Source organism: Amycolatopsis kentuckyensis (genome assembly GCF_041679295.1).
Lineage (GTDB): Bacteria > Actinomycetota > Actinomycetes > Mycobacteriales > Pseudonocardiaceae > Amycolatopsis > Amycolatopsis kentuckyensis_A.
Window position 1 is genome coordinate 563962 of record NZ_JBGDMD010000004.1, and the last position, 226719, is coordinate 790680.

General features: G+C 72.4%; 196 protein-coding genes and 1 pseudogene (2 of these 197 cut by a window edge). 115 read left to right on the forward strand and 82 right to left on the reverse strand.

Going from position 1 to position 226719, the window contains the following annotated elements:
- Positions 1–730: the 3' portion of an IclR family transcriptional regulator gene (locus ACERZO_RS19210; protein WP_372666057.1), read on the forward strand. 47 nt of this gene lie to the left of the window's left edge; 730 of the gene's 777 nt are visible here — the last part of the coding sequence; its start codon lies off the left edge, out of view; its stop codon occupies positions 728–730.
- Between the two features lie 109 nt (positions 731–839).
- Here the strand turns inward: ACERZO_RS19210 and ACERZO_RS19215 are convergent, their stop codons facing one another.
- Genes ACERZO_RS19215 through ACERZO_RS19230 form a run of 4 tightly spaced genes read right to left on the reverse strand, consistent with a single transcriptional unit; the run spans position 840 to position 4274 of the window.
- A complete protein-coding gene (locus ACERZO_RS19215; protein ID WP_372666058.1) occupies positions 840–1529 on the reverse strand; it encodes an alpha/beta hydrolase fold domain-containing protein in 690 nt (229 codons plus the stop codon).
- Complete coding sequence (locus ACERZO_RS19220) at positions 1526–2770, reverse strand: amidohydrolase family protein (protein WP_372666059.1); 1245 nt, start codon at positions 2768–2770, stop codon at positions 1526–1528. Before ACERZO_RS19220 ends, ACERZO_RS19215 begins: the two co-directional genes overlap by 4 nt.
- On the reverse strand, positions 2770–3534 hold the full coding sequence (locus ACERZO_RS19225) for an SDR family NAD(P)-dependent oxidoreductase (RefSeq protein ID WP_372666060.1): 765 nt from the start codon (positions 3532–3534) through the stop codon (positions 2770–2772). Before ACERZO_RS19225 ends, ACERZO_RS19220 begins: the two co-directional genes overlap by 1 nt.
- A gap of 11 nt (positions 3535–3545) precedes the next feature.
- Positions 3546–4274, reverse strand: a complete 729-nt coding sequence (locus tag ACERZO_RS19230; protein WP_372666061.1) for an SDR family NAD(P)-dependent oxidoreductase — start codon at positions 4272–4274, stop codon at positions 3546–3548.
- A gap of 121 nt (positions 4275–4395) precedes the next feature.
- Between ACERZO_RS19230 and ACERZO_RS19235 the strand changes: the two genes are divergently transcribed.
- From ACERZO_RS19235 to ACERZO_RS19260, 6 genes are all read left to right on the forward strand, one after another.
- On the forward strand, positions 4396–4944 hold the full coding sequence (locus tag ACERZO_RS19235) for a carboxymuconolactone decarboxylase family protein (protein WP_372666062.1): 549 nt from the start codon (positions 4396–4398) through the stop codon (positions 4942–4944).
- On the forward strand, positions 4941–5804 hold the full coding sequence (locus tag ACERZO_RS19240) for a fumarylacetoacetate hydrolase family protein (RefSeq protein ID WP_372666063.1): 864 nt from the start codon (positions 4941–4943) through the stop codon (positions 5802–5804). Before ACERZO_RS19235 ends, ACERZO_RS19240 begins: the two co-directional genes overlap by 4 nt.
- Complete coding sequence (locus tag ACERZO_RS19245; RefSeq protein WP_372666064.1) at positions 5801–6616, forward strand: fumarylacetoacetate hydrolase family protein; 816 nt, start codon at positions 5801–5803, stop codon at positions 6614–6616. Before ACERZO_RS19240 ends, ACERZO_RS19245 begins: the two co-directional genes overlap by 4 nt.
- 262 nt (positions 6617–6878) lie before the next feature.
- Positions 6879–8318: a DUF4331 domain-containing protein gene (locus ACERZO_RS19250; protein WP_372666065.1), complete on the forward strand. Its 1440-nt coding sequence runs from the start codon at positions 6879–6881 to the stop codon at positions 8316–8318.
- A gap of 78 nt (positions 8319–8396) precedes the next feature.
- Positions 8397–9725, forward strand: coding sequence for a tetratricopeptide repeat protein (locus tag ACERZO_RS19255; RefSeq protein ID WP_372666066.1), 1329 nt, complete (start codon positions 8397–8399; stop codon positions 9723–9725).
- A complete protein-coding gene (locus ACERZO_RS19260; RefSeq protein ID WP_372666067.1) occupies positions 9722–10069 on the forward strand; it encodes a hypothetical protein in 348 nt (115 codons plus the stop codon). The genes ACERZO_RS19255 and ACERZO_RS19260 overlap by 4 nt, the downstream gene beginning before the upstream one ends.
- Before the next feature lie 46 nt (positions 10070–10115).
- Here ACERZO_RS19260 and ACERZO_RS19265 read toward each other — a convergent pair whose 3' ends face one another.
- Positions 10116–11198: a hypothetical protein gene (locus ACERZO_RS19265; protein ID WP_372666068.1), complete on the reverse strand. Its 1083-nt coding sequence runs from the start codon at positions 11196–11198 to the stop codon at positions 10116–10118.
- Between the two features lie 145 nt (positions 11199–11343).
- Between ACERZO_RS19265 and ACERZO_RS19270 the strand changes: the two genes are divergently transcribed.
- Positions 11344–14283 (forward strand): AfsR/SARP family transcriptional regulator, encoded by a 2940-nt coding sequence (locus ACERZO_RS19270; protein WP_372666069.1) that lies wholly within the window; start codon positions 11344–11346, stop codon positions 14281–14283.
- Positions 14284–14527: 244 nt separating this feature from the next.
- Here ACERZO_RS19270 and ACERZO_RS19275 read toward each other — a convergent pair whose 3' ends face one another.
- Entirely contained in the window at positions 14528–15439 is a 912-nt protein-coding gene (locus ACERZO_RS19275) for an SAM-dependent methyltransferase (RefSeq protein WP_372666070.1), read from the reverse strand.
- Between the two features lie 46 nt (positions 15440–15485).
- Between ACERZO_RS19275 and ACERZO_RS19280 the strand changes: the two genes are divergently transcribed.
- From ACERZO_RS19280 to ACERZO_RS19290, 3 genes are all read left to right on the forward strand, one after another.
- Positions 15486–15992: a DUF6630 family protein gene (locus ACERZO_RS19280; protein WP_372666071.1), complete on the forward strand. Its 507-nt coding sequence runs from the start codon at positions 15486–15488 to the stop codon at positions 15990–15992.
- A 188-nt stretch (positions 15993–16180) separates the two neighbouring features.
- Complete coding sequence (locus ACERZO_RS19285; RefSeq protein ID WP_372666072.1) at positions 16181–18862, forward strand: BTAD domain-containing putative transcriptional regulator; 2682 nt, start codon at positions 16181–16183, stop codon at positions 18860–18862.
- Entirely contained in the window at positions 18859–19326 is a 468-nt protein-coding gene (locus ACERZO_RS19290; protein ID WP_372666073.1) for a cupin domain-containing protein, read from the forward strand. The genes ACERZO_RS19285 and ACERZO_RS19290 overlap by 4 nt, the downstream gene beginning before the upstream one ends.
- Positions 19327–19330: 4 nt before the next feature.
- Here ACERZO_RS19290 and ACERZO_RS19295 read toward each other — a convergent pair whose 3' ends face one another.
- A complete protein-coding gene (locus ACERZO_RS19295; protein WP_372666074.1) occupies positions 19331–20197 on the reverse strand; it encodes a LysR family transcriptional regulator in 867 nt (288 codons plus the stop codon).
- Positions 20198–20228: 31 nt separating this feature from the next.
- Positions 20229–20456, reverse strand: coding sequence for a hypothetical protein (locus ACERZO_RS19300; protein ID WP_372666075.1), 228 nt, complete (start codon positions 20454–20456; stop codon positions 20229–20231).
- A 470-nt stretch (positions 20457–20926) separates the two neighbouring features.
- On the opposite strand from ACERZO_RS19300, the gene ACERZO_RS19305 reads away from it, so the two are divergent.
- Positions 20927–21781 carry an NAD-dependent epimerase/dehydratase family protein gene (locus ACERZO_RS19305; protein ID WP_372666076.1) on the forward strand — a complete coding sequence of 285 codons (855 nt, stop codon included), beginning with the start codon at positions 20927–20929 and terminating at the stop codon, positions 21779–21781.
- A gap of 2 nt (positions 21782–21783) precedes the next feature.
- On the opposite strand, the gene ACERZO_RS19310 is transcribed toward ACERZO_RS19305, so the two are convergent.
- From ACERZO_RS19310 to ACERZO_RS19330, 5 genes are all read right to left on the reverse strand, one after another.
- Positions 21784–24672, reverse strand: a complete 2889-nt coding sequence (locus tag ACERZO_RS19310) for a helix-turn-helix transcriptional regulator (protein ID WP_372666077.1) — start codon at positions 24670–24672, stop codon at positions 21784–21786.
- A gap of 67 nt (positions 24673–24739) precedes the next feature.
- Positions 24740–24904: a hypothetical protein gene (locus ACERZO_RS19315; RefSeq protein ID WP_372666078.1), complete on the reverse strand. Its 165-nt coding sequence runs from the start codon at positions 24902–24904 to the stop codon at positions 24740–24742.
- Positions 24905–24944: 40 nt separating this feature from the next.
- A complete protein-coding gene (locus ACERZO_RS19320) occupies positions 24945–25127 on the reverse strand; it encodes a hypothetical protein (RefSeq protein ID WP_364455539.1) in 183 nt (60 codons plus the stop codon).
- Between the two features lie 45 nt (positions 25128–25172).
- Positions 25173–25352, reverse strand: a complete 180-nt coding sequence (locus ACERZO_RS19325) for a hypothetical protein (protein WP_372666079.1) — start codon at positions 25350–25352, stop codon at positions 25173–25175.
- A 37-nt stretch (positions 25353–25389) separates the two neighbouring features.
- Positions 25390–28254, reverse strand: a complete 2865-nt coding sequence (locus ACERZO_RS19330; RefSeq protein WP_372666080.1) for a type 2 lanthipeptide synthetase LanM family protein — start codon at positions 28252–28254, stop codon at positions 25390–25392.
- 410 nt (positions 28255–28664) lie between these two features.
- Here ACERZO_RS19330 and ACERZO_RS19335 point away from each other — a divergent pair, with 410 nt between their 5' ends.
- The 16 genes from ACERZO_RS19335 to ACERZO_RS19410 all read left to right on the forward strand — a co-directional run bounded on the left by ACERZO_RS19335 (position 28665) and on the right by ACERZO_RS19410 (position 66043).
- Positions 28665–29150, forward strand: a complete 486-nt coding sequence (locus ACERZO_RS19335) for a cobalamin B12-binding domain-containing protein (RefSeq protein WP_372666081.1) — start codon at positions 28665–28667, stop codon at positions 29148–29150.
- On the forward strand, positions 29147–30391 hold the full coding sequence (locus ACERZO_RS19340) for a methylaspartate mutase (RefSeq protein ID WP_372666082.1): 1245 nt from the start codon (positions 29147–29149) through the stop codon (positions 30389–30391). Before ACERZO_RS19335 ends, ACERZO_RS19340 begins: the two co-directional genes overlap by 4 nt.
- 32 nt (positions 30392–30423) lie before the next feature.
- On the forward strand, positions 30424–31407 hold the full coding sequence (locus ACERZO_RS19345) for an asparagine synthetase A (RefSeq protein WP_372666083.1): 984 nt from the start codon (positions 30424–30426) through the stop codon (positions 31405–31407).
- 101 nt (positions 31408–31508) lie between these two features.
- A complete protein-coding gene (locus ACERZO_RS19350) occupies positions 31509–32657 on the forward strand; it encodes a glutamate synthase-related protein (RefSeq protein ID WP_372666084.1) in 1149 nt (382 codons plus the stop codon).
- Positions 32658–32988: 331 nt separating this feature from the next.
- The gene (locus tag ACERZO_RS19355; RefSeq protein ID WP_372666085.1) at positions 32989–34179 is read left to right on the forward strand and encodes an MFS transporter; all 1191 of its coding nucleotides are present in this window, start codon (positions 32989–32991) and stop codon (positions 34177–34179) included.
- The gene (locus ACERZO_RS19360) at positions 34176–34382 is read left to right on the forward strand and encodes an MbtH family protein (RefSeq protein ID WP_372666086.1); all 207 of its coding nucleotides are present in this window, start codon (positions 34176–34178) and stop codon (positions 34380–34382) included. The genes ACERZO_RS19355 and ACERZO_RS19360 overlap by 4 nt, the downstream gene beginning before the upstream one ends.
- 17 nt (positions 34383–34399) lie before the next feature.
- Positions 34400–54511 (forward strand): non-ribosomal peptide synthase/polyketide synthase, encoded by a 20112-nt coding sequence (locus ACERZO_RS19365; protein ID WP_372666087.1) that lies wholly within the window; start codon positions 34400–34402, stop codon positions 54509–54511.
- On the forward strand, positions 54508–58491 hold the full coding sequence (locus ACERZO_RS19370; protein WP_372666088.1) for a non-ribosomal peptide synthetase: 3984 nt from the start codon (positions 54508–54510) through the stop codon (positions 58489–58491). Before ACERZO_RS19365 ends, ACERZO_RS19370 begins: the two co-directional genes overlap by 4 nt.
- Positions 58492–58502: 11 nt before the next feature.
- Positions 58503–59426, forward strand: a complete 924-nt coding sequence (locus ACERZO_RS19375; RefSeq protein WP_372666089.1) for a GHMP family kinase ATP-binding protein — start codon at positions 58503–58505, stop codon at positions 59424–59426.
- Positions 59427–59431: 5 nt separating this feature from the next.
- Positions 59432–60454, forward strand: a complete 1023-nt coding sequence (locus tag ACERZO_RS19380; RefSeq protein ID WP_372666090.1) for a pyridoxal-phosphate dependent enzyme — start codon at positions 59432–59434, stop codon at positions 60452–60454.
- Positions 60451–61644: an ATP-grasp domain-containing protein gene (locus ACERZO_RS19385; protein WP_372666091.1), complete on the forward strand. Its 1194-nt coding sequence runs from the start codon at positions 60451–60453 to the stop codon at positions 61642–61644. The genes ACERZO_RS19380 and ACERZO_RS19385 overlap by 4 nt, the downstream gene beginning before the upstream one ends.
- A gap of 130 nt (positions 61645–61774) precedes the next feature.
- Positions 61775–63241: an argininosuccinate lyase gene (locus tag ACERZO_RS19390; RefSeq protein ID WP_372666092.1), complete on the forward strand. Its 1467-nt coding sequence runs from the start codon at positions 61775–61777 to the stop codon at positions 63239–63241.
- 16 nt (positions 63242–63257) lie between these two features.
- Positions 63258–64373, forward strand: a complete 1116-nt coding sequence (locus ACERZO_RS19395) for a GntG family PLP-dependent aldolase (protein WP_372666093.1) — start codon at positions 63258–63260, stop codon at positions 64371–64373.
- 53 nt (positions 64374–64426) lie between these two features.
- Positions 64427–64861 (forward strand): VOC family protein, encoded by a 435-nt coding sequence (locus ACERZO_RS19400; RefSeq protein WP_372666094.1) that lies wholly within the window; start codon positions 64427–64429, stop codon positions 64859–64861.
- 181 nt (positions 64862–65042) lie between these two features.
- The gene (locus tag ACERZO_RS19405; RefSeq protein WP_372666424.1) at positions 65043–65777 is read left to right on the forward strand and encodes a family 43 glycosylhydrolase; all 735 of its coding nucleotides are present in this window, start codon (positions 65043–65045) and stop codon (positions 65775–65777) included.
- The gene (locus tag ACERZO_RS19410; RefSeq protein ID WP_372666095.1) at positions 65774–66043 is read left to right on the forward strand and encodes a hypothetical protein; all 270 of its coding nucleotides are present in this window, start codon (positions 65774–65776) and stop codon (positions 66041–66043) included. Before ACERZO_RS19405 ends, ACERZO_RS19410 begins: the two co-directional genes overlap by 4 nt.
- Positions 66044–66083: 40 nt before the next feature.
- Here ACERZO_RS19410 and ACERZO_RS19415 read toward each other — a convergent pair whose 3' ends face one another.
- Genes ACERZO_RS19415 through ACERZO_RS19425 form a run of 3 tightly spaced genes read right to left on the reverse strand, consistent with a single transcriptional unit; the run spans position 66084 to position 69387 of the window.
- Complete coding sequence (locus tag ACERZO_RS19415) at positions 66084–66839, reverse strand: SDR family NAD(P)-dependent oxidoreductase (protein WP_372666096.1); 756 nt, start codon at positions 66837–66839, stop codon at positions 66084–66086.
- Between the two features lie 11 nt (positions 66840–66850).
- Positions 66851–67843 (reverse strand): LLM class flavin-dependent oxidoreductase, encoded by a 993-nt coding sequence (locus tag ACERZO_RS19420; protein WP_372666097.1) that lies wholly within the window; start codon positions 67841–67843, stop codon positions 66851–66853.
- Positions 67840–69387: an acyl-CoA synthetase gene (locus ACERZO_RS19425; RefSeq protein ID WP_372666098.1), complete on the reverse strand. Its 1548-nt coding sequence runs from the start codon at positions 69385–69387 to the stop codon at positions 67840–67842. The genes ACERZO_RS19420 and ACERZO_RS19425 overlap by 4 nt, the downstream gene beginning before the upstream one ends.
- 116 nt (positions 69388–69503) lie before the next feature.
- On the opposite strand from ACERZO_RS19425, the gene ACERZO_RS19430 reads away from it, so the two are divergent.
- Positions 69504–70115 (forward strand): TetR family transcriptional regulator, encoded by a 612-nt coding sequence (locus tag ACERZO_RS19430; protein WP_372666099.1) that lies wholly within the window; start codon positions 69504–69506, stop codon positions 70113–70115.
- A 143-nt stretch (positions 70116–70258) separates the two neighbouring features.
- Here ACERZO_RS19430 and ACERZO_RS19435 read toward each other — a convergent pair.
- The 8 genes and pseudogenes from ACERZO_RS19435 to ACERZO_RS19470 all read right to left on the reverse strand — a co-directional run.
- A pseudogene (locus ACERZO_RS19435) lies at positions 70259–70630 on the reverse strand (SEFIR domain-containing protein); the annotation flags it as partial.
- Positions 70627–71961 carry an RNA polymerase sigma factor gene (locus ACERZO_RS19440; protein WP_372666100.1) on the reverse strand — a complete coding sequence of 445 codons (1335 nt, stop codon included), beginning with the start codon at positions 71959–71961 and terminating at the stop codon, positions 70627–70629. The pseudogene ACERZO_RS19435 and the gene ACERZO_RS19440, both read right to left, overlap by 4 nt.
- A gap of 177 nt (positions 71962–72138) precedes the next feature.
- Positions 72139–72843 carry a TetR/AcrR family transcriptional regulator gene (locus ACERZO_RS19445; RefSeq protein WP_372666101.1) on the reverse strand — a complete coding sequence of 235 codons (705 nt, stop codon included), beginning with the start codon at positions 72841–72843 and terminating at the stop codon, positions 72139–72141.
- On the reverse strand, positions 72827–74074 hold the full coding sequence (locus ACERZO_RS19450; RefSeq protein WP_372666102.1) for an FAD-dependent monooxygenase: 1248 nt from the start codon (positions 74072–74074) through the stop codon (positions 72827–72829). The genes ACERZO_RS19445 and ACERZO_RS19450 overlap by 17 nt, the downstream gene beginning before the upstream one ends.
- A gap of 34 nt (positions 74075–74108) precedes the next feature.
- A complete protein-coding gene (locus tag ACERZO_RS19455; protein ID WP_372666103.1) occupies positions 74109–75527 on the reverse strand; it encodes an MmgE/PrpD family protein in 1419 nt (472 codons plus the stop codon).
- Positions 75524–76345, reverse strand: coding sequence for a cyclase family protein (locus tag ACERZO_RS19460; RefSeq protein WP_372666104.1), 822 nt, complete (start codon positions 76343–76345; stop codon positions 75524–75526). Before ACERZO_RS19460 ends, ACERZO_RS19455 begins: the two co-directional genes overlap by 4 nt.
- Positions 76342–77157 carry an HpcH/HpaI aldolase/citrate lyase family protein gene (locus ACERZO_RS19465; RefSeq protein ID WP_372666105.1) on the reverse strand — a complete coding sequence of 272 codons (816 nt, stop codon included), beginning with the start codon at positions 77155–77157 and terminating at the stop codon, positions 76342–76344. Before ACERZO_RS19465 ends, ACERZO_RS19460 begins: the two co-directional genes overlap by 4 nt.
- On the reverse strand, positions 77154–78341 hold the full coding sequence (locus tag ACERZO_RS19470) for a CaiB/BaiF CoA transferase family protein (RefSeq protein WP_372666106.1): 1188 nt from the start codon (positions 78339–78341) through the stop codon (positions 77154–77156). The genes ACERZO_RS19465 and ACERZO_RS19470 overlap by 4 nt, the downstream gene beginning before the upstream one ends.
- Positions 78342–78586: 245 nt before the next feature.
- Here ACERZO_RS19470 and ACERZO_RS19475 point away from each other — a divergent pair, with 245 nt between their 5' ends.
- The 9 genes from ACERZO_RS19475 to ACERZO_RS19515 are packed head-to-tail and all read left to right on the forward strand — an operon-like array spanning position 78587 to position 88138.
- Positions 78587–79831, forward strand: coding sequence for an ABC transporter substrate-binding protein (locus tag ACERZO_RS19475; RefSeq protein WP_372666107.1), 1245 nt, complete (start codon positions 78587–78589; stop codon positions 79829–79831).
- Positions 79828–80841, forward strand: coding sequence for a branched-chain amino acid ABC transporter permease (locus ACERZO_RS19480; protein WP_372666108.1), 1014 nt, complete (start codon positions 79828–79830; stop codon positions 80839–80841). Before ACERZO_RS19475 ends, ACERZO_RS19480 begins: the two co-directional genes overlap by 4 nt.
- Complete coding sequence (locus tag ACERZO_RS19485) at positions 80838–81884, forward strand: branched-chain amino acid ABC transporter permease (RefSeq protein WP_372666109.1); 1047 nt, start codon at positions 80838–80840, stop codon at positions 81882–81884. Before ACERZO_RS19480 ends, ACERZO_RS19485 begins: the two co-directional genes overlap by 4 nt.
- Positions 81881–82615 carry an ABC transporter ATP-binding protein gene (locus ACERZO_RS19490; RefSeq protein ID WP_372666110.1) on the forward strand — a complete coding sequence of 245 codons (735 nt, stop codon included), beginning with the start codon at positions 81881–81883 and terminating at the stop codon, positions 82613–82615. Before ACERZO_RS19485 ends, ACERZO_RS19490 begins: the two co-directional genes overlap by 4 nt.
- Positions 82602–83303 carry an ABC transporter ATP-binding protein gene (locus ACERZO_RS19495; RefSeq protein ID WP_372666111.1) on the forward strand — a complete coding sequence of 234 codons (702 nt, stop codon included), beginning with the start codon at positions 82602–82604 and terminating at the stop codon, positions 83301–83303. Before ACERZO_RS19490 ends, ACERZO_RS19495 begins: the two co-directional genes overlap by 14 nt.
- The gene (locus tag ACERZO_RS19500) at positions 83300–84649 is read left to right on the forward strand and encodes an MmgE/PrpD family protein (protein ID WP_372666112.1); all 1350 of its coding nucleotides are present in this window, start codon (positions 83300–83302) and stop codon (positions 84647–84649) included. Before ACERZO_RS19495 ends, ACERZO_RS19500 begins: the two co-directional genes overlap by 4 nt.
- Entirely contained in the window at positions 84649–85284 is a 636-nt protein-coding gene (locus ACERZO_RS19505; RefSeq protein WP_372666113.1) for an aspartate/glutamate racemase family protein, read from the forward strand. Before ACERZO_RS19500 ends, ACERZO_RS19505 begins: the two co-directional genes overlap by 1 nt.
- A complete protein-coding gene (locus ACERZO_RS19510) occupies positions 85281–86660 on the forward strand; it encodes an FAD-dependent oxidoreductase (RefSeq protein WP_372666114.1) in 1380 nt (459 codons plus the stop codon). Before ACERZO_RS19505 ends, ACERZO_RS19510 begins: the two co-directional genes overlap by 4 nt.
- Positions 86661–86668: 8 nt before the next feature.
- A complete protein-coding gene (locus tag ACERZO_RS19515) occupies positions 86669–88138 on the forward strand; it encodes a dihydroorotase (RefSeq protein WP_372666115.1) in 1470 nt (489 codons plus the stop codon).
- A 71-nt stretch (positions 88139–88209) separates the two neighbouring features.
- Here ACERZO_RS19515 and ACERZO_RS19520 read toward each other — a convergent pair whose 3' ends face one another.
- Both ACERZO_RS19520 and ACERZO_RS19525 read right to left on the reverse strand, forming a co-directional pair.
- Complete coding sequence (locus ACERZO_RS19520) at positions 88210–89028, reverse strand: IclR family transcriptional regulator (RefSeq protein ID WP_372666116.1); 819 nt, start codon at positions 89026–89028, stop codon at positions 88210–88212.
- A gap of 76 nt (positions 89029–89104) precedes the next feature.
- Complete coding sequence (locus ACERZO_RS19525; protein ID WP_372666117.1) at positions 89105–91756, reverse strand: ATP-binding protein; 2652 nt, start codon at positions 91754–91756, stop codon at positions 89105–89107.
- Positions 91757–91869: 113 nt separating this feature from the next.
- On the opposite strand from ACERZO_RS19525, the gene ACERZO_RS19530 reads away from it, so the two are divergent.
- Both ACERZO_RS19530 and ACERZO_RS19535 read left to right on the forward strand, forming a co-directional pair.
- Positions 91870–92241: a cupin domain-containing protein gene (locus ACERZO_RS19530; protein ID WP_372666118.1), complete on the forward strand. Its 372-nt coding sequence runs from the start codon at positions 91870–91872 to the stop codon at positions 92239–92241.
- Positions 92242–92256: 15 nt separating this feature from the next.
- Positions 92257–92874 carry a DUF998 domain-containing protein gene (locus ACERZO_RS19535; RefSeq protein ID WP_372666119.1) on the forward strand — a complete coding sequence of 206 codons (618 nt, stop codon included), beginning with the start codon at positions 92257–92259 and terminating at the stop codon, positions 92872–92874.
- Here ACERZO_RS19535 and ACERZO_RS19540 read toward each other — a convergent pair.
- The 4 genes from ACERZO_RS19540 to ACERZO_RS19555 are packed head-to-tail and all read right to left on the reverse strand — an operon-like array spanning position 92852 to position 96063.
- Positions 92852–94030 (reverse strand): NADH:flavin oxidoreductase, encoded by a 1179-nt coding sequence (locus tag ACERZO_RS19540; protein ID WP_372666120.1) that lies wholly within the window; start codon positions 94028–94030, stop codon positions 92852–92854. The two genes, ACERZO_RS19535 and ACERZO_RS19540, sit on opposite strands and share 23 nt — an antisense overlap.
- Complete coding sequence (locus ACERZO_RS19545) at positions 94027–94614, reverse strand: TetR/AcrR family transcriptional regulator (protein ID WP_372666121.1); 588 nt, start codon at positions 94612–94614, stop codon at positions 94027–94029. Before ACERZO_RS19545 ends, ACERZO_RS19540 begins: the two co-directional genes overlap by 4 nt.
- 47 nt (positions 94615–94661) lie before the next feature.
- Positions 94662–95291, reverse strand: a complete 630-nt coding sequence (locus ACERZO_RS19550) for a 3-oxoacid CoA-transferase subunit B (RefSeq protein ID WP_372666122.1) — start codon at positions 95289–95291, stop codon at positions 94662–94664.
- A gap of 1 nt (position 95292) precedes the next feature.
- Entirely contained in the window at positions 95293–96063 is a 771-nt protein-coding gene (locus ACERZO_RS19555) for a CoA transferase subunit A (RefSeq protein ID WP_372666123.1), read from the reverse strand.
- Between the two features lie 105 nt (positions 96064–96168).
- Between ACERZO_RS19555 and ACERZO_RS19560 the strand changes: the two genes are divergently transcribed.
- Positions 96169–96930: an IclR family transcriptional regulator gene (locus tag ACERZO_RS19560; protein WP_372666124.1), complete on the forward strand. Its 762-nt coding sequence runs from the start codon at positions 96169–96171 to the stop codon at positions 96928–96930.
- Positions 96931–97239: 309 nt separating this feature from the next.
- Here the strand turns inward: ACERZO_RS19560 and ACERZO_RS19565 are convergent, their stop codons facing one another.
- Positions 97240–97929, reverse strand: coding sequence for an IclR family transcriptional regulator (locus tag ACERZO_RS19565; RefSeq protein ID WP_372666125.1), 690 nt, complete (start codon positions 97927–97929; stop codon positions 97240–97242).
- A gap of 109 nt (positions 97930–98038) precedes the next feature.
- Between ACERZO_RS19565 and ACERZO_RS19570 the strand changes: the two genes are divergently transcribed.
- The 26 genes from ACERZO_RS19570 to ACERZO_RS19695 all read left to right on the forward strand — a co-directional run bounded on the left by ACERZO_RS19570 (position 98039) and on the right by ACERZO_RS19695 (position 130078).
- The gene (locus tag ACERZO_RS19570; protein WP_372666126.1) at positions 98039–98425 is read left to right on the forward strand and encodes a nuclear transport factor 2 family protein; all 387 of its coding nucleotides are present in this window, start codon (positions 98039–98041) and stop codon (positions 98423–98425) included.
- 27 nt (positions 98426–98452) lie between these two features.
- Complete coding sequence (locus ACERZO_RS19575) at positions 98453–99277, forward strand: SDR family NAD(P)-dependent oxidoreductase (RefSeq protein WP_372666127.1); 825 nt, start codon at positions 98453–98455, stop codon at positions 99275–99277.
- Entirely contained in the window at positions 99270–100046 is a 777-nt protein-coding gene (locus ACERZO_RS19580; protein ID WP_372666128.1) for an SDR family NAD(P)-dependent oxidoreductase, read from the forward strand. Before ACERZO_RS19575 ends, ACERZO_RS19580 begins: the two co-directional genes overlap by 8 nt.
- The gene (locus ACERZO_RS19585) at positions 100043–101473 is read left to right on the forward strand and encodes an FAD-dependent oxidoreductase (protein ID WP_372666129.1); all 1431 of its coding nucleotides are present in this window, start codon (positions 100043–100045) and stop codon (positions 101471–101473) included. Before ACERZO_RS19580 ends, ACERZO_RS19585 begins: the two co-directional genes overlap by 4 nt.
- Positions 101470–102771 (forward strand): MFS transporter, encoded by a 1302-nt coding sequence (locus ACERZO_RS19590; RefSeq protein ID WP_372666130.1) that lies wholly within the window; start codon positions 101470–101472, stop codon positions 102769–102771. Before ACERZO_RS19585 ends, ACERZO_RS19590 begins: the two co-directional genes overlap by 4 nt.
- A 32-nt stretch (positions 102772–102803) precedes the next feature.
- On the forward strand, positions 102804–103325 hold the full coding sequence (locus tag ACERZO_RS19595; RefSeq protein ID WP_372666131.1) for a MarR family winged helix-turn-helix transcriptional regulator: 522 nt from the start codon (positions 102804–102806) through the stop codon (positions 103323–103325).
- 275 nt (positions 103326–103600) lie between these two features.
- The gene (locus ACERZO_RS19600) at positions 103601–104800 is read left to right on the forward strand and encodes a homogentisate 1,2-dioxygenase (protein WP_372666132.1); all 1200 of its coding nucleotides are present in this window, start codon (positions 103601–103603) and stop codon (positions 104798–104800) included.
- The gene (locus ACERZO_RS19605; RefSeq protein WP_372666133.1) at positions 104797–105597 is read left to right on the forward strand and encodes a hypothetical protein; all 801 of its coding nucleotides are present in this window, start codon (positions 104797–104799) and stop codon (positions 105595–105597) included. Before ACERZO_RS19600 ends, ACERZO_RS19605 begins: the two co-directional genes overlap by 4 nt.
- A complete protein-coding gene (gene fahA, locus ACERZO_RS19610; protein WP_372666134.1) occupies positions 105594–106760 on the forward strand; it encodes a fumarylacetoacetase in 1167 nt (388 codons plus the stop codon). The genes ACERZO_RS19605 and fahA overlap by 4 nt, the downstream gene beginning before the upstream one ends.
- A 145-nt stretch (positions 106761–106905) precedes the next feature.
- Positions 106906–109236, forward strand: coding sequence for an ABC transporter permease subunit (locus ACERZO_RS19615; protein WP_372666135.1), 2331 nt, complete (start codon positions 106906–106908; stop codon positions 109234–109236).
- Between the two features lie 19 nt (positions 109237–109255).
- The gene (locus ACERZO_RS19620) at positions 109256–110215 is read left to right on the forward strand and encodes a glycine betaine ABC transporter substrate-binding protein (RefSeq protein WP_372666136.1); all 960 of its coding nucleotides are present in this window, start codon (positions 109256–109258) and stop codon (positions 110213–110215) included.
- A gap of 463 nt (positions 110216–110678) precedes the next feature.
- A complete protein-coding gene (locus ACERZO_RS19625; protein ID WP_372666137.1) occupies positions 110679–111152 on the forward strand; it encodes a YbaB/EbfC family nucleoid-associated protein in 474 nt (157 codons plus the stop codon).
- A 23-nt stretch (positions 111153–111175) separates the two neighbouring features.
- On the forward strand, positions 111176–111514 hold the full coding sequence (locus tag ACERZO_RS19630; RefSeq protein ID WP_372666138.1) for a hypothetical protein: 339 nt from the start codon (positions 111176–111178) through the stop codon (positions 111512–111514).
- On the forward strand, positions 111511–112650 hold the full coding sequence (locus ACERZO_RS19635; protein ID WP_372666139.1) for a hypothetical protein: 1140 nt from the start codon (positions 111511–111513) through the stop codon (positions 112648–112650). Before ACERZO_RS19630 ends, ACERZO_RS19635 begins: the two co-directional genes overlap by 4 nt.
- A gap of 53 nt (positions 112651–112703) precedes the next feature.
- Positions 112704–113285: a hypothetical protein gene (locus tag ACERZO_RS19640; RefSeq protein ID WP_372666140.1), complete on the forward strand. Its 582-nt coding sequence runs from the start codon at positions 112704–112706 to the stop codon at positions 113283–113285.
- A gap of 66 nt (positions 113286–113351) precedes the next feature.
- Positions 113352–114524 (forward strand): ROK family transcriptional regulator, encoded by a 1173-nt coding sequence (locus ACERZO_RS19645; protein WP_372666425.1) that lies wholly within the window; start codon positions 113352–113354, stop codon positions 114522–114524.
- Between the two features lie 880 nt (positions 114525–115404).
- The gene (locus ACERZO_RS19650) at positions 115405–116586 is read left to right on the forward strand and encodes an ROK family protein (RefSeq protein ID WP_372666141.1); all 1182 of its coding nucleotides are present in this window, start codon (positions 115405–115407) and stop codon (positions 116584–116586) included.
- Positions 116583–118079, forward strand: coding sequence for a sugar ABC transporter ATP-binding protein (locus tag ACERZO_RS19655; protein WP_372666142.1), 1497 nt, complete (start codon positions 116583–116585; stop codon positions 118077–118079). The genes ACERZO_RS19650 and ACERZO_RS19655 overlap by 4 nt, the downstream gene beginning before the upstream one ends.
- On the forward strand, positions 118076–119077 hold the full coding sequence (locus ACERZO_RS19660; protein ID WP_372666143.1) for an ABC transporter permease: 1002 nt from the start codon (positions 118076–118078) through the stop codon (positions 119075–119077). The genes ACERZO_RS19655 and ACERZO_RS19660 overlap by 4 nt, the downstream gene beginning before the upstream one ends.
- 21 nt (positions 119078–119098) lie before the next feature.
- Positions 119099–120154: a substrate-binding domain-containing protein gene (locus tag ACERZO_RS19665; RefSeq protein WP_310969748.1), complete on the forward strand. Its 1056-nt coding sequence runs from the start codon at positions 119099–119101 to the stop codon at positions 120152–120154.
- A gap of 31 nt (positions 120155–120185) precedes the next feature.
- The gene (locus ACERZO_RS19670) at positions 120186–121331 is read left to right on the forward strand and encodes a Gfo/Idh/MocA family protein (protein WP_372666144.1); all 1146 of its coding nucleotides are present in this window, start codon (positions 120186–120188) and stop codon (positions 121329–121331) included.
- Positions 121328–122332 carry a sugar phosphate isomerase/epimerase family protein gene (locus ACERZO_RS19675; protein ID WP_372666145.1) on the forward strand — a complete coding sequence of 335 codons (1005 nt, stop codon included), beginning with the start codon at positions 121328–121330 and terminating at the stop codon, positions 122330–122332. Before ACERZO_RS19670 ends, ACERZO_RS19675 begins: the two co-directional genes overlap by 4 nt.
- 9 nt (positions 122333–122341) lie before the next feature.
- A complete protein-coding gene (locus tag ACERZO_RS19680) occupies positions 122342–123196 on the forward strand; it encodes a TIM barrel protein (RefSeq protein WP_372666146.1) in 855 nt (284 codons plus the stop codon).
- Between the two features lie 19 nt (positions 123197–123215).
- Entirely contained in the window at positions 123216–124193 is a 978-nt protein-coding gene (locus tag ACERZO_RS19685) for a multicopper oxidase domain-containing protein (protein ID WP_372666147.1), read from the forward strand.
- Between the two features lie 95 nt (positions 124194–124288).
- Entirely contained in the window at positions 124289–128152 is a 3864-nt protein-coding gene (locus ACERZO_RS19690) for a ThuA domain-containing protein (protein ID WP_372666426.1), read from the forward strand.
- A 96-nt stretch (positions 128153–128248) separates the two neighbouring features.
- Positions 128249–130078, forward strand: coding sequence for an OmpL47-type beta-barrel domain-containing protein (locus ACERZO_RS19695; RefSeq protein WP_372666148.1), 1830 nt, complete (start codon positions 128249–128251; stop codon positions 130076–130078).
- Here ACERZO_RS19695 and ACERZO_RS19700 read toward each other — a convergent pair.
- Positions 130062–130631: a TetR/AcrR family transcriptional regulator gene (locus ACERZO_RS19700; RefSeq protein ID WP_372666149.1), complete on the reverse strand. Its 570-nt coding sequence runs from the start codon at positions 130629–130631 to the stop codon at positions 130062–130064. The genes ACERZO_RS19695 and ACERZO_RS19700 overlap by 17 nt on opposite strands.
- Positions 130632–130708: 77 nt before the next feature.
- Here ACERZO_RS19700 and ACERZO_RS19705 point away from each other — a divergent pair, with 77 nt between their 5' ends.
- Positions 130709–131620 carry an NADP-dependent oxidoreductase gene (locus tag ACERZO_RS19705; RefSeq protein WP_372666150.1) on the forward strand — a complete coding sequence of 304 codons (912 nt, stop codon included), beginning with the start codon at positions 130709–130711 and terminating at the stop codon, positions 131618–131620.
- 58 nt (positions 131621–131678) lie between these two features.
- Here the strand turns inward: ACERZO_RS19705 and ACERZO_RS19710 are convergent, their stop codons facing one another.
- The 3 genes from ACERZO_RS19710 to ACERZO_RS19720 are packed head-to-tail and all read right to left on the reverse strand — an operon-like array spanning position 131679 to position 136117.
- Positions 131679–133220 (reverse strand): hypothetical protein, encoded by a 1542-nt coding sequence (locus ACERZO_RS19710; protein ID WP_372666151.1) that lies wholly within the window; start codon positions 133218–133220, stop codon positions 131679–131681.
- A 2-nt stretch (positions 133221–133222) separates the two neighbouring features.
- Entirely contained in the window at positions 133223–135196 is a 1974-nt protein-coding gene (locus tag ACERZO_RS19715; protein WP_372666152.1) for a hypothetical protein, read from the reverse strand.
- A gap of 60 nt (positions 135197–135256) precedes the next feature.
- Entirely contained in the window at positions 135257–136117 is an 861-nt protein-coding gene (locus tag ACERZO_RS19720; protein WP_372666153.1) for an SDR family NAD(P)-dependent oxidoreductase, read from the reverse strand.
- Between the two features lie 130 nt (positions 136118–136247).
- On the opposite strand from ACERZO_RS19720, the gene ACERZO_RS19725 reads away from it, so the two are divergent.
- The gene (locus ACERZO_RS19725) at positions 136248–137096 is read left to right on the forward strand and encodes a helix-turn-helix transcriptional regulator (protein WP_372666154.1); all 849 of its coding nucleotides are present in this window, start codon (positions 136248–136250) and stop codon (positions 137094–137096) included.
- A 13-nt stretch (positions 137097–137109) separates the two neighbouring features.
- Here the strand turns inward: ACERZO_RS19725 and ACERZO_RS19730 are convergent, their stop codons facing one another.
- The 12 genes from ACERZO_RS19730 to ACERZO_RS19785 form a co-directional block, all read right to left on the reverse strand.
- Positions 137110–137880 (reverse strand): prepilin peptidase, encoded by a 771-nt coding sequence (locus tag ACERZO_RS19730; protein ID WP_372666155.1) that lies wholly within the window; start codon positions 137878–137880, stop codon positions 137110–137112.
- On the reverse strand, positions 137877–139883 hold the full coding sequence (locus ACERZO_RS19735) for a hypothetical protein (RefSeq protein WP_372666156.1): 2007 nt from the start codon (positions 139881–139883) through the stop codon (positions 137877–137879). The genes ACERZO_RS19730 and ACERZO_RS19735 overlap by 4 nt, the downstream gene beginning before the upstream one ends.
- Positions 139880–140503: a prepilin-type N-terminal cleavage/methylation domain-containing protein gene (locus ACERZO_RS19740; RefSeq protein WP_372666157.1), complete on the reverse strand. Its 624-nt coding sequence runs from the start codon at positions 140501–140503 to the stop codon at positions 139880–139882. The genes ACERZO_RS19735 and ACERZO_RS19740 overlap by 4 nt, the downstream gene beginning before the upstream one ends.
- Positions 140497–140937, reverse strand: a complete 441-nt coding sequence (locus tag ACERZO_RS19745; RefSeq protein ID WP_372666158.1) for a type IV pilus modification PilV family protein — start codon at positions 140935–140937, stop codon at positions 140497–140499. The genes ACERZO_RS19740 and ACERZO_RS19745 overlap by 7 nt, the downstream gene beginning before the upstream one ends.
- On the reverse strand, positions 140937–142142 hold the full coding sequence (locus ACERZO_RS19750) for a type II secretion system F family protein (RefSeq protein ID WP_372666159.1): 1206 nt from the start codon (positions 142140–142142) through the stop codon (positions 140937–140939). Before ACERZO_RS19750 ends, ACERZO_RS19745 begins: the two co-directional genes overlap by 1 nt.
- A complete protein-coding gene (locus tag ACERZO_RS19755; RefSeq protein ID WP_372666160.1) occupies positions 142139–143668 on the reverse strand; it encodes a GspE/PulE family protein in 1530 nt (509 codons plus the stop codon). The genes ACERZO_RS19750 and ACERZO_RS19755 overlap by 4 nt, the downstream gene beginning before the upstream one ends.
- Complete coding sequence (locus ACERZO_RS19760; protein ID WP_372666161.1) at positions 143665–144753, reverse strand: type IV pilus twitching motility protein PilT; 1089 nt, start codon at positions 144751–144753, stop codon at positions 143665–143667. The genes ACERZO_RS19755 and ACERZO_RS19760 overlap by 4 nt, the downstream gene beginning before the upstream one ends.
- 70 nt (positions 144754–144823) lie before the next feature.
- A complete protein-coding gene (locus ACERZO_RS19765; protein ID WP_372666162.1) occupies positions 144824–145177 on the reverse strand; it encodes a competence type IV pilus major pilin ComGC in 354 nt (117 codons plus the stop codon).
- 91 nt (positions 145178–145268) lie between these two features.
- Entirely contained in the window at positions 145269–145691 is a 423-nt protein-coding gene (locus tag ACERZO_RS19770) for a hypothetical protein (RefSeq protein WP_372666163.1), read from the reverse strand.
- The gene (locus ACERZO_RS19775; RefSeq protein WP_372666164.1) at positions 145688–146170 is read right to left on the reverse strand and encodes a hypothetical protein; all 483 of its coding nucleotides are present in this window, start codon (positions 146168–146170) and stop codon (positions 145688–145690) included. The genes ACERZO_RS19770 and ACERZO_RS19775 overlap by 4 nt, the downstream gene beginning before the upstream one ends.
- The gene (locus ACERZO_RS19780) at positions 146167–146607 is read right to left on the reverse strand and encodes a hypothetical protein (RefSeq protein WP_372666165.1); all 441 of its coding nucleotides are present in this window, start codon (positions 146605–146607) and stop codon (positions 146167–146169) included. Before ACERZO_RS19780 ends, ACERZO_RS19775 begins: the two co-directional genes overlap by 4 nt.
- Positions 146608–146617: 10 nt before the next feature.
- Positions 146618–147067 (reverse strand): hypothetical protein, encoded by a 450-nt coding sequence (locus ACERZO_RS19785; RefSeq protein ID WP_372666166.1) that lies wholly within the window; start codon positions 147065–147067, stop codon positions 146618–146620.
- A gap of 306 nt (positions 147068–147373) precedes the next feature.
- Between ACERZO_RS19785 and ACERZO_RS19790 the strand changes: the two genes are divergently transcribed.
- From ACERZO_RS19790 to ACERZO_RS19820, 7 genes are all read left to right on the forward strand, one after another.
- A complete protein-coding gene (locus tag ACERZO_RS19790; protein WP_372666167.1) occupies positions 147374–147955 on the forward strand; it encodes an RNA polymerase sigma factor in 582 nt (193 codons plus the stop codon).
- A 34-nt stretch (positions 147956–147989) separates the two neighbouring features.
- Positions 147990–148718 (forward strand): hypothetical protein, encoded by a 729-nt coding sequence (locus ACERZO_RS19795; protein ID WP_372666168.1) that lies wholly within the window; start codon positions 147990–147992, stop codon positions 148716–148718.
- Positions 148719–149267: 549 nt separating this feature from the next.
- Complete coding sequence (locus ACERZO_RS19800; RefSeq protein ID WP_372666169.1) at positions 149268–150077, forward strand: hypothetical protein; 810 nt, start codon at positions 149268–149270, stop codon at positions 150075–150077.
- 38 nt (positions 150078–150115) lie between these two features.
- A complete protein-coding gene (locus tag ACERZO_RS19805; protein ID WP_372666170.1) occupies positions 150116–151093 on the forward strand; it encodes an Acg family FMN-binding oxidoreductase in 978 nt (325 codons plus the stop codon).
- A 28-nt stretch (positions 151094–151121) separates the two neighbouring features.
- A complete protein-coding gene (locus tag ACERZO_RS19810) occupies positions 151122–151466 on the forward strand; it encodes a DUF3253 domain-containing protein (RefSeq protein ID WP_372666171.1) in 345 nt (114 codons plus the stop codon).
- Between the two features lie 14 nt (positions 151467–151480).
- A complete protein-coding gene (locus ACERZO_RS19815; RefSeq protein WP_372666172.1) occupies positions 151481–152455 on the forward strand; it encodes an ArsR/SmtB family transcription factor in 975 nt (324 codons plus the stop codon).
- A gap of 62 nt (positions 152456–152517) precedes the next feature.
- Positions 152518–153075 carry a hypothetical protein gene (locus tag ACERZO_RS19820; protein WP_372666173.1) on the forward strand — a complete coding sequence of 186 codons (558 nt, stop codon included), beginning with the start codon at positions 152518–152520 and terminating at the stop codon, positions 153073–153075.
- On the opposite strand, the gene ACERZO_RS19825 is transcribed toward ACERZO_RS19820, so the two are convergent.
- On the reverse strand, positions 153022–154203 hold the full coding sequence (locus ACERZO_RS19825) for an FAD-dependent monooxygenase (RefSeq protein ID WP_372666174.1): 1182 nt from the start codon (positions 154201–154203) through the stop codon (positions 153022–153024). The two genes, ACERZO_RS19820 and ACERZO_RS19825, sit on opposite strands and share 54 nt — an antisense overlap.
- A 110-nt stretch (positions 154204–154313) precedes the next feature.
- On the opposite strand from ACERZO_RS19825, the gene ACERZO_RS19830 reads away from it, so the two are divergent.
- Positions 154314–154802, forward strand: coding sequence for a MarR family winged helix-turn-helix transcriptional regulator (locus ACERZO_RS19830; RefSeq protein WP_372666175.1), 489 nt, complete (start codon positions 154314–154316; stop codon positions 154800–154802).
- A 14-nt stretch (positions 154803–154816) separates the two neighbouring features.
- On the opposite strand, the gene ACERZO_RS19835 is transcribed toward ACERZO_RS19830, so the two are convergent.
- Positions 154817–155185: a VOC family protein gene (locus tag ACERZO_RS19835; protein ID WP_372666176.1), complete on the reverse strand. Its 369-nt coding sequence runs from the start codon at positions 155183–155185 to the stop codon at positions 154817–154819.
- A 62-nt stretch (positions 155186–155247) separates the two neighbouring features.
- On the opposite strand from ACERZO_RS19835, the gene ACERZO_RS19840 reads away from it, so the two are divergent.
- The 5 genes from ACERZO_RS19840 (at position 155248) to ACERZO_RS19860 (ending at position 158502) form a co-directional block, all read left to right on the forward strand.
- Positions 155248–155694, forward strand: coding sequence for a MarR family winged helix-turn-helix transcriptional regulator (locus ACERZO_RS19840; protein WP_372666177.1), 447 nt, complete (start codon positions 155248–155250; stop codon positions 155692–155694).
- A 272-nt stretch (positions 155695–155966) separates the two neighbouring features.
- Positions 155967–156227, forward strand: a complete 261-nt coding sequence (locus ACERZO_RS19845; protein ID WP_372666178.1) for an ATP F0F1 synthase subunit C — start codon at positions 155967–155969, stop codon at positions 156225–156227.
- 238 nt (positions 156228–156465) lie between these two features.
- Positions 156466–156951: an alpha/beta fold hydrolase gene (locus ACERZO_RS19850; RefSeq protein ID WP_372666179.1), complete on the forward strand. Its 486-nt coding sequence runs from the start codon at positions 156466–156468 to the stop codon at positions 156949–156951.
- A complete protein-coding gene (locus ACERZO_RS19855) occupies positions 156948–157586 on the forward strand; it encodes an HD domain-containing protein (protein ID WP_372666180.1) in 639 nt (212 codons plus the stop codon). The genes ACERZO_RS19850 and ACERZO_RS19855 overlap by 4 nt, the downstream gene beginning before the upstream one ends.
- A 1-nt stretch (position 157587) precedes the next feature.
- Positions 157588–158502: an NADP-dependent oxidoreductase gene (locus ACERZO_RS19860; protein WP_372666181.1), complete on the forward strand. Its 915-nt coding sequence runs from the start codon at positions 157588–157590 to the stop codon at positions 158500–158502.
- Here ACERZO_RS19860 and ACERZO_RS19865 read toward each other — a convergent pair.
- Entirely contained in the window at positions 158480–158995 is a 516-nt protein-coding gene (locus ACERZO_RS19865; protein WP_372666182.1) for a hypothetical protein, read from the reverse strand. The two genes, ACERZO_RS19860 and ACERZO_RS19865, sit on opposite strands and share 23 nt — an antisense overlap.
- Positions 158996–159071: 76 nt before the next feature.
- Between ACERZO_RS19865 and ACERZO_RS19870 the strand changes: the two genes are divergently transcribed.
- Positions 159072–159503 carry a MarR family winged helix-turn-helix transcriptional regulator gene (locus ACERZO_RS19870; RefSeq protein WP_372666183.1) on the forward strand — a complete coding sequence of 144 codons (432 nt, stop codon included), beginning with the start codon at positions 159072–159074 and terminating at the stop codon, positions 159501–159503.
- 50 nt (positions 159504–159553) lie between these two features.
- On the opposite strand, the gene ACERZO_RS19875 is transcribed toward ACERZO_RS19870, so the two are convergent.
- The 3 genes from ACERZO_RS19875 to ACERZO_RS19885 are packed head-to-tail and all read right to left on the reverse strand — an operon-like array spanning position 159554 to position 162646.
- Positions 159554–160993 carry an alpha/beta hydrolase gene (locus ACERZO_RS19875; RefSeq protein WP_372666184.1) on the reverse strand — a complete coding sequence of 480 codons (1440 nt, stop codon included), beginning with the start codon at positions 160991–160993 and terminating at the stop codon, positions 159554–159556.
- A 33-nt stretch (positions 160994–161026) separates the two neighbouring features.
- On the reverse strand, positions 161027–161746 hold the full coding sequence (locus tag ACERZO_RS19880; RefSeq protein ID WP_372666185.1) for an ABC transporter permease: 720 nt from the start codon (positions 161744–161746) through the stop codon (positions 161027–161029).
- A gap of 15 nt (positions 161747–161761) precedes the next feature.
- The gene (locus tag ACERZO_RS19885) at positions 161762–162646 is read right to left on the reverse strand and encodes an ABC transporter ATP-binding protein (RefSeq protein ID WP_372666186.1); all 885 of its coding nucleotides are present in this window, start codon (positions 162644–162646) and stop codon (positions 161762–161764) included.
- Between the two features lie 108 nt (positions 162647–162754).
- Here ACERZO_RS19885 and ACERZO_RS19890 point away from each other — a divergent pair, with 108 nt between their 5' ends.
- Both ACERZO_RS19890 and ACERZO_RS19895 read left to right on the forward strand, forming a co-directional pair.
- Entirely contained in the window at positions 162755–163891 is a 1137-nt protein-coding gene (locus ACERZO_RS19890) for a sensor histidine kinase (protein ID WP_372666187.1), read from the forward strand.
- Positions 163888–164490: a response regulator gene (locus ACERZO_RS19895; protein WP_372666188.1), complete on the forward strand. Its 603-nt coding sequence runs from the start codon at positions 163888–163890 to the stop codon at positions 164488–164490. The genes ACERZO_RS19890 and ACERZO_RS19895 overlap by 4 nt, the downstream gene beginning before the upstream one ends.
- Positions 164491–164508: 18 nt before the next feature.
- On the opposite strand, the gene ACERZO_RS19900 is transcribed toward ACERZO_RS19895, so the two are convergent.
- Positions 164509–165417 (reverse strand): SDR family NAD(P)-dependent oxidoreductase, encoded by a 909-nt coding sequence (locus ACERZO_RS19900; RefSeq protein ID WP_372666189.1) that lies wholly within the window; start codon positions 165415–165417, stop codon positions 164509–164511.
- 129 nt (positions 165418–165546) lie between these two features.
- Here ACERZO_RS19900 and ACERZO_RS19905 point away from each other — a divergent pair, with 129 nt between their 5' ends.
- Positions 165547–166212: a TetR/AcrR family transcriptional regulator gene (locus tag ACERZO_RS19905; protein ID WP_372666190.1), complete on the forward strand. Its 666-nt coding sequence runs from the start codon at positions 165547–165549 to the stop codon at positions 166210–166212.
- Positions 166213–166219: 7 nt separating this feature from the next.
- On the opposite strand, the gene ACERZO_RS19910 is transcribed toward ACERZO_RS19905, so the two are convergent.
- Positions 166220–166870: an 8-oxoguanine DNA glycosylase OGG fold protein gene (locus ACERZO_RS19910; RefSeq protein WP_372666191.1), complete on the reverse strand. Its 651-nt coding sequence runs from the start codon at positions 166868–166870 to the stop codon at positions 166220–166222.
- 71 nt (positions 166871–166941) lie between these two features.
- Here ACERZO_RS19910 and ACERZO_RS19915 point away from each other — a divergent pair, with 71 nt between their 5' ends.
- The 3 genes from ACERZO_RS19915 to ACERZO_RS19925 are packed head-to-tail and all read left to right on the forward strand — an operon-like array spanning position 166942 to position 168652.
- Complete coding sequence (locus tag ACERZO_RS19915; protein WP_372666192.1) at positions 166942–167097, forward strand: CopG family transcriptional regulator; 156 nt, start codon at positions 166942–166944, stop codon at positions 167095–167097.
- A complete protein-coding gene (locus ACERZO_RS19920; RefSeq protein WP_372666193.1) occupies positions 167094–167432 on the forward strand; it encodes a VOC family protein in 339 nt (112 codons plus the stop codon). The genes ACERZO_RS19915 and ACERZO_RS19920 overlap by 4 nt, the downstream gene beginning before the upstream one ends.
- Positions 167429–168652: an MFS transporter gene (locus tag ACERZO_RS19925; RefSeq protein ID WP_372666194.1), complete on the forward strand. Its 1224-nt coding sequence runs from the start codon at positions 167429–167431 to the stop codon at positions 168650–168652. The genes ACERZO_RS19920 and ACERZO_RS19925 overlap by 4 nt, the downstream gene beginning before the upstream one ends.
- Here ACERZO_RS19925 and ACERZO_RS19930 read toward each other — a convergent pair.
- Together ACERZO_RS19930 and ACERZO_RS19935 are read right to left on the reverse strand one after the other, a co-directional pair.
- Complete coding sequence (locus ACERZO_RS19930; RefSeq protein WP_372666195.1) at positions 168639–169724, reverse strand: YeiH family protein; 1086 nt, start codon at positions 169722–169724, stop codon at positions 168639–168641. The two genes, ACERZO_RS19925 and ACERZO_RS19930, sit on opposite strands and share 14 nt — an antisense overlap.
- Before the next feature lie 103 nt (positions 169725–169827).
- Positions 169828–170316 carry a beta-class carbonic anhydrase gene (locus ACERZO_RS19935; protein WP_372666197.1) on the reverse strand — a complete coding sequence of 163 codons (489 nt, stop codon included), beginning with the start codon at positions 170314–170316 and terminating at the stop codon, positions 169828–169830.
- Between the two features lie 214 nt (positions 170317–170530).
- Here ACERZO_RS19935 and ACERZO_RS19940 point away from each other — a divergent pair, with 214 nt between their 5' ends.
- Genes ACERZO_RS19940 through ACERZO_RS19955 form a run of 4 tightly spaced genes read left to right on the forward strand, consistent with a single transcriptional unit; the run spans position 170531 to position 173593 of the window.
- The gene (locus ACERZO_RS19940) at positions 170531–171016 is read left to right on the forward strand and encodes a GNAT family N-acetyltransferase (RefSeq protein WP_372666198.1); all 486 of its coding nucleotides are present in this window, start codon (positions 170531–170533) and stop codon (positions 171014–171016) included.
- Complete coding sequence (locus tag ACERZO_RS19945) at positions 171013–171879, forward strand: amino acid ABC transporter permease (RefSeq protein ID WP_372666199.1); 867 nt, start codon at positions 171013–171015, stop codon at positions 171877–171879. Before ACERZO_RS19940 ends, ACERZO_RS19945 begins: the two co-directional genes overlap by 4 nt.
- On the forward strand, positions 171876–172643 hold the full coding sequence (locus ACERZO_RS19950) for an amino acid ABC transporter ATP-binding protein (protein ID WP_372666200.1): 768 nt from the start codon (positions 171876–171878) through the stop codon (positions 172641–172643). The genes ACERZO_RS19945 and ACERZO_RS19950 overlap by 4 nt, the downstream gene beginning before the upstream one ends.
- Before the next feature lie 8 nt (positions 172644–172651).
- Complete coding sequence (locus ACERZO_RS19955) at positions 172652–173593, forward strand: ABC transporter substrate-binding protein (RefSeq protein WP_372666201.1); 942 nt, start codon at positions 172652–172654, stop codon at positions 173591–173593.
- A 42-nt stretch (positions 173594–173635) separates the two neighbouring features.
- Here the strand turns inward: ACERZO_RS19955 and ACERZO_RS19960 are convergent, their stop codons facing one another.
- On the reverse strand, positions 173636–174568 hold the full coding sequence (locus ACERZO_RS19960) for a GlxA family transcriptional regulator (RefSeq protein ID WP_372666202.1): 933 nt from the start codon (positions 174566–174568) through the stop codon (positions 173636–173638).
- 71 nt (positions 174569–174639) lie between these two features.
- On the opposite strand from ACERZO_RS19960, the gene ACERZO_RS19965 reads away from it, so the two are divergent.
- Both ACERZO_RS19965 and ACERZO_RS19970 read left to right on the forward strand, forming a co-directional pair.
- The gene (locus tag ACERZO_RS19965; RefSeq protein ID WP_372666203.1) at positions 174640–174975 is read left to right on the forward strand and encodes a cupin domain-containing protein; all 336 of its coding nucleotides are present in this window, start codon (positions 174640–174642) and stop codon (positions 174973–174975) included.
- Between the two features lie 55 nt (positions 174976–175030).
- Positions 175031–175813: a hypothetical protein gene (locus ACERZO_RS19970; protein ID WP_372666204.1), complete on the forward strand. Its 783-nt coding sequence runs from the start codon at positions 175031–175033 to the stop codon at positions 175811–175813.
- Positions 175814–175864: 51 nt separating this feature from the next.
- Here ACERZO_RS19970 and ACERZO_RS19975 read toward each other — a convergent pair whose 3' ends face one another.
- Positions 175865–176770 carry a LysR family transcriptional regulator gene (locus ACERZO_RS19975; RefSeq protein ID WP_372666205.1) on the reverse strand — a complete coding sequence of 302 codons (906 nt, stop codon included), beginning with the start codon at positions 176768–176770 and terminating at the stop codon, positions 175865–175867.
- A gap of 70 nt (positions 176771–176840) precedes the next feature.
- On the opposite strand from ACERZO_RS19975, the gene ACERZO_RS19980 reads away from it, so the two are divergent.
- Entirely contained in the window at positions 176841–177764 is a 924-nt protein-coding gene (locus ACERZO_RS19980; protein ID WP_372666206.1) for an SDR family NAD(P)-dependent oxidoreductase, read from the forward strand.
- Positions 177761–178591: an SDR family NAD(P)-dependent oxidoreductase gene (locus ACERZO_RS19985; protein ID WP_372666207.1), complete on the forward strand. Its 831-nt coding sequence runs from the start codon at positions 177761–177763 to the stop codon at positions 178589–178591. The genes ACERZO_RS19980 and ACERZO_RS19985 overlap by 4 nt, the downstream gene beginning before the upstream one ends.
- A 5-nt stretch (positions 178592–178596) precedes the next feature.
- Here the strand turns inward: ACERZO_RS19985 and ACERZO_RS19990 are convergent, their stop codons facing one another.
- Positions 178597–179493 (reverse strand): aldo/keto reductase, encoded by an 897-nt coding sequence (locus tag ACERZO_RS19990; RefSeq protein WP_372666208.1) that lies wholly within the window; start codon positions 179491–179493, stop codon positions 178597–178599.
- Between the two features lie 84 nt (positions 179494–179577).
- Here ACERZO_RS19990 and ACERZO_RS19995 point away from each other — a divergent pair, with 84 nt between their 5' ends.
- The 5 genes from ACERZO_RS19995 to ACERZO_RS20015 all read left to right on the forward strand — a co-directional run bounded on the left by ACERZO_RS19995 (position 179578) and on the right by ACERZO_RS20015 (position 184011).
- Positions 179578–180150, forward strand: coding sequence for a TetR/AcrR family transcriptional regulator (locus ACERZO_RS19995; RefSeq protein ID WP_372666209.1), 573 nt, complete (start codon positions 179578–179580; stop codon positions 180148–180150).
- 20 nt (positions 180151–180170) lie between these two features.
- Complete coding sequence (locus tag ACERZO_RS20000; protein ID WP_372666210.1) at positions 180171–180710, forward strand: Chromate resistance protein ChrB; 540 nt, start codon at positions 180171–180173, stop codon at positions 180708–180710.
- Between the two features lie 6 nt (positions 180711–180716).
- The gene (locus ACERZO_RS20005; protein WP_372666211.1) at positions 180717–181853 is read left to right on the forward strand and encodes an MFS transporter; all 1137 of its coding nucleotides are present in this window, start codon (positions 180717–180719) and stop codon (positions 181851–181853) included.
- Between the two features lie 176 nt (positions 181854–182029).
- Complete coding sequence (locus tag ACERZO_RS20010) at positions 182030–182206, forward strand: hypothetical protein (RefSeq protein ID WP_372666212.1); 177 nt, start codon at positions 182030–182032, stop codon at positions 182204–182206.
- A gap of 26 nt (positions 182207–182232) precedes the next feature.
- Positions 182233–184011, forward strand: a complete 1779-nt coding sequence (locus ACERZO_RS20015) for an HEXXH motif domain-containing protein (RefSeq protein ID WP_372666213.1) — start codon at positions 182233–182235, stop codon at positions 184009–184011.
- Between the two features lie 63 nt (positions 184012–184074).
- On the opposite strand, the gene fxsT is transcribed toward ACERZO_RS20015, so the two are convergent.
- From fxsT to ACERZO_RS20030, 3 genes are read right to left on the reverse strand one after another with little or no spacing between them, the layout of a single operon-like run.
- Positions 184075–188271, reverse strand: coding sequence for an FxSxx-COOH system tetratricopeptide repeat protein (gene fxsT / locus ACERZO_RS20020; RefSeq protein WP_372666214.1), 4197 nt, complete (start codon positions 188269–188271; stop codon positions 184075–184077).
- Between the two features lie 4 nt (positions 188272–188275).
- A complete protein-coding gene (locus ACERZO_RS20025; protein WP_372666215.1) occupies positions 188276–189292 on the reverse strand; it encodes a MoxR family ATPase in 1017 nt (338 codons plus the stop codon).
- Positions 189289–190770: a VMAP-C domain-containing protein gene (locus tag ACERZO_RS20030; protein WP_372666216.1), complete on the reverse strand. Its 1482-nt coding sequence runs from the start codon at positions 190768–190770 to the stop codon at positions 189289–189291. The genes ACERZO_RS20025 and ACERZO_RS20030 overlap by 4 nt, the downstream gene beginning before the upstream one ends.
- 244 nt (positions 190771–191014) lie before the next feature.
- Here ACERZO_RS20030 and ACERZO_RS20035 point away from each other — a divergent pair, with 244 nt between their 5' ends.
- Entirely contained in the window at positions 191015–196219 is a 5205-nt protein-coding gene (locus tag ACERZO_RS20035; protein ID WP_372666217.1) for an AAA domain-containing protein, read from the forward strand.
- 52 nt (positions 196220–196271) lie between these two features.
- On the opposite strand, the gene katG is transcribed toward ACERZO_RS20035, so the two are convergent.
- Both katG and ACERZO_RS20045 read right to left on the reverse strand, forming a co-directional pair.
- A complete protein-coding gene (gene katG, locus ACERZO_RS20040; protein ID WP_372666218.1) occupies positions 196272–198542 on the reverse strand; it encodes a catalase/peroxidase HPI in 2271 nt (756 codons plus the stop codon).
- A gap of 23 nt (positions 198543–198565) precedes the next feature.
- Positions 198566–198991, reverse strand: a complete 426-nt coding sequence (locus tag ACERZO_RS20045; RefSeq protein ID WP_372666219.1) for a Fur family transcriptional regulator — start codon at positions 198989–198991, stop codon at positions 198566–198568.
- Positions 198992–199267: 276 nt separating this feature from the next.
- Here ACERZO_RS20045 and ACERZO_RS20050 point away from each other — a divergent pair, with 276 nt between their 5' ends.
- The 3 genes from ACERZO_RS20050 (at position 199268) to ACERZO_RS20060 (ending at position 201484) form a co-directional block, all read left to right on the forward strand.
- Positions 199268–199738 carry a hypothetical protein gene (locus tag ACERZO_RS20050; RefSeq protein WP_372666220.1) on the forward strand — a complete coding sequence of 157 codons (471 nt, stop codon included), beginning with the start codon at positions 199268–199270 and terminating at the stop codon, positions 199736–199738.
- Positions 199739–199752: 14 nt separating this feature from the next.
- Positions 199753–200370, forward strand: coding sequence for a hypothetical protein (locus tag ACERZO_RS20055; protein ID WP_372666221.1), 618 nt, complete (start codon positions 199753–199755; stop codon positions 200368–200370).
- Between the two features lie 91 nt (positions 200371–200461).
- Positions 200462–201484 carry an LLM class flavin-dependent oxidoreductase gene (locus ACERZO_RS20060; RefSeq protein WP_372666222.1) on the forward strand — a complete coding sequence of 341 codons (1023 nt, stop codon included), beginning with the start codon at positions 200462–200464 and terminating at the stop codon, positions 201482–201484.
- 43 nt (positions 201485–201527) lie between these two features.
- On the opposite strand, the gene ACERZO_RS20065 is transcribed toward ACERZO_RS20060, so the two are convergent.
- Positions 201528–202289 carry a polysaccharide lyase family 7 protein gene (locus ACERZO_RS20065; protein ID WP_372666223.1) on the reverse strand — a complete coding sequence of 254 codons (762 nt, stop codon included), beginning with the start codon at positions 202287–202289 and terminating at the stop codon, positions 201528–201530.
- A 248-nt stretch (positions 202290–202537) separates the two neighbouring features.
- Between ACERZO_RS20065 and ACERZO_RS20070 the strand changes: the two genes are divergently transcribed.
- Together ACERZO_RS20070 and bglX are read left to right on the forward strand one after the other, a co-directional pair.
- Complete coding sequence (locus ACERZO_RS20070; RefSeq protein ID WP_372666224.1) at positions 202538–203329, forward strand: S1 family peptidase; 792 nt, start codon at positions 202538–202540, stop codon at positions 203327–203329.
- A gap of 175 nt (positions 203330–203504) precedes the next feature.
- Positions 203505–205769, forward strand: a complete 2265-nt coding sequence (gene bglX / locus ACERZO_RS20075) for a beta-glucosidase BglX (protein WP_372666225.1) — start codon at positions 203505–203507, stop codon at positions 205767–205769.
- Between the two features lie 65 nt (positions 205770–205834).
- On the opposite strand, the gene ACERZO_RS20080 is transcribed toward bglX, so the two are convergent.
- Positions 205835–206452, reverse strand: coding sequence for a class I SAM-dependent methyltransferase (locus tag ACERZO_RS20080; protein ID WP_372666226.1), 618 nt, complete (start codon positions 206450–206452; stop codon positions 205835–205837).
- A 37-nt stretch (positions 206453–206489) separates the two neighbouring features.
- Here ACERZO_RS20080 and ACERZO_RS20085 point away from each other — a divergent pair, with 37 nt between their 5' ends.
- On the forward strand, positions 206490–206918 hold the full coding sequence (locus tag ACERZO_RS20085) for a MerR family transcriptional regulator (RefSeq protein ID WP_372666227.1): 429 nt from the start codon (positions 206490–206492) through the stop codon (positions 206916–206918).
- Here the strand turns inward: ACERZO_RS20085 and mftD are convergent.
- From mftD to mftA, 7 genes are read right to left on the reverse strand one after another with little or no spacing between them, the layout of a single operon-like run.
- Complete coding sequence (mftD, locus tag ACERZO_RS20090; protein ID WP_372666228.1) at positions 206910–208100, reverse strand: pre-mycofactocin synthase MftD; 1191 nt, start codon at positions 208098–208100, stop codon at positions 206910–206912. The two genes, ACERZO_RS20085 and mftD, sit on opposite strands and share 9 nt — an antisense overlap.
- Positions 208097–209518 (reverse strand): mycofactocin biosynthesis glycosyltransferase MftF, encoded by a 1422-nt coding sequence (gene mftF / locus ACERZO_RS20095; protein ID WP_372666229.1) that lies wholly within the window; start codon positions 209516–209518, stop codon positions 208097–208099. The genes mftD and mftF overlap by 4 nt, the downstream gene beginning before the upstream one ends.
- 49 nt (positions 209519–209567) lie before the next feature.
- The gene (locus ACERZO_RS20100; protein ID WP_372666230.1) at positions 209568–210341 is read right to left on the reverse strand and encodes a mycofactocin-coupled SDR family oxidoreductase; all 774 of its coding nucleotides are present in this window, start codon (positions 210339–210341) and stop codon (positions 209568–209570) included.
- On the reverse strand, positions 210338–211051 hold the full coding sequence (gene mftE / locus ACERZO_RS20105) for a mycofactocin biosynthesis peptidyl-dipeptidase MftE (RefSeq protein WP_372666231.1): 714 nt from the start codon (positions 211049–211051) through the stop codon (positions 210338–210340). The genes ACERZO_RS20100 and mftE overlap by 4 nt, the downstream gene beginning before the upstream one ends.
- On the reverse strand, positions 211015–212181 hold the full coding sequence (gene mftC, locus ACERZO_RS20110; RefSeq protein ID WP_372666232.1) for a mycofactocin radical SAM maturase: 1167 nt from the start codon (positions 212179–212181) through the stop codon (positions 211015–211017). The genes mftE and mftC overlap by 37 nt, the downstream gene beginning before the upstream one ends.
- Positions 212181–212474, reverse strand: a complete 294-nt coding sequence (gene mftB / locus ACERZO_RS20115; RefSeq protein WP_372666234.1) for a mycofactocin biosynthesis chaperone MftB — start codon at positions 212472–212474, stop codon at positions 212181–212183. The genes mftC and mftB overlap by 1 nt, the downstream gene beginning before the upstream one ends.
- Positions 212464–212562 carry a mycofactocin precursor MftA gene (gene mftA, locus ACERZO_RS20120; protein WP_086681996.1) on the reverse strand — a complete coding sequence of 33 codons (99 nt, stop codon included), beginning with the start codon at positions 212560–212562 and terminating at the stop codon, positions 212464–212466. The genes mftB and mftA overlap by 11 nt, the downstream gene beginning before the upstream one ends.
- A 105-nt stretch (positions 212563–212667) precedes the next feature.
- Between mftA and mftR the strand changes: the two genes are divergently transcribed.
- Complete coding sequence (gene mftR, locus ACERZO_RS20125) at positions 212668–213303, forward strand: mycofactocin system transcriptional regulator (RefSeq protein WP_372666235.1); 636 nt, start codon at positions 212668–212670, stop codon at positions 213301–213303.
- A gap of 303 nt (positions 213304–213606) precedes the next feature.
- Here mftR and ACERZO_RS20130 read toward each other — a convergent pair whose 3' ends face one another.
- Complete coding sequence (locus ACERZO_RS20130; RefSeq protein WP_372666236.1) at positions 213607–214266, reverse strand: DUF4190 domain-containing protein; 660 nt, start codon at positions 214264–214266, stop codon at positions 213607–213609.
- Positions 214267–214398: 132 nt separating this feature from the next.
- Between ACERZO_RS20130 and ACERZO_RS20135 the strand changes: the two genes are divergently transcribed.
- The 3 genes from ACERZO_RS20135 to ACERZO_RS20145 all read left to right on the forward strand — a co-directional run bounded on the left by ACERZO_RS20135 (position 214399) and on the right by ACERZO_RS20145 (position 218010).
- Positions 214399–214722 (forward strand): hypothetical protein, encoded by a 324-nt coding sequence (locus ACERZO_RS20135; protein WP_372666237.1) that lies wholly within the window; start codon positions 214399–214401, stop codon positions 214720–214722.
- 88 nt (positions 214723–214810) lie between these two features.
- On the forward strand, positions 214811–216439 hold the full coding sequence (locus tag ACERZO_RS20140) for a GMC family oxidoreductase (RefSeq protein ID WP_372666239.1): 1629 nt from the start codon (positions 214811–214813) through the stop codon (positions 216437–216439).
- Positions 216436–218010 (forward strand): succinic semialdehyde dehydrogenase, encoded by a 1575-nt coding sequence (locus ACERZO_RS20145; protein ID WP_372666240.1) that lies wholly within the window; start codon positions 216436–216438, stop codon positions 218008–218010. The genes ACERZO_RS20140 and ACERZO_RS20145 overlap by 4 nt, the downstream gene beginning before the upstream one ends.
- A 1-nt stretch (position 218011) precedes the next feature.
- Here ACERZO_RS20145 and ACERZO_RS20150 read toward each other — a convergent pair whose 3' ends face one another.
- The 4 genes from ACERZO_RS20150 to ACERZO_RS20165 form a co-directional block, all read right to left on the reverse strand.
- A complete protein-coding gene (locus ACERZO_RS20150; RefSeq protein ID WP_372666241.1) occupies positions 218012–218782 on the reverse strand; it encodes an isocitrate lyase/PEP mutase family protein in 771 nt (256 codons plus the stop codon).
- 35 nt (positions 218783–218817) lie between these two features.
- Positions 218818–220272, reverse strand: coding sequence for a phospholipase D-like domain-containing protein (locus ACERZO_RS20155; protein ID WP_372666242.1), 1455 nt, complete (start codon positions 220270–220272; stop codon positions 218818–218820).
- A gap of 37 nt (positions 220273–220309) precedes the next feature.
- The gene (gene eno, locus ACERZO_RS20160; RefSeq protein ID WP_372666243.1) at positions 220310–221593 is read right to left on the reverse strand and encodes a phosphopyruvate hydratase; all 1284 of its coding nucleotides are present in this window, start codon (positions 221591–221593) and stop codon (positions 220310–220312) included.
- A 91-nt stretch (positions 221594–221684) separates the two neighbouring features.
- Positions 221685–222152, reverse strand: a complete 468-nt coding sequence (locus ACERZO_RS20165; protein ID WP_372666244.1) for a hypothetical protein — start codon at positions 222150–222152, stop codon at positions 221685–221687.
- Positions 222153–222219: 67 nt separating this feature from the next.
- On the opposite strand from ACERZO_RS20165, the gene ACERZO_RS20170 reads away from it, so the two are divergent.
- Positions 222220–223371, forward strand: a complete 1152-nt coding sequence (locus ACERZO_RS20170) for an alpha/beta hydrolase family protein (protein ID WP_372666245.1) — start codon at positions 222220–222222, stop codon at positions 223369–223371.
- A 40-nt stretch (positions 223372–223411) separates the two neighbouring features.
- On the opposite strand, the gene ACERZO_RS20175 is transcribed toward ACERZO_RS20170, so the two are convergent.
- The 3 genes from ACERZO_RS20175 to ACERZO_RS20185 are packed head-to-tail and all read right to left on the reverse strand — an operon-like array spanning position 223412 to position 226438.
- Positions 223412–223879 (reverse strand): MarR family winged helix-turn-helix transcriptional regulator, encoded by a 468-nt coding sequence (locus tag ACERZO_RS20175; protein WP_372666246.1) that lies wholly within the window; start codon positions 223877–223879, stop codon positions 223412–223414.
- Between the two features lie 31 nt (positions 223880–223910).
- On the reverse strand, positions 223911–225476 hold the full coding sequence (locus ACERZO_RS20180) for an amidase (protein ID WP_372666247.1): 1566 nt from the start codon (positions 225474–225476) through the stop codon (positions 223911–223913).
- A 23-nt stretch (positions 225477–225499) separates the two neighbouring features.
- Complete coding sequence (locus ACERZO_RS20185; RefSeq protein ID WP_372666248.1) at positions 225500–226438, reverse strand: LysR family transcriptional regulator; 939 nt, start codon at positions 226436–226438, stop codon at positions 225500–225502.
- A gap of 71 nt (positions 226439–226509) precedes the next feature.
- Between ACERZO_RS20185 and ACERZO_RS20190 the strand changes: the two genes are divergently transcribed.
- Positions 226510–226719, forward strand: partial view of a succinate dehydrogenase cytochrome b subunit gene (locus tag ACERZO_RS20190; protein ID WP_372666249.1) — the 5' portion only. The gene runs 489 nt beyond the window's last position; only the first 210 of its 699 coding nucleotides appear in the window; it begins with the start codon at positions 226510–226512; the stop codon falls past the right edge of the window.

The window sequence follows — 226719 nt, forward strand, 5'->3', positions numbered from 1 at the left end:
GGTCGTCGACCGCGCGCTGGCGCTGCTGGCCGCGTTCGACGCCGAGCACCGGACGCTTTCGCTGGCGGAGCTGAGCCGCCGCTGCGAGATGCCGCCGAGCTCGGCGCTGCGGCTGGCCAACCGGCTGCGCGAGTGGGGCGCGCTCGAACGCGACGACGCCGGCCGGTTCTGCGTCGGCCTGCGCCTGCTGGAGGTGGCGACGCTCGCCCCGCGCGGGCACGGGCTGCGGGAGGTCGCGCTGCCGTTCATGAACGACCTCGCCGAGGTCACCCACCAGCACGTCCAGCTCGCGGTCCGCGACGGCATGCAGGCCCTCCTGGTCGAGCGGCTCTCCGGGCACCAGGCCGCACCGGTCGACTACCGCACCGGCGGGCGGCTGCCGCTGCACTCGACCGGTGTCGGCCTGGCGCTGCTGGCGTTCGCGCCCCGGGAGGTCCAGGAGGAGCTGCTGGCCAAGCCGGTCTACAGCGAGCCGGACAACCGGCTGATCCCCGCCGACAAGCTGCGCCGCACGCTGGCGGAGGTCCGGCGGGAACGGCTGGCGATCTTCCGCAGGCAGGACGAGACCGTGGCGATCGTGTCGGTGGCCGCGCCGATCTTCGGGCGAGGCGAGGTGCCGGCCGGGGTGCTGGGGGTGCTGGTGCCGAAGCGGGTGGCGCAGCCGCGGCACCTGGGGCTGGCGGTCCAGACGGCGGCGCGGGGCATTTCACGGGAGCTGGGCGCGCACTGAGCTGGCGGTGGTGGCCCCAGCGCGAACGCATCGACGACCTCCTCGCCCGGATGACCCTGTCGGAGAAGGCCGGGCGGCACCACGGACCCGCTGTTCCCGCTCGGGCACGTCATCGAGCGCGCAGGAACTTGACCGAGGTGGCCACGACGGCCGCGGGGTCGGCGCCCGTCCAACGGTGCCGGGCGCCGGGGACCAGGTGCAGCTCCACGGGCGCGCCCGCGTTCCGCAATGCCTCGGCCAGCCGGACGCTCTGCGACGCGGGCACCAGGTCGTCCTCCGCACCGTGCATCAACAGGATCGGCGGCGCCCCGGCGTGGGCGTGCGTCAACGGGCTCGCCTCGCGCGCGAGGTCCGGCACCGACTCCGGCGGCGCGCCCAGCAGGGCCGTCTCGCGGGAAACGTCGCCGGTCAGGCCGAGCAGGTCGGTCGGCGGGAACCACGCCACCACGGCGTCCACTGTGGACCCGGTGAGCGCCGCCAGCAGCCCGAGGTGCGCGCCCGCCGATTCGCCCCAGACGACCAGGGGCTTGTCGTCCCGGACGAACTCGATCGCCGCCCGGACGTCGTCCAGCGGCGCGGGGAAGGTCGCCTCTCCGCTGAGCCGGTAGTCGGCCGCGGCGACGCGGAACCCCTGTGCCGCAAGCTCTTCGGCCAGGTGCTCGAACCCGGGCAGCGGCGTGCGCCGCGAGCCGCGCCGCCAGCCGCCGCCGTGCAGGTACACGATCGTCGCGACCGGGTCGTCCGCCGGAGTCAGGTCCAGTTCCAGCGGGCGGAACCCCGGCACCTCGCGGTAGATCACGCACTCGCCTTGTGGAACCGCCCGCCCTGCATGATCACGTCCAGGTTGGCCGGGTCCTGCAGCAGCGTGACGTCCGACGTCGGGTCGCCGCGGACGACGAGGACGTCGGCGAAGTAGCCCTCGGTGAGCAGCCCGACCGGCAGGTCCATCACCTGTCCACCGTGGAACGTCGTCGCCCGCAACGCTTCGGCGGGGGAGTAGCCGAAGAGCCGGACGAACAGCTCCAGGTCGCGCGCGTTGCGCCCGATGGGGTTGTTCGGGAACCCGTAGTCGCCACCGGGCAGCACCCGCAGGCCGCGCTTGCGCAGCTCCGGGTACAGCTGTTCCATCGCGGCCAGGGACTTCGCCGAGCCGGTCTTCTCCGCGTCGATCCCGAACTCCGCGCCTTCGTGGACGTTGGCCCACATGATGCCGACGGCGGGGGACAGGAAGATCGAATCCTTGTGCGCCTCCAGCAGATCGATGGCTTCGGGGTCGGCGTAGGAGCAGTGGTAGATCGAGCGGAACCCGGCCCGCACGGCCAGCTTGATCGACTCGGGCGCCTGGGCGTGGCAGTTGAGCCACACGCCGGACTCGCGTGCCTGCTCGCCCGCCGCGTTCGCCTCCTCGGCGCTGTACTGGGTGACCATCGAGCCGCCCTCGAAGAAGACGTCGTCGTTGCTCATCAGCAGTTTCACGCTGTCGAAGCCGAGTTCGGCCTGCTCGCGCACGAACGCGCGCACGGCGTCCGGACCGGTTTCCTTCGGGGCCGGGCCGTTCGGGCCCAGCCGCACCGGGTTGTTGTCCCGTTCGAAGGACGCCGCCCGCAGCCGGGGCCCGGCGGCCAGGCCGGCGGCGATCCGGTCGCGCAACCGGACCTCGGTGGGCACCGGTGTCAACGACCCAGCGGAGTAGGCGCTGGTGAACCCGTGGTCGAGGAGGATCCGGGCGTTGCGCTCGGCGAGCGCGAGGTGCTCGTCCGGGCCCGGCAGGTGGTGGAAGAAGCTGACGTCGACCGGCGGGTTGAACGACGGGGCGAGGTGGCCGACCGCCGACGGGAACGTCAGGTGGCAGTGCGACTCGACCAGTCCGGGCATGACTGTCGCCCCGCGGCAGTCGACCACATGGTCGTCCGCCGTGAGTTCCGTGCCGGCGCCCACGCTTTCGATCCGGTCGCCGCGGACGACGACGTCGGCGGGGACCGCCGGGGAACCGCTGCCGTCGAAGACGCGGCCACCGGTGAAGACCACTCTGGCGGCCATCAGGCCCCCAGCATGGTGTAACCGCCGTCGGCGACCAGGAAGCCGCCGGTGATGTGCCCGGCGTCCTCGGTGGCGAGGAACAACGCCGTCCCCGCCAGTTCCTCGGGTTTCGGGATGCGGCCCATCGGCGTCGCGTCCCGGAGCTTCTCCGCGCGCCCGGTGCGCCAGTCCTCGCGGCCGAGCGTGGCTTCGGTCTCGATGAACCCGGGCGCGAAGACGTTCACCCGCACGGTGGGGGCGAAGGCGTGCGCGTACGACTTGGTCAGGCCGATGATCCCGGCCTTCGCCGCCGCGTACTGCGGGGCGCGGGCGCTGCCGCGCGCGACGACGGTCGAGCCGATGTTCACGATCGCGCCGCCGCCCTGGGCGAGCATCCGGCAGCCGAACTCGTGCGTGCACAGCAGCGTGCCCTTGATGTCGACGGCGAGGACGTGGTCGACCGACTCCTCGGTCAGGTCCCGCCACGACATCTGGTCGCGGGCGACGTCGCCGACGTTGTTGATCGCGACGTCGACCCGGCCGGAGTGGGACCACGCCTCGTCGGCCATCCGCCGGATCTGCGCGTGCTCCGAGATGTCGGCCTGGACGAGGAACGCCTTGCGCCCCAGCTCTTCGACGCGGGCCGCGGTGCGCTCGGCGCCCGCTCGCGAGCCGCGGTAGTGCACCACGACGTCGGCGCCTTCGCGGGCGGCGCGGACGGCGATCTCGGCACCGAACCCGGTGCCGGCGCCGGTGACGAGGACGGTCTTGCCGGTGAAACGCACGAAGGACTCCTTCAGACGAGGGTGCGGCCGCCGTCGGCGTACAGGACGTGTCCCGTGACGAAGGCGGCTTGGCCGGAGCAGAGGAACAGGATCGGGCCGGTCAGGTCGGCCGGGGTGCCGAGCCGCCCGGCCGGCACCAGGGCGGTGAGGCCGGCGCGGACGCCGGGCTTTTCGAGGTGGTCGCGGGTCAGGCCGGTCTCGGTGTAGCCGGGCGCGACGGCGTTGACCGTGACACCGGAGGCGGCCCACTCGCGGGCCAGCACCCGGCACAGCTGGTCGACCGCGCCCTTGCTGGCCGCGTAGGGCGCGTGGTGCGGGTGGGCGAGCAGGCCGGACACCGAGGACAGGTAGACGATCCGGCCGTACCCGCGGGCGACCATCAGCTCACCCGCCGCCTTGCCGGTCCAAAACGCGCTGTCGGCGTTCACCGCCATGATCCGGCGCCAGACGTCGTCCGGCGTGTCGAGGACCGGCCGCCGGTCGTTGACGCCGACCGCGTGGACGAACACGTCCAGCCGGCCCAGCAGCTCGTCGGCGCGACTGACGCACTCGCGGGCGCTGTCGGCGTCGGTGAGGTCGGCTTCGAGCGTGCTGAGTTCCAGCTCGCCGAGCCGCCGGGGGTCGCGGTCGGCGACGACCACGTCGGCCCCGGCTTCGGCGAGCGCACGGGCAGCCGCGGCGCCGATCCCGCCCGCGCCCGCCACCAGCGCGCCTTTGCCCCGCAGACCCAGCCAGTCCACTTCCGCTCCCTGCTCCCGATCCGACGGCGACGCTAGGTCCGCGGGCCCGGCACCGGGAACGGATGTGCCATTCAATGGCAGGCCGACGCTCCCTTGAGGGGCGCGCTGCTGGAATCGGGACATGACGCGACTGCCCCGGCTGACTCCGGCCGGCCTCGACGACGACCAGCGAGCCCTCCGCGACGCCATCGTCGCCGGTCCGCGTGCGGGCGGCCCGTTCCCGCTCACCGACGAGGCGGGCGCGCTGACCGGCCCGTTCAACGCGATGCTGTTCTCCCCGCCGGTCGGGGAGGCGTTGCAGCGGCTCGGTGCGGCCGTGCGGTACGAGACCGAGCTGACCGATCGCGTACGGGAACTGGCGATCCTGGCGGTGGCGGCGAGGTGGGACTGCGCGTTCGAGCGGTACGCCCACGAACCCGCCGCCCGGGCCGCCGGGATCACCGCCGCCCAGCTCGACGGGCTCGACGGGCTCGATCCCGAAGAGACCGCGGCGCTGCGGTTCGTCGACGCCCTGCTGGACGGCGACGTCGACGACGTGACCTACGCCGAGACCGTGCCAACTATTGGCAACCGCGTGGCCGTCGAGCTGACCACCCTGGTGGGCTACTACGCGACGCTGGCCCTGCAGCTGCGCGTCTTCCGAGTCACCGTCCCCGTGGAGCAGCCGTGAAGCTCGTGACCTTCGACGACGGCCTGGTCGGCCGCCTCGCCGACGACCTCGTCCTGGAACTCGACACCGCCTCGGCGCGCGAGTTCTTCGAACGCGGCGGGAGCGTGCCCGAGACCGGGCGCCGCTTCCGCGCGTCGGAGGTGCGCCTGCGCGCCCCGATCGTGCCGAAGAAGTTCTTCCACACGGCCGGGAACTTCCGCGAGCACCACGACGACCTCGCCCGCGTCAACTGGTCGCACCCGGTCAACAAGGGCATCGTGTTCTTCCAGAACGTCGACGCGATCATCGGCCCCGGCGACCCGGTCGTGTACCCGTCGCACCTGACGAACGAGCTGGACTACGAGCTCGAAATGGCCGTCGTGATCGGGAAACCCGGCAAGTTCTTCACCGCGGAGCAGGCGGCCGGGCACATCGCCGGGTACCTGGTCTTCAACGACATCACCGCCCGCGACATCCAGCGCCGCGAGATGGCGTCCGGGGTGTTCTCGTTCTCCAAGGCGATCGACACGTTCTGCCCGATCGGCCCGTACATCGTCACCGCGGACGAGGTCGGCGACCCGCACGACCTGGACATGGAGCTGCGGGTGAACGGCCAGGTGCGGCAGAAGTCGAACACCTCGCGGATGTCCGTGACGATCCCGGAGCTGGTGGCCCACCACTCACCGCAGGTGTACAGCGCGGGCGACCTGATCACGACGGGCACGGTGGCCGGCGTCGCGGCGAGCACCGACGACCCGTTCGCGTACTACCTGAAGCCCGGCGACGTGGTCGAGGCCGAGATCGAGAAGCTCGGGGTGCTGCGCAACCGGGTCGTCTCGTGGGAAGACGCGTACGGCACGCCTCCGCCGGTTTCCGAATGATGCGCCTGGCCAACATCGACGGCCGCGCCGCCTTGGTCTTCGGGGACCGCGCGCTGGACGTGTTCGAAGCGGGCGGTTTCGGCCCGGACCCGATGGACGTCCTGGCGGACTGGCCGGCGTTCTCGGAGTGGGCGCGGTCGGTGCCCGCGTCCGGCGGCCCGTACGACCCCTTGCGGCTGGGGCCGCCGGTGCCGCGGCCCCGGCAGGTCTTCGCGGTGGCGCTGAACTACCCGCCGCACGCGGCCGAAGCCGGCTTCTCGCCGCCGGCGGACCCGTTGGTGTTCACGAAGTTCCCGACGTGCATCGCGGGGCCGCACGAAACGGTCGAGCTGCCCGGCGACCGCGTCGACTGGGAGGTCGAGCTGGTGGCGGTGATCGGCCGCGGCGGTCACCGGATTCGCTCATCGCACGCTCTCTCGCACGTCGCCGGGTACATGGTCGGCCAGGATTTGTCGGAGCGGCGGGTCCAGGCGTCGGGGAAGCCGCCGCAGTTCTCGCTGGCGAAGTCGTTCCCCGGGTTCGGCCCGACCGGTCCGCACCTGGTTACCGAGCTCGATCCGGACGCGTCGATCACGTGCCTGCTCGGTGAGGAGGTGGTCCAGGAGGCGTCGGTGGCGGACATGATCTTCGACGTGCCGTCGCTGGTGGCGCGGCTGTCGGCGGTGTGCCCGCTCCTGCCGGGGGACGTGATCTTCACGGGCACCCCGGCGGGGGTGGGCAACCGCCGGACGCCGCCGCGCTACCTCACTGCGGCCGACGTGTTGACCAGCCGGATCGACGGTCTCGGCGAGCTGGTGACCCGCTTCCGCTGACGCGCGGGTTCCGCCGCTCGCCGACTCCCGGTGGCCCGGCCGAGATTCCCGCGCAGCTCCGCGGATCGGCTGCCCCGCCGCCACCGCCAGCTGCACCCGCTTCCGCTGAGGCGGGAACTCCACCACAACATTCCCACAACTTCGCCACTGACGGCGCCGGACACCATCGGCGCACGGAGGGGGACGAGGGGACCCGGCCTCTTCCGGGCGGCCCCGGGCGCCCATTCGCCCGGGGCCGCGGCTCTCCAGGAAGGGAAGGGAAATGTCACTACGCCATTCCGCGCGCGGCAGCAGCCGGAGGGCTGCGGTCGTGCTCGCCGTCGGGTGTGCCGTGCTGGCCGGGGTGCCCGCCGGTCCGGTGCTCGCGTCCAGTCACCGGGAAGCTCCGCTGATCTCCGGCGACCCGCCCGTGGACAACATCGACGTGTACGCCTTCGTCAGCCCCGACAAGCCGGACACCGTCACGCTCATCGCGAACTGGTACCCGTTCGAAGAACCCAACGGCGGGCCGACCTTCTACCCGTGGGCCACCGACGCCCACTACGACCTCAACATCGACAACAACGGCGACGCGAAGGCGGACCTCACCTACCGGTGGGACTTCCGGACCGACGACCGGCGAGGGAACGACACCTTCCTCTACAACGACGATCCGGTCACCTCGCTCGACGACCCGGACCTGTTGTTCCGCCAGACGTACACGCTGACGTTGATCGACCGGCCGAACGGGCGGGTCACCACCCTGGCCAGCAACGCCAGAGTCGCGCCGTCGAACGTCGGGGTGGCTTCGATGCCGAACTACGGGGTGCTGCGCAGCCAGGCCATCACGCCCATCCCGGGCGGCGGGCAGAGCTTCGCCGGGCAGGCCGACGACCCGTTCTTCCTCGACCTGCGCGTCTTCGACCTGCTCTACGGCGGCAACCTGTCCGAGGTCGGGCAGGACACGGTGGCCGGCTACAACGTGAACACCCTCGCGGTGCAGGTGCCCAAGAGCGCGCTGACGCTCGGGAACAACCCGGCCCGGAACCCGAACATCGGGATCTGGAGCGACACCGAGCGCTACTCGCTCACCGTGCGCGCGCCGGGGACGCAGCAGTCCGGCGGCAGCGAGGTCCAGGTGTCGCGCCTGGGCAACCCGCTGGTGAACGAGGTCGTCGTGCCCGCGGGGCTGAAAGACAAGTTCAACTCGCTGCTGCCGGAGCAGGACCGGACGGTGGCCGCGCTGGTGAACCGGGTGAACGTCCCGGAGGTGCCCGCGCTCGTGCAGCGGATCTACGGCATCCCGGCGCCCGTCACGCCGCGCAACGACCTGGTGGAGATCTTCCTCTACGGGATCACCACGAAGTTCGGGACTCAGCTCGGGAACCTGGACCTCAACTCGCAGCTCAACAACCTCGACGTCAACCCGGCGAACTTCGCGCCGTCGGAGCAGCTGCGGCTGAACACGTCGATCCCGCCGGCGGCGCAGCCCAACCGGCTCGGGTTGCTGGGTGGTGACCGCCAGGGCTTCCCGAACGGCCGCCGGCTGGCCGACGACGCGCTCGACATCAGCCTGCAGGTGCTGGAGGGCGCCGCTTCCAGCGGCATCGTCCCGGCGCTCGCCGCGGGTGACCGGGTCGACGCGAACAACGTCCCGTTCGGCGCGGTGTTCCCGTACGTCGCCCTGCCGAACACCGCCGCGGTCAACTCGTCGCGGCGCTAGCCCGCAAACCGGTCGTGGGTGTCCGGGACCGTCCTGGACACCCACGACCCCGGCCGCACCCGTGGAAGGGGATGCCCGATGTCAGCTCCACCCAGCACGACCGGTGCCCGGCGCCCGGGGCCGCTGCTCACCACCCTCCTGCTCGCGCTCGTCGCGGGCGTGATCGCCGTCGGCCTCACCACGTTCTCCGCGCCCGACCCGCCGGAGCCGGTCACCGCGGCCGGCGCGCCGAGCGCGCTCGACCGGGCGATCACGACCGCGCGGGACAAGCTGGCGCGGCGCGAGCAGGACCCGCGGACGTGGGCCGGCCTCGGCGCCGCCTACGTCGAGGCCGCCCGCGCCAAGGCGGACCCCACCTACTACCCGAAAGCCGAAGAGGCACTGCGCAAGTCCTTGGCGCAGCAACCCGACGGCAACGGGCCCGCGCTGACCGGCCTGGGCGCGCTCGCCAACGCGCGGCACGACTTCGCCGCCGCTCGCGACTGGGGCGAGAAGGCCAAAGCGGTGCTGCCCGACAACGCCGAGGTCCACGGCGTGCTCACCGACGCCTACACCCAGCTCGGGGACACCGCGGCGGCCACCACCGCGCTGCAGCGCATGCTCGACCTCAAACCGGGCGTCTCGTCCTTCACCCGCGCTGCCTACGAATTCGAGCTGCACGGCCGCGTCGAGGACGCCCGGCACGCGCTCGACCGGGCGCTGGCCGACGCCGTCGACCCCGGCGACGTCGTGTTCTGCCGGCACCTGCTGGGAAAGCTCGCCTTCGACAACGGCGACCTCGACGCCGCGGAGCGCCACTTCGACGCGGGCCTGCGCGCGGTCCCGGACGCGGGTCCGCTGCGGCAGGGGAAAGCGACGGTCGCGGCGGCCCGCGGGCGGACCGGGGAAGCGCTGGCGGCCCTGCAGGACGTCGTCTCCCGGCAGCCGAGCCTGGACGGCTTGCAGGAGTACGCGCTGCTGCTGACGTCGGCGGGACAACCGGAACCGGCCGCGCGCCAGTACGCGCTCATCGAGCAGCAGCAAGGCATCGACGCGGCTTCGGGCGCGAACATCGACCTCGAGGCGTCCCTGGTCGCCGTCGACCGCGGGAACGCGAAGCAGGCGCTCGAACTCGCCCAGGCGGAGTGGTCGCGGCGGCAGCCGGTGTTCGTCGCGGACGCCGTGGCCTGGGCCCTGCACCTGAACGGGCGGGACGCCGAAGCGCTGAGCTACGCCGACCGCGCGGCGAGCACGGGCTGGCGCAGCGCCGCGGTCGCCTACCACCGCGGCCTGATCCTGGCCGGGCTCGGCCGGAACGCCGAAGCCGGCACGGCGCTCACCGAGGCGTTGCGGATCAACCCGCACTTCTCCGTCACCGGCGCACCGGCCGCGCGGACCGCATTGGCGAACCTCGGAGGTGCCCGATGAGGCGGATTTCCCTGCTGCTCGGCGCAGTGCTGTTCGGGGCGGTGGCGTGCACCGCACCGGCGCCCGACACCGGTCCCCGCTTCGACGACGAGGCCGCCGGCGGGGTCGTGCCCGAGCTGAACTGCCTCAAGCACCAGCCGCAGGCACCCGGACCGCGCTACACCGACGACACCCTCCGGCGCACCGACGAGACCCTCGCCCTGCTGCGCTACTACACCGCCAACGGCGCCAAGGAGTACTGCGACGGCGGCGATCCGACGGAAATCGACCGGCAGTGGGCCGGCCTCTACGTCCGCCTGGGTGCGGACCGGAAGAACGTCGCCGCCCTGCTCGACCGGGCGTGACGAACCGCGGCCGGGGACTTCGGTCTCCCGGCCGCGGCTCGCGTCTTCACGGCGTCGACGAACACACGCGCAGCGGACCGACGCGCGCGCCGGTGGGGAAGTTCGTCGCGGCCGCCGTCCAGCCGCCGAACGCGTTGGCCGTCGCTTCGGGGTTGTTCGGGGACGGCGTCCCGTACCCGGCGTCGACGCTGATCCAGCCCGACCAGGTCGCCCCGCCGTCGAACGACGAACTGCGCCAGATCGGGCGCACCGGCGTGCGCACCTCACCGCCGCGGACGAACACGACCAGTTCGCCCGAGCCCGTCGCCGCCGCGCCCGGCTCGGACACCGCGCCACCCGGCGGCGCCGCCAGGTCCCGCCACGGGCTCCAGGACGAGCCGTTGTACGAGATCCCGTACACCTTCGAACCGCCACCGGTCACGAAGACGTCGACCAGGCCCGGCCCGCGCGACACCGCGATCGGGTCGACGCCGAACCGGCCGCCGAGCCCGGTCCAGCCGCTCCAGCCGGCTTCGGTCCGCTCCAGGTAGTACAGGTCGTTCGCCTGACCGCGCGTGACGACGGCGACGTGACCCTGCCTCGTCGAGACGCCGATCGGGCTGGACGTCAGCACGCCGCCCAGGCTCGTGTGCGGACCCCAGACGCCGTTGGCTAATTCCCGGTACCACAGCTGTTTGTTCGTGCCCCGGTAGAACACGACGAGCTGACCGGGCCCGGTCGAGACGGCGTGCGGGTTCCAGGTGAGCTGCCCGCCGAGGTTCTGCCAGCCGGACGCCACGCCGTGGTCGAACTCCTGGAAGTAGAGCGCGTCGTCGCCGCCGCGGACGAAGACGGCGGTGTGCCCGGCGCCCATCGAAACGCCCGCCGGTTCGGAGCGTGCGACCCCGCCCAGATCCTGGAAGCTCGCCACGGAATTCGTCCGCGGATCGATCTGCGTACGGAAAACATTGCCGACCAGACCGGTTTGGAAAATGTCCACCGGCCCGTCCGGTGTGGCCGCCAGTCCCGGATCGGTGTTGCTTCCCCTGGCCAGTTCGGCGCAGCCGGTGGCGGCCGTGGCGGTGGCCGGAACCAGCAGCACGGCAACGAGTCCGGCGATCGTCGTCAAGATCGTTCTCGGGGTGCGCACATTTCCTCCTCGAATCGTGCGTTTCCGTTGTTTTCGCGACGGAAACGATTGTCGGCGCGGGTCGCCGCCGGAAATGTTGTGAATGTGTTGTGGCGGGCGGAATGGGCGACTTACCATGGCCGGTCGGAGGAGGCGGGGGAAAAACGTGGAGTTCCGGGTCCTGGGACCGGTCCGCCTGGGTGCGGCCGGGCGGACGATCGAGGTCGGCGAGCCGCGGCGGCAGGCGGTGCTGGCGGTCCTGCTGCTCGAGGCCGGCCGCACCGTCGGGGTCGACGTGCTGGTGGACCGCGTGTGGGGCGAGTCCCCGCCCGAGCGGGTGCGGCGGTCGCTGCAGGCCCACATCACGCGGATCCGGCGGGTGCTGGAGCAGGCCGATCCCGGTGGCGCGCACGTGGCCCGCGACTCCGGCGGCTACCGGCTCGTCATCCGGCCCGACGAGGTCGACGTGTTCCGGTTCCGCAGCGCGCTGCGCGAGCACCGGACCGACGCCGCCGCGTTGCGAAGCGCGCTGCGGCTGTGGTGCGGCGAACCGCTGGCCGGGCTGCGCGGGCCCTGGGTGGAACGGACTCGCCGCGCCCTGCGCCAGGAGCACGCGGACGCGGTCGTGGCGTGGGCGGAGGCCGAGGTCCGCGGCGGCGACGCGGCGTCGACGATCGCCCGGCTGACCGAGCTCACCGGCGAGCACCCGCTGCAGGAGAACGCCGCCGCGGTCCTGATGCGCGCGCTGTACGCGGTCGGCCGCGGCGCGGACGCGCTGGCGTGCTTCGAGCGGACCCGCCGGGCGCTGCGCGAAGAACTCGGCGTGGACCCCGGTCCCGAGCTCGCCGCCGTGCACGAAGCCGTGCTGCACCACGAGCTGCCGCGCGAGCGGGTGGTCTCCGCCGCGGTGCCCGCCCAGCTGCCCGCCGACGTCACCGCGTTCACCGGCCGGGCCGGCGAGCTGGCCGAGCTGGACCGCTTGGCCGCCCGGGCCGGCGACGAACCGGTGTTCCTCTGCGTCACCGGCACGGCGGGCGCGGGCAAGACGGCCACGGCCGTCCACTGGGGACACCGGGTCCGCGACCGGTTTCCCGACGGGCAGCTGTACCTGGACCTGCGCGGCTACGACCCGGGCGAGCCGTTGTCGTCCACCGACGCGCTGGCCGCGCTGCTGAGCGCGGTGCTGCCCGAGGGCGCGGAGATCCCGCTCGGGGAGGCCGAGCGCGCCGCCCGGTTCCGCACCGAGGTCGCGGCCCGGCGGATCCTGCTCGTGCTGGACAACGCGGCGACCGTCGAGCAGGTCCGCCCGCTGCTCCCGGGCTCGAAGACGTGCGTCGTCGTGGTCACCAGCCGCGACTCGCTCGCCGGGCTGGTGGCCCTGCACGGCGCGCGGCGCATCGACCTCGACCGGCTGCCGCCCGCGGACGCCGTCGCGTTGCTGTGGCGGCTGATCGGCGAGCGGGTGACCGCCGAGCCGGTCGCCGCCGCGGCGCTCGCCGAGCGGTGCGTGCGGCTGCCGCTGACCCTGCGCCTGGCCGCCGAGCAGGCGGTGTCCCGGCCGATGACGCCACTGGCCCGGCTGGTCGACGAGCTGCGCGCGGCCCAGCGCACGCTCGACCTGCTCAGCGGCGGCGGTGATCGGCGCGCGGCCGTGCGAGCGGTGTTCTCCTGGTCGCTGCGGCCGTTGAGCCCCGGCGCCCGGCAGGCCTTCGCCGCGCTCGGCAGGCACCCGGCGCCGCTGTTCGACGCCCACGTCCTGGCGGCGCTCGTGGACCGCCCGCTCGACGAAGCGCGCAGCGTGCTGGACACGCTCGTCCGCGCACACCTCGTCCACCCCGCCGGCGCCGACCGCTGCGGCATGCACGACCTGCTGAAGCTCTACGCCGCCGAGATCGGCGAGGACGCGGGGCTCGGCGGCGTGTACGGCTACTACCTCGCCACGGTCGCGGCCGCGATGGACCACCTCTACCCGGGCGAGGCCCACCGGCGGCCGGTGGTCGCCGCGCCGGCGGCCCGGATCCCCGCGTTCCCGGACGCGCGCGGTGCCCGCGACTGGCTGGACACCGAGCTGCCGGCGATCCAGGCGCTCGTCGCCCACGCGGTGGCGCACGGCCGGCCCGAGGACGCGGTGACGCTGCCGGCGTTGCTGTTCCGCTACCTCGACGGGCACCACGAGACGGCGGCGCTGGCGATCAACGGGCACGCGCACGCGGCGGCGCACGCGCTCGGCGACCGCGTCGCGGAGGCGAACGCGCGCATCGCGCTCGGCGGGGTGCACGAGCAGGCGGGCCGCGCCGGGCCGGCCGCAGCGCAGATGTGGGCGGCGCACGCGCTGTTCGCCGAGATCGGGGACGTGATCGGGCAGGCGCGGGCGCTGGGCAACGTCGGCATGATCGAGGAGACCGCGGGCCGGTACGTGCCGGCGTCCGGCTACTACACGCGGGCGGCGGCGATGTTCCGCCGGGCGGCCGACGTGACCGGCCGCGCGCACATGCTGACCCGGCTCGGCACGGTCGAGGTCCGCATCGGCCGGGCCGCGGCGGCCCGGCGGCACCTGCGGCAGGCGATGGAGCTGCACGGGCAGGCCGGCCACCGGTTCGGGGAGGCGTGGGCGAAGCTGGGGCTGGGGGAGCTGGCGGTGCTGGCGGGCCGCCCGGCCGAGGCCGTCCGGCTGCACCTGGCGGCCGCGGGGGTGTTCGGCCAGCTCGGGCACCGCGACAGCGAGGCGTGGGCGATCGACGGCCTGGGGCGGGCGGAGTCGCGCAACGGCCGCCCGGCGGTGGCGCTGGTCCACCACCGCGGCGCGCTGGACTTGTTCCGCCGCCAGGGGGACCGGGCGGGCGAGGCATGGGCGCTCAACGGGCTCGGCGAGGCCCACTTGGCGTCCGGCTCCCCGGAGGCGGCGGGTGACCACCACGCGGAGGCGTTGGCGGTGGCCACGCGCTGGGGTTGCCATGAGCAGATCGCCCGCGCGCACCGGGGCTTGGCCCGGGCGGCGGCCGACCCGGAGACCGCACGGGAGCACGACGACCGAGCGATCGCGGGGTTCGCGGAGCTGGGCTTGGCGGCGGCCAGGCTCGAGCCCGGGCAGCGGACAGGTCGCTGAGCCGAGTTCGGGCCGCCCGGCGGTTGCTGGGCCGAGTTCGGGCTGTGGGCGGTTGCTGAGCCGAGTTCGGCCAGCGTGGCGCTTCGCCCGGCGGTTGCTGGGCCGAGTCCGGCCAGCGCGGCGCTCCGCCCGGCGGTTGCTGGGCCGAGTTCGGCCAGCGTGGCGCTTCGCCCGGCGGTTGCTGGGCCGAGTCCGGACCGGCGGCCGATGCCGAGCCCTGCCGGCCGGGCCTCCGCCGGACCGGCTACCTTGCGGCCTCGCCCAAGGCGCCGCGGATGTAGCGCACCTCGGCCATCCGCAGGTCGTCCTCCTCGAGCGGCGGCAAGCCGTGCGCCGCGAACAGCTCGCGAACCGTGCGGCCCGCCACCGCCCAGCCCAGCCCGGCCAGGTACGGCGCCGCCTCGTTGCGCTCGCCGAAGTAGCGCAGCTTGGCCATGTCCGGGTCGAAGTCCGCCGACCGGAACAGTTCCGAGATGCGGTTCAAGCTCTGCTTCGTCCGGTCCTCCTCACCCGGGCGCGGGTCGGGCCGGCTTTCGGTGGCCACCCGGCTGCCCGGCGCGCTCAGCTCGGTGACGGTGTCCAGCAAGCGGTCCTGCGCCTCGGGTGGCAGGTACCCCAGCAGGCCTTCCGCGCTCCACGCCGTCGGCCGCGCCGGGTCGAACCCGGCCGCGCGCAGGGCGGCGGGCCAGTCGTCGCGCAGGTCGGCCGCCACCACCCGCCGTTGCGCGGTCGGCTCCGCACCCAGCCCGGCCAGCGTGCGCGTCTTGAACTCGACGACCTCGGGCTGGTCGAGCTCGTACACCACCGTCCCGGCCGGCCAGGGCAACCGGTACGCGCGGGAATCCAGTCCCGAAGCCAGGATCACCACCTGCGCGAGACCGGCGTCGAGGAAGAACTCGTCGTAGAACCGGGTGCGGACCTTGGCGCCGTCGATCGCCGCCCGTCCGACCAGCTCGCCGGGTGGCTCTTCGCCGGTCGCCAGCCGGGTGAGCAGATCGATGCCGACCGCGCGGACGAGCGGTTCGGCGAACGGGTCGTCGATGAGCGCGTCGGCGGCGCGGGTCGCGATCGCCCGGGTCATCGCGGCCATGGTCGCAGTCGCGCCGACACTGGAGGCCAGGTCCCACGTGTCGCCGTCGCGGCGGGGGGAAGTCATGGTGCGATCATGCCCCGATCGACCACCCGGCCCCACGGAGGCAACGATGACCGCACCGGCCCGCGACGCGCTCTTGGCGGTGGCCGCCCTGCTGGCCCCGGACGTCCCGGAGGTGGTCGCCCGCGTGGCCGCCGCCCACGACGACCCGGACGCCTACGTCCGGGAGCACGCCGACCGGCTCGACGACCGCGGCATCGACGAACCCTTCCCGGGGCTGGCGTGGATCGCGCTCGTGGACTCCCTGGCCGACCACGGCCTGCTGGCCGAGGTCGACTGGAAGGAAGCGCCCGACGAGATCGCCGGCCAGCTGCGGGCCCTGCGATCCGCGCCGCGAGCGGACGAGCTGTGGGCATCGCTGGCCGCAAGCGAACTGCCGACGTACGAGTTCCTCGAGACGGCGGGGGAGCGCTTGCGCGGCACGGAAACCGCTCTCGCGGTCCTCGACATCGAGTCCGACTGCTACCCGCTCGTGCTGCTGCCGGCCGCCCGCGCCGGCGAGCTCGTGGCGTCCGCCGCGACGGCGGGCTTCGCGGCCGAGGTGTTCGGGCGCTAGCCCGGTGGAGGGCGCGACCCCCAACGACGCGCCCGCCACCGGGTCGCCCCGGCATTCCCCCTCTTTCGCCGTGCCCCTAGGGTTCCCGACGCCGTCCTCGTTTCGTCCTCGCGCCGGCATCCGGGGCGCGACCTGCGTGTTTCGGAGCCGGGGCGCGCGGCGCTAGCCTGGGGACGAGGGGGGATGCGATGAGGTTCCGGATTCTCGGGACGCTGGAGGTGCGGGCGTCCGGGGATCGGGTCACCCTGGCGAGCCCGCGCCAGCAGCGCGCGCTCGCCGCTTTGCTGCTCAGCCCGAACTCCGTCGTCCCGGTGGAGCGCATGATCGACGCGCTCTGGGAGGACGAGCCGCCCGCGACCGCCGTGAAGCAGGTGCGGAACTGCGTTTCCGCGCTGCGGTCCCGGCTCGGCGAGGCGGGCGCGTCGATCGTCACCGACGGCCCCGGGTACCGCCTGCAGACCGACGCCGACGATCTCGACTCCCTGCGCTTCCGCCGGCACGTCGCCGCCGCGCGGGGGCTCGCCGGGCAGGCGAAACTCGTCGACGCCGTCGAAGAGATCCGGGCCGCGCTCGCGTTGTGGCGGGGCCCGGCGCTCGACGGCCTGCGGACGACGACGGTGGCCGGCCGCGCCGCGGTGCTCGACGAACAGCGCGCCGACGCCGTCGAACTCTGCGCCGAATGGCGGCTGCGGCTCGGCGAAACGGGCGAGGTCGTCCGCGAGCTGACCGAGTTCTGCGGCGAGCACCCGACGCGCGAGCTGTCCCACCTGCTTCTGATGCGCGCCCTCGCGAAGGAGGGGCGCTACGCCGAAGCCTCGACGTTGTTCCACGGCCTGCGCCGGCGGCTGGCCGACGAGCTCGGCGTCGACCCGAACCCCGAACTGCGCCGGCTGCACGAGCAGATCCTCGCCGAAGCCACCCCCGCCGAACCCGAGCCGGCGCCGGAACACCATTCCTTCGACCGCGCGGTCACCGAGCTGGCCGAAGCCGTGACGTGGCAGTGGCGCGCGGAAGCCGAGCTGCGGTCGCTGCACCGGCCGCAGCCGATCGTCCTGCGCTGGTCGGCACTCCGGGGAAAGCCGCGAGGCGATCTCGACGACATCGCGGACACGTTCACGGCGTTGCCCGTGCCGCAGCTGGTCGTCCTCGGCGAGCCCGGCTCCGGGAAGTCGGTGCTCGCCTTGATGCTGACGCTGGAGCTGCTGCGCGCCCGCGCGCCGGGCGGCCCGGTGCCGGTGCTGCTTTCGCTGGCGTCGTGGGATCCGCGGCGCGATCACCTCGACCGCTGGCTGGCGGCCCGGCTCGCCGACGACCACCCGGCCCTGCTCAACGCCCGCGAGTACGGGCGCGACGCCCCCACCCGGCTCGTCCTCGGCGGGCACGTCCTCCCGGTGCTCGACGGCCTCGACGAGATGCCGGCCGACCTGCGCGTCGCGGCGCTCGACGCACTGGACCAGACCATGGGTGCGGGCCGGGCGCTCGTGCTGACGTGCCGCTCCGCCGAGTACGACCAGGTCGTGCGCGAAGCCGGCCGGGTGCTGGGCGCCGCCACGGTCGTGCGGCTCGAACCGGTCGCCCGGCAGGAGGCGATCACGTACCTGTCGGCGCGGGACGGCCAGGACCGCTGGGGTCCGGTGGCCGACCGGCTGCGCCGCGACCCGGGCGCAGCCCTGGCCCGCGTGCTCCGGACGCCGTTGATGGTCGACCTCGCGCGGATCGGCTACGGCCGTCCCGGCGCGGATCCGGCGGAGCTGCTCGGCGCGACGGAGGTCGAAGCGCTCGAGGGACAGCTGCTCGATTCGTTCGTCCCCAACGCCTACGCGCAGGTGCCGCAGCCGCCCGGGCGGAACCCGAAGACGAGCCCGTCCGGCCGGTACACCGCGGCGCAGGCGACGCGCTGGCTGGGTTTCCTGGCGCGGCACCTCGAGCGGGCGCGCAGCCGCGACCTGGCGTGGTGGCAGCTGTACCGGGCGGTGCCGGCGCGGACCCGGTCCGGTCTGGTCGGGGCACTGGTCGCGCTGTTCTTCGTCGTCACCGGCTGGGTCGACGACGGCCCGGCGCTGGCCGCGATCTACGGCGTCTCGTTCGGCGGCGCCGCTTACCTGACCCACCGCTTCGGGCGTGCGCCCGAGCCGTTGCGCACCGAAGTGCGCTTCGCCGGGGCCACCCGGAAGTTCGCCGGCCGGTTCGCGATCGGGGCCGTCGTGGGCGTTCTGCTCGGCTTGGGCTGGTCGTTGGCCGCCGGTCTGGTCGTGTTCCTGGCGCTGGTGTTCGGCCTGGTGTTCGCGGTGCACGTGTGGCTCGCCAAGCCGGTCGACGCGAGCCGGGTGTCGAGCCCGCGGACGATCCTGCGCAACGAACGCACCGGCGCGATCGCGTTGTCGGTGTCTTTCCTGGTGACGCTGGGGTTGTTCGACGGGATGGCGTTCGCGTTCACCGCGCAGACGCGGTTCCTGCCGGTGCTGGGCGGCCGGTACGACCTGGCGCTGGCCGTCGCCGGCGGGCTGGCGGGGGCGTCGTTCGGGTGGTTCATGGCCCGCGGCGTCGCGGCGGTGTGCTACGGCCTGGCGGGCGCGATCGTGGGCGGCCAGGTGTTCCCGGCGGCGACGGACCCGGTGCTTCCGGTCGTGGCCGGCGTGTGCTTCGGCGCCGGCATCGGCTTGGCGGTGCTGGTGACCCGGGCGTGGGGCAACTACTTCGTCCACCACGTCTGGCTCGCGGCGACGGGCCGGTTGCCGTGGCGCCTGATGCACTTCCTCGACGACGCCCACCGCCGCGGCGTGCTCCGCCAGGCGGGCGGGGTGTACCAGTTCCGCCACGCCCGCGTCCAGGAGCGGCTGGCCGAGACCGACCAGGAGGAGAAGCCATGACCGGCGAGGAAATCGTGCTCGGCCCGCTGCCGAAGGGGATCACGCCGGCCGGGGAGGGGAAGGTGTGGAACGTCCTCGGCCACCGGTACTCCCTGAAGGCCGCGAGCGAAACGAGCTTCGCGTTCGAGACGTACGACCCGCCCGGCACCGGCGTGCCGCCGCACGTGCACCCGACCCAGGACGAGCACATCTACGTCCTGGAAGGCGTGTTCACCCTCTACCTCGACGGCCAGTGGGAGACCGCGGGGCCCGGCGACACCGTGCGGATGCCGAAGGGGCTCCCGCACGCCTACTACAACCGCGGCGAAGGCATCACCCGCGGGTTGTTCTGGGTGAGCCCGGCCGGGCGGCTGGCGCAGCTGTTCGACCGGCTGCACGACCTGGCGGACCCGGCCGAGGTGGTCCGGCTGTCGGCCCTCCACGATGTCGAGTTCCTGCCGCCGGGTGCGGTGGAGGGCGCCTGACCGGTCAGCCCTCGGGGGGCACCAGGCTCGCGGCCGCGTCGGCGAACGCGTCGATCAGCGCCGACCGCCGCGCCGCGAGCCAGGCCAAGCACACGCGGTTCGGCGCGATGTCCTCCACCGGCACGGCGACCACGTCCGGCCGCGTGTAGAACGCCGCCGTCGACCGCGGGATGATGCTGATCCCCGACTCGGCGGCGACCAGTTCCAGCTTCTCTTCGACGCTGTGGATCGGCGGGACCCCGGCCCGGTCGGTGCCGCGCAGTTCGACGGCGATGTCCCGCCACTCCGGGACGGCGTCGGGGTCCTGCAGCAGGTGCTCGTCGGCGAGTTCGGTGACCGAGACGGCTTCCTTGCCCGCCAGGCGGTGCCCGGCCGGCACGGTGACGACGCGCGGTTCCTCGAACAGCGGCCGTACCGTCAGCCCGCGCCGGTCGAACGGCAGGCGGACGACGCCGACGTCGACGCGGCCGTCGTGCAGGACCTCGACCTGGTCGTGCCAGCTGGTGCGCAGCAGCCGGACGGCGAGGTCCGGCTGCCGTTCGGCCAGCACCCGCACCGCCGGGGTGACGACGATGCCGGGCATGAACCCGACGGTGAGCACGGGCTGGGCGGCCGCGGCGACCCGCCGCCGGACCGCGTCGGCCGCGGACAGCAGGCCGCGGGCGTCGTCGAGGAGCTGCTCGCCGGCCGGGGTGAGCACGGTGCTGCGGCGGTCCCGCACGAACAGGGCGGTCTTCAGCTCGTCCTCAAGGGCGCGGATCTGCCGGGACAGCGCGGGCTGGGCGACGTGCAGCCGCGCGGCGGCCCGCCCGAAGTGCAGCTCTTCGGCCACGGCGACGAAGTACCGCAGCTTCCGCAGGTCGAGGTCCACGGCGGAGCACCACCCTCCTGTTCTGCTCCGATCATCGCAGGTCGGGAAGGGTCTCGCCGGTGAGCTTGGCGCAGTAGCCGAGCAAGGCGTCCTGGCGCCGCGGGTCGCGGGCGTCGGCCGGGGCCGCGCGCTCGCGCTGGTGGAAGAAGTGGCGGCCGGTGACGTCGACGTCGTCGGCGGTGGCGAGCCAGGCCTGGGTGACCGGGGCGAGGTCGGGTCGTCGGGCGCGCCCGGGCCGCCCATCCTGGTGGCGACCCACCCGGGTTCGACGGAGTTCGAGAGCACGCCCGGCCACCGCCGCGCGACGCCGAAGGCGAGCAGGATGTCGAAGAGCTTGCTGCCGCTGTAGGCCTGCGCGCCGTTGCAGCGCCGGGCCGTCCACTGCGGATCCGCCAGGTCGGAATCCCCGCCCCGGGCCATCCCCGAGCTGAGGTGGACCAGCCGGCGGGGACGTTCGATCAGCGCGGTGAGCAGGTAGGGCGCGAGGACCTTGACGGCGAACACGGAGGAGAACCCGTCGGCGGTCCCGACCCGGCGCGGTTCGCGGTAGCCGATGCCGGCGTTGTGGATGACGGCGTCGAACCGTCCGGCCGCGTTCGCCTGGGCGGCGACCGCCTTCGTCGCGTGTGATGCCGCCCGGGCATCACAGCGCGCGCAACGGGTCTTGGACGCGCCCCGCTCCGGCGGGACACGCTGGAAAGCGCAAGCACCCCAACCGAAAGGACAGCGATGAAGGTCTTCCTCACCGGCGGATCGGGCTACATCGGCCGCGCGACCATCGCCGAGCTGGTGCGGCTCGGGCACACCGTCGAGGCGCTCGCCCGCAGCGACCGCGCGGAGGCCGCGGTCGCCGCCGCCGGGGCGCGGGCCGTGCGGGGCGGCCTGGCCGACCTCGACGTGCTCAACCACGCCGCCGCCGGCGCGCAAGCCGTGATCCACCTGGCCCAGGCGTCCAGCGGCGCCGAGGACCTCGCCGCGGCCACCGCGATGCAGGACGGCGTCGGCGGCGGTACCTACGTCCACACCGGCGGCAGCTGGGTCTACGGCGACACCGACGGCGTCCAGGACGAGACGGCCGCGTGGAACCCGCCGGCCATCGTGGCCTGGCGCAAGGCGGTCGAAGACGCCGTGCTGGCCCGCGCGGAGCACGGCGGGCGGCCCGTCATCGTCCAGCCCGGCCTGCTCTACGGCGGCGACAACCGCCTGATCGACGTCTTCTTCGTCCAGCCGGGCAAGGAAAGCGGCGCGATCCCGTACCTCGGCGACGGCGGCAACCACTGGGCCCTGATCCACCTCGACGACCTCGCCCGGCTCTACGCGGCCGCGCTGTCGGCCCCGGCGGGCTCGGTGTACCTCGGGGTCGGCGGCGTCGACCCGACGGCCAAGGAGGTCGCCGAGGCGTGCGCCCGCGCCGCGGGACTCGACGGCAAGACCGTCTCCATCACGCTCGAAGAGGCTCGGGAGCGGATGGGCCCGATCGCCGACGCGTTCGCCCTCGACCAGCGCCTGACGTCGGCCAAGGCGCAGCGCGAGCTGGGCTGGACGCCGGTGCACACCGACCCGCTGCGCGTCCTGGGTTCCTGAGTCTACTGTGGAGTGTTGCGCGCGTACTCCGTCAGCGCGCTGCGGTTGTCCAAATTGGACTTCGCCATCAGGCTCGCCACGTGCTTCTCCACCGTGCGCGGGGAAATGTGCAGCCTCCGGGCGATGTCCTTGTTGCCCATGTTGTCGGCCAGCAGCTGCAGCACCTCGTACTCGCGGACCGTGACGCCCGCCGAGCGCAGCTCCGCCGGGAGGCGGTCCGAGCCTGTGCGGCGCTGGCCGACCGGGGCGCCGATCTTGCGCAGCAGCCCGCGGCACGCGCTCGCCACCGCGGTCACCTCCGCCTGGTGGAAGAACTCCTCGGCTTCCTTGAGCCACGTCACCGGGTTGCCCCAGCCGTCGGCCGCCGCGGACTCGGCCACCATGCGCAGGCCCAGGTGCCGGCTCACCGGGAACGGGGCCGCCGCCTCGATCGCCGCGGCCACCGCGGCGTCGGCCTGCTCCACCGAACCCGCGCGGCCGTGCCGGACCGCGTCACCCAGCAGCACGAACTGGCGGTTCCAGCGCATCCCGCTCACCGCCGCCGGGGGCCGGTCCGGCGGCGGGGAACCGTCGAGCGCCTCGATCAGCAACCGCAAGCCGTGCTGGCCCGCCAGGTGGAAGCGGCTCGGCTGGCGCTCCTCCAGCGCCAGCACCTGCGCCAGCTCGCGGCGGGCGCGTTCGGCGTCCTCCTCCAGCAGGGAGCAGAACACCTGGGCCAGCCCGACGCTCAGCACGAGCTCCTGCGCCGTCGCGCCGCCCTCCGCGCGGAAGTCCTCGAGCGCGCGCTCCATCCGCGGCCGGTCCGCCTGGTGGGCGGCCACCATCGCGCGCGTCATGTGCGTGTACTGCAGCAGCGCGACCAGCCGGAGCCGGCCCAGCACCGCGAGGTTCTCGTCGAGGATGCGGTCGGCGTGCGCGAACTCGCCGCGCATCACCGCGTGCACCGCGCGGCTCGCGTCGACCGCGCAGGTCAACGTGATCGCACCGGTGCGCTGGGCCTCCGCGCGGGCCAGGTCGAACGTCCGGATGTCGCCCTCGGCGAGCATCCGGTGCCCGCCCAGGCGGACCAGCACCTGGGTGCGCAGGTGCGTCAGCTGGTGCCGCTCGGCCAGCCGCCGCGCGAGCTGCAGGTAGCGCTCGGCCTCGGCCAGGTCCGACTCCAGCGCCACCATGCCGAGCACCTGCAGCGCCTGGCACGACACGAACGGCACACCGGCGCGTTCGGCGACCTCCCACGCCTGCTCGGCCAGCTTCCGGGCCCGCTCGGTGTGCGCCGGGCCGGGGATGTCGAGCCACAGCGTCGCTTCGACGGCGTCGAGAGCCGCGTTCTGCTCCTCGGTCATCTCGCCGCCGAGCGGGGCACGGGCCTGCTCGATCTGGTTGAGGCACTCGTCGTGGCGGCCCCCGATGTAGGCCGCCCACGCCAGCTGGACGTGCAGGTCGACCGCCCGCTCCAGGCTGCCGATCTCGGCGAACCGCGCGGAGAACTCGACCGCCCGGTCGAACTGCCCGGTCTGCCCGAGCGCGTGCAGCAGGGACTCCAGTGCGTCGGCCCGGTCGTCCGGGCTCGCCGTGGCCAGCAGCTCGACGGCGCGGGTCAGCATCGTCACCGCCGTGTCGGCCGCGCCGCCATCGAGCGCGCGGCGGCCGGCTTCGGCGAACAGCCGCCCGGCGCCGGGGTGGTCCATCGCCGTCAGCCGCAGCGCCGCGGCCAGCGCGCACAGCTCGCCGGGCAGGCCGGGGTGCAGCTGCTCGACGGCGTCGGCGGCCCGGCGCGCCAGGTTCGCCTTCGTCGACGGCACGAGCCGGGCCAGCAGCGCCTCGGCGGTCAGCGGGTGCCGGAAGGCGTACCAGCCCGGCGTGGTCTCGTCGGTGGTGACCAGGTGCGCGGCGACGCTCGCGCTGATGTGGTTGTGCAGCATGCGGTCGTCCATGTCGGTCACCGCCTGCACGACCGACAGCGGGAACCGCCGGCCCAGCACGGCGGCCACCGACAGCAGCGTTTCGCCGTCCTGGCCGAGCGCGTCGACGCGGGCGGCGATGCTGCTGATCAGCGCCTCCGGCACGCGTGCCTGCAGCTCGCCGACGACCTGCCAGCCGCCCGGCCCGCCGACGAGCAGGCCGTCGCTGACCATGCCGTGCAGCAGCTCTTCGACGACGAAGGGCACGCCCTCGCTGTTCTGCCACAACAGGTTCGCGACGGCGGCGGGCACCGCGGCCGGCTCGGTCTCCAGGCACGCGGCCGCGAACTCGCGGGTGCGGTCGGCGTCCAGGCGGGTCAGTTCGAAGGTGTGGCTGGACGAGCGCTGCGCCGCGGCCGACGCCAGCCGCAGCGCCTCGCCGGGTTCGCCGCGCAGGGTGCCGATCAGCATGACGCGGCTGGACGCGAGGTTGTCGACGAGGTACTCGACGATGAACAGCGTCTCCGCGTCGGCGTTGTGCAGGTCCTCCAGCACGATCAGGCAGCCGCCGTCGCGGCCGGCGACCGACAGCAGCCGGAACACCGCCTCGGCCAGGACCAGGAGGTTGCCGTTGTCGTGCGGGCGGTCGCCGCGGTACCAGTCGGGCACGAGCCGGGCGAGCACCGGCACGAGCGGGTCGAGCTCGGGCGCGGCGGGCGGCAAACCGCCGCGGAAGTGCGACAGCAGGGCTTCGGCCAGGGGCCGGAACGGCACCATCGGGCCGATCGAGCTGGCCCGTCCGCGTAGCACCGGGAGCCCGGTCGCCAACGCCCGCGAGGCGACGTCGGCGGCGAGCCGGGACTTCCCGATCCCGCCTTCACCGACAAGGAAGAAGGCCCCACCGTGGTCGGTGCGGGCCTTCTCCAGAGCCTGGGACAGCGCGCCGAGCTCCCTGTCGCGCCCGATCAGGCGCGTCGATCGGATGCCCATCGCGGTCACTATAACCGGATGGGCGCCCTCCGGACGTAGGTCGAATTACCGACGCCCGGGCGTCTCACTATTCGGTGAAGCCCCCGGTGACGACCGTGATGTCCATCGTGGTCAGGGAGTTCTGGCCGACCCGCGCCGCCCGGCCGGACAGAGCGTGGTTGCGGGCGCCCGTGCGGGCCGACGTCGGGAGGGTCAAGTCGCCGATCGGGTTGTCGAGGTCGTGCTCGGTCATGCTGGTGGCTCCACTCTCGGTAGTGCTGAGGGTCGGACGGCTATTCGGCGAAACCGATGCTGACGGTGAAGACGGGCGTGATGTCGAGGGTGTCGGCGCCGTGGTGGCTCAGCCGCGCGGTCCGCCCGGCGAGGGCGCGGTTGCGGGCGCCGGTCCGGGTCGGCACCGGGAGGGTGGGGTCGCCGACGGGGTTGTCCGTGCCGGTGAAGTCGTGCTCGCTCATGGCGTGTTCTCCGCTTTCGGTCGCAGGTCGGGGCAGGGACGGACGTCAGAGGGCGAAGGTGCCGTTGGTGACGACGGTGGGGCCACCGAGCGTCTCGAGGGTCATCCCGGACAGCCGGGGCCGGGTGCCGGCCAGCGCCTGGTTGCGGGCACCGGCGCGGTTCGCGCGCGGGAGCACCAGGGCACCGACGGTGGCTTCGACGGTCTCGGCGGTGGTTTCGGGCATCGTTCGTTCTCTCCTCGTGAGGTGGGGTGGGGACGGGTCAACGAGTCGGTGGCTGCAGCAGCAGCGCGGAGGGGACGCGCCGGCCGAAGCCGAGGCGCAGCAGGCCGTAGCCGATGCCGGCCAGGCCGGTCAGCAGGCCGGGGGAGGCGACGCCGTCGGGCGTGCCGCAGCGCGCGCCGTCCTGCTCGACGGCGGTGAGCAGCTGCCCGGTGCGGGTGGCGACCGCGGCGGCGGCGCCCTGGTGGCCGGCCTCGGCGAGGAAGCCGAGGACGTCGGTGATGCCGGTTTCGCCGTGGCAGAGGCTCAAGTCGCGCAGCGGGTCCTGACTCGCGAGCGCCGCGACCTGCTCGTCGAGGCCGAGCAGCGCGGGTTCGCCGGCGTAGGCGAGGACCTGGCCGGCCAGGCCGGAGCACCAGCCGTGCCCGGTGGCGGTCTTCGCCGGCGGCAGGGTCGCGGTCTCGCGCGGGTACCCGGCCAGCGCCCAGTCGACGCCGGCCGCGCCGTGCGCGAACCCGGGGTCGGCGAGGTCGGGGTCGATCGAGCGGACGGCGAGCTCGGCCGCGTAGGAGTCGGCCAGCAGGGCGGCACCGGCGAGCCCCGTCTGGGTGGCCACCGAGCGCAGGGCGGCGAGCCCGCCGGCGAGCCCGGTGGTGTAGCGCGGGGACGTCTCGGGTGTCGGCGCGGGCATCACGGCGACCGTGCGGGCGGTCAGGTCCAGCAGGTCGGGCCGGTCGAGCAGCCGCGAAAGCCGGGCCGCCGCGTAGGCGACACCGCCGAGCCCGAGCAGCCCGCCGGGACCGGCCGCCGCGGCGAGGTCCGGGTCGGCCTCCAGCGCGGCGACGAGCCCGGGCAGCCCGGAAAGCGCCTTCCCGGCCAGCTCGCGGTAGCGGTCGATGCCGGTCAGCTCGGCCAGCTGGGCCAGGAACAGCGCGACCCCGGTGTAGCCCTCGCCGAGCCCGGCGCCCATCGGCAGCACGGTCCAGTACTTCTCGTCGACGAGCTCCAGCCCGACCCAGTTGACGCGCCCGCCGCCCGAGGTCGCGCGGGCGACGATCGCGTCGGCGATGCCGCAGGCGGCCGAGAGCAGGTGCGCCGGTTCGGGGCTCTTGCTCGGCAGGACGGCGCCGGTGACCCCGGTGCCGGTGTGGGTCTCGGCGGCGGGCCGGGTGGCCAGCGCGGCGGAGATCAGCCACTCCTGGTCCCGGCGGTCGATCGTGGTCATCCCGGCGACCTTCGCGCGCACGGTCGTCAGCGGTGGTTCGGCCAGCAGGCCGGGCAGCCGGTTGCCTTCGGCGTCCCAGAGGTCCGTGGTGGCGGCCCGGCCGGTGAACATCGGGACGTCGCCCGCCCACAGGTCGGTCAGCTCGGCCGCGACCAGGCCGCGGCGGACGTCGTCGGTGCTGTCGTCGTGCAGCAGCCCGAAGGCCTCGTCCCGCGCGGCGGCGTCGGCCAGCAGCGACGGGTGCGTGGTCTCGTCGAGCAGCCGCGTGTAGAAGCTGGTCGGGCGGACCAGGACGCGGATGCCGGCCTCGGCGCAGCGGTCGAGCAGGGGCCCGAACTCGGCCGCACCGGCCGCGATGGCGTCGTACCCGGCGCGGAACCCGGCCAGCAGCGCGGCGCCGTGCTCGGCCGGCTCGACGTCGACGCCGCCCAGGGTGGGCCGGTTGACGCCGGTGCCGACACCGCCGGGCACCCGGGTCAGCCGCATCCGGTCGGTGCCGGCGTCGAGCCAGTCGACGCGGGTGAGCGCCGGCGCCGCCGCGCGGCCGCCGCCCAGGCCGGAGATGTCGACCGCGCCGTGCTCGCCGACGATCATCTGCGGCAGCAGCATGGTCCGGTGCACCGACCGGGCGAGCAGCTCGGCCGCGGGGTCGACGTCACTCGCGTCGGCGGGCAGCACCGGCTGGAAGAGCGTCTCGATGTCGATCAGGACGGGCTGGTCACCCGCGGCGATGATGTTCTCGAAGTGCACGTCGGTGCCGTCGAGGGCGTGCAGCAGGGCGAGCAGGACGCCCTGGCGGCGGTAGAACCGGTCGACCTCGGTGAGGTCGGCGCACGGCCGGTGCTCGACGAAGCGGAGCCAGCCGTAGCCGGGGCGCACCAGGACGTCCACCGTGCTCAGCTCGAGGCCGGGCACGCGCGGGTTGAGCCACTCGACCAGGCCGGTGAACGCGGCGTGGAGGTCGAGCGGGCGCGGCTTGTAGATCACCCGCGCGCCGCCGGCGAACCGCAGCTCCCGGACCGAGCGGCCGCGCTGGTGCGCGTCGCCGGTGCCGCCGCTGATCTCCACCAGCGGGCCGGGGTCCGGACCGGTGAACGCCGTGAGGGCGGCGCGGTCGGCGTCGAAGCGGTCGAGCAGCTCGGTGACCGCCGCGATCGCGTACAGCGCCGCCTGCGCGGCAAGCCGGGCGAGCACGGGGTAGCGGTGCAGCAGCTCGGTGAGCCCGGCCGGGGTGCCGGTCCGCCGCACGAAGTCGGCGAACCGCTCTTCCCCCGTGTCCCCGGCCAGGATCCCCGCGCGGCGCGCCCGGCCCAGCTCCAGCACCAGGCTGCGGGCGGCGAGCCCGGCGAGCTGGTGCCCCAGCCGCGTCGCGCACCCGTCGGCGATCGCGGTGGCGTCGACGGCGGGCGAAGCCGCTGCGGCGCCGGCGATCGCGGCGCGGGCCGCGTCGGTGAAGGGGCGGAACACCGCGGCGAAGGCGGTGCGCCAGTGTGCGTCGCCCTCACGGGAAGGCGGCACCTCGGCGCTTTCCCGGGAGAGGGCGGCTTCCGCGAAGTCGACCCACGCGGGACGGGCGCCGCCGGGGCGGCGCTCCTGCGTGGTCAGCGCCGCGGCCCACCAGGTGGGCGGGAGCGTCGTGGTCGCCGGGTTCGGCTGCGGGGGAATCACGGGATCGAGCATGCCAGCGGGTGACGTGGGTTACATGGGGGTGCTGCGCCCGCATTCCGGCGCGGCATGGGGGCTTTCTAGGGGTTCATGGGGGCGTCGCCGCCAAAACGCCTGGTCGCGGATTGGGTGGTTGCGCCGTTCGGACGTGGCGGTTGGTCCACTCGGACGGCGGGCTCGACCGGGGTTGACGACCGGGTCCGCACCCTCGATCCCCCATGCGGGGCACCCGTTCCCCACCGGACTCCGCGGTCGCGCGCGCGGCCGCGTCGCCCGCGCGCGAGGCGGACTCCGGTGCCGGTGCGGCGCCGGAATGCGGGGCCGCCGCACCCATGTGCGCCGGCCCCGCGCCGATGACGATTCGTCGTGAGAAGTTCGCGGCTCGGCCCGCGGACGTTCCCCGAACGCACAGGGAGCGACGCACGATGACCACGTTCCAGATCGAGCAGACCCCCGACGGGCCCGGCGTGGCCGCCGGGTCCCCGCTCAAGTTCGTCCTGTCCAGCGTCCAGTCCGACTCGCACATGTGGAACCTCGTCGCCCTCCAGCTGATCATGGAGGAGATGGGGCACGAGGTGGTCAACCTCGGCGCCTGCGTGCCGGTGGAGCGGCTGCTCGCCGCCTGCCGCGCCGAGCGCCCCGACTGCCTGGTGATCAGCACCATCAACGGCCACGGCCACGTCGACGGCGCCCGGGTGATCTCCGCCCTGCGCGCCGACCCCGCGCTGGCCGGCCTGCCCGCCGTCATCGGCGGCAAGCTGGGCGTGCGGGGCGCCGCCGACGCCGAGCTGGAGACCGAGCTGCTGGCCCTGGGCTACGACGCGGTCTTCCACGTCGGCGCCGGCGACTCCGGCCAGGCGATCGAGTCGTTCCGCGAGTTCGTCGCCGCGAACGTCCGGACCTTGCGGTGACCGCTGCCCGGTCGGTGTTCAGCAGCTTCGTGGCCGAGCACCGGCGCCGCCGGACGCTGGTCGTGCAGCCGCGGATGGGGTTCTCCGACCCCGTCGTGATGCGCCGCGGACTGCGCGCGGTGGCCGAGGCCGGCGTGCCGGCCGTGGGCACCGTGACACTGGACAGCTACACCCGCACCGGGCAGCACGACCTCGCCGCCATGTCGATCGCCTCCGGCGTCCCGCTCAACGGCTACCCGCTGGTGGCGCTCGGGTCCGCCGCCACCGCCGAGCTGCTGGCGGGCCTGCCCGGCTTTCCCGTCCAGGTGCGGCACGGTTCGGCCCAGCCGGAGGACATTTTCGCCGCGATGCTCGAAGCCGGGCTCGACGCCTCCGAGGGTGGGCCGGTGTCCTACTGCCTGCCCTACAGCAGCGTCCCGCTGCGGACAGCGACGAAATCGTGGACGCGGTCGGCGTTGCTGCTCGCCGAGCAGACCGTGGACTGCCACCTCGAGAGCTTCGGCGGCTGCATGCTCGGGCAGTTGTGCCCGCCGGGGCTGCTGGTCGCGCTGTCGGTGCTGGAGTGCCTGTTCTTCGCCGAGCACGGCGTGCGCAGCGTCTCGGCCAGCTACGCGCAGCAGACCAGCCCCGAACAGGACGCCGAAGCGCTGTGGGCGATGCGGCGGCTGTGCGCGGAGGAACTGTCCTCCGTGGACCACCACGTGGTGCTCTACACCTACATGGGCCTGTTCCCGGAGTCCGCGGCCGGGGCGCGGGAGCTGGTCGCCGAAAGCGTCCGGCTGGCCGTGCGCACCGGCACCGAGCGGCTGATCGTCAAGACCACCGCGGAGGCGCACCGGATCCCGACCGTCGAGGAGAACGTCGAGGCGCTGCGGCTGGCGCACGCGACCGCGCTGGATCAGCCGCCGCCGGTTTCGCCCCCGTCCGGCGACACCGAGGTGTACCTGCAGGCCCGGCTGCTCGTCGACGAGGTGCGCTCGCTCGCGCCGACGCTCGCCGAGGCGCTGCCGGCGGCGTTCGAGCGCGGCCTGCTCGACGTCCCGTACTGCCTGCACCCCGACAACGGCGGCGAAACCCGGTGCGTGCTCGACGACGACGGCCGCCTGCAGTGGTGGCACACCGGGCGGATGCCGCTGCCCGCCGCGCTCGGCGGCCGCCGCGGCCACGACCGGGTCACCGCGACCCGGCTGCTCGCCGACCTGTCCTACCACCGCCGAAGGCTCGACCCGGTCCTGTCCTGATCCGCCCCGACCAGCTTGGGAGTGAGAACGCCATGGAGTACACCGATCCGCCGGACCCGCGCACGCACCTGACCTCGGAGACCACGCGGCACGTGCTGGGCCTGCAGCACCGCATGCTGGCCGAGGCACGCGCGTTCCTCGCCGCCCGCGGCTTCACCGAGCTGCTGCCGCCGGTGATCGGCCCGGTCACCGACCCGGGCGGCCGCGGCGCGAAGCAGGTCGACGTCGACTTCTACGGTCACCGGTACAAGCTGATGACCAGCGCGATCCTGTACAAGCAGGCGTCGCTGCTGGGCTTCTCGAAGATCTTCTACGTCGCGCCGAACGTGCGGCTGGAACCCTTGGAGACGGCGAACACCAGCCGGCACCTGGCCGAGTTCCACCAGCTCGACGTCGAGGTCGCCGGCGCGTCCCGCGACGACGTGCTCGACCTGCTGCAGGACCTGGTCGCGCACGTGGTCCGCCGGGTCGTCGAGGACGCGGGCGACGTGCTGGAGGCGCTCGGGCGCGACTCGGGCGCGTTCGCCGACCTGCTCGGCGGCGCGTTCGGCCGGCTGTCGCACGCGACCGCCGTCGAGACGCTGCGCGAGCTCGGGCACCCGCAGAGCGAAGACGCCGAGATCGACTGGGCGGGCGAAGCGATCCTGTCGGAGAAGCACGCGCGGCCGTTCTTCCTGGTCGACTACCCGAAGGGCTCGCGCGGGTTCTACGACCGGGAAAGCACTTCGGTCGCGGGCGTCCTGCGCAACTTCGACCTGATCGCGCCCGAGGGCTATGGCGAGCTGTGTTCCGGCAGCGAACGGGAGCACGACTACGGCCGGATCGTCACGCGGATGCGCGAGACGGGGGAGAACCCGGCGAAGTACGCGTGGTACCTGGACCTGGTCCGCACGGGCATTCCCGCGAGCGCCGGGTTCGGGCTGGGCGTGCAGCGGTTCACCCGGTACGTGGCCGGGCTGGACGCGGTGTGGCAGGCGACGGCGTTCCCGAAGCTGCCGGGGGTGGTCTCGCCGTGACCGCGCTGCACGCTTCCGGTTTTCCTGTCGACGAGGTTCGGGCGCGGGCCCGGCACGGCGCTTCGGCGGTGTTCCCTCTTGCCTCTTCTTACGGAACTTCGTTGTTCGGCGCTGCTGCTTCTTCGCCGGGCGATGCCTTGGAGTCGGCGCGGCTGGTGCCGCCGGTGTTCGTGCCGCGGCGGCTGGAGAAGCTGATCGAGCTGGGCCGGGAACCGTTGTACGGCGACGTCGCGCTGTCGACGTCGATCGGCGGGTTCGCGTCCGCGTTGCCGCTGTACCTGTCGGCGTTCGGCTCGACGCAGGTGGCGGGCCGCGGGCTGGGCGCGGCGGCGTCGGCGCAGGCGGCGCGGCTCGGGATCCCGATGGTGATCGGCGAGAACGTCGTCCCGATGCACGGCCACGGCCGCGTGGACGGCGCGTCGGCCGGGACGCTCCTGGAGCGGCTGCGGGCGTACGCGGACGCGGTCCCGGACGGGCTCGGCGGCGTCGTCGTCCAGCAGAGCACGGAGGACGCGGACGCCGAGGTGTGGAACCTGGTGTATTCGGACCCGTCGGCGCTGCCGCTGCTCGAGTCCGGCCGGCTGGCGTTCGAGCTGAAGGTCGGCCAGGGCGCGAAGCCGGGGCTCGGCGGGATGACGCTGGTTTCTGCTGCTGACGCTGCTTCGCTGGCTTCGCAGTACGCGGTCGATCTGTCGCTGGGCTCGCAGGTTCTGCGGAGCAGTTCGCCGGGGACGTTCACCGACGAGATCCTCCGGCAGCAGATCCGCTTGATGCGCAACAACTTCCCGCGGGCGGGGGTGTGGGTGAAGCTCCCGCCCGGGCGCGACATCGGTGCGGCGGCTTCGGTGGCTTGGGCGGCTGGAGCGTCCGCGGTCACGGTGGACGGTGCCGAAGGTGGTTCCGGCTGGGCGCCGGTGTCGTTCGCTTCGGTGGGACTGCCGTTGGCGGAGTGCTTGTCCCGCATCGGAACACCGGCCGGCTGCCTGCTGGCATCGGGCCGGATGTGGGAGGGGACGCGGGTGGCGAAGGTGCTGGCACTGGGAGCGCGCGCGGCGGGTTTGGGCCGCGCGGCGCTGCTGGCGGTGGACACGGATCCGTCGGACGGGTTGGTCCGGTTCGTGGAGGCGCTGGCGCTGGAGCTGCGGTTGCTGCTGAGCGCGCTGGGCCAGTACCGAGCGGACGCCTTGACCCCGGACGACGTGTGGTTCCCGGGCCAGGCGGAGCGGGTGGCGGAAGAGGTGCTGTCATGACGCGCGCCTTTGCGGGTCCGGGTGTCTTGAATGAGTCATTCAGGACGTCTGGGGACCTGAATGAGTCATTCAAGACGTTCGGCCGGCCGGTGGGCGGGGGTGCGTCGTGACCGCCGTCGAGGAGCCGCGCGCCGCTGCCGGGCGGGACACTGCGGTCGGGTCTGGCACCGCGGCGGTCGAGCCGGCGAATCCGGATGTCGTGAATGAGTCATTCAGGACGTCTGGAGACCTGAATGACTCATTCAAGACGTTTGGCCTGCCAACGCGCGAGCCCACCGCGGCGGCCGAGTCGAGCACCGCCGCGGTCGAGTCGAGCCCGGCGAGCAAAGCTTTGCCCGCGCCCTTCCTCGGCCTGGTCCTCGCCATGGGCCTGTCCTCCTTCGGCGACGCGGTCTGGCTGATCGCCCTCTCCGTCACCCTGGTCGGCACCGCGGGCCCGGCCCTCGCCGGCCTCGTCCTCGCCCTCGGCTCGCTCCCGAAAGTCCTCACCCTCCTCGTCGGCGGCGCCGTCGCCGACCGGACCGGGCCCAGGCGCGTCCTGATCACCACCGACCTCATCCGCGCCGGGGCCATGCTCGCCGGAGCCGCCGGTGTCCTCCTCGTCGGTCCCCGACTCCCGCTGCTCACCGCCCTCATCGTCGTCATGGCCGTCGCCAGTGCCTTCTTCATCCCGGCCTCCGACGCCCTGCGGCCGAACCTCCTCCCACCCGAACACCTCGTGCGCGGCAACGCCGTCTACCTCGCCGCCGTGCGGGGTGGGCAAGCCGCCGGGGGTGCGCTCGGCTCGTGGCTGGCCGGGCTCGGGGGGCTCGTCACCGTCGCCGTCGTCAACGGGGTCAGCTTCGCGGTCTCCGCCCTCGCCGCCGGCAACACCAAGACCCTGACCAGCAACGAACCCCGGCAGCGCGTCAAGATCAAGCAACTCGGCACGGAAATAGCGGAAGGCGCACGGTACGTCGCGACCCGGCCCGCGCTCAGGACCGCCATGATCGTCACCGGCCTGCTCGAACTCAGCGGCGCCGGCCCGGTCAACCTGGGTCTCGTCCTGCTGGGCGGACAAGCCGGCGCCGGCTGGCTGCTCACCGCCATGACGCTCGGCGCGTCCCTCGCCTTCGTCGTCTCGGTCAAGTGGCCGCCGCGCGAAAAGGCCGGGCGGCTCGCGACGGCCGGACTCGCCGCGCAGGTCGGCTGCCTCGCCCTGCTCGCCACCGCGAACGTCGCCGTCGGCATCGCTGCCTTCTTCACCCTCGGCCTCGTCGCCGGCCTCACCGCACTCGTGCTCGTGTCCCTCGCCCAGCGGTGGTCGACGAAAGAGATGCGCGGCCGCGTGATGTCGATCCTCGCGCTGTTCACCCTCGCCGCCACCCCGATCGGGAACCTGCTGATCGGCGTGCTCGTCGAGACGCTCGGCGTCCCGCTCACCATGCTCGCCCACGCCGCGGTCGCGCTCGTCGCGCTCGCCCTGCTCGTCGCCACCCCGGCACTCGGCCGGGCCGCACTCACAGAGGAGAAGCAATCATGACGAACCCCTTCGAAGACGAGAACGGCACCTTCCTGGTCCTGGTCAACGCCGAGAACCAGCACTCGCTCTGGCCGTCCACCGTGGACGTTCCGGCCGGCTGGACGAAGGTCCACGGCGAGGACACCCGCGCCGCCTGCCTCGAGTACGTCGAGCAGCACTGGACCGACCTGCGCCCGGCGAGCCTCATCGCCGCGATGCGCTGACCCTTCCCCCGCCGGCAGTGAACGAACTGGAGCTGATCACCGTGAACCACGACGCCCGGCAGCTGCTGGCGGCCTGGAACGACACCACCACCGACGTCCCGGAAGCGGGCCGCACGCTCACCCGGCTGCTCGCCGAGCAGGCGGCCCGCACCCCGGACGCGCCGGCGCTGGTGTTCGAAGGCGAGTCCCTGACCTACCGCGAACTCCACCGGCGGGCCGACGGGCTCGCGCACCTCCTGGTCGAGCGGGGCGTGGGCCCCGGTGTCCTCACCGGCGTCTGCGCCGACCGGAGCCTTGAGCTGGTGATCGCCCTGCTGGGGGTGCTCAAGGCCGGCGGCGCCTACGTCCCGCTCGACCCGGACTACCCGGCCGACCGGCTGGCCTACATGGTCGCCGACAGCGCCGCGCCGGTCGTCCTCACCCAGACCCACCTGGCCCACAGAATCGACGCCGAGACCATCCTCCTCGACGCCGTGGACTTCTCGGCGCACCCGGCGCCGGAACCGGAAACGTCCACAACGGACCTCGCGTACGCCATCTACACCTCCGGCTCCACCGGCCGCCCCAAGGGCGTCCTGGTCCCGCACGAGGGCATCGTCAACCGTCTCATGTGGACGCAGGCCCAGTACGGCCTCACCGGGGAAGACCGCGTGCTGCAGAAGACGCCGTCCAGCTTCGACGTCTCCGTCTGGGAGTTCTTCTGGCCGCTGCTGACCGGCGCCACGCTCGTCGTCGCCCGTCCCGGCGGCCACCGCGACCCCGCCTACCTGGCCGAGATCATCCGCACCGAGCGGATCACGACCGTCCACTTCGTCCCGTCGATGCTGCAGGCGTTCCTGCTCGACCCCGCGGCCGCCACCTGCACCGGCCTGCGCCGCGTCCTGTGCAGCGGCGAGGCCCTGCCCGCCGAGCTGCAGGCCCGGTTCTTCGCCACGCTCCCGGGCGTCGAGCTGCACAACCTGTACGGCCCGACCGAAGCCTCGGTCGACGTCACGTACTGGGCGTGCGAGCCCGGAGAAACGACTGTCCCCATCGGACGTCCGGTGTGGAACACGCACGCGTTCGTCCTCGACGCCGAGCTGAAGCCGGTCGCGCCCGGCGTCGCCGGTGAGCTGTACCTCGCCGGGATCCAGCTGGCCCGCGGCTACCACGGCCGCCCCGGCCTCACCGCCGAGCGGTTCGTGGCCAGCCCTCATCGGCCGGGGGAGCGGATGTACCGCACCGGTGACCTCGCCCGCTGGTCCGGCGACGGCGCCCTGCACTACCTCGGCCGCACCGACCACCAGGTCAAGATTCGCGGCCTGCGCGTCGAGCTCGGCGAGATCGAGGCCGTCCTCGACCGCCAGCCCGGCGTCGGCGGCTCCTGCGTGCTGGCTCGCGAGGACCGCGAAGGCGACCAGCGCCTGGTCGGTTACGTCGTCCCGGACGGCGCCGCGCCCGACGTCGACGCCCTGCGCGCGGCGCTCGCCGGGAACCTGCCGGAATACATGGTCCCGGCCGCGTTCGTCGTGCTCGAAGACCTGCCGCTGACCCCGAGCGGCAAGCTCGACCGCAAGGCCCTCCCCGCGCCGGACTGGTCCGCCGCCCGCACCGGCCGCGCCCCGCGCACCCCGCGCGAAGCCGCGCTTTGCGAGCTGTTCTCGGAGATCCTCGGCGTCGACGGCGTCGGCATCGACGACGGCTTCCTCGCCCTCGGCGGCCACTCCCTCCTGGCCGCCAAGCTCGTCTCCCGCATCCGCGCCACGCTCGGCGTCGAGGCCGGCATCGGCGACGTCTTCCGCGCGCCGACCCCGGCCGGCCTGGCCGAACTCCTCGAAGACGCCCCCGAGGCGCGCCCGGCCCTGACGCCGCGCCATCGCCCCGAGCCGATGCCGCTGTCGTTCGCGCAGCGCCGGCTGTGGTTCCTCGACCAGGCCGACACCCGGAACGCGAGCTACCACGTCCCGCAGGCCGTCCGCCTCGACGGCCCGGTCGACGCCGACGTGCTGCGGCTGGCCGTCGGGGACGTCGTGGCCCGCCACGAAGCCCTCCGCACGATCTTCACCCGCGACGGCGACGAGCCGGTCCAGCACATCCTGCCGTCCGGCGAAGTCCCGCTGGCGATCGAAAAGTCCACTGAGGACACCCTGGCCCAGGACCTGACCGCGGCCACCGAAGCCGGCTTCGACCTGGCCCGCGAACTGCCGATCCGCGCCACCCTCTTCACCCTGCCCGGCGACACCGCCGTGTTGTTGCTGGTCGTGCACCACATCGCGAGCGACGGCTGGTCCTTCGCCCCGCTCCTGCGCGACCTGTCGACCGCCTACACCGCCCGCGCCGCCGGCAACCCTCCGAAGTGGACGCCGCTGCCGGTCCAGTACGCGGACTACACGCTGTGGCAACAGGAACTGCCCGTCGAGCGGGACCTCGCCTACTGGCGCGGCACCCTGGCCGGGCTGCCCGAAGAACTGCCGCTGCCCACCGACCGCCCGCGTCCCGCGGTCGCGAGCCACCGCGGCGGCGTCGTCCCGATGGACGTCCCCGCCGACGTCCACCGCAAGCTGGCCGAGCTGGCCGCGGCGGAAGGCGCGACGCTGTTCATGGTCCTGCAGGCCGCGTTCGCCGCCCTGCTCACCCGCCTCGGCGCGGGCGACGACGTCCCGGTCGGCTCGCCGGTCGCCGGCCGCACGGACGCCGCTCTCGACGACCTCGTCGGGTTCTTCGTCAACACCGTCGTCCTGCGCACCGCCACCGGCGGCGACCCGACGTTCCGCGAGCTCCTGGACCGCGCCCGCGAAACCTGCCTGGCCGCGTTCGAGCACTCCGAGGTGCCCTTCGAACGGGTCGTCGAGGAGCTGAACCCGGCGCGGTCGCTCGGCCGCCACCCGCTGTTCCAGGTGCTCCTGGTGCTGCAGAACAACCTCGCCGCCGAGCTGGACCTGCCCGGCGTCCGCGCCACCGGCGAGCGCGTCGACATCGGCTACGCGAAGTTCGACCTGGCCGCGATCTTCGAGGAGCGCGACGGCGAGCTGACCGGCCTCCTGGAGTTCGCGAGCGACCTGTTCGACCGCGCCACCGCCGCCACGCTGGCCGGCCGCCTCCTGCGCGTCCTGGCCGCCGTCGCCGCGAACCCGGACACCCGCATCGGCGACCTCGACCTCCTCGACGACGCCGAGCGCGCCCAGGCGGAGACGGGTGGCATGCCCGCACCCGCCGTCCCGGCCGTCCTCCTGCACGAGCTGGTCGAGAGCCACGCCCGCCGCACCCCGGACCGCACCGCGCTGCTGTTCGAAGACCAGGTCGTCACCTACGCCGAGCTGGACGCCCGCGCCAACGGCGTCGCCGCGCTGCTGACCGGCGTCCCGTCCGGCCGGATCGTCGCGATCTGCCTCGACCGCGGCCCGGACCTGGTCACCGCCATTCTCGGCGTGCTCAAGGCCGGCTGCGGGTACACGCTCCTGGACCCGTCGTTCCCCGCCGACCGCCGGCAGCTCCTGGCCGAGCAGGTCGACGCGCCGATCGTGCTGGACGACCTGTCCGAATTGGACACAGTGGACGCCGTCGCGGCCGCGCCGGGCCGCGCGGTCAGCCCGGCCGGCCCCGCCTGCGTCATGTTCACCTCCGGCTCCACCGGCACGCCCAAGGGCGTCGTCGCCTCCCACGAAGCCGTCGCCACCACGATCCTCGGCCAGGGCTACTCGGGTGACGTCTGGCTGCAGACCGCGCCCGTCTCCTGGGACGCCTTCGCGTTCGAGCTGTTCGGTGCCCTGCTCACCGGCGCCGCCTGCGTCCTGCAGCCCGGCCCGAAGCCCGAGCCGGCGCTCATCGCCGACCTGGTCGCGCGGCACGGCGTCACGACCGCGTTCTTCTCCGCCAGCCTGCTGAACTTCCTGCTGGACGAGTACCCCGGCGTGTTCGCGCACGTCCGCGAGATCTACACCGGCGGGGAGGCGGCCTCGGTCGCCCACGTGACGAAGGCGCTCGTGTCCTTCCCGGAAGTGACCTTCACCAACGGCTACGGCCCGGTCGAGAACATGATCTTCGTCAGCACGCACCGCGTCACCGCGGCCGACCTCACCGGCGCCGCCATCCCGATCGGCGTGCCGCTGAACGGCAAGCGCGCGTACGTCCTGGACGAGCGGCTGCGGCCGGTCGCGCCCGGCGTCGTCGGCGAGCTGTACGCCGCGGGCGGCGGCATCGCGGACGGCTACGTCGGCCGTCCGGACCTGACCGCCGAGCGGTTCGTGGCGTCGCCGTTCGAAGCGGGGGAGCGGATGTACCGCACCGGCGACCTCGTGCGCCGCCGCGCCGACGGCGTCCTCGAGTACGTCGGCCGCGCCGACGACCAGGTCAAGATCCGCGGGTTCCGCGTCGAGCCGGGCGAAGTCCGGACCGCGCTGGGCACCCACCCGGCCGTCACGGAGTCGGCGGTCGTCGTCCGGGAGGACCGGCCCGGCCAGAAGCTCTTGGTCGCCTACGTCGTCGGCGAGGCCGCCGACCTCCGCGCGTACCTCGCCGAACGGCTGCCGGAACACCTGGTGCCGAGCGCGTTCGTCCGGCTCGACGCGCTGCCGCTGACCCCCAACGGCAAGCTCGACCACCGGGCCCTGCCCGCACCCGAGCGCACGAGCACCAGCCGCGCGCCGCGCACCCCGCGTGAAGAAGTCCTCTGTGGACTCTTCGCCGACGTCCTCGGGATCGAGACGGTCGGCGTCGACGACGGGTTCTTCGCCCTCGGCGGCCATTCGCTGCTCGCCGCCCGGCTCGTCGCCCGCATCGGCTCGGTGCTCGGCGCCCGGATCGGCGTCGCCGACGTCTTCCGCGCGCCGACCGTCGCCGGCCTGGCCGCGGTCCTCGACAGCGCCCGGGCCGCCCGGCCCGCCGTCGTGGCCCGGCCGCGCCCGGACGTCCTGCCGCTCTCGTCGGCGCAGCGCAGCCTGTGGTTCGTCGAGCAGCTCGACCAAGCCGGCGCGACCTACAACGTGCCTCGCGCGCTCCGGCTGACCGGCCCTCTCGACGTCGCGGCGCTGCGCCAGGCCTTTGCTGACGTCCTCGGGCGCCACGAGGCCCTGCGGACGGTGTTCCCCGACACCGACGGCGTGCCCCGCCAGGAAATCCGGCCGCTCACCGAGCTGCCGTGGACCGAAGGAGCGGTGGACGTCGCCGAGTTCGCCGCGCGCGAGTTCGACCTGGCCACCGATCTGCCGATCCGCGCGGCACTGCGGCGTGAGGGTGACGACCACGTCCTGGTGCTCGTCACCCACCACATCGCCAGTGACGGCTGGTCTTTCGCGCCGCTGCTGCGTGACCTCTCGACGGCCTACGCCGCCCGCGTCACCGGCGAGAGTCCGAAGTGGACGCCATTGCCGGTCCAATACGCGGATTACGCGCTGTGGCAACAGGAGCCGACCGACGACTCCCTCGGCTACTGGGCCGAAGCGCTCGCCGGCCTGCCCGACGAGATCAGCCTGCCCTTCGACCACCCGCGTCCGCCGGTCGCGAGCCACCGCGGGGCCACGCTGCCCATACGCCTCGACGCGGAGCTGCACGCGCGGCTGCTCGACCTCGCCCGCGGTGAGCACGCGACGCTGTTCATGGTGCTGCAGGCGGGGTTCGCCGCGCTGCTCTCGCGGCTCGGCGCCGGGGACGACGTCGCCGTCGGCACCCCCTCGGCGGGCCGTCCCGACGCCGCGCTCGACGACCTCGTCGGGTTCTTCGTCACGACGCTCGTCCTGCGCACCGACCTCAGCGGCGACCCCACCTTCACCGAACTCGTGCGGCGGGTCCGCGAGACCGCGCTGACGGCGTTCGACCACGCCGACGTCCCGTTCGAGCGGATCGTCGAGCGGCTCAACCCGGCGCGCTCGACCGCGCGGCACCCGCTGTTCCAGGTGATGCTGGCGCTGCAGAACAACGTCGCGGCCAACCTGAGCCTGCCCGGCCTCGCCACGGCGGACGTGCCGGTGACCACCGAGACCGCCAAGTTCGACCTCACGCTCAACCTGGAGGAGAACACCGGTGCCGCGGGGGAACCGGCCGGCATCGGCGGGTACCTCGAGTACGCGACCGACCTCCTGGACGAAGGTACCGCGGCCGACCTCGCCGACCGGTTCGTCCGGCTCCTGGCCGCTGCCGTCGAGGCACCCGAAGCGACTTTGTCCACTGTGGACCTGCTGTCGGAGGTCGAACGCACGGCGATCGCCACGGCCAACGACGAGACGGCACGACCGCTGCCCGGCACCTCGGTCATCGAGCTGTTCGAGGCCCGGGCCGCCGCGACCCCGGACGCGCCCGCCCTGGAGTTCGGCGGGACGACGCTGACCTACGCCGAGCTGAACACCCGGGCCAACCGGCTCGCCCACCACCTGGCCGGCCGCGGCGCCGGGCCGGAGCGGTACGTCGCCCTGGCGCTGCCGCGCGACGAGCAGCTGATCATCGCGATGCTCGCCGTGCTCAAGACCGGCGCCGGCTACCTCGCGCTCGACCTGGAGTACCCGGCCGACCGCCTGGCGATGATGCTGGAGGACGCCGACCCGGCCCTGGTCCTGCACAGCGAAGACCTCGTCTTCGCCGACGAGACCGGGAACCTGGAACACACCGCGTCGCCGGACAGCCCGGCGTACGTGATCTTCACGTCCGGCTCGACCGGCCGCCCCAAGGGGGTCGTCGTGCCGCGGCGGCCGCTGCTGAACTTCCTCCTCGACATGGTCGACCGGTTCGGGATGACCGCCGGGGACCGGCTCCTCGCGGTCACGACCGTCGGCTTCGACATCGCGGGCCTGGAGATCTTCGCGCCGCTGCTGGCCGGGGCGACCGTCGTGCTCGCGAGCCGGGACGACGTGCGCGACTCCCGGGCCCTGGCCGCGCTCGCCGAGGACGTCACGCTCCTGCAGGCCACGCCGAGCCTGTTCCACGCCCTGCTGGCCGAGCCGGTCGACCTGTCGGACGTGCACGTCCTGGTCGGCGGCGAAGCCCTGCCCGACGACCTCGCCGTCGCGCTGCGGGCGCGGGCCGCGTCGGTGACCAACATGTACGGCCCGACCGAGACGACGATCTGGTCGACCACCGCCCGCGTCGGCGAAGGCTCGCCGACCATCGGCACGGCGATCGCGAACACGCAGGTCCACGTGCTCGACCGGGCGTTGCGGCCGGTCCCGCCGGGCGTGCCGGGCGAGCTGTACATCGCCGGCGACGGCGTCGTGCGCGGCTACCTCGGGCGGCCCGACCTCACGGCGGACCGGTTCGTCGCCTCGCCGTTCGCGGCGGGGGAGCGGATGTACCGCACCGGTGACCTGGTCGCCCGCCGCCGCGACGGCGAGATCCGGTTCCTCGGCCGCGTCGACCACCAGGTCAAGATCCGCGGCTTCCGCATCGAGCTCGGCGAGATCGAGACCGTGCTGGCCGCGCACCCGGCGGTCGCGCTGCGCGCGGTCGTCGTCCGCGAGGACCGGCCCGGCGACAAGCGCCTGGTCGCGTACGTCGTACCCAGTGAGCCGGTCGACGCCGAGGACCTGCGCCGGCACCTGGCGGCCGCGCTGCCCGGGTACATGGTGCCGTCGGCGTTCGTGCTGCTCGACGAGCTGCCGCGGACCCCGAACGGCAAGCTCGACCGCAAGGCCCTGCCCGCCCCTGCCCTGGAGAGCGGCGCCGGCCGGGTCCCGCGGACCGCGCGCGAGCACGCGCTGTGCGAGCTGTTCGCCGAGGTCCTCGGGGTGCCCGAGGTCGGCATCGACGACGGCTTCTTCGACCTGGGCGGCCACTCCCTGCTGGCCACCCGGCTGGCCGGGCGGATCCGCGCGGTCCTCGGCCTCGACGTCACCGTGCGGGCACTGTTCGCGACCCCGACGGTCGCCGGGCTCAGCGAAAGCCTCGGTGCGGCCGTCGCGGCGCGCCCGGCCGTCACGCGGCGCTCGCGGCCGGACCGCCTGCCGCTGGCGCCCGGCCAGGAGCGGCTGTGGTTCCTGGCCCGGATGGACCCCGGCGACACCGCCTACCACATGCCGATCGCCCTGCGGCTGCGCGGCGACGTCGACGCCTCCGCGCTTTCGGCGGCACTGTCCGATGTGGCCGGTCGCCACGAAGCGCTGCGCACGTACTACGCCGAGGACGAGTCCGGCCCGTACCAGGTGATCCTGGACTCCTTCGAGGTCCCGTTCGAGCTCGGCACCGGCTCGGTCGCCGAGGCCGCGCGGACGCCGTTCGACCTGGCCGCCGCGCCGCCGGTGCGGTCGTGGCTGTTCAGCGAGGGCGACGAGCACGTCCTGCTCGTGCTGACCCACCACATCGCCGGGGACGGCTGGTCGATCCCGGTCCTGCTGCGCGACCTGGCCACCGCCTACGCCGCCCGGCTCGGCGGCCACGCTCCGGAGTGGACTCCGCTGCCCGTGCAGTACGCGGACTACACGCTGTGGCAACGAGAACTCGACAGCGACCTCGCGTACTGGGCGGACGCGCTCGCCGGGCTGCCGGAAGAGCTGGCGCTGCCATACGACCGCGTCCGGCCCGCCACCGCGGACCACACCGGCGGGTCCGCCGCCGTCACGATCCCGGCCGGGCTGCACGCCCGGCTCCTGGAGCTGGCCGCCGGGCAGCGCGCGACGCTGTTCATGGTCCTGCAGGCCGCGCTCGCCACGTTGCTGGCGCGGTTCGGCGCGGGCGACGACGTCCCGATCGGCACCCCGGTCGCCGGCCGGCCCGACCCCGCGCTCGACGACCTCGTCGGGTTCTTCGTCAACACCGTCGTCCTGCGCACCGACGTCAGCGGCGCACCGACGTTCACCGAGCTGCTGGACCGCGTCCGCGAAGCCGATCTGAGCGCGTTCGAGCACGACGACGTCCCGTTCGAGCGCCTGGTCGAGGAGCTGAACCCGGCGCGTTCGGCGGCCCGGCACCCGCTGTTCCAGGTGATGCTGGTGCTGCAGCAGAACGCCCCGGCGCCCGAGCTGTCCGGAGTGGACACCGAGCCGTACGAGGTGGCCCGTGCGGTCGCCAAGTTCGACCTCACCGTGGCCCTGGAGGACCACGGTGAGGGCATCACCGGCGCCTTCGAGTACGCGACCGCGTTGTTCGACGCCGCCACCGCCGAGCGCCTGGCGGCGGCGTTCGTGCGGCTGCTGGAGCAGATCGCCGACGCACCCGCGAAGCCGGTGACGGCGTACGACGTGCTCACCACCGGCGAGCGCGACCTCGTGCTGAGCGCGGGCCACGCGGTTCAGGTGAGCGACGCGCCGCAGGACTGCCTGCACACCATCGTCGAACGGCAGGACCCCGACGCCGTCGCGATCCTGTTCGAGGGCGAGTCGCTGACCTACGGCGAACTGAACGCCCGCGCCAACCAGGTCGCCCACCACCTGCTCGACGACGGCGTCCGCCGCGGCGAGGTCGTGGGGGTCCTGATGGACCGCGGTTTCGAGTTCGCGATCGCGGTGCTGGGCGTGCTCAAGTCCGGGGCCGCGTACACCTTGCTGGACCCGAGCTACCCCGCGGAGCGGCTGGCCGCGGTCACCGAGCAGGCGGGCGTGCGGCGGATCCTGAAGGCACTGCCGAGCCACCCGGACCGCACCACCCCGGACGTCGAGCTGACCCCGGCCGACCTGGCCTGCGTCATGTTCACCTCCGGCTCGACCGGCGTTCCCAAGGGCGTCGCGACGTCGCACCGCGGGGTCGTCGCGACCATGGGCCAGGGCTACGCGACCTTCGACGCCGACCAGGTGTGGCTGCAGTGCGCCCCGGTCTCGTGGGACGGCTTCGCGCTCCAGCTGTTCGGCGCGCTGCTCTACGGCGGCCGCACGGTCCTGCAGCCCGGCCAGAACCCGGAGCCGGAGCGGATCGCGGCGCTGGTCGTCGAGCACGGCGTCACCGTGCTGCACGCGTCGGCGAGCCTGTTCAACTACCTCCTCGACCAGGAACCGCAGGTGTTCACCGTGCTGCGCCGGGCGATGACCGGCGGCGAGCCGGCGTCCGTCGAGCACGTCACCAAGGCGCTGCGCGAGTACCCGGACGTCCGGCTGGTCAACGGCTACGGCCCGGCCGAGAGCATGGGCTACACGACGTTCCACCCGATCACGGCCGCGGACCTCGGCGGCACGGCCATCCCGATCGGGCGGCCCGTCGCGAGCAAGCGCGCGTACGTCCTCGACGCCCACCTGGCGTTGGCCGCCCCCGGCGTGACGGGTGAGCTGTACCTCGCGGGCCACGGTCTCGCCGACGGTTATCGCGGCCTGCCCGCCGCGACGGCCGAGCGGTTCGTGGCTTCGCCGTTCGTCCCCGGGGAGCGGATGTACCGCACCGGCGACCTGGTGCGCTGGCGGGCCGACGGCGTCCTCGAGTACGTCGGCCGCGCCGACGACCAGGTCAAGGTGCGCGGCTTCCGCGTCGAACCCGGCGAGGTGCGGGCGGTGCTGGCGCGGCACGACGGCGTCGAGCAGGCCGCGGTCGTCGTGCGCGACGGGCGGCTGATCGGTTACGTCGTCGGTGCCGCCGAACCGGCCGTACTGCGGGCGTACCTGGCCGAGCGGCTGCCCGACTACCTCGTGCCGTCGGCGATCGTGCCGCTGCCCGAGCTGCCCCGGACCGCGAACGGCAAGCTCGACCGCCGCGCACTCCCCGCGCCGGACTTCGCGGCGGGCTCGCGTCGCCGACCGCGGACCGTCACCGAGAACGTCCTCTGTGGACTGTTCGCGGAAGTGCTCGGGCTGCCCGAGGTCGGCGTGGACGACGGTTTCTTCGACCTGGGCGGGCATTCGCTGCTGGCCGCCCGGCTGATCGGCCGCGTCCGCGCGGTGCTCGGCGTCGAGCTGGGCATCCGCGACCTGTTCCGCACGCCGGCCGTCGCGGGGCTCGCCGAGGTCCTGGGTGACGCGGCCCCGGCGCGGCCGCCGGTGACCCGCCGGGAACGCCCGGACCGGCTGCCGCTGTCGTTCGCGCAGCAGCGGCTGTGGTTCGTCGACCAGGCCGAGGAGGCCAACGCGGGCTACGACGTCCCGCGTGCGCTCCGCCTGCGCGGCCACCTCGACGTCGCCGCTCTGCAGGCGGCGTTGGCCGACGTCGTCGAGCGGCACGAGTCGCTGCGGACGGTGTTCCCGTCCTGCGATGGCGAGCCGTGGCAGGAGATCCTGACGTCGTTCGAGGTGCCGTGGACGGTGGTGGAGTCCACCGAGGACTCGCTGCCGGACGTCCTCGCGGAGGCCGCCGCGCACGTCTTCGACCTGCGGGCCGAGCTGCCGATCCGGGCGCACCTGGTCTCGGTGGCCGCCGACGACCACGTGCTGCTGCTGGTGCTGCACCACATCGCGTCCGACGGCTGGTCCGCCGCACCGCTGTGGCGCGACCTGGCCACCGCCTACGCGGCCCGCCTCGACGGGCAGGCGCCGGACTGGGCGCCATTGCCGGTGCAGTACGCGGACTACACGCTGTGGCAGCGCGAGGTCCTGGACGAGCCGGAGCTCGCGGGTCAGCTCGCGTTCTGGCGCGACACCCTCGCCGGCGCGCCCGAGGAGCTGGCGCTGCCCGCCGACCGGGTCCGCCCGGCCGTCGCGAGCCACCGCGGTGGCTCGGTGGGGTTCGCGCTCGGCGCGGACGTCCACAAGGGACTGGCCGACCTGGCCCGGGGTAGTGGCGCGACGCTGTTCATGGCGCTGCAGGCCGGGTTCGCGGCCCTGCTGTCCCGGCTCGGCGCGGGTGACGACGTGCCGCTCGGCACCGCCGTCGCCGGCCGCGGCGACACCGCGTTGGACGATCTCGCCGGCTTCTTCGTCAACACCCTGGTCCTGCGGACGGACGTGTCCGGGCAGCCGACGTTCCGGCAGCTGCTGGCCCGCGTCCGGGACGCGGGCCTGGCCGCGCTGGCGCACGCCGACGTCCCGTTCGAGCGGGTCGTCGAGGAGCTGAACCCGGCGCGGTCGGCGGCCCGGCACCCGCTGTTCCAGGTCATGCTGGTGCTGCAGAACAACGCGACCGCGCAGGTCAGCCTGCCCGGCCTGGCCACCGAGGGGGTCGCGGTCCGCCGGGACGTCGCCAAGTTCGACCTCACCGCGGGCATCGAGGAGAACCACGGTTCCGACGGCACCCCGGCCGGCCTGACCGGGCAGCTGGAGTACGCGACCGACCTGTTCGACCCGGCCACGGCCGCGACGATCGCGGAGCGGTTCGCCCGGTTCCTCACCGCGGCCGTCGCGACACCGGACGTGTCCGTCGTGGACCTGGACGTGCTCGGTTCCGGCGAGCGGGCCGGACTGCTGGCCTTCGGTTCGACTCAGGTGACCGCGCCGGCGATGCGGCTGCACGAGCTGGTCGAGCGGCAGGCGGCCTGGGCGCCGGACGCGACCGCATTGGTCTTCGAGGGCTCGACGCTCACCTATGGGCAGCTCGACACCGAGGCCAACCGGCTCGCCCGGCACCTGGTGGCCGAAGGGGTCCGGCCCGGAGACCTGGTGGGTGTCCACATCGGACGCTCGCCGCGGCTGGCCGTCGCCCTCCTCGCCGTCCTCAAGGCGGGGGCCGCGTACACCGTGCTGGACATCGACTTCCCGGCCGAACGCCTGGTTTCCGCTTTGCGGCGGACCTCGGCCGCGGTCGTGCTCACCGATGGGCGCTCATTGCCCTGGCGGCGGATCGACGTCGTGGCCGACGCGGCCGCGATCGCCGTCCGCGACGGCGGTGTCCTCGGCCTGCCCGGCAGTCCGGACGACCTCGCCGTCGTCATGTTCACGTCGGGTTCGACCGGCGTCCCGAAGGCGGTCGCGGCCCCGCACCGCGCGGTCGTCGGCACGCTGACCGGCCAGGACTACGCCGGGTTCGGCCCCGGCGACGTGTGGCTGCAGTGCGCGCCGGTGTCGTGGGACGCGTTCGGCACCCAGCTGCTCGGGCCGCTGCTTTCGGGCGGCACGGTGGTGCTCCAGCCCGGCCAGCGGCCTGAGCCGGCGCTGATCGAGGACCTGGTCGTGGCGCACGGCGTCACGGTCCTGGACGTCTCGGCGAGCCTGTTCAACTTCCTGGTCGACGAGCACCCGGCGGTGTTCGCGACGGTCCGCCGCGCGATGACCGGCGGCGAGGCGGCCTCGCCCGCGCACCTGGCGAAGGTGCTGCGGTCGTACCCGCACGTCGCGGTGGTCAACGGGTACGGCCCGGCCGAGACGATGGGCTTCAGCACGTTCCACGAGGTCACGACCGTGGCCGGGCCGGTGCCGATCGGGCGGCCGCTCGTGGGCAAGCACGCGTACGTCCTCGACGCGCGGCTGCGGCCGGTGCCGGCGGGGGTCGTCGGCGAGCTGTACCTGTCCGGGGTCGGCACGGCGCTGGGGTACCTCGGCGCGCCTGCGGCGACGGCGGAACGGTTCGTCGCCTCGCCGTTCGTGCCGGGTGAGCGGATGTACCGGACGGGTGACCTCGCGCGGTGGACCGCTGCCGGGGTCCTCGAGTACGCCGGCCGGACGGACGACCAGGTCAAGATCCGCGGCTTCCGCGTCGAGCCGGGCGAGGTGCAGGCCGTGCTGGCCGGGCACGACGGGGTCACGCAGGCCGCGGTCGTGGTCCGGGACGGGCTGCTGGTCGCCTACGTCGTGGGGACGGCCGACCCGGCGGTGCTGGCGGAGTTCGTCGCGGCGCGGTTGCCGGAGTACCTGGTGCCGTCGGTGATCACGCCGTTGGCGGAGCTGCCGCGGACCGCGAACGGCAAGCTGGACCGGGCGGCGTTGCCCGCGCCGCAGCGGGTGGTGGCCGGGCACGTGGCCCCGCGGACTCCGACCGAGGTCGCGCTGGCCCGGATCTGGGCGGACGTGCTCGGGATCCCGTCGCCGGGGGTGGCGGACAACTTCTTCGCCCTGGGCGGGCACTCGCTGCTGGCGGCGAAGGTGACGGGCCGGATGCGCACGGAGTTCGGCGTGCGCCTGGGGGTGCGAGCGCTGTTCGAGGCGCCGACGATCGCTTCCTTGGCTCGGTTGGTGCCCGAGGCGTCCACTGTGGACTTGGCGCCGATCCCGGTCCGCGCGCGCGGAACGCGGACACCGCTTTCGCCGGTGCAGCGCGGGTTGTGGTTCGCTGAGCGGCTCGCGCCGGGTTCGGCGGAGTACCTGGTGCCGCTGGCGTTGCGCATCGGCGGAGACCTCGACGTGGAGACGTTGAGCGGCGCGCTGTCGGCGGTGGTGGCGCGGCACGAGGTGCTGCGGAGCCGGTTCGTCGAGGTGGAGGGAGAGCCGGTCCAGGTGGTGGACCCGGTGCGGCCGGTGCCGTTGCCGGTGACCGACCTCACCGCGCCGCCGGTCGGCGGGGGCCGGCCGGCGGTCGACCCCGCGCCCGGAACGGCACTGGACCAGGCCGTCGAAGCCTTCGTGCGGTCGCAGGTCGAAATCCCGCTCGACCTCGAGCACGGCCCGGTCTTCCGGGCCGCACTGGCCCGAGTCTCGGAGCGCGACCACGTCCTCGTCCTGCTGCTGCACCACATCGTCGCCGACGGGTGGTCCATGGGCGTCCTCGCCCAAGAGCTGCGCGACCACTACGCCGGCGTGAAGCCCGCCGCCCTGCCCGTCCAGTTCGGCGATGTCGCCGCCTGGCAGGCCACGGCCGATGACCGAGCCGGGCTCGACTTCTGGCGTCAAGCCCTCGACGGCATGCCGCACGTCGCCGAGTTGCCTGCCGACCGGCCGCGACCCCTCACCCGGGACATCGCTGGCGCCAAGACTCCCGTGCACGTCCCCGCCGAGGTCGTCGACCGCCTGCAGAAGCTGGGCGCGAAGCAGGGTGCGAGCCTCTTCATGACCGTCCTGGCCGCCTTCGAAGTCCTGATCGGCCGCTACACCGCCATGCGGGACTTCGCGATCGGCACCCCGGTGTCCGGCCGCAGCCACCCGCAGACCGAGCCGCTCATCGGCCACTTCGTCAACACCGTGCCGCTGCGCGCGGACCTGACCGGCGACCCCGCCTTCACCGAACTGCTCCACCGGGTCCGCACCGGCACCCTCGCCGCGTTCGACCACGACGACGTCCCGTTCGACCGGATCGTCGAGCTCCTCCGCCCGCAGCGCGACCTCACCCGCACCCCTCTCGTGCAGATCGTGTTCGCCCTGCAGAACAACGAGGAGGCCGGCTGGGCGCTGCCGGAGCTGACCGTCGAAAAGCTCGCCGTCGACACCCACGTCAGCAAGTTCGACCTCGAACTCGCCCTCGCCCAGGACCCCGACGGCGCCCTGACCGGCATCTTCGAGTACCCGACCGCCCTGTTCGACGCCACGACCGTCGAACGTCTCGCCGGCCACTTCACGACCCTCCTCGAACGGATCGCCGAGGCCCCCGAAACCCCGGTCGGCGAGCTGGACCTGCTCACCGACGCCGAGCGGGACCACCTCGTCCACGGCGTCAACGACACGAAGGTCGCCTACGACGAGGACGTCTGCCTCCACCACCTCATCGCCGAGCAGGCGAAGAGGACCCCTGACGCGATCGCCGTCGAATACCTCGACGACCACATCGACTACGCCGAGCTCGACCGCCGGGCGGGAGTCCTCGCCGCGCGGCTCGCCGATCACGGTGTCGGCCCGGACGTCCCGGTCGGCCTGCGGATGGACCGCTCGATCGACCTGATCGTCGGCCTGGTCGCCATCCTCAAGGCCGGCGGCGCGTTCGTCCCGATCGAGACCGACGCCCCCGAACCCCGGGTGCTCGGCATCCTCGGCGACGCGCGTTCTCCGGTGTGCCTGGTCAACGAAGGAGCGACGACCCCGCACAGCAACGAGGTCACCTTCCTCGCAGTGTCCGATTTGGACGGCGAAGCACCGGAAACCACGGACACCACCCACCCGGACAACCTCGTCTCGATCTACTACACCTCCGGCTCCACCGGCAAGCCGAAGGGCGTCGCCAGCACCCACCGCGGCTGGGTCAACCGGCTGCGCTGGCACCAGGACACCTACCGGCTCCAGCCGGGCGAAGGCGTCCTGCAGAAGACGACCCTCGTCTTCGACGACGCCGCCGTGGAATGCCTGTGGCCGCTCATCGCCGGCGGGCGCGTCGCGCTGATCCCGCCGGGCCTGCACCGAGACCCGGCCGCCATCCTCGACGGCGCGATCCGGCACCGGGTCGCCAACCTGCAGTTCGTCCCGAGCATGCTGACGCTGTTCCTGGAGCAGCTCACGCCGGTCGACCGCGCCGCGCTCAAGACGGTCCGCAACGTCATCACCAGCGGCGAAGCGCTCCAGCCGGAACTGCTGAAGCTGTTCTTCGACCGCTTGGGCGAGACCGCCACGCTGCACAACCAGTGGGGCGCCACCGAGGTCTCGATCGACTCGACCATGCGCACGTGCCTGCGGTCGGACCTCGACGGCGCGGGCTCGGTGAGCGTCGGCTCGCCCATCGCGAACAACCAGATCCACGTCCTCGACGAGCACCTGCGGCCGGTCCCGGTCGGCGTCCCCGGCGACCTGTTCATCGGCGGCGTCGGCCTCGCCCGCGGCTACCTCGGCGACGCGCGCAAGACGGCGTCGGCGTTCCTGGCCAGCCCGTTCGAGCCGGGGGAGCGGCTCTACCGCACCGGCGACCGTGGCCTGCGCACCCCCGACGGCGCGCTGACCTTCCTCGGCCGCCAGGACTCGCAGGTCAAGATCCGCGGCATCCGCGTCGAACCCGGCGAGGTCGAGCAGGTCCTCCTGGAACTGCCCGGCGTCCGCGAAGCCGCGGTCACGGTGTGGCAGCCGGTGCCGGGCGACAAGCGGCTCGCCGGGTACGTCACCCCGCAGGCCGGCGTCACGCTCACCGAGGGCGAGATCCGCGAGCGGCTGCGCGAGCGGCTGCCCGTCTACCTCGTGCCGACGGCGCTGAGCGTGCTGCCCGAGTTCCCGACCACGACCAGCGGCAAGATCGACCGCAAGGCCCTGCCCGCGCCGGCCGCGGCCGGCGCCGAGTACCGCGCTCCCGAAGGCCCGGTCGCGGAACTCGTCGCCGAAGTGCTGCAGCACGTCCTCGGCGTCGAGCGAGTGGGCGCCGACGACAACTTCTTCGACCTCGGCGGGCACTCCCTGCTGGGCGTGCGGGTGGTCGCCGAGCTGCGCAAGCGGCTCTCGGCGGACATCCCGATCCGGCTGATCTTCGACTCGCCCACGGTCGCGGAACTCGCCGGCGCCGTCGCCCGCGCCACCAAGCGCGAGTTCGAGGCCATCCCGAAGCGGCCGGACGGCCCGGCGCCGCTGGCCGGGGTCCAGGTCGGCATGTGGCTGGCCGACCGGATGGCGCCGTCGAGCGCGGAGTACCTGGTACCGAACGCCGTCCGCCTCCGCGGGCCCCTCGACGTCGACGCTCTTGCCGCCGCCCTCACGAAGCTGGTCACGCGGCACGAGATCCTGCGGACCCGGTTCGTCGAGATCGACGGCGAGCCGAAGCAGGTCGTCGACCCGGCCGGCCCGGTGGCGCTGCCGGTCACCGAGATCGACGAGATCGCGCCGTTCCTCCAAGCACGGCCCATCGACCTCGCCACCGGGCCGGTGTTCGCCGCCGCGCTCGGCCGGCTCGCCGAGGACGACCACGTCCTGGCGCTGTCGGCGCACCACATCGTCCTCGACGGCTGGTCCGAAGGCATCCTCGCCGAGGAACTGCGCGACCTCTACGCCGGCGTCGACTTGCCTCCGCTGCCCGTGCAGTACGCCGACGTCGCGGCGTGGTCCCAGCCGAGCGAGGCGGACGTCGAGTTCTGGCGGACGCAGCTCGCCGGCGTTCCCCAGGTCGTGCAGCTGCCGACGGACCGCCCGCGGCCGCCGGTGCGCGACCCGCGGGGAGCGCGATACGAGTTCAGCGTGCCCGCGGAGCTGGCCGCCCGCCTCGGCGAGGTGGGCGCGGAAGCCCGGGCGAGCCTGTTCATGACCCTGCTCGCCGGGTTCCAGGTGCTCGTCGCGCGGCACACCGGGTTGCGGGAGTTCGCGATCGGCAGCCCGGTCGCCGGCCGCGACCACCCGGACACCGAGCGGCTGATCGGCCAGTTCGTCAACACCCTGGCGTTGCGCGCCGACCTGACCGGCTCGCCGGGCTTCACCGAACTGCTGGACCGGGTCCGCGAGACGGCGCTGAACTCCTTCAGCCACCAGGAAGTCCCGTTCGACCGGGTCGTCGCCGAGCTGCGGCCGGACCGCGATCCGAGCCGGAACCCGTTGGTGCAGCTGATGTTCGCGCTGCAGACGATGTCCGAAGGTGGTTGGGAGTTCGCCGGCCTGGACTGCGAATCCGTCGGGGTCGAGACCGGCGCGGCGAAGTTCGACCTCGCCGTGGTGTTGCGTGAGCAGGCCGACGGCACGATCGGCGGCGTCCTCGAATACCCGGTCGCGTTGTTCGACGAGGACACGGTCGCCGCGTTCGCGCAGCGCTACCTCCGTCTCCTCACCGGCTTCGCCGCCGACCCGCGGCGCCCGGTCGACCGCGTCCCGATGCTGGACGCGGGCCGGCTGACCCCAGCGGACGACGACGCTCCCGGCGGCACGTTCGCCGGGCTCATCGAGGCCCAGGCGCGACGGACTCCGGACGCCCCGGCCGTCGTCGCCGGACCGGACTCGCTCACCTACGCGGAACTGGACTCGGCGGCCAACCGCGTGGCCAGGCTCCTGCGTGAGCGCGGGGCCGCACCGGAAACGGTGGTCGCGCTGCTGCTGCCACGCTCGGCCGACCTGGTCGTCGCGCAGCTCGCGGTGGTCAAGACCGGCGCGGCGTTCCTGCCGATCGACCCGAGCTACCCGGCCGAGCGCGTCCAGTACATGCTCGACGACGCGAACCCGGTGCTCGCACTGCGGGAACTGCCGATGTCCACAATGGACGACAGCCCGCTGGACGTCGAAGTGAAGCCGGAGAACGCGGCGTACGTGATCTACACGTCGGGTTCGACGGGACGGCCGAAGGGCGTCGTCGTCAGCCACGCCGGCCTCGGCACGCTGGTGGCCAGCACCGTCGCCGCCTACCGGGTCGGCCCGGGCGACCGGGTGCTGCAGTACGTGTCGCCGAGCTTCGACGCGTCGATCCTGGAGCTGTGCGCGTCCCTGATGACCGGCGCCGCGCTGGTCGTCACCCCGCCCGGGCCGCTCCTGGGCGACCAGCTGCGGGACGTCCTCGCCGAAGGCCGCGTGACGCACGCGCTGATCCCGCCCGCGGCCCTGGCCACGGTCGAGGACCCGGACCTGCCGGACTTCCGGACGGTCGTCGTCGGCGGCGACGTCTGCCCGCCCGACCTGGTCGCGAAATGGGCGCCGGGCCGCCGGATGCTCAACATGTACGGCCCGACCGAAGCCACGGTCGTCTCGACGGTGTCCGAACCCCTGGTGGTCGGGGCCCCGGTGACCATCGGCTCCGCGTTGACCCACACGCAGGCGTACGTCCTGGACGACCGGCTCCAGCCGGTGCCGCCGGGCGTCGCGGGCGAGCTGTACGTCGCGAGCCCGGGCCTCGCCCGCGGCTACCTCGGCCGGCCGGGACTGACCGCGAGCCGGTTCGTGGCGAACCCGGCGGGCGGGCGGATGTACCGCACCGGCGACCTCGTCCGCCGCACCCGCGCCGGGGAGCTGGAGTTCCTCGGCCGGACCGACGACCAGGTCAAGATCCGCGGTTTCCGCATCGAACTCGGCGAAGTCGAGTCGGCGTTGCGGGCGCACCCGGCGCTGACCGCGGCGGTCGTGCTCGCCAAGCCCGACCCGGCCGGGCAGAAACGCCTGGTCGCGTACGTCGCCGGCGAGGTGACGGCCACCGAGCTGCGGACGTTCCTCGGGCAGCGGCTGCCGGAGCACCTGGTGCCGAGCGCGTTCGTCGTGCTCGACGCGCTGCCGGTCAACGCCAGCGGCAAGCTCGACCGGGCCGCGCTGCCCGAACCGGCCGAGGAGACGGCGGACTACGTCGCCCCGGGCAGCCCGGAGGAGCAGCTGATCGCCGACATCTGGGCCGAGGTCCTGGGCGTGCCCCGCGTCGGGCTCGGTGACGACTTCTTCGCCCTCGGCGGGCATTCCGTGCTCGCCGCCAAGGTCCGCATGCGGCTGCAGGCCGCGTTCGGGGTGGACCTGCCCCTGCCCGTGCTGTTCCAGACCACCACGGTCGCCGCGCTCGCCGCCGTGGTCCACACCGAGATCGAGGCCGAGCTCGCCGGCATGTCCGAGCAGGAGCTCCTCGACTCCCTTTCCGAGGAGGCCAGCGCATGACCACGTTCGACATCCGCCCCGCCGCCGAGCCGGCCGACGCCGAGCGCGCCGCGCGGCTGCGGGCCGCGGTGCTCGCGAAGCGGTTGCGCGGCCGGGCCGCGACGCCGGCCCGGGCGTTCGGCCGGGCCGGCCGCGGCGCGCCGCTGCCGCTGTCGGCCGGGCAGCAACGCCTGTGGTTCCTCGACCGGCTCGACCCGGACAGCGCCGAGTACGCCGTGCCGCTCCTGCTCCGGCTGGAGGGCACACTCGACGTCGAGGCGCTCCGGCGGTCCCTCGACGCCCTGGTGGCGCGGCACGAGATCCTGCGCACGACGTACACCGCGGAGCACAACCGGCCGCGCCAGGTGATCGGGGCTCCGGCCCCGGTCGACCTGCCGGTGGTCGAAGGCGACCTCGGCACCGTGCTCGCCGAGTACGTCGGCCGTCCCTTCGACCTCGCCGCCGGCCCGGTGTTCCGGGCGCTGCTGGTCCGTGAGGCGCCGGAGCGGCACGTGCTGGCCTTGAACGTCCACCACATCGCCTGCGACGGCTGGTCCCTGCCGATCCTCATGGACGACCTCCGCAAGCTCTACACCGGCGCGGAACTGCCGCCGGTCGAACTGTCCTACGCGGACTTCGCGGTCTGGGAACAGTCGCGGGTGGACGCCCACACCGCCGACCTCGCGTACTGGAAGGAACGGCTCGCCGGGCTGGAGACCCTGGAGCTGCCCGCGGACCGCCCGCGGCCGGCCCAGCGCGACCACCACGGCGCTTCGGTCCGCTTCACCATCCCCGCGGCCGCCGCCTCCGCCGTGATCGACCAGGGCAAGGCCGCCGGCGCGACGCCGTTCATGACGTTGCTCGCCGCCGCCTACGTCGTGCTGGGGCGGCACACCGGCCGCACGGACATCGCCGTCGGCACCCCGGTCGCCGGGCGCGGCCGGGCCGAGCTGGAACACATGGTCGGGTTCTTCGTGAACACCGTCGTCGCCCGCGGCGACCTGTCCGGCGACCCGGACTTCGCCACCCTCGCCGACCGCGTCCGGGTGGCCCGGCTGGCCGACCAGGCGCACGAGGACCTGCCGTTCGAGGCGCTGGTCAAGGAGCTGGCGCCGGAGCGCAACCTCGCGCACACCCCGGTCGTCCAGGTCATGTTCGCCGTCTACGACTCCTCGTCCGGCTCACCGGACCTGGGCGACCTGCGGGTGTCGCCGGTCGACCTGCCGTCGACGACGGCGAAGTTCGACCTGATGATCTCCTTCGTCCGCCAGGCCGACGGTTCCGTCGAGGGCGTCCTCGAATACGCGACCGCGTTGTTCGACGAGGTCCGGATGGCGCGGATGGGCGAGCACTTCGTCCGGCTGTTCACCGAGCTGGCCGCCCGCCCGGGCGTCCGGCTGTCCGAAGTGGACGTCCTCGGCGCGGACGAGCGCGAGCTGCTCCTGGAGACCTGGAACGCCACCGCCGAGCCCTACCTGCGCGGCACGCTGCACGGCCGGATCGCCGCGCAGGCGATGTCCACTCCGGACGCCATTGCCGTCCGCTGTGGACAGACCGAGCTGACCTACGCCGAACTGGAGGACCGCGCCACCCGGCTGGCCCAGCGGCTGCGCGCCCACGGCGTCGGCGTCGAAACCCCGGTCGGCGTGCTCTGCGAACGCGGCCCGCTGCTGCTGCCGGTGCTGCTGGCCATTCTCAAGACCGGCGGCCACTACATCCCCCTGGATCCGGCGTATCCGCAGGACCGCAAGGAGTACATGCTCCGCCAGGCCGGCGCCCGCGTGCTCGTCACGACCCGCCGCTTCGCGGGCGAGGCCCTCGGTGACGTCGTCGTCTTCGCCGACGAGCCGGTCGCGGACGATCCCGTGCCGTGGCACGACCCGGTCGTCGACCCGGAGAACCTCGCCTACGTCATCTACACCTCCGGCTCCACCGGCCGCCCCAAGGGCGTGATGATCAGCCACCGCGGTGTGCTCCACTACCTGGACTGGTGCCGCCAGGCCTACCGCGCCGACGAGGGCGAGGGCGCCCCGGTGCACTCGTCGCTGGCCTTCGACCTGACCGTCACCGGGCTGTTCCTGCCGCTGCTGTGCGGCACGACGGTGACGCTGGTGCCGGAGGACGAGCATCCGGTAGCCGGGCTCGCCGACGTCCTGTCCAGTGGCCGGAAGTTCAGCTTCGTCAAGCTGACCCCGGCACACCTCGAGCCGCTGCGCCGGTGTCTCGCCCCGGAGGCGGCCAGCGCGGCCGCGCACCTGGTCGTCGGCGGCGAACAGCTCACCGCCGAAGCACTCGAGTTCTGGCGGGAGAACGCCCCCGACGTCGTCGTGGCCAACGAGTACGGCCACACCGAGACCTCGGTCGCCAACGTGATCAACCTGCTGCCCGCCGCCGAGTGCGTCACCACGCCGATCTCGGTCGGGCGGCCGATCTGGAATACCGAGGTCTACCTCCTCGACGAGCACCTGCGGCCGGTTCCCGTCGGCGTCACCGGCGAGCTGTACGCGGGCGGTGCCGGCGTCGCCCGCGGCTTCGCCGGCAACCCCGGCCTGACCGCGGCGAAGTACGTGCCGAACCCGTTCGGGCCCGGCCGGCTCTACCGCAGCGGCGACCTGGCCCGTTACCTCCCGGACGGGCGCCTGGAGTTCGTCGGCCGCACCGACCACCAGGTCAAGGTGCGCGGCTACCGCATCGAACTGGGCGAGATCGAGGCCGCGCTCGTCGGCGGCCCCGGCGTCACCGAGGCGGTCGCCGTGGTCCGCGACGGTGCGCTCGCCGGGTACGTCTCACCGTCCACTGTGGACGTCGACGCGCTGCGGGCGCACCTGTCCGAGCGGCTGCCGGAGTACATGGTCCCGACGACGCTGACCACTTTGGACACCCTGCCGCTCACGTCGAACGGCAAGATCGACCGCGTCGCCCTGCCCGCCCCGGACGCGGCGCCGGTCTCGACGTCCGGCGTCCTGCCGCGCGACGAGCTGGAGATGGCGCTGGCCAAGCTGTGGGAAGACCTGCTGGGCCGGCGCGTCGGCGTCACGGACGGCTTCTTCGACGTCGGCGGCCACTCGCTGCTGGCGGTCGTGCTGGTCGACCGGATCCAGGCGGAGCTGGGCGCGACCGTCGGCCTGGCCGAGGTGTTCCGCGCCCCGACGATCCGCGCCCTGGCCGACCTCGTCCGGGCCGGGGACCACGGCGGGGGACTGGTCGTGCCGCTGTCGCCGGGCCGGGCGGGGGTCGCGCCGCTGTTCCTGCTCCCGCCGACCGCCGGGAGCCCGTTCCCGTACCTGCAGCTGGTGGCCGAGCTGGACCCGGCGCTGCCGGTGTTCGGCCTGCAGGCGCCCGGCTTCGCACCCGGCGAGGACCCGGTGCACACCATCGAGGAGCTGGCGGCGGCCTTCGTCGCCGACCTGCTGCTGGTGGTGGGGGACCGGCCGATCCGCCTCGCCGGCTGGTCCCAGGGCGGTTCGGTGGCGTTCGAAATGGCCGCCCAGCTGGAAAACGCCGGCCGGGCCGTCGAGCACCTGTGCATCATCGACGCGACCGTCCTAGGCGTCGACGACTACGGCAACCCGCTGCCGGAGGTCGACACCAGCGACCCCCTGGCGTGGTTCGGCGAGGCCGTGCTGAAGCTGGCCCCGGGCGCCGTCGACACCCTCGACGAGATGCTCGCCGAGGCCCGCGACCGCGGCATGGTCAGCGAAGTCGCGGGCAACGCCGTCGTCGAGCAGATGGCGCGGGTCTACCTGGCCGGCAAGGACGCCGTCGACGCCTACCGCTGCCGGGCGGTCGTCGACACCGGCATCCACCTCATCACCTCCACCGGCACCCACCCGGTGAAGGGCCGCCCGGAGGTGCGGCCGGAGAGCTGGCGTGCCCGCACGCGCGGCGAGCTCACGGTGACGCCGGTGCCGGGCCACCACTGGGACATGGTCGAACCGCCGCACGTGGCGGAGCTGGCCCGGGCCGTGCTGGCCGGGCTCGCCGTGACCGCCGACGAGTGAAGGAGAACGCCATGACCGAAGACCTCGCGGTCGCCGCACCGGCGCCGGCCACCGTCACCGACCCGCGCGCCGGCAGCTTCCGAGTCGACGCCCACCACGGCGAGATCCTGCAAGGGGTCTTCGCCGCCGGCGGCCGGCTGCGCCGCGGCCTCGTGACGCTGCCGTGCCCGCTCTACAGCACCCGCGCCACGTTCCTGCCCACCGAGGACGCCGGCACGACCGTGCGGCCCGCGTGGCGCAGCAAGGCCCGCCGCGCCGCCGACCTCACCCTGGCCCGGCTCGGCCACCCGGTGCCGGGCGGGTTGCTCGACATCACCAGCGACATCCCGCTGTGCCGCGGTTTCGGTTCGTCCACGGCCGACGTGACGTCGGCGATCGGCGCGGTCCTCGCCGCGACCGGCCGCGGTCTGCCGGCCGCCGAGGTCGGCGCGCTGGCCGTCGCGGCCGAAACCGCGTCCGACTCGCTGATGTACGGCGGCCGGGCGGTGGTCTTCGCCCACCGCGAAGGCGAGCCGATCGAGGACCTCGGCGAGCTGATGCCGTTGGCCGTCCTCGGTTTCGGCACCAGCCCGGGCGGGCGCGGCGTCGACACCCTCGAACTCACGCCCGCGCGCTACACGTCGTGGGAGATCGAAGCGTTCCGCCCGCTGCGCGGCCTGCTGCGGCGGGCCGTGCGGGACGGCGACGCCGGCCTGCTCGGCCGCGTCGCCACCGCCAGCACCCTGCTCAACCAGCGCCACCTGCCCGTGCCCGGGCTGGACGACATCCTCGCCGTCGCCCGCGCCGCCGGGGCCGCCGGCGTGCAGGTCGCCCACAGCGGCGACGTCGCCGGGCTGATCTTCGACGCGACCGACGCGGAAACCCCGGCGCGGCTGCAGTTCGCCGCATCGCGGCTCGACGTGACCGAGACCTGGCAGTTCGAAACCGAAAGGTGAGTCCGATGACCCTTGCCGCCCCCGTCAGCCGGTCCGTCGTGGAGGCGACCGAGCTGCCCCGGATCATCCGCATCCGGCCCGGCTTCCACGTCGCCGCCTTCGGCCTGATGAAGCTGCTGCCCGCCCGGTTCATGCTCGACCGCGCCGAGGAGCGCGGCGAAGTCGGCCCGGGCACCACCGTGCTCGAGACGTCGTCGGGCACCTTCGGCCTCGGCCTCGCCATGGTCTGCCGGTTGCGCGGCTACCCGCTCACGATCGTCGGCGACCCCGCGATCGACGAGCCGCTGCGCCGGCGTCTCGAACACCTCGGCGCCCGCGTGGAGATCTGCCCGAAGCCCAGCCCGGTCGGCGGCTACCAGCGCGCGCGGCTCGACCGGCTCGAAGAGCTGCGCGCGGAGTACCCGAACCACTGGGTACCCGGCCAGTACCGCAATCCCGACAACCCGCGGTCGTACGCGCTGGTGGCCGAGCAGCTCGCCGAGACGATCGGCGTCCCGGACTGCCTGGTCGGCGCGGTCGGTTCCGGCGGTTCGACGTCCGGCACGAGCTCGTTCCTGCGGATGCTCGTCCCGGAGATGACGTTGATCGGCGTCGACACCCAGCGCAGCGCCATCTTCGGCCAGCCGGACGGGCCGCGCGTGCTGCGCGGGCTCGGCAACAGCCTGGTGCCGCCGAACGTCGACCACTCGAGCTACGACCAGGTCCACTGGATCGGCGCGGCCGAGGCGTTCGCGGCGACGCGGGACCTGTACGCGCGGCACTGCCTGTTCATGGGCCCGACCAGCGGGGCGTCCTTCAAGGTCGCCGACTGGTTCTCGCGCCGCAACCCGGACGCCACGGTCGTCGCGCTGCTGCCGGACGAGGGTTACCGCTACCAGGACACGGTCTACTCCGACGAGTGGCTGCGCGCGCAGGGGCTGGCGCACGCGGGGGCGGCCGAGCCGTACGAGGTCGTCGCGCCGACCGAGCCCGGCGGGTCGTGGACGTGGCTGAACTGGGGCCGCCGCTCGCTGGCCGACGCGTCGTGACCCGCACGCTGCTGCTCGTCGAGAGCAACACGACCGGCACCGGGCGGCTGTTCGCGCGGCAGGCCCGTGCGCTCGGGTACGAGCCGGTGCTGGCCGCGGCCGACCCGGCCCGGTACCCGTACGCGGCCGAAGACGGCGTGCGCGTGGTCCGCTGCGACACGGCGGACGCGTGCGCGGTGCTGGAGGCGGACGTCGGCGAGCCCGCCGGGGTGACGAGCAGTTCGGAGTACTTCATCCCCGTGGCGGCGCGGGTCGCGGCGAAGCTGGGGCTGCCCGGGCCCGATCCGGTCGCCGTGGCGGACTGCCGGAACAAGGCCCACCAGCGAGCCGTCCTCGGGGCGCCGTGCACGGTGGCGACGTCGGTGTCCGAGGCGGTCGCGGCGGCGGTCGAGTTCCCGGTGGTGCTCAAGCCGGCCGAGGGGTCGGGCAGCGTCGGCGTGCTGCGGTGCGAGACGCCCGAGACGGTGGCCACCCAGGCGGCGGCGCTGCTTTCGGTGACGCACAACGAACGCGGGCTGCCGGTGCCGGCGCAGGTCCTGGTCGAGCCGTACGCGAGCGGGCCGGAGTACTCGGTGGAGCTGTTCGGCGATGTCGTGGTCGCGGTGGTGCGCAAGCACCTCGGACCGGCGCCGTTCTTCGTCGAGGTCGGCCACGACGTCCCGGCCGCGCTGCCGCCCGCGGACGAAACGGCGTTGATCGACACGGCCCGGGCGGCGGTGACCGCGCTGGGGCTCGGCTTCGGCGCGGCGCACGTCGAGATCCGGCTGACGCCCGGCGGGCCGCGGCTGATGGAGGTCAACCCGCGCCCGGCGGGCGGCATGATCCCGGAGCTGGTCCGCGCGGCGACCGGCGTCGACCTGGTCGCGGCGCAGGTTTCGGCGGTGCTGGGCTTGCCGCCGGACCTGCGGGCTTCTCGGCGGGCCTGTGCGTCGCTGCGGTTCCTCACCGCTACCGCCACGTCGGTGCTTTCGGCCGGGGATGCGGTCGCGAAGGCGGCGGCGGTGCCGGGAGTGGCCGAGGCGCGGATCTCCCGCGCCGACGGCACGGTGGTCCGCCCCGCCCGCGACTACCGCGACCGGGCGGGGTACGTCCTCGCGGTTTCGGACCGCCCGCGCGGCGCCCGCGCGGCGGCCGCGGCCGGCCTCGACCGGCTGCGCGCCGCCCTGATCCCGGAAGGAGCCCGCCGGTGACCCTGCGGTTCCTCATCACCACCGTGGCCCAGACCGCCGCACCCCGGCTCGCAACCGACGTGAATGACTCATTCATGTCGTCCGGGCGAGCCACCGCACCCCACCCGGACACCCCGGAAGGAGCACCCCGATGACCCTCGCCCCAGGCGGAACCGGCCGGCTCACCAGCCCCATCTCCGCCGCGGCCCGCGAAATCCTCTTCGACCGCGACACCGCGCCGGCGCCCGACCCGGTCGCCGCCGAACTGGGCCTCATCAGCCAGGTCGACCGCGCGCACGTCGTCATGCTCGCCGAACGCGGCATCGTCGACCGGGGCCGGGCCGGCGAACTCCTCGCCGGCATCGAAGAGCTCAGAAAACAACGGTTCGCGCCGCTGCACGACGTCCCCGCCCCGCGCGGCCGCTACCTCGCCTACGAGTCCCACCTCATCGACACCCTCGGCGCCGAGGTCGGCGGCATCCTCCACAGTGGACGTTCGCGCAACGACCTCAACGCCACCGTCGTCCGGCTGCGGCTGCGCGAACCGCACGAGCGCCTGCTCGCCGAGTCCGACACGCTCGGCCGCGCCCTGCTCGACCGGGCCCGGCGCTGGGCGGACGTCACCATGCCCGCCTACACCCACCACCAGCCCGCCGTCCCGATCACCTACGGCCACTACCTCGCCGGGGTGGCGAGCGCGCTCGTCCGGGACGTCGAAAGCCTCTGGCAGGCCGGTGCCGAGATCGACCAGAACCCGCTCGGCGCGGGCGCGGTCGGCGGCACGTCGCTGCCGGTCGACCAGCACCGCACCACCGCGCTGCTCGGCTTCGCCACGCCGATCCCGAACTCGCTGCACGCCGTCGCGTCGCGGGACCTGGTGCTGCGCCAGCTCTCCGCGGCCACCGTGCTCGGCGTGCTGCTCTGCCGCGTCGCCCACGACTTCCAGGCGTGGACCAGCGCGGAGGCCGGGCTGCTGCGGCTGGCCGACGACGTCGTCGGGTCCAGCTCGATGATGCCGCAGAAGCGCAACCCGTTCCTGCTGGAGCACGTCCAGGGCCGCGCGCTCGCACCGCTCGGCGCGTTCACGGCGTCGGCGAGCGCGATGGCCACCGCGCGGTTCACCAACGCCATCGCCGTCGGCACCGAAGCCGTCGCCCCGGCGTGGCCGGCCCTGGAAGCGGCGACCGACGCCGTCGTCCTGCTGCGGCTGGTCGTCGAGGGGGCCGAGCCGGTGCCGGAGCGGATGTACTCCCGCGCCGTCGACGGCCAGACCGCGGCCACCCACCTCGCCGAACGGCTCGTCGCCGCCGGTGTCCCGTTCCGGCAGGCCCACCACGACGTCGGCGCCATCGCGAAGGAGGCACTGGCGGCGGGGGTGCCGTTGCACGAGGTCGCCAGGGCCCGTCTCGGCGGGCAGCTCGAGCACGCGCTCGACCCGGCCGAGGTCGCGCAGCACGCAGCTCACGGCGGCGGTCCGGCGCGAGAGTCCGTGCTCGCCGCCGTGACCGAAGCCGAAACCGCGTTCGCCCGGATCCGCGGCGCCGCCGAAGAACGCCGCTGGCGCTGGAGCCAGGCCGAAATCGGCCTCGACGACGCCGTCCGAACCCTCACCCGCTGACCTTTAGGAGCCCGTTGTGACCACCTTCGCCGACGACCTCGCGACCCTCCGCCCGGAGACTACGTCCACTCAGGACACTTACGTCGAGCTGCGCAGCGACACCTTCACCCTGCCCACGCCGACGATGCTGGAAGCCGCCGCGCGCGCCCCGCTCGGCGACGACGTCTACGGCGAGGACCCCACCGTGGACCGGCTCGAGCAGCTCGCCGCCGAGCTGCTCGGCAAGCAGGCCGGCTGCCTGATGCCGAGCGGCACCATGGCCAACCTGACCGCGTTGCTGGCGCACTGCCCGCGCGGCGGCAAGGCGATCGTCGGGCACGAGTCCGATGTGTACGTCTACGAAGCCGGCGGCGCGTCGCTGTGCGGCGGCATCGTCTACGACCCGCTGCCGAACCTGCCCGACGGCACGATCGACCCGGCCGCGATCGCCGAAGCCTGCGCGGTCGACCGCAGCGACCCGCAGATCGCGCCGCCGGCGGTGCTCAGCCTGGAGACGCCGCAGAACCGGTGCGGCGGGCTGCCGCTGCAGCTGGACTACCTCAGCGAGGTGTCGCGGCTGATCCGCTCGCACGGCATCGCCCTGCACCTCGACGGCGCCCGGCTGTTCAACGCGGCCGTCGCGCTCGGCGTCAGCGCGGCCGAGGTGGCCAAGCACGCGGACACCGTGCAGATCTGCCTGTCGAAGGGCCTGTGCGCGCCGATCGGCTCGGTGCTGGTGGGCGACCGCGTGACGATCGCGGCGGCGCGCCGCATGCGCAAGATGCTCGGCGGCGGCATGCGCCAGGCCGGGATGATCGCGGCGTGCGGCATCGTGGCGCTGACGGACATGACCGAGCGCCTGGCCGACGACCACGCCCGCGCGGCGCGGCTGGCGCGCGGCCTGTCGCGCATCCCCGGCGTCCGGCTGGACCCGGGCCCGCCGCTGACGAACATGGTGTTCTTCAAGGTCCGCGACGACCGCTACACGACCCGCACCCTGATCGAGGCGGCCCGCCGGCGCGGGATCCGGGTTGAGGAGCTGGGCACCGACCGCATCCGCGCGGTGACCCACGCGGGCATCGACGACGACGCGGTCGACCGCGCGATCTCGGTGTTCGGCGACCTCCTGGGCCACGACGCGATGGTGCGCTGAGGGTGTCGGCGGCCCGGGTTCGTGGCGGGACCCGGGCCGTCTAGGGTGGACGGATGGGGACGATCAGGCAGGTGCAGATCACGTTCGACTGCGCGGAACCCGAGCGCGTCGCCCGGTTCTGGTGCGAGGTGCTGGGGTACGTCGTCCCACCGGCGCCTTCGGGGTTCGAGTCGTGGGCGGAGTTCGACGCGTCACTGCCCGCCGACCGCCAGGGGGCGGCGTTCGCCTGCGTCGATCCGTCCGGAGTGGGGCCGCGGTTGTTCTTCCAGCGCGTGCCCGAGGGCAAGGTCGTGAAGAACCGGGTGCATCTCGATGTGCGGGTCGGCACGGGGCTGGTGGGGCCGGAGCGGCTGGCCGCGCTCGAGGCCGAGCAGGACCGGCTGATCGCGCTGGGGGCGAGCCACTTCCAGACGCTGTACGCCGACGGGTTCAACGAGTCGTGCATCGTGATGCAGGACGTCGAGGGCAACGAGTTCTGCCTCGACTGAGGGGCAGGCGGTCACCGGTTCAGACCAATTTCGGTTCCACTGGATCGAGCAAGTACCCGCGGCCCTATCCATCCCTCTCGATCACCGGTGATCCTGCCTGAGGGTTCCCGCTCTCCGGGACCGCACTCGACCGAGGGGTGGGGTCATGAAGCTCGCCGCCGCTTTCCTGCTGTTCCTCGCGATGATCCTCACCGGCCCGCCGGCCGAAGCCGGCCAGACCTCGCTCAAAGCCGCCGACCCCAGCGTCCTGCGGGTCGGCTCCACCTACGTCTCCGTGCAGTCGACCGGCGGCGGGATCGCCGTGCGGCAAGCCTCCTCGCCCGACGGCCTCGCCGGCGCCTCCGCGCGGCAGATCTGGGCCGATACCCGCGAACGAGGGGAAGTCTGGGCGCCGGAAATCGTCACCGACGGCGGCCGCTTCTACGTCTACTTCACCGCCGGTACCGGGGCTGCGCACCGGATGTACGTCATCAGCTCCACCACCGCCGACAGCGGGTACACCGGCGAAACCCAGCTCGCGCTCCCCGACGGCAAGTGGGCCATCGACGGCACCCTCTTCACCTTCAACGGCCAGCGCTGGTTCGTCTGGTCCGGGTGGGCCGGGGACACCAACGTCGAGCAGAACCTCTACATCGCCCGGATGAGCACGCCCACCACCCCGCCGGCGCGCGGTACATCATCTCGCAGCCGCGGGAAAGCTGGGAGCGGGTCGTCGGCAACCCCTACATCAACGAAGCACCCGAGGCCATCAAGGACCCCAACGGCCAATTGCACATCGTCTACTCGGCCAACGGCAGCTGGAGCGACCAGTACTGCATCGCCGAGCTCCGCCTGCGCGCCGGCGGGGATCCGACCTACGTGTGGGACTGGTACAAGTCCAACGGGTGCCTCTTCGGCTCCAACCGCGCCACCATGATGGCCGGCTGGGACCCGACGCTCTACGTCAACGGCCCCGGCCACAACACCTTCGTCCTGCTCAACGGCGACATCGCGACCAGCCCGCCCGCCGGCCCGCGGTTCCCCCTGATGTTCCACGCCGTCCCGAAGGGCACGCCGTACTCCTGGGCGAACCGCTATTGGTACACCGGCTCGTTCTGCTGGTGGGGATCGACGACGTACAGCCGCGCGAACGTCCCGGGCGCGAACACCGACACCGGGTTCAGCCTCAAGTTCTTCGAGTGAGGGAGCCGGCGGACCGGGGCATGGCCCGCCGGCCGGTTCCTCACACCAGCGACGCCGTCAGGCCGCCGTCGAGGACGTAGTGGCTGCCGGTGATCCAGCTCGCGCGGTCGGACGCCAGGAACGCCGCCACCTCCGCGATGTCCTGCGGGGTGCCCAGCCGGCCCTGCTTCGCCGCGACGAGGTCGCCGAACGGGACCTGGGTCGCCGCCTCGAAGTCGGGCACCAGGCGCTCGACCATGGCCGTGTCGGCGAAGCCCGGGCACACCGCGTTGACCCGGATACCGGCCGGCCGCATCTCGACCGCCGCGACGCGGGTCAGCTGGATGACCGCGGCCTTCGTCGCGCAGTACGACCCGAGCAGCGGGCTGCCGCCGATGCCCGCGATCGACGCGATGTTGACGATGTTGCCCTTGGACTCCACCAGGTGCGGGGTCGCCGCCTTCATCGCCACGAACGTGCCGCGGACGTTGACCGCGAAGATCTTGTCGAAGCTCTCCGTCGACTGCTGCAGCAGCGGCGACGACACCTCGATGCCGGCGTTGTTGACCAGGACGTCGAGGCCGCCGAGGAGGTCGACCGCCTGCTGGATGGCCGCCTGGACCTGGCCTTCGTCGGTGACGTCGCAGTTGGCGACCCCGGCGGCGCCGATCTCGTCGGCCGCCTGCTTGGCCGCGTCGGCATTCAGGTCGCTGACGACGACCCGGGCGCCGCGTTCGGTGAACAGCGCCGCGATCGCCTTGCCGATGCCCGCGCCGGAGCCGGTGACGAAGACGCGCTTTCCCTCGAGTTCGGACATGCTGGTTCCTCTCACATCGCTTCGATCTTGGGCAGGATCTCTTCCTTGAGACGCTTCATGTCGTCGAGCGTCTTCGCAACCGGGACGTCCTGGAACGGCGGCCACAGGAACGGCATCGTCAGCCCGGCTTCCCGGTAGCGCTTGAGCTGGTCGGTGATCTGCCGTTCGGAGCCGACGAGCAGGTTGGTGCCCTTGCCCAGGAACGACTGGTCCATGTCCTGGTCGGTGATGACGAACCAGATCATGCTGGAGATCTCGAGGTCGTCGACCGAGCGCGGCGTGTCCAGGGCTTCCAGCTCGCGCTGGATCTCGGTGCGCCACGTCTTGATGTCGTCGGGCGAGTCCTGGATGCCGATCCAGCCGGACAGGTTGTACTTCGCGATCCGGCTCGCCGAGCGCTTCGCGTCCTTGAGGCCGCTGAAGAAGATCGGCGGGTGCGGCTTCTGCACCGGCTTCGCGCCGAACCCGCTGCGCTGGAAGTCGGCGAACTCGCCGTGGTACTCGAACAGGTCGTTGGTCCAGATGCCCTGCATGATCTCCAGGGTTTCGCGGACGTGCTTGTGCCGCTTCGGGAAGATGTGCGACGCGCTCGCGGCGGCGAACTCCTCGGGCATCCAGCCGGAGCCGACGGCGACGTTGAGCCGGCCGCCCGACAGGTGGTCGATGGTGGCCAGCTCGGCGGCGAGGACGCCGGGGGAGCGGTAGGGCGTGTCGATGATGCTCATCCCGATCCGCACCTTCGACGTCTTGGCCGCGAGCCACGGGATGAGCGGCATGCCCTGCAGGAACTCGCCCCGCGAGCTGACGGGCAGACCCTTGGGGAACCCCTCGATCATGCCGAAGGCGTACTGCATCTCCTCGGTGTCCGACGTCTCCGGCACGATGATCCGGTCGAGCGTCCAGACGGAGTCGAAGTCGAGGTCCTCGGCGAGGGCGGTCAGCTCCTCGAGCTCCGGCACGGTCACCTTGTCGCGGAAGTTCGGCAGGTAGAGGGCGAGTTTCATCGTGTTCCTTCCAGCTGGGTGGTGAGGGTCGTGCGGATCTCGGCCTTGAGGACCTTGCCGACGGTGCTGCGCGGGAGCTCGGGCCAGACTTCGATCTGCTTGGGTGCCTTGACGCTGCCGATGCGGTCCTTGACGAACGCGATCAGCTCGCCGGTGTCCAGCTCGGCGCCGGGTCTCAGCTGGACGACGGCGGTGACGCGCTCGCCCCACTTGTCGTCGGGCAGGCCGATCACGGCGCAGTCGCGGACGGCGTCGTGGGCCAGCACGGCCTGCTCGACCTCGGCGGAGTAGACGTTGAACCCGCCGGTGATGACCATGTCCTTGGCGCGGTCGACGATGTGGAGGAAGCCTTCGCCGTCGAGGAAGCCGATGTCGCCGGTGTGGTGCCAGCCGTGGGCGGACGCCTCCGCCGTGGCCTCCGGGTTGCGGTAGTAGCCGGCCATCACCAGCGAGCCGCGAACGCAGATCTCGCCGCGTTCCCCTTGCGGGACCGGGTTTCCGCCGGCGTCGAGGATCGCCACCGTGACCAGCGGCGACGGGCGGCCGGCCGACGCCAGCCGTCCCGTGTGGACGGTGCCGTCCGGGTGCCGGTGCTCGGCGGGCGACATCGTCGAGATCATCATCGGCGCCTCGGACTGGCCGAAGAGCTGGGCCATCGGCCCGATGCGGTCGAGGGCTTCGGCCAGCCGGGTCGTCGACATCGGCGCCGCGCCGTACCAGAAGCACTGCAGCGACGAGAGGTCCGTGGAGCCCAGGGCCTCGTGGCCGAGCACCAGGTAGATGAGCGTCGGCGGCAGGAACGTGTGGGTGACGCGGTGGCGTTCGATCAGTTCCAGGAACCGGCCGACGTCGGGCTTGGGCATGATCACGACCTCGCCGCCGCGGGCGAGGACCGGGAAGCACAGGACGCCGGCCGCGTGCGTCAGGGGCGCCAGCGCCAGGTACACCGGGCGGCCCTCGAACGGGTAGCTCATCAGCGTGATCGCCGACATCACCTCGAGGTTGCGGTCGGTGAGCATGACGCCCTTGGGGCGGCCGGTGGTGCCGCCGGTCCCGACGAGGGCGACGACGTCGTCGGGCTGCGCGGCCGCGGCGGACGGGTCGTCGCGGGCGGCGCCGAGCCAGTCGTCGAAGCCCGGGGCGAAGTCATCGCCCTCGCCGAGCCGGACGAGCGTGGCCAGCTTCGGCAGGTTCGGGGCGATCTTGCGGATCAGGTCTTCGAAGGCGGGCTGGAAGAGCAGCGTGGTGCAGTCGAACAGGTCCAGCAGCTCGGCGTTCTCGCCGGCGGCGTTGCGCGGGTTGATCGGGCACCAGACCGCGCCCGCCCGGGAGATGCCGAAGACGCAGGTGAACGCGGTCGGATCGTTGGCCGAGAGGATGCCGACCTTGTCACCGGGCGCGACCCCCGACCGGCGCAGGGCGCGGGCGACGGCCTCGGCGAGCTCGACCACTTCGCCGTAGGAGCGGGAGACCCCGTCGAGGGTGAGGCAGGGCGCCCCGGGGTCCAGGGAGGCGCCTTTTTCCAGGTAGAAGAACAGAGACATCGTCGTCCCTTCCGAACTCCGCCGGCGGCTGGTGACGACCTTGGCCGCCGTTTGGACGAATGTCAAGATTTTCTTGGACGATTGGTCAGAGAAGTGCTCGATGGTATGTTCGGCCGGTGACCAGCGCAGCCGCCGTGAGGCGCCGAGTCGACAAGTTCGAGGACCGCCGCCGGGAACTGGCCGACGCGGCGTTGCTCGCCCTGGCCGACCTCGGCTACGCCCGCACGAGCCTGCGCACGATCGCCGAGCACACGAAGTTCTCGCACGGCCTGCTCCACTACTACTTCGCCGACAAGGTCGAGCTGATCACCTACTGCGTGCGGCGGTACAAGGCCGCGTGCGTGCAGCGGTACGAGGGCGGCGTCGGGCCCGCCGACACCCCCGCGGACCTCGCCGCGGCCTGCGCCGACGGGCTGGCGACCGCGCTGGCCGAAGCCCCGCTCATGCACCGGCTCTGGTACGACCTGCGCACGCAGTCGATGTTCGAGGAAGCGTTCCGCGCCGACGTCGCCGAGATCGACGAAGGTCTCCAGGAGATGATCTGGCGCAACGTCTCGGCTTACGCCGAGCTCGCCGGCGCGTCGCCGAACTGCTCCCCGGCCGAGGCCTACGCGCTGTTCGACGGCTTGTTCCAGCAAGCCCTGCTGCGCCACCTCGCCGGCACGGCCGAAGCACTGGACGACTTCCGGCGCGGCGTCCGCGAGCTGTTCCCGCGCCTGATCGGCTGATCGCCGGGCGGCAGCACGGGCACGTCCCCGAGCGGCGGCCGCACCCGCCGCGGCTGCCGCGTGAGCGTCCGCAGCAGGTCCTCGACCCCCGCTTCGGTCAGTTCCGCGATCACGTAGTGGTCGGCGCACCGCGGCTGCAGGAACAGCGGGATGTCGTCGACGTCCCGGCCGGGCAGGACCACCGGCAGCAGCTTGGGGATCCAGCGCCGGCGGTCGCGGTGCAGCAGATCGCGGATCGTGGCCGCTTCGGCCTGGACGCCGTGCCGGCCCCCGCTCGCCAGGCCGTCACCGGCGTGGCGGTACCCGGGCGAGGCGACGACGATGACGAAGTCGGCGTTCGTGATTTCCTCCGTCGCCCAGGCGCCCCAATCCCGCCGGGTCCCGGTCGCCCACTGGTCCAGGCCCACGTCGATGCCGTTGCGCGTCAACAGTTCGGCGAAGGCGAGGACGGCGGCCTTGTGTGGTTCGTCGTCGTGGGCATACGTGACGAAGACGTGGCCGGGCACCGGCTTCACCCGCCGGACCGGCAGGTGTCGAGGCGGATTTCCCCCAGCTGCGCCACGGTTTCGGCGCCGCTCGTCCCGACCACCCGGACCGCGACCCCGAGACGCCCGGCGGCATCTTCGTTGGGCACCCTCCCGATCTCGCCGCTCCATTCGGTGCCGGCGCCCTGCATCGGCAGGGAAGTGGTGAAGCCCCCGGCGGTCAGGAGGATGACCGCCGACGCGGCGGCGGGCGAGACGGTCACCCGCACGCCCGAGGAGTGCGGTTCGTCCTCGCAGCCGTGTTCCCCGGTGACGATGCGGCGGTGTTCGACCCACGACCCCGTCACGGTGAGCGGAACCTCCCGGGCGGCCGCCCCGCTGCCGCTGGGCGCCGGTTCCGCCGCGGCGGGTGCCGCGTGCGGCACGCCCGCCGGGGCGGTCGCGGCCGGGGCCGGCGGCTCGGGCGGTGAAGACGGTGCCGCGACCGACGGCGCCCGCACGGGGACGGGCTGCGGGGGCGGAGGCTGCTCCGGCCCGGAGCCCGAGCTCCCCGGCCCGAAGATGACGACCAGCACCACGGCCGCCGTCGCGCCCACGGCAACCGCGGCCTTCGTGACCTTCGACGTGAGCAGGCCGCCGCCCAGGACGACTCCGGTGGTGACGAGGACGATTCCGCGCAAGCCGTTCCGGTCGCTCTTGCGGCGGGCGCACTTCGCGCAGCCGCGGACGTGGGTTTCGACCTTGCGGACCAGCGCCGGCGAGTCCGGCAGTTCGCGGGCGAGGCTGAACGGCACGGGACAGCGGTCCGGCCCGTCGCCGGGGTCGGTGACCAGGGCCGCGACGGGTGCGGCCCGGCGCAGCGCGGTCCTGGCCCGCCGGTGCCGCCTGCGGATGTCGTGCTCCGGCACCCCCGAGCGGATCGCCTGCTCGGTCACGGTGCCCAGGCCCCGGTGCACTTCGAAGTAGAGCTCGACGTCGTCGCGGCGGGGCTCGGGCACCATGGCCAGGACCCGATCCCGGAACCGCCCGACGTCGAACCGGATCCGCCAGTCCCGGGGGTCGCCGACGGCCGGACCGCCGGGTTCGTGGTCCCGGCCGTCCGGGACCTCATGGCGCTTCTGCGGCAGAAGAAGCCAATCGATCGCCGCGTGCCGCGCGACCGTGCACAACCACGCGCGCGGGTTCTCCACCGGCTTCCCGGGCGGGTTGGTCATCAGCTTCACGACGGCGACGCTCACCGCTTCCTCGGCGTCCCAGCGGTTGCCCAGGATCTTGACGCACTCGCGCACCATGACCTTGCGGTGTTCCGGGATGGCTTGGGCAACCCAGCCGAAATCCCGCGCCTGCTGTTCTTCTTCCATGCCAGTGGTGACCGGATTTCGGCCGGGGCACGACGTCTTTCTCGCTCAAGATCGCCCGTTCGTGCGGCCGGTCACGAAGCGTCCACAACATCGGCTCGGAATGCCCCCGACGCGCCGCGCGACCGGCCGTCGTTCGCCCGGGAACCGTGGTAGCGCAGGACGATTCCCGCCGGGTGGTCAGCCGAGCGTCGGCCGGGTGATGAGCTCCAGCGCCGCCGCGCGCCCTTCGGCCAGGGACCGGAGCCCCTCCGTCGCGGTGGCCCGCACCTGGTCGGCGGTGGCGCGCTCGGGGCCGAGCAACGCCGTGACGGCGGCCGCGAACGCCGAGTCCGGGTCGGCGGACCCCGGGCGGAACCGGTTTTCCGTGGTGAGCACGACGAAACCGGTCAGCAGGGCGTGCAGCGCCATGGCCTGCTCCTCGAACGCCCAGTCGGTGCGGGCCAGGTCGTGGCGCCGCCAGATCGGCAGCACGTCGTACATCACCGCGTCCGGCCCGAGCGTGTCGAGCAGCGCGGCCGAGCGCGGGTCCTCGGCGAGCGCGCCGAGGAGGTCGCCGCCGCCGCGCAGGGCGCTGACGAACGGGTGCCGGGACGCCGTCCGCAGCATGTGGGGGAGGAGCCGGGAGGGGCGGGCCAGGTCCGGGTCGGCGGTGACCGCTTCGGTGACGTCGTCGGCGAGGGCCAGGAAGTCCCGGCAGATCAGGCCGAGCAGCAGGTCTTCCTTGGTCTTCCAGTACAGGTAGACCGTGCCCTTGCCGATGTGGGCCTTCGCGGCGACGTCGGCGATCGTGACGCCCTTGCTGCCGCGGCCGAGCAGCAGTTCGCCCGCGGCGGCGAGGATGCGCGCCGCTTTGGGCGAGCTGTGTTCAGGCAGGTCCGGCAACGCTGGTCCTCTCGTCGGTGCTGCGGGCGACGATATCGGCGTTCTTGAACCGCTCGATGTCGTCCACCCGCATCATCCGCCGCAGCAGGCGGCCGCCCAGCTTCGTCTTGCCCAGTTTCGGCAGGACCCGCCGGAGCCGGACCTCCAGCCGGGTGTCGGCCATGAAGATCTTGCGGTCGGCGAACGCGCCGTCCTGGTAGTGGTCGAGGTAGGGCCGCAGCTCGCGTTCCCACTCGGTCAGCGCGGTCTCGAGGTCGTCGTGGCGTTCGAGCATCGCGCCGAGCAGGTCGGCACCGGTCAGCCCGGCCGAGACCCCCATGCCCGCGTAGAGGGTGACGCACCAGGCGGAGTCGCCGACCAGCACGACGCGCCCGCGGTGCCACCGCCGCATCCGCACCTGTTCCACCGAGTCGAACAGGACGTCGTCGGTCGTTTCGAGGTGGTCGAGGACGTCGGTGAGCGTGCGGCCCAGCGGCTCGGGGCCGAACGCGGCCCGCAGGCGCCGCGCGGGCGGCTCGGTGAACTCGGCGTCGACGTCGTCGGTGCGGTAGGTCAGCATGATCGTCGGGTGGTGGTCGGCGAAGGCGAACACCCACATCGAGCGGCCCGGTTCGAGCAGCGTCGCCCCCTGCCCGGGGGTGAGGCCGGCGGGCGTGCCGTCGTACTCGAACGCGGCGACCATGTAACCGAGCCGGTGCAGGTGCTCGGCGTGCGGCCCGAACACCAGCGACCGGACGGTCGAGCGCAGGCCGTCCGCGCCGACGACCAGGTCGAACCGCTCGGTGACCGAAGTGCCGGCCGCGGTGTCCCGCAAGGTGACGTCGACGCCGTCGTCGTCCTGTTCGATCGCGGTGGGCACGGTCGAATACCGGATCTCCACGTCGTCCGGCAGCGCCGAGTACGCGGCCCGTTCCGCGTCGCCGCGCAGCATCAGCCACGGCTTGCCCGGCAGGTCGGCGAGCCCGGCGCCGGTTCGGACGCGCCCGTGCCGGTCGAGGGTCAGCGGCGGCCGGTCGCCGGCGCGGTCGTGGAGGGCACCGTCGATGCCGAGCCGGCGCGCGGCCGCCTTGCCCGCGCCGAACAGCGCGACGAAGTAGCCGCCGGAGCGCCGGGCGGGTGCTCGTTCGACGAGTACGGGAGTCCAGCCCGCGGCGTGCAGCCGGGCCGCCGTGGCGAGCCCGCTCACGCCCATCCCGACGACGAGCACCCGGCCGGTCTTGTGGTCCGTCATGCCGACCACCGTACTGACCAAATTGTTCAGTTGGTCAGTCTGTGGCCCCCGTCACGCGCAGCAGGTCGGTCAGCTCCGTCAGGTCGCCCAGCTCCGCGAGCCCGTAGGTCAGCTCCGTGATCCGGGTGCTGACCTCCGCCGGCAGCACCCGCGCCGCGTTGAAACGGAACTTCGTCGCCAGCTCCTCGGCCGACAGCGGGTTCTCCGGCCCGCCGCGGTTGGCGTCGACGCGCTCCTCCAGCTCGCGGCCGTCGCGCAGCCGCACCCGCAGGACCGCCGGGAACTGGTGGGGGAAGATCTCGTCGCATTGGGCGTCCGGGACGCAGTGCACCTTCGCCGCCAGCGCCAGCCGCGCCGGGTCCGCGGCGGCTTCGTCGGTGAAGTCGTCGTGGAAGACGCCGAGCCCGCCGCCGCCCAGGAGGCCGGCGGCCACCGTGTACGGGCCCGAGAACGCCGCGTGGTAACCGGACCGCGGCCGGATCTTCGACTCCCGCGGTTCGCCGATCGTCCGCAGCACCGCCGTCGGCGCGCCCAGCTCCAGGCGCTCGATCTCCGCCGGATCGACACCCCGCGCACGCAGCCGCCGGGCCGCGTCGATGCCCGCGTGGGTGAAGTGGTTGCACGGGTACGGCTTGAAGAAGATCCCGGGCAGCTCCCAGTGCTCGCCGAGGCCGGCGACGATCACGTCCACATCGGACTGGTCGCCGCAGAACGCCTGCAGCAGGCCGAACCGCCCCTCCAGCACCGTCGGCGGGCCGGTGATGCCGTGCCGCGCCATGCCCGCCGCCGTCACCGCCGCGTGGGCCGCCCAGCCGCAGTGGACGCGCTTGACCGTGCCGCCGGTGCGGTTGGCCTCCAGCAGGCCGGACCCCATGCTGGCCGCGATGCCGAGTGCGTCGGCGATCCCGGCTTCGTCCACATCGGACAGCATCGCCGCGGCCGCCGCGGCACCCAGCGCGCCGCAGATCGCCGTCGCGTGCAGGCCGCGTTCGAAGAACACCGAGTTGCCGAGTTCCTCGTCGTAGCCCGCCATGCCGAGCCGGACCGTGATCTCCACGCCGACGCCGATCGCGTCGAGCAGCTGGGCTCCGGTCGCCCCGCGCGACTCCGCCACCGCCAGCGCCGCCGGCACCACGGACGCCGACGGGTGCAGCACCGAGGGCAGGTGCGTGTCGTCGAAGTCGAGCGAGTGCGCGAGCGTGCCGTTGAGCAGGGCCGCGCTCGGCTCCGACAGCCGGTCACCGGTGCCGATGGCCGTCGCGCGCCCGGTGCCGCCCCACTCCCGGACCAGGGCGCCGACGGCCGCGGCCGGCCGCTCGGCCGTGGCTGCCAGGCTGTTGCCGAGCACGTCGAGGACGCGCCGGGCGGCGTCGTCGCGCAGCTGGAGCGGCAGTCCCTTCGCTCGCACGGAGGCGGCGAACGCGGCCAGCTGCTGGACGATCGTCGCGGTCATGCGCTCACCGCCGCGAGGGGACGCACGGGGGAGCCGGTGCCGCCGACGATCCGCAGCGGCGCCAGCACGAACACGAACTCGTGCACGCCTTCCTCGGCCACGGCTTCCAGGTTCAGGTGCTCCATGATGAAGATGCCCGACTCGACCAGCAGGATCCGGTGCACCGGGAGCACCGCGTGCCCGGCGCCGGCCGGGATCTGCTCGTAGGCCGTGGTGTCCGCGCCGGTCGCGACGACACCCCGCGCCGCCAGCCACTCCGCCGCCGACGTCGTCGCGCCGGGGACACCGGTTTCCTTGCCCAGGTAGGAACCAGCGTCGGCGAAGTTCCGCGCCCAGCCCGTGCGGATCAGCGCGACGTCACCAGCGCCCGGTTCGGTGCCCGCCCGCTTCGCCGCCGCGTCGAGGTCGTCGGCGGTGACGCCGTAGCCCGGCTCCAGCGTGGGGACGCCGTGCACGGCGGCCACGTCCAGGAGGACCGCGCGACGCAGCAGGCCGGGCAGGTTTTCCGCGCCGTGCGTGCGGAACACGCCGCCCTGCTGGGCCTCGGCGGCGTCGACGTCGCCGTGCAGCTTGCCGTCGTGGCTGACGTGCGAGAGCGCGTCGATGTGGGTGCCGACGTGCCCGCCGGTCACGATGATCTCGTTGGCCGCCGACCCGCCGTCCGGGCGGCGCATGTCGCCGTGGCGGCGGATCAGCGTCATCCGGAACCCGGGGTGGTTCGGCGAGCAGGGCATGCCCGTGAAGAACGGCTGCCCGAGCTCGATCAGCCGGACCCCGCCGGCGACCGCCGACAGCAGCGGATCCTGGGGACGTGTCATGAGTGCTGGCCTTCCCTTTCACCCGCGACGGCGAGCACCCAGCGGGCGCGCGCCACGATCGCGGCGTCGACGAACTGTCCGTGGTGGTCGATCCAGGCCGCCGACCCGGTGGTTTCCAGGTGGTCGAGCAGGTCGCTCGCCCAGGCGGTTTCCGCGGGATCGGGCGCGCACACCTCGTGCACCACGGGGATCTGGGCGGGGTGGATCACCGACCGGCCGAAGAACCCGGCCGCCCGCCCGGCTTCGGTGCTGGCGCGCAGGCCGTCGAGGTCGCGCACGGCGGTCCAGACGCTCTGCACCGGACTCGGCAGCCCGGCCGCCCGCGCCGCGACGACCACCCGCGACCGCGGCCAGGTCAGCGCGTCGCCGCCGGTCACGCGCAGGTCCGCGGCGAGGTCGGCCTCGCCGAGCGAGATCCCGGCGACGAGCGGGTGCGCGGTGGCGATCGCGAGGGCGTTTTCCACGCCCAGCGCCGATTCGAGCACCGGGTACACCGGCACGCCGAGCGCGTCGGCGACCCGCCGCAGCTCACCGGGGTCTTCGCACTTGGGTACCCGGACGCCGGCGGCCCCGCGCAAGGCCTTGATGTCGGCCTCGCCGGCGTCGGTGCCCGGCGCGTTGATCCGGACGAACGCCTTCGCGCCGTCGTCCAATGCGGACAGTGCGTTCCGCCGAGCCTCGTCTTTCGCCGCCGCGGCGACGGCGTCCTCGAGGTCGATGATCACGGCGTCCGCCGGGCCGGCCAGTGCCTTGGCGATCCGGTCGGGCCGGTCGGCCGGCACGTACAGCCAGCTGCGCAGGACGGCGTTCACTTGATCACGCCTTTTTCGCGCAGGGCCGCCAGTTCCGGCTCGCCGAGGCCGAGGCCGCCGAGGACTTCGGCGGTGTGCGCACCGAGCGGCGCCCCGGCCGAGGTGATCCCGCCGGGGGTCTCCGACAGCCGGAACAGCACGTTCTGCATCTTGACCGGCCCGAGTTCCTCGTCGTCGACCGTCGTGATGCTGCCCAGCGCTTCGAACTGCGGGTCGGTCATGACGTCGGCGGCGGTGTAGATCGGCGCGACGGCGGCCTGGGCTTCCTCGAACGCCTTGACGACGTCGTCGCGGTCGCGGTCGGCGATCCACGAGCCGACGGCGTCGTCGAGCAGGTCGGCGTGCTGCGCGCGTTCGGCACCGCTGGCGAACCACGGCTCGTCGATCAGCTCCGGGCGGCCGACCAGCCGCAGCACGCGCTCGGCGATGGACTGCGCGCTGGTGGAGATGGCGACCCAGCTGCCGTCGCGGGTGCGGTAGGTGTTGCGCGGCGCGTTGTTCGTGGACCGGTTCCCGGTGCGCGGCTGCAGCGTGCCGAGCTGGTCGTAGGCGATGATCTGCGGCCCGAGCAGCGTCAGGATCGGCTCGATGATGGCGAGGTCGACGACCTGGCCGCGGCCGGTCTGCTCCCGGGCCCGCAGCGCGGTCAGCACGGCGTAGGCGGTGGTCAGCGCGGCGATCCCGTCGGCCAGGCCGAACGGCGGCAACGTCGGCGGGCCGTCCGGTTCGCCGGTGATCGCGGCGAACCCGCTCATCGCCTCGGCGAGGGTGCCGAAGCCGGGCCGCTTGGCGTACGGGCCGATCTGCCCGAAGCCGGTCACGCGCGTGAGCACCAGGCCGGGGTTGATCTTGCTGAGCTCGTCGTAGCCGAGGCCCCAGCGCTCGAGCGTGCCGGGGCGGAAGTTCTCCACGACGACGTCGGCGTCCGCCACCAGGTTCTTGAAGATCTCCTGGCCCTCGGGGGAGCCGAGGTAGAGGGTGATCGCCTTCTTGCCGCGGCCGAGCATCTTCCACCAGAGGCCGACGCCGTCGCGCTGCGCGCCGTGGCTGCGGACGGGGTCGCCGTTCGGGTGCTCGATCTTGATCACCTCGGCGCCGAAGTCGCCCAGGAGCGTGGCGGCCAGCGGGCCGGCGAACAGGGTGGCGGTGTCGAGCACCCGGATCCCGGACAAAGCGCCCGTCATGGGGCTTACCTGCCTTTCTCGTCCGACGACCCGGAGTCGAGCACCGTTTCGCCGGGGGGAACACTTGTGAACGTCTGGTTTCGTAGCGACGTCTCTCGGTGTTTCCCAAGTTCGCACTGATCGCACGTGTCCGTCAAGTTATGCGCAGATGTTGACCGGAAGTCGGGGCGGGTGTCACGATGACCCGCAACAAACCTGGCGTTTCGCTTAGCGGAACGACAGCCCTTCCAGTGGGAAGAGGTGACATGTCCGCACGAATGCTCGTCGCGGGACTCGGGGCGCTGGCCCTGCTCGCGACCGGGTGCGGGGGATCGGCTCCGATGGGAGCCGGGGGCGCCGCCGCGGGGCGGGACGAGGGCCCGGTCAAGATCGGGGCCCTGCACCCGGTCAGCGGCTCGAACGCGGTCGACGGCCTGCAGATGCGCCGCGGCGCGCAGCTCGCGGTCGACGCGATCAACGCGGCCGGTGGCATCAAGTCGCTCGGCGGCCGCAAGGTCGAGCTGCTCACGGGGGACACGCAGGGCAAGGCCGACATCGGGCAGAGCGAGGCCCAGCGGCTGATCTCGGCCGGCGCGGTGAGCCTGGTCGGCACCTACCAGAGCGCCGTGAGCACCAACGTCGCCGTCGTCGCCGAACGCAACCGGGTCCCGTTCGTGATGGACGTGACCGCCTCCGACGCGATCTTCTCCCACGGCTACCGGTACTCGTTCCGGGTGCAGCCGGGCAGCAAGGCGATCGCGACGGCCGCCGCCCAGTACCTGAAGGCGGTTTCGGACCAAGCGGGCAAGCCCGTGCGCAAGGTGGCGTTCCTGCACGAGCAGAGCGACTTCGGCAGCGGCGCGGCGGACGCCTTCACCGCGGCGGCCAAGCAGCTCGGCATCGGGGTCGGCCCGAACATCAGCTACGACGCCACCACCGTCAGCGACCTGACGGCCCAGCTCACGCAGGTCAAGGCCTCGGGCGCGGACGTGCTCGCGGTCGCCGGCTACTACCGCGACAGCCTGCTGGCGGCCAAGGCGATCGCTTCGGTGAAGCCGGACCTGAACGCGGTCTGGGGCGTCTCGAACGGTGCGTACGACCAGCCGAAGTTCGTCGCCGACGCGGCCGCGCTCGGCAACCTCTACTTCAGCACCAACTACCACTACGACGCGACGAACCCCGAAACCGTCGCGCTGCGCGAGAAGTACCAGAAGCTCTACGGCGACCCGATGCGCACCGGCGCGGTCCTGTCCTACGACGCGGTCCAGGTGATCGCGCACGGCGTGGAGCAGGCCGCGAGCACCGACCCGCAGAAGGTGCGGGACGCGATCGCCGCCTCCCAGGTGTCCCCGTTGACCGTGGGCCGCGGGCCGATCCAGTTCGCCTCCAACGGCGACAACCGCAACGCCTTCCCGGTGCTGATGCAGGTCCGGGACGGGCGGGTCCAGCAGGTGTATCCCCCCGAAAAAGCCGAATCCCGGCCCGACTACAGGGTGGCGTGGCGACCATGACCGAACTCGACACCGGGGCACCCGTCGTCCCCGAGACCGCACCACCCGACAAGAAGACCAAGGCGGACAGGGGTTTCCTCGGCCGATCCGGCATCGTCGCCGCCGTGCTCGTCGCCGCGATCGTCGTCGCGCTGCTGCAGTCGGGCAGCGGCCTGGTGGTCTGGCAGTCGGTGGTCACCGGCATCCTGACCGGCGGGCTGTACGGCCTGATCGCGATGGGCCTGACGCTGATCTTCGGTGTGCTCGACATCGTCAACTTCGCCCACGGCGCGTTCCTCACCGTGGCGATGTTCCTGTCCTTCGGGATGATCCAGGCGACCGGGCTCCACCCGTACCTGACGCTGATCGTCGCGGTGCCGGCGCTGTTCCTGCTCGGCGCGGCCGTGCACCGCGGGCTGCTGTCCGGGGCGGGCGGCGGGTCGCTGGAGAACCAGCTGCTGATCACGCTCGGCCTGTCGCTGCTGCTGGAGAACGGCCTGCTGATGTTCTTCGGCGCCGAGCCGAAGACGATCGACCTGCCCGGCGACTTCCAGTTCCCGTTGCTGGGCGCGGTCGTCGCGGGTTCGCGGCTGTACGCGTTCCTCGGCGCGATCGTGCTCGGCGGTCTCCTGTACTGGCTGCTGCGGCGGACCCGGCTGGGCACGGCGATCCGCGCGGTCGCGGCGAACGCCCCGGGCGCGGCGCTGGTCGGCATCAACGTCCGCCGGATGCACACGCTGACCTTCGCCATCGGCACGGCGTGCGCGGGGGCCGCGGCGGTGCTGGCCGGCCCGCTGGTCACGGTGACCCCGACGCTGGGGGAGCAGTTCAACATCACGGCGTTCGTGGTCGTGGTGCTGGGCGGGATGGGCAACGTCGTCGGCGCGCTCGTCGGCGGCCTGCTGATCGGCCTGGTCGAGCAGCTCACGACCATCTACCTCGGCGGCCAAAGTTCCCTGCTGGGCGTCTTCGTGGTGTTCCTGCTCGTGCTGTTCCTCCGTCCGCAGGGCCTGTTCGGGAGGCGCGCATGAGCATCACCATCGAGGCGCCCGCCGGTTCCGCGGAAGCCGTCAAGGCGCCGCCCCTGCGCCCGCAGAACAAGCAGCTCGCCATCCTCGCGATTCTTGTCCTGGTCGCGATCCCGCTGCCGCTGATCCTTCCCCCGGCGCAGGGCGCGGTCGCCGTCCGGATCCTGATCTTCCTGCTGATGGCCGTCGGCTGGAACATCATGAGCGGCTTCGGCGGGATGTTCAGCTTCGGCCACGCCGCGTACTTCGGCCTCGGTGCCTACACGAGTGCGTACCTGCTGGTGAAGCACAACGTGTCGCCGTGGATCGGGATGCTGGCCGGGATGGCGGTGGCCGCCGCGGTCGCCGTGGTCATCGGCTACTTCTCCTTCCGCTACAAGCTTCAAGGCGCGTACTTCGCGCTGGCGACGTTCGCGTTCGCCGAGATGCTCCGGCTGATCGTCACGAGCAGTGCGTTCGCGAACAAGGCCGTCGGGTTCAGCGTGCCGCTGATCCAGGACTCGTCGCTGTGGCTGATCCAGTTCCCGGCCGGCTCACCCGCTTACTTCTGGGTGGCGCTGGTGCTGGCCGGGGCGGCGGTCGCGATCAGCATCGTCTTCCTGCACTCGCGGGCCGGCCGGTACGTCACGGCGATCCGCGACGACGAACTGGCGGCCGCATCCCTGGGCGCCCCCGTGTTGCGGCACAAGCTGCTGACGGTCGCGCTGTCCGCGGCGATCACCGCCGTGGCGGGCGCGTTCTACACGCAGTACTACCTGTTCGTGAACCCCGACCTCGGCTTCGGCTCGGCCATCTCGATCCAGGCCATCGTGCCCGTCGTCATCGGCGGCATCGGCACCGTGTGGGGCCCGGTGGTCGGCGCGATCATCATCGGGTCGCTCACCGACGTCACGGCGACGCTGCTGCGCACCCCACCGGAGTTCCTGGGCTTCCTGCAGGGCCGCAGCGGCCTCGACGTCGTGCTGTACGCGGTGCTCGTGATCCTGATCGTCCGGTTGCTGCCCAAGGGGATCGTCGGAACTCTCGCTGCGAGGTGGCGTCGATGAGCATCGTCGAGGTGAGCGGCGTCGGCAAGGCGTTCCGCGGCGTGCACGCCCTGTCCGATGTGGACTTGACCGTCGCCGAGGGCGAGATCCTCGGCGTCATCGGGCCGAACGGCGCGGGCAAGACCACTCTCTTCAACGTGATCTCCGGCGCGCTGAGCCCGGACACCGGCCGGGTGCGGCTGGCGGGTGACGACGTCACCGGCCGCGCCCCCGACCGGATCGCCCGCGCCGGCATGGTCCGCACGTTCCAGCTGATGCGGCCCTTCGCGAGCATGACCGTGGCGCAGAACGTCAGCCTCGCCGCCCAGCACCACCGCCTGAGCGCGAAGAAGCTGCGGGAGCACGCGCTCGATGTCGTAGACCGTGTCGGGCTCGGGCCGTGGGCGCACCGCAACGCGACCGACCTGCCGACCGCCGGGCTCAAGCGCCTCGAGCTGGCCCGCGCGCTGGCGACCCGGCCCAAGGTGCTGCTGCTCGACGAGGTACTCGCCGGGCTCGTCCCGGCCGAACGCGAGCCGGTGCTCGACCTGCTCGCCGCCCTGCGCGAGCAGGAGGGCGTCACGCTGGTGTTCATCGAGCACATCATGGCCGCGGTGATGCGGCTGGCCGACCGCGTCCTCGTGCTCGACCAGGGCCGCGTGCTGGCCGTCGGCGCGCCGGCCGAGGTGACCAGCGACCCGCGCGTCATCGACGCCTACCTCGGTGAGGAGCCGACCCATGCTGACGCTTGAGAAGGTGTGCGCCGGGTACGGGCGGATGCGGATCCTGCACGACGTCGACCTGCACCTCGACGCGGGCGAGATCGTCGCGCTGGTCGGCGCGAACGGCGCGGGCAAGACGACGACGTTGCGCAGCATCTGCGGGCAGCTCAAGCCGCTGTCGGGCCGCGTCACGCTCGACGGTTCGTCCACCGCGGGCCGCCGTCCCGACCAGCTGGTGCGCGAGGGGCTGGTGCACGTGCCCGAGGACCGGGCGCTGTTCGGCACGCTCACCGTCGAGGAGAACCTGCGGATGGGCGCGTGGACCCGCACGCCCGCGCAGGCCGCTTCGTCGCTGAACGAGGTTTACAAGCTGTTCCCGGTGCTCGCCGAGCGCCGGACGCAGCTCGCCCAGACGTTCAGCGGCGGGCAGCAGCAGATGCTCGCGATCGGCCGCGCGCTGATGGCCGGGCCGCGGCTGCTGATGCTCGACGAGCCGTCGACCGGCCTTTCGCCGAAACTGACCTGGACGGTCCTGGAAGCGGTGCAGCGCATCCGGGACAACGGCGTGGCGGTGCTGCTGGTCGAGCAGAACGCGAAGCAGGCGCTGGCCATCGCCGACCGGGCGTACGTGCTGGAAAGCGGCTCGACCGTCCTGCAGGGCACCGGCGCCGAGCTGGCCGGCGACCAGCGCGTCAGGAAGGCGTACTTGGGACTGTGAAACGCGAACAAGCCGCTTCGGCGACCGCGTCGCTGGGAGCCTGGGTGTCCGAACTGGACGTCGCGAGCGTGCCGGCCACGGTAATCGACCGGCTGTCCCTCGTCCTGCTCGACGTCGTCGGCGTCACCGCATTGGGTGCTTCGCTGCCGGAGCAGCGGTCCCTGGTCGACGCCTGGCGGGCGCCGGCCGGTCCGGCGCCGCTGATCGGCGGCGGACGGCTGGTGACGACCGACGCGGCGGCCTGGCTCAACGGCGTCGCGCTCGTCTCGCTGGAGCTGGACGAGGGCCACAAGTACGCCAAGGGCCACCCCGCCGCGCACGGTTTCCCCGCGGTGCTGGCGCTGGCGGCCGAGCTGGACAGCACGGGCGCGGACACGGCGGCGGCGCTGCTGGCCGCCTACGAGGTGGCCGCGCGGTTCGGCCGCGCGACGACCCTGCGCGCGGGCGCGCACCCGCACGGCAGCTGGGGCGTCCCCGGCGCGGCGGCCGGGTGCGCGCGGCTGCTCGGGCTCCCGCCCGGCGCGGCCGCGGCGGCGATCGACACGGCGGCCGGCCTGGTGATGGCCGGACACTTCGACTCGGCGACCCAGGGCAACCCGGTGCGCAACGCGTGGCTGGGCGCGTCGGCGACGTCCGGCCTCGCGGCCGCGCGGATGGCGGCCGCCGGGATGGCCCGCACGACCGGCACCGCCGCGCTCTCCCTCGGCACGCTGCTCGGTTCGCTGGACGCGGGAGAGCTGGCCGCGGAGCTGGGCACCCGCTGGGACATCACCCGCGGGTACTTCAAGCGGCACGCGTCCTGCTCCTTCACCCACCCCGCCGCGGACGCCGTGCTCGAACTGCGGTCGCGGCCCCGGTTCCGGGTCGACGGCATCACGCGCATCCTGGTGGAGACCCACGTCCTCGGCGCCGGGTTGTCCGATGTGGACTGGACGAACCGGCTCTCGGCGATGTTCTCGACGCCGTTCGTGGTGGCGACCGCCGCGCTGACGGGCGAGGTCGGGCCGGAAAGCCCGCTCGGCGACGCGGGCGTGCGGGCGCTGGCGAGCCGGGTGCGGCTCGTCGAGGCCGCCGACCTCACCGCGCGCCTCCCGGACGAGCGGGCCGCCCGCGTGACCGTCGTGCTCGACGACGGCACGTCGCTGACCTGCGAAGTCCCCAACCCGGTCGGTGACGCCGACCACCGTCCGCTGACCGAGCCCGATCTGGTCGGCATGCTCGGGACGTGGCTGCCCGGGCCGGTCGTCGCCCGCGCCGCCGCGCTCGGCCACGCCCTGCCCGGCCTGCCCCGCGTCGGCGCGGCGCTGCGCGCGCTGGCCGGAACCGAAGAGAAGGAGCCGAACTGATGCGTGCCCTCGCGGTGACGCCCATCCACCTGCCGCCCGAGGAGATCCGGCGGCGGCAGGAGCGCTACGACCGGCTCGCCCCGCCCGGTCTGACGATCGAGCTGCGGGACGTCGGCCCGGCCGCGCCGGCCACTTTGGACACCGGTGAGTCCGTGCGCGCGTCCGAACGCGAGGTCGCCGCGGCGCTCGCGGCCGCCGGCGACGGCTGGGACCTGGCCTTCCCGGACTGCGTGCTCGACCCGGCCGTCCCCGACGCCGTCGCGGAGCCGCCGTTGCCGGTGCACGGCCTGCTCAAGCTGTCGGCGACCTACCTCGCCGCGAAGGGCGTCCGGTTCGGCGCGGTCGTGCGCAACGAGGCCATCGCCGAGGAGTTCGCCAAGCGCATCGCCGCCTACCGGCTGACCGAGTACTTCGTCGGCGTCCGCGTGCTGGACCTGCCGTTCTCCGCGATCGCCGAGACCGAGACGTGGAACGCCGCCCTCGGCACGGCGGTGCACGAACTCGCCGCGCTGGGGGCAGGGGCGGTCATCAACGGCTGCTCGGCGGTCGACGTCGAGCCCGCCGACCTGCCCGCGCGGATCGTCGACCCGACCGAGTTGGCGATGCGGCTGCTGACCGTGGAGGGAGTTTCGTGACCGACGGACCCGACCTCGTCGTCGCCGGGGCGGGCGGCGGGCTCGCCGGTGCCTTGCGGGCCGCTGAGCTGGGGCTTTCGGTACTCGTCGTGGAGGCGAGCGAGCACTTCCGGCGCGGCAACAACACGTCGATGTCCACGGCGATGTTCCCCGGCGCGGGCTCCCGCTGGCAGGCCTCGGAGGGCGTCGACGACTCGCCCGAGAAGTTCGTCGCGGACATCATGGCGAAGACGCACGGCCAAGCCGACGCTCGGCTGGCCCGCACCCTGGCCGAGGCGAGCGCCCCGCTGGTCGAGTGGCTGGCCGACTCCGCCGGGCTGCCGCTGTCCCTGGTGACGGACTTCAACTACCCCGGCCACTCCGTACCCCGGTGCCACACGATCCCGGGCCGGCACGGCTCCGGCGTCATCGACCACCTCGCGCGCCGCGTGACCGAGCACGAGCACATCGAACTGCTCGCCCCCGCCCGGCTCGTCGACGTCCTGTCCGATGTGGACGGTGTGCGGGCGGTCGTGGTCCGGTACCCGGACGGGACCGAAGAGGAGATCCCGACCCGGGCGGTCCTGCTGGCCACCAACGGGTTCGGAGCCGACGCCGACCTCGTCGCGCAGCACCTGCCGGAGATCTCGGGGGCGCTGTACCAGGGGAGTGACCAGTCGCTCGGGGACGCGCTGCGCATCGGTGAGAAGCTGGGCGCCGCGACCGGGTTCCTCGACGCGTACCAGGGCCACGGCGCGGTTTCCGCGGCCGCCGGCACCCTCGTCGGCTGGGCGACGATCATCCACGGCGGCTTCCTCGTCGATCTTGAGGGCCGCCGCTTCGGCAACGAGACCCGCGGCTATTCCGAGTACGCCGCCGAGCTGGCCGCGCGCCCCGGGTCGACCGGCTGGATCGTGCTCGACGAGACGATCTTCGAGCAGTGCCAGCCGTTCCAGGACTTCCGGGACGTGGTGTCGGCCGGTGCGCTCGTCTGGGCCGACGACGCTTGTGGGCTCGCTTCGGCGACCGCTCTGCCGCCGGACGCCCTGGAGGCGGAAATCGCCGCGGCGGCCGCGATCGCGCGCGGCTCACAGGCCGATGAACACGGCCGCACCCACTGGGAGCGGCCGCTTTCGGGCCGGCTCGCCGCGGTCCGCGTCGTGCCCGCGCTCTTCCACACCCAGGGCGGGCTGCTGGTCGACGAGCACGCCGCCGTCGTCGACCACGACGACCGCCCGATCCCCGGGCTCTACGCCGCGGGCGGCGCCGCGGCGAGCATCTCCGGCCACGGCGCCGCCGGCTACCTGCCCGGCAACGGGCTCCTGCCCGCCTTCGGGCTCGCCTACCTGGCCGCCGGCGACGTCGCCCGGCGCCTGACTTCGAACACCGCAAGCTGAGGAGAGAAATGGCCACCACGGAACTGCTCGTGAAGAACGTCCGGGTCGTCCGCCCGGACGACGCCGACGGGTCCGAGCCCGAACTGCTGGACATCGCCGTGAACGACGGCACGATCACGCGCGTGGCGCCGAACCTGCCTACCGACGACGTCGCGCAGGTCGTCGACGGCCGCGGGCTGCTCGCCTTCCCCGGCGTGGTCGACGCCCACCAGCACTGGGGCATCTACAACGAGCTGGCCACCGACACCCGCACCGAGAGCCGCGCGAGCGCGCAGGGCGGCGTCACGACGTCGCTGACGTACATGCGCACCGGCCAGTACTACCTGAACAAGGGCGGCAGCTACCGCGACTTCTTCCCCGAGGTGCTGAGCGCGTCGGAAGGCAATGCCTACGTCGACTACGCCTTCCACCTCGCGCCGATGAGCTCGCAGCACATCTCCGAAATCCCGTACCTGGTCGAGGAATTCGGCGTCACGTCGTTCAAGATCTTCATGTTCTACGGCAGCCACGGCCTGCACGGGCGCTCGACCAGCCAGAGCGACTTCCTGATGATCCCGCCGGACGAGCGCTACGACATCGCGCACTTCGAGTTCGTCATGCGCGGGGTGCAGCACGCGCGCGAGGTGCTGACCGAGTACGCGCCGCACCTTTCGCTGTCGCTGCACTGCGAAACGGCCGAGATCATGACCGCCTACACGAAGCTGGTCGAGCAGGACAGCTCGCTGTCGGGCCTGCGGGCCTACAGCGCGTCGCGCCCGCCGCACTCCGAAGGCCTGGCCGTCACCATCGCGTCCTACCTGGCGCACGAGACCGGGCTGCCGAACATCAACCTGCTGCACCTGTCGTCGGAGAAGGCGCTGTCGGCCGCGCTGACGATGGCGAAGGCGTTCCCGCACATCGACTTCCGGCGCGAGGTGACGATCGGGCACCTGCTGGCCGATGTGGACACCGCGTCGGGCATCGGCGGCAAGGTCAACCCGCCGCTGCGCGAGCGCGAGGACGTCGAGGCGCTGTGGCGGCACGTGCTCGCCGGCGACGTCGACTGGGTGGTCAGCGACCACGCGTGCTGCCGCGACGAGCTGAAGTTCGGTGCGGACCGCGACGACGTCTTCCTGGCGAAGTCCGGCTTCGGCGGTGCCGAGTACCTGCTGCCCGGGCTGGTCGGCGAAGGCGTCAAGCGCGGCCTTTCGCTGCAGCGGATCGCGCAGCTGACGTCGCAGAATCCCGCGCGCCGCTACGGGCTGCTGAAGAAGGGTGACATCGCCGAGGGCTTCGACGCCGACTTCGCACTGGTCGACCCGGACGTCCGCTGGACCGTCCGCGCGGCGGAGTCCGAGTCGACGCAGGAGTACACGCCGTTCGAGGGCTTCGACATGACAGCGAAGGTGACCGACACGTTCGTGCGCGGCCACCACGTGTTCGCCGACGGCAAGATCACCGGCGACCCGGTGGGCAAGTACCTCAAGCGCGGCCGCTGACCCCCGCACCGCTGTAGTGAATGACTCATTCCTGTCGCCAGGCGACAGGAATGAGTCATTCACTACGTTCCCTACCGGCCGCCCGGCTCCTGCAGCCAGGCCCAGCTCTGCCGGATCTCGGCCGCCGCTTCGCGCACGAGATCGCGGTAGCGGCCGACGGCGTCGGGGGTGAAGCGGTACTGCGGACCGCAGATGCTGATCGAGCCGTGCACCTCGCCGTCCGGCCCGAACAGGGGAGCGGCGACGGACCCGGCACCGGGCTGCCGTTCGCCGAGCGAGACGGCGACGCCGTCGCGGGCCACCTCGGCGAGGGCCTCGCGCAGCCGTTCGGCGGTGGTGATCGTGTGCTCGGTCAGCGCGGGGAGTTCCCGGTGCAGCACGGCTTCCCGGCGGTCTTCGGGCAGCGACGCGAGGATCACCTTGCCGGAGGAGCCGGCGTGCAGCGGGAACCGGCGGCCGAGCTCGACGGTCATCTTGATCTCGCGCGGGCTCTCGAACTGGTCGAGGTACACGCGTTCGTCGCCGACCAGACCGGACAGGGTGGTCGTCTCCCCGGTTTCGTCCCGCAGCCGGCGCAGGACGGGCGTGGCGGCGACGCGGGCGTCGAACCGCCGCAGGGCGCTCGCCCCCAGCGCCACGGCCGCGGGCCCGAGCCGGTAGCCGGCGACGTTCGGATCGGTGGCCAGCATCTCGCGCGAGACGAGCGACTGCAGGATCCGGTAGACGACGGCCTTGGACAGGTCGAGCTCCCGGCTGATCGTGCTGACGCCCAGGTACCGGGGGCCACCGGTGAAGAGCAGCAGCACATCGGCCACCCGCGCGGCGGCCTCGGTGCCGGCGTTGTCCGACGGCGTGGCGGGCTTGCGCCCGGCGGTACTGTTGACGGCCAAGCTCGTGGTCCTCAGAACTGTTTCGCTGACAGGAACGTTTTCCGGCCTATCGTAGCACTTTGCCCGTTCAGCTCGCTTAGCTTGTTCCGGTGGGCGATACGCTCGCCGCCGCTTCGAACTCGGCGCCGAGGGCGGCGAACTGGTGGGCGGCGTCCTCGAACAGTCCGGTTTCGCCGGTGCGACGGGCTCGGGCGCGGGTCAGGGCCGACGCCGTCCAGCGGTTGTGTTCCGCGTGACGCTCGGCGCGGGCGAGGTGCCGCCCGGCGTCCGGCACGTCGAGCACCACGGCGAGTTCGGCGGCCAGGCCGGCGGCGTATCCGTCGAAGCGGCCGGGGGCGAAGTCCGCGCCGACGTCGGGGAACACGTCGGCGAGGCCGGTGCCGGTGTGCAAGGCGACGCGAGCGCGGACGAAGGCGTCCAGCGGCGCGAGGTTGGCGGACCCGGTGGGCGTGGCGACGCCCGCGACGGCGGCGGCGCGCGTCCGCCAGCGGCGCAGGCCGGGCTCGTCGCCGGACAGGCCGGCGGCCAGTGCCGCGGCGAGCAGCGGCACGCCGAGGGTGGCGTTGCGCGGGGTGCCGTCGGTGGCGTGCCACATCCGTTCGGCGAGTTCGAGGGCGTCTTCGAAGCGGCCGGTCAGCGCGAGGGTGGTGACGAGGCCGCTCGTTCCCCAGTAGGGGTGCCCGGCGAGCGCGGGGTCACCGGCGGCGCGTCGGGCGACGCGGGCGGCGTCGGACAGCGCGCCGGTGGCGATGGCGTAGGTGATGTCGGACCGGAAGGCATCGAGCACTTCGAGAGCCGCGCGGGGATCGGTCCGATCGGCGGCGGTGACGAGTTCGAGGCGCTCATGGGTGGTGCGGTGAGCCAGATCGGGCCGGCCGTCGAGGGCGTGCGCGGTACACCGCGCGTCGAGGGCGGCGCTGAGCAGGAGCGGATCCCGGACAGCGGCGGCAACGGCCCGGTCGGCGGCTTCGAGGGTGACGGACTGCGGGCCGTCCCCGGAGCGCCACGCTTCGGCGACCGCGACATGCGCTTCGGCCGCGGGGATCCCGATGGAGAGTTCGGCGGCTTCGGCGAGCATGCGATCGAGTTCGGCTTCGGGCACGGGATCGGTGATGAACCCGGCGCCCTGGAACCGTTCGGCGAGAACGACGGCGGAGGCAAGACAGCTCGCCCGCGCACCAGGATCGCCACCGGCTGCGGCGGCTCCGCCGCGGCGGTCGTCGCCGGTGGGCTCGGCGGACGCCGCGCCACCCGCGCGCTCGGCCGCCTCCACCAGCACGTCGTAATGATCCCGCGCATGGCTCAGCAAGTGCGCGCAACTACCCGCCCGGGCCAAATCCTCCGCCACGACCGCCGCTGCCGGGGCCGAGTTCGCCGCCGTGCGCCAATGGGCCGCCGCCTCCGCCACGAACCCTCGCGCGTAAGCCAGCCTCGCCAGATCCGCGGCCAGATCGTGGTCCGCGTCCGCACACGCTCGCAGGTCGTCGGCCACCCGGTCGAACTCGTCGCGCCAGTCGCCGCCCAACCGGGCGATCAGCTCCCGGGCCCGTCGAGCCGCCCACCTCCGGTACCGCTCGGTCACCACCTCGTCCAGCTGCTCGCGCGCGAACCGGGCCACCCCGTCGGCGAGGGTCCACCGGCCCGATCCCGCCGTCACCAGCGACTTGTCCACCAGCCGCCCCAGCACGTCGGACACCGCGCCGACCGACAGGTCCGGCGACAACGCCGCCACGCCGTCGAGGTCGAAGCCGTGCCGGAACCGGGACACCCGGGCCAGCACCGTCTTCTCCTCCTCGGTCAGCAGACGGTGGCTCCACTCCAGCACCGACCGCAGCGACCGGTGCCGCGCTTCCCCGCGCCCCGCCGCCAGCACCCGCAACGGGTCGTCGGCCAGGCCCGCTCGCAGCCCGTCGATCCCCAGCGACGCCACCCGCGCCGCCGCCAGCTCGATCGCCAGCGGTGCGCCGCCCAGCGACCGGCACAGTTCGGCCACCTGCGCCGGGTCGGCGTCGAACGCCGGGTCGACGGCCTTCGCCCGGTCCGTGAACAGCGCCACCGCCTCGCCGGCCAGCGGCCCGAGCTGCAGCACCGTCTCGCCGGGCACGCCGAGCCGTTCCCGGCTGGTCGTCAGCACGCTCAGCTCCGGGTTCGCCGCGGTCAGCGCGGTGATCACGTCGGCGACGTCGTCGGCCACGTGCTCACAGTTGTCCAGTACCAGCAGGACCCGGCCGGCGAGCGCCCCGGCGACGGCGTCCGCCAAGGGCTGCTGCGGCCGCGGCACGACACCGAGCCCGGCCGCCACCGACTCGAGCACCGAACCCGGCCTGCTGGGCACGAGGTTGACGAAGGTCGCCGGGAAGCCCGCCGCTTCGGTCGCCACCACGGCCAGCCGCGTCTTCCCGGCCCCGCCCGGCCCGAGGATCGTCGTCACCCGGCTTTCGGCCACCAGCCGCACCACGGCGTCGCGCTCGGCCGTCCGCCCGACGAAGCTGGTCGACGGCCGCGGCGCGCCGGCCACCAGCCCCGGTGCCGCCGCCGGAACCGGGGCTCGCGTGGCCAGCTCCCGCCGGTCGCGGGCGTCCAGCTTGCGCAGCAACGCGGACACGTGACTCTCGACGGTCCGCACCGACACGTAGAGCCGCTCGGCGATCTCGGCGTTGGTCAGCCGGTCCGCGACGGCCAGCAGGACCTCGCGTTCGCGCGGCGAGATCGTCGGCGCGGTCGGCATGGCACGGAGTATGCCGCACCGCCTTCTCCGTGGCGGAATCCGTGGTCACCACGGATGCCCCCGTACCGCCCCCGGCCCGAGGATGGCCTCCACACCCCGAAAGGAGCTTTCCCATGGTGGTCATCGCGAAGGAAGACGACCTGCGCATCGGCAGCGGCCGCACCGCCCGGTTCGAAGGCGAGCCCTACGGCTCGGGCATCTCGTTCTTCCACGTCCACAACACCGAAGGACAGGGCCCGACCGCCCACGTCCACCCGTACTCCGAGACCTGGGTGGTGCTGGCGGGCGAGGCGCTGATCCGCACCGCCGACGGCGAGGCGGCGGCCCACCAGGGCGACGTCGTGGTCGTCGGCGCGGGCACCGCGCACGCGTTCCGCGCGGTCGGCCCCGAGCCGCTGCGGATGATGTGCATCCACGCTTCGCCCCGCATCGAGCAGGACTTCCTCGACGACGCCGCGGCCGCCGAAGCCGGCGTCACCTTCTGAAAGGACCCGCAAGTCATGACTGCCACCCTCACCCGCCCCGCCGCCACGACGTCCACGCGCCTGACCTGCCTGGCCGTCGCGGCTCCGCTGTGGGCCACCGTCTCGCTGGTCCAGGCCGCCACGCGCGACGGCTTCGACCTGACCCGCCACCCGCTGAGCTCGCTCAGCACCGGCTCGCTCGGCTGGCTGCAGATCGCGAACTTCGTGCTCGCCGGCGTGCTCATCCTGACCGGCGCCGGCCGCTTCGGGTTCGGCAAGGCGGTACCGCGCCTGCTCGGCGGCTACGGCGTGGGCATGATCGCCGCGGGCCTCTTCCCACCGGACGCGGGCAACGGCTTCCCCGCCGGCACCCCCGCGGGGCCACCGACGACGGTGTCCTGGCACGCGATCGGCCACATGGCGGCGGGCAGCGTCTCGTTCTTCGCCCTGATCGCCGCGTGCTACGTGCTCGCCCGCCACTTCGCCCGCGCCGGCCGCCGCGGCGACGCGACGCTGTCGGTCATCGCCGGAACGGCGCTCCTGCTCGGCGACGGCTGGGCCATGTCGGGCGGCCGAGCCGGTTCCCTGACGCTCGCCGTCGGCGCGATCACCGCCATGCTCTGGATCTCGGTCACCGCGGCCCGCGTTCGGTGAGCACGCACCGCGTCCCGCGGTAGATCGTCGGCATGCACCGGTTGCAGTGGACGCACCGGCCGCGGACCCCCGCGTCCGCCCGCATGCGATCGACCAGGTCGGGCTCGCGCAGCAACGCCCGGGCCAGCGCGACGAACGCGAACCCCTCCGCCATCGCCAGGTTCATCGTCTCCACCGTGGTGATCCCGCCGAGCAGGATCAGCGGCAGGTCCAGCGCGGCGCGGAACCGGCGGGCCCGGTCGAGCAGGTACGCCTCGCGGTACGGGTATTCGCGCAGGAAGAACCGGCCGCCGAGACGCAGGCCCAGGCGGACCGGCTGGGGGAACGCCGCCGCGAAGTCGCGGACCGGGGCGTCGCCCGTGAACAGGTACATCGGGTTGAGCAGCGAACTCCCGGCGGTCAGTTCCAGGGCGTCGACCGTGCCGTCCGCCTCCAGCCAGCGAGCCAACTCGATGCTTTCGGCCGGCTGGAACCCGCCGGGGACACCGTCGTCCATGTTCAGCTTGGCGGTGATCGCGAGGCGGTCGCCGACGGCGTCGCGCACCGCCCGGGCGATCGCCAGGGCGAGGCGCGCGCGGTTGGCGAGACTGCCGCCGTAGGCGTCGGTGCGGTGGTTGAGCCGCGGGCTGAGGAACGCGCTCACGAGGTAGTTGTGTCCGAAGTGGATTTCCACGGCGTCGAACCCGGACGCCAGCGCGGTGCGGGCCGCCTCCGCGTGCGCTTCGACGATGCGGTCGAGGTCCGCGGGGGTGGGCGCGCGCGTCGGGCGCAGGCCGAGCGGGCTGAACCGGCGGGTCGGCGACAGCGCGGGCAACCGGTTCGACGCCGCGTTCGCCACCGGTCCGGCGTGCCCGATCTGCGCGCAGGCCGCCGCCCCTTCGGCGTGGATCGCATCGGTGAAGCGGCGCAGTCCCGGGACCGCCTCGGGCCGCATCCAGATCTGGTGGCGGTCCGTGCGGCCTTCCGGCGACACCGCGCAGTAGGCCAGCGTGGTCATCCCGACGCCACCACGGGCCGGCCGGAGGTGGTACTCGATCAGCTCGTCGGTGATGAGCGCGTCCGGCGTCCGGCCTTCGAAGGTGGCCGCCTTGATCACGCGGTTGCGCAGCTCGACCGGGCCGAGGCGGGCCGGCGCGAAGACGTCCGGCGCGCTCACGGCGCGTCCAGCCCGGCGACGACGAACGACCGCACCGCGGCGAGCGGGAGCCCCGGCGGGCGGGGGGCCGGCGCGGCCGGCGTGCCGAACACCTGCAGCAGCAACTGGAACGCGAGGGTCCACCGGCCGGCCGCCTGCTCCGCGGTCAGGTCCGGCCGGGCCGCGCGCAGCAGATCGATCCACGGGTCCAGGCTGAACCAGGGCGACTGCCAGTGCATCCGCTGCCCGGACAGAAGGACCCGGGCGAGCAGGTGCAGCCGGAGGTGGCCGACCGGGTCGGCGGCCAGCCCGGCCAGCGGCGCGAGGACGGCGTCGGCCAGGTCCGCCGCCGCGGGCACCCAGCCCTCCTGCCGGCGGCGCTCGACGTCGTCGAGCACGTCCCGCCAGACGGGCGCGAGCCGGTCCTCCAGCATCGCCGCGACCAGCGCGTCCTTCGAACCGAAGTGGTAGTGGACGGCCGCCGGGTTGAGCCCGGCCGCCGTGCAGATCGCCCGGACGGACACGCGTTCGTAGCCGGAGTCCAGCAGCAGCCGTTCCGCGGTGGCCAGCAGCCGGTCCCGCGTCGAGTCGATCGTTTCCGCCATCCGCCGAGTACACCACTGCGCGGGCCGGCGTTCAAGCAATGATTCAATCAGTGATTGATGCCGGCCCCGGTCTTCGCCCGGACCTCGTCGAATTCGACGTCGGGAGCGAGTTCGACCAGCTCGAGCCCGGCCGGGGTGACGTCGAGGACGCACAGATCGGTGATGATCCGCTGGACGACGCGGCGGCCGGTGTAGGGCAGCGTGCACTCGTCGAGGATCTTGGGCGAGCCGTCGCGGGCGACGTGCTCCATCAGGACGATGACCTTCTTCGCGCCGTGGACCAGGTCCATCGCGCCGCCCATGCCCTTGACCATCTTGCCGGGGATCATCCAGTTCGCGAGGTCGCCCGCGGCGGAGACCTGCATGGCGCCGAGGACGGCGGCGTCGATCTTGCCGCCGCGGATCATCCCGAACGACGTCGCCGAGTCGAAGAACGACGCGCCCTTCCGGACGGTGACCGTCTCCTTGCCCGCGTTGATCAGGTCGGCGTCGACCTCGTCCTCGGCCGGGTAGGGGCCGACGCCGAGGATGCCGTTCTCCGACTGCAGGACGAGCTCGACGTCGTCGGGGACGTAGTTGGGCACCAGGGTCGGCAGGCCGATCCCGAGGTTGACGTAGTCGCCGTCGCGCAGTTCCGCGGCGGCGCGGGCGGCCATCCGGTTGCGGGTCCAGGCCATCTCAGGCGCCCTCCTCGGCGATGCGCACGGTGCGCTTTTCGATCGGCTTGTCCGCGGCCTGCTCGGGGGTCAGCGCGACGACGCGGTGGACGAACGCGCCGGGCAGGTGGACGTCGTTCGGGTTCAGCTCGCCGGGCTCGACCAGCTCCTCGACCTCGGCGACGGTGACCCGCCCGGCCATCGCGGCCAGGGGGTTGAAGTTGCGGGCCGCGTCCTTGAAGACGAGGTTGCCGTGCCGGTCGCCGCGCCAGGCGCGGACCAGCCCGAAGTCGGCGACGATCGCGCGTTCGAGGACGTACTCGTGGTCGTCGAAGGTCTGCTTCTGCTTCGCCGGGCTGGACTTGGCGACGGTGCCGTCGGCGGCATAGCGCCACGGCAGGCCGCCGTCGGCGACCTGGGTGCCGACGCCGGTGGCGGTGAAGAAGGCGGGGATGCCGGAGCCGCCGGCGCGCAGCCGTTCGGCGAGCGTGCCCTGCGGCGTCAGCTCGACCTCGAGCTCGCCGGCGAGGTACTGGCGCGCGAACTCCTTGTTTTCCCCGACGTAGGAGGCGACCACGCGGCGGAGGCGGCCCGCGCCCAGCAGGATGCCGAGGCCCCAGCCGTCGACGCCGGCGTTGTTCGACACGACTTCGAGGTCGGTGGTCCCGGCCTCGAAGAGGGCGCCGACGAGGACGGCGGGGACGCCGCACATCCCGAACCCGCCGACGGCGAGCGTGGCGCCGTCGGGGATGTCGGCGATGGCTTCCCCGGCGGTAGCGAACACTTTGTCCATGGCCGTCATCAGACGACGCTGGGTTGTTCGTGGTCAACCAGTGAACGCGATGTACCAGGGGATTGTTCGTCTCGTGGTCGGTTTCGGTGGGGTAGTGTCCGGTGAGTGGACGCTCCTGCTGACCTCGTCGGGCGGGCTCATCTGGCGCTGCGCGCGGTCGCGGCGCACGAGCCCGGTGGGGCGACGACGACCGCCGTCGCCCGGGACGCCGGGCTGCCGCGCCCGACCGTGCACCGGTTGCTGATGTCGCTGCAGGGCGTGGGGCTGGTGGAGCGCGACGCCGAACGGTGGGTTTTGGGGCCGGAGCTGTACTTCCTCGGGGTGGCTGCGGCTCGGCGGTACGACGTCACGGAGGCCGCGTTGCCGGTCGTGCGGCGGTTGGCGTTGGCCACGGGGGAGAGTGCGTTCTTTTCGGCTCGGCGTGGGGAAGAGACGATCTGCTTGATCCGGGAGGACGGCGCGTTTCCGATTCGGAGCCACGTTCTCTTCGAGGGGGCTCGGTTCCCGCTGGGGGTCGTGTCGGCGGGGATGGTCGTGCTGGCTCATCTGCCGGATCGGGAGATCGACGAGTACTTGGGCCGGGTGGATCTTGCTGTCAGTCATGGGCCGCAGCACGAGGTGGGTGAGATTCGCCGGCACATCGGTTTGACGCGTCGGCAGGGGTATTCGGTGAACCCGGGGCTCGTGGTCGAGGGGAGCTGGGGGATGGCTGCCGCGGTCTTTGACCAGGCCGGGTCGCCTCGGTGGGCGTTGACACTGACCGGGGTTGAGCATCGGTTCGGGCCTGATCGGATTCCGCAGCTGGGGGCGTTGTTGTTGCGGGAGGCTCATGCGCTGTCGGAAACGTTGGCCCGCGCCCGGTCGTGAGTGAGAAACAGGGTTAGAACACTGTTTCTCACTCACGACCGGGTCGAGCGGCGGTCTTGTGCGGTTCGCCGAGCACTTGCCGGTTTTGTTCTTCGCAACCCCGACGCCCGATTGTGACTACGGCCGGCGGCACCGCGTCAAGGCGGGAAAGATGCCTTGACCCGGCACCGCCGGCCGTGTTCTGGCTTCGGATCGGGGTTGCGGGGGGTCTGGGCTCCGGCCGGTGGGGTTTCGAGGCCGTCGTCCTCTGGCAGGGTCTTGCTCTTCTTGTGGGGCTCGGTTTTCCGGGGCGGTCGGCGGTTTCGTTTCTCAGCCGAGCTGGGCGCTTAGCCTCTGTGCGGCCGCCACTACCAGTCTTCCCAGCTCCTCTGGGTCTGGTGCCTCGAACAGCGATAGGCCGATGCTTGTCTCCGGCTGGTCTCGTCCTGTTCGGACCACCGCCGAAATGCCCGTGATGCCCGGTGCTATCTCGCCCTTCGACACCGCGTACCCCCGCTGCCGCGCCAACGTCACCTCTTCGCGCTCGCCCTCCACCGGTGGTCCCGCTGCCAGCAGGGCCAGGCCTGCCGAGCCTCGGCCTATCGGGTCCAGCTGGCCTGAGCGGAATGCCACGTGCATCGCCGCCCTTCTCGGCTCCACGATCATCAACATGCGGACCTGGTCCGCGTTCTCGCGTACCACCAGGTGCGCCGATGCCTGGGCCGAGTCCGTCAGCTCCTCCAGCACCGGGCGGGCCAGTGTTCGCAAGTCCTGCTCCACCGGCTCGGCCAGGCGGACCAAGCCCGTTCCCAGCGAGATGCGCTTGAACCGGTCGCGGCGGCACAGGTAGTGCGCCTCCAGCGTCTTCACCAGGCGGTGCGCGACCGTGCGGTGGACGCCGATCCCCTCCGCGATCTCGGTCAACGTCAGGCCCCCCGGGTGCTGGACCAGCAGCTCCAGCACCTGCAGCCCGTGGTGCAGCGTCTTCGATGTCCCGGACGCGGGCAGCGTCGATTCCACAGCGCAGCTCCCTTGACGACGCGAAAGTGGCGACCTACTGTCCTACACATATTCGCACACTGCGTGCGAATATAGCACGTTCAGACAGCAGGGACAACGGAGGTTCCGAATGGTGGCGACCGAGGACGTCGTGGCCGTGCACCAGCTCTACGGCCGCCAGAGCCACGCCATCGACTCCGGCCGCGCCGCCGACTGGGCCGCCACCTTCACCGCCGACGGCGAATTCCACTCGCCGACCTACCCCGAGCCCGCCGTCGGCGCCGGTGAGCTGACCGCGTTCGCCGAGCGCTTCCACGCTTCCGGGGAGACGCTCAGGCATGTGATCAGCACCGTTCACGTCCGCCCCGGCGACACCCCGGACACCCTGCGCGCCGACGCCTACCTGCAGATCGTCGCGTCCACGCACCTCGTGCGGCTGACCGTCCTCGAGGACGAGCTCGTCCGCGCCGGTGATGGGTGGCGCGTCCGGCGGCGCACCGTTCGCCGCGATTCCTGACCCAGCACGAAAGAGAGAAGAACACTGATGACGACCCACGAGCCCACCGGTCCCGGGCGGGTCCTGCACCAGCCGGTCACCACGCTCTACCCCGAGTTCCCCGGCAAGGTCGCCGTGGTCACCGGCGCCGCCCGGGGGATGGGTGCCCGATTCACCGCCGCGCTCGCCACTCGCGGCGTCGACGTCGTCGGGGGTGACATCGACGGTGCTGCCATGGCCGCCACCGCCGCCGAACTGAGCGGCGAGAAGTCCCTGGAAGCCAAGCCCGGCCGGATCGTGCCCGCGACCCTCGACGTCACCAAGGCCGGCGACCACCTCGCTCTCGCCCGGCGCGCGATCGACGAGTTCGGGCGGATCGACTTCTGGGTCAACAACGCCGGCATCTTCCCCTTCGCCGAGGTTCCCGAGATCACGCCGGAGCAGATCCGCGCGACGCTGTCGGTCAACGTCGAGGGCGTCCTCTTCGGGGCTCAGGCCGCCGCGAAGCACATGCGTCCGGGTGGCGCCATCGTCAACATGTCCTCGGTGTCGGCCGTGCGCGTGCGCAAGGGCCGCGGCGCCTACTGCAGCTCCAAGGCCGCCGTCGCGCACCTCACCGAGTCGCTCGCCGTCGAGCTCGGGGACCAGGGCATTCGCGTCAACTCGATCGCGCCCGGCTACATCGACACCGAGATGACCCGGTGGATCCAGGACGACGCCCCCGCCCTGGCCAAGGCCCTCGACGCCGTCCCGCTGCACCGGATCGGCTCGCCCGAGGAGGTCGCCGGCGTGCTGCTGTTCCTGCTCTCGGACAGCGCCCGGTACGTGACCGGGCACAGCATCGCCGTCGACGGCGGGTCGCGCCATGTCTGAGTACCCGGACGTCGTCCTGGTCACCGGCGCCGCCGGTGGCATGGGCGCTTCCCACGCCCGCGCGCTCGGTGCCCTGGGTGTCCACGTCTGCGTCGCCGATATCGCCGATCCGTCCGAGGTGGTCGGCAAGATCGTCGCCGGCGGTGGTTCGGCCTCGGCCCACCACCTCGACGTCACCGACGCCGCGCAGTGGGACGCCGTGATCGGGGAAATCAAGACGCGGCAAGGGAAACTCGGCGGACTCGTCAACAACGCCGGGATCTCGCGGCGGCTGGAGTTCATGGACACCACCGCCGAGGTGTGGGACCAGGTGCTCGCCGTCAACCTGACCGGGCCGTTCCACGGCATGCGCGCCGCCGCCCCGCTGATGCGCGACTCCGGGGGCGGGTCGATCGTCAACATCTCGTCGATCTCCGGGCAGATCGGGTACTTCTCGCCCGCCTACTCGGCCGGCAAGTGGGGACTCACCGGACTGTCCAAATCAGCCGCCGGGAACTTCGCGAAGTGGGGCATCCGGGTCAACTCCGTCCACCCGGGACTCGTCGGCACGGCGTTGCTGGCCGGTGCCGACAGCTTCGTCCGGTCCGCTGTGGACAGTGTCCCGGCCGGACGCGTGGGGCGTCCCGAGGAGATCACGGACGCCGTGCTCTTCCTGCTGTCCGGCCGGTCCACCTACATGACCGGCAGCGAGGTCACCGTCGACGGCGGCCTCGTCTCCAACGGGCTCTACCACCGCATCGTCGCGGAGTCGGGAGGTGACCTCGGATGAGCGCGGAAGAGTACGACGTCGTGGTCGTGGGCGGCGGGGGAGCGGGCCTCGCGGCCGCCGTGTCCGCCGCCGAGCGCGGCGCGTCGGTCCTGCTGTTCGAGGCCGAGAAGGAACTCGGCGGGTCGACGCAGCTGTCGGCGGGGATGTTCACCGCCGCCGGCACCAGTGTCCAAAAGGGACTGGGCATCGAGGACACGCCGGAGAAGTTCTTCCAGCACTACATGGACCTCAACCAGTGGCAGCTCAAGCCCGGCCTGGTCCGCGCGTTCTGCGAGGAAGCCGGCCCGGCGCTGGAGTGGCTGATCGGGCTGGGTGCCGAGATCCCGGCGAAGGTGTCGCACAACGCGCATTCGCCGGGCCTGACCCGGGCCGGTGTCGAGGACGTCTGGCGCGCGCACGTCCCGAAGGACCAGGGCTACGGCCTGGTCCAGGTCCTCGACCGGGCGAGACGCCAGGCCGGCGTCGAAGCCGTGCTGAACACGCGGGTCGAGCGGCTGCTCGTCGACGGCGGGCGCGTCACCGGCGTCGTCGCCGACGGGATCGAGGTGCCCGCGAAGGCCGTGATCGTCACGACCGGCGGGTTCGCCCAGGACCCGGCGCTGGTGACGCGGTACTACCCGGCGGCGGACGCGGCGGGTGCCGACCTGTTCGTCGTCGCGGCGCCAGGTTCGCGGGGTGACCACCTGGTGTTCGGCGAGCAGGTCGGCGCCGCCGTCGCCGGCGACGGCTGGGGCCTGCTGCTGCCCACCGCCTACTTCCAGCGGCTGCACCACTGGCAGTCCGGCTTCCCGCCGGTGTCGCGGATCATGGTCAACGCCCACGGCCGCCGGTTCATGGACGAAGACGCCTCCTACGCCGTGTCCGGTGGGATCATCGACGCCCAGGACGGTCCCGTGTGGACGGTCTTCGACGAGCGGGCCCGGCTCGGCCTGCCTGCCGGGTACGCGCACTGGGACGCCGGCCACGTCCTCGCCGAAGCCGAGGCCGGCCGGACCGTGCGCGCCGACAGCGTCGAGGAACTGGCCGGGAAGCTGGGCGTGCCCGCCGACGCGCTGCGGGCGACCGTCGACCGCTGGAACGCGCACCTGCCGACCGGCGAAGACCCGGACTTCCTGCGCCACGAAACGCTGAAAGCCAAGGGGCGAACCGAACCACCGGACCCGCTCGGGAAGCCGCCGTTCTACGCGGCGCGCACGTTGCCCGCCGAGCTCGTCTGCACCCACGCCGGACTCGAGATCGACGGCACCGCAGCCGTCCTCGACGCGCGCGGGGAGCGCGTGCCCGGCCTGTTCGCCGCGGGGGAGGCCGGAGCCGGTGTGCTCGGGCCGCGGTACGTCGGCGGCGGGAACGCCGTCGCCAACGCCATCACCATGGGCCGGGTCGCCGGCCGCACCGCCACTCACTCAACGCCGAGGAGCACCCCATGACCGTCCACACCGGACCCGCGAGCGTCGCGGTCGGGAGACGCACCGTCCGCAAGGTCGCCGTGCGGATCATGCCGATCGTCGGCCTGCTCTACATCTTCAACTACATGGACCGGGCCAACATCGGCTACGCCCAGTTGGGCATGGGCAAGGAACTCGCGATCAACGCGGCGACCTTCGGGGCCGCGTCGGCGATCTTCTTCCTCGCCTACGTCGTGTTCGAGGTCCCGAGCAACATGATCATGAAGCGGGTCGGCGCGCGGCTGTGGCTGAGCCGGATCGCGGTCAGCTGGGGCATCGTCACGGTGGTGACCGGGTTCGTCGCGAGCACGACGCACCTGTTCATCGCGCGGATCGTGCTCGGCATCGCCGAAGCGGGGCTGTTCCCGGGCCTGCTGCTGTACCTGACGCTGTGGTTCCGCGGGAAGGAACGCGGCCGCGCCATCGCCACGCTCGCGCTGGCCCAGCCGATCGCGCTGATCCTCGGCAGCCTCACCGGCGGCTGGATCCTCGACCACGCGCACTGGCTCGGGATGAGCAGCTGGCAGTGGGTCTTCGTGCTGCAAGGCGCGCCGGCCGTGCTGATCGGCGTCGTCACGTTCCTGTGGCTGCCGGACAAGCCGGCCGACGCGAAGTTCCTCACGAAGGAGGAGAGTGGCTGGCTGCAGGCCGAGATCGACAAGGAGTACGTGCCGGAGGAGAAGGAGACGTTCCTCGGCCAGCTGAAGGCGGTCCGCAACGGCAAGGTGCTGCACCTGGCGTTCTCGAACCTGTTCATCGCCTGCGGGCTGTACGGGCTGACGTTCTTCCTGCCGCTGATCGTCAAGCAGCTCGACCCGAAGTACTCCTCGACGAACATCGGCCTGCTCGGCGCGATCCCGTACGTCGTGGGCGCGGTCGGCATGCTGCTGCTGGCCCGCAACTCCGATCGGACCGGCGAGCGCAAGGGACACGTGGTCGCGCTGGTGCTCGTCGCGGCGCTGGGCTTCTTCGGCGCCATCCAGTTCAAGTCGGTGCCGGCGTTGTCGCTGATCAGCTTGTCGCTGGCCGCGATCGGCGTGCTCGGCTACCTGGCGCCGTACTGGGCGATGGCGTCGAAGGTGCTCTCGAAGGAGCACACTGCGGTCGGGCTGGCGGCGATCAACTCGATCGCGGCGCTGGGCGGATTCTTCGGCCCGTACGCGATCGGGCTCGCGGCGACCGACACCGACGTCACGGTCGGGCTGTACTTCCCGATCGGCTGCCTGGTGCTCTCGGCGATCATGCTCGCGTTCCTCAAGGTCCCGCGCGAGCGCAACTAGTTTCGAGTTTGACCAGTTGCTAGGCTGCCGACATGGAGGCGGAGCTGGACTTCTGGTCGTTCGTCGAGCTGGCCAACCGCCGGCTCGCAACGGAGTACGGCTTCCGCCACCAGCTGGCCACCGAGGTGCTGCTGACCCTGAACCGGGCTTCCGACCTGGTCACCTACGACCTGGAGGCCGCGGTGCACCGGCCGCGCGGCCGGTCGTGGTCGGGCTTCCGGCTGCTGTTCGTGGTCTGGCTGGCCGGGCCGATGGACCCCTCGGCCGCCGCCCGGCTCACCGGGATGAGCCGGGCGGCGGTGTCGAACCTGGTCAAGACGCTGGTCGCGGACGGCCTGCTCGACCGTGCCCCGGACGCGCGCGACGGCCGGTCGGTCCGGCTGTCGCTGACGGACGCGGGCCACGACGAGATGGTGTCGGTGTTCCGCGAGCACAACGAGCGCGAGTTCGGCTGGACGGACGCGTTGACCGAGGAGGAGCAGCGGATCCTGGTGCTGCTGCTGGGCAAGCTGATCACCAGCCGGGCGAGCGCCGACACCCGCCGCCGCCGCTGAAGCCGAGGTCGTGAGTGGGAAACAGGGTTGGAACCCGGTTTCCCACTCACGACCGGCCCGGCCCCGGGGAGGGCCGGCGACGGAATCGGGCGGGCCTGCGGTGTCTTGAATGACTCATTCAGGACCTCCGAAGACCTGAATGAGTCATTCAAGACCGGGCGGCAGCTGCGGCGAATGCGGCGGCGGGCCTCTTCCCGAGGGCTGGGTCGCGCGTTAGGCTGCCACGAAGATAGTAAAACCGTGAACTAAATCGGCCGATCGGTCAGGAGGCGACCATGGCGTACTACCGCCGAGCGGGAACCATCCCGCCGAAGCGGCACACCCAGCACCGCACGCCCGAGGGCGGGCTGTACTACGAAGAGCTGATGGGCGAGGAGGGCTTCTCCTCGGACTCCTCACTGCTCTACCACCGCGGCGTGCCGTCGGCGATCGTCGGCGCGACGCCGTGGGACCTGCCGGACCAGACGCTCACCGAGAACCGCCCGCTCGTGCCGCGCCACCTGAAGCTGCACGAACTGTTCCCGGGCCACGACCACAAGAGCGCCGACGTCGTCACCGGACGGCGGCTCGTCCTCGGCAACGGTGACGTCCGGATCTCCTACGTCGCGGCCGGGGAGGCGTCGCCGCTCTACCGCAACGCCGTCGGCGACGAGTGCGTGTACGTCGAGTCCGGCGAGGCCCGCGTCGAGACCGTATTCGGCCTGCTCGAAGCCCGGCAGGGCGACTACGTGATCCTGCCGCGCGCGACGACGCACCGGTGGGTGCCGACCGGCGACGAGCCGCTGCGCGCCTACGTCGTCGAGGCGAACTCGCACATCACGCCGCCGAAGCGGTACCTGTCCAAGTTCGGGCAGCTGCTGGAGCACGCGCCCTACTGCGAGCGCGACCTGCACGGCCCCGACGAGCCGCTGCTCGCCGAGGGCGAGGACGTCGAGGTGCTGGTCAAGCACCGCGGCTCGCGCGGCATCACCGGCACCCGGTACGTCTACCCGACCCACCCGTTCGACGTCGTCGGCTGGGACGGGTTCCTCTACCCCTACACCTTCAACATCGCCGACTTCGAGCCGATCACCGGCCGCGTGCACCAGCCGCCGCCCGTGCACCAGGTGTTCGAGGGCCACAACTTCGTCATCTGCAACTTCGTGCCGCGCAAGGTCGACTACCACCCCCTCGCCGTGCCGGTGCCGTACTACCACTCCAATGTGGACTCCGACGAGGTGATGTTCTACTGCGGCGGGAACTACGAGGCGCGCAAGGGATCCGGGATCGGCCAGGGCTCGATCAGCCTGCACCCGGGCGGCCACAGCCACGGCCCGCAGCCCGGCGCGGTCGAACGCTCGCTCGGCGCGGAGTTCTTCGACGAGCTGGCCGTCATGGTCGACACGTTCCGCCCGCTCGAACTCGGCGAAGGCGGTCTGGCGAGCGAAGACCCCGGCTACGCGTGGACCTGGTCCGGACGGGGGCCGGTGGCGTGATCCCTCCGCTCTTCGCCGGGCTGTGCGACGACGCCGCGGTGTTCCCGCCCGGCCTGGCGCCGCTGCCGGCCGCCGTCGCCGCGCACGACTCGTACGCGAAAGCCTGGTACGCCGACCTCGTCGGCCCGCTGGTGCTCGCCGCCCCGGCGCTCGACGCGCTCGGCGACCTGCTCCGGCCGCGCGAGACGCCGTTGCCGATCTCGGTGACGCTGCCCGGCGGTCCCGCGCAGCTGCCCGCCGTGCTCGCCGCCGTGCCGGCCCTGCCGGTGGACCTGCGGGCCCTGGAGATCGCCGTGCCGGACGGCATGGGACCGGACGAGGTCCTCGACGCCGTCGCGGCCGCGACCGCCCCCGTGTACGTCGAGATCCCGCGCGACGACCGGCGCGACCCGCTGCTGCGGGCGCTCGCCGGGACGGGTCACCGGGCGAAGTTCCGGACCGGGGGCGTGCGCGCCGACCTGTACCCGTCCGAGGCCGAACTGGCCGCCGCGATCTGCGCCGCCGTCGACGCCGACGTCCCGTTCAAGGCGACCGCGGGGCTGCACCACGCGCTGCGCAACACCGACCCGGAAACCGGGTTCGAGCAGCACGGGTTCCTCAACCTGCTGCTCGCGGCCGGCGACCCCGACCACGCCGAAGCGCACCTGGCCGAGCGGGACGGCGCGGTCGTCGCGGGACTGGTCCGGGACCTGGCCGACGGCGCCCGCACCCGGTTCACGTCGTTCGGCACCTGCAGCATCAGCGACCCCCTGACCGAGCTGGCCGGGCTCGGCCTGCTGCCCCGAGGAGACGCATGACCACGATCGACATCCCCGCCGGTTCCCCGTTCGGCACCGCGAACCTGCCCTACGGCGTGTTCTCGGTGGGCGGCGACGCCCCGCGCGTCGGCGTCCGCGTCGGGGACTCGGTGCTCGACCTGGCCCGCGCGCTCGGCGACGACGTCTTCGCCGCGCCGACGCTGAACCCGTTCATGGCGCAGGGGTACGACCGCTGGGTGGCCGTCCGGTCGCGGGTGACCGAGCTCGTCGCGGGGGAGGTCCCGGCCGGCGCCGTGCACGCGGTCGCCGACGTCACCCTGCACCTGCCGATCGAGGTCGCGGACTACGTCGACTTCTACGCGTCCGAGCACCACGCGTCCAACGTCGGGCGGCTGTTCCGGCCGGACGCGGAACCGTTGCTGCCCAACTGGAAGCACCTCCCGGTCGGCTACCACGGGCGGGCCGGGACGGTGCTGGTCTCGGGCACGGACATCGTCCGCCCGAGCGGCCAGCGCAAGGGCGACCCGGCGCCGGTGTTCGGCCCGAGCACCCGCCTGGACATCGAGGCGGAGCTGGGCTTCGTCGTCGGCACGGGCACGCCGTTGAACACCCCGATCGCCCCGGACGACTTCGCGCGGCACGTGTTCGGCGCGGTGCTGCTCAACGACTGGTCCGCGCGCGACATCCAGGCGTGGGAGTACGTGCCGCTGGGCCCGAACCTCGGCAAGAGCTTCGCGACGTCGATCTCGGCGTGGGTCGTGCCGATCCTGGCGCTGGAGGCCGCGCGGACCCCGTTGCCCGGCCAGGACCCGGAGCCGCTGCCGTACCTGCGGGAAAGCCGGTCGTGGGGGCTGGACGTCGAGCTGGTCGTGGAGTGGAACGGCCAGGAGGTCAGCCGCCCGCCGTACCGCGAGATGTACTGGTCGCCGGCGCAGATGCTGGCCCACCTGACGGTCAACGGCGCGTCGTCGCGCACCGGCGACCTCTACGGGTCGGGCACGATCTCGGGCCCGGAGAAGCACCAGCGCGGCGCGTTCCTGGAGCTGAGCTGGGGCGGCAAGGAACCGCTCACGGTCAAGGGCGAGCAGCGCAGCTTCCTGGAGGACGGCGACGAGGTGGTGATCACCGCGACGGCCCCGGGCGCGAACGGCGAGCGCATCGCGTTCGGCGAGGTCCGCGGCCGCGTCCTGCCCGCCGGCTGAGCACCCGGCGGTGGACAAGAGGCCGGTGGTCGTGTTGGGCTGACAGCCGGGCGGTTATTCACCGACGGCGAGGAGCGCGGCACTGAGCCTCTGGGAGTACCTCCGCGAAAACTGGATCGACGTCGTCAACGACGCGATCCTCCACGTGGACCTCACCCTCGCCGCCGTCGCGCTGGCCGTGCTCGTCGGCATGGCGCTCGGGCTGCTCACCTACCGGCGGCGGTGGCTCGGCGAGGTCGCGACCACGACCACCGCCGCCTTCCTGACCATCCCCTCCATCGCGCTGCTCGGCATCCTGATCGGCCCGTTCGGGCTCGGCCTCACCAACGTCCTGGTCGCGCTCGTGCTCTACGCGCTCCTGCCGATCACGCGCAACACGATCGTCGGGCTGCGGGGCGTCGACCCGGCCGTCGTGGACGCCGCGCGCGGCATGGGTCTCGGCCGCGCGCGGGTGCTGTGGCGGGTGCGGCTGCCGCTCGCCTGGCCGGTCGTCCTCTCCGGCATCCGCGTCTCGACGCAGATCACCATCGGGATCGCGGCGATCGGCGCCTACGTCAAGGGGCCCGGGCTCGGCAACGAGATCTTCGACGGCCTCGGCCGGTTCGGCTCGGTCAACTCCCTGAACCAGGTGCTGACCGGCACGCTCGGGATCATGCTGCTGGCCCTGCTGTTCGACCTCGCCTTCGTCGTGGTCGGCAAGCTCACGACCTGGCGGCGGCCGCGGCCTCTCGGCGAGGTCGAGCCGGAGCGGAGCACCGGCACCGCCGGCGAGACGATCGAACTGCGGAACCTGCGCAAGCACTACCCGGGACAGGCGGCGCCCGCCGTCGAAGACCTCACCATGCGGATCCCCGCCGGCGAGATCGTCGTGCTGACCGGTCCGTCGGGCTGTGGCAAGACGACGACCATGCGGATGATCAACCGGCTCGTCGAGCCCACGTCCGGGGTCGTCACGGTCGGCGGCACCGACGTCTCGGCCCTCGACCTCGACGAGCACCGGCGGCACACCGGGTACGTCATCCAGCAGGTCGGGCTCTTCCCGCACCTGCGGGTGGCCGCCAACATCGGCGTGGTCCCGCGGGTGCTCGGCTGGACGCGGCGGCGGATCGCCGGGCGCGTGCGCGAGCTGCTCGACGTCGTCGGCCTGACCCGCGACCACGGCGACCGCTACCCGCGCGAGCTTTCCGGCGGGCAGCAGCAGCGCGTCGGCGTCGCGCGGGCGATGGCCGCGGACCCGCCGGTCATGCTGATGGACGAACCGTTCGGCTCCACCGACCCGATCACGCGCGCCCGGCTGCAGGACGAGTTCCTGCGCCTGCAACGGGAAGTGCGCAAGACGATCGTGTTCGTCACGCACGACTTCGACGAGGCGCTCAAGCTCGGCGACCGGATCGCCGTGCTGCGCCCGCGTTCGGTCCTCGCGCAGTACGACACGCCCCAGGCGATCCTCGCCGCGCCGGCCGACGACTACGTCGCCTCCTTCGCCGGTTCGAAGCGGAACCTGAAGCGGCTGGCGCTGATCCCGGTGGCGGACCTCGACCTCGGGCCGGCGGCGGACGGGCTGCCGCCGATCCCGCGCGGGGCCACCCTGCGGGACGCGCTGGACACCATGGTGCGCACCGGAAGCACCGCGGTCGCGGTGGACGGGCGGACGCTCGACCTCCCGCGGCTGCTCGCGGCCCTCCAGCCCGCCGTCGAAACCCCGCCGGCGGCCGTCGCGGAAACGCCGCGGAAGACGATCCCGCAACGGCCGCGCCGCCGCCGGCTCGGCCTGCTGATCCGCCCGGTCCTGCTCACCCTCGCCCTGCTGACGCTGTTCCTCGTCGTGCGCTCGTACCCGCTCGACTCGATCGAACAGCGCTACCTCAATGCCGACGAGATCTTCGCCGAACTGGGCGCGCACCTGCGGCTGACGCTGATCTCGACGGCCTGCACCATCGCCATCGCCCTGCCCCTCGGCGTCCTGCTCACCCGCGCGGGCGCCCGGTGGGCCCGCCCGATCGGCCTCGGGCTGGGCAACCTCGGCCAGGCGATCCCGTCGATCGGCCTCGTCGTGCTGCTCGCGCTCTGGGTCGGCACGGGCACCGCGACGGCGGTCGCGGCGCTGGTCGTCTACGCGACGTTGCCGGTGCTGCGCAACACGATCGTCGGGCTCGACGGCGTCGACCCGACCCTCGTCGACGCCGCGCGCGGCATGGGCATGACGAAGACGGCGATCCTGTGGCGGATCGAGCTGCCCCTCGCGGTCCCGGTGATCCTCGCCGGCATCCGGACGGCGCTGGTGCTCACCGTCGCGAGCGCGACGCTGGCGACGTTCATCGACGGTGGCGGTCTCGGCGGCGGGCTCGTCGCCGGGATCGGGCTGTACCGCCCGATCCTGAGCCTGACGTTCGGCATCGTCGTCGCCGCGCTGGCGCTCTTCGCCGACTGGCTGGGCCTGGTGGCCGAGGAGGTCCTGCACCCGCGCGGAATGTGAAACCCAAGGAGGACAAGCCATGCGACGCACGACAGCCGTCGTTCTCGCCTTCGTCACGGCGCTCGCCGCCGGGTGCACGATCGGCAAGGACCAGCCCGGCACCGGAGTGGGCGAAGGGTCCATCAAGAAGATCGACGCGCTGAGCGGCGCGCAGATCCGCGTCAGCTCCAAGGAGTTCGACGAGCAGCTGCTGCTCGGCCAGATCGCGCTCGTCGCGTTGCAGGCGGCCGGGGCGAGCCCGCAGGACAAGACCAACATCACCGGGTCGAGCAACGTGCGGCAGGCCCTCACCAGCGGCGCGGTCGACCTCTACTGGGAGTACACCGGCACCGCGTGGGTCAGCTACCTCCACGAGACCGAGCCGATCGCGGACGCGCAGGCGCAGTACGACGCGGTCAAGAAGGCCGACGCGGCCAACGGCGTCACGTGGTGGGCCCGGTCGCCGGCCAACGACACCTACGCGATCGCCGGCAACCCGGACGTGGTGGCCAAGACCGGCGTGAAGACGATCTCGGACTACGCGGCGCTGGTGAAGCGCGATCCGGCGGCGGCGTCGACCTGCATGGGCTCCGAGTTCAAGAGCCGCGACGACGGGTTCCCCGGGCTGGCGAAGGCGTACGGGTTCGCGCTGCCCGAGCCGCAGGTCCACCTGCTCAACGACGCCGTCGTCTACCCGAGCGTCGGCAAGGGCGACACGTGCGGCTTCGGCTCGGTCGCGTCCACCGACGGGCGGGTGGCCGGCCAGAAGCTGACGGTGCTGGAGGACGACAAGCACTTCTTCCCGACGTACAACCCGGCGATTTCGATCGCGGCCGGGGTCGCGCAGAAGTACCCGCAGCTGGAGCAGGTCTTCACGCCGATCGCCGAGAAGCTCGACACCGCGACGCTCACGGATCTCAACAAGAAGGTGAGCGTGGACGGCCAGAAGCCGGCGACGGTGGCCCACGACTGGCTCAAGGCGGCGGGCTTCATCGGCTGAGCGGGTGGGGCTTCCGGCCGCCGCCGGGCGTACGGTCGGCCCAGCTCGGCGGCGCGGCCCTAGTCGCGCACCTTCCTCGGCTGATCTTCGTATTCCGGCCGGCTCGGCGGCGCCGAGCCGGCCCGCCACGGCCGGGCCCCCGCGCGAGGCATCCGACGGGCCGTCTTGGCTGCATCGGCGGCGTGGCCACCGCCTGCACCTCCGAGAGCGGCGACCTCGGTCCGCGGCCCGGCTCAAGGCGGCGGGCTTCATCGGCTGAGCGAGTGCGGCTTCCGGCCGCTCGCCGCGCTGAGCCGGTGGCCGAACCAGCGCACCGCCCTGCCGTGAGGTCGGGTCGGGCTCGGCGGCGCGGCCCCCGCTGCGCACCTTCCTCGGCTGATCTTCGCATTCCGGCGAAACGCCGCGGGGACGCGCCGGATCTGTCATGCTCCGGCCACGCCCCCGTACCGCGAAGGAAGTGACGATGTCGGCCGAGATGGACCAGCTGATCGCCCAGTTCGAGACCTTCCAGGCCAAGGTGCGCCAGGCCGAGGCCCGGTTCGCCGAGGTCGGCGACCTGCAGGAACGCGTCGCGCAGGTCTCGACGTCGGTGACTTCGCCGGACGGCACCGTGACCGTCGTCGCCGGGGCCGGCGGCACCGTCACCGACCTGCGGCTCACCGCCGGGGCGATGCACCTGGAAGCGGGCCAGCTCGCCCAGCGGATCATGGCCACCCTGCGCCAGGCCGTGGCGGGCGCCGCCCAGCAGCAGGCCGGGATCGTCGACGACGCCTTCGGCTCCGACGTCAGCGGGCAGGTCCGGCAAGCACAGGCCGAAGCGTTCGGAACCGTGGCGCCCGAGCCCGCGTCGGAGCCGCAGGCGCCGCGGCCGCGGCGCCGTCCCGATCCCGGGGACGACGACGACTTCGACCAAGGCCCGATCCTCCGCCGCTCCTGATCCGACCGAGGGAACTCTCCGCGATGCCAGACGGAATCCAGACGAACATCGACGCGATCTCCGGATACGCGCGCCAGCTGCCCTTCTACGAGCAGGAAGCGGACAAGTTCGGCGCCAAGATCGACGCCGCCGACGTGACCGACACCGCCTGGGGCGTCGTCGGGATCTGGGCGAAGCAGGGCTACACCGAGCGCCTCGGCGAGCTGCGGTCGCTGCTGGGCGAGCTGAAGGAGGGTGTCGACGGGCTCACCACGAAGATGACCAAGGCCGCCGAGATGTACCGCGGCACCGAGGAGGCCGGCGTGATCGCCTTCGGCCGGTACGAAGCGGAGATCGACGCGATCGGGGGGCAGGGCAAGTGACCGAGCCCAAGAAGAGCATCGCCGACGCCCTCGACGTCCAGCCGTACGACGAGAGCATGAGCGCGAACCTCGACCGCGCCGCGGAAGCCACGCCGATCGTCGGCACCCTCTACAAGTCCGGCAAGTCGATCTCGGAGCACGCCCAGCAGGCGGCCGAAGCGGACGGCGCGGGCGAGCTGGCCTCGGCGGGCAAGGCACTGGTCGCCGACGGCGCGGGGTTCGTCGCCGGCGCCGCGACCGACATGGTCACTTTCGCGATGGACCCGATCGGCTGGCTCGTCAGCCACGGGCTGAACATGCTGCTCGAGCTGGTCCAGCCGCTGCAGGACGCGCTGCACGCCGTCACCGGCGACGGGCCGGCCATCGGGCACGCGTCGGAGAACTTCGCCTCGATCGCGCACGGCTTCGTCGCGCTGGCCGAGGACTTCGAGAAGACCGGCGACACGGCGCTCGCCGAGTGGGTCGACGAAGCGGGCAAGGCGGCCAAGGAAGCGCTCGGCGACTTCTCCTCGGGCATCCGCGGCGTCGGCTCGGCGGCCGGGTCGGTCGCCGAGGTGCTGCAGATGTGGTCGATGGTCATGCAGGTCATCGAAGAGGTGATCAAGGCGATCATCACCGAGCTGGTGTCCTGGCTGATCACCATCTGGCTGCCCGCGCTGGCCGCGTCGGTGATCAGCTTCGGCAGCTCGGTCGCCGCGGCGATGACGGCGTCCATCGCGAAGGCCGCGAGCGTGCTGCAGAAGGTCACCCGCTACCTCGGCAAGTTCGGCAAGCTGCTCGACACGTTCATCGAGTTCCTCGCGAAGTACTCGACGAAGGTCGTGGAGATGACCCGGAAGTTCCGGCTCGGCCGGTACGCCGGGGAGTCGCGGTTCGGCCTCGACACGCTGGAGAACACCGCCGGCGTGGCGTTCACGCCCGGGAACCGGATGCTGTCCACGATGTTCGGCACGTCGGTCGGCGCGAGCCCGCTGGTCGCCGGCGCGAGCGTCAAGGCCGGGATCGCCGCGGGCAAGACGGCGTTCACCGAAGGCAAGGAAGCCGTTACTCCCGAGGAGGACGAGCCGTGGTTCGACAAGAGCCGGATCGGTGGCGACCGGACGCCGGACGAGACCCGGCGGAACTTGGACATCTAGCGCGGAAGGCCGTCGAGTTCGGCGACCGCATGGAGTCCGCGAAGGACGCCGCCTTGGTCCGTCCGGGATTCCGGGAACGCGTCGAAGCGCTGCTGCGCGACCACTGGGGGGAGCCGGTGATCGTGCTGCGCCTGGGTGACACGGACCTGCGGTTCGCCGTCCCCGGCCGCCGCCCGGACGGCACGGTCGAGGGCTCGCGGCCGGTGCTGCGGGCGTTCGGGAACGTCGCTCGCGGCATCGGTGCGGCGGTGGGGTTCGTCGCGTACCTGGCGAGCGCGGCGGGCAGCGGCGGCGGCAAGGGCGAGCCGGAGGTCCACGTGACCGGGCCGGCGGACGCCGAAGTCCTCGAACCGCTCGACGGGCTGCGGCGGGCGAAGGGCCCGTGGCTGGTGTGCTCGCCGACGTCGGTCGCGTTCGTGGACACCGGATCGACGTACCTGGACCCGGCCGACGCGCCCGAGCCGCGGATCGTCTGGGAGGCGCGGGGGAGCGCGGCCCCGGAGGTCAGCTTCCGCAAGCGCACGCTGACCTGGCCGGACGGTTCCCGCTTCAAGTTCCCGCTGCAGGGCCGCACCGAGGAGCGGCACCTGCGGCAGTTCCACGAGTACCCGGACGTGGTGCACTGGCCGAAGTGAGCCGGTCGCGGGCGCCGACGCACTACGCTGGGCCGAATGAGCGCGGTTTCCAGCCCGGAGCAGTCGATGGTCGAGACCCGGCACCAGACCCGGCTGCTCACCCTGCTGCGGGACGAGGGCCCGATGTCGCGGGTCGAGCTGGGCGAGCGGCTGGAGCTGCCGCGCGCCCGGGTCGGCGCGGAGGTGACCCGGCTGGGGGAGGTCGGGCTCATCGAGACGGCCGGGCCGTCGGCCAGCCGCGGCGGACGGCGGTCCACGCTGGTGCGGCTCGCCGGCGACCTGCGGGTGCTGGCGGTGGACGTCGGGGCGACGTCGGTCGGCCTGGCCGTCACCGACGCGTCGTGTGAGGTGCTCGCTCACACGATCGAGGACTGCGACGTCCGGCAGGGGCCGCACCCGGTGCTGCGGCGGGTCGCCGAGCTCGCGGCGAAGGTCCGCGACCAGGCGCCCGGCCGGCTGGTCGCGGCGGGGATCGGCCTGCCGGGGCCGGTCAGCTTCGCCGAGGGGATGGCGGTGGCGCCGCCGATCATGCCCGGCTGGGACCGGTTCAACGTGCGCGACCACCTCGGCGGCCTGTGGGGCTGCCCGGTGGCGGTGGACAACGACGTCAACGCGATGGCGCTCGGCGAGCGGCACGCGGGGGTCGCGCGCTCGACCGACGACTTGATGTTCGTGAAGATCGGCACGGGGATCGGCTGCGGGATCGTGCTGGGCGGCAAGGTGTACCGCGGGGTGGCGGGCACGGCGGGCGACATCGGGCACATCCGCTTGGACGACTACGGCCCGACGTGCGCGTGCGGCGAGGTCGGCTGCCTGGAGGCGTACTTCGGCGGCGCGGCGCTGGCCCGCGACGGGCTGGCGCTGGCCCGAAGCGGCCGCTCGGCGTACCTGGCGGAAGCGGCGGCGGAGGGCGGCGCGATCACCGCCCGCGACGTGGGCCTCGCGGCGGCAGCGGGCGACTTCGGCGCGGTGAACCTCATCCGCGACGGCGGCCGCCGGCTCGGCCAGGTGATCGCCTCGCTGGTGTGCTTCATCAACCCGGGAATGGTGGTGATCGGCGGCGGGGTGGCCCAGCTGGGACACCAGTTGCTGGCCGAGGTCCGGAGCGCGGTGTACCGGCGGTCGCTGCCGCTGGCGACGGGGAACCTGCCGATCGTGCTGTCGGAGCTGGGCGAGACGGCGGGGGTCATCGGGGCTGCTTGGTCGGCGACGGACCGGGCGTTCACGCTCAGCAGCTGAGTCCCCGCGCTCTCCAGCCCCGCCCGAACGACGTGAATGACTCATTCATGTCGCCTGACGCCAGGGCTCCGGCAAAGTCGGCCGGGGCGATGCTCCGCCCGGCACCACCGCACGCGGAACGCCGGGCCGAAGAGGCGCTTCGGCAGGATGCCGAGCTTCGATGGTCATCAACGACTCGTTCATCGCATCCGGTGAGGTGAACGACTCGTTCATGCCGACCGCCGCCTGAACGACTGCCCACCGCCTCGCCACAAAGGCCGACGCCAAAGGCGAGAGGCCCTCGAGAACAGGCACCGACGAGGACCCAGACTCCCCCGCACCCCGATCCGAAGCCAGAACACGGCCGGCAGCGCCGGGTCAAGGCATCTTTCCCGCCTTGACGCGGTGTTGCCGGCCGTAGTCACAATGACAGCTTCGGGGTGCCGGAAGAGGCTTTGGCAGGACAGCTGCTCCCGCCCCGCCCGCGGAACGCCGGGCCGAAGAGGCGCCTCGGCGGACCGCCGAGTTCCGGTAGTCATCAACGACTCGTTCATCGCATCCGGCGAGGTGAACGACTCGTTCATGACGTCACCGGCCGCCGGACCGGCCGCGCCGATCCGACTTTGCCGGAGCCCTGTCGCCTGACGACATGAATGAGTCATTCACGTCGTCTGGAGCCGGCCGAGAGCTCACGAGGGGTTGCTGAGCGAGCCCGCCTAGTAATGTCTGAATCGGACAGACTTTTGCACGTTCGAATCGAAAGTCTGTCCGGTTTCGCACGTCTATCCGGGTGAAAACCGGGCAGGCAGCTACTTCATCACCTTGACGAGTGACGCGCACCACCCTACTTTCGCTGCCTGAGCGACAAAGTCCGTCGCTTGACGACACAAGTGGGGGCATCGTGGCCGAGACCAGGCGAGCCGACCCGGCGAGCCCGCGGACGGCCAACCTCGCCTCCGTCCTCCGCGCCCTCCGCTCCGGGCCCCTCTCGCGGACCCAGCTCGCCGCCCGCTGTGGCATCGCCAAGTCCGCTCTGCCCGGCCTGCTCGCCGACCTCTCCGGGCGCGGGCTCGTGCGGGCCGCCGGGGTCCGGACCGGCAACGGACGGCCGAGCCGGCTCGTCGAACTCCACGGCGAAGACGCCTACGCCCTCGCCCTCGGCATCGAAGCCGACCGGCTGTCCGCCGTCGTCACCGATCTCGCCGGCCGGACCCTCGGCGAAAGAGCCGAGGTCGTCGACGTCGCCGCGCTCGGGCTGCCCCGCTGCATGGACGAACTCGCCCACCTCGCCCAGCAGGTGCTGCCCGGCACCCCCGTCGGGGTGGCCGTCTCCGTGCCCGGGCTCGTCGACTCGGCCGCCGCCGTGCTGCGGCTCGCCCCCGCCCTGCGCTGGCGCGATGCCGAGATCGCCGGCCTGATGGCCGCCCGGCTGGGCGTGCCCGCCGAGGCCGTCGCCGTCGACAACGACGCCAACCTCGGTGCCCTCGCCGAAGCCGTCGACGGCGCCGGGAGCGAACTCTTCTACCTCAGCGGTGGCACGGCCGTTGGTGGGGGACTCTTCTCCGGGGGCACCATCCTGCGCGGCGCGCGCGGGTTCGCGGGCGAGGTCGGGCACATCGCCGTCGACCCGTCCGGCGAACGGTGCTCCTGCGGCCGGACCGGCTGCCTGCAGACGAAGGCGAACCTCGCCGCGGTCCTGCGCGCGGCGGCCGCGCCCGGGGATCCGCTGCACGATCCCGCCCTCGGCGTCGGCGGCCGGATCGCCCTGCTCAAGCAACGCGTCCGGCTCGGTGACCAGCGCGCCGCCACCGCGGTACACGAGCTCGGTGTCGCCCTCGGTGTCGCACTGTCCACTGTGGTCGACGTGCTCGACCCGGACGTCGTCGTGCTCGGCGGCTACTTCGCCGAGCTCGGCGACTGGCTGGTGGAACCGATCCGGGTCGAGCTCGCCGCCCGGCCGCTCGGCCACGCCCGGATCGTGCCGTCCCGGCTCGGCCTGGGCGCTCCGCTGCGGGGCGCCGCCCACCTGGCGGCCGAGCGGCTGTTCGCGAACCCGACGCTCGTCGAGGAGGCCTCGGTATGACCCTGCTGTCCGTCCGCGGGATCGTGAAGACCTTCCCCGGTGTCCGCGCGCTCGACGGCGTCGACCTCGACGTCGAACCGGGCGAGGTGCACTGCCTGCTCGGCCAGAACGGCGCGGGCAAGTCGACGCTCATCAAGGTCCTCGCCGGCGCGCACCAGCCCGACACCGGCGAGATCACCTGGCAGGGCGAACCCGTCACGCTCGGCACGCCGGTCGACGCCCTGCGCCTGGGCATCGCCACCATGTACCAGGAACTCGACCTGGTGCCCGGGCTTTCGGTGGCGGACAACATCTTCCTCGGCCACGAACGCGCCCGCTTCGGCTTCACGCGCATCTCGCAGGCCCGCGACGAGGCCGCCCGCCTGATGGCCCGGCTCGGCCACCCCGACATCCGCCCGTCGACGGAGGTCGGCAAGCTCTCCGCCGCCGGGCAGCAGCTCGTCTCGATGGCCCGCGCGCTCGCCCACGACGCCCGCCTGCTCGTGATGGACGAACCGACCGCCGCGCTGGCGGGCGAGGAGGTCGACAACCTCTTCCGGATCGTCGGCGAGCTGACCGCCGACGGCGTCGCGGTCGTCTACATCTCGCACCGGCTCGAAGAGCTGCGCCGGATCGGGCACCGGGTGACCGTGCTCAAGGACGGCCGGACCGTCGGCACCGGCCTCGACGCCCGCGCGACGCCGACCGCCGACCTGGTCGCGCTGATGGCCGGGCGCAAGGTCGAGACGGTCTTCGGGCCGCGCCACGACGGCCACGCCCGGCCGGAGCCGGCCCTCGAAGTCGAGCACCTCTCCCGGCAGGGCGAATTCGAGGACGTCAGCTTCACCGTCCACGCGGGCGAGGTCGTCGGCATCGCCGGCCTGGTCGGCTCGGGCCGCAGCGAACTCCTGGAAACGATCTTCGGCGCGCGCAAGGCCGACCGTGGAACCGTTTCCGTGCAGGGAAAACCGCTCGGCCCAGGCGTCCGGGCCGCCGTCAAGGCCGGCATCGGGCTCGCGCCCGAGGAACGCAAGAGCCAGGGCCTGCTGCTCGACCTCCCGGTCGTGCACAACGTGACCCTGGCCAGCCTCGGCCGCTACGCGAAGCTCGGGTTCACCGAGCGCGCCAAGGAACTGGACGACGCCGGCGCGAGCCTGCGGCAGCTCGACCTGCGGCCCGCCGATCCGCGCCGGATCGTCCGCACGCTGTCCGGCGGCAACCAGCAGAAGGCCGTGCTCGCGCGGTGGCTGGTCCGCGGGTGCCGGGTGCTGCTGCTCGACGAGCCGACGCGCGGCGTCGACGTCGGCGCCCGGGCCGAGCTGTACCGGCTGATCGACGAGCTGGCCGCGACCGGCGTCGCGATCGTGCTGGTGTCCAGCGAAATCCCCGAGGTGCTCGGGCTGTCCGACCGGGTGCTGGTGCTGCGCGAGGGCCGCGTCCTCGCCGACCGGCGCTCCGGCGGGCTGACCGAGGCCGAGGTGCTCGACGTGATTCTCGAGGGGAGCGCGGCATGACCGAAACGCAAGCACCGCCACAGGAAGCGCTGCCCGCCGAACGGAAGCGGCGGTTCGCCTTCTCCGCCGACCCGCGGCTGCTCGGCCTGGCCGGCGTGCTCGTCGTGCTGTGCCTGGTCGGCCAGTTCACCCGGCCCGAGCTGTTCTTCACCGAAAGCAACATCTCGACGATCCTGCGGCTGGCCGCGGCGATCGGGGTGGTCAGCGTCGGGATGACGTTCGTGATCATCAGCGGCGGGATCGACCTGTCCGTCGGCTCGATGGTCGGCCTGGCCGGTGTCTGGCTGACGACGTTGGCCACGCAGTCGTACGGGCCGTGGGTGATGGTCCTCTGTGGACTCGCGGTCGGCCTCGGCTGCGGGCTGATCAACGGCGTGCTCGTGGCCTACGGCAAGGTCGTGCCGTTCATCGCGACCCTGGCGATGTACGTCTCGGCCCGCGGGCTCGCCGAGCGGATCAGCGGCCGCCGCACCCAGGTCGTCGCCGACCAGGACTTCCTCGCCTTCTTCCGCGGCGGCTTCCTCGGCATCCCGACGCTGATCTGGCTGTTCGCGCTCGTGTTCGCGGTCGGCTGGGTCGTGCTCAACCGCACCACCTTCGGCCGGCGGACGTACGCGGTCGGCGGCAACGCCGAGGCGTCGCGGCTGGCCGGCATCAACGTCAAGCGCCACCTCGCGCTCGTCTACGGCGTGGCCGGGCTGTGCTGCGGGATCGCCGCGCTGATGGTCGTCGCGCGGACGACGGCGGGCGCCTCGACCAACGGCATGTTCTACGAGCTCGACGCGATCGCGGCGGTGGTCATCGGCGGCACGCTGCTGACCGGCGGCCGCGGCTCGCTCATCGGCACCCTCATCGGCGTGCTGATCTTCACGGTGCTGTCGAACATCTTCACGCTGAACAACCTGGACACCGACATCCAGAACATCGCCAAGGGCGTGATCATCGTGCTCGCCGTGCTCTTGCAGTTCCGGGCCAGGAAAGCCAGGACCGGTCCTTAATCACCACCGATGGAGGTCACCATGGCCGAACAACCCTTCCTCGGCCGCCGAGGATTCCTGCTGGGCGGGGCCGCCGTCGGCGCCGGCGCGCTGCTGGCCGGCTGCACGTCGAACACGCCCGCGAACTCGGAGTCGAACGCGCCGGTCGCCAACGCGGGCAACAACGCCCAGCCGGGCAAGCCGATCACCATCGGCTTCTCCGCCCCGGCCGCCGACCACGGCTGGATCGCGGCGATCACCAAGAACGCCAAGGCCCAGGCGCAGAAGTTCAGCGAGGTGAAGTTCAACGCGACCGAGGGCACCAACGACGTCAACCAGCAGATCTCGCAGGTGGAGACGCTGATCAACGCCAAGGTCGACGTCCTGGTGATCCTGCCCTTCGACGGCAAGGCGCTCACCGCGGTCGGCCAGCAGGCGATGGACGCCGGCATCCCGGTGATCAACCTCGACCGCGTCTTCGACACACCGCTGGCCTATAGAACCTGGATCGGCGGTGACAACTACCGGATGGGCGTCAACGCGGGCAACTACATCGCCGCGGAGCTCAAGAAGAAGAACGTCGCCAACCCGGTCATCGGCGAGGTCGCCGGGATCGACTCGCTGCCGCTGACCCAGGAACGCAGCAAGGGCTTCAAGGACGCGCTGGGGCGCGCCGGGTTCAGCGTGGGGCCGCGGGTGTCGGCGCAGTTCACCTCGGAGTCGGGGGAGCAGCAGACCGCGAACCTGCTGCAGGGCGCGCCCAAGCTGGACGCGCTGTGGAACCACGACGACGACCAGGGCATCGGCGTCAACGCGGCGATCGACACCGCGGGCCGCAAGGAGTTCATCATGGTCGGCGGCGCCGGCTCGAAGAACATGATGAACCTGATCAAGGCCGACTCCTCGCCGATCAAGGCGACGGTGCTCTACAGCCCGTCGATGGCCTCGACGGCGGTCGCGCTCGCCCGGCTGCTGGGGCAGGGCAAGGGGATCGGCGATCTGGCCGAGCACGACATCCCGGCCGAGATCACCACGTATTCGGCGGTCGTGACCAAGGAGAACGTCGACCAGTACCTCGACGTCGGCTTCGACTCCTGACCGGTCTGTCCGAAGAGAACAAAGGAGGGGTATGAGCCCGGGACGGGAAACCATCGGGATCGGCATGGTCGGCCACGCGTTCATGGGTGCGGTGCATTCGCACGCCTGGCGCAGCGTCCACCGGTTCTTCGATCCACCGCTGGTGCCGCGACTGGCCGTGCTCGGCGGCCGGGACGAGGCCCGGGCGAAGGCCGCCGCGGCGAAGTTCGGCTGGGAGGACGTCGAGACCGACTGGCGCAAGCTCGTCGCCCGGGACGACGTCGGCCTGGTCGACGTCTGCACCCCGGGGGACAGCCACGCGGAGATCGCGATCGCCGCGCTGGAGGCCGGCAAGCACGTGCTGTGCGAGAAACCCCTGGCCAACTCGGTCGCGGAGGCCGAAGCGATGGCCGAGGCGGCCCGGCGGGCCCGGGACCGCGGGGTGCGGGCCATGGTCGCGTTCAACTACCGCCGGGTGCCCGCGCTCGCGCACGCCAGGAAACTGGTCGCGAGTGGGGCGCTCGGCGAGATCCGGCACGTCCGGTCGGTGTACCTGCAGGACTGGCTGTCCGATCCCGAGGCGCCGATGACCTGGCGGCTCCGCAAGGAGTCCGCCGGGTCCGGCGCGCTGGGCGACCTGGGCGCGCACATCGTCGACGCCGCCCAGTTCGTCACCGGCGACCTGATCACCGGCGTCTCGGCGCTGACGAACACCTTCGTGAAGCAGCGGCCGTCCGAAACCGGCGAGACGGACGACGTGACGGTCGACGACACCGCGTTGTTCCTGGCGCGGCTGGCCGGGGGCGCGGTGGCGACCTTCGAAGCGACCCGGTTCGCGCTGGGCCGCAAGAACGCGATGCGGCTGGAAATCAACGGCTCGAAGGCGAGCCTGGCGTTCGACTTCGAGTCGATGAACGAGCTCCAGTGGTACGAGGGCGGCGGGACCGAAGCCGGGTTCCGGCGCATCCTCGTCACCGAGCCGCAGCACCCGTACGTCGGCGCGTGGTGGCCGCCGGGGCACCTGCTCGGCTACGAGCACACGTTCACGCACGAGGTCGCCGACCTCCTGGACGCCATCGGCGCGGGCACCGATCCCGCGCCGAGCTTCGACGACGGCCTGCGCGTCCAGCGCGTGCTGGACGCCGTGGAGAAGAGCGCGGCCGCGCAGGCGGCCTGGACGTCGGTGGAGGAGAAATGAGCCGTCCCGTCACGCTGTTCACCGGCCAGTGGGCCGATCTGCCGTTCACGGAGGTCTGCAAGCTGGCCGCCGACTGGGGTTACGACGGCCTGGAAATCGCTTGCTCGGGCGACCACTTCGAGGTCGACCGCGCACTGTCCGAAGAGGACTACGTGCCGGGCAGGCTGGCGTTGCTCGCCGAGCACGGGCTCAAGGTGTGGGCCATCTCGAACCACCTCGTCGGGCAGGCCGTCTGCGACGACCCGATCGACGCCCGGCACCGCGCGATCCTCCCGTCCCGCATCTGGGGCGACGGCGAACCGGAGGGCGTCCGGCAGCGGGCGGCGGCCGAAATGGCCGACACCGCGCGGGCGGCGGCGAAGCTCGGCGTGGACACCGTCATCGGCTTCACGGGGTCGAAGATCTGGAAGTACGTGGCGATGTTTCCGCCGGTCACGCGCGATGACATCGATGACGGTTACGCGGACTTCGCCCGTCGGTGGCACCCGATCCTCGACGTCTTCGACGAGGTGGGCGTCCGGTTCGCGCACGAGGTCCACCCGTCCGAGATCGCGTACGACTACTGGACGACCAAGCGCGCCCTCGAAGCCATGGACCACCGGCCGGCGTTCGGGCTGAACTGGGACCCGTCGCACTTCGTCTGGCAGGACCTCGACCCGGTCGGGTTCATCCTCGACTTCGCCGACCGGATCTACCACGTCGACTGCAAGGACACGAGAAAGCGCTTCGACGGCCGCAACGGCCGCCTCGGGTCGCACCTGGCCTGGGCGGATCCCCGCCGCGGCTGGGACTTCGTGTCCGTCGGCCACGGCGACGTCCCGTGGGAGGACTGCTTCCGGGCGCTGAACTCGATCGGCTACACCGGCCCGATCTCGGTGGAGTGGGAAGACGCCGGGATGGACCGGCTCCGGGGCGCGGCGGAGGCGGTGAAGTACCTGCGCGAGCACCTGTTCGACCAGCCGTCGGCGGCTTTCGACGCGGCTTTCAGCAACCAGAAATGAGGGAGTTCCATGTGCGGTGACAGGCCAGAGCAGCACTCCCGACGGACATTCCTGAACGTGGCCACGGCGGCCCTCACGGTGGGGGCGGCGGCCATCGCGTTGCCCGGCACCGCGGACGCCTCCCCGGCTCGCCGCCGCGTGCCGCTCGACAAGATCAGCATCCAGCTCTACTCGCTGAGGTCCCTGCTGCAGAACGATCCCGAAGGCACGCTGTCGGCGCTGGCCGACATCGGTTACCGGAAGGTCGAGCTGGCCGGCACCTACGGCCGCAGCGCCACCGAGTTCCGCGCCATCCTCGACCGCAACCACATCACGGCGTCCTCGACCCACGTCGGCATCGACGGTGACCTGAACCAGGTCATCGCCGACGCGAAGATCCTCGGCAACCGCTCGGTCGTCGTGCCGTACGCCAATTTCGGCACCATCGCCGAGTGGGAGGCCTTCGCGGGCCGCATGAACACCGCCGCGGTCGCCTTCGAGAAGGCCGGGCTGAAGCTCGGGTACCACAACCACGACCACGAGTTCGCCCCGATCGGTGGCGTGGTCCCGTACGACGTCCTCACCGCGAAGACGGACAAGCGGCTCGTGCACTTGGAAATCGACCTGTTCTGGGCAGTGAACGGCGGCGCGGACCCGGTCGAGCTGTTCCGGCGCAACTACCCGCGCGTCACGCAGTACCACGTGAAGGACCGCACGGCGGACGGGCAGATGGTCGACCCCGGCGCGGGTGTCATCAACTTCCCGCGCATCTTCGCCGCTTCCTGCCACAACATCGGCGAGTACATCGTCGAGCACGACCAGCCCGCCGACCCGCTGAACACGGCGAAGGTCGGCTTCGAGTACCTCCGCACCGTGCGTTTCTGAGACCCCGGGGGAAAGTCGCATGCGAGTGTCACGTCGGTCGATGCTGGCCGGAACCGCCGCGGGCGTCCTCGTGCCCGCGGTCGGGATGGCCGATTCGGCCTTCGCGGCGGGCTTGAACCGCCAGATCACCATTTACGCCGAAGCCCTGCCCGGCGGCCTCTACGGCTACGGTCTCGAGCCGGGCAAGGCCACCATCCCCGGGCCGCTGCTGGAGATTTACGAGGGCGACACCCTCGAGATCGAACTGGTCAACCGGACCGATCAGCGGCTGTCGATCCACCCGCACGGCGTCAACTACGACACCGGGTCCGACGGCGCCCCGCTCAACGCGTCGTTCAACAAGCCGGGCGAAACGCGGACCTACACCTGGAAGACGCGGGCCCGGTACGACGCCGGCGGCGGGTTCTGGATGCCGGGCAACGCGGGCTACTGGCACTACCACGACCACGCGATGGGCACCGACCACGGCACCGCCGGCCTCGCCCGCGGGCTCTACGGCGGGCTGATCGTGCGCAAGCGCGGCGACCTGCTGCCCAGCAAGCAGTACACCGTGGTGTTCAACGAGATGATGATCAACCACAAGATGGCGCCCGACACGCCGATCCTCGAGGCGCGGCTCGGCGAGCGCGTCGAGTGGGTCTGCATCGGGTACGGCAGCCTGCCGCACACGTTCCACCTGCACGCGCACCGCTGGGCCGACACCCGCACCGGGATGCTCGGCGGCGCCGCTGACAACGCTGCCATCGTCGACAACAAGAACCTCGACCCCGGCAGCTCCTTCGGCTTCCAGGTGATCGCCGGCGAGGGCGTCGGGCCGGGCGCGTGGATGTACCACTGCCACGTCCAGACCCATTCGGACGGCGGGATGGTGGGCCTGTTCCTGGTCCGCAACGCCGACGGCAGCCTCCCCGACGGGGCACAGGAAGCGATCGACCGGTTCAAGCTGCATGACCACTCCGGGCACGACATGAATCCGGACGGACGGACGCACGCATGAGGACGGGAGCTATGGGAAAACGGTGGTTCGGAAGGCGCGGGGCGCTCGTGCTCGCCATCGGCTCGGTCCTGGCGGCCGGGGCCCCGCTGATCACGATGCCGGTGGCGCAGGCCGCGCCCGCCGCGGTGAACGTGCCCGTCAACGTGCTGGTCTTCCACGGCGCGGCGGCGGATCAGAAGGACCCCGTGCTGCGCGCGGCCGACGCGATCGCCCGGCTGGGCACGGACAACGGCATCACGGTGACGGCGTCCTCGGACCCGGCCGTGTTCAGCACCGCCAACCTCGCGAAGTACCGCGGGGTCGTCTACCTGTCCGCGCAGGGCGTCACGCTCAGCCGTGACCAGGAAGGCGCGCTGCAGGCCTACATGAAGGCGGGTGGGGGTTTCCTCGGTATCTCCGACGCCGCCCGCGCGCAGGACTCGTCCCAGTGGTTCACCGGCCTGATCGGCGCCCGCCCGGTCGGCGCGCGCCCGACGCCGGAAGCGGTGGCGTCGGTGACGGCGAGCGCGGAGAACCCGCCGAACGAGACCAAGGAAAAGCTCGCCGACAACAACGAAAACACCAAGTGGCTGACGTTCGCGAACACCGGCTGGGCGGCCTACAAGATGGCCACCCCGGTCGCGGTCAGCAGCTACTCCCTGGTGTCGGCCAACGACTTCCCCGGCCGCGACCCGAAGAACTGGACCCTGCAGGGTTCGGCCGACGGCAGCACCTGGGTCGACCTGGACACGCGCACCAACGAGGTGTTCGGAGAACGGTTCCAGACCCGGACCTTCACCTTCGCCAACACGACGGTGTACCCGAACTACCGGCTGAACATCACCGCGAACTCGGGTGAGCCGCTCATCCAGCTCGCCGACCTCAAGCTGTTCAAGGACACCTCGACGACCCCGCCGCCGCCCGAGCCGGCGCCACAGCAGGCCGTCGTCGACGTCCTCGACGCGCAGCACCCGGCCACCGCCGGGCTGCCGCAGAACTGGACGCGCACCGACCGCTGGCTCAACTGGGAGACCAACCCGGTCGGCACCGTCCACACGGTCGCGCAGGTCGAGGAGAAGGGCTACCAGCCGGGCGTCGGCGCGAACGGCGCGTTCCACCCGATCTCGTGGTGCCGCGACTACGACGGCGGCCGCTCCTTCTACACCGGCATGGGCCGCACCGAAGGCTCGTACGGCGAAGACCAGTTCCGCAAGCACCTGCTCGGCGCCCTGCGCTGGACGACCGGCATGGTGCGTGGCGACTGCCAGGCCGGGATCGCCGCGAACTACAAGGTCGAGCGGCTGACCGGCAAGAACGCGGCCGGGCAGCTCGACCAGATCGGCGAGCCGCACGGACTCACCATCGCCCCGGACGGCAAGGTGTTCTACATCGGCAAGGCGGCCTGCCCGACCGGGCCGGTCGTCAGCTGGGACGACCCGAACGTCGGCCTCGGCTGCGGCACGATCCACCAGTGGGACCCGGTCACCAAGAAGGTCAAGCTGCTCACGACGTTGCGCGTGATGGGCAACCGGGGCAGCGGCGACGAGCTGGTCAAGAACGAAGAGGGCCTGCTCGGCATCACGCTGGACCCGAAGTTCACCGAGAACGGCTGGTTCTACGCCTACTGGATGCCGCACGAGTCGATCGACCGCGACAAGCGGATCGGCAAGCGGACCGTCTCGCGGTTCACCTACAACGCGACCGCGCAGACGATCGACCAGGCCACGCGCAAGGACCTGCTGTCCTGGGACGTGCAGATCCACAGCTGCTGCCACGCCGGCGGCGGCATGGCGTTCGACAAAGACGGCAACCTCTACGTCGGGTCCGGGGACAACAACTCCTCGGGCGGCTCGAACGGCTACTCCGGCAACAACTGGACGCTCGACTACAAGGGCCTCTCGTTCCAGGACGCGCGCCGCACGGCGGGCAACACGAACGACCTGGGCGGCAAGATCCTGCGCATCCACCCGGAGGCGAACGGGACGTACACGATCCCGCCGGGCAACCTGTTCCCGAACGGCCCGGCGGACAAGACCCGCCCGGAGATCTACGTGATGGGCGTCCGCAACATCTCGCGGCTGCAGATCGACCCGGTGCACAACTGGATGACCGCGGGCTGGGTCGGTCCGGACGCGTCCTCGCCGAGCCCCGAACTGGGCCCGGCGAAGTACGAGACGGCGACCATCATCACCGAGGCGGGCAACCACGGCTGGCCGTACTGCATGGGCAACCGGCAGCCCTACCGCGACCGCAGCAGCACCAACGCGGCCGAGCTGACCGGCTGGTACGACTGCGACAACCCGGTCAACACCTCGCCGCGCAACACCGGCCTGGTGAACCTGCCGCCGATCAAGGACAACATGATCTGGTACTCGCCGGACGGTGGCGGCCCGGTCTTCCCGAAGCGGCCGGGCTCGTCCATCCCGACGTACGTCGCGGCGGACGCCACCTACACCCAGCCGTACCTGCGCGGTGGCGGCCAGGCGGTCATGTCCGGGCCGACGTACCACCGCTCGCTGGTCAACACGAACAGCGGCGTGGCGTGGCCGGCGTACTGGGACAACAAGTGGTTCATCGGCGACGAGTCCAACTCGCAGAACCGCGTCGCGGTGACCGTCGACCCGGCGGGCGTGCCGACGCACCAGCCGCCGGTGTTCGCCGAGACGTTCCGCCAGATCATCCCGGGCGGGGCCGGCGACACCCGGGTGCAGAGCTGGATGGACGCCAAGTTCGGGCCGGACGGCGCGCTGTACGTCCTGGACTACGGCAACGGGTTCTTCTCCCTGGACGCCAACCAGAAGCTGCTGAAGATCAGCTACACGGGTGGCGCGCCGACCCCGGCGCCGGCGGCGACGTCGACGATGGTGCAGAACAAGGCGCTGACGGCGGCGTTCACCGGCTCGAAGTCCGGCGGCGTGTCCTACCGCTGGGAGTTCGGCGACGGCTCGGTGTCCACCCAGGCCGACCCGCGCCACACCTACCCGCGCACCGGCCTCTACACCGCGAAGCTGACCGTGACCTACGCGAACGGTGAAGCGGTGACCACCCGGACCTCGGTGAACGTCGGCTGCGTGGTGGCCGACCCCAGCCCGGTGGTGACGTTGGGCGACAGCATCACCAAGGTGGTGAACCGCAACGCCGGCGGTGGCTGCACGGTCGACGACTTCCTCGACGACGAAGGCGTGTGGACCACCCACGCGGCGTTCGTCAACCACGTCGAGCAGGCCACCGAGACGCTGTCCGACCTCGGGGTGCTGAATGACGCCGAGGTGGCCGAGCTGAACGCGGCGGCCGAGGCGTCGCCGATCGGCAAGGCGGGCACGACGGGCTACGAGGCGCTGTTCGACGGCACCGCCGCGTCGCTGCGAGCGTGGGAACAAGCGCCCTCGGGGCAGTTCACGTTGCAACCCGACGGGTCGATCCGGGCCGGCGGCGGGCTGGGCATGCTGTGGTACGCCCAGCGGCAGTTCGGCGACTTCTCGGTGAAGGTCCAGTTCAAGGACATCGCACCGGACGGGTTCCGGGCCAACAGCGGCGTGTTCGTCCGCTTCCCGGACCCGCGGACCCCTCTGGACCAGCGGCCGCCGGGCAGCTGCGGGACGGTCGGCTCGGCGCGGACGTCGCAGGCGTGGGTGGCCATCTACTGCGGCCACGAAATCCAGATCTACGACGGCGACACCGGGGAACCGCAGAAGACCGGGTCGGTCTACAACTTCGACCCGCGCCCGCTCGACCAGGCGGGCGCCCGGCCGAAGGGAACGTGGAACGAGTACGAGATCAAGGTCGTCGGGCAGCACTACACGATGATCCGCAACGGCGTGGTGATCAACGAGTTCGACAACACGCCGGGCCAGCAGTCGTCGCGCGCGGGTGACCCGCCGACCGACCTGCGGCAGTTCGTCAGCGGGTTCATCGGGCTGCAGAACCACAGCGACAACGACCTGGTCGAGTTCCGCAACATCCGGGTGCGGCAGCTGTAGCCGTCCGCCGCGGCTGGTCGTGAGTGAGAAACAGTGTTCTGACACTGTTTCTCACTCACGACCCTCCTGCCCCTTTTCCAGGAAGGTTTTCCCGCGATGTCCCCACGACCGATAGCCGTGCTGCTGACGGCGCTGCTGGCGGTGCTCGGCCTGGCCACGCCGGTGGCGGCGCTGGCGGCGCCGGTCCAGACGCTGACCTGGACCGGGAACAACAGCACCACCGAATACGCGTCCGCGCCGACCGGCGCCCTGCCCGGCGAGACCACCATCGTCTTCGAGAACAGCGAAGCCACCGGCAACACGACGGGGATGTCGCACACCCTGACGTTCGACACCTCGACGCCGGGCTACAACCACGACGTCTCGCTCAACATCCTGGCCAACCCCTTCGACCCGCAGAACGGCCGGCACGAAGCCGTCGTCACGCTCACGCCGGGCAAGTACCGGTACTTCTGCACCATCCCCGGCCACACGGCGATGGTGGGGGAGTTCGTCGTCTCCGACGGCGGCGGCGACACGACCGCGCCGGTGGTGACCGCCGCGGTGGCGGGTGATCGCGACTCTTCCGGCAACTACCTCGACTCGGCCACGGTTTCGCTTTCGGCCACCGACACGGCCTCCGGCGTGGCGTCGGTCGAGTACCAGCTCGACGGCGGCACCTGGACCACGTACTCGGCGCCGGTGGTGGTCTCCGCGGTGGGCATGCACATGCTGCACTACCGCGCGACCGACGTCGCCGGGAACACGTCCCCGGAGGGGATGGCGCACTTCACGATCGTCGAGGGGCAGGGTGACACGACCCCGCCGACGGTGACCGCATCGCTGTCCGGAGACCGGGACTCGGCGGGCAACTACCTCGACGCCGCCACGGTTTCCTTGACGGCGACCGACGCCGACTCCCCGGTCGCTTCGGTGGAGTACCAGCTCGACGGCGGCGCGTGGACGCCGTACTCGGCGCCGGTCGCGGTGACCGGGGCGGGGGCGCACATGCTCCACTTCCGGGCGACCGATGCCGCCGGCAACACCTCACCGGAGGGCATGTCGAGCTTCACCGTGGTCAAGCGCGACACGACGGCACCGACCGTCTCGGCTTCGGTGGCCGGGACCCAGGACGCGGACGGCAACTACGTCGGCAAGGCCGTGGTCACGGTGACGGCTGCGGACGCCGGGTCCGGCATCGCCGCGGTCGAGTACAAAGCAGACAGTGGGGCGTGGACGGCTTATTCCGTGCCGGTCCAGGTCTCTTCGGCCGGGGCACACGTAGTTGCTTACCGGGCTCGGGACGTCGCCGGGAACGCTTCCGCCGAGGGGAGCGTGGCGTTCACCGTGGTCGCGGGCGGCGACACGACGGCGCCGGTGGTCTCCATGCAGGTGACCGGCGACCAGGACGGCAACTGGGACTTCGTCGGCAAGGCGACCGTGACGCTGGCCGCCGTCGACCCGGAGTCCGGGGTGGCCTCGATCGAGTACAAAGTGGACAGTGGAGGATGGACGCGGTACACCGCGCCGGTGGTGCTGACCGCGCTGGGCGAGCACACGGTGCGGGCGCGGGCCACGGACGTCGCCGGGAACGTCTCGGCGGAGGCGCCGGGGACGTTCACGGTGGTCGCGGCCCCGCCGCCACCGGACGCGTGCCCGGTCTCGGACACCCGCGAGACCGTGGTGATCGGCGAGATCGACAGCCAGGTCGTGAACGTCGACATCGGCAACGGCTGCACGATCAACGACGTCATCGACGCGAACGCCGAGTACGCGTCGCACGACCGGTTCGTCAAGCACGTGAAGGCGGTGACCCAGGAGCTGGTCGGCACCGGGGTGCTGTCGTCGGGTGACCGCAACCGCATCGTGACGGCGGCGATCGAGTCGGACATCGGCGGCGCGCCCACCGCCGGCGCCCGGGCGGGTGACGTCAGGAAGCTGCTGTAGCGGCCTGCACTTCACGGAGAGCGTCTCGTGCGGCCTCGCCGAAGCCGGTTTCTTCGGCGGGGTCGCACCAGCGTTCGTAGGCGAGCGCCATGACGAGTGCGCCGAGCTGGGCGGCCACGCGCGAGGCCGGGTCGGGCACGCCACGGCGTTCCAAGGCCTCGGCCATCGCCGCGGTGAGCCCGAGCCCCTTGAGCGCTTCGCGTTCCCGCAGTTCGGGGTTGGCGGCGATGACGGCCCGGCGCCGGGCGCTGAACTCGCGGCGCTCGGGGGTGAAGGCTTCCCGGCCGACGGCGTCGAGGGCGTGGACCACGGCTTCGAGCGGGGTGGCGGTGTCCGGGGCGTCGGCGACGCCGTCGGCGAGGAGGCTCGCCATCGTGTCGCCGCCGAAGAGGACCTCGCGCTTGTCGGGGAAGTGCCGGAAGAAGGTGCTCTTCGTGAGCCCGGCACGTTCGGCGATCTCGATCACGGTGGTGTTTTCGTAGCCGTGTTCCTCGAACAGGTCGAGCGCGGCGACGACGAGCCGCTCCGGGGCGTGGGGCTGCCAGCGGGCCATGAACCGAGTGTACGGGACTTGGTCCCGTCAGCTCGTGTACGGTGATGGGACCAAGTCTCATCACTCGGAGGTGGCTCATGAGCCGTGCGGTGGTTTACGAAGAGTTCGGCGGTCCCGAAGTCCTGGAGGTCCGCGAGGTACCGGAGCCGCACGCGGGACCGGGCGAGATCCGCGTCCGCGTGGCGGCGGCCGGCCTGAACCCGATGGACTGGGGCCTGGCGACGCACGCGGACCTGGCGGCGCAGTTCGGGGTGACGGTGCCGGCGGGCTTCGGCTACGACCTGGCGGGGGTGGTCGACGAGGTCGGCCCGGGCGCGACGGGCTTTTCGGTGGCGCAGCGGGTGTTCGGCGGGGTGATGGCCGCGGCGGCGGCCGACTTCGCGGTGGTGCCGACCCCGGCCGAGACGCTCTGGCCGACGCCCGCGGGGATCTCCGACGTCGTGGCGGCCACGCTCCCGGTGGCGGGCCTGACCGCGGCAGCGGCGTTGTCCGCGATCGGCCTGGGGCCGGACGACACGGTCCTGATCGGCGGCGCGGCGGGCGGAGTGGGGGTGTTCGCCGTCCAGCTGGCGCGAGCGGCGGGCGCCCGGGTGATCGGAACGGCTTCTCCGGGCACGTTCGAGTTCCTGCGTGGGCTGGGCGCGGAGCCGGTGGCGTACGGCCCGGGGCTGGCGGACCGGGTCCGGTCGTTCTCGCCGACCGCGGCAACGGACCTGTTCGGAACGGAAACGGCCTCGGCGGCGCTCGCGCTGGGCGTGCCGGCTGAGCGGATCTCGACGATCGCGGCGGGCCCGAACCCACCGGGCGGAGTCCGCGCGACGGGCGGCATCGACGCGGGGTGGGCCGAGCTTAAGCAGATCACGGACCTGATTTCGGCGGGGGAGCTGGAAGTCCCGATCGCGGCGACGTTCCCGCTCGAGCGGGTGCGCGAGGCGGTGGAGCTGCAGGCGGGCCGGCACGTCCACGGCAAGGTGGTACTGACGTTGTGAGGACGGCCGGCGTGGACGACAAGGCGGCCGGATTCGATCGGCCGGCCGCCGCAGAGCGTCACGAGTACGTCCAATGACCAAGCCACGACTCCCGCCACGCCACCGTCAACTCGCTCACCCCGTCCACCCCGGACCGATCCACCTGTGCCTTCCAAGCCTCCTCCAGCGACGCGCACAACTTGGACGCCGGCAACTCGACCCCGCCCGCCGTGAACTGCTTCAGCACCGACTTCGGCACCGCCAGTTTCGCCTTGCCCCGGACCACCGACTGCTCCGTCGCGCGGCAGATCAAGTACTCCACCGTCGCGAGCTCGTCCGCCGACGCCACCTGCGCCAACGCCCGGTACAAGCACTCCAGCGGCGCCGCCAAGCCGCGGTGCTGGCGGGCGATCTCCCACGACACCCACACCGCCATGCTCTCCGGCATCTGGTACGGCCGGTACGGCAGCGCCGGGCCCGCGAACGTCTGGTAGTCCGCCGTCGGGTCGGCGAACGATCCGCTCGCCTCCTCCGGGTCCGGGGGCAGGCCGAGGCGCTTGAACAGCTCGCGCAGCAGCTTCTGCGGCCGGGCCGGGGTCGTGGACTCGCCCAGCAGCTTCGTCAGGATGCGGTTGAGCCGGTCGGCCGCCACGCCCTGGACCGACAGCTGCAGGTGGACGAACGCCACGTCCGACAGCGTCGTGCCCGCGCAGCCCACCACCCCCACCCGCGGGTAGCGCTGCAGGAACGACGCGATCGCGTGCGTCGAGCCGATCCGCGCCGGGCCGACGAACGTCACCGGCAGGCACGTGCCGATCCGCTGGCGGGACCGGAGGTCACCCTTGTACAGCGGGGAAAACTCGCCGTCCGCGTGGTAGACCTCGAACCAGTTGCCCTGCCGGTGCCCCGGCCGCGTGTCGGCGAGCCAGAAGCTGTAACCGTGCTTCTCGCACAGCTCGCGGAACCGGTCGGCCAGCTCGAACCGCGCGGCCGCGGACACGTCCCGCAGCGCGATCGCGAACCGGACCGCCAGCGACGAACAGGGCGGCGCCACCTCCTTGCGGGTCCGCAGGTCGTGGTTGCGGGTCTTCACGATCGTCGGCAGCTGGGCCGGGCACTGCAGCGACAGCAGCGGCGCGTCGATCAGCGCCGACGCCGCGTCCGAGATCTCCCGCACCAGGTCGCGGACCGCCAGGCCGTGCCACTCGCACACCTCGCGCGCCCCCGGGTCGATCGCGATCAGGCCCTCGAAGGTCTGCGCGGACTCGTAGATGAACGTCGGGTTGGGCGAGGTCGTCTGGTGGAAGACCCAGCCGCCCGTGTTCTCCTCCGGGCGTTCGGCCGGCTGCCGGCCGTCGCTGTGCTCGACGGCTTCGGTGCCGTCCAACGGTTTCCGGGTGCGGGTGCCGATCACCACGCCGGCGCCGTTCGTGGCCGAGCACAGCGTCTCGAGGAACACCCCGCTGTCGGCGTCCGCGGACACGAGGTCGCGCAGGTACCCGGTGCGGGCCAGCGCGTGGTGCACCTCGAAGTCCACTTTGGTCACCGGCTGCCGCGCGATCTCGAACCCGGCCCGCGCGAGGTCGGCCACGTTCCGCACGGAAACGCGCTGGCTGCGCACCTTCACCACCCCCCGGACGAGTCGAACCGGACGTCGGCTTCCAGCGGCTTGCGGCGGTCCCACGCCCCGGTGCCCGCCCAGCGCGGCGCGCCGATGCGCGACAACGGGATCGCCGACTCGCGCCACGACGCCTGGCCGAACAGCACCAGCGCGGCGAGCACCGGCAGCGCCACCGCGACGGTCAACGTGGTCTGCACGACTTCGCCGCGGCTCTGCGTCGCGACGGCCGCGGCGAACGCGGCGACGGCCGCGATGCTCAGCTGGACCAGCGCCTGCGGCAACGTCCCGAGGTAGCCGAGCACGGTCCGGCGCGGCGGCAGCGACAGGCGGCTGTAGAGGAAACCCGGCAACAGCAGCAGCATCGTGATCACGGACTGGCCGTCGCCGATGTGGCCGAGCGCGTCGGTGGCGGCCCGGCCGTACGGCCACGGGCTGCCCACGAGCATCCACCCGAGCACGAACGACACCGCCGCGACGGCCAGCGCGTAGAACGTCACGTTGAGCGGGCCGGACTTCGTGGAGTCCTTGAGCACGAGCGTCGCGCGCACCCGGACGTGGTCGCCGCGCGGGTCGCGGCCGCCGGAGCGGCGCCAGTACGCGCGCGCCTCGTTGTCGGCGATGCCGGTGACCAGCACGAGGTCCTGCCCGAACTCCCGGTCGGTCAGCTCGCGCGCGGCCTCGCGCAGGTTCGCCGCGGTGAACTCCGGGTGCCGCCGCAGCGAGTTGTCCAGTTCGTTGGTGCCGGTCCGGACCGCCTCGCCCGTGGTGGCCGCGGCGGCGAGCCGGTGGCAGGCGGGCAGGCTGCGCGGCGACAGCTCCACGCCGGACTGGCCGGCCTCCCACTTGCGGCGGCGCAGCAGGTCCGCGAGCCGGCGCAGCACGGTCTGCGCCTGCAGCTCGAGGATCTTGTGCCGCGCGCCGTCGGCTTCCTGCAGCGGGGCGGCGTCCTGCCGTTCGGCCAGCGAGACCAGGTCTTCGGCCAGGCCGTCGACCTGGTGCTGGTCGGCGTCCGTGGACAGGTACATCCGCGAGATCTCGGCCTCCGGCGCGGTGCCGGCCACCAGGTGGTAGGACTTCAGCGTCGCCGGGATCATGGTCTCGTAGCTGACGACGTAGCCGCGCCGGCTGGAGGCGAGCCGCCGCCACTGCTCCTGCGCGGCGGGCCGCCGCGCCTCGACGTGCAGCGGGGTTTCGTAGCTGAGCCGGTGTTCCTCGACCGAGTCGTCGAGCGCGACCACCAGCATGTAGTCCCGTACCGCGACGTTGAGCAGGTACGCGTATTCGACGAGCAGGTCCGAACAGCTGGCGAGGATGTCCAGCGCCAGCTCCCGGCACTGGCGCCCGTACCCGGGGACCGTGCCGCCGGTCGGGGCCAGGGTGAACTGCTCTTCCGGGTGGTTCCGTTCGGTGAGCAGCGTCAGCAGCGCCTGCTGGATGAGCCAGCGGGGTTCGTGCACCTGGAACAGGAAGGTGTTCAGCTCGTGCTTGGCGGTCTGCGCGTTCTCGTCGCCGGCGAGGATCCCGCGCAGCAGCCGGTAGAGCCCGGCGGCGACCAGCCGGGACGCCTCGTGCTGCGTCAGCCGCGGCAGCTTCTGGCCGGAGCTGTCGAAGACGTCGACGGGGGAGACGTCCCGGCGCGGCAGCCGGGCGAGCGGCACCCACAGGGACCGCTGCCGCGCGGGCCGGGATGCGGCGCGCTCGCCGTGTTCCCGGCCGATGAGGTCCTGCAGCTGCGCGGTCGCCTGCCGCTGGCCTTCGTCGAGCAGCTTGAGGCTGACGTCGACCTCGGTGCTGCGCCGGGCGGTCCCGTGCTCGACGACGGTGAGCCGCTCGGTCAGCCGGCGCACGTGGTTGAGCCGCAACGAGGTGTCGAGCAGGGCGAGCCCGACGGCGGCCCCCTGCCGCGACAGGCGGGGCGGAGCGCCGGGAATGGGAATGGTCTCGATGGCGTGCCGGAGACTGTCGATGCCGTCCACTCCTGTGAGAGTAGGAGGTACCGGTGCCGGATACGAGAAAACGCGGAATCCCGTCCCGGTTCACCGGGTTGCCGCGCTCAGGAGGCCGTCGGTCGCGTCCCAGAGGCGGCGGGCCAGCGCCGCGTCGAGGCCGGCCTTGCCCGCCCGGCGCACGGCCGGCCCGCCGCGCAGCCCGCCCGGTCCGTCCGGCCCGACGTAGGCGTTGCCGGGCACGTCCGCCGTGGCGGCGTAGAGCACCGACAGCGCGCCCTGTTCCGGTGAGTTGGTCAGGAACTTGAAGCGGTTGACGACGTTCGAACGCGAATGGGCGGCCAGCGCGGTGCGCGCGATCCCCGGGCTGGCCAGCACCGAGCGGACCGGGCTGCCCGCCGCGTCCAGCCGCTGCTGCAGCTCCAGGGAGAACAGGACCACCGCCAGCTTCGACGCCTGGTAGGCGGCCATCCCGTGGTAGTCGCGCGTCCGCCAGTCCAGGTCGCCGAGGTCGAGCTCGCCCCGCCGGTGCAGCTCGCTGGTGACGTGCACGACCCGGTCGGTGACGTGCCCGAGCAGCAGGTTCGTCAGCCGGAACGGGCCGGTGTGGTTGGTGGTGGTCTGCCGGTCGAGCCCGTCGGCCGTCCGCGCGGCGGGGACGTCCATCACGCCGGCGTTGTTGACCAGGACGTCGAGCGGGCCGGACCACGCGTCCGCGAACGTCCGCACCGACGTCAGGTCCGCGACGTCCAGCGGCCGGACGTCGAAGGTGCCGGGCAGCCCGGCGACCGCGGCGCGGGCCTTGCCTACGTCCCGCACCCCCAGCACGACCCGGGCGCCGGCGCGGGCGAGCTCCCGCGCCGTGATCAGTCCCAGGCCGCGGCCCGCGCCGGTGACCACCACCGTCCGCCCGGTCAGGTCCGGCAGGTCGTCCGTCGTCCACTTGGTCATTTCCGCTCCTCAGCTCGTGGTCCGATCGCTTCCCCAGGGAACGCGGCGGCGACGAGCGGAGGAAGGACGCGCTCAGCCACTGACTCGCAGACCGTGGCTGAACCCGGTCGGTTCGTCGACGATGGTGACCATGAGCTTCGACCTCGCCTCACTGGGCGCGTTCCTGCGCACCCGGCGGGCGGCACTGCAACCGGAGGACGTCGGCCTGCGACGCGGGCAGCGCCGGCGCGCGCCGGGCCTGCGGCGCGAGGAGGTGGCGGAACTGTGCGCCATGTCCGCCGACTACTTCGCCCGGCTGGAGCGCGGCACCGGACCGCAGCCGTCGGAGCCGATGGTCGCGGCCATCGCCCGCGGCCTGCGGCTGACCCCCGACGAGCGCGATCACCTGTTCCTGCTCGCCGGCTACCGCGCCGCCCGGCGCGACCTGCGGGCCCGGCACGTCAGTCCCGGGCTGATGCGGATCATGGACGGCTTGGCGGGCACCACCGCCCAGGTGATGGGCCCGCTCGGCGAGACGCTGCTGCAGACGCCGTCCGCCGTGGCGCTGCTCGGCGACGAGACCCGCTACACCGGCAACGCCCGCAGCGCGGCGTACCGCTGGTTCACCGACTCCGCCGCCCGCGAGCGGTACGACCCCGAAGAGCACGAGAAGAACAGCCGGATCACCGTCGCGCAGCTGCGTGGCGCGGTCACCCGCGACGGACCCGGTTCGCCGGCGGCGGAGCTGGCCGATCTCCTGCGGCGCACCAGCGACGAGTTCGCCCGGCTGTGGGAGCGGCACGAAGTGGGCCTGCGGTGGAGCGAAACCAAGCGGTTCGCCCACCCCCAGGTCGGCCGGCTCGACCTCTACTGCCAGCTGCTGCTGGAGCCGGACCAGGGCCAGTCGCTGCTCGTCTTCACCGCGACGCCGGGAACGGAAAGCCACGAAAAGCTCGCCCTGCTCACGGTGCTCGGCACGGAGAGCTTCGCCGCGGAGTGACGGTACCCGGCGCTCAACCCAGCCCGGTCAGCCGCAGGTACGCCCGCGCGAGCGGAGCGGCCACGAACAGCGCGACCAGCGCGCCCGCGAGCATGAACGGCCCGAACGGCAGCGCCGTCCGGCGGCCGCCGCCCCGGGCCAGCACCGCGATGCCCGCCAGCGCGCCCAGCAGGAACCCGCCGAAGGCGCCGAACACCAGCGCCTCCCACGACACGTACGCCAGGACGCCGCCGATCAGCCCCGCCAGCCGGACGTCGCCGAAGCCCATGCCCGCCGGGTACACCACCGTCAGCAGCAGGTAGAACCCGAACAGCGCCGCGCCGCCCACGAACGCGCGGACCACCGACGTCCAGTCGCCCTGCCACCAGGCCGACGCCGTCAGCAGCAGCGCGAGCACGGGGTAGGAGGGCAGCACGAGCGCGTTCGGCAGCCGCCGCGTGTCGACGTCGATCAGGGCCAGCGCGATCCCGATCGCCCCGAAGTAGAGGTACGCCGGCAGGTCCGGCAGCGCGATCCGCGCCGCCAGCAGGACGAACAGCGCCGCCGTGCCGAGCTCGACCAGCGGGTAGCGGACGCTGATCCGGTCGCCGCAACCGGCGCAGCGGCCCCGCAGGACGAGCCAGCCCAGCACCGGGACGTTGTGCCGCGCCCGGATCTCCTGCCCGCAGCCCGGGCACCGCGACGGCGGGCGCACCACCGACTCGCCGCGCGGTACCCGGTGGACCACGACGTTGAGGAACGACCCGACCAGCAGGCCCAGCACGCCCGCGACGGCGGCGATCACCGGGCACCCGACCAGCTCAGCACCGACACCTGCCGCGATCCGGGCACGGGCCTGGTCGGATCACCGTCCACAAAGGCCACCCGCGCCCGCGCGGCCGCAGTCCCGCCCGGCGCGCAGGTGCTCGCGCCGGGGCAGACGTACGCGCTCAGGTAGACGCCGAACACGAACCCGGGGGAGTCGTCCGGCACCTCGATGACGGCGCCGGTGAACGTCACGCTTCCCGTCAGCTTGACCTGCAACGACCGCGCGACGACGCCGAACCGGAAGATCGGCTCGGTGGCGTTGTTGAGCGTGACGTCCAGGACCGCCTTCGGCGCGTAAGTGGTTCCCTGGACGTAGAAGCGGTTGCCCGAGTTGTTCACCGACGTCACCAGCGCGCACGCGGAACTGCTCGTGTACAGCTGTTGCGTGCAGCCGCTCTCCGCGCGCAGGGCGGGCGGGGTGTAGTTCAGGTCCAGCTGCAGCGCGTCCACGGACTCGGTGCCGTCGTGCTTCACGGTCACCGAGTAGTTCGCCTCGGCCCCGGTGAAGGTTCCGTCGTAGACGGCATGCGCCAGCTGGCCGGTCACGTCGAACTCCTCGCTGCTCACCGAGGCGTCGGCGGGGGTGGCCAAGGAGAAGAGCGCCGCCGAGCCGCCGGCCGGGGTGAACCGGACCGTCCGGCTGTCGTTCTTGGCGCCGCGGTCGTTGCGGTGCACCACCCGCAGCTTCGCGGACTTGAGGATCGTCCCGGCCGGCGGCGCGGTGCCCGGGGCGAAGCCGGTGGCCGCCAGGACCGCGGAACCGCCGCTCTTCGCGGTGGTGGTCCAGGTCGCGCCGGTGCCGTCCACAGTGGACAGCGCCGGGACGGTGGCGCCGGCGAAGTCCCCGGGGGTGACCGCGGTGGGCGGGTAGGTCGCCGTGACCGGCGACTCCGCGCCCGACGTCAGCCCGTACAGCGCGACCGGCGGTTTCGTCCCGCTGTAGGTCCCGCAGATCTCCGCCTGCCCGGCCTTCACCGCGAGCCGGCTGTCCCCGCCGAAGACGAACTGGACGCCGAGGGCCTTCGCGTCGTCGATCGGGTTGTCGCACGCGCCCGGGATCGCCGCCGGCACCGGCGGCCGGGCCACGATCCGGCCGGCCGCGTCCACCGGCGTGCCGGCCACCAGGAAGCCGTTGTCGATCGTCCACACGTCGTCGCCGCCGGGCAGCGAGGGCGGCCGGACCGCCGCGCTGTTGTGGAAGTCGAAGTAGTACGTGCCGGGCTTGAACCACCACGTGCTGTCCTTGCACTTGCTGCTGCTGGACATCATGGCCGACAGCCCGGCGGCGTCGTCGTAGTACCCGGGCTCGAAGGTGACCAGCGAACCGGCGGCCGTGCAGGCGGGCAGCGCCTGGCGCGGCGGCACCGACGTCAGGGCCGGCGCGTAGCCGGGGTCGTCGCCGAGGCTCGAACCGCCGTAGCCGCACGCCGGCGCGGGCGTGCTCCGGATCGTCCCGGTGCAGCCGCCGCGGGCGTAGACCGCCGTGTTGGTGTCGAGGGATCCGTTGACGACGTTGATGTTCGAGTTCGAGTACACGATCCCGTGCACCCGGAACGACGACCCGGTCGGCTGCGTGATGGACACGCCGTCCTCGCCGCCCTTGCCCAGCGTGAGGATCGCGTTGCCCGGCCGGTTGCACACGCTCAGCGACGGGCACTGGATCAGCACCTTCGCCGGGTCGGCGGTGCACGACACCGCCGCGGAGTCGGTGCCTTCGAACGACGGCAGCGTCAGCGTGTCGGACGCGCCGAAGCAGTGCTGGCCGGCCGCACCGGTGAAGCCGCTGTTGCGGATTTCGTTGATCGCGGCCTGCAGCGCGCCGTCGGCCGCGTACGCCGACGCCGCCTGGTCGCGCAGGTTCACGGTGGTGCGGACGCTGGTCTCGGCGAACGACAGCACCGCGCCCAGGACCACGGCGATCACCGTGACCAGGACGAGCACCAGCGGCAGCGCCGCGCCGCTGTCGTCGTGGCGTTTCATGACTGCCTCCGCTGGCCGAAGAGGGTGACGGGGTAGGGGTCGGCGCGGTCCGAGGCCGCGGTGAAGACGAGCTTCACCCAGAGCGGCACGTCGGCCGTGGTGCACGGGCTCGAACACGTCACCGCGAGGCTGCCGGCCCGGACGTGGTGGGCGACGACGGCGTCGGACACCGGCGCGGACCCGAGGCAGCGCAGGCGGTGCAGCTCGGTGCCGGCGAGGTAGTAGGCGACGACGGCGGTGCGGCGGGTCGCGGCCGGGGTGCTCGTGTCCCAGTCGTCGGACAGCAGCCGCAGCGCCGAAACCGGGGTCGCGGCCGTGCCGCACACCTGGCCGCCCGCGTTGTAGGCCGCGTCGAGCTGCACCGACGGCGAGAACGGCACGGCCCCGCCGGCGACCTCGCCCGAGTAGTCGCGCAAGCCCGTCGTGGCGACGTCCTGGGCGAAGAACGCGGCGCTCTGCTGGGCGTCGTGCGACAGCTCCAGCCGTGCGGCGGTGGCGTCGCTGGTGCGGATCGACGTGACGACCGCGGTGGCGGCCGGCGCGACGACCACCCCGAGCAGCACGACCACGACCAGCAGCTCGACCAGGGTGAACCCGGCGTCGGGGCGGCGGGTCAGCACAGCGCGTCCTTGAGCCCGCAGGCGCGCCGCACGACGACGGCGAGCTGCTCGCTCGCGCGCCCGTCGGTGCTGGCGACCCGCACGGTCACCTGCTGCAGGCCGCTGTCGGTCCCGCAGCTGCTCGCCCAGGCGCCGCCGGACCAGTACTTCACGGACGCCACCGAACTGGTGAACCCGGCGGGCGCCGTGTACCCGGGCGGAGCCGCGTAGCTGGCGGGCGAAGCGCACAGCACGTAACCTCCGGCCATCGCCTTGGTCACGACGGCTTCCCCGAAGTCGCGCGCGGCGGTGCCCGCGGTCGCCTGCTTGCGGTGGACGTCGGACATCAGCACGCCGACGCCGATGCCGCCGACGATCGCCACCACCGCGACCCCCATGATCGCCACCGCGATCAGCAGCTCCAGCAGGCTCTCGCCCCGGTCGTCGGCGCTCATCAGACGTGCACCTGGTTGAAGATGCCGTACATCGCCGACACCAGCGCGACGGCGACGAACCCGACGAGCAGGCCCATCACCACGATGACGGCGGGCTCGAACAACGCCGTGAGCTTCTTCAGCCGGTAGTCGAGCTCGCCCTCGTAGTACTGGGCGGTGATCTCGAGCTGGGTGTCGAGCGTGCCGGTGTCCTCGCCGACGCGGATCATCTGCGCGGCCGTCACCGGCAGCAGCCCGGACCCGGCGAGCGGGCGCGCGAGGCCCTCGCCTTCGAGCACGGCTTCGCCGACCCGGCCGAGCCCCCGCATGAACACGCGGTTGCGCAACGACTCCGTCGCCACCCGCAGCGCTTCCGGCAGCGGCACGCCCGCGCTCACCATCGACGACAGGATCCGGCAGAACCGCTCGACGAGCGCGTGCCGCACGGTCGGCCCGATCGCCGGCAGGCTCAGCACGACGCGGTCGCGGGCGTACCGGCCGGACGGCGTGCGCACCGCGGCGAGGTACAGCACGCCGAGGACGACCCCGCCCGCGAGCAGCGCCCACCACCACTCGCCGAGGAAGTCGGTGACGGCCAGCAGCATCCGCGTGGGCAGCGGCAGGGTCGCGTGCAGGCTCGCGAAGAACGCCTTGAACCGCGGCAGGACGAAGGTGGCGAGCACGACGACCGTCACCACCGACATCAGCGCGATCATCGCCGGGTAGATCAGCGCGGCCTTGATCCGGCGCCGGGCTTCGAGGTCCCGTTCGAGGTAGTTCGCGAGCTGCTCGAGGACGACGTCGAGCTGCCCGCTCAGCTCGGCCGAGCGCAGGATCTCCCGGTAGAACTCGGGGAAGATCTTCGGGTGGCGGTCGACGCAGTCCGACAGCCGTTCGCCGCCGCGCAGCCCCTGCTCGACCTGCCGCAGCATCCGCGTCACGGTCGAGTTCGAAGCCTCGGCGCCGAGGATCCGCACGGCGTCGATCAGCGGCAGCCCGGCCCGGACGAACGCCCCGAGCTGGCGCGAGAGGTGCATGACGACCTCGCGCTTGACCCGCGGCGCCGTCAGCTCCCGCTGCAGCACGCTCTTCTTCTGCGTGAGCTCGATGTCCCGCAGCTCGCGCTCGTACAGCGCGAGGACGGCGGAATCGGCGTCGGCGGCCTTCTGGACGCCGCGGGTGCGCGTGCCGTCCGGGCCGGTGGCGACGTAGGCGTACCGGTTCATCGTGCCCCTCCGGTGAGGTAGATCGACCGCAGCACCTCGGCCGGGGTCGTGACGCCCTCGGCGATCAGCCGCAGCGCCTCGTCCTGCAGCGTCCGCATGCCTTCCTTGCGGGCCAGCTCGTGGACCTCGTGGTGCGGCGCGTTGCCGAGCACGAGCGAGCGGATCCCTTCGCCGACCGGCATCAGCTCGTAGACGCCGGTGCGGTCGAGGAACCCGGTGTGCGCGCAGAAGTTGCAGCCGGCGCCGCGGACGAACCCGCCCTCCGGCCCGTCCGCGCCCATCGAGTCCAAGAAGGACAGTTCCTCGGCCGAGGGGTCGTAGTACTCGCGGCAGCGCAGGCAGATCCGCCGGACCAGCCGCTGCGCGAGCACCGCGGTGATCGAGGAGGCGACCAGGAAGTTCTCGATCCCCATGTCCAGCAGCCGGTGCAGCGCCGACGCGGCGTCGGTGGCGTGCAGGGACGAGAGGACGAAGTGCCCGGTCAGCGCCGACTGCACGGCGATCCGCGCGGTGTCGGCGTCGCGGACCTCGCCGACCAGGATGACGTCCGGGTCCTGCCGCAGGATCGACTTGAGCCCGTCGGCGAAGGTGACGCCGGTCTGCTCGTTGATCTGGATCTGGTTGATCGAGGACATGGTGTACTCCACCGGGTCCTCGATGGTCATGATGTTGCGCTCGGCGCTGTCGAGCTCGCCGAGCGACCCGTAGAGTGTGGTCGTCTTGCCGCTGCCGGTCGGGCCGGCGCAGATCACCATGCCGTAGGGCGAGCGCAGCACCGCCGAGTACCGCGCCGCCATGTCCTCGGGCATCCCGAGCTGGGGCAGCCGGAACAGCGGGCGGCTCTTGTCCAGCAGCCGCAGCACGACCTTCTCGCCGCCGACGACCGGCGTGGTCGCCACCCGGATGTCCACCGGGCGGGTTTCCACGTCCATGCTGATCTGGCCGTCCTGCGGGCGGCGGCGCTCGACGATGTTCATCCCGGCGAGGATCTTGATCCGGCTGACCACGGCGGGCCCCATCGAGCCGGGCAGGTCGAGGACGTCGTGGAGCACGCCGTCGATGCGGTAGCGCACGCGCACGCGCTCGTCCTGCGGCTCGACGTGGACGTCGGACGCCCGGTCGCGCAGCGCCTGGGTGATCATCAGCGAGACGACGTGCACGACCGGCGCGTCGTCGTTCGCGGTCGCCGGCGCGTCGGCGCGCACGGCGTCGCGGCGCACGGAGTCCCGCGCCTCGAACGCCTTGACCTGCTGGTCGATCCCGGTGAGCGCGCGGTGGGTGCGGGCGATGGTGGCGAGGATGTCGGCCCGGGCGGCCACGGCGACGGTCACCGGGCGCCCGAGCGCGTCCTGCAGCGCCGGCGCTGTAGCCGGGTCGGCCACCGCGACCAGCACGGAGTCCTCGCGGACGGCCAAGGGGATGGCGCAGAGCTCGCGGGCCTTCGCCTCGCCGAGCAGGTCGGCCGCGGCGCGGTCCGGGGTCACCGTGCGCAGGTCGACGGTGCGGGGCTGGGTGCGGAGTCTCATGCCGGCACGCTCCGCGGCCGGGGACGCGGGTCGATGTCCTGCGGGTGGAGGCTGCGGGCGGCGGCGTCGGCGGGCGTGACGAGCCCGGCGGCGACGAGCGCCGAGAGGGACTGTTCGAGCGTCACCATGCCTTCGCGCTGCCCGGTCACCAGCACGTTGCGCAGCTGGTGCGGCTTGCCCTCCTTGACGAGGTTGCGCACGGCGGTGTTCGCGACGAGCACCTCGAAGGCGGCGACGAGCCCGCCCCCGATCCGCGGCAGCAGCCGCTGGTGCACGATGCCGGTGAGCGCCGCGGCGAGCTGGACGCGGACCTGTTCCTGCTGGCCGGCCGGGAAGACGTCGACCATCCGCGCGAGCGACTGCGCGGTGTCGTTGGTGTGCAGGGTGGCGAAGACGAGGTGCCCGGTTTCGGCGATGGTGAGCGCGAACCGGATCGATTCGAGGTCGCGCATTTCGCCGACGAGCAGGACGTCGGGGTCTTCTCGCAGCGCACTGCGCAGGGCGGCGGGGAAGGACTCGGTGTCGGTGCCGACCTCGCGCTGGTTCACCGCGGAGCGGCGGTGTTCGTGGACGTACTCGATCGGGTCCTCGACGGTCAGGATGTGGCAGGCGCGTTCGCGGTTGATCCGGTCGATGACGGCGGCGAGCGTCGTGGACTTGCCGGACCCGGTCGGCCCGGTGACGAGCACGAGCCCCTGGTGCCGCCGCGCGAAGTCGGTGAGGACGGGCGGCAGGCCCAGCTCGGTCATGTCCGGGATGCGGCGCGGGATCATCCGCAGCGCCACGACGGTGTTCCCGCGCTGGGTGAAGGCGTTGCCGCGGACGCGCGCGTGGTCGCGCCAGCTGAAGGAGAAGTCGAATTCGTGCGCGGCGTGCCAGGTGCGGGCCTGGTCGTCGGAGAGCAGTTCGGCGAGCAGGCCATCGGTGTCCTCGCCGGTGAGGATCGCGTGGCCGGGCACCGCGGAGAGGTCGCCGTGCACGCGCAGCTGGGGCGGCAGTCCGGCGGTGAGCAGCAGGTCGGTGCCACGCGCCTGCCACAGCGCTTCGAGCAGCCCGTCGACGCGGCTGCCGGTCAAGGTGGGCATGGGGTGCCTCCGGGTGTCCGATGTGGATGGTGGGCGCGGGGCGGGCGCGTGGCCCGCCCCGCGGCCGTGCTCAGGAGCCCGAGCTCTTGGTGCAGGCACCGGTGGCGGTGACCACCCCGCCGGCGGTGCTGATGGAGTAGCCGCTGGTGGCGGCGGGCGCCAGCGGGTCGCGGAGGTACTTCTTGGTGACCAGCTCGGTGACGTCGGCCGGGTAGGTGCCGGTCTTCGCGTACTGGGCTTCGGTGGCGGTCTCGACCGCCTTGAAGTCCGCCTGGCAGGCGGCGGCCTTGCCGTCGCCGTTGAAGGCCGACACGGCGAACACGACCACGCCGGCGAGCACGCCGAGGATCACGACGACGATGAGCAGTTCGATGAGGGTGAAGCCGTCCTGGTTCGCGCGGGCGGCGCGCAGTCTCTGCAGCATGGGATTTCCTTCGGTAGTCGGGTTGTCGGGTTTTCGGCGGGGTCGAGGTGGTGCGTGCCGTCCGGCGGGCCGCGGTCGGCGGTCTCGGTGGTCAGCACGCCACCACCACCGGGGACTTGCCGCGCCAGCTGTTCCGCACGGTCCGCACGCTGAGGTACGCGGGCCGGTACGGCAGCTGGACGTTGGTGAGCGAGGTGCCCGCCGTGGTGGTGCCGAGCACGGTGACCGCGGTACTGGTCGCGCTCGGCGTGGCCACCACTTCGAGGCCGGTCCAGAGGCCGGCCGCCGGGTTGGTCCACGAGATCGAGGTCCGCGGATTGCCGTTGTTGCAGACCGTTCCGGTCAGGGTCACCGCGGTCGGCGCCGGCAAGGCGTCGGCCCGCGCGAAGCCCGTGCCTGGCCCGCTCTTGAGCCAGGCGGCCTCGGCCCGCGCGTCGCCGACGGCGACCAGGCCGCCGATCGCCAGCGCCCACCCCGCCGCCACGAGGCCCGTGGCGAACACGATGCGGCTCATGCGCTCGCCACCGTCACGACGACCGGGATCGAGAACGCCGCACCCTGGCAACCGTCGTCCACAGTGGACGACATGGCCACCGCATCGGTCAGGGTGATGGTCGCGTTGCCGTTGGCGGCGATCGCGGTGCCCGGCGTTTGGTCGAAGCGCCACGACACCCCGGTCGTCGTGCAGGTGCCGATACCGCCGGAACCGGTCGGCGCACCGGTTCCGGCGGCCACCCTGGAAACCACCACCGGATAGGGATTGGGGTTGGTCACCAGGAGCTTCGCGGTGCCCGTACTACCGGGGTAGAGCAGGCCCGTGGTGATCGCCGACGCGTCGACCGCGCCCGTTGCCGGGGCGCTCGCCGTGCCGGCCTTGGCCGTGGCCGAGCCCGAGCCGGAGCTCGTCCAGGCCGCGACGGCGATCCCGCCGCCCAGCGTCGCGCCGACCACCGCGGTGACGACGACCGCGCGGCGCAGGGTGGGGCTGTTCATGGCTTGACCGCCGTTCCTGTGTACGTCAGGGGAAAGGTGAGGCCGCGGCACGCGTCGGGCGCGCCGGCGAGCAGGTGGGTGGTGAGGGCGACGTCGGTGGTGCCGTTGCCGGCGACCTTCACCGGCGCGGCGAGCGCGTCGACCCGCACCGACGACGCCGGGCAGGCCGGCACCGGCCGCCCGCCGCCGTCGACGGGCCTGCCGACCGTCGTGGTGACGGTCTGCACGAGGATCGGGAAGTTTTCGGTGTTCCCGAGCCGGATCCACCGCGTCCCGGTGGCGCCGGGGACGAGCGCGGTGGCCCGGCCGGGCACGTCGGTGATGGCGAACTGCTTGCCGCCGTTGCCGTTCGCGGCCGGCGCCGGTGCCGACGGGCCCACCACGAGCCACGTGCACACCACCAGCGCGGCCGGAAGGGCGAACCGCCACCTGGACATCGGCGCGGGATCAGGCGTTCGACGAGAGGGTCGCGGTCAGCGGCAGCGTGAACGTCTTGCTCTTGCAGGCGTCGGAAGCGTCGCGGTCCATGGTCGCGGTGAGGGTGTAGTTCGCGGTCGCGCCGGCGGCGATGGTGCCGGCCGGGTTGCTGACCGCGGGGCTGGTCACGGTGCCCGCCGCGCAGCCGGTGTTCTCGTCGGACGAACCGGCGCTGATGCTGTTCACCACGACCGGGTACGCGTTCGGGTTGGTGATCTTGACGACGAAGGTGGTGCTGTTGCCGGGGTAGAGCGCGTGGTCCGAGCTGACCGACGAGATCACCGAGTTGATCGACGTGGTCGAGGTGACGGAGCCGGAGCCTGCGCCGGTGCTGGTCCAGGCCGCGTAGGCGACACCGGCCACGACGACGGCGCCGGCGGCGCCCAGGACGACCGCGGACCGCTTGCTGATCTTGCGCATGGGAAAGCTCCTTGGCTGTTACGAGGGGGTGCCGGGGCGGGGAGCGCCGGCTGGTCCGAGGCGGACCGTCACGAAGAGTGTGCGGAATTCGAGACGTTCGTCACTCCGGGCGACCGGCCTGAGTGGTCCCCGGGCGACCGGCCTGATCGAAAAGGGCCGAGGTCCCTTGTCCGGGCGATCGAGGCGTGTTACGCGCGCGGGCGATCGACTGGTGCACGGCGCCGGGGTGAGCCGATGCGGTGTTGTGACCGGCGGGCGGATGACCCATGATGGCCGGACCGAATGCGGTGGGGCAGACCGCGAAGGATGCGTGTGGAGCTGGAGTCGGTCCCTTGCCGCGCGGCGGGGGACGTCGATCTGCCGTCGGCCCTGGAGCGGGCGCGGCGGGGTGACGAGGGAGCTTTCCGGGTGCTGTACCGGGCGGTGCAACCCGGGCTGTGCCGGTACCTGCGGGTGCTGGTGGGCCAGGACGCCGAGGACGTCGCCTCGGAAGCGTGGTTGCAGATCACCCGCGACCTGACGTCGTTCCGGGGCGACCTGGACGGGTTCCGGGCGTGGACCGCCACGATCGGGCGGCACCGGGCGCTGGACCACCTGCGCCACCGGCGGCGTCGCCCGGTCGCCGACGCGCCGGCCGAGTGGTTCCCCGAACGCGCCGCGCCCGACGACACCGCCGGCGCGGCGATCGAGGCGACGACCACCGACGCGGCGTTGGCGCTGATCGCGACGCTACCGCGTGACCAGGCCGAAGCCGTCGTGCTGCGGGCCGTCGTCGGCCTCGACGCCAAGGCCGCCGCGGCGGTGCTCGGGAAGAGCTCCGGGGCCGTGCGGACCGCCGCCTACCGGGGACTTCGCGCGCTCGCGGACCGTCTCGGCGGCCGGGTGTGACACTTTCGGGCCGCCCGGCGCTGAGGGGAGTGTGATGAGCAAGCACGAAGGGCGCCGGCTCGACCGGCACACCGCGGAGCAGCTGCTGCGGGGTGCGCCGGCCGACACCTCGGACGCGCTGGCCGGCCTGCTCGCCGCCGCGGCCGCCCCACCGCGCGACGGCGAGCTGGGTGGGGAGCCCGCGGCCGTGACGGCGTTCCTCGAGGCGGTTCGTCACGACCGAGCCCCTCGACCCCGGAGCCCCTCGATGAGCAAGAGCAGGCTGCGCGCGGTGAAGGTCGCGGCCGTCGCGGCGGCGGTGTTCGCCGTCGGCGGAGTGGCCGCGGCCGCCACCGGCGTGCTGCCGTTGCCGGGCGGCGGCGGTACCCCCGCCCCCGCGGCGTCGGAACACGCCCGGCCACCGGCCGGGTCGTCGACCGCGGCCACCTCGGCGCACCCGAGCGAGGGGACCCGGACGGCCGGCCCGGCGACACCATCCCCGTCGCTGACCGGCCTGTGCCACGCGTACTTCGCCGGCGCCAAGACCGAGCACGGCAAGGCGTTGGAAAGCCCGGCGTTCACCGCGCTGATCACGGCGGCGGGGGACCGGACCAAGGTCGACGGCTACTGCGCGACCCTGCTGGCGGACGAGTCGCCGGGCCGCGGGCACACCACCGGCCCGGGCAATGCGGACAACGGCAAGGACCACCCGGCCGCCCCGCACCCGAACGGCCCGCCGGGCACCCACCCGAACGGCCCCCCGCCCGGCCGGCCCACCCACTGAAACCGGCCGGATCACGGACCAGCGGCGATCCCACCACCCCCATTCCCGGATCGCCGCTCCCGGACGGGCGGCGGCCGACCACCCCCAATGTTTCCGGTCGCCGCCCGTTCAAGAACGCGGTGAGGTCGCGTGGCCGGCTCCGCGAGCCAGGCCTTGGGTCGCGCATCGAGGGGTGGCCCAGGCCCGGCGGACCACGCGATCCGGCCGGGGCGGGGTTGCGGGCGGCTGCCCGCGCCGCGGCCGGTGCGCCGGTCTTCGGGCCCACTCGCCGAGCCGGCAGCGCGGCTGCCGCTGCGGCGGGTGTGCCCGGTTTTCGAGCGTCCTGCGTGCGATCAGCGTGGCCGCAACCGGTCCGCTCCCTCTTGACCCAACGCCAAGAGCGAGCGTCGGCGCAAGGTGCCGAAAGGCCCTCCCGCCCGGGTAGTCCGGCCGCGGCGCGCAACGTCCGGTCCGGGGTTTCCTGGACCGGCGACGAGTGGTGGGTGGGCGCGACCCCTTGGCCGGCCGCGCCCGCCCACCCTCCCCACCCGGAGATCCGTGAGGTGGCCCATGCGGTTCCCGCCGTCCGGCCCCGCCTGGGACGCCGGCTCCCGGGCGGTCCTCACCACCGCGCTGGCTCGGCTGGGCCCGAGCCGGTGCGTTGCCGAGATCCTCGCGGACGAGGTCGCGCTGTCCGAACCGCGCGATCGGCGTGAGCGGGCCGGCACCGCCGCCCTGCTCGACTGTGGAGCCGCGCTGTCGGCCGTCTGGACCGTCACCCGCGCGCTGGGCCGGGAACCCGTGGTGACGTTCCCGCGCGACGACCGGCGGCCCGACGTCGTCGCCGTCGTCCGGATCGGCCGTCCGCGGGCGCCGACCGCAGGGGAACGGGCCCGGTTCGCGGCGTTGCGTGACCTCGCCCGACCGGGACGCGCCGCGGTGCTGCGGCCGGTCGGTCTCGCCGTGCTCGGTGCGCTGGCCGGCGATGACTTCTGGCCGGACACCGACGTCCGGATCGTCCGCCCCGGCTGGACCACGGCGCTCGAACGGCTCGGCGCCCACCTCACCGGGCAGTCGTCCCTGCTCGTCACGACGCCCGCCGACAGCCGCCGCCACAGCGTGCTGGCCGGCGCGGCCCTTCACGCGACCCGGCTGGCCGCGGCGGTCCGCGGCTTCGCCTCCGAACGCGTCCCGCTGACCCCCGCCGAGCGGAGCCGCCAGGCCGGCGTGCTGCCCGGTGTACCGCAGGGACTGCTGCTGATCGGCCTCGCCGAACCCCCTCGGCGGACGAGTTCGTCCACTGTGGACACAAAGGATCGAGGACCTAGGTCCCGCCAGGTCGGGACCGGCGACCGTCGCGGCGGGGACCGTCGCCGGTGATGCTGGGGTGGTCCGCCCTTCGGAAACCGGAGCCCGCGATGAACCGACCGCTGCCCGACGTGTTCGACCAGGCCCTCGCCTCGGCCGTGCGCGCGCCCTCGCCGCACAACACCCAGCCCTGGCGGTTCGTGCTCGGGCCCGACCGGGCCGAGGTGTGGCTGGACCGCGCGCGAGTGCTCACCGTCGCCGACCCGCACGGGCGGGAGGCCCGGCTCGCCTGCGGCGCGGCCGCCTTCAACCTGCAGATCTGCCTGCGCGCCAACGGGCTCGCCGCGGTCGTCCGGCTGCTGCCGGACCCGGGTGAGCCCGACCTGGTCGCGGTGATCCGGCTCGACGGCAACGAAAAGGCCACCGCCGTCGAGCGCAAGCTCGCCGAAGCCGTGTTCCGCCGGCACACCAACCGCCGGCCACTGCTGGACAAGGCGGTACCGCCCGCGGTGCGAGCGGCCCTCAAGTCGGCGGCGCTGAGCGAAGGCGGGCAGGTCGAATACCTCGACGCCTCCGGCCGCTACACGCCGGTCGCGTCGCTGGTCCGGCAAGCCGAAACGCTGCAGGCGGACGACCACGCCTTCAAGGCGGAAGCCGCGTACTGGACCCACCGCGCGGCCGACAGCCCCGACGGCGTGCCCGAGATCGCCTCCGGGCCACCGCCGGCCGCCCCCGGGGTCGTGTCGCTGCGGGCGTCACACGAAAACCCCCGGCTGCCCGAGCGCGCGTACGAGCGGGAACCGCTGCTGGGCGCGCTGCTGACCCGGGACCGGGGGCCGCACGCGGAGGTCCGCGCCGGGATGGCGATGCAGCGGGTGCTGCTCACCGCGACCGCCGAGGGCCTGGCGACGTCGTTCCTGTCGCAGCCGTTCGAAACCCCGCGCACCCGCGAGTCCATCGACCGGCTCTTCGCCGGGCTCGGGCAGCCGCACACGTTGCTGCGCATCGGTTACGGCTACCCGACGCGGCTGACCGCGCGCCGGTCGGTCGAGGACGTGCTCACCCGCCGGGACGTCCCGGCGAGCTGACCGGGGTGATCGGTGCGAAGCTGGGGGCATGCCCGACCAGCCGGCCCCGCGGCGCGAACTGGAGCGCGTCCGCGACGGCGGCGGCCCCGGCGCGGACCACGCCCGCACGGCGCTGACGGAGACCTCCGCACGCGACCGGCTCCGGGCCGCGATCCTGGCCTTGGCGACGGCCCGTGGACCGGAGAGCAGCACGTGCCCGTCGGACGCGGCGAGGGCGACCGCCGACGACTGGCGGCCCCTGCTCCCCGAAGCCCGCGAGCTCGCCCGCGAACTGGCGAAGACCGGCGCGGTCCAGCTCACCCAGCGCGGCCGCCGGCTCGACCCCGGCGGCGCCTGGACGGGCCCGATCCGGATCCGGATTTCCGGCGCCTGACGTAGGATCGGACCGTGATCGAGCTGCTGCTGGGAACGCTCGACCTGGCCAAGGTGCGGTTCGCGCGGTCGCCGATGGAGGAGCTGCGCAACAGCGTCTACGTCCTGGCGGGCCGCCGCGGCGCGGAACTCCACCGCCCGTGGATCACCATGGCCCGCTCCCGGCTGGCCGACCTGGACCTCACCGCGCTCTTCACGCTGCTGTCCCTCGACCACGGTTTCCCGGGCTTCCTCAACCCGCTGACCGAACCCGGCGAAACCTTCGCCGACCAGCTCGACCGCGTGCGCGCCACCGACGACGCCGGGGTCCGGTGCTACTTCGACGAAGGCTGGGCGCCCGGCGAGATCCCGGCGATCCTGCGCCCGCTGTACGACGACCCCGGGCGCGAACTCGGTCCGTTCTGCGACCTGCTCGCCGCGTACTGGCGCGCGGCGATCGAGCCGATCTGGCCGCGGCTGTGCGCGCTGCACGAAGCCGACCTCGTCCACCGGTCCGCCACCCTGACCGGCGGCGGGCTCGCCCGGCTCTTCGACGACCTCCACCCGCGGATCGAGTACGCCGGGGACGTGCTGCGGATCCTGTTGCCCCACCACGACGTCCGGCACACTGTGAACGGCGTCGGCGTGCTGCTCAAGCCGAGCGCGTTCATCTGGCCTCGGCTCAGCGTCTGCGACGGCCACGACCAGGTCTCGATCGGCTACCCCGCCCGCGGCGTCGGCCGGCTCTGGGAACAGGCCCCGGTCGCGCGGGCGCCGCTGGCCGAGCTCGTCGGCCGCAGCCGGGCCGCGCTGCTCGCCCTGCTCGACCTGCCCCGGTCCACGACCGAGCTCGCGCAGCACCTCGGCGTCACGCCCGCCACCGTCAGCGAACACCTCGCCGTCCTGCGGCTCAACCACCTCGTCCGGTCCCGCCGCGCCGGCCGGGTCGTGCTCTACGAACGCACCGCGCGCGGCGCCGGCCTGCTGCACGACGATTCGGTGCTGCCCTAATCGTCGCGCCGACCCGGCCGCGCGGTGACGATGGCGGTACCGATCGAGGCGGGGAGGCCGGGATGCGCAGGGCCGAGGTGGCGGACGCGGTGGTGCGGATCATCGCGCGGGACGGGCTGGCGGCGGTGACCGCGCCCGCCGTCGCCGCGGAGGCCCGGCGGCCGGCGGAGTGGGCGGCGCGCCACGCCGCCGCCGAAGAACTGCTGCTGCGGCTGACCCTCACGAACACCGTCGACGCCGTGGACCGCCGGATCGCCGCCGCCCGGCACGAGCCCGGCCTGCTCGGCGCGCTGGCCGGGCAGGCGGTGCCGGACCTGGCCGCACACCGGCCGTGGCTCGGTCTGCTGGTCCGCTCGGCGGCGGGCCCGGACCTCGCCGACCCGGTGCGCCTGCGCTTCGGCGCCCTGCACCGGCAGCTCCGCACGCGCGTCGCCGGCACCGAACCGGTTCCCGGCAATGAAAGGCGCGCGACTTCGGCGCTGGTGGACGGCCTCACCGCGCACGTGCTGATCGGCGCGTGCACGGCCCGGGAAGCGGCCGAAACACTGGCCGCGCACCTGCAATGGTCAGGGGAAGTCCGGCAGCGTCAGGGCCGAATGCTCGGGCCGCGGGCTCCCTGACGGGCTGTCCGCCAACCGGCGAAGAGCGACGTTGCGGCGTTCGAGGTCTTCGGCCGTCGCGGGGAACAGCGTCGACTTGCCTTCCGACACCCTGGCCTGGTTGCGTTCGGCGAAGTCCCGCAACCGGCTCTCGTAGGCCGCGAAAGCCTCGGTGTGGTCGGGAATCGTGGCCAGGGCGTGACCGAGCACGTACGCGCCGACCAGGGCGAGGCTGGTGCCCTGCCCGGTCAGGAACGACGGCGCGTGGGCGGCGTCGCCGACGAGCGCGACCCGGCCGTCCGTCCACTGTGGCAGGTGGATCTGGCTGACGACGTCGAAGAAGAGGTCGTCGGCCTCGCGCATCGCCGCGACCATCCGCGCGGTTTCCCAGCCCTCGCCGGCGAACGTCTCGGCGACCAGGTCGCGCTGGGCCGCGGGGTCGCGGAACGCCTCGATCGGCGGGTCCTGCCGCGCGAACACCAGGAAACCGTGGACTTCGTCGCTGTCGAGGACCGAGTAGAGCGCCGCGCCCTTGCCCGGGGTGCTCCACGCGACGCCTTCGCGGTGCAGGCCGAAGACGTTGGGCATGGTGAACCCGGCGAAGCTGTAGCCGAGGTAGCGGTGGAACTGCTTTTCGTCGCCGAAGACCAGCGCGCGGGTCTGCGAGTGCAGGCCGTCGGCGCCGAAGACGAGGTCGTAGGTCTCCTGCCGGCCGCTCCGGAAGGTGACGTCGACGCCGCCGGCGTGCTGCGCCAGGGTGTCGACGCTGTCGCCGAAGCGGATGTCGGTGTCGTCGCGGATCAGGTCGTAGAGCGTGCGGGTCAGGTCGCCGCGGCGGACTTCGACGTCTTCGCCGTCGATGCCGCCGATGATCGCGTTGGGTTCGAGCGCCGCGATCTCGCTGCCGTCGGTGTCGAGGAAGACCAGCCGGCGGGTGGAGATGTGCAGGTCCCGCAGGCGGGGGAGGATCCCCATCCGCCGGGCGGCGTCCAGGGCCGTCCCGCGGACGTCGATGGGGTAGCCGCCGTCGCGGAGGACGGATGCCTTCTCGACGACGGTGACCGCGTACCCGGACCGGCGCAGCCAGTAGGCCAGCGCGGGACCGGCGATGCTGACACCGGAGATCAGGACCGATCGTGTGGTGGTCATGGAAGCCCCCGATAGCTAAGTTAGGTATCTATGTTGTGGGTGCGACAATGCCGCGGGAACGCTGCGGCATGACGCAACTATATACCTAACTTAGCTATCTAAGGAGTGTGATGGCCGACACCGACGCCGACGAGGGGCCCGACCTGCGCTCCGTGCTGCCCCGGCTCATGCAGCTGGGCACGCTGATGAACCGCAGCGGCCTGGGGGAGCGGGCGATGAAGCGGGCCGGCGCCGACCTCGACCGGCCCGGGTTGTCGATCATCCTCGCCCTGCACATGTCCGGGAAGGCGATGCGCGTCGGCGAGATCGCGGACCGGATGCAGGTCGCCGGCCCGCACGTCACGCGGCACCTGCACGTGCTCGAACGACGTCGCCTCGTGCGCGGGCTGGCCGATCCGGACGACCGCCGCGCCCGGCTGGTCGAGCTGACCCCGGACGGCGCCGAGCTGGCCGACCGGTACGTCACGACGCTGCTCGGCTGGTTCGGCGAGGCGTTGTCGGAGTGGTCGGCGAAGGATCGCCGGACGTTCTACGACCTGCTGCTGAGGTTCACCGACGACCTGGCGGCGTTCCTGTCGGCGACGGCCGAAGAGGACTGAGCGAGCCGTCGCGGTCAGCTGCGGTCGTGGAGCGTGACGTGGTAGCCGTCGGGGTCGGCGAAGGTGAACGTCCGGCCGAAGGGGCCGTCGACCGGCGCCGAGACGATGGGGTGCCCGTCGGCGGCGAGGGCGTCGTGGATGGCCTGGACGTCGGTGGCGTGGAGCCAGATCGCGGCGCCGATGCCGGGCCGGGCGGCGGACGCGAGGTCCGTGCCGGGGACGACGTCGCGGAGCGCGAACGCGATCGGCTTCGTCTCGAAGACGACGGCATGCGGCGGTCCGGCCGGCGAGCGGACGAGGCCGAGGTACCGCTCGTAGAACGCCTGCGAGGCATCGAGGTCGCGCGCTTGCAGCGAGATGAAGTCGGGTCCGGTGGCGGGCATGGTGGCGCTCCTTCGTTCGTGTCAGTCTTCTGACACGCATCAACCTATGTCAGAATGCTGACATGAGTCAAGACGGTGTCGACCTGCGGACGTCACTGGGCTATCTGCTCAAGGAGGCGTCGAGCGCCCTGCGGGCGGCGATGGAGGAGGTGCTGCGGCCGCTGGGGATGAGCGTGACGCACTACTCCTGCCTCGAGCTGCTGGCGCAACGGCCGGGGTTGTCGAACTCCGAGCTCGCCCGGGGCGCGTTCGTGACCCGGCAGACGATGAACGTGCTGCTCCAGGCGTTGGAGCGGGACGGCTACGTGACCAGGCCGGCGGAGGCGCCGGTCGGGAAGGCGCTCCCCGCGCGGCTCACGTCCCGCGGCCGGCGGAGCCTGGAGAAGGCGACGGTGGCGGTCCGGTCCGTCGAGGTGCGGATGCTGGCCGGCATGACCGAGGCCGAGCAGGCGAACGCGTTCCGGAGCCTGCAGAGCATGATCCGTTCCCTGCGGGACGGCGACGCGTAGCTCTTTCCCGGGGTGCACGACTGCGGCCCGGCGCGGAAAACCGGCAGTTCCCCGGGCTTGCCCTCGTCTGCGACGAATCTGTTTTTCTGATATCCTTGCCGTGTTCGAACCACCGGTTCCGGTCAATTCCCGCCCCGTCGATTCTCCTGCCCGGCGAGATCCCCCAACCTGACCCGGCCGCCGTTTTCCGGCGCCTTCGCTTGTTCGGTGCGACACCAGAAGCCGCTGCTCCACGCGAGCGTGCGCGTGGGCCGATGTGAAGGGGAATGTCCATGAACGACGCTGTTCTGACGCAAGCCGCTCTGACCCAGGCGACCAACATCAACCCCGGCCTCGCCGCGATCGGCTACGGATTGGCTGCGATCGGCCCGGGAATCGGTGTCGGCCTGATTTTCGCCGCCGTCATCAATGCTACCGCCCGGCAGCCGGAAATGCGAGGGAAACTGCAGACGATCGGATATTCGACGTTCGTGCTGAGCGAAGTGCTCGCGTTGATCGGCGTGGTCGTGTACTTCATCGCGTCCAACCGGTGAACCCGATGCCCGCGCGCGGCAACTCGCGCGCGGGCGCCGGATTCCGCGGGGACGGAAGTCGGCCGGGGCTGCTGCGCGAGGCACTGGTTGGCCGACCGGGCTCAGAACGTCCCGACCTTGCGCGAGCAAGGTCGGCCTGAACTGCGTCGTGGGTTACGTTACAAATGTTGACTGTAATGAAACTCCGGCCTACCTTCGAACCTGCGGCGACGGCGCCGTGGGAAAGGTGGTTCGGTCGATGGCGGAGACGTACGTGCTCGTCCCGGCGGCCTGGCACGGCGCCTGGTCCCGGCGGCCCGCCGCGCACCGGCTGCGGGCCCGGGGGCACCGGGTGTTCGCGCTCACCCTGCCGGGGCTCGCGGACGGCGACGACCCCCGGCGGTTCGGGCTCGCCGACACCGTCGGCTTCGTCGCGGACTTCCTCGACCGGAACGACCTGACCGACGTCACCTTCGTGGACGACGTGCCGCCCGGGCACGCCGCCCTCTTCCGGCAGCTCGCCCGCGAGTCCGCCGACCACTCGGTCGTCCTCCCGTACGAGGTCTGGCAGAACGCCTTCGCCCAGAAGACCCCGGAACCCGCGCGGAAGTTGCGGTACGACCTGCTCGTGCCGCAGCCCACGCGCCGGCGCTCGGACTGCCCCGTGAGCTACCTGGCCGGCGAGTTCCTGACCCGTCCCGGCGATTTCGTCGCGGTACTCGAGGAGGAAAGGCAAAGATCATGACGGAGGTCGTCGCGGGAGTGGAAGTCCCGGAGACGGCCGCGGTCGCGGAAGCGGCGCGGCTCGTCCGGGACACCACCAGCCCGCTCGTCTACCACCATTCGCGCCGGGTCTACTTCTTCGCCCGGCTGCACGCCGAACGGCTCGGCGCGGACCCCGATCCCGAGCTGCTCTACCTGGCCGCGCTGTTCCACGACACCGGCCTCGCGACGCCGTTCTCCGACGTCGAACAGCGCTTCGAGGTCGACGGCGCCGACCACGGGCGCCGGTTCCTGCTGGAGCACGGCTTTCCGGCCGCGGCCGCGGAAACCGTGTGGACGGCGATCGCGCTGCACACCACGCCCGGCATCCCCGGCCGGATGGGCCCGGAGATCGCCGCGACGCACTTCGGCGTGCTGACCGACGTCGTCGGGTTCGGCCTCGGCGAGCTGGACCCCGGCCGGCTGGCTGAGATCGTCGCCGCGCACCCACGGGGCGACTTCAAGAACGAGTTCCTGACCGCGTACTTCGAGGGGCAGAAGCACCTCCCGGAGACCACCAACGGCACCGTCAACGCCGACGTCATCGAGCACTTCCTCCCCGGCTTCAAGCGCACGACGACCGTCGAGCGCGTCCTCGGGTCCGCTTGGGAGAGCTGACATGCGTGCCATCACCGCGAGCGACCGCGACGCCGGCGTCGCCGGGCTCACCCTGACCGAGCTGCCCCACCCGCACGCCGCCGAGAACGACGTCGTCGTCCGGGTCCACGCCGCCGGTTTCACGCCCGGCGAGCTGACCTGGCCGGCCACCTGGACCGACCGTGCCGGCCACGACCGCGTGGCCGTCGTGCCCGGGCACGAGCTGTCCGGCGTCGTCACCGAACTGGGCTACGGGACGACGGGCCTGACCGTCGGCCAGCGTGTGTTCGGGTTCGCCGACTGGGCGCGCGACGGCTCCCTGGCCGAGTACACGGCCGTGGAGGCCCGCAACCTTGCGCCGCTGTCCGCCGACCTCGACCACACCGTGGCCGCGGCCCTGCCGATCTCGGGATTGACCGCGTGGCAGGGACTTTTCGACCACGCCGGGCTCGTCACCGGCCAGACGGTGCTGATCCGCGGCGCCGCGGGCGGCGTGGGCTCGCTCGCCGTCCAGCTCGCGAAGGAGGCCTGCGCCCGGGTGATCGGCACCGGCCGGGCCCGCGACCGCGACCTCGTGCTCGGCCTGGGCGCCGACGCCTACGTGGACCTGGCCGCGGAGAAGTGGGAGGAGCCGGTCGAGGTGGTGTTCGACGTCTTGGGTGGCGACGTCCTCGCGCGGTCGGCGGCGCTGGTCCGGCCCGGGGGAACCCTCGTGACCATCGCCGAGCTGCCCACGGTGTGGCCGGAGCACGGGCGCGCGGTGTTCTTCGTGGTGGAGCCGGACCGGGTGCGGCTCGCGGAGCTGGCCCAGCGGGTGCGCGACGGCCGGTTGAAGCCCCTTGTCGGCCAGGTGCGCCCGCTCGCCGAGGCGGCGGAGGCGTTCGCCCAGGGGCGGCGCGGGCCGGGCAAGACGATCATCCGCGTGGCGACGGACTGACCAGCCGCGCGTCCGGCACCCGGAAGACCTGCCGGACCAACCCGACGCACCAGAGCAACGTCAGCGCGATCACCGTCGGGTTCTTCACGAACAGCAGGACCGCCAGGTAGGTCTGCCGGGCGGATTCCGGCAGCAGTGCGGAGACGACGTGCTCGGCCAGGACCTCGAACACCGCGAACGCCGCGCCGAGGAACGCCGCCTGCCACAGCAGGCTGCGCCAGTGCCGGCGCGCGAACGCGCGGCCGGCGCTCCAGCGCAGCGTCCGGCCGCGCATCGCGATCCGCCAGACCAGGACGACCAGCGCGATCCGCGCGCCGAGGACCACGACTTCGGAGGCGAGGGCGAGGCCGTGGGGGATCTCGCGTGTCCAGTTGACGACGACCAGCCGCTGCACCGACGCCACCGACGACAGACCCAGGACCAGGCCGAGGTGGCCGCTGTAGCAGCGCCACGCCCATCTCGGCACTTCGAGGGCCCGCTCCAGCTCACTCATGAGCCACTCCAATACTTTAGCAAACTGAACAATTTAGTTCAGTGTACTGAAATATCGGGCCAGGTAAAGTGACGGCATGGAAGGTCGGGAGGCCGGGCGGGAGCTGAGCACCGCGGTGGTCGCGTTCCACGAGGCGGTGGGGGCGCGGCTGGGCGTGACGGCGGTCGACCAGCGCGCGCTGGCGGTGCTCGCGGGCGCGGGCTCGATGTCGGCCGGTGAGCTGGCCAAGGAGATCGGGCTGACCCCGGGCGCGGTGACGGGGGTGGTGGACCGGCTGGAGCGGGCCGGACTGGCGCGCCGGGCGCCGGATCCGGGGGACCGCCGGCGGCTGGTGATCACGGCGGTGCCGAAGGCGTTCGGCGAGGTGTTCGCCGGGCTCGACCGGGCGATGGCGAAGGTGACGGACGGCTATTCGCCGGCCGAGCAGGCGGTGATCGCCGACTGGGTGGCGCGGACGATCGACGTGCTGCGCGAGCAGACCCGGCTGCTGGGGGGCGCCAAGCGGTAGGAAGGGCTGCGCGGCGAGCACCCCTGCTCGCCGCGCAGCCCCACTCTTCGTCAGGCGGTCTCCGCCTGGCAGGCCAGGTCGTGCGCCGGGCGCGACCCCGTCACCAGGAACTCCGTCACCGCGGTGTTCCCGCACCGGTTCGGCCCGAACAGGTAGGCCCCGTGCCCGCCCTGGTCGATCGTCACCATCCGCGCGCGGTCGCCGAACGCCGCGCGCAGCTTGCGGGCGCCCGCCAGCGGCGTTCCCGGGTCACGCTCGTTCTGCACCATCAGCACGTTCGACGGCCCCCGGCCGGTGATCCGCACCTTCGGCTCCGCCGGTGCCGACGGCCAGAACGCGCACGCCGCGATGTTCGCCGTCGCCGCGCCGATCAGCGGGTAGCGGATCCGGTCCACGGCGACGTCCAGCTGGTAGCTCGCCACCGACCGGGGCCACGCCGAGTCCCCGCAGAGCACCGCGAACCGGGCGGCGAAGAGGTTCTGCACCGACGTCGTCAGCGAGCCGTCCGGCGGCGTCGGCGCGCGGCCCTCGTTCAGGCCTCGCCAGTCCTCGGCCAGCTGGGTCAGGTTCGTGGCGTAGAGCCCCTGGAACGTCAAGCCGCGGAAGGCCGATCCCGTGACCCAGTCGATCGGCGCCCGGTCCAGCCGCGCGGCCAGCTCGTGGAACTTCGCCGTCACCTGCGCCGGCGTCGTGCCGAGCCCGTACTGCGGGCGCGCCGCGGCGAACTTCGCGAAGTCCGGGAAGCGGTCTTCCATGCCCCGGCCGAAGCCGCGCATCGCGTCGATGTCGTACCCGCCCGGCCCGAGGTTGCTGTCCAGGACGAACCGGTCGCTGCGTTCCGGGAACATCGTCGTGTACACCGCGCCCAGGTACGTCCCGTAGGACGCGCCCAGATAGGACACTGTGGACTCACCCAGCGCCTGGCGGATGCGGTCCATGTCCCGCGCGGTGTTCGCCGTCGTGACGTACGGCAGCATCGACGCCGTCGAAGCGGCCGCGCACTGCTTCGCCTCCGCCTTCGCGACCGCCGCCTGCTTCACGACGTCGGCCGGCCCGTTCGCGTACGGCAGGTTGCCGATCGCCAGCTGCTCGTCCGTCAGGTCGCAGGTCACCGGCGCGCTGTGCCCGACGCCGCGCGGGTCGAAGCCGATGATGTCGTACGAGTCGAGCACGTCCTGCGGCAGCTTCACGAGTTTCAGCAGCTGCGGGTAGTCCAGGCCTTCACCGCCGGGCCCGCCGGGGTTCGTCAGCAGCACGCCGCGTCGTTTCTCCGGGTGCTTGCTCGGCAGCCGCGACACCGCGATGTCGAGCTTCCGGCCGTCCGGGTTCCGGTAGTCCAGCGGGACCGGCAGCGTCGTGCACTCCAGGTCCGGCGTCGGGAACGCCCCGGCGGGGCACGGGCCCCAGCTCGGCTCGCTCGCGGACGCCGGCGGCGCCGCGGCCGTCGCGCCCAGCACGGCAATCGCCGTGGCCAGCAGTGTCCTGCGCATCGGTGTTTCCCCTCTCTCGTTCGCGCCGCCGCCTCAGCGGCGCGGTTCCCAGCGGAAGAGCCGCGTGGCCAGTGAGACGGCGACGACGACCCAGGCCAGCGTCGGTCCGAACAGGACCAGCGAATCGGTGAGCGGCTTGCCGCCGTCCCAGGCGTTGAGCACCAGCTCGGTCGCCGACCCGCCGGGCAGCAGCCGCTTGAGCAGGGTGAGCTCGCCGGTGCCGGTCACGCCGACCCAGCCGGCCACCCCGATGACGCCGAGGCTGACCGGCAGCGTCGTGACCTGCGCGTGCTCGGGCGAGTTCGTCAGCCCGGCCGTCGCCAGGCCGAGCGCCAGCATCATGGCCACGGTCGCGACGACGGCCGGTACCAGCAGCACCGGGTCCGCCGGCGGCCCGGTGACCGCGGCCAGCGCGCCGAGGATGACGGCGATCTGGACCACCGACAGCACGGTGATCGGCAGCAGCAACCCGCCCAGGATCCCGGCGTCGCGCGCCGCGGTGGAGCGCAGGCGCTTGAGGAACAGGTTCTGGCGGCGGGAAGCCAGGGTCGTCACCGACGTCGTGTAGAGCCCGATGCCCGCCACGAAGAACAGGGCCAGCGTCGCGATGTAGCCGAGGCTGCCCGCCTGGGCGAACAGGTCGTGCTTGGTGATGAACAACGTGCTGAGCCCGGCCGGCAACACGAGCGCGGTGACCAGCACGAGCCGGTTGCGGAAGATCTGGATCAGCTCGCCGCGAGCGATCGTCCACATGGGAATGTCCTCTTCTCAGGAGTTTTCGATGGCGCGGAAGACGTCGTCGAGCCGGGTCGGCCCGGCGCGCAGGTCCCGCAGTTCGACGGCGTGGTCCTGCGCCCAGCCGAGCAGGGTGTGCAGGTCCTTCTGCAGGCCGAAGGTCTCGACGATGAAGTGGCCGTCCGCCTGGCGGGTGGCGTGCAGCGGGGGCGCGGGCGCGCGCGGCGGCAGGCCGAAGTGGATGGTCGCGGGCAGGGTCCGCGTCAGCTCGGCGACGGTTCCTTCCCGGTGGAACGCGCCCTGGTGCATCAGCCCGATGCGGTCGGCGCGCTGCTGGGCCTCTTCGAGGTAGTGCGTGGTGAGCACGACGGTGGCGCCGTCTTCGCGCAGCCGGTCCACCGCGTCCCAGAGCGCGTCCCGCGACTGGATGTCGAGGCCGGTGGTGGGCTCGTCGAGGAAGACAAGCTCGGGTGTGCCGTATACGGCGGTGGCGAAGTCGAGTCGCCGCTTCTCGCCGCCGGAGAGCTGCCCGACCTTGGTGGTGGCCTTCGGGCTGAGGCCGACGACGCCGAGCACGCGCCCGACGTCGTCGGTGCGTTCGGTGAGCCGCCCGATCAGCCGGACGGTCTCCCGGACGGTCAGATCCGGCGAGAACCCGCTTTCCTGCAGCATGATCCCCATCCGCGGCCGGACGGCGGCGCGGTCGCGCGGGTCCTTCCCGAACACGCGCACGGCCCCCGAGGTGGGCGCGCGATGGCCTTCGACGGTCTCCAGCGTCGAAGTCTTGCCGGCGCCGTTGGTGCCGAGCAGCGCGTACAGCTCCCCGCGTTCCACCTGGAACGAAAGGTCCTGCACGGCGGGGAAGCCGCCGTAGGTGAGGGTGAGGCGGTCGACGTCGATGACGGGTGTCGTGGACATGCTCCGATTCCAGCGGGATCGGCGCGCCACCGGCAGTGCGGCGACGTCACCCCGATGCATGACGCAGTGTCACTGGTGCGGCCCGCGGAGCCCGATACGCTCGAACCCGTGGAGGTGCCGACGATCGCGCGCAGGAGCTCCTGGACCGGTGGGGCGGTCCAGGAGCGGCTGCGCCGGCTCAACCTGATCACCACGGTCCCGCCGCTCGCGATCGTCGGCGTGCTGCTGCTCCTGCTGACCGCCCGGACCTGGTGGCACGTCGTCATCCAGGTCGTCGGGCTGGTCGCGGCGCTGGCGACCGCCGAACGCTGGACGGCGGGGGACTACCTGCGCGTCGCGCGGCCCAGCTTCGCCGTCACCGCGGTGGTCTGGCTGGCCGGGGCGCTGACCGACGACCCGTCCGCGTTCTTCGGCGTGTCCGTGGTGGGGTCGTTCCTCATCCCGCCGTTGCCGCGCCGGCGGCTCGCGGCGCTGGCCGGGTTCACCGCGCTGGTCGCCGTCCTGGGCGCGACGAACGTACTGGTGTACGAAGACCGCTTCGGCGCCCGGCTGATCCAGTACGCCGCCATCCCCGCGGTCGCGGTGCTGGTCTCGACCGGGTTCATGTTCGTCAGCCAGCGGTTCTTCGACCTGATCGCCGAGCTGGAGCAGTCGCGCGAGCGAGAGGCGGAGCTGGCGGTGACGCGGGAGCGCGCGCGGTTCGCCGGCGACCTGCACGACATCCAGGGGCACACGCTGCACGTGGTGAAGCTGAAGGTCGCGCTGGCCGAGAAGCTGCTGGACAGCGACCTCGAGCGGGCGCGCGCGGAGCTGGGGGAGGTGCGCGGCCTGGTCGGCGACACGATCGTCCAGACCAAGGAGCTCGCCCACGCGCAGCGGCGGCTGAACCTGCCGGCCGAGCTGGAGAACGCGAAGAACCTCTTCGAAGCGGCGGGCATCCACGTGCGCGTCGAGCGGGAGTCCGAAGTGGACGCCCGCGCGGGCGAGCTGCTCGGCCAGGTCCTGCGCGAGACGACGACCAACATCCTGCGGCACGCCCAGGCGCGCCAGGTGCGGATCACGCTGTCGCGGTCGGGGATCGAGATCGTCAACGACGGCGCGGCCGAGGACGGCGAGCCCGAGCTGAGCGGGCTTTCGGCGTTGCGCCACCGCTTGGCCGAGCACGGCGGCGAGCTGCGGGTGTCGCGCACGGACGGCCGCTTCCTGACGGCGGCGGCCTTCCCCGCTCGGGAGGACGGCCGATGACCACCGTGGTGCTCGCTGACGACGAAGCCCTGTTGCGCAAGGCGTTGGCGGCGCTTCTGCCGCTCGAGGGCGAAATCACCGTGCTCGCCGAGGCCGAAGACGGCGAGCAGGCGGTGGCCGCCACGCTGCGGCACCGCCCGGACGTGCTCGTCATCGACCTCGAAATGCCCACTGTGGACGGTCTCGGCGCGGTGGCCGAGATCCGGCGCGCGCGACCGGAGCAGGTGATCCTGATGCTGACCCGGCACGCCCGGCCGGGAGTGCTGCGGAAGGCGCTGAAGCTGGGGGTGCAGGGGTTCGTGAGCAAGGCGGCGGAGCCGGCGCACATCACGTCGGTGATCCGGACGCTGCACGCGGGCAAGCGCTGGATCGACCCGGACGTCTCGGCGCTGGCGGTCGTGGACGACTGCCCGCTGACCGACCGCGAAGTCGACGTCCTGCGCGCGACGCGGGAGGGGTTTTCGGTGGCGGAGATCGCGGGCCGGCTGCACCTGGCCGAGGGCACGGTCCGGAACTACCTGTCGAACGCGATGCAGAAGACCCAGACCCGCACCCGCCACGAAGCGGCCCGCTACGCCCGCGAACACGACTGGCTTTAGCCGCCGCGCTTCCGGCCGTCAGCCGACCGGGAACTTGACCCCGGTCAGCTCCTCCGAAACCGCCCACAGGCGCCGCTGGATCCCGGCGTCGTACGACTGCGGGGTGGACGCCACCACCTGCGGGCGCCCGCGGTAGCCGCCGGGGCCGGCCGGGCCGTAGTACTGGCCGCCGAGGGCCGCCGGGTCCGTCGCCGCGCGGAGGATCGGCAGCGCGCCGCGCTCCGAGCTCTGGGTGAACAGCGGGGCCACCACCGGGAAGAGGGCGCGGGCGATCGCGGGGGAGTTGCGCATCAGCTCGGTGCGGGCCACGCCGGGGTGGGCGGCGAGCGACGCCGTCGTGCCGTGCGGGGCGAGGCGGCGCTGTAGCTCGTAGGCGAACATCAGGTTGGCCAGCTTGGCTTGTCCATACGCCGCGACTCGGTCGTAGGAATTCTCCCACTGCAGGTCGTCGAAGTGGATCGCCGCGCGGATGCGGTGGGCGATGCTGGCGACCGTCACGACGCGCGAGCCCTCGACCGGCAGCAACAGGTCCAGCAGCAGCCCGGTGAACGCGAAGTGCCCCAGGTGGTTGGTGCCGAACTGCAGCTCGAAGCCGTCCCGCGTGGTCTGGCGCGGCGGGTACATCACGCCGGCGTTGTTGACCAGCAGGTCGATCTTCGGCAGCGAGCCGTGCAGGTCGGCCGCGGCGGCGCGGACGGACTCCAGCGACGAGAGGTCCAGCTCCTGCACGGTGACGTCGGCGGTCGAGCCGAGCTTCGCGGCGGCCTGCTTGCCCTTCTCGACGTCGCGGACGGCGAGCACGACGGTCGCGCCCCGCTCGGCCAGCGTCTTCGCGGTGTCGAACCCGAGGCCGGTGTTGGCCCCGGTGATGACGGCGACGCGGCCCTTCTGGCTCGGCACGTCGCGTTCGGTCCAGTTCTCGCCCATGACGGTTCCCTCCGTGACGGCCCTTTCGGACCGGCGGTCTGTTATGTCTCCGACGTTAAGGAACCGTCGGTCTGTTGTCAAGAGACTGCCGGTCTTCAATTTCGCGCGGCGGGCGTTACGCTGGATGGCATGACGTTCCAGCGAGCCCGCAGTGCCGAGCAGCGGGAGGAGCGGCGCCGCACGATCCTCGACACGGCGCTGGCGATGCTCGACGAGATGCCGGTGGCCGACGTGAGCCTCAACGAGCTCAGCCGTCGCGTCGGGCTGGCGAAGTCGAACGTGTTGCGCTACTTCGAATCCCGCGAAGCCGTCCTGCTCGAACTGCTCGACCGCGCGTTGCGGGAGTGGCTGGCCGAAGTGGCGGACGAGCTGGCCGAGGGCGTCGACCGGAAGCGGCCGCGGGGGGAGCGGGCCGAGCGGTTCTCGGCCGTGGTCGCCCACTCACTGGCCCGGCGCACGGTGCTGTGCGACCTGATCGGCGCGCAGGCGGGCGTGTTGGAGCACAACGTGTCGACCGACGCGGTGGTGCGCTTCAAGCGGTCGGCCCTCGCCGGCCTGGACGCGATGGCCGAGCTGATGCGCGAGTACGTCCCGGAGGTCGGCGACGAGGCATCCTCGATCTGCATGCTGGCGATGATCCTGACCGGCGGGCTGTGGACGCATTGCCGTCCGTCCCCGAGCGCTTTGGCGGCGTATGAAGTGGATCCGGCGTTGAGGGCGCTGCATCTCGACCTGGCGCCCGCGTTGGCGCACGGGTTGAGGTTGTTGATCTCCGGAGCGATGTCGGCCGCCTGAACCCGAGCTAGCCGGCGAAGAGGGCGAGTTCCAGCTCGTCCGGCGCGCAGTCGAGGTCCTTCGCCCAGCGGCCGAGGAGGGTGCAGTAGCGCCCGTAGGTCTCCGGCGGCCAGGGGCCGATGCGGTGCAGTGACGTCCAGCCGCAGCGGTTGCGGAGGGCGGTCGCGACCACCCGGTCGAGGATCAGGCTCGGGTGGTCCGACGCTCCGCCGCCGGCGAAGTACAAGAACTTCGTGAAGAACGAGGGGCCGAGTCCGGGGATCCGGTTGTGCCGGTCCGGCCGGAACGCGGCGAACGCGCGTTCCGGGTCGCGGCCGGCCCGCCCGGCCGCCTCGGTGAGGATCTTCTCGACGCCGCTGGGATCCGCCTCGATGCTGTCGAGGCGCCTGCTGTTCTGACGCAGGTGGTGGCCGGAGCCCCACGCCAGCGTCCGCCACAGCAGGGTGAACACGTCGGTGCCCGCTTCCCACACCTCGGCGCGGGTCAGTGTCGGAGTCGCCGGTGGGGTTCCCGGCAGCTGCCGGCTGGTGATCGCCCGGTACCACCAGTCCTGCCGGACGGTGATGCGGTGCTCGCCGACCGAGGTGGGCCGGGGCCCGCTGGGCGTGAGCCAGTCCGGTGCGGGAAGAGCGTCGATGTCGGTCGCGGGCACATCCATGGGTCGCGAGCAGCTGGGCGGCGTTACAACAGGCTTGCCGTGTGGGCTTGTTCATTTGCTAGCATATGGGCATGCCCACAGACGCCAAAAGACAGTTCAGCGTCTACCTGCCGGTCGACCTCATCCGGCGGGTGAAGCACGCCTCCGTCGATGCCGACGAGTCCCTCTCCGCCTACGTCGAACGCGTTCTCGAAGACCACCTGCGACGCACTGAGGAGCGCCCATGATGCGCGTGCTGCCCATCCGCTACACCTCGGACGTCGAAGCCCTGACGCGCTTCTACACCGTCCTCGGCCTGCACGAAGGTCCCGTTTCGCGGCCCGGTGGCTGGGTCGAGCTCCCCGCCGACGGCGGCACCCTCGCCGTCCACAAGGGAGACGGCCGGTGCGAACTCGCCTTCGAGACCGACGAACCGCTCGAAGACGTGCAGAACCGCCTGCAAGAAGCCGGCTACCACCCAGGACCCGTGATCGACGAAGGCTTCGGCCAGTCGCTCCGGGTCGCCGACCCCGACGGCGTCCCCGTGCAGATCAACGCCTACGACCGGGACCTCTACACGTGACCCGCGCCGGGCCGCTTTCCCTCGCCGCCGGGATCGTCGCGCTCGAGTTCGCCGCCGCCGTCACCAGTTTCGTCGCCTCCACCCTGCTGCCGCTCGTCGCCGGCGATCTGAACGCCGGGAACCGGCTCGGGCTGCTCATCGCCGGCTCGACGCTCGGGTTGTTCGTCGCGCTGCCGCTCGCGAGCCGGGTGCTGGCGAAGCTCGGGACGCGCGGGACCCTCGCCGCCGGGATGCTCGCCTATGTCGGCGGGCTCGTCGTCGCGGCCACCGCGCGGAACGCCGCCGCCTTCGCCCTGGGCCAGCTCGCCACCGGGCTCGCCAGTGGCCTGCTCGCGGTGTTCGGCGTCAGTTCCGCGATCCGGCACCTCGACGACCGGTTGCGCGTCAAGGTGGTCGCGGCGTCGTCGGCGATGTGGATCCTGCCCGCCCTCGTCGGCCCGGCCGCGACGCTCGGCCTCGCGCACCTCGTCGGCTGGCGCTGGACGCTGCTGCTGCCCGTGCCGTTCGTCCTCTTCGGACGGTTGCTCGTCGTGCGGGCCGCCCGGGACGACCCGGAGACGTCGCCGCGGCCGCTCGGCCGGACGCTGCTGGTGCCCGTCGGCGCGGCCGGCGTCGTGCTCAGCGAGGGGTGGTGGCCGCTCGCGCTCGCCGGCGCGGTCGTCGCCGGCGCCGGCATGGTCGCGATCCTCCCCGAAGGCACGGCCCGCCTGCGACGCGGGACGCCGTCGGCGCTCGCCGCGCTGGTGCTGTTCGCCGTGGGCTACTTCGGCGCCGACAGCCTGATCACCGTGCTGCTCACGACCGGCTACGGGCAGAGCCTCGGCCAGGCGGCGGTCGTCCTGAGCGCCGCCCCGCTAGCCTGGGCCGTGACGAGTCTCTTGGCCCGTAAGCACTTCCCGGCGACGGGCTTGGGCCTGACCGCGCTCGGCACGGCCGCGCTGGCGATCGGCGGCCCGTTCCCGGTGGCGCTCGCCGCGTGGACGGTGGCCGGGATCGGCGTCGGCCTCGCCTACCCCGCCCTCTACATCCGGGCGAGCACCGCCGGGTCGAGCGGGCTCACCGCGACGGAACTGGCCACCGCCGTGATCACCGCCGAGTGCGTCGGGCAGCTGCTCGGCCGCGCGATCGGCGGCGCACTCGGCTCGGCAGGCGGGTTGTTCGCCTCCTACGCGGTGTTCGCGGTCGCGCTGGCCGCGGCGGCCGCGGTCAGCCGAAGGTGACCCACTGGGACGTCAGCAGCACGAGCCCGAGCGAGCACGCGGCCACCACGACCAGGCCCAGCGCCGCGACGACGAGCGGCCGGAACCCGCTGCGGGCCAGCTGCCGCAGGTCGAAGTTCAGGCCGACGCCGGCGAAGCACAGCAGGAACGCCCACTTCGACAGGTTGCCGAGGCTCGTCACCTCCGCCTTGGTGAACACGTGCGCCGTGGCCAGCGCCGACACGGCGAGGAAGCCGAGCACGAACTTCGGGAACGTGCGCCACACGAACACCGCGCGTTCCTTCAGTCCACTTGCGACACTCTTGCCGCCGCGGGTCGACCAGTAGGCCGCGTACCCGAGGACGACCAAGCCGATCAAGGCGTTGCGCGTGCTCTTCACCGCGACGGCGACGTCCTGCGCGTGCGGCGAGTAGGCCGCGCCGGTCGCCGTCGTCTCCGCGGTGTTGTCGACGGCCAGGCCCGCCCAGAGCCCGAACTGCGTGTCGGACAGGTTCAGCGCGTGCCCGATGAGCGGGAAGGTGAACAGCGCCACCGCGCCGAGGGCGAGGATCGCGGCGATGGCGTAGCCGGAGTCCTCGTCGTCGGCGTCGATCGAGCCGCGGCCCGCGATGATCGCCGAGACCCCGCAGATCGACGTGCCGATCGCCAGCAGCGACGACAGTTTCCCGCCGAGCCCGAAGAGCTTGCCCACCAGCAGGATCACCGTCGTGGCGACGGCCATGTCGATGAGGATCAGGCCGAGGCTCAGCCCGCCGAGCTTGAGCAGGTCGCCCAGCACGAACCGGGCGCCGAGCAGCACGATGCCGATCTTCAGCCAGAACTCGTACGTGGCCACGCCCGGCCGGAACGGCGCCGGGATGCCGATCGTGTTGCGGATCAGCAAGCCGAGGATGATCGCCCAGAGCACGTATTCGACGTCGGGCAGCGCGGTGCCGGTCGCCTTGCCGAGGCTGCGCACGCCGTTCTGCGCGAGCGTGCCCACGACGCCGACCGCGGCGAGCAGCAGCAGGCCGGGGACGTACCGCAGGACCGTCGTCGGCCCGCTGGGGCGGGTCGTGGTGTCCGCGGTCATTTGACGAGGAACGGTATCGCCGGCAGCAGGCCGAACGCGGCCAGGAGGACCAGCACGGCCGCGACGAGCACCGCGGCCCAGTCGGCGGTGAGCTTCACCTTGGTCATGCGACTTCGGCCAGCTTCCCGGTGGCGACGTCGAAGACGAAGCCCCGCACGGAGTCCTTCTTCGGGATGAACGGGCTGTTCTTGATGCGGGCGATGGACTGCCGGACGTCCTCGTCGAGGTCGCTGAAGGCTTCGGCGGCCCAGGCGGGCTTCACGCCGACTTCTTCCTGGATGGACTTCTTGAAGTCGTCGTCGGTGAAGGTGAGCATGCCGCAGTCGGTGTGGTGGATGAGGATGATCTCCTCGGTGCCGAGCAGGCGCTGGCTGATGGCGAGCGAGCGGATCTCGTCCTCGGTCACCACGCCGCCGGCGTTGCGGATCACGTGCGCTTCGCCTTCGTTGAGGCCGAGCACACCGTAGACGTTGATGCGCGCGTCCATGCAGGCGAGCACGGCGACGTGCTTGGCGGGCGGCAGGGGAAGCGGCCCGCTGAACCGGGACGCGTAGTCGGCGTTGTTGGCCAGGAGCTCGTCGGTGACCGACATCGTGATCCTTCCGGCGGAGTAGCGGGTGCGCCGAGTGGACCCCTCCCGGTGGCCGAGCGCAACGGTGCCCAGGAACTGGGACGCGGAGAGGTCCAGGATCTGGAATGCCGGACCGGTTCGTTGACCGGCCTCCGCCCGGCTTCCTAGAGTCGTCGACGTCAGCGGAAAGCGTCCTGCGCTTTTCTTCCCTTCCTTTTCCGGAGCAGGTACCCCCATGCCCGAATCCGTCTGGGTCGCCCAGTCTGATCCGCGGGTCCGGCCATTGCTCGCCGACCTGGCCCGCGAATATTCGACGCGCTACCACCGCGTCCTCAACGACGTCCACTTCGAGCTCCGCGAATACCCCGCGGCCCGGTTCGCGCCGCCGGAAGGCGGACTGCTGCTGCTCGTCTCGGGTGGTCACGCCGTCGCCGGCGGCGCCTTCCAGCGCTACGACGACGACACCGCCGAATTCAAGCGGATCTGGACGCACCGGGCGCACCGCGGCCGGGGCCTCGCGCGCCGGGTCGTCGCCGAACTGGAGGCCGAGGCGGCGCTGCGCGGGTACTCCCGGATCTTCCTGACCACGGGTCCGAACCAGCCCGAGGCGCGGGGCCTGTACCTGGCGACCGGCTACACGCCGCACTTCGACGTCGACGCCGTGCCGACGACCCGGTTGCCGTTCTCGAAAGCCCTTCCCGCCGCGGTGGGCGCGAGATGACCAGTGATCTCGGGACCCGGCCCGCGGCCGCCGCCGCGCCGGAGGAGTCGCTGAAGATCGTGCCGGCGCGGCACCCGCTGACCTGGGTCGCGGCCGCCGTGGTGGCCGTCCTCGTCGCGATGGCGGGCCACGCGCTGGTCACGAACAAGGCGTTCGACTGGCCGACGTTCGCGAAGTTCGTCTTCCAGAAATCGATCTTGGAAGCCGTCGCGCTGACGCTGGAACTGACGTTGTTCGGCGTCGTCACGGGATTCCTGCTGGGCACCGTGCTCGCGTTGATGCGCATTTCCCGGAATCCGCTGCTGCGCGCGGTGAGCTGGACCTACACCTGGATCTTCCGGTCGGTTCCGCTCATTCTCCAACTGCTGTTCTGGTACAACCTCGCGATCCTGTACAACGAGATTTCGTTCGGCGTCCCGTTCGGGCCGTCGTTCGTGTCGGTCGGCACGATGAGCCTGATCCCGCCGTTCCTCGCCGCGGGTCTCGGGCTGGCCCTGCACCAGGGCGCCTACGCCGCGGAGATCGTGCGCGCCGGGTTCCTCTCGGTCGACGCGGGACAGCGTGAAGCCGCCGCCGCACTGGGCATCCCGGCCGGGCGGCAGTTCCGCCGGATCGTGCTGCCGCAGGCGCTGCGCACGATCGTGCCGACCGCGGCCAACGAGATCATCGGCCTGCTCAAGGCGACGTCGCAGGTGTACGTGATGGCCCTGCCGGAGCTCTTCTACCAGGTCCAGGTGATCTACACGCGCAGCGGCCGGGTGATCCCGCTGCTGCTGGTCGCCACCGCGTGGTACCTCGCGCTGACCACCGTGCTGTCGATCGCGCAGTACTACATCGAGCGCCGGCTGGGGCGTGGCGCATGACCGCGGAGTACACAGTGGACGTACGAGGTGTCCACAAGAGCTTCGGGACGCTGACCGTCCTCGACGGTGTCGATCTCCGAGTGCGCCACGGGGAAGTGACCGTCCTGCTGGGACCGTCGGGATCCGGGAAGTCGACGCTGCTGCGGCTGATCAACCACCTGGAGCGCGCCGACCGCGGGTTCATCAGCGTCGACGGCGAGCTGATGGGCTACCGCCGCTCCGGCGACCGCCTGCACGAGCTCAAGGAACGCGAGATCCTCAAGCAGCGCACCAAGATCGGGTTCGTCTTCCAGAACTTCAACCTGTTCGGCCACCTGACCGTGCTGGAGAACGTCGTCGAGGCGCCGATCTCCGCGCAACGCCGTCCCCGCGCCGAGGTCGAGGCCAAGGCGCGCGAGCTGCTGGACCGGGTCGGGCTCGCGGACAAGGCCGACCAGTACCCGCGGCGGTTGTCCGGCGGCCAGCAGCAGCGGGTCGCGATCGCCCGGGCGCTGGCCCTGGAACCCGGCGTCCTGCTCTTCGACGAACCCACGTCGGCCCTCGACCCCGAGCTGGTCGGCGAAGTCCTGGAAGTCATCCGCGATCTGGCGAAGGCCGGCACGACCATGGTCGTCGTCACCCACGAGCTGGGTTTCGCGCGCGAGGTCGCCGACACCGTCGTCTTCCTCGACGAAGGCCGCGTCGTCGAACAAGGTCCGCCCGCCCAGGTGCTCGACCACCCCCAGCACCCCCGCACCCGCGCCTTCGTGGAGAAAGTCCTTTGAGGAGAACGATGAAACTGAGAACCCTGCTGCTCGCTTCGGTGTTCGCGCTCGCCGCGTGCGGCAGCCCGGAGGCGGCCACCACGGCCGCGCCGGCCGACCAGCCCGGCGGCGTCAACATCACCGCGAACCAGAACCGGATCCGGGCGCAGAAGGTCGACGCGATCGCCGCGCTCGTGCCGGACGGGATCCGGACCCGCGGCACGCTCGTCGTCGGGACCACCGGCAACGGCACCCCGCCGCTGTCCTTCCGCGCGGACGACGACAAGACGGTCATCGGCGTAGAACCCGACCTCGCGCAGCTCGTCGCCGACGTGCTCGGGCTGAAGCTCGACCTGCAGGCGTCGTCGTGGGAGAACCTGTTCCTCTCGGTGGAGAACCGGCAGTTCGACGCCGGGTTCTCGAACATCACGGTCACCGAGGAGCGCAAGGACAAGTACGACTTCGCGACCTACCGTAAGGACACCATCGCCTTCGAGGTCAAGAACGAGAAGAACATCGCGGTCAAGGAGGCGAAGGACATCGCCGGGCTGACGATCGGCGTCGGCGCGGGGACCAACCAGGAGCAGATCCTGCTGCGCTGGGACCAGCAGAACAAGGCGGCCGGGCTGGCCCCGGTGAAGTTCCAGTACTACCAGGTGACCTCGGACTACTACCTGGCGCTGCAGTCCGGCCGCATCGACGCCTACGTCGGCCCGAACCCGACGTCGGCCTACCACGTGGCGGTCGAGGGCAAGACGAAGATCGTCGGCACGGTCTCCGGCGGCGGCGCGGTCCAGGCGGACATCGCGGCGATGACCAAAAAGGACGACGGCCTGGTCAAGGCGTTGCAGCAGGCGTTGGACACGGTCATCAAGAACGGCCAGTACGCCGAAGTGCTCAAGCGCTGGAACCTGACGTCCGAGGCGCTGCCGGCGTCGGAGGTCAACCCGCAGGGGCTGCCGCGCAAGTGAGCGAAGGGCGGCCGGGGAACGCCGCTTTCCCCGGCCGCCCGGCTACGGCGTCCGGAACGCGCGCCGGTAGGCGCCCGGCGTCGTGCCGACCTGGGCGCGGAAACGGCGGCGCAGGTTGACCGCCGAGGTGAGGCCGACCCGGGCCGCGATCGCCTCGACGGGGAGGTCCGTGTCCTCCAGCAGGGCGCGGGCCTCCGTCACCCGGCGGGCCAGCAGCCACGCGCCGGGGCTGGTGCCGAGCTGGGCGGCGAAGCGCCGGGCGAGCGTCCGCTGGGAGACGCCGGCCTGCGCGGCCAAGTCGGCCACGGACAGCGTCGGGAGCCGGTCACCCGCCCAGCCGAGGAGCCCGTCCAGCGCTTCCGGCGGCGGGGGCGGCGGCGCGAACTGCACCTGGCCGCCCTCGCGGTGGGGCGGCATCACCATGTGCCGCGCGACCAGGGCGGCGTGCGCGGCGCCGTGGTCCTTCCGGACGAGGTGCAGGCACAGGTCGATCCCCGCGCCGGCCCCGGCGCTCGTGGCGACGTCGCCGTGGTCGACGTACAGCACGTCCGGCTCGACGCACACCCGCGGGAACTCGCGCTTCAGCTGCTCGGCGCGGCCCCAGTGGGTCGTGGCCGAGCGGCCGTCGAGCAGGCCGGTCCGGGCCAGCGCGAACACCCCGGAGCAGATGGTGACCAGCCGCGCGCCCCGGGCGTGGGCCCGCAGCAGGGCGCGGCGGACGCGCGGGGGCAGCGGCGCCTCGACCGGGGCCCAGCCCGGGATGATCACGGTGTCCGCGGTGTCCAGCGCCGACAGGCCGCGGGGGACGGCCATCGCGTACCCGGCGGACGTCGGCACCGGGCCGGGCGTCTCCGCGCAGACCTCGAACTCGTAGTACCCGGGCACGCCGTCGCGCGGCGTGCCGAAGACCTCGGCGGCGCAGCCGAGCTCGAACGTCGACTGCACCGGCCGCACCAGGGCCACCACGCGATGCATGGCAGGAAAGTACCCTAAAGTGTCTTCCCGGACACTGGCCGAGCCCCGTCGGCGGCGGCATCGTGACGGTCATGCACCCCGAGATCCTCGACCAGCCGGGCTACACCTCCGCCACCGTCCGGGAAGCACCCGTCCGCGAGCTGTTCCCCGGCATCCGCTTCCGTCCACTGTGGACCGGACCGGGCGGCGCGCACGCGGGCGTCCTCGAAATGGACGCCGGCACGTCGTGGCCGCGCCGGGACGTCCACGAACCCGGGCCGGAGGAGGTGTTCGTCGCCGAGGGAACGTTCAACGACGGCGCGCGCGACTACCCGGCGGGCACCTTCCTGCACGCACCGGCCGGCTCGTGGCACGTTCCCGCGAGCACCACCGGCTGCACGTTGTTCCTGTTCTACCCGGAGGGCTGAACCCATCGGGTAGCGACCCTGGTGCCGAGCGGTTCGCTGAGGTACAACCGGAAGCGTGGCCGGGCATGCCGCGGTGGAGCGGGACGTGCTGGTGCGGTACCTCGACGCGTGGACGGCGAAGGCACTGCGGTCCCAGCGCGGCGGTACGTACGTCGAGTGCGGCGGCTTCGCGGCCGACGCGCTCCGGGTGTTCGGCGAGTTCGCCGACCGGCTGGACGGGCACCACCTGGAGCTGGTGGTCGTCGGTTCTTCCGCGCCGGTCGGGGCACCGGACGGGCTTTCGGTGCGGGTGGTCGCCGATGTCGCGGAGCTGGCGCTGAGCGGGCCGGTGCTGACCCATTTGGACGGTCCCGGCGCGTGGCCGCTGGTCGCCCCGATGGCCCGCGGCAAGGGGCGCGAGGTGGTGGTCACGGCGCCGGCGGGGGACGATCGCGTTTCGCAGGGGTGCGCGGTGGAGCTGGTGGCCGAGGACGGCGAAGCGCGGCTGCTGGTGTTCCTCACACCGGACGAGAAGCACCTCGCGACGTTCAAGAGCGAGCTGTGGGCGGTGGACGAGTTCGCGGGCATCCGCTACCGCGACCCGCACGACCCGGAGCGCACGCTGGTCGACATCTCGCTGACGCCGCAGCTGCTGCCGTTGCGCCGGGCGTTGTCGGCGGAACTGGCGCGGCGGGGGAGGTGCCCGGTGGCGGAGCTGCAGCGGTTCACGCTGCTGGAGACGATCTACCGCCCGGAGGACGCGATCGGGGCGCTGGGTTCCGCGATCGCGGCGGGGGAGGTGACGCGGGACCCGGAGAAGGGGCGGTTGACGCCGAAGGTCGTGGTGGGGCTGCCGTAGCGGGGCGGTTTCAGGCGGCCTCGGCCCTCAGCTCGGCGGCTTGGGCGGCCCTCACCCGCTGACGGCGGCGTCGCGCAGGGCCGCAGCCACGCAGCCCGCCGCGTCGGACAGCGGCCGCGGCAGGTGCGCGAGCAGGATGCGGCGCCGCTCCCCGGGCCCACCGCGCACCGGCAGCACGCGCACCTCCGGTGGCACCACGGCGTCGAGCGAGCCGGGCATGGTCGTGATCCCGCAGCCGGCCGCGACGAGCCGCAGCTTCGCCAGCCAGTCGCGGGCCGTGTGGGCGATCTCGGGCCGTTCGTCCAGGCCCGGCCACACGCCCAGCACGCGGTCGTCGCCCGAACCGGCGACCCAGCGCTGCCCCCGCAGGTCGGTGACGTCGATGTAGTCGCGACGCGCCAGCGGGTGGGACGCGGGCACGGCCACGCGCAGGCTGCGCTCGGTGAGCACCCGCACGGCCAGCGCCGGCGTCTCGGTGTCCGGCGGGCGGAACGGCGGCGCCGACGCGACCAGCGCGAGGTCGAGCGTGCCGGCCCGCAGGGCGCGGACCAACGCCGGCGTCCCACCCTCCCGGCTGAGCACGGTGATGGCCGGGTGCGTCCGCCGCAACGCCGCCAGCGCGCGGGGGAGCAGGTCGGCGCCGGCGGTCGGGAACCAGCCCAGCCGGACCGTGCCCTGCTCGCCGGGCAGCCCGGCCAGCTCGCGCGCGGTGGCGTCGAGCGCGTCGATCACCCCGGCGGCGCGGCGCACGACGATCTGCCCGGCCGAGGTGAGCCGCACGCCGTCGTGGCGCCGCTCCAGCAACGGCGTCCCCGCGGCGCGTTCCAGCGACGCGATCTGCCGCGAGACCGCCGACTGGGTGTAGCCGAGCGCGGCGGCCGCGGCGGTGAGCGTGCCCCGCTCGGCCACCTCGCGGAAGACGCGCAGGGCGGTCAGGGACGCGTCGGAAAAGGCCATGACATCTACGCATACCAGGTCTGCGGTTCTTTCGCTTTCCGCATGGACCCGGCCGTCCTAGCTTGGAGTCATGAACTTGATCCACACCCCCTTCGGATTCAGCAGCACCGCGGCCGAGGTAGCCGCGGGTATCGACCTGTCCGGCCGCCGGGCCGTGGTGACCGGCGCGTCCTCCGGCCTCGGCGCCGAGACCGCGCGCGCCCTGGCCGCCACCGGCGCCGAGGTCACGCTGGCCGTCCGCGACGTCGCCGCGGGCGAACGCGTGGCCCGGGACATCGCCGGCGCGGTGCGCGTCGCGCCGCTGGACCTGACCGATCCCGCCTCGATCGACGCGTTCGTCGCGGCCTGGGCCGGCCCGCTGCACATCCTGGTCGCCAACGCCGGTGTCATGGCCACGCCCGAGCAGCACACGCCGCAGGGCCGCGAACTGCAGTTCGCCACCAACCACCTCGGGCACTTCGCCCTCGCCACCGGGTTGCACGCCGCGCTGGCGGCCGGCGGCGCCGCCCGGATCGTCGTGGTCAGCTCCAGTGGCCACCAGCTGTCCCCGGTGGTCTTCGACGATGTCGACTTCGCCTTCCGGCCGTACGACCCGTGGCTCGCGTACGGCCAGTCGAAGACCGCCAATGTGCTCTTCGCCGTCGAGGCGACGCGCCGCTGGGCCGGCGACGGCATCACCGCGAACGCGTTGATGCCCGGCGCGATCCACACGAACCTGCAGCGCCACACCGGCGGCCGCGGCAGCGGCCAGGTCCCGCCCGAGCTGATCAAGACCCCCGAGCAGGGCGCGGCGACGTCGGTCCTGCTCGCGACGTCGCCGCTGCTCGGCGGAATCGGCGGCCGATACTTCGTGAACTGCAACGAAACCATGACCATCGACCGCCGCGGCGAAGCACCGCGGCTGGAGGGCGTGGCCCGCTACGCCCTCGACCCCGAAGGCGCCGACCGCCTCTGGACCCTCTCGGAAACCCTGCTCGCCAAAGGAATCGCATGACCCCGAAAGTCGCCCTCGTCACCGGCGCCACCCAGGGCCTCGGCCTCGCCCTGGCCGAAGGACTCGCCCAGCGGCTGTCCACTGAGGACACCGTCTACCTGACCGGTCGCGACGCCGGCCGCGTCGCCCAAGCCGTCGAAGCCGTGCCCGCCGGTGGTGCCGAGGTCCGCGGCGAAGTGCTCGACGTCGCCGAGCCCACGGCGGCCGGTCGGCTCGCCGCGAAGCTGGCCGAGCGCCACGGCGGCATCGACGTCGTCATCGGGAACGCCGTCATGCGCGTCGGCCCCGACGACGACCCGCGCGCGATCGTCCGCGACTACGCCGAGGTCAACAACTTCGGCACCAACCGCCTGCTCCGCGCTTTCGCGCCGCTGCTGCGGGACGGCGGCAGGTTCCTGGTCGTCGCCAGCTCGTTCGGCACGCTGCGGCACCTGGCGCCCGCCCTGCACGACCGGTTCGACGGTCTGTCCTCTTTGGACGAGGTGGACAAGCAGGTGACCGCCTGGCGGGACGCCGTCGAGGACGGCAGCGCCCGCGCGGGCGACTGGCCGGGCTTCGTCAACGTCCCGTCCAAGATCGGCCAGGTCGCGGCCGTGCGGACGCTCGCCGCCCAGCGCCGCGACGACGACCTGGCGCGGGGGATCCTGCTCGCCGCCGTCTGCCCCGGGATGATGAACACGCCGACGTCCGCGCTGTGGTGGGACGTCAGCACCGCCCCGAGTCCCGCCGAAGCCGCGGATGCGTTGCTGGAGCTCGTGTTCCGGCCGGTCGACCCGGCGCAGTACGGCGAGCTGGTCCGCGACGGAGCCGTCCTGCCCTGGCGGTGACGGGCTCAGCCGAGCGAGGCGTCCAGTGAGCGCGTCGGGACGGCGTCCAAGGCAGCCAGGGTGTCCGCGTCCAGCTCGATGTCGCCGGCCGCGATGTTGGCCTCCAGGTGATCCGCGCTCGCGGTGCCGGGGATGAGGTGGACGTTCGGCGCGTGGTGCAGCAGCCAGGCGAGGCCGATCTGCGCCGGCGTGCGGCCGAGCTCGCGCGCGGCCGCCTGGACCGCCGGCTCGTCGGTCACCTTCGGCAGGCCGGGGAAGGCGCCGCCGAGCGGGAAGAACGGCACCCACGCGATGTCTTCGGCGACGCAGAGCTCGACCATGTCCTCGTCGTCGCGGCCGACCAGGCTGTACGCGTTCTGGACGCACGCGATGCCGGCCGGGAGCGCCCGGCGCAGGGTGTCGAGGGTGACGCTGCTGAGCCCGATCGCGCCGATCTTGCCTTCGTCGCGCAGAGCGGTCATGACGGCGAGCTGGTCGTCGAGGTCGACCACCTGGTCGCCCTCGGCGAGCACGCCCGGCCGCCGGTCGGCGCGGCGCAGGTTCACCAGCGGGATGCGGTCGAGCCCGAGCGCGCGGAGGTTGTCCTCGACGCTCGCGCGCAGCTCCTCGGGGCGTTGCGCGAGGCGCAGCGGGATCGGAGCGCCGGGGTCGGGGTCGGCGCCGACCTTGCTGACGACCACGACGTCGTCGCCGGGCCGGACGGCCTCGCGGATGACGTCGTTGACGAAGCCGTTGCCGTAGAACTGGGCGGTGTCGACGTGGTCGACGCCCAGGTCGAACGCGCGGCGCAGGAGTGCGACGGCCTGGGCGCGGTCGGCGTGGAGGCGCTCGAGCTGCATCGCCCCGTAGCCGACGCGGGCGACGGCGCGGCCGGCGAGCTGGGCACTTTTCGTGAAGGGCATGCGTGGTCCCGTCCTCGTGCGATGATGGTGAAGCGGAGGAACCTCCGCTAAGCCGACCGTAGCACAACCGGAGGTGCCTCCGCTTTGCCTTCGCCGGAACCTGACCGCCCGGTGCGCTCCGACGCGCGCCGCAACCGGGAAAAGCTCGTCTCGGTCGCGCGGGCGGCGTTCGCCGCCGCCGACGGGACCGTCGCGCTGGAAGCGATCGCCCGCGAGGCCGGCGTCGGGATCGGCACGCTCTACCGCCACTTCCCGACCCGCGAGGCGCTCGTCGAAGCCGTCTACGCGGCCGAGCTCGACGACGTCACCGCGAGCGCCCCGGCGTTGCTCGCGGAGCTGCCGCCCGAACCCGCACTGCGCGCGTGGATGGACCGCTACGCGGCGTTCATCGAGACCAAGCGCGGGATGGGCGACGTCCTGCGCGCGAGCCTGGCATCGGGCCGCATCACGACCCCGGTGACGCGGCGGCGAATCACCGGCGCGATCGGCGCGATCCTGGCCGCGGGGGCGCGGGACGGGGTGTTCCGCGCCGACACCGACGCCGAAGACGTCACGCTGATGCTGCTCGGCGTGTTCTTGTCGACGTCGGCCGACCAGGACGCGGAGCGGATCGGCCGGCTGCTGGACCTCATCGTCGACGCACTGCGGCCGAAGTAACACGTGCTACATTTCTCGGCGTGACGAAGACTCGCTGGTCGGTGCTCGTGGTGCGGGTCCCCGCCGAGCCGAGCCGCCACCGCGTCGCCGTGTGGCGCGAGCTGCGGCGGGCCGGAGCGCTGTCACTGGGGCAGGGCGTCTGGGCCGTGCCGGACGCGCCGGTGTTCGCCGACGGCGTCGCGCGCGTGATCGAGCTGGCCGGGCGCGGTGACGGCGAGGTGCTGGTGCTGGACGCCACCGGGCGGGCGGAGCCGGACGGAGCCCGGCTGGAAGCGTTGTTCACGGCCGAGCGCGCCGAAGAGTGGGCGGAGTTCCTGGCCGACTGCGGCAAGTTCGACGCCGAGATCGACAAGGAGATCCGCGTCGGCAAGTTCACGATGGCCGAACTCGAAGAGGAGGAGCAGAGCCTGGAGCGCCTGCGGCGATGGCACCGCGACATCAAGGCCCGCGACGTCTTCGGCGCCCCGGCCGCGGCCGATGCGGACGAGCGGCTGGCGCACTGCGCCGGCCGGCTGGCCGAGTACACGGACCGGGTTTTCCGTGCCCTGCACCAGATGTGACGCCGGATGACCAGGCAGCTGGCCCCCGTGTACGCGGCGGGATTCGTCACGGCGTTCGGTGCGCACAGCATCGCCGCCGGGCTCGGTGGTTACGCCGAGGCCGAACACGCGTCGCTGCTGACGTTGGGGCTGCTGCTGGCGGTGTACGACGGCGCCGAGGTCGTGCTGAAGCCGGTGTTCGGCGCACTGGCCGACCGCGTCGGGCCGCGTCCGGTGCTGCTGGGCGGCTTGCTGGCGTTCGCCGTCGCGTCGGCGGCGTTCGTGGTGGCGGGCGACCCCGCGCTGGTCGGTTCGGCGCGGTTCGGCCAGGGCGCCGCGGCGGCCGCGTTCTCCCCGGCGGCGGGCGCGCTGGTGGCCCGGTTGACCCCGGAAACGGGCCACGGCCGAGCGTTCGGCGGCTATGGCGCGTGGAAGGGCCTGGGCTACACGCTCGGCCCGGTCCTGGGTGGCGTCTTGATCACTGTCGGGGGCTACGCGCTGTTGTTCGCGACGCTCGGCGGGCTGGCACTGGCGGTCGCCGGCTGGGCGGCGATCGCGGTCCCGGTGGTGTCACCGTTGCCGCGCGCGCGTCAGACGGTCTTGGACCTGGTGCGTCGCCTGACCGGCCGCGGTTTCCTGCGCCCGACGGCAACCCTGGCGGCGGCCACGGCGGCGGTGGCGGTCGGCGTGGGCTTCCTGCCGGTGGCCGGCGCGGGCCTGGGAGCGTTGGTGACGGGAGCGGTGGTGTCCCTGCTGGCGGCGACGGGAGCGCTGGTCCAGCCGTGGGCGGGCCGAGCCCACGACGCGGGCCGCATCGGCGACGCAACGGGCATGGCGGCGGGACTCGCGGCGGCAGCGGCGGGCTTGACGGCGGCAGCGGTGCTACCGGGAATCGCCGGCTTGCTGCCGGCGGCGGCGGCGATCGGCGCCGGAACGGGCTTGGCAACGCCGATCGCATTCGCCCACCTGGCGGCGGCAACGCCGAAGGAGAGACTGGGCCAGACGATGGGAGCGGCCGAGGTGGGCCGCGAACTGGGCGACGCGGGAGGCCCGCTGTTCACCGGAGCTTTGGCGGCGGCGGGTTCGCTCGGTCTCGGGTTGGGCGGGTTGGCGGCGGTGCTGGCGGTTTTCGCGGTGGCAGTGGGAATCATCGCCCGCCGCTGAGCGCACCGCAGTCCCGCTTGAAGCTGACGGACAAGCGGAACCGGCCGCCTTCCGGAAACGCACAGTATCCGGACCGGCGGGATTGATCCGCCAAGCGGACGGTCACAAAACCGTTTTGTTGTTGCATGATGATTACTCCCCCTGATCGCGGGGCTCGTCGTGAGGGAGGACCTGACATGGGACAGGCGCGGGGCGAAGTGACCACCAGGATGGTCGATCTGTCCACCGTTTCCTTGGCCGATTTGCGGCTGAGCGACGACCCGGCGCTCCGCCACTCGCTCCGGCTGGTCGCCGGGCGCGCCGAGTGCAGCCGCACCGGCGTTCTCCAAAACCAGGCGCCGGACGCGCGTTGAGCCGGGGTTAGGGAACTCACGACCCGATGCTGGACACCCACCGGGTGTCACTGACCAACCTCGACGCGATGGCCGCGGGCCGGAGTGACGCGGCCGTCGTGGCGCAGCTCGGGCAGGCCGACCGCAGCCGGCGGTTGACGTTGCTGCGGGCGGTTCTCGACGCGGCCGCCGAACTCAACCCTTCGATGTCCCCGTTGCCGCCGCTCGACGAGGCGTGGACGTTGCTGATCGAGGCACAGCAACGCGATCCGGCCGCGACCGACCGGGTGCTCGCGCACCCGCACACGGGCCTGTGGGCGGCAAATGTCCTGCAGCGGCTGGCGAAGGGCGAATCCGGCGATCCGCCGTTGTGGGCCGATCTCGGCGGCCTCCACCGGCTGGCCACCGCCGCGGCGATCCGCGCCGGGCACGACTTCCGGTCGCGGGTCCCGGTGTGGCGCGGCCGGCTGATGCTGCCGACGCTTGGCCTCGCGGACGTCCGCAGCCGCCGGGACTGGGATTTCGCCCAGGTGCACGCCGAACGCGGGCACGTCCTCGTGCGGGGTCCGTCCGGCAGCGTGCAGCTGCCCGACGACAGCGCGGCCGACGGCCCGGGCTGGCTTCCCCTGCGCTCACTGCCCATCGGCGACGGTGAGCTCTTCCTCGACGACATCGATCCGTACCGCGAGTTCGACGGACCTCTGCCGCCGCAACGGCTCGAGGCCGGCGAAGTGGCGCAGTGGGCGGAAATCCTGGACGCCACCTGGCGGCTGCTGACCGAGCACCACCCCGCGATCGCGGCCGAGCTCGCTGCAGGGCTCACCACGCTGGTGCCCAGGGCGGCGATCGACCGTTTCACCCCCTACAGCGCGTCGCACAACGACGTCTTCGGCTCCCTGGTGCTGTCCCGGCCGCCGGACGCGACGACGTTCGCCGCCACCCTCGTGCACGAATTCCAGCACAGCAAGCTCGGGGTACTGCTGGTGCTGGTCGATCTGCTCGATCCCGCCGGGGACAACGAATCCGCCCGGCTGTACGCCCCGTGGCGCGACGATCCCCGCCCGCCCGTCGGGCTCCTGCACGGCGCCTATTCGTTCCTCGGCGTGACGGCGTTCTACCGCGGGCACTACCCGGTGGCGGCGGGACTGGCGGCCCGGGCCGCGCAGTTCGAGTTCGCTTATCGGCGCGAGCAGACGGCTCACGCGGTCAGCACGCTGCTCACCGAAGCGGTGCCGTCGGCGCTGGGGCGCCGGTTCCTCGCCACGGCACAGGACCGGCTGCGCGAATGGGGGACCGAGCCACTGCCGGCCGACATCACGCAGGCAGCCGGACGGGCGAACCTCGACCACCGCCTGTCCTGGCGGTTGCGGCACCTGCGGGTCGCGGACGGGGTCGTGGCGGAGCTGGCCGGAGCCTGGCTGCGGAACCGGCCCTGCCCGTTCGTGCCGGCCGCGCCACCGAACCTGGTGCCGGCGACGGGTTCCGCCGGGCACGCGCGGCTCACCCTCACCCGCACGTGGCTGACCGACCCGGACCTGTACGACGTCTACCGCGCCGAGCCGGAACTGGCGATGGCCGAGATCGCCGGCATGTCCGCCGCGGACTTGGCGCTCGTCGACGGTGACACGACGACCGCGGCCGAGCGCTACCGGCGTCAGCTCACGATCACGCCCGATTCGCCGGCCGCGTGGGCCGGGCTCGCGCTGGCCACCCGGCATCCGGTGCTGCTGAGCCGTCCGGAACTGGTGTCGGCGGTGCACCGCGAAGTCCGGCGGCAGCGTGGGGTGGCGCCGAACCCGGATCGGCTGGCGCGCTGGCTCGGCTGACGACGAACGCACGAAGCCTCCGACGGTTTCCCGGTCGGAGGCTTCGTGCGGTGACCCGGGAGATCAGATCTGCATCGGGTCGATGTCGCAGTTGGCGCGGTGGTTGAACTGGGCGTCCGCGGTCGCCGGGTGCTCCGAACCGAGGACCTGGCGCAGCCGCTGGACGGCGTTCAGCTGGAGGATGTCCGCTTCCTCACCACGGCCGAGCCCTCGCAAGTCGAGCGCTTGGTTCACCAGGAGTGCCAGCGTCGACGGGTGATCGGCGCCCAGCACGCGCTGAGAGCGTTCGAGCGTCGCCACATCGAGCGCGTACGCGGCTTCGTAATCACCCGATTCGGCCAGGTCACTCGCGTGGTTCGTCGCGCAGACCAGCGTGAACGGGTGGTCGTCGCCCAGCGCCTCGGTCATATCGGCCAAGGCGCGTTCGCCCAGCTCCCGAGCCTGCTCGACCGAACCGAGGAGGCGCAGCGTGACCGCGAGGTTGGTCGCGGCGGCCACGCTGAACGGGTGCTTCTCGCCCCAGCTCGCTTCGTAGAGGCTCTTGACGTGCTCGCCGAGCCGCCGGGCTTCGGCGAGGTTGCCGTCCTGGCGGTGTTCGATCGACAGGTCCATGGTCGCGGACATCGCGTCGGGGTGGGATTCCCCGTACTTGGTGACCAGGCCGTCGGTGGCCTCCATGGCCAGCGTGAGCGCCTTCTTGTCGCGGTGCAGACCCGCTTTGCGGTACGCGATCGCGAGGTTCTTGATGGCCGCCAGCGTCATCGGGTGCCGGCCGCCGAGCTGCGCCCGCATGCGGCGGACGGTGTCTTCCTGCTCGGTCCGCGCCTGCAGGTAGTCACCCGTTTCACGGAGGTCGACCGACCAGTTGTCCAGCGTCAGCAGCGTGTGCCGGTGGTCCGCGCCCAGAACGGTCTGCTTGCGCTGCGCCGTCCGCTCGTCCAGGTCGCGCGCCCCGGCGAAATCGCCGACCAGGCGCAGGCTGAGCGCGTAGTTGTTGGCCGCGGCGAGGGTGTCCGGGTCTTCGTCGCCGAATCGGTCCAGCGCGCTCAGATAGGCGAACTCGTTCATCTGGCGAGCCCGCTCGAAGTCGCCCTTCGCGCGCAGGTCGGACGCGACGCCGTGCATCGTGAGCAGCGTTTCTTCGTGCGTTTCGCCCAGCGTTTCCTGCATCAGCGCGAGCGTCCGCTCCGCGACGGACCGGCCTTCCTCGAACCGGCCGAGGGCTCGGAGCATACGGCCCCACCAGCGGGAGACGACGAGGGTGTCGGCGTGCTTTTCGCCGAGCTTCTCGTTCCAGAACTTCGCGTAGTCCTCGGCCATTTCGAGCGCACCGGCGGGGTCGCCGAAGGCGAAGAGGTAGTTGACCGCGTTGATCGCCATCCGGCGTACCCAGCGGTCGGTGCAGTTTCGGGCGTCGACCGCGCGGATGTGCGGCAGCATTTCCGCGTAGCGCGACCAGTAGTCGACCGAGTCGGGTTGCTTGGGGTCGCGGTTGGCGAGCAGCAGGTGCGCGGTGTGCCGCACGCGCTCCTGGTCCTCCGGCCCGAGTTTGTTGCGTAGCACCAGCTGCACGAGCCGGTGCAGCTGGAGCGTGTCGCTGCGGTGGTCGATCTTGGCGAGGCTGTAGCGGTTGATCTCGCGGATCGCGCGGCTCAGCTGGATGGGGTCGCCGAGAGTCTGCTCGAGCGCTTCCGAGGTCGGGACGTTGCGGACACCGCTGAACATCGCCCGGGGAATCGGCTCGGGGGAGAAGAACGCGCACACTTCGAGCAGTTCCAGCGCCCCCGGGTTTTCGTCGCGCAGCCGGTCCAGCGAAACGTTCCACGCCGCTTCGACCGCGACGTCGTAGTCCGCGGGCGGGCGCGACTGGAGGAGTTCTGTTCGCTTGTTCTCGAACAGTTCCAGGTACTCGTCGGTCGCCATGCCGGTTTCGGCGCGCCACGCGGCGGCCTGCTCGACCGCCAGCGGCAGGTCGCCCAGCACGGTGGCCAGCCGGTCGGCGTCCTCGTCGGCGAGGTCGTGGTTGCGGCGCTGGAGCAGTTCGCGGCTTTCCGACCGCCGGAAGACGTCGACCTCGACCGCTTGGGAAACCTCGGACCACTGCGGGTTCCGGGACGTCACCAGGATGTGGCCCTCACCGCGCCGCGGCCAGAACTTGCGGACGTCCTCGGGCCGGTCGGCGTTGTCGAACACCAGCAGCCAGCGGCGGTACGGTTCGCCGCTGCCCAGTGCCTCGAGCACGGCGGGCACCGCGGTGTCGACGGACTGCTCGACCGGAAGATCGAGGCGCTTCGCCAGTTTCACCAGCGACGCCTGGATTTCCGACTGGTTCTCCGAGGGGATCCACCAGATCAGATCGTATTCTTCGGCGTGGCGGTAGACGTACTCGACCGCGATCTGCGATTTGCCGATGCCGCCCATCCCGTGCAGCGCGCCGGGCAGTACGGCTGTACGGGTCGATTTGGAAAGTTCACCGTGCAATGCCCGCAGGATGTCCCCGCGCCCGATGAAGTTGACATTGCGCAGCGGAACGCCGCCCCAGACGGCGGGCTGCTGGCCGGAGTGGCGGACCTCGGTGCCCGGCTCCGATCTCGTGGTAGTCACTGAGATCCCTCGAGGGTGGTTGATCGGTTCAGCTTGCGGGTCGGACCCTACCGGATGTTGGCCTGGAGGTACCCCTAGGCCTTCCGACGTCCTAGTCGCGCGTGCGCCGCCATCGTTACGGGACCCCCTGAACCGTTCCAAGGCATCACCCAATCGGTTAGCTCGGCGTGTGTAAGGCCCCGACAGTGCTCTTAGAACGTCACGTTGGACAGTCAACAACGGTTCAGAGCGTGACGTAACCACCGGTAGAGTGGCGTCATCGGGAGCCGCCAGGGCATTGCGCAGATTCGCGACCGCGGGCTCCTGAGGACCCAGGACGTCCTGGACCACCCGCTGGACTCGAGCGGTGTCCGCGCGCGAAACAAGGGCCAGCAACCGACGGCGCAGTCCCGGCGCGAAATCGTACTCGACCGGGCTTTCCGCGTCCGCCGGTACGCGGTGCAGCAATCGGCCCAGCTGGATTTCGGCCAGGTGCGCGGGCCGTGCCTGCGGCATCAGGGTGCCGTGCACCGCCTGCATCACGCGCAGGGTGAGCGGTGCCGCCGCGAGCAGCCCGGCCAGCCGGATGGCGGGCGAGGTGCCGGTGGCGAGGAACTGGTCGAGTCTTTCCGTGGGCGACGGTGGTTCTCCGGTCTGTCCCACGTCGTCCGCGAGATCTTCGTCCGCAGGGGGGACCAGTACCGGGAGCCGCACGGCGGGAGTACCGGAGATCAGTTCGGCCCAGCGGTGCACGTGCCGGGGTTCCAGTTCCAGCACCGGGATCGGGTTGGCGGTGCCGGGGCGGACACCCCGCAACGTCCGGGACACCACGCGGATGCCGGTCCAGCTCCAGCGTTCGGCGGGCAGGAGGTGGAACAGGCTGACCTGACAAGTCTTGGCCCACAACGAGAGGAGCCCGAACATCGACCCGCTGCGCCACGCGGGGCCGACGCCGTCGCTGAGCACGACGATGACGCGCCGGCCCGTCGGGTCGGCCAGCTGCGCCGGTTCGCAACCGGTGCCCGGTGCGGTTTCCACGAATCGGACGACCGGTTCGTCGGTGTCCACCGAAACCGTCTTGACGTCGGAAAACGCGCCCTGCCTTTCCAACAGGGCGCGGAAAGCGCGGGAAGTGCGTTCCCAGAACACCATCGAAGAACCGCGGTCGACGACCAGCACGACCTCGAACGGATGTCCTCGCGAGGCCCGGTGCACCGGCAGCCACACCTTGGTCTCCGCCGCGGCGACCGCCGTTTCTTCCTCGTCGAGTTCGCTCTTGTGCTTCAGCCGGACGAGGCGGTTCAGCGGCCGCAGCGCCTTCGCCAGGCCTTGGGGCAGGCTCGGGGGCACCGTGCGGGCCGGCCGGGCGGCCGCGGGCCGGCGCGTTCGCGGCCGGATCGGGACCGGTTCGAGGGGAACGGGCGCCGGTTCCGGGTGATCGCCCGGGCGGCCCGGGTCCGGCCGTCCCGGCGGCAGGTGGTCGACGCGGGGTTCCGCCGGCGACGCCGGTTCGGGCTCCGGCGGGGGCGGGGGCGGGGGTGGTGGCGGCGGGGGTTCGGGACGCGGAGCCGCGCGCGGCGATTCGCTCGCCGCGATGCGGGCGGCGAGCCAGACCGCGTCGGCGATCTCGTCCGCGTTGAGCGCCTCGGTGGCGAGGCGGTCGACCGGGTCGGCCATCGGCTCAGTCCGTTCCCAGGACGTTGAGCCGCCGCCACAAAGTGCCGCGCAGCACCTCCCAGTTCGCGTCGTGCTGGTGGGCGCCCGAGGTTGTCAGGTGCAGGGCGTTGAGGAGCTGGTCGTTGGCGAGACCGCCTTCCTGCCCGCTGTTGGCGAGGAATTCGTGGATCAGGTCGTCGCTGCGGGGCGGCACGTCGCGGAAGTGCGCCGCGACCATGCTCACGAGCTGTTCGAAGCCGGGCTGCGGCATGTCGAGCCGCAGGCAGCGGCGCAGGAACGCGGGCGGGAAATCCCGTTCGCCGTTGCTCGTCACCACGACGATGGGGAACGCGCGGCACCGCACGTGTCCGTCGCGCACGACCGCCCGGCCGCCGCGGTCGTGCGTGAAGACGGTGACCTCGGGCCGGGTGGCGGCGATCCGGGCCAGCGGCTGGATCTCGAAGTCGCCGTCCTCGAACACCGCCAGCAGGTCGTTGGGCAGGTCGATGTCCGACTTGTCCAGCTCGTCGATCAGGAGCACCCGCGGCCGGTCGTAGGGCAGCAGTGCGGTGCCGAGCGGGCCGAGGCGGACGAACCCGCCGATGTCGGCGCCCTCCTCGGTCGCGGCGGCCTGGACCCGGCCGATGGCGTCGTAGGTGTACATCCCGTCGCGGGAGATCGTGCGGCTGCTGATCGGCCAGCGCAGCACCGGGCCCAGACCGAGTTCGCGCGCGATCTTGTAGGCCAGGCTGGACTTCCCGGTGCCGGGGTTGCCGGTGATCAGCAGCGGCCGCCGCAGGTACAGCGCCGCGTTCACGGTCAGCACCTCTTCGAGCGTCGCGTCCCGCGCGGAGGCCACGGCCGGCACGCCGAGCCGGCGGACGAACTCGGCGTCGGACGCGATCGGGACCTGCAGCGCCGGGCCGCCGTCGAACGCGCGCCAGCTGGGCGGCGCCGGCAGTTCGGGGGCGTCCTCGCCGGCGGGCGGCGGCAGCCCGTGACCGCGGTAGACGCACCAGGGCGGGATCTCGGCACCGCTCATCGCGCGGGCACCTCCTCGATCGGGGCCGCGGGGGGATCCTGCGGCTCGACGGGCCTGTCCGGGTCGTCCCACAGCAGCGAAACCCGGCTCCCGACGTGGGAGTCGGGCCGGGCGGCCTGGCGGGCCCGGCTGCGCAGGAGGCGTAGGTGCTCGACGAGCTCGGGCAGGAAGTCGCGCAGGGACTTGATCTCGGCTTCGAACGCCGAGCGGGCGGCCTCGGTGCGGTGCCAGATCATCACCGGGATGCCGGTCCGGACCCCGACGAGCACCTCGCCGGGGTCCGTGCTGTCCGGCACCGAACGCAGGACCAGCGACAGGACCTTCTTCTGCGCGGCGAGTTTCGCGTCGAGCGCGGTCAGGTGCCGCCGTTTCGAGCCGTCGCTCCAGAGCCAGTGCTCTTCCGGTGTGGTCAGCCCGGCGGGCACCTTCTTGAGCAGGTCCCAGCGCCGTCGCCATTCCCGGTGCCAGCGCGGCGACCGTGCGCGGTCGAGGCTGCGCACGACCACTTGGTAGTGCAGGCCGAGCGGGCGCGGCAGCGAGCTGCCCGCCTCGAGGTCCCACTGGTCGACGGGCAGGTTCAGCAGTGAATAGGGGAGCAGGAACTCGATCCGGATCGCCGTGGCGTTCTGCGCCCAGCCGGTTTCGGCCTCGGCGACCAGCGCGGCCACGTGCGCGCGGACGGCGTCGAGATCGCCGGTGAACGGCTCGCTCCGCCGCGGCCGCCACCCGGTCGGGTCGTTGTGCCGCCAGTGCACGACGACGTACAGCCCGGTGTCGAGCAGGTCCGGCTCGATGCGGACGACGAGGTAGGCGACGACTTCCGCGGGAGTGGCGGGCTCGGTGGCCCGCGCCAGGCGGACGGCGTTGATCTGCTCGGTCACCCCCAGGCGAGCGGCCTGGCGGTCGTTCCAGCCGCGCAACCCTTCGGCGCGCTCGTCGTCGGCGGCGGCCGCCAGGTATTCGACGAACAGCAGCAGGGGCGGAACCCCGTCGGGCTGCGCGTTCATCCGTTCCAGCGTGGCGAGCGCGTCCGCCGGCCGGTGGTCGGCCGAGGTCAGCTCGGCCGCGGGCCCGGCCGCCGCCCGCACGAGCTCGGCCAGCCGGCTGCTCGGGTTTTCGCCCAGCAGGTTCAGCAGTTCCTGGCGGTCGTATTCGGTGACGAGGTCGAGCGCGGCCATGTCCTCGACGGCGGACCGGGCCCGCTGCACGGGAATCGACCCGGGCTCCATCTGTTCGACGGCGTCGACGAAGGCGGCGAGCGCCCGCGGGTGCTGCCGCCGGCAGGCCTGCACGATGCCGATCAGGCTGGCCCGCGTCGTCGGCAGGTCCTCGACGACCAGCGGCATGCCGAGGTGGTCGGCCAGCAGCTCCAGGCAGAGGCGCCGGCTACCGGGGTCGCGCAGGGACGGGATCTGCTCCAGGCAGTCGATGAGGAACCCCAGGGAGCTCGGGTAGTCAGAGCCGTTCCACGACGTCACCCCGCCCCTCCCTCGCCCTCCGGAGTTAAGGGGATATCCCAGCATGACCCACTTGGACAACCGCTGAGGTGCTATCTCAACCGGACGGCCTATCACGACGGTTTGAACCACGCTTTCCGGTCGCTCACGTTCGGGTGGTGTCGGAGCGCATTTCGTAACGGTGTGATGTCGGCCGTATCGCCCGACGCGTCCGAAACGATGAGCACGATGGTCTGTTCGGCGGTGAAGAAATGGGGGGACGGCAGTGGCGAACGAGGGCGCTGCTGCAGCACAGCGAAGTGCTGCGGTCGATCGAGCGGTGCGGTTGTTCCGGTTCCTCGCGCGGAGCCAGCAGCTCAAGTCCAACCCGCCTCGCACCATCGACAGCTACGAGTCCGTGCTGTGGTTCGGGCGCTTGCCCGAGCATCCCGCCATCCTTTCCGCCGACGGAGACGACTCCACCGCTCTGCTGAGGATCGAACGGGTCGCGCACCACGAGCCTCCGGAACCCGACGCGCACTTGGAGCCTTGGCTGGACGGTGAATGGGACGACCCGGTCGCCCCGCCGACACTGCGTGAATCATTGACCGACGGAGAGCACCGGACCGCCCTCGAGGACGCGCCGGGAATCTGTGACGCCCATGCCGAGTGGGAAGCTGCCTGGTCCGTCTGGGCCGAACGTGAGCGCACCGACCGGCCGGCGCGAAACGTCTACAACGACCTGTTCTCCGCGTACGTCACCGCGACCGGGCACGCCGAAGAACTCGAACTGGTCGTCGGAGTGGGCTGCTTGTCGTGGGCGCCGCCCGGTGACTACGTCGTGCGGCGGCACCTGGTCACGGTGCCCGCCACGATTCACTTCGACGACGGGACCGGACGGTTGACCGTCCACCAGACGGAGGTCGCGGCCGGTTTGACGATCGAGCTGGAGATGCTCGATCCGGGCCGGGTGGCCAATCCGCCGCACGTCGTCCAGATCAGGAACGAAGCTCGCGAATTCGACGCCTCCGTCGTCGACCGCGAAGGCGTGGGCGGTGTATTGCGCCGCCTGGTGAACGCCCTCGACAGCGACGCCGCTTACCTCGATGAGGACGAGCCACCGAAGCCAGGCACGCACGCCGTGGCGGCGTTCGCTCCTGCGTTGATCCTGCGCAGGCGTTCGACGCAGGGGATTGTCGACATCCTCGACTCGGTCGCCGATCAGCTCGATGAGTCAGGCATCGTTCCAGACGGCCTGCTCCCGCTCGTCGATCCCGACCACCGGCCGGCTTCGGAACGTTCACCCCAGCCGGGAGCGCTGGTGGAGGTCGATGCGGATCCGTTCCTGCCGTTGCCGGTCAACGAGCGGCAGTTGCGCGTTCTCACGCAAGTCGACGTGAAGGCACAGACCCTCGTCCAAGGCCCACCGGGAACAGGCAAGACCCACACGGTCGCGGCTTTGCTGTCCCACTTGCTCGCACAGGGCAAGCGCGTGCTGGTGACCGCGCACACCGATCGCGCCCTCAAGGAGGTGCGGACGAAGCTGCCCCGAGCGATCGCGCCGCTGGCGGTCTCGGTCGTCGGTTCCTCGCGATCCGACCTGGCGGATCTCAAGGTCGCGGTGGAGCGGATCAGCCACGTGGCCGGCGAATACGACGCGGGGGCCGCTCGCCGGGTCGCCGACGACCAGCTGATGGCGATCGAACAACTCCGCCTGCGACGTGCCGCGTTGTACCGGCGCATGCTCGATGCGCGCGGGGAGGAGGTCGTCGAATTCGAAGTCGGCGGCTACCACGGCACGCTCGCTGCCATCGCGCAGCGCGTCGAATCGGAGCGGGACCGGTTCGGCTGGCTCGCCGACCTGGTTTCACCTGGTGGTGTCGGTCCTTCCCCGATTCCCGCAGGCCACCTCGTCGAGTGGCACCGAAGTATCGTCGACGACGAGCTGGCGATGGACGAGCCTGAGTCCCGGCTTCGGCTGATTCACCTGGCCGACGTGCCCACGCCTGAGGCGTTCTCGTCGTTGGTAACGGCGGAACGGCAGGCCATCTCCGTCGAGGAAGGCCACCGCGCCCTCATCCACCACGCCGCGTTCGACGGCGTGCGACGGCTGGATCCGTCGACGCGGACCGTGCTGCGTCAGCGGCTCAACGGGTTCGCCCGCGAGGCTGAAGAACTGTCGCGCCGGCGTGAAGCGTGGATCGCCGACTCGCTGGCCGACGTGCTGGCCGGTCGAGCCAATCACTGGCGCTCCCGAGCCGACCAGATCGCTCAGCTCATCGGCTACGCGGGCCCTCTGGTGAACCACCTCGGCCCGCTCACCGACGTGCGGGTCACCGCTGCGGACATGGGTGCGCTCGTCGGCCTGGCCCAAGCGCTGCGCGCGCACGTGGGAGGTGGCAACGCCCTCAAGACGAACCCGGACGGGTCACCCAAGACAGGAGCATTCGCCGCCAAGGCCGTCAAACAGGCGCAGCCCCTCTTCCAGGCCGTGCGGGTCAATGGTGTGCCGCCGACCGGAGCGGACCAGCTCGACCTGTTCCTGACTTGGGCCGAGGCATCTCGGACACTCGACGCGCTGGACCGGGCGTGGCCGGACTCGGTGCACATCCCCGTCGAAGACACACCGAGCGAACGACTGCAGTGGCACGTGACCGAACTGGCGCAGTTGCGCCGCGTCCTGGCGCTGGGTGAGACCCTCGAGACCGAGGAGCGCGGCCTGGCGGGTCTGGGGCTCCCACGCCCGAACTGGACCGATCTCGACGCCGTCCAGACCTATGCGCGGCTCGTCGACGCCGCGGCCGTGGCCGACGCCCGGACAGCCGCTACCTCGCCGTTGCTGGAACTTGCCCGGACCGTCGGCGACGTGGCGCGGTGGGCGGACGCCGCTCCGTGCGTCAAGGATCTGGTGGCCGCGGTGGAAGAGCGAAGCCACGAGCGGTATGCGGTCGCTCGCCGCCGACTGGCTCGGCTGACCGAAGCCGCCGGGCTGGCGCGCCGTCGCGATGAGATCGCGGCGGCCCTGGCGAGCTCGCTGCCCGGTGTGTGCGAGGCCGTGTCGGCGGATCCCCGCGACCCCGCGTGGGTGAACAGGCTGGCGGATTGGGACGCGGCCTGGGCCTGGGCCGAGGTCCGGGCCTGGGTTCTCGGACGCGGTGGCGAAGACGTGAACGCCCTGCAGGCCGAGGTGCTGGAGGTCGAGGCACAGCTGCGTGGGCGGGTCGAGAGGCTGGCCGCCGAGCGCGCTTGGGGACACGCCGTTTCACCTGAGCGGCTGTCCGGCAAGGCCCGCGCCGATCTCCTGCAGTACGCCCAGCTGGTCAAGCTGCTGGGCAAGGGCACCGGCATGTACGCGGACAAGCGCCGGGCCGACATCAAAGCGGCCATGGACCGCTGCCGCCCCGCGGTGCCCGTGTGGATCATGCCGGTCTACCGGATTGCCGAACAGTTCCGCGTCCAACCGGACATGTTCGACGTCGTGATCGTCGACGAGGCGTCGCAAGCGGGTCTGGAGGCGACGTTCCTCCAGTACTTGGCACCCAAGATCGTGGTGATCGGCGACGACAAGCAGGTCTCGCCCTCGGCGGTGGGTACCGATCAGCAGCAGCTGCGCGATCTCGCCGGGCAGTACTTGTGGGACGACCCGTACCGCGCGTCGTGGCAGGACCCCAAGCGCAGCCTGTTCGACGAGGCGAAGATGCGCTTCGAGGGCATGACCACGTTGGTCGAGCACCGGCGCTGCGTGCCCGAGATCATCGGCTTCTCCAATCGGATCGCCTATGAGCCCGATGGCATCCGGCTGGTGCCGGTTCGCCAATACGGGGCTGACCGCCTGGAGCCGATCAAGGCGGTGTTCCTCGAAGACGGTTATGAGCGCGGCGTGACCGACAAGGTGAATCCGGTGGAAGCGGACGCCATCGTCGAGCAGATCGAAAAGTGCGTCACCGATCCCCGGTACGACGGGCTCACCTTCGGCGTCGTGTCGCTGCTCGGCCGTGCCCAGGCGAAGAGGATCGAGAAACGTCTGCTGGAACGCATTCCGCCCGAGGAGTGGAAGGCACGCGAGCTGCGCTGCGGCGACTCGGCGGACTTCCAGGGCTCGGAGCGCGACGTGATGTTCCTGTCGATGGTGAAGGCGCCGGAGTCGGGAAAGCGGATCGGCTCGCTGACCCAGGACATGTACGTCCAGCGGTTCAACGTCGCCGCTTCGCGCGCCAAGGACCAGATGTGGGTGTTCCACTCCGTGCGTCTGTCCGACCTCGGCAACCCGGAGGACATGCGCTTCCAATTGCTGGACTACTGCTACGCGTGGTCCGGGCGCATCGAAGGCGTCGACGACGCGAGGCACACCGCCGTACCCGAAGACCGGAAGGTGGAACCGTTCGATTCGTTGTTCGAACAGCGCGTGTTCAACCGCCTGATGGACCGCGGGTACAGCGTCGTTCCCCAGTTCCCGGCCGAGGGCTACCGGATCGATCTGGTGGTCGTCGGCCGCAAGGCGCGGCTGGCGGTCGAATGTGACGGCGACGCCTGGCACGGGCCGGACGCCTACGAGCGCGACCTCGCGCGGCAACGCGACCTCGAGCGATGTGGCTGGCGGTTCTTCCGCATCCGCGAGTCGGAGTTCTACGCCGACCGGCCGGCGGTACTGGCCCGGTTGTGGGAGACCTTGCAGGAACTCGACATCCATCCGTCCGGCTGGGCCCCGGAAGCCGATGACCCCTCGGCCGCCGAGCCACGTCTGCCGGTGGTCGAGCCCGTGCAGACCCTGCGACCGGAGGTCGTGCCGGAACCGGTCGAGTCCGAACCGGACGCGGTCGAGCCCGCCGCTCTCCAGCAGGTCGTGGCTGCACCGGCGGCGGAGCCGTTGGTCGTGGCGTCGGAACCCGAGGTGTCCACCACGGGAGCGCCGGCGCCGGAAGTTCTTGCATTGGAGGATGACTCGGCGACCGCTGCGGTCGAGCAGCCGGTTTCGGCGCCCGCTGGCTCGCTGCTCGCGGCCTACGGCCACTTCGACGGCACGGTGATCCAGGTCGGCTCCGCGTCACGGAGAGAACTGGTGGAGGGCCTCGTGCACATCGTTGAGGCGGAGGGGCCGGTACTGGGTGGTCGGCTGCAGACCGCCTACGTCCGGGCGTCCGGCGCCGTTCGGGTCACCAAGCTGGTCGCGAGCGAGGTGAACAAGGCGATCGCGCAGGCAGTCCGTGAGGGCCGGCTGGTCGAGGACAATCCTCTCGATGAGCGAGGGATCAAGCCGCGCACCTACCGGCTGCCTGACCAGCCGGAGGTACGCCTGCGCCTCTTGGGACCCCGCTCCTTCGACGAGGTTCCCCCGAGCGAGCTGGCGGCCCTGCTCGACCACGTCGCGGAACGGGACGGGAACAGCGGCGAGGAGGCTCTGCAGCGGGCGGTGCTGGAACTGTTCGGCTTGAAGCGTCTCACCGACAACGTCAAGAACCGTTTCGCCGCAGTGCAGACCGTTCGGTCCTGACGAACGAACGGGCCCGGCCGCAGAGCGGCCGGGCCCGTTCACCAAAACAGGATCAGACCAGGTCGAACCGGTCCAGCTCCATGACCTTCGTCCACGCCGCCACGAAGTCGGACACGAACTTCTCGCGCGCGTCGTCGCTTGCGTAGACCTCCGCCAACGCCCGCAGCTGGGAGTTGGCGCCGAAGACCAGGTCGACCGCCGTGGCCGTCCACTTGAGCTTCTCCGTCGTCACGTCGAGGATCTCGTACACGTTCTCCTCGGACTCCGACGCCTTCCACTTCGTGCCCGGGGCGAGCAGGTTGGCGAAGAAGTCGTTCGTCAGCACGCCCGGCTGGTCCGTCAGGAGGCCGTGCTGGGTCGTGTTCGCGCCGAGTGCGCGCAGGCCGCCCACCAGCACCGTCATCTCCGGGGCCGTCAGGTTCAGCATGTACGCGCGGTCGACCAGGAGCGTCTCCGGCTGGAGCTTCTCGCCCGCCCGCAGGTAGTTGCGGAACCCGTCGGCGCGTGGCTCGAGCACCTTGAACGAGTCGACGTCCGTCTGCTCCTGCGAGGCGTCCGTGCGGCCCGGGTGGAACGGCACCGTGGTCTCGACGCCGGCGTCGCGCGCCGCCTTCTCGACCGCCGCCGAGCCCGCCAGCACGATCAGGTCGGCCAGCGAAATCTGCGCCCCGCCCGCCTCGTTGAACTCGCGCTGGATGTCTTCCAGCTTCGACAGCACCGTCGCGAGCTGCTCCGGCTGGTTGACCTCCCAGTTGCGCTGCGGCTCCAGGCGGATCCGGGCGCCGTTCGCGCCACCGCGCTTGTCGGTGGAGCGGAAGCTCGCGGCCGACGCCCACGCGGTCGAAACCAGCTGGGACACCGAAAGACCGGACTCCAGCACCTTCGCCTTGAGCGCGGTGATGTCGGCGTCCCCGACGAGCTCGCCCTCGACGGCCGGCACCGGGTCCTGCCACAGCTGCGGCTCGGCCACCCACGGGCCCAGGAAGCGGCTGACCGGGCCCATGTCGCGGTGCAGCAGCTTGTACCAGGCCTTGGCGAACGCCAGCGCGAACTCGTCCGGGTTCTCCAGGAAGCGGCGCGAGATCGGGCCGTACACCGGGTCGAAGCGCAGCGACAGGTCCGTCGTCAGCATCGTCGGCTTGTGCTTCTTGTTCGGGTCGAACGGGTCCGGGATGATCTCCGGCGCGTCCTTGGCGACGTATTGCTTGCCGCCACCGGGGCTCGTCGTGAGCTCCCACTCGTAGCCGAAGAGGATCTCGAAGAAGCGGTTGCTCCACTCGGTCGGCTTGTCGGTCCAGGTCACCTCGAGGCCACTGGTGATCTGGTCCGGGCCCTTGCCGCTGCCGAGCGTGTTCAGCCAGCCGAGGCCCTGGGCCTCCAGCGGGGCGCCCTCCGGCTCCGGGCCCACGTGGTCGTCGGCCACGCCGGCGCCGTGGGTCTTGCCGAAGGTGTGACCACCGGCGATGAGGGCGACGGTCTCCTCGTCGTTCATCGCCATCCGGGCGAAGGTCTCGCGGATGAAGTGGGCCGCCGCCTCGAAGTCCGCGCTGCCGCGGGGACCCTCGGGGTTGACGTAGATGAGGCCCATCTCGGTCGCGCCGAGCTCGGGCACCATCTCGGTGTCGCTCGCGTAGCGCTCGTCGCCCAGCCAGTCGTCCTCGGGGCCCCAGAAGATCTCCTCGGGCTCCCAGGTGTCGACGCGGCCGAAGCCGAAGCCGAAGGTCTTGAAGCCCATCGACTCCAGGGCCACGTTGCCGGCCAGCACGAGCAGGTCGGCCCACGAGATCTTCTGGCCGTACTTCTGCTTGACCGGCCACAGCAGACGGCGCGCCTTGTCGAGGTTGGCGTTGTCCGGCCAGCTGTTCAGCGGCGCGAAGCGCTGCCCGCCGTCACCGGCGCCGCCGCGGCCGTCGTGGATGCGGTAGGTGCCCGCCGCGTGCCAGCTCATCCGGATCATCAGGCCGCCGTAGTGGCCGAAGTCCGCCGGCCACCAGTCCTGCGAGGTGGTCAGCACCTCGGTGATGTCCCGCTTGAGCGCCTCGACGTCGAGCTTCGCGAACTCCTTGGCGTAGGCGAAGTTCTCGCCCAGCGGGTTGCTCTTCGACGAGTGCGCGTGCAGCACGGTCAGGTCGAGCTGGTTGGGCCACCAGTCCTTGATGGTGCGCGGACGGCCACCCGTCTTCGGCTGCGGCGAGTCGATCGCCGGGTTCTCGCTCTCGCTGCCGTGCGAGGTCACCGAGTCGTGCGCGACCGGGCAGCCGGCCGCCGCCTTCCGGTCCACACCCTGTGCGCTCGAAGGGGTGTTGTCCTGGGTGTTGCTCATCTACTTCCTTCCGGAGCTGGCAATCATTGGGAAGCTCGGGTGGCCGCGCACGCGGGGCAGGTGCCCCAGTACACGACCTCCGCCTGGTCGATCACGAAACCGTGGTCGTCCGAGGCGGTCAGGCACGGGGTGTGGCCGACGGCGCAGTCGACGTCCTCGATCGCGCCGCAGGTGCGGCACACGACGTGGTGGTGGTTGTCCCCGATCCGCGACTCGTACCGGGCGGTCGCGCCCGCGGGTTGGATGCGCCGCACCAGGCCGGTGTCGGTGAGCGCCCGCAGGACGTCGTAGATCGTCTGGTGCGACACCGTCGGGTGCTCGGCCCGCACCAGCTCGATCACCGTCTCGGTGTCCACGTGCGGGTGGTCCCGCAACGCGGTGAGCACGGCCAGCCTCGGCCGCGTCACCCGCAACGAGACCGACCGCAGCTGCGCCTCGAAGTCGGTCATCACGAGGGCCACCCTAGGGGCCTTCTCTGGAATGAGTCAAGTTACGACGGGAGGAATTTTCATGATCGTGTCACCGAGGGTGACGAGATCGACGTCTGCTGTCACCGGGACGGCGTACTGTACCGCGGGCCCGGGTGGTCCGCACGGCGGCTCCGGGGCCCGCGAGGGAATGAGGCAGACCCCGATGCCCCGATGGGCAACACGCGCGCATATCCGCCGGGACCGTCGTACTTTCGGGAGGGAAGATCTTTTCGATTCCCTGGAAAGGGGAAAACAATGGCGCGCAATTGGACCAGAACAGCCATCACGACGGCGGCCGCGGCGGCGAGCGTGAGCCTTCTCGGCGCCGTTCCGGCGGTGGCCGCGACGACGACGCGGCACTGCGTCCTGAACTCCGAAACCGGAGTGCAGAAATGCAGCACCGGCACCGCACGCGCGGCGCTGGAGACGCAGGAAGCCGGCCAGGTCGTCCAGGGCACGTTCTTCGACGGCCCCGACTACACCGGGAACTCGCTGACCATCACCGGACCCGAACTGTGCAAGAAGGACGGCTGGGTCAACTGGCAGTTCGACCTCGGCGACGACTGGAAGAACAAGATCTCGTCCGTGCAGCCGTGGGGCGACTGCTGGATCTGGCTCTACCCGGAGCCGAACCTCGGCGGCGACCGGGACGGCCCGTTCAAGGAGAACACCGGCAACGTCGGGTCCTTCATGAACGACCGCACGCAGTCCATCGGGTTCAGCTGAGCGAAGGAGTGACCATGACCAGCAAGCGAAACGCGTGGACCGCGGCGGGCCTCGGCCTGCTGACCGCGGCCGGGCTCGTGCTGACGGCGCCCGGTGCGTCGGCGGACGGCGGCCCGACCGCCCGGGAACTGCTCGACAAGTGCGACAACGGCACCGACTCGTGCGTCTTCCACCCGGCCGGTCCGCCGGAAGAGCACACCGGGGCCGGCCACCAGGTCGGCGAAGCGGCCTACAACTGCACCGGTGATCTGCAGCGCAGCACGGTGAACTGGTCGGACACGACGGGGGAGTCGAACAGCTTCGGCGTTTCCCTTTCGGCCGAATACGGGTTCTCGGAAGTGTTCAAGGTGTCGATCGAAACGTCCTACCAGCACACGTGGGAGTCTTCGCACACCGAAGGGCAGGCTACCAACGTCGACGTCCGGCCCGGCGAAAAGGGCTGGGTCGAACGCGCGCCGAAGATGCAGAAGGTGCACGGCACCTACGAAATGCATTTCCCGGACCGGTTCTACGACCACTACATCTGGTACCAGGACTTCGACGCGGACGGTCCCGTGCCCGGCTCGACCGGGGACATCACGCAGCACACCGCGCCGATGACCGACCAGGAGAAGGCCGAGCACTGCGGCTGAGCGCCCCGGCCGCCGCCGCGCTCGGGGTGCGGCGGCGGTCGGCCCGCTCACAGCGGGGAATCAAACGCGGCCGCCGGACGCTGAACCGGAGGTGAAAAAGATCGGCTTCCTCTCGTTCGGCCACTGGTCGCCGAGCCCGCACTCCGAGACGCGGTCCGCCGCCGACTTCCTGCACCAGTCGATCGACCTGGCGGTCGCGGCCGAGGAGCTCGGCGTCGACGGCGCGTACTTCCGCGTGCACCACTTCGCGCGGCAGGCGGCGAGCCCGTTCCCGCTGCTTTCGGCGATCGGCGCGCGCACGTCGAAGATCGAGATCGGCACCGGCGTGATCGACATGCGCTACGAGAACCCGCTGTACATGGTCGAGGACGCGGGCGCGGCCGACCTGATCTCCGGGGGCAGGCTGCAGCTCGGCATCAGCCGGGGATCCCCCGAGCAGGTGATCGAGGGCTGGCGCTACTTCGGGTACGCCCCGGCCGACGGCGAGACCGACGCCGACATGGCCCGGCAGCACACCGAGGTCTTCCTCAAGCTGCTCGACGGCGAGGGCTTCGCGCAGCCGAACCCGCGGCCGATGTTCGCCAACCCGCCCGGGCTGCTGCGGCTCGAACCGCACTCCGAGGGCCTGCGCGACCGGATCTGGTGGGGGTCGAGTTCGAACGCGACGAGCGTCTGGGCCGCCAAGCTGGGCATGAACCTGCAGAGCTCCACGCTCAAGGACGACGAGACGGGCGAGCCGCTGCACGTCCAGCAGCGCAAGCAGATCGAGGCCTACCGCGAGGCGTGGAAGGAAGCCGGCCACGAGCGCGAGCCGCGCGTGTCGGTCAGCCGGAGCATCTTCGCGCTGACCAACGACACGGACCGGGCGTACTTCGGCCGCGACCGGAACTCGCGCGACCAGGTCGGCATGATCGACGAGAACACCCGGGCGATCTTCGGCCGGTCGTACGCCGCCGAACCCGACGAGCTGGTGCGGGAGCTCAAGGAGGACGAGGCGATCCAGGCCGCGGACACCCTGCTGCTGACCATCCCGAACCAGCTGGGCGTCGACTACAACGCGCACGTGCTGGAGAGCATCCTGACCCACGTGGCCCCGGAGCTCGGCTGGCGCTGACGGCGAACCGGTCCGGTGGTGGCGGCCACCGGGCCGGACCGCGTCAGCCGTGCGAGACGGTCAGGCCGTAGAACGCGACCCGCGCGCCCTTGGTCGTGCTGTCCGAAGAGGACTGGTTGTACGAACCCGCCTTGAAGTACTGCTTGTACGCCTTGAACGACGACGGGATCGAGTAGTGCGTCGTGCTGCCGTTGACCGTCAGGTCGATGGTGTTCCCGCCGGAGATGCCGATCGTGTAGGTCCAGGTCTTGCCGATCGACACATGCCCCACCGTGTGCGGCGTCTGGCCGCCGTCGGGGGAGTTCTCGGTGCCGAGGACGATGTCGCCGCTGGCACGGTAGTACAGCTCCAGCAACGGTTTCGTCGACGAGCCGCCCGTGCCGAGGTGGACCTGGCCCACGCAGACGTTCGACGTCACCGACACCACGCGCAGGGTCGCGCTCAGCTTGTGCGACCCGCTCAGCGACCAGTTCGCCGCCGACCCGTCGCGGTTCATCTCGCGCAGCTCGGACCGCGCGTAGTTCGAGTTCGGCGTGGTGACGCCCTTTTCCGGCGCCCAGAACGTCATCGCGCCGTCGCGGGTGTCGGTGTAGAAGTAGCTGTCCTGGAAGCCGTTCGGGCCCTTCAGCCGGGACGAGGAGATGGTGGTCGGCGAGCCGGGGGAGCCGACCGGCTCCTGCAGCTGCCAGATCCCCAGGTCGAAGTTGCCGCCCGGGGCCACGGTCGGGTCGGCCGCTCGCGCGGGCGACGCGGTGGCGACCAGGGCCGGCACCGCCAGCAGGACGAGCAGGGAACGCAAGCGCATCGAGGTGTCCCTTCACGATGTAAATGGTCTGGACAACCCGGCGGCGTGGGAAAACGGTAAGGCCGTGTTGGCGTCATGTCAAGGATTGACCCGTGGGCTACCGCGCCCCGTGATTCTCCGCCACTCAAGTCGGACAAAAACCAACCATCGTCGTCAATGCGTCAGGAAGCGACTTTCGTAGCTAACCTCGGCCGCGGCCCGTCTGGTCTGCTCCCGGGTACCACTCAGGTCCCCGAAGGGAGATGTTCATGCAGGTAGACGGACGTTCCGTGGTCCGGCGGGCCGCGACGGCCCTCGCCGTGGCCGCCGCTGTCGTCGTGGTCGCCGCCCCCGGTGCGTCGGCCGGTGACCCGCGGATCGTGGGCGGTACGCCGACCACGATCGAGGAGTTCCCGGCCACCGTGATCTTCAACGTCAACGGCGCGCAGCACTGCGCCGGCACCCTGGTCGCGAAGAACAAGGTGCTGACCGCCGCGCACTGCACCGACGGCGTCGAAGCGGCGCAGATGGAGATCATCGGCGGCCAGACGAAGTTCAGCGACACTTCAGGCACGAAGGCGGGCGTGAGCGACGTCTGGCAGAACCCGGACTTCGACATGAGCGGGATGCAGCACGACAACGCCGTGCTGACGCTCGACAAGGACCTGCCGTACGAGCCGGCGACGCTGGTGCAGTCGGCCGACGACGCGGCCTACCAGGCCGGCAAGGACGTCACGGTGGTCGGCTGGGGCACGACGTCCGAGGGCGGCGCCGTCTCCGACACGCTGCTCAAGGTGTCGGTGCCGGTGGTGGACAACGACACCTGCGCCGAGAAGTACAGCACCGGCGGGGCGAAGTACGACAAGGCCTCGATGTTCTGCGCGGGCGTGCCCGAAGGCGGCAAGGACTCCTGCCAGGGCGACTCGGGCGGCCCGGCCTACGTCGACGGCAAGCTCGCCGGGATCGTCTCGTGGGGCGAAGGCTGTGCCCGCAAGGACTTCCCGGGTGTGTACACCAACGTCGGCAACGACTACCCGGTGATCAGCTCGCACCTGGGCTGAGCCGGACCGGGCGGTGGTGGCTCGGCCGTCCACCGCCGCCCGGCCCCCTGCCGAGTCATCGCGGGTCGGCGAGAAAGCGCTTGCGACGGCGGACCCCGAGCGAAAACCAACCGGTCGGCGGCGTCGATCGTGCTTATGCTGGCGGCCTTCGTCCTCTCGCGAAAGGGTCCCCGCCATGGAACAACCCGAGAGCCACGCAGCCACCGCGACCGCCGACGGCGTCAACCGGCGCAGCCTGCTCGCCGGCGTCGGCGGTCTGCTCGCCGCCGGGGGAGTCGCGTCGGCGCTCGCCCCGCCCGCCGCCGCGGACCCCGCCGCCCGGCCCGAACGGAACCCGCGGGTCGAGGACCTGCTCGGGAGGATGACCCTCGCCGAGAAGCTCGGGCAGCTGCAGCTGGTCGGCACCGAAGACCTCGCGCGGGCCGCGCTCGCCACCGGGCAGCTCGGCGGGGTGTTCTCCGTCGTGGGCGCCGCGAAGCTCAACGCGCTGCAGAAGATCGCCGTCGAACGGACCCGGCTGCGGATCCCGCTCATCTTCGGCCTGGACGTGATCCACGGCTACACCACGAACTTCCCGATTCCGCTGGCCCAGGGCGCGAGCTTCGACCCCGGCGTGCCGGCCGCCGACGCGACGGTGTCGGCGAAGGAGGCCCGGCGCAGCGGCATCCACTGGACGTACGCGCCGATGATGGACGTCACCCACGAGCCGCGCTGGGGGCGCATCGCCGAAGGGTCCGGCGAAGACCCCTACCTGGCTTCCCGGATGGCCGTGGCGAAGGTCCGCGGCTACCAGGGTGACGACTACTCCTCGCCCGACCGCCTTGCCGCGTGCGCCAAGCACTTCGTCGCCTACGGCGGCGCGGAAGGCGGCCGCGACTACAACACCGTCGACGTCTCGCTCCAGCGGCTGCACAACCTCTACCTGCCGCCGTTCAAGGCGAGCGTCGAGGCCGGTGTGGCGACCGTGATGGCCAGCTTCAACACCATCAGCGGGGTTCCCGCGCACGGCAACGGCTACGTCCTGCACGACGTCCTCAAGGGCGCCTACGGGTTCCGCGGCTTCGTCGTCAGCGACTACACCGGCATCGAAGAGCTGATCAACCACGGCCTCGCGGGCGACGGCGCGGACGCCGCGGCGGCCGCGCTGCCGGCCGGCGTCGACATGGAAATGGTCAGCACCAACTACGTCACCCACGGCCAGCAGCTGCTGGCCCAGCGCCGGATCACCCGCGACCAGCTCGACGACGCCGTCCGCCGGATCCTGCTGGTCAAGGTCAAGCTGGGGCTGTTCGAACGGCCGTACGCCGACGAAGCCGGCGAGGTGAAAGCGCCTTCGCCGGCCGGGCTGGCCGCGTCGCGGCAGGCCGCCGGACGCTGCATGGTGCTGCTCAAGAACGACGGGCCGGTGCTGCCGCTGGCGAAGTCCGTGGGGTCGGTGGCCGTCGTCGGCCCGCTCGGCGCGGCGACCTACGACCTCAACGGCACCTGGGCCGGCCTGGGGACCGGCGCGGGCACGACCCCGCCGGTGACCGTGGTGGACGGGATCAAGGCCGCGGCGCCGGGCGCGACCGTCACCTACACCGCCGGCTGCCCGGTCGACGGGACCGACACCAGCGGATTCGCCGCCGCGCAGCAGGCCGCCCGGGCCGCGGCCGTCACCGTCGTCGTGGTCGGCGAAACCGCCGCGATGAGCGGTGAAGCGGCGGCGCGCAGCACCATCGACCTGCCCGGCGTGCAGCAGCAGCTCGTCGCCGCGATCAAGGAGACCGGCAAGCCGTTCGTCGTGGTGCTGGTCAACGGCCGGCCGTTGACGATCCCGTACCTGCACGACAACGCGCCGGCGATCCTCGAGGCGTGGGCGCCGGGTGTCCAGGGCGGCCACGCGGTCGCGGACGTCCTGTTCGGCACGGTCAACCCGGGCGGCAAGCTGCCGGTCAGCTTCCCGCGCGCGGTCGGGCAGATCCCGATCTACTACAACCACGAGAACACCGGCCGCCCGGCCGATCCGGACAACAAGTACACGTCGAAGTACCTCGACCTGGAGACCGGTCCGCTCTACGAGTTCGGCTTCGGCCTGTCGTACACGACGTTCCGGGTCGACGGCCTGCGCCTGTCGAGCACCCGGATGTCCCTTCGCGGTGGCCGCGTCCAGGTGACCGCGACCGTCACCAACACCGGGTCCCGCGCGGGCGACGAGGTCGTCCAGCTCTACCTGCGCGACCCGGTCGCGAGCATCGTGCAGCCGGTCCGGCGGCTGCGTGGCTTCGAGCGGGTGACCCTGGCCGCGGGCGCGTCGCGGACGGTCTCGTTCACGCTCACCCCGGACGACGTCGGCTTCTACGACAACGCCGCGAAGTTCCGGGTCGAGCCGGGCAAGATCGAGGTCTACGTCGGCACCAGCTCGGCGGCGACGCTCACGGCGAGCTTCACCGTGGGGTGACCGCCAGTCCCGCGCGCTTCACCGTTTCGGTGATCGGCGCCGTCTCGACCGCGCCCGGCGCCTGGTCAGTGCGGGTTGACGCCGAGGACGCACGCGACCGGCGGGTCGAGGTCGAGCGTCTCGACCCGCAGTTCGACGAACCCCGCCTCGGTGAGCAGGTCCTGCAGCTCGCGGGCGGCCCGGGCCGTGGTGCCCCGGTCGGCGCCGGGACACCGGGGCTGGGACGCGAGCGCGATGCGCCCGCCCGGCCGCAACCGGCCGCGCAGCTCGCGAAGCCGTTCCGGTGGATCGGGCCAGAAGCCCGCGTTGTTGACGGCGAGGACGGCGTCGAGCGGTTCGCCGAACGCCGGCAGCCGGTCCACCGAGGCGTGCACCAGCTCGATCCGGTCGGCCACGGCCCGGTTGCGCCGGCCCGCCCGTTCCACCATGACCGCGGAGTGGTCGACGCCGTAGACGCGGCCCCGGGTCGCGCGGGCGGCCAGCTCGCCGAGCGCGATCCCGGGGCCGAAGCCGACTTCGAGCACGCGCTCGTCCGGCTGGACGTCCAGGAGGGAGACCACCCAGACGTTGCGCCGCCGATTGGAGCCGCGGTGGGCCATCACCCACCCGGCCACCCGCCCGCCGAGCCCGCGCGGGTGGTGGAACTGCCCGATCATCCGCTGCTTGAGAGTTGCCTTGGCCATGCCGCGAGTCAACGGCTTCAAGTACGCTCGAAGTCAAATGCCCGAGGAGCAGCTGACGATCGGCGAGCTGGCCCGCCGCACCGGCGTGGCCACTTCGGCGCTGCGCTACTGGGAGGACCAGGGCGTGCTCACCGCGCCCGAGCGAGTCGCCGGCCGGCGGCGCTATCCGCTGTCGGCCGTCGCGCAGGTGGGAGAAATCCTGATCCTGCGCGACGTCGGGTTCACCGTCCGCGAACTCAAGACGCTGATCGCCCTGCGCACGTCGGCCGCACCGGCCTGGCGCGAACTGCAGCAGCGCAAGCTCGCCGAGCTGGACGCCCGGATCGCCCGCGCCCAGGCCGCCCGCACGGCGATCGCGCACGGCCTGGACTGCCCGCACGAGGACGTCCACGACTGCCCGAACTTCCGCCGCGGCGTCGCCGCCCGCCTGGCCGGGGCGACGCTGGAAGAAGCCCACTCACACTGAGCTCGTGGTCCCGGCGCCCAGAGCGCGGGGGAACGTCTCCGGGATCCGGACGTCGTCGCGGGTCAGGTCGTGGACGCTGCGATGACCGAGGGCCAGCAGCGTCGAGTCGATGCCGCCCCGCAGTACGTCGAGGACGTTTTCCACGCCGGCTTGGCCGTTCGCCGCCAGGCCCCACAGGTACGCGCGGCCGATGAGGACCGCCGTGGCGCCGAGGGCGAGCGCTTTCACGACGTCGCTGCCGCGCCGGATGCCGCCGTCCAGCAGGACTTCCACCTGGTCGCCGACGGCGTCGGCGATCGCCTGGAGCGCCCGGATCGTCGCGGGGGTGCCGTCGAGGTTGTTGCCGCCGTGGTTGGACACGGAGATCGCGCTGACGCCGGCGTCGACCGCGCGCCGGGCCTCGTCGACGCGGATGACGCCCTTGAGCAGGAACGGCCCGTCCCACTGCGACCGCAGCCAGGCCACGTCGTCCCACGACGGCGGGGGTGTCTGCATCCACTGGCCGTACGCGCCGAAGAACGTGGGGACCGGCGTGCCGGGTTCGGCCATGTTCGGGACGCTGAGGTCGGGCAGCCGGCGGGTTTTCGCGTAGTCGAGCAGCCACCGCGGGCGGGTCAGGCCTTCGGGCGCGAACCGCAGCAGCTCGCGGAAGGTGAGCTTTTCGGGGATGTGCGGGCTGCCCCAGTCGCGGCTGTGGGAGAAGGACCAGTCGAGCGTGAGGATGAGCCCGGCGGCGCCGGCGCGGCGGGCGCGGTCGAGCCGGCCCAGGATGGCGTCGCGGCTGCCGGTCCAGTAGACCTGGAAGAACGTGTTCGGGTTGGCGGCGACGACGTCCTCGATCGGCTTGCCGGCAAAGGAACTGAGGCCCATCGCGGTGCCGCGGGCGGCCGCCGCGCGGGCGACGGCGACCTCGCCGTCGGGGTGCACCGCCTGCACGCCGGTGGGGGAGATGACGACCGGCAGTGCGATCTCACGGCCGAGGACGGTGGTGGCGAGCGCGCGTTCGCCGGACTGCCCGGCGGTGCGCGGTGCGAAGGTCAGCTCGTCGAAGGCGTCGAGGTTGTCCTTGAGCGTAAGCCCTTTCTCGGAACCGGCGATCAGTGCCGAGTAGACGGACGGCGGCAGGCGCTTCTTCGCGCGCCGCTGGGCTTCGGCGATCGATTCGAACCAGGCGTTGCTCATGCGGGGCCTCGCTTTTCCTTGCTGTCGACGCGCAACGGGCGCCAGGCGATCTCGGGCAGCACCGGCGCGGCGGTCCGGTGGAGCAGGCAGCCGGCCCAGACGCCGGCGCCGTAGGCGATGTCGTCGGCGAGGGCGCCCGCGGTGTAGCGGACGGGGTCCAGGTCGGGCCGGCGCTTCGCCCACGCGGTCAGCGGCGGACCGAGCAGCAGCGACGCCACGGCGGCGCGTCGTCCCCACCCGCGGGGGACCAGCAGCGCGGCGAGGACGGGCGCGGCGAACTGCGTCCCGTAGCGGCCGGCGCCGAGCCAGGTCTGGTGGACGGCGGTCCCCATCGCGCGGACCACGCCTTCGGTCGGAATGTCGTTGTCCCGGAGCGTTTTGAGCATGCTCAGGACGGCGCCGCCGAAGCCGCCGGCGGCGAGCAGCGGCCGCCGGGCGAGCAGCGCGCCGACGGTCAAGGCCGGCCACGGGTGCAGCACGAGCGGCGCGAGGTACCCGGGGTGGCGCCGGGCGAGCGGAGCGGCGGACGTGCCGTACCGCGCGCGTCGGCCGAGGAGTTCGCGCCAGGTCTCGGGTTCGTGGTGTCCGATGTGGACGTCCGGGGCGTACCGGATCCGGTGGCCGGCGGCGTGGAGCCGCCAGACGAGGTCGACGTCCTCGCCGACGCGGAGTCCGGGATCGAAGCCGCCGATCTCGTGGAGAGCGGCCGTCCGGGCCACCAGCGCGGCGGTGGGGACGTAGGAGGTTCGTGACCGGGGAGCAACGCGCGCGGGCCGATCACCGAGGTCGAGACTCCCGGCGGCTTTCGTGTACCGGCCGGCGGTGGTGTCCTTCGCTCGTGCGGTGACGCGGGGTGCGATCGCGGCGAGGAGGGGGTCGGCGAAGTGGGCGGCGAGATGGGTCGCCCAGTCGCCGGGGGCGGTGCAGTCACTGTCCACAAAGGCCACCAGTTCGGTGTCGATGTGGTGCAGGGCGGTGTTTCGGGCGGCTCCTGGACCGCCGTTTTCGTCACGGCGGAGGAGTTTGGCTCCGTGCGCGGCGGCTACCTTGGCGATTGCTTGGGGGTCTTCGGAGCCGTCGTCGACGACGAGGGTGGGGTGGCTGTGGTCCAGCGACGCCAGGCAGCGAGCGAGCGGGCCGGGCCGATCGAGAACCGGGACGACGAAGGTGAGGTCGGGGGGTTGAGAGGGGGCGGGCGGGACGGGGTGGGCGAAGCCGGCGTCGGTCAGCCGCCGCGCGAGGGCGCCTCCGGCGGGGGACGTGACGGGACCTTCGGCGAGTTCTTGCCACGCCCTGCGCCCGGCGGCGGTCAGGCGGAGGACGCGGGCTGGCGAGCCGCCGAACCAGAGGTCTTCGCGGAGCTGTTCGGTGTCCGGGTCGGGGACGACGCGGAAGCCGGTGGGGAGGGGAGTGGTCATCGGGCCGGCCCTCGGTTCAGGAAAGCGACAGCCGTGGTCGTAAGCGAAGTCATAACGCCAGCCCTCCGTCCACCGGCACCACCGCACCGGTCGTCGCGCCGCTGTCCGGGTCTGCCAAGAACACCAGCACCCGCGCGATCTCCGCCGGCTCCAGCAACCTCGCGACCGGCTGCTGCGCGGCGAAATCCCCCGCTCCGGACAACCCGTACAGCCGGGCGCTCTCGGCGAGGATCGGCGTGTCGGTCGAACCCGGGCTGACCGCGTTGGCCGTCACCCCCGTCCCGCCCAGCTCGGCACCCAGCGCGCGCACCAACCCGGCCACGCCCGCCTTCGCCGCGCAGTAGGCCGCGAGCATCGGCAACCCCCGCGTCCCGGCGGCGGAGGCGACCGCGAGGAACCGGCCCGACCTCGGCTCCAGACGCCGCAACAGCGCCGGGATCGCCGCCCGCGCCAGGTTGAACACCCCGCGCAGGTCCACGTCGAGCACCGCTTCCTCCTGCTCCGGCGGCACCTCCCACTGCGGCACGCCCCCGGCGATCACCCCGGCGGCCGCGATCGCCACGTCGAGGCCGCCCCACCGCCGCTCGACGGCCGCCACCGCCGCAGCCAGGGCCGCGGGGTCCCGGACGTCGGCCACGAACACCTCGGCGCCTGCCTTCGCAGCGACGGCCGCCAGCTCCGCCTTGCTCCCCAGTGCGTACGGCAACGCCGGATCATCAGCGGCCACGTCGACCGCGAGCACGGCGTAACCCTGCTCCGCCAGCCGCAGCACGGTCGCGGCCCCGATCCCGCGGGCCGCGCCGGTGACGAGCGCGGTCCTCATGTCCAACCGTCCACAGCGGACACCAGTTGCCCGGTCAGCTCGTCCAGCAACGTCCGGCCGTAGGCCGCCGTCGCGGTGGTCGGATCGCCGAGTACCCCGGTCGGGCTCACCGCGCGCACCCCGCCTTCGCGCAACAGCGGCAGGACCTCGCCGAGGGGACGCCGATCGCCCGCCACCGCCAGGTCCATCCGGACCGCACCAGGCCGCAAAGCCAGCTGCAGCGCGGTTTCCGGGCGCCCGGCGTGCGGGTCGCCGTCCCAACGCGGCGTGAAAACCTCGACGTCACGCGACTCCGCCCGCAGGCGCGCGACGGCTCGGGCGACCGGCGCCGCGTTGCCACCGTGCGCGGAGACGAACAACAGCCGCGAGAACGTCTCCGACGCCGACCGGCCCAGTTCCAGCAAGACCAGCTCGGTGGCTTCCTGACCGATGGAGAGCGTCCCGGCGAACCCGGCGTGCTCGCCGCTGGACCCGACGGCCACGGCGGGCGCCACCAGGACGTCCGGTCGCTTCTCCGACAGCCGGTCGCTCAGCGCGAGCGCGATGTCCGTGTCGGTCGAGAGCGGCAGGTGCGGGCCGTGCTGCTCGGTCGCCCCGATCGGCACGGCCAGGATCGCGCCCGCCGCCGCGCGTGCGGCGACGTCCGGCCAGGGCAGGTCCGCGAGCCGCACGGTCAGCGCCTGAACCCGGCGAGCGGGTTCTCGTCGCACGCGCGTTCCGGCGGGCGGCGCATCCCGATGGTGACCGGGACAGGGCGCCGCCGGTGCGAATGGTCCAGCGACGGCTTCGGCACGCTCGTGACACCCGCGAGGGCCAGCTCGCCGTGGCCGCGCACGCACTCCGGGTCCGGGCCGTCCAGCGGCAGGCCGGTGAAGAACTTCGCGGCCATGCACCCGCCGCGGCAGGCGTCGAACGCCGAACACGACTCGCAGGCGCCCCCGCTCTGCGGCGAACGCAGCGACGTGAACAGCTCCGATTCGCGCCAAACCGACGTGAACCCGCCGTCGCCGCGGACGTTGCCCGCCAGGAACGTGTCGTGGATGGCGAACGGGCACGCGTAAACGTCGCCGACGGGGTCGACCAGGCACACGACCCGCCCGGCGCCGCAGAGGTTCAGCCCGGGCAGGCCGCCGTCGCCGTAGCCGGCCAGGTGGAAGAACGAGTCACCGGTGAGGACGTTCTCGCCGTGGGCCACCAGCCAGTCGTAGAGCTCTCGTTGTTGCGCGGCAGTCGGGTGCAGCTCGTCCCAGGTGTCGGCGCCACGGCCGGACGGCCGCAGCCGGGTGATCCGCAGCTGGGCGCGGTAGCGGTCGGCGATCGCCTTGAACGCGTCGAGCTGGCCGACGTTGTGGCGGGTCAGCACGACCGAGATCTTGAAGTTCTCGAAGCCCGCGTCGGAAAGGTGTTCCATGGCGCGGATCGCGGTGGCGTACGAGCCGGGGCCGCGGACGTGGTCGTTGACTTCGGCGGTGGCGCCGTCGAGGGAGATCTGGACGTCGACGTAGTCGCCGGCGGCGAGCTTCTTCGCGACGGCCGGAGTGATCTTGACGCCGTTGGTGGAGAACTTGACGCCGACGTGGTGTTCGGTGGCGTAGCCGACGAGTTCCCAGAAGTCCGGGCGGACGGTCGGTTCGCCGCCGCCGATGTTGACGTAGAAGACCTGCATGCGTTCGAACTCGTCGATCAACGCCTTGCACTCCGCTGTGGACAGTTCGCGCGGGTCCCGCCGTCCGGAGGAGGAAAGGCAGTGCACGCAGGACAAGTTGCAGGCGTAGGTGAGTTCCCAGGTGAGGCAGATCGGGGCGTCGAGCCCGTACTGGAATTCGTCCACAAGGGACATCAGAGGCTCCTCGGCTGGATCATGCGGGAGTCGGCGAGGGCGGCCAGAGCCGCGCGGTACCGCGGCAGCTCGCCGGGTCCGACGCCGGCATCGGCGCACGCGGCGCGGGCGTCCGGGTGCGTGGCGAGGCCGCGGACGACGGCCAGCAGCGTCGGGCTCTTCAGGAAGGAAAGCCGGCGGGTGCCGAAGTGGTACAGCAGGGCGCCGAACCGCTCGGGCCGGATCGCCACGCGGTCGTCCAGGCGCCACGCGGCGTCGAGGTCGAAACCCGTCGGCGAGGCCTCAGTAGACACCGCACATGCCGTCGATGGAGACCTCTTCGACCAGCAGTTCCTCGGTGACGGGCTCGTCGGTCTCGGGCGTGGTCTGGTTCTCGCTCATCCTGGCTCCTTCGGCAGTGATGATTTTCGGCACGCGGTGACGAATAGGGGGAGAGTAATGTCACCGCGTGTCGATAATCAAGCCTCACGACGGAACGGCACCCGGATGACCGATGACGTGCTCGCTCGCCCCGCAACCCGCCGGGGCCGTCCGCCGGGTACGAGCGCCCGCGAACTCGAGGTCGCGGCGCTGCGGCTGTTCGGCGAACAGGGCTTCCACGAGACGACGGTCGACCAGATCGCCGCGGCGGCCGGCGTCAGCAGGCGCACGTTCTTCCGCTACTACGACGCGAAGGCCGACGTCCTTTGGAACGAGTTCGACACCGAGGTCGCGACGATCCGGTCGCTGCTCGCCGAAATGCCGGCGGACCTGCCGGTGCTGGAAGCGGTGCGCCGGGCGGTCCTCGCGGCCAACCACTACAGCGCGGCGGACGTGCCGGAGCTGCGCCGGCGGATGACACTGCTGAGCACGGTCCCGGACCTGGCCGCGAGCGCGGCGGTCCACTACGACGCATGGGAGCGGGCGGTCAGCGCGTTCGTCGCCCGCCGTTCGGGCCAGCCGGAGGAATCGCTGTACCCGCTGGTGGTGGGCCGAGCGGTGCTGGCAGCCTGCCGGGCGGCGTACGACCGCTGGTCGGCCCGCGCGGACGCGGACTTGACGGTGTACCTGGACGCGGCGTTGCGCGCGTTGGCGGCGGGATTGGCCGACGACGTGCTGGGGGTGGAGCCGGATCCGGTGTAGTCGGTGCAGCTCGGCATCCGTCACGGCTGGGAAGAGGTCCGCCGCTTCGGCGAGCTGGTCCGGATGACGCCGGCGTTGGCGGCGCACCCCCGCGAGGCACGCGGCGGTGGAGCAGGCGGCGCGCGAGGTCCGCGCCGACTTGGCACGGGTGGCCGACGCGCTCCGCCGGGGGCTGTGACCGGCTTCGGCGGAGGTGGATCAGGTCGCGGGTCGGCTGCGATCACCCACGGCAGCAGCAAGCAATGGCTGACCGCGGCTGCTGGATCCACGCCGGCACTTCCCGCACCGCCCCGTCGCTCGTGCTCAGTGGGGAAGCGGCGCCGTGAACTGCTGCTCCGAAGTCGCCTGCCAAGTGCACACCGCGGCCTTCTTCCCCGCCGCCCAGGCCTTGCTGTCCGGGTAGAACACCCCCACCGATGCCGCCACCGGTGGCGCGTACCCCGGCCCGAACACCTCCGCCCGCTTGGCTTCGCACCCCGCCTTCGCCTGCGTCTCCACCGTGTCCTCGCCCGGGTACTCGCCCTCGAGGTACCCCTTCAACGGCACCGTCGCGAAAGCCTCCCCGTCATGCGCGGCCGTACACGGCACCTTCGTCGCGTCCAAGCTGTACGCCGGCGGGGTCGTATAACACTCGCCCGGCTTCAGCGCCACGATCGTCGGTGTCGAACCCAGCAGTTCCGCTCGCTTGACCACCGCGATCACCCCGATCGTCAGCCCGCCGACCCACAGCAGGCTGAGCACGATCCCGGCGATCGCCATCCCGCGGCCGCGCTGGTCGGTGCGGCCGATCTGGACCAGCGCCACGATGCCGAAGATCAACCCCAGCACCAGGGAAAACCCGCAGATGCCCAGAATTCCCATGATCAGCGACACGACCGCGAACGTGTTGCGCCCCTGCGGCTTGGGCGGCCCCGGGGCGACGAGCATCCACTGCGGTGGGTTCAGCGGGTGCTGCTCGGACATCGGCCCCCCTCGTCCGGACGCCGCCGGATGGGCGCCCGGACTGAGCGTAGTGGCGGATCGTGACCCGGTGTCACACTTGGCCGCTTGTCGCTCGATGGGGTGACTGCTTACAGTTTTCCGCTGGGAGGCGGCATGCGCGCCAGACGGCGGTCCATCCGGTTCAGCGGCACGGAAGTCACGATCAGCGCGGCGGTCAAGGACGGCTTCTTCGGCAACGACCGCAAGCACACCTTCAGCATCACCAAGATCAAGAGCATCAGCAACGCCGAGCCCGGCTTCTCGAACCCCGGCCGGCTGACGTTCTCCGTCGAGGGTGCCTCCACCGAGGTCGTGAAGAACCCCGCCAGCGGCGGCGACCAGGTGGACATGAACACGTTCTGTTACAACAGCTGGGACACCGGTCAGGTGCGGAAGCTGGTCGCGGAGATCAAGAAGGCCATGGGCGGGAGCCGGTAGTACCCGTTGCGCTCCGAGGCGGCGACGCTATACCGTGAGCAAACTAGAACAGGTTATAGTTTGTGGCGGGCCGGACCGAGGAGCGGACATGGCGAACAGGGCGCCGCGCGGCGACGAAGCCGACTACGTCGTCGTCGGGTCGGGGAGCTCGGGGGCGGCGATCGCGGGGCGGCTGGCGCAGGCCGGGGCCAGCGTGATCGTCCTCGAAGCCGGCAAGAGCGACGAGCGGCTGCTGATCAAGAAGCCGGGCCTGGTCGGCCCGATGCACGCCGTGCCGCAGCTCAAGAAGCCCTTCGACTGGGGCTTCTACGGCATCCCGCAGAAACACGTTCTCGATCGCCGGATGCCGGTGCCGCGCGGCAAGGTCGTCGGCGGCTCCAGCTCCATCAACGGCATGGTCTACGTCCGCGGCAACCGCGCCAACTTCGACTCCTGGGCCGCCGAGGGCAACCCCGGCTGGGACGCCGACAGCGTCAACGCCGCCTACAAGCGCATGGAGGACTTCGAAGACGGCGAGAACGCGTTCCGCGGCGCGGGCGGGCCGATCCGGGTCACCCGCGCCAAGAACCCGCAAGAGGGCTCGCTGCAGTTCGTCGACGCCACCGCCGACGCGCTCGGCTGCAAGATCCTCGACGACTACAACGCCGAATCCCAGGAGGGCGTCAGCCGGATGCAGCAGAACGCTGCCGACGGCCTCCGCTACAGCGCCTCCCGCGGCTACCTCCACCACCTCGCCCCGCCGTCGCTGCAGCTCCAGTCCGGGGTGCTCGTCAAGAAGATCCTCTTCGACAACGGCCGCGCGGTCGGCGTCGAGGTCGTCGACCGCGGCCGGCGACGAACGGTTCGCGCCGGCAAGGAGGTCATCCTCTCGGCCGGGTTCGCCGGCTCCGCGCAGCTGCTCATGCTGTCCGGGATCGGCCACGCCGAGCACCTCAAGGAGCACGGCATCGACGTGCTCGCCGACCTGCCGGTCGGGGACAACATGCACGACCACATGTTCCACGCGCTGACGTTCCACGTGTCCTCCAGCAAGAACAAGGGGTCCGCGCCGTACTTCGCCCGCGGCCTGGCCCGCGAGCTGCTGAAGCCCGGCAGCACGTTCCTGGCCAACTCGGTCTTCGAGGCGGTCGCGTTCCTCCGGACCTCCCAGGCCGGCGCGGTCCCGGACCTCCAGCTGCACCTCCTGCCCTGGGCGTACGTCTCGCCCAACCAGGACGCGCCGATCCGCCACGACGTCGACAAGCGCCCGGCGCTCACGGTCCTGTCGACGCTCATCTACCCGAAGAGCCGCGGCACGCTGCGGCTCGCCTCGGCCGATCCCACGGCCGCGCCGCTGATCGACTTCCAGTACCTCTCCGACCCCGCCGACCTCGAAGTGCTGGCCGAAGGCTCGGAGATGGTCCGCGAGATCTTCGCGTCGAAGGCGTTCAAGGGCGCGGTGAAGGAAGAGATCCACCCGGGCAAGGACCTGCGCGGCCAGGAGCTGCGCGACGCGATCCTCAACCGCGCGACGTCGGTCTACCACGGCGTCGGCACCTGCCGGATGGGCGTCGACGAGCTCGCCGTCGTCGGCCCCGACCTCAAAGTGCGCGGGGTCGAGGGCCTGCGGGTCTGCGACGCCTCCATCATGCCGTCCATCACCGGCGGCAACACCAACGCGCCCGCCATCATGATCGGTGAGATGGGCGCGCAACTCGTTCTCGGGAGCGGATCGTGACGGTGACCCCGCTGCAGCTCACCCGCCCGGCGTCGGTCACCGACGAGTTCCTGCGGCAGCTGGTCGCCCGGGTCCCGGGTTCGGCCGGCGAGACCTGGAACCTGACCGAGGTCTACACCGGCGAGGCGCTCGTCGACCTGCCGCAGTCGACGCCGGCTGACATCGAGCAGGCGTTCGCCACGGCCCGGGCGGCGCAACGGAAGTGGGCCGCCACGCCGCTCAAGCAGCGGCTGGCCGTGTTCAAGCGGGCGCACGCGCTGTTCGTCGACCGCGCGCGGGCCGTCGCCGACCTCATCCAGGTCGAGAGCGGCAAGAACCGGCGGATGGCGATCGAAGAGACCTGCGACCCCGCCATGGTGATGAGCCACTACCTGCGGCGGGCGGCCAAGCTGCTGGCGCCGGTGAAGCGCGGCGGCCCGGTGCCGCTGCTGACGACGTCGACCGAGGTCCGGCAGCCCAAGGGAGTCGTCGGGATCATCGCGCCGTGGAACTTCCCGTTCGCCACCGGCATTTCCGACGCGATCCCGGCGCTGATGGCCGGCAACGCGGTGGTCCTCAAGCCGGACAACAAGACCGCGCTCTCGCCGCTGTACGGCATCCGGATGCTCGAAGAAGCCGGCCTGCCCGAAGGGTTGTTCCAGGTCGTCTGCGGCGAAGGCCCGGACGTCGGCCCGACGCTCATCGACCAGGCCGACTACGTGATGTTCACCGGCTCGACGGCCACCGGCCGGGTGATCGGCGAACGGGCCGGCCGCAACCTCATCGGCTGCTGCCTGGAACTGGGCGGCAAGAACCCGATGATCGTCCTCGACGACGCCGACATCGCCGAAGCCGTGCGGGGCGCGATCTTCGGCGCGTTCGGCAACACCGGCCAGATCTGCATGCACATCGAGCGGATCTACCTGCCGGAGTCCCGTTACGACGAGTTCAAGGACGCGTTCGTGGCGGCCACGACCGCGCTGGACGTCCGTGCGGCCTACGACTTCGGGCCCGACATGGGCTCGCTCGTCTCGCCCGACCACCTGCGCCGGGTCAAGGAGCACGTCGACGACGCCGTCGCGAAGGGCGCGACCGTGCTGTGCGGCGGCAAGCCGCGCCCCGACCTCGGCCCGGCGTTCTTCGAGCCGACGATCCTCGAAGGCGTCACCAAGGACATGCTCTGCGGCGTCACGGAAACGTTCGGTCCCGTGATCGCGCTGCACCGGTACCGCACGGTCGACGAAGCCGTCGAGCTGGCCAACGACACCGACTACGGCCTCAACGCCTCGGTCTGGAGCCGTGACGTCGGCGCCGCGCGGGCCGTGGCCGCCCGCCTGGAATCGGGCAACGTCAACATCAACGACATCCTCGCGACGGCGTTCGCCGCCAAGGGGACACCGTCGGGCGGGGTGAAGAGCTCCGGGGTCGGCGCCCGCCACGGCGACCAGGGGCTGCTCAAGTACACCGACGGGCAGAACCTGGCCGTGCTGAAGAAGCAGGTCATGGGCCCGCGGCCCGGACAGGGCTACGACAGGTACGTCGAAAGCATGCTGTCCGGGCTCAAGCTCATGCGGAAGCTGCGGATCCGGTAGCTCAGTTGAGCTTGCGGGTGTCGGCGGGCAGGCCGCCGCCGGCGTAGACGTCTTCGGCGAGCTTGGCCAGCGCGGTCAGGGCGACGTTCTGGCTCCACGGCCCGTACGACACCCGCGAGACGCCGAGTTCCTGCGCCCGCTTGAGCGGGATCGAGCCGGGGATGCCGATGAGGTTGACCTTGCGCTCGCCCAGTTCTTCGACGAGCCGCGAGACCTGGGCCTCGTCGAGCTTGCCGGGCACGAAGAAGTTGGACGCACCGGCGTCGAGGTACGCGCGGCCGCGGGTGATCGCCTCTTCCAGCGCGGTTTCCGGGTCGGTCTTGAGGAAGGCGTCGGTGCGGGCGTTGAGCACGAAGTCGACGCCCGCCTTCTGCGCGGCCGCGACGGCGGCTTCTACCGCCTTCACGGCGTCGCCCAGCGGCTTCATCTGGTCTTCGAGGTTGGCGCCGACCGCGCCGACGTCGATCGCCCGGGCGATGGTGCCGCCGGGGTCGCCGTAGCCGGCCTCGAGGTCGGCGGTGACCGGCAGGTCGCCCGCCGTCCGCACGATCAGCGCGACCTCGGCGATCATCTCGTCGCGCGGGATCTTCTCGCCGTCCGGGTAGCCGCGCGAGGCGGCGATGCCGTGGCTGGGGGTCGCGAGCGCCTGCGTCCCGGGCGTCTCGGCGACGACCTTGGCGGTGATGGCGTCCCAGACGTTGACGACGAGCAGCAGCTCGGGCGCGGCGTGCAGCTCCTGCAGCCGGGTGGCCTTCTCGGCGGTGGAAGTCATGCCGCCCAATCTAGAGCGGGCGGGCGATCTTCGCTTCAGCCGTCGACGAGGAGTCCACGCAGTGGGCCCTGCAGCCGGCCCGCCCGTCGCGAGACGCCGGGGAGCAGCACGAGCCGGTGCGTGCGGTGCTCGCCCCGCCGTTCCCGTTCCGCCTGCTCCTCGGCCAGCGGCCGCCAGAGGTGGTCGACGACGTCCGCCGGGTCGCCGTCGACCTCCGCCACGTCCCGGCCGAGGTGCTCGGCCCACAGGCGCAGTCTCGTCGAGCGCACCAGCTCGCGGTCGTCGGTCGCGATGTTGACCTCGGTGTCGTTGAACAGCGAGTGCTCGTTGAGGTTCGCGGACCCGACGGTCAGCCACTCGTCGTCGACGATGCCCAGCTTGGCGTGTACGTAGACCGGCGCGGCGGACTCCCCGTCGTGCGCGCTGATCGTCGTCGCGAGCAGGCGGCCGTTGCCGTCGTCGGCGTCGAGCAGCCGGCCCAGCTGGCCGCGGGTCGTGTCGGAGCCGTTGCTCGGCTTGCGCGGCAGCAGCAGGACCACGCGGAAGCGGTCGTCGGGCGGGGTGCGCAGCTTGTCGAGCAGCACCTCGGCGATCTCCGGCGACCACAGGAACTGGTTCTCCAGGTAGACCAGCCGCCGCGCGGACCGCAGGGCGCGCAGGTAGCCGTCGAGGATCGTGAACTCGCCCTTCGGCGCGAAGTCGTACGTCGAGTTCGGGATCGTGCGCAGCAGCTGGACGCGGCTGCCGCCCGCCGGTCCCGGCACGCGCGGGGCCGGCAGGTCCTCGTCGGCGACCTCCGTCCAGCGCCGCCGGAAGTGGTCCGCGACGTCGGCGACGACCGGCCCCTCGAGCCGGGACGCGAGGTCGTGCCAGCCGATCGGCCGCGGCGGGTGGTCCGGGCTGTCGTGGCGGTCGCCTTCGAGCGCCGTGAAGTCGACGCCGCCGACGAACGCGACCTCGTCGTCGACCACCACGAGCTTCTCGTGGTGGCAGTGCATGGTCCGCTCACGGGCGTCCAGCACGCACCGCACGGCCGAGCCGTCGGTGAACTTGCGCCGCTCGCTCCGGGCGAGCTTCCGCGACGGCTGGAACGCGGGGAACGGCGGCCCGGCCCACAGCAGCACCCGCACCTCGACCCCGCGGTCGGCGGTCTCGGCGAGCAGCTCCCGCAGGGTGAGGGCGCCGGGCTCCCGCGTCAGCCGGAAGTCCGCGCTCGCGTGCCAGTTCGCGATGTGCACGTGGGACTTCGCGCCCCGGATCGCGGCCTCGATCGCCGGCAGCGTCTCCTCGCCGTCGATCAGCACCTCGACGCGGTTGCCCTCGCGCACCGCCGCCCGCCCGCCGAGCCGGTCCCCGGCGCCGCCCGGCTCGAGCACGTCACCCCACCCCAGCGCGCGCAGCCGCCGCCGGTGGTGGGCGCACAGGACGTGCTCGAGCCCGTCGCCGAGCCGTTCGTCCACCTTGTCCACGAAAGAGTGAAAAGAGCTCACCCGTCCTATGGCACTACAGATCGGCCCGGTCCGCCGATCAGCGGGCGCCGCGCAGGGTCGCCCGGCCGGCGTACCGCGCCTCGGCGCCCAGCTCCTCCTCGATGCGGATCAGCTGGTTGTACTTGGCGGTGCGGTCGGACCGCGACAGCGAACCCGTCTTGATCTGGCCGCAGCCGGTGGCGACGGCGAGGTCGGCGATCGTGGTGTCCTCGGTCTCGCCGGAGCGGTGCGACATCACCGCGGAGTAGCCGGCCTTGTGCGCGGTGTCGACGGTGAGCAGCGTTTCGGTCAGCGTGCCGATCTGGTTGACCTTGATCAGGATCGAGTTGCCGATGCCGCGGTCGATCCCGTCCTGCAGCAGCTTGACGTTGGTGCAGAAGACGTCGTCGCCGACGAGCTGCACACGGTCGCCGATCCGGTCGGTGAGCTGCTTCCAGCCGTCGTAGTCGTCCTGGGCGAGGCCGTCCTCGATCGAGACGATCGGGAACCGCCTGGTCAGCTCGTCGAGGTAGGCGACGTGCTCCTCGACGCTGCGCTTGATGCCTTCGCCGCGGTAGTCGTAGACGCCGTTGTCGTAGAACTCCGACGCGGCCGGGTCCAGCAGCAGCGCGATGTCCTCGCCGGGGGTGTAGCCGCTCTCCTCGATCGCGCGGACGACGAACTCGAGCGCCTCGTCGGCCGAAGCGAGGTTCGGCGCGAAGCCGCCTTCGTCCCCGACGTTGGTGCCGTGCCCGGCCTTCTTCAGCGACGCGCGCAGCGTGTGGAAGACCTCCGAGCCCATCCGCACGGCCTCGGCGAAGGTTTCGGCGCCGACCGGGCCGATCATGAACTCCTGGAAGTCGATCGGGTTGTCGGCGTGCGCGCCGCCGTTGACGATGTTCATCATCGGCATCGGCAGCTGGTGGGCGAAGACCCCGCCGACGTACCGGTACAGCGGCAGCGTGTTCGCCGCCGCGGCGGCCTTCGCGACGGCCAGGGAGATCCCGAGCGTCGCGTTCGCGCCGACGCGGGCCTTGTTCGGCGTCCCGTCCGCGGCGATCAGCGCGGCGTCGACCTCGGCCTGGGCTTCGGCGTTCAGCCCGACGACCGCTTCGGCCAGCTCGGTGTTGACCGCGGTGACGGCCTGGCGGACGCCCTTGCCGTGGTAGCGCGCCTGGTCACCGTCGCGGAGCTCGACGGCCTCCCGCGTACCGGTCGAGGCACCCGAGGGAACCGCGGCACGGCCCAGCGAGCCGTCCTCCAGCACGACGTCGACCTCGACGGTCGGGTTGCCCCGGCTGTCGAGCACCTCACGGCCACGGACACGGGCGATTGCCGTCATTCCATCTCCTCGGAGTCGGTCCCCAGGGCACCGGCCGGAGCCGTCCCGCGACGCAGGCTAGCAGAGGATCTCTGAATCGATAAGGGGCTCTTCACCAGGGTGAGGACGAGAACGAGCACCAGGACGCCCGCGCCGGCCCACATCGACTGCCGCCATCCGTCCACAAAGGACTCCCAGGCCGCGAGTCCACGGCCGCGCGGTAGCCGGCGGTCAGGATCGTGCCCAACAGCGCGACGCCGAGGGCGGTGCCCAGCTCCCTCGTGACGTCGTTGAGCGCGGACGCCACACCCTGCCGGTCGCGCGCCGGCGAGCCGGTGATGGCTTCGGTCGCCGGAGAGGTAGCCGCCGTCGACGAAGACGAAGCGGCGTCCGGGAACGTCGACGTGATGACGGCGAGGGTGACCGGCATGATCATCGCCGCGCTCGCCCCGGCCAGGAGCTGGGCGGTGAGCAGGGTGCCGGCGGCGCTGCTGATGATGGCCGCGTCCGGCGTCGCCCCGTGGGTCGCCGCCCGGATCGACGGCCGCCCGGCGATGTCGGCGGGGCTCGTCGTGAGCACGGGCCTGGCGTGACAAGTAGTCCAGAATCATGATAGTCATGAATATGGACGAACTGAAGGGGAGCGCATGGCCGTCATCGAGCTGACCACGTTCACCGTCCGGCCCGAGCGGACCTCGGCGATGCTCGCGGCGCGGCCGGGGATGCTGGCCGCCTTTCGCGAGGGGCGGCGCGGCTTCGTCTCGGCGAAGCTGGTGCGGCTGGACGCCGAGACGTGGCTGGACGTCGTCGAGTGGATCGACGACACGGCGTGGGACGAGTCGAAGGCCAAGGGCGGTGACGACCCGCGCATCGCGGAGTTCTTCGGCACGATCGACGCGCTGGTGAGCTCGCGCCGCGGTGCCCGCTACGACGATCCGCCGGGGCCGGTGCGCACCGTGGCCTACGGGCCGCACCCGGCGCAGGTGGGGGAGCTGTACCGGCCGGCGGGCGACGGGCCGTTCCCGGTGGTGGTGCTGCTGCACGGCGGGTACTGGACGGCGATGTTCGACCGCCGCACGGCGACCCCGCTGGCCGACGACCTCCTCGCCCGCGGCTACGCGGTGTGGAACGCGGAGTACCGCCGCCTCGGCGACGGCGGCGGCTGGCCGGCGACGTTCGAGGACGTCGCGACGGCGATCGACTTGATCGCGGACCTGGATCCGGCCCTCGATCCCGCGCGGGTGGCGGTGATCGGCCACTCGGCGGGCGGCCACCTCGCGGCGTGGTCCGCGCACCGGCCGGCATTGACCGCGGGCGAGGTGGGCGCGAACCCGAAGGTGGTGCCGGTGGCGGTGGTTTCGCTGGCCGGGGTGCTGGACCTGGTGGAGGCCGACCGGACGGGGTTCGGCACGGTGCTGGCCGACGGGCAGGCGGCGCGGCCGGCCGGAGCGCCGGAACCGGCGTACCCGGAGTTCTGGCCGTCGGTCGCGGAGGGGGTCGGGGAGGGCGTGGTGAACCTGCTGCTGGGCGGGCACCTCGCCGACGTGCCCGACCGGTACGCGACGACGTCGCCGAGCGAGCTGGCCGGGGCGGGAGTGCCGGTGCTGGCGCTGCACGGTGATGCCGACGACGTGGTCCCGGCGGCGTTCAGCCGGACGTACGCCTCGCGGGTGGCGGAGGCGGAGTACCGGGAGGTGCCGGGCGCGGACCACTTCCAGGTGATGGACCCGGCGCACGACAGCTGGCGGCAGGTGGTCGAGTGGCTGGCCCCGCGAGTCGTGAGTGGGAAACAGGGTTAGAACACCGTTTCTCACTCACGACCAGCCGCGGCGGAACCGGTCAGTCCTCGTCGCCCGCGTGCTTGCGCTGGTGTTCCGTGATGTCGGCGAGCGTACGCTTGAACCGCTCGTAGTCTTCGCGCCCCAAGCGGTCCGCGTGGCGGCGCTGGATCGCCGTCATGATCGCGTCCGCCGCGCGCATCTGCGCCAGGCCCCGCTCGGTTGGGCAGATCAGCTTCGCCCGGCGGTCACTGGGGTCCGGCCTCCGCTCGACGTAACCCAGCGCGGCCAGCTCGTCGATCAGCGTGCCGATGATCTGCTTGTACTGCCCCGAAAGCCGGGACAGCTCGGTCGCCCGCACGCCGTCCGGATCCAGATACGCGAGCACCGCGCCGTGGCGGTGCTTCAGGTCGTCGAACCCCTGCGCCGCCAACGTCGCGAAGAGCTCGCGCTGCACCGCGAACAGGAGCCGTCCCGAAAGGACACCCAGATCGGGGTCCGTCGCGTTCCGCTCCGCGCGGGTGACCATCGGCTGCCCTCCTCACCGTCGGTCTCCCACCTTAACGAGAGCCGGGGAGGAACGCGGGCGCCCGGCGCGCCGGGGCGGCACGCTCGAACGCGGCGGCGAACGCGAGCACGCGGGCGTCGGCCCAGCGGCCGGCGAAGAACGAGACGCCGATCGGCAGCGGGCCCGCGAAGCCGGCCGGGACCGAGACGTTCGGGTAGCCCGCGACGGCCGCCGGGGTCGACGAGCCGAGGACGTACGCGTCGCCCGCCGCGTAGTCGGTCTTCCACGCCGGGCTGTTGGTCGGCGCCACGATCGCGTCCAGGTGCAGCCGCGACAGCGTTTCGTCGATCGACCGCTGCGCCAGCGAAGTCGCTGTCGCCCGCTGCTGCCGGTACGCCGGGTCGCTCGGTGCCGGCGCGGCCGCGGCCTGCTCGAACAGCTCCTGCCCGAACTTCGACAGCTCGATCGGATCCCGCCGGTTGAAGGCGATCAGCTCGTCGAGCGTCGCGGGGTGCCCGGGCCGGTGCTTCAGGTAGGCGTTCAGGTCGCGCTTGAACTCCGTCAGCAGCGCCGGGGTCTCCGCCGCCCCGATCTGGTCCTGGTACGGCAGCTCGACGTCGACGACCGTGGCGCCACGCGCGGTCAGCGTCCGCACGGCGTCGCCGACGACCCGGTCGACGTCGGCGTCCAGCCCGGCCAGCCGCCAGACGCCGATCCTCGCCCCGCGCAGGGCGTCCGGACGCAGGAGCGCCGCGTAGTCCCGAGGCTGGCCGGCGGGGATCGCCGCCGTCGCGGGGTCGGCCGGGTCGCGGCCCTGCAGCACCGACAGCGTGACGGCCGCGTCGACGACGTGGCGCGCCATCGGCCCGGCGGTGTCCTGTTCCGCGGAGATCGGCACGACGCCGGTCCGGCTGACCAGCCCGAGCGTCGGCTTCTCGCCGACGACGTCGTTGGCGCCGGCCGGGCAGACGATCGAGCCGTCGGTCTCGGTGCCGATCGCGACCTGCGCCAGCGTCGCCGCGACCGCGGCGCCGGAGCCCGACGACGAGCCGCACGGGTTGCGGTCGAGAACGTACGGGTTGTTCGTCTGGCCGCCGACCGCGGACCAGCCCGACGTCGAATGCGTCGACCGGAAGTTGGCCCACTCGGACAGGTTCGTCTTGCCGAGGATGACGGCGCCGCCGCGCCGCAGCCGGTCCACCAGCGCCGCGTCGCCGGCCGGCCGGCTGCGCGGCAACGCCCGCGACCCCGCGGTCGCCGGCTGCGCGCGCGTGTCGATGTTGTCCTTGAGCAACACCGGAATCCCGTCCAGCGGGCCGAGGGTGTGGCCGGTGCGGCGGCGGGCGTCGCTGGCGGCGGCCGCCCGGAGCGCGCCCGGGTCGACGGCGACCACCGAGTGGACCTTGCCGTCGAGGGTGTCGATCCGGCGGAGGTAGGCGGCGGTCAGCCGCACGGCGGTGAGGCCGCCGTGGTCCATCCGCTGCTGGAGTTCGGGGATGGTGGCCGCGTCGAGGTCGAACCCCAGCGCGGGCGCGGCGGTGGCGGGAGCCGGGACCAGGAGGGAACCGGCGAGGGCGGCGAGCACGGCGGCCGAGCGCAGACGATTCACGGCGTCCATGCCACTCCGGAACGGCGCCCCGGTCAACCCGCCGATGGTCGGGCGCCGCGTCCGTCCACAAGGGACTCGATGCCGGGTGGGAGGTTCGCCCGGTCGGCCACGAACCCGACGAGCGCCGTGCGCAGCGCGCGGACGGCCCGGGTCGGCTCGACTTCCTTGCGGTGGGCCAATTGGACGATTCGCGTCATGCCCGCATCCGGGGAGAACCGCGTCATCCGGAACCGGTCGCCCGCCACGGTGCTGGGCACCACCGCGGACCCGACGCCGGCGCGCACCAGCTCCAGCACCGCGTCCATCTCGCCGCCTTCGATGGCGAACGACGGCTCGAACCCGGCCGCGCGGCAGGCGTTGACCGTCGCTTCCCGGACGTCGTAGCCGCGGCGGAACATCACCAGCGGGACGTCGGCCAGCTCACGGACGTCGAGCCGGGTCTTCCGCACCGGTGCGTCGGCGGGGGAGATGACGACCAGCTCTTCCAGCAGCAACGGCGTCGCCGCCAGGTGTGGATCGGCCGGTGCGCCGGCCAGCAGCGCCAGGTCCAGCGCGCCTTCGGACAGCCGTTGGCGCAGGTCGCGCGAGCCGCTTTCCTGCAATTCCAGCTGGATGCCCGGGTAGCGGCGGCGGAACGCCGACAGCATCGCGGGCAGCAGGCCCGTGCACAGGCTGGGCGGCGCGCCCAGCCGCACCCGGCCGCGGTCGAGCTCGTCCAGCTCCCGGATCGCGAGCCGCGCGCTCTCGGTCTCGGCGAGGATCCGCCGCGCGATCGGCAGCAGGGTTTCGCCCGCTTCGGTGAGCGAGACGTTGCCGCGGATCCGGTGGAACAGCGGCGCGCCGAGGTCGTGCTCCAGCGCCCGGATCTGCTGCGACAGCGAGGGCTGGGCTACGCGCATCCGCTCGGCGGCGCGGGTGAAGTGGCGGTCTTCGGCGACGGCGACGAAGTAGGCGAGCTGCTGGAACTGCATAGCTATATCCTATCGATAGTAGAGTTATCATGTCTTTGACCTCTGCTGACCGCGCTCCTAACGTCGGTCGGGTGGTGAACGACCTCGCGAGCCGGCGCCCCGTCCGGCAGTTCTGGGCCTCGACGATCGGCAAGAAGATCGTCATGGCGGTGACCGGCGCGCTGCTGCTCGCCTTCGTCTTCGCGCACATGGTCGGCAACCTGAAGACGTTCCTCGGGGCCGACGACCTCAACCACTACGCCCACTGGCTGCGGACGATCGGCGAGCCGGTCCTGCCCTAC

What these genes read in the sequence shown, in the direction of transcription:
- ACERZO_RS19235 (WP_372666062.1), top strand. Translation starts at nt 4,396, where the DNA reads ATGACGCGACTGCCCCGGCTGACTCCGGCCGGCCTCGACGACGACCAG.
- ACERZO_RS19725 (WP_372666154.1), top strand. Translation starts at nt 136,248, where the DNA reads ATGAGCTTCGACCTCGCCTCACTGGGCGCGTTCCTGCGCACCCGGCGG.
- ACERZO_RS19310 (WP_372666077.1), bottom strand. Translation starts at nt 24,672, where the DNA reads ATGGGCATCCGATCGACGCGCCTGATCGGGCGCGACAGGGAGCTCGGC.
- mftR (WP_372666235.1), top strand. Translation starts at nt 212,668, where the DNA reads ATGACCGATGACGTGCTCGCTCGCCCCGCAACCCGCCGGGGCCGTCCG.
- ACERZO_RS19585 (WP_372666129.1), top strand. Translation starts at nt 100,043, where the DNA reads ATGAGCGCGGAAGAGTACGACGTCGTGGTCGTGGGCGGCGGGGGAGCG.
- ACERZO_RS19900 (WP_372666189.1), bottom strand. Translation starts at nt 165,417, where the DNA reads ATGGGCGAGAACTGGACCGAACGCGACGTGCCGAGCCAGAAGGGCCGC.
- ACERZO_RS19570 (WP_372666126.1), top strand. Translation starts at nt 98,039, where the DNA reads ATGGTGGCGACCGAGGACGTCGTGGCCGTGCACCAGCTCTACGGCCGC.
- ACERZO_RS19535 (WP_372666119.1), top strand. Translation starts at nt 92,257, where the DNA reads ATGACTGCCACCCTCACCCGCCCCGCCGCCACGACGTCCACGCGCCTG.
- ACERZO_RS19220 (WP_372666059.1), bottom strand. Translation starts at nt 2,770, where the DNA reads ATGGCCGCCAGAGTGGTCTTCACCGGTGGCCGCGTCTTCGACGGCAGC.
- ACERZO_RS19770 (WP_372666163.1), bottom strand. Translation starts at nt 145,691, where the DNA reads ATGAGCCGCATCGTGTTCGCCACGGGCCTCGTGGCGGCGGGGTGGGCG.
- ACERZO_RS19410 (WP_372666095.1), top strand. Translation starts at nt 65,774, where the DNA reads ATGATGGCCGGCTGGGACCCGACGCTCTACGTCAACGGCCCCGGCCAC.
- ACERZO_RS19450 (WP_372666102.1), bottom strand. Translation starts at nt 74,074, where the DNA reads ATGACGGACCACAAGACCGGCCGGGTGCTCGTCGTCGGGATGGGCGTG.
- ACERZO_RS19415 (WP_372666096.1), bottom strand. Translation starts at nt 66,839, where the DNA reads ATGTCCGAACTCGAGGGAAAGCGCGTCTTCGTCACCGGCTCCGGCGCG.
- ACERZO_RS19625 (WP_372666137.1), top strand. Translation starts at nt 110,679, where the DNA reads ATGTCGGCCGAGATGGACCAGCTGATCGCCCAGTTCGAGACCTTCCAG.
- ACERZO_RS19315 (WP_372666078.1), bottom strand. Translation starts at nt 24,904, where the DNA reads ATGACCGAGCACGACCTCGACAACCCGATCGGCGACTTGACCCTCCCG.
- ACERZO_RS19865 (WP_372666182.1), bottom strand. Translation starts at nt 158,995, where the DNA reads ATGAGTGAGCTGGAGCGGGCCCTCGAAGTGCCGAGATGGGCGTGGCGC.
- ACERZO_RS19400 (WP_372666094.1), top strand. Translation starts at nt 64,427, where the DNA reads ATGGGGACGATCAGGCAGGTGCAGATCACGTTCGACTGCGCGGAACCC.
- ACERZO_RS19525 (WP_372666117.1), bottom strand. Translation starts at nt 91,756, where the DNA reads ATGCCGACCGCGCCGACGATCTCGCCGCGCGAACGCGAGGTCCTGCTG.
- ACERZO_RS19665 (WP_310969748.1), top strand. Translation starts at nt 119,099, where the DNA reads ATGGCCGAACAACCCTTCCTCGGCCGCCGAGGATTCCTGCTGGGCGGG.
- ACERZO_RS19735 (WP_372666156.1), bottom strand. Translation starts at nt 139,883, where the DNA reads ATGAAACGCCACGACGACAGCGGCGCGGCGCTGCCGCTGGTGCTCGTC.
- ACERZO_RS19945 (WP_372666199.1), top strand. Translation starts at nt 171,013, where the DNA reads ATGACCAGTGATCTCGGGACCCGGCCCGCGGCCGCCGCCGCGCCGGAG.
- ACERZO_RS19305 (WP_372666076.1), top strand. Translation starts at nt 20,927, where the DNA reads ATGAAGGTCTTCCTCACCGGCGGATCGGGCTACATCGGCCGCGCGACC.
- ACERZO_RS19955 (WP_372666201.1), top strand. Translation starts at nt 172,652, where the DNA reads ATGAAACTGAGAACCCTGCTGCTCGCTTCGGTGTTCGCGCTCGCCGCG.
- ACERZO_RS20045 (WP_372666219.1), bottom strand. Translation starts at nt 198,991, where the DNA reads ATGACCGACTTCGAGGCGCAGCTGCGGTCGGTCTCGTTGCGGGTGACG.
- ACERZO_RS19425 (WP_372666098.1), bottom strand. Translation starts at nt 69,387, where the DNA reads ATGTCTCTGTTCTTCTACCTGGAAAAAGGCGCCTCCCTGGACCCCGGG.
- ACERZO_RS19390 (WP_372666092.1), top strand. Translation starts at nt 61,775, where the DNA reads ATGACCCTCGCCCCAGGCGGAACCGGCCGGCTCACCAGCCCCATCTCC.
- ACERZO_RS19290 (WP_372666073.1), top strand. Translation starts at nt 18,859, where the DNA reads ATGACCGGCGAGGAAATCGTGCTCGGCCCGCTGCCGAAGGGGATCACG.
- ACERZO_RS19630 (WP_372666138.1), top strand. Translation starts at nt 111,176, where the DNA reads ATGCCAGACGGAATCCAGACGAACATCGACGCGATCTCCGGATACGCG.
- ACERZO_RS19255 (WP_372666066.1), top strand. Translation starts at nt 8,397, where the DNA reads ATGTCAGCTCCACCCAGCACGACCGGTGCCCGGCGCCCGGGGCCGCTG.
- ACERZO_RS19720 (WP_372666153.1), bottom strand. Translation starts at nt 136,117, where the DNA reads ATGACCAAGTGGACGACGGACGACCTGCCGGACCTGACCGGGCGGACG.
- ACERZO_RS19855 (WP_372666180.1), top strand. Translation starts at nt 156,948, where the DNA reads ATGACGGAGGTCGTCGCGGGAGTGGAAGTCCCGGAGACGGCCGCGGTC.
- bglX (WP_372666225.1), top strand. Translation starts at nt 203,505, where the DNA reads ATGGAACAACCCGAGAGCCACGCAGCCACCGCGACCGCCGACGGCGTC.
- ACERZO_RS19675 (WP_372666145.1), top strand. Translation starts at nt 121,328, where the DNA reads ATGAGCCGTCCCGTCACGCTGTTCACCGGCCAGTGGGCCGATCTGCCG.
- ACERZO_RS19800 (WP_372666169.1), top strand. Translation starts at nt 149,268, where the DNA reads ATGCGGTTCCCGCCGTCCGGCCCCGCCTGGGACGCCGGCTCCCGGGCG.
- ACERZO_RS19875 (WP_372666184.1), bottom strand. Translation starts at nt 160,993, where the DNA reads ATGCGCAGGACACTGCTGGCCACGGCGATTGCCGTGCTGGGCGCGACG.
- ACERZO_RS19360 (WP_372666086.1), top strand. Translation starts at nt 34,176, where the DNA reads ATGACGAACCCCTTCGAAGACGAGAACGGCACCTTCCTGGTCCTGGTC.
- ACERZO_RS19680 (WP_372666146.1), top strand. Translation starts at nt 122,342, where the DNA reads ATGTGCGGTGACAGGCCAGAGCAGCACTCCCGACGGACATTCCTGAAC.
- ACERZO_RS19785 (WP_372666166.1), bottom strand. Translation starts at nt 147,067, where the DNA reads ATGCGCAAGATCAGCAAGCGGTCCGCGGTCGTCCTGGGCGCCGCCGGC.
- ACERZO_RS19915 (WP_372666192.1), top strand. Translation starts at nt 166,942, where the DNA reads ATGCCCACAGACGCCAAAAGACAGTTCAGCGTCTACCTGCCGGTCGAC.
- mftF (WP_372666229.1), bottom strand. Translation starts at nt 209,518, where the DNA reads ATGACCACTCCCCTCCCCACCGGCTTCCGCGTCGTCCCCGACCCGGAC.
- ACERZO_RS20185 (WP_372666248.1), bottom strand. Translation starts at nt 226,438, where the DNA reads ATGCAGTTCCAGCAGCTCGCCTACTTCGTCGCCGTCGCCGAAGACCGC.
- ACERZO_RS20025 (WP_372666215.1), bottom strand. Translation starts at nt 189,292, where the DNA reads ATGAGCGGTGCCGAGATCCCGCCCTGGTGCGTCTACCGCGGTCACGGG.
- ACERZO_RS19275 (WP_372666070.1), bottom strand. Translation starts at nt 15,439, where the DNA reads ATGACTTCCCCCCGCCGCGACGGCGACACGTGGGACCTGGCCTCCAGT.
- ACERZO_RS20005 (WP_372666211.1), top strand. Translation starts at nt 180,717, where the DNA reads ATGACCAGGCAGCTGGCCCCCGTGTACGCGGCGGGATTCGTCACGGCG.
- ACERZO_RS20100 (WP_372666230.1), bottom strand. Translation starts at nt 210,341, where the DNA reads ATGAGGACCGCGCTCGTCACCGGCGCGGCCCGCGGGATCGGGGCCGCG.
- ACERZO_RS19860 (WP_372666181.1), top strand. Translation starts at nt 157,588, where the DNA reads ATGCGTGCCATCACCGCGAGCGACCGCGACGCCGGCGTCGCCGGGCTC.
- ACERZO_RS19905 (WP_372666190.1), top strand. Translation starts at nt 165,547, where the DNA reads ATGACGTTCCAGCGAGCCCGCAGTGCCGAGCAGCGGGAGGAGCGGCGC.
- ACERZO_RS19870 (WP_372666183.1), top strand. Translation starts at nt 159,072, where the DNA reads ATGGAAGGTCGGGAGGCCGGGCGGGAGCTGAGCACCGCGGTGGTCGCG.
- ACERZO_RS19655 (WP_372666142.1), top strand. Translation starts at nt 116,583, where the DNA reads ATGACCCTGCTGTCCGTCCGCGGGATCGTGAAGACCTTCCCCGGTGTC.
- ACERZO_RS19765 (WP_372666162.1), bottom strand. Translation starts at nt 145,177, where the DNA reads ATGCTGCAGAGACTGCGCGCCGCCCGCGCGAACCAGGACGGCTTCACC.
- ACERZO_RS19960 (WP_372666202.1), bottom strand. Translation starts at nt 174,568, where the DNA reads ATGCATCGCGTGGTGGCCCTGGTGCGGCCGGTGCAGTCGACGTTCGAG.
- ACERZO_RS19705 (WP_372666150.1), top strand. Translation starts at nt 130,709, where the DNA reads ATGAGCCGTGCGGTGGTTTACGAAGAGTTCGGCGGTCCCGAAGTCCTG.
- ACERZO_RS20050 (WP_372666220.1), top strand. Translation starts at nt 199,268, where the DNA reads ATGGCGCGCAATTGGACCAGAACAGCCATCACGACGGCGGCCGCGGCG.
- ACERZO_RS20010 (WP_372666212.1), top strand. Translation starts at nt 182,030, where the DNA reads ATGGGACAGGCGCGGGGCGAAGTGACCACCAGGATGGTCGATCTGTCC.
- ACERZO_RS19940 (WP_372666198.1), top strand. Translation starts at nt 170,531, where the DNA reads ATGCCCGAATCCGTCTGGGTCGCCCAGTCTGATCCGCGGGTCCGGCCA.
- ACERZO_RS20180 (WP_372666247.1), bottom strand. Translation starts at nt 225,476, where the DNA reads ATGGACGCCGTGAATCGTCTGCGCTCGGCCGCCGTGCTCGCCGCCCTC.
- ACERZO_RS19490 (WP_372666110.1), top strand. Translation starts at nt 81,881, where the DNA reads ATGAGCATCGTCGAGGTGAGCGGCGTCGGCAAGGCGTTCCGCGGCGTG.
- ACERZO_RS19910 (WP_372666191.1), bottom strand. Translation starts at nt 166,870, where the DNA reads ATGGATGTGCCCGCGACCGACATCGACGCTCTTCCCGCACCGGACTGG.
- ACERZO_RS19750 (WP_372666159.1), bottom strand. Translation starts at nt 142,142, where the DNA reads ATGAACCGGTACGCCTACGTCGCCACCGGCCCGGACGGCACGCGCACC.
- ACERZO_RS19475 (WP_372666107.1), top strand. Translation starts at nt 78,587, where the DNA reads ATGTCCGCACGAATGCTCGTCGCGGGACTCGGGGCGCTGGCCCTGCTC.
- ACERZO_RS19335 (WP_372666081.1), top strand. Translation starts at nt 28,665, where the DNA reads ATGACCACGTTCCAGATCGAGCAGACCCCCGACGGGCCCGGCGTGGCC.
- ACERZO_RS19485 (WP_372666109.1), top strand. Translation starts at nt 80,838, where the DNA reads ATGAGCATCACCATCGAGGCGCCCGCCGGTTCCGCGGAAGCCGTCAAG.
- mftD (WP_372666228.1), bottom strand. Translation starts at nt 208,100, where the DNA reads ATGAGCAACGCCTGGTTCGAATCGATCGCCGAAGCCCAGCGGCGCGCG.
- eno (WP_372666243.1), bottom strand. Translation starts at nt 221,593, where the DNA reads ATGACGGCAATCGCCCGTGTCCGTGGCCGTGAGGTGCTCGACAGCCGG.
- ACERZO_RS19370 (WP_372666088.1), top strand. Translation starts at nt 54,508, where the DNA reads ATGACCACGTTCGACATCCGCCCCGCCGCCGAGCCGGCCGACGCCGAG.
- fxsT (WP_372666214.1), bottom strand. Translation starts at nt 188,271, where the DNA reads ATGGCCGACCCGGTCGACCGCCTCGCCACCGAGGCGCTCAACGCGGAC.
- ACERZO_RS19580 (WP_372666128.1), top strand. Translation starts at nt 99,270, where the DNA reads ATGTCTGAGTACCCGGACGTCGTCCTGGTCACCGGCGCCGCCGGTGGC.
- fahA (WP_372666134.1), top strand. Translation starts at nt 105,594, where the DNA reads ATGACCACGATCGACATCCCCGCCGGTTCCCCGTTCGGCACCGCGAAC.
- ACERZO_RS19690 (WP_372666426.1), top strand. Translation starts at nt 124,289, where the DNA reads ATGCCGGTGGCGCAGGCCGCGCCCGCCGCGGTGAACGTGCCCGTCAAC.
- ACERZO_RS20170 (WP_372666245.1), top strand. Translation starts at nt 222,220, where the DNA reads ATGGCCGTCATCGAGCTGACCACGTTCACCGTCCGGCCCGAGCGGACC.
- ACERZO_RS19600 (WP_372666132.1), top strand. Translation starts at nt 103,601, where the DNA reads ATGGCGTACTACCGCCGAGCGGGAACCATCCCGCCGAAGCGGCACACC.
- ACERZO_RS19405 (WP_372666424.1), top strand. Translation starts at nt 65,043, where the DNA reads ATGATCCTCACCGGCCCGCCGGCCGAAGCCGGCCAGACCTCGCTCAAA.
- ACERZO_RS19575 (WP_372666127.1), top strand. Translation starts at nt 98,453, where the DNA reads ATGACGACCCACGAGCCCACCGGTCCCGGGCGGGTCCTGCACCAGCCG.
- ACERZO_RS20085 (WP_372666227.1), top strand. Translation starts at nt 206,490, where the DNA reads ATGCCCGAGGAGCAGCTGACGATCGGCGAGCTGGCCCGCCGCACCGGC.
- ACERZO_RS19670 (WP_372666144.1), top strand. Translation starts at nt 120,186, where the DNA reads ATGAGCCCGGGACGGGAAACCATCGGGATCGGCATGGTCGGCCACGCG.
- ACERZO_RS19850 (WP_372666179.1), top strand. Translation starts at nt 156,466, where the DNA reads ATGGCGGAGACGTACGTGCTCGTCCCGGCGGCCTGGCACGGCGCCTGG.
- mftA (WP_086681996.1), bottom strand. Translation starts at nt 212,562, where the DNA reads ATGAGCGAGAACCAGACCACGCCCGAGACCGACGAGCCCGTCACCGAG.
- ACERZO_RS19790 (WP_372666167.1), top strand. Translation starts at nt 147,374, where the DNA reads ATGCGTGTGGAGCTGGAGTCGGTCCCTTGCCGCGCGGCGGGGGACGTC.
- ACERZO_RS19530 (WP_372666118.1), top strand. Translation starts at nt 91,870, where the DNA reads ATGGTGGTCATCGCGAAGGAAGACGACCTGCGCATCGGCAGCGGCCGC.
- katG (WP_372666218.1), bottom strand. Translation starts at nt 198,542, where the DNA reads ATGAGCAACACCCAGGACAACACCCCTTCGAGCGCACAGGGTGTGGAC.
- ACERZO_RS19950 (WP_372666200.1), top strand. Translation starts at nt 171,876, where the DNA reads ATGACCGCGGAGTACACAGTGGACGTACGAGGTGTCCACAAGAGCTTC.
- ACERZO_RS19825 (WP_372666174.1), bottom strand. Translation starts at nt 154,203, where the DNA reads ATGACCACCACACGATCGGTCCTGATCTCCGGTGTCAGCATCGCCGGT.
- ACERZO_RS19700 (WP_372666149.1), bottom strand. Translation starts at nt 130,631, where the DNA reads ATGGCCCGCTGGCAGCCCCACGCCCCGGAGCGGCTCGTCGTCGCCGCG.
- ACERZO_RS19935 (WP_372666197.1), bottom strand. Translation starts at nt 170,316, where the DNA reads ATGTCGGTCACCGACGAGCTCCTGGCCAACAACGCCGACTACGCGTCC.
- ACERZO_RS19645 (WP_372666425.1), top strand. Translation starts at nt 113,352, where the DNA reads ATGGTCGAGACCCGGCACCAGACCCGGCTGCTCACCCTGCTGCGGGAC.
- ACERZO_RS19595 (WP_372666131.1), top strand. Translation starts at nt 102,804, where the DNA reads ATGGAGGCGGAGCTGGACTTCTGGTCGTTCGTCGAGCTGGCCAACCGC.
- ACERZO_RS19775 (WP_372666164.1), bottom strand. Translation starts at nt 146,170, where the DNA reads ATGAACAGCCCCACCCTGCGCCGCGCGGTCGTCGTCACCGCGGTGGTC.
- ACERZO_RS19480 (WP_372666108.1), top strand. Translation starts at nt 79,828, where the DNA reads ATGACCGAACTCGACACCGGGGCACCCGTCGTCCCCGAGACCGCACCA.
- ACERZO_RS19930 (WP_372666195.1), bottom strand. Translation starts at nt 169,724, where the DNA reads ATGACCGCGGACACCACGACCCGCCCCAGCGGGCCGACGACGGTCCTG.
- ACERZO_RS19420 (WP_372666097.1), bottom strand. Translation starts at nt 67,843, where the DNA reads ATGAAACTCGCCCTCTACCTGCCGAACTTCCGCGACAAGGTGACCGTG.
- ACERZO_RS19830 (WP_372666175.1), top strand. Translation starts at nt 154,314, where the DNA reads ATGGCCGACACCGACGCCGACGAGGGGCCCGACCTGCGCTCCGTGCTG.
- ACERZO_RS19660 (WP_372666143.1), top strand. Translation starts at nt 118,076, where the DNA reads ATGACCGAAACGCAAGCACCGCCACAGGAAGCGCTGCCCGCCGAACGG.
- ACERZO_RS19455 (WP_372666103.1), bottom strand. Translation starts at nt 75,527, where the DNA reads ATGACCGCGACGATCGTCCAGCAGCTGGCCGCGTTCGCCGCCTCCGTG.
- ACERZO_RS19375 (WP_372666089.1), top strand. Translation starts at nt 58,503, where the DNA reads ATGACCGAAGACCTCGCGGTCGCCGCACCGGCGCCGGCCACCGTCACC.
- ACERZO_RS19495 (WP_372666111.1), top strand. Translation starts at nt 82,602, where the DNA reads ATGCTGACGCTTGAGAAGGTGTGCGCCGGGTACGGGCGGATGCGGATC.
- ACERZO_RS19245 (WP_372666064.1), top strand. Translation starts at nt 5,801, where the DNA reads ATGATGCGCCTGGCCAACATCGACGGCCGCGCCGCCTTGGTCTTCGGG.
- ACERZO_RS19805 (WP_372666170.1), top strand. Translation starts at nt 150,116, where the DNA reads ATGAACCGACCGCTGCCCGACGTGTTCGACCAGGCCCTCGCCTCGGCC.
- ACERZO_RS19920 (WP_372666193.1), top strand. Translation starts at nt 167,094, where the DNA reads ATGATGCGCGTGCTGCCCATCCGCTACACCTCGGACGTCGAAGCCCTG.
- ACERZO_RS20150 (WP_372666241.1), bottom strand. Translation starts at nt 218,782, where the DNA reads ATGACTTCCACCGCCGAGAAGGCCACCCGGCTGCAGGAGCTGCACGCC.
- ACERZO_RS20065 (WP_372666223.1), bottom strand. Translation starts at nt 202,289, where the DNA reads ATGCGCTTGCGTTCCCTGCTCGTCCTGCTGGCGGTGCCGGCCCTGGTC.
- ACERZO_RS19325 (WP_372666079.1), bottom strand. Translation starts at nt 25,352, where the DNA reads ATGCCCGAAACCACCGCCGAGACCGTCGAAGCCACCGTCGGTGCCCTG.
- ACERZO_RS19745 (WP_372666158.1), bottom strand. Translation starts at nt 140,937, where the DNA reads ATGAGCGCCGACGACCGGGGCGAGAGCCTGCTGGAGCTGCTGATCGCG.
- ACERZO_RS19620 (WP_372666136.1), top strand. Translation starts at nt 109,256, where the DNA reads ATGCGACGCACGACAGCCGTCGTTCTCGCCTTCGTCACGGCGCTCGCC.
- ACERZO_RS19985 (WP_372666207.1), top strand. Translation starts at nt 177,761, where the DNA reads ATGACCCCGAAAGTCGCCCTCGTCACCGGCGCCACCCAGGGCCTCGGC.
- ACERZO_RS20130 (WP_372666236.1), bottom strand. Translation starts at nt 214,266, where the DNA reads ATGTCCGAGCAGCACCCGCTGAACCCACCGCAGTGGATGCTCGTCGCC.
- ACERZO_RS20015 (WP_372666213.1), top strand. Translation starts at nt 182,233, where the DNA reads ATGCTGGACACCCACCGGGTGTCACTGACCAACCTCGACGCGATGGCC.
- ACERZO_RS19590 (WP_372666130.1), top strand. Translation starts at nt 101,470, where the DNA reads ATGACCGTCCACACCGGACCCGCGAGCGTCGCGGTCGGGAGACGCACC.
- ACERZO_RS19965 (WP_372666203.1), top strand. Translation starts at nt 174,640, where the DNA reads ATGCACCCCGAGATCCTCGACCAGCCGGGCTACACCTCCGCCACCGTC.
- ACERZO_RS19880 (WP_372666185.1), bottom strand. Translation starts at nt 161,746, where the DNA reads ATGTGGACGATCGCTCGCGGCGAGCTGATCCAGATCTTCCGCAACCGG.
- ACERZO_RS20175 (WP_372666246.1), bottom strand. Translation starts at nt 223,879, where the DNA reads ATGGTCACCCGCGCGGAGCGGAACGCGACGGACCCCGATCTGGGTGTC.
- ACERZO_RS19470 (WP_372666106.1), bottom strand. Translation starts at nt 78,341, where the DNA reads ATGACGGGCGCTTTGTCCGGGATCCGGGTGCTCGACACCGCCACCCTG.
- ACERZO_RS19550 (WP_372666122.1), bottom strand. Translation starts at nt 95,291, where the DNA reads ATGGCCTGGACCCGCAACCGGATGGCCGCCCGCGCCGCCGCGGAACTG.
- ACERZO_RS19345 (WP_372666083.1), top strand. Translation starts at nt 30,424, where the DNA reads ATGGAGTACACCGATCCGCCGGACCCGCGCACGCACCTGACCTCGGAG.
- ACERZO_RS19320 (WP_364455539.1), bottom strand. Translation starts at nt 25,127, where the DNA reads ATGAGCGAGCACGACTTCACCGGCACGGACAACCCCGTCGGCGACCCC.
- ACERZO_RS19515 (WP_372666115.1), top strand. Translation starts at nt 86,669, where the DNA reads ATGGCCACCACGGAACTGCTCGTGAAGAACGTCCGGGTCGTCCGCCCG.
- ACERZO_RS19695 (WP_372666148.1), top strand. Translation starts at nt 128,249, where the DNA reads ATGTCCCCACGACCGATAGCCGTGCTGCTGACGGCGCTGCTGGCGGTG.
- ACERZO_RS19685 (WP_372666147.1), top strand. Translation starts at nt 123,216, where the DNA reads ATGCGAGTGTCACGTCGGTCGATGCTGGCCGGAACCGCCGCGGGCGTC.
- ACERZO_RS19885 (WP_372666186.1), bottom strand. Translation starts at nt 162,646, where the DNA reads ATGTCCACGACACCCGTCATCGACGTCGACCGCCTCACCCTCACCTAC.
- ACERZO_RS19895 (WP_372666188.1), top strand. Translation starts at nt 163,888, where the DNA reads ATGACCACCGTGGTGCTCGCTGACGACGAAGCCCTGTTGCGCAAGGCG.
- ACERZO_RS19980 (WP_372666206.1), top strand. Translation starts at nt 176,841, where the DNA reads ATGAACTTGATCCACACCCCCTTCGGATTCAGCAGCACCGCGGCCGAG.
- ACERZO_RS19555 (WP_372666123.1), bottom strand. Translation starts at nt 96,063, where the DNA reads ATGGACAAAGTGTTCGCTACCGCCGGGGAAGCCATCGCCGACATCCCC.
- ACERZO_RS19810 (WP_372666171.1), top strand. Translation starts at nt 151,122, where the DNA reads ATGCCCGACCAGCCGGCCCCGCGGCGCGAACTGGAGCGCGTCCGCGAC.
- ACERZO_RS19545 (WP_372666121.1), bottom strand. Translation starts at nt 94,614, where the DNA reads ATGGCGGAAACGATCGACTCGACGCGGGACCGGCTGCTGGCCACCGCG.
- ACERZO_RS19460 (WP_372666104.1), bottom strand. Translation starts at nt 76,345, where the DNA reads ATGACACGTCCCCAGGATCCGCTGCTGTCGGCGGTCGCCGGCGGGGTC.
- ACERZO_RS19990 (WP_372666208.1), bottom strand. Translation starts at nt 179,493, where the DNA reads ATGCCCTTCACGAAAAGTGCCCAGCTCGCCGGCCGCGCCGTCGCCCGC.
- ACERZO_RS19260 (WP_372666067.1), top strand. Translation starts at nt 9,722, where the DNA reads ATGAGGCGGATTTCCCTGCTGCTCGGCGCAGTGCTGTTCGGGGCGGTG.
- ACERZO_RS19505 (WP_372666113.1), top strand. Translation starts at nt 84,649, where the DNA reads ATGCGTGCCCTCGCGGTGACGCCCATCCACCTGCCGCCCGAGGAGATC.
- ACERZO_RS19780 (WP_372666165.1), bottom strand. Translation starts at nt 146,607, where the DNA reads ATGTCCAGGTGGCGGTTCGCCCTTCCGGCCGCGCTGGTGGTGTGCACG.
- ACERZO_RS19845 (WP_372666178.1), top strand. Translation starts at nt 155,967, where the DNA reads ATGAACGACGCTGTTCTGACGCAAGCCGCTCTGACCCAGGCGACCAAC.
- ACERZO_RS19840 (WP_372666177.1), top strand. Translation starts at nt 155,248, where the DNA reads ATGAGTCAAGACGGTGTCGACCTGCGGACGTCACTGGGCTATCTGCTC.
- ACERZO_RS19755 (WP_372666160.1), bottom strand. Translation starts at nt 143,668, where the DNA reads ATGAGACTCCGCACCCAGCCCCGCACCGTCGACCTGCGCACGGTGACC.
- ACERZO_RS19440 (WP_372666100.1), bottom strand. Translation starts at nt 71,961, where the DNA reads ATGGAAGAAGAACAGCAGGCGCGGGATTTCGGCTGGGTTGCCCAAGCC.
- ACERZO_RS20080 (WP_372666226.1), bottom strand. Translation starts at nt 206,452, where the DNA reads ATGGCCAAGGCAACTCTCAAGCAGCGGATGATCGGGCAGTTCCACCAC.
- ACERZO_RS19380 (WP_372666090.1), top strand. Translation starts at nt 59,432, where the DNA reads ATGACCCTTGCCGCCCCCGTCAGCCGGTCCGTCGTGGAGGCGACCGAG.
- ACERZO_RS19835 (WP_372666176.1), bottom strand. Translation starts at nt 155,185, where the DNA reads ATGCCCGCCACCGGACCCGACTTCATCTCGCTGCAAGCGCGCGACCTC.
- ACERZO_RS19285 (WP_372666072.1), top strand. Translation starts at nt 16,181, where the DNA reads ATGAGGTTCCGGATTCTCGGGACGCTGGAGGTGCGGGCGTCCGGGGAT.
- ACERZO_RS19820 (WP_372666173.1), top strand. Translation starts at nt 152,518, where the DNA reads ATGCGCAGGGCCGAGGTGGCGGACGCGGTGGTGCGGATCATCGCGCGG.
- ACERZO_RS19975 (WP_372666205.1), bottom strand. Translation starts at nt 176,770, where the DNA reads ATGGCCTTTTCCGACGCGTCCCTGACCGCCCTGCGCGTCTTCCGCGAG.
- ACERZO_RS20055 (WP_372666221.1), top strand. Translation starts at nt 199,753, where the DNA reads ATGACCAGCAAGCGAAACGCGTGGACCGCGGCGGGCCTCGGCCTGCTG.
- ACERZO_RS19795 (WP_372666168.1), top strand. Translation starts at nt 147,990, where the DNA reads ATGAGCAAGCACGAAGGGCGCCGGCTCGACCGGCACACCGCGGAGCAG.
- ACERZO_RS19760 (WP_372666161.1), bottom strand. Translation starts at nt 144,753, where the DNA reads ATGCCCACCTTGACCGGCAGCCGCGTCGACGGGCTGCTCGAAGCGCTG.
- mftC (WP_372666232.1), bottom strand. Translation starts at nt 212,181, where the DNA reads ATGTCCCTTGTGGACGAATTCCAGTACGGGCTCGACGCCCCGATCTGC.
- ACERZO_RS20070 (WP_372666224.1), top strand. Translation starts at nt 202,538, where the DNA reads ATGCAGGTAGACGGACGTTCCGTGGTCCGGCGGGCCGCGACGGCCCTC.
- ACERZO_RS19250 (WP_372666065.1), top strand. Translation starts at nt 6,879, where the DNA reads ATGTCACTACGCCATTCCGCGCGCGGCAGCAGCCGGAGGGCTGCGGTC.
- ACERZO_RS20140 (WP_372666239.1), top strand. Translation starts at nt 214,811, where the DNA reads ATGGCGAACAGGGCGCCGCGCGGCGACGAAGCCGACTACGTCGTCGTC.
- ACERZO_RS19330 (WP_372666080.1), bottom strand. Translation starts at nt 28,254, where the DNA reads ATGCTCGATCCCGTGATTCCCCCGCAGCCGAACCCGGCGACCACGACG.
- ACERZO_RS19280 (WP_372666071.1), top strand. Translation starts at nt 15,486, where the DNA reads ATGACCGCACCGGCCCGCGACGCGCTCTTGGCGGTGGCCGCCCTGCTG.
- ACERZO_RS20135 (WP_372666237.1), top strand. Translation starts at nt 214,399, where the DNA reads ATGCGCGCCAGACGGCGGTCCATCCGGTTCAGCGGCACGGAAGTCACG.